Source organism: Psychrobacter sp. 28M-43, assembly GCF_014770435.1.
In the GTDB taxonomy this organism is placed as follows: domain Bacteria; phylum Pseudomonadota; class Gammaproteobacteria; order Pseudomonadales; family Moraxellaceae; genus Psychrobacter.
Window position 1 is genome coordinate 1,325,220 of sequence record NZ_CP061739.1, and the last position, 230,686, is coordinate 1,555,905.

A 230,686-nucleotide genomic window follows, 5' to 3' on the forward strand; every position below is an offset into this window, starting at 1 on the left:
TCTATGGGGCGCGCTTGCCAAACGTATCGGTGAGATAAAAACCTTAATGGGGCTGACGGTATTGCAAGCATTTGGGATGTGCTTGCCTATATGGTTTGATGGGGCGCTTGGATTGTATGGCAATGCTGCAATTTTAGGATTGACCTTTGTCGGTATGGTATCGATGACACTGACGCTGTTTAAAAATGTCAATCCTGCCTATTCTAATTTACTGATTGCCTTGGCAACGTTGGCCTATGCGTTAGGGCAGTTTTTAGGACCATTGGTGACAGTGGCACTGGCAGGGAAAGATGGTAATTTCAATGCAGGGTTGCTTGTCGCTGCTATCGGATTAATGATCGGATTTGTACTATTGGTATGGTTCCGTCGACAGTCACTAACGACCGCTTAGATCGTCTAAACCACGCTACGGCTAAATACTTCTCGTAGTTCAAAACTGGTATGAACTTGGGCCACGCCTTCGATACGATTGAGGCGATGTAATAAAAACTCTTCGTAATGTGTCATATCACGTACTCTGACCTTAATCAGATAGTCTTCGGTGCGACCTGTGACAATACTACAGCTAATGACTTCCTCAAAGCTCTGAACTTTGCGTTCAAATTGCTCAAAACGTTCTGCTGTATGACGATCCATGCTAATAGCGATAAACACGGCTAGCGGATAGCCAAGTTTTTGCGCATCGGTTTTGGTATGGTAGCCAGTGATTATGTTCGCATCTTCTAAGCGCTTTATGCGACGTGCGCAAGGGGTGGCAGACAGGTTGACACGTTCAGCGAGTTCAGTAATGCTCATACGCGCCTGCGTTTGCAATAAGCGTAGCAACTGTCTATCTATCTCGTCTATATCTGCAGTCCCTGTACTATCAATATGATTGTCTGGCATTTCTCAAGCCTTAATAGTGAATTTATTCGATTATAATGCCTAAATTGTGTTTTTCCACTAAAATAACAGAAAATAAAGTAAAAGAAAGCAGGTTTCTCTCTGTGAAACTTTGATATTATTATGGTATGAACACTAGTTATCTCGTATGATAAATACTGATCTAATCAACAGCTAATCGCCTAGCTAAATATATAAATAACCATATCATCTAAGGATTGATTATGTCTGACCAAGCCACGCACACTGCAGCCACAGGGACTGCAAAGATCACACCAAAAAGTGCCGCTTTTGACTTCCGTAAATACCGTCCATTTGCATTTGCGCCATCGCTGCCAGATCGTACTTGGCCAAGCAAGACGATTGAGAAGTCACCGATATGGGCAAGTGTGGATCTGCGTGATGGTAACCAAGCACTGATTGATCCGATGACCATTGAACAAAAAATGCGCTTCTTTAAGACTTTAGTAGATGTTGGTTTTAAAGAGATTGAGATTGGTTTTCCGTCAGCGGCGCAGGTAGAGTTTGACTTTGCGCGTAAGCTTATCGAAGAAAACCACGTACCTGAAGATGTAACGCTACAAGTATTGGTACAAGCGCGCGAGCATTTGATTGCCCGTACTTTTGAATCATTAAAAGGTGCTAAACGTGCGGTTGTCCATGTCTATAACTCAACCAGCCGTGTACAACGCGAAAAAGTCTATGGCAAAGATAAATCTGAAATCAAAGAGATTGCGATTACAGGCGCCAAGCTATTACAAGAATATGCAGCAAAGTATCCTGAGACAGATTGGGTATTTCAGTACTCGCCAGAGAGTTTTAGCCAGACAGAAACTGAATATGCCGTAGAGGTTTGCGATGCAGTGTGTGACGTTTGGCAGCCACAGCAGGGTCAGGAAGTTATTTTTAACTTGCCAGCGACGGTTGAGGCTTCTATGCCCAATGTCTTTGCTGATCAAGTAGAGTACTTCTGCCGCAATTTAGCGCAGCGTGAGCACGTGATTGTAAGCTTGCACACTCATAATGACCGTGGTTGTGCGGTAGCAGCAGCTGAGTTGGGTGTGCTTGCAGGCGCGGATCGTATCGAAGGCACATTGCTTGGTAACGGTGAGCGTACAGGGAATATGGATATCATGGTCATGGCAATGAACTTGTTTAGCCAAGGTATCGATCCTGAGCTTGATTTTAGCAATATGAGTGAAATCGTACAGGTTGTGAGCGAATGCAATAATTTACCATTGCACCCGCGTCATCCTTATGTGGGCGAGTTGGTCTTCACGGCATTTAGTGGCTCACATCAAGATGCTATCAAAAAATCTCTCGATTACAATGAAAGCAATCAGAGCGAAACAGACAACGTCTGGGACGTGGCTTATTTACCCATTGATCCTGCGCATATTGGCCGTAGCTACCAAGATGTGGTACGTATCAATAGCCAGTCAGGCAAAGGCGGCGTCGCATATATCTTGCAACGTAACTATGGCTTTAACTTACCACGTTGGATGCAGATTGACTTTAGCCGTGTGGTACAAAAGCAAGCTGAAGCAGCAGCACGAGAATTGCAGAATGATGAAATCTTGCAGACCTTTGAAGATACTTACTTGCAGCAAGGCAAGTTTGAGCTGCTAGACTATAGCGTCAACAATAAAGGCGGTGCGGTTTACTTTAGTGGTCAGGTGCAGATGAATAGCGACACCATCGATATTGATGGTACTGGTAACGGCCCATTGTCATCGTTTATTGACGGACTTGCACAGCATACGGGCAAATCACTACATATTATTAACTATGCAGAGCATGCGATTAACCCGCATCATAACAGTGGTAATGGTATCGATGATGATACCAATAGTGATAACAAAACCAATGCCAATGCTGCTGCTTATATACAGCTAAATGTCGACGGCGAAGTGTATTCAGGCATCGGTACTTGTAGCAGTACAGTATCAGCCATGCTAAAAGGGGCATTATCAGCCTTTGCTCAAGCACTAAATACAGAAGCTGCTTAGTGTTAAGTAGTCATTGATATCACGCAAAATTCTGTATGCTAATAACGCCATCGCTCCTTGTCTCTAGCAAGTAAAGCAATGGCGTTATTTTTTGCTATAAATACCTGCGCCATTCCAACTACAGGTTTATGAGCAATAGCATAATGTTACTTGTGTTTTTGGTGTCTAAGACTTACGCTAATGTATATATTAAAATATTATAATTAAAAGGTTAATTATGGAACCTATCTCATTTGCTTCATTCACGCTGGCATCTATTTTGGCTTCGTTGCCTGCGAACGGTGAGGCTATTACCAAGCCAACCATTACCACTCACATTAGTCCAGCCATTGCTGGACAGTGGGAAATAGACTTGGATAGTAGCGCTCATTCTACTCAGGCTATGATGACCAAGGAAGCGGAAGCTAACCAGTCGGCAAATAGTGCGCAACAGCCTAGCAGTGTAGAGCCCAAGGTGATAACAGGCATGGACGGCGGCGTACTGACTCAAAGTGAAGAGCGGGTTCTAAACATTCAACTAGTTACTAGTAAAAATTTACTTGCGTCAGTTGGTCAGTCTAACCAGTGCCGCGAGCTATATAACTTTAGTGCGGATAATGAGATGTGGTCTGTTAGTGGCAAAGAGTGGACATACGGCCGCTATCTGGTCACTCACCGTGAAGAAGGGCTGCCAGTTATTGCGATCAAGACCGTTTATGATAATAATGAAGTAGACTGCTCAGGCAATCAGATCGACCAGACTGATGAAGCGTTGATTGCATTTATCAATCATGATGGCAATCAGATGCAATGGTGCGCTGACCCTGATGGTAACGAATGCTTTATGAACTTCAATAGAGTGTTGCCATAATCAGAGATGCTCGTTGTACTTTACTTATGATTGACAGATTATTAATGACATAAAAAAACCGCTATATTAATAGCGGCTTTTTTATATGTTTTTTTAAATGATAATTGCAGAGAGCTTATTAAGCTTAGTAGACTCTACAAGTATTTCAGCCTACGAGTCTTTTTTGGCTTTATTCGCAGTCAGCAGCTCTCTTTCAAGGTAATGAATGTTTTGCGCTTCACGAGTGAAGTTATCATCCGCCAAAATTACATCACGATGCAAAGGTATATTGGTTTTGATACCTTCGATAATCAGCTCATCAAGGGCATGTACTGTCTTAGCAATGGCTTGCTGACGAGTTTGACCATGACAGATAAGCTTACCAATCAATGAATCATAATAGGTCGGTATCTCATAGCCAGGGTATAGATGAGAGTCAAAGCGGATACCAGAACCACTTGGCGTGAACAATTGACTGATAGTGCCTGGGCAAGGTACGAAAGTCGCTGCATCTTCGGCATTGATACGACATTCGATCGCATGACCTTGGATCTCAATCTCACTCTGACGATAAGACAGGCCGTAACCAGCTGCGATTTTGAGCTGCTCGACGACAACATCGATACCAGTAATCATCTCAGTCACTGGATGCTCAACCTGTACACGAGTGTTCATTTCAATAAAGAAAAACTCGTTATTTTCAAACAAGAATTCAAAAGTACCAGCACCGCGATACTTAACAAGCTCGCAAGCTTTTACACAGGCTTTTAAGATTGGCTCACGTACATCATCTGGAATGTCAGGCGCAGGTGCTTCTTCTAATACTTTTTGATGGCGACGCTGCAATGAGCAATCACGGTCGTATAGATGGATAGCATTACCATTACCGTCGCCTAGTACCTGTACTTCTACGTGGCGCGGGTTCTGTAGATAGCGCTCCATATAGACAGTGTCATCACCGAACCAAAGCTCAGCTTCTTGTTTGGCCGCTTGTACTTGACCAATCAATTCGTCAAAGCGTTCAACCACACGCATACCGCGTCCACCGCCGCCAGAGGCCGCTTTAATCAATAGTGGAAAACCGATATTGCGGGCTTGCTCTTCAGCATTATGCAGAGTCACAGCGCCAACTGAACCAGGTACGGTTGGTACGCCAGCTTTTTTCATAGCGTTGATGGCAGAAACTTTGTTGCCCATAAGGCGAATATGATCAGCATTAGGACCAACGAAGGTCAATCCTGCCTCTTCTACTTGTTCAGCAAATTCAGCATTCTCAGACAAAAAGCCATAACCGGGATGGATAGCATCTGCACCAGTGATTTCAGCAGCGGTCAAGATGGTATTAATATCAAGGTAGCTTTGGTTAGCATTAGGCTTGCCAATACAAATTGCCTCATCAACAAAGCGCAAGTGCATCAAGTTAGCATCCGCAGTAGAGTAGACACCTACCGTTTCGATACCTAGCGCTTTACAGGCGCGGACGATGCGCAGGGCAATTTCACCTCTGTTGGCAATGAGCAATTTTTTTATCATGGGTTCATCCTTGTCGAAGCGTCAGTCATTGACTGAGTTTCGATACATAGCATCATATTATTTAGCATTGACGCGGTACATATACCAAAAGTCAGCCATAATGAAATAAAGTATGGCAAATATCGTTACGCTTTATAGCGTATGACAGGTTGACCGAACTGTACGACTTCAGAGTTATCTACCAAGATTTCGTCAACAATACCACTTTGAGTCGCTTCAAGCGGGTTCATGATTTTCATGGCTTCGATAATACCTAAAGTATCACCTGCCTGAACCTTTTGACCGACTTTTACAAATGGTGGGTCATTAGGGCTTGGTGCTGAATAGAAAACACCAACCATTGGTGAAGACTCAACGCTACCCGCTTTTTCTGCAGGTTTGCCTTCGACAGCGGCAGCAGGAGCAGCGCTCGCAGCTGGGGCGGCCATCATAGTTGGCGCAGGCGCGTCATAGTGACGAGTTAAGCTAATATGCTCGTCGTCAGAACTGATTTCTAAATTAACCAGTTCACTTTCTTCCATAAGGGCGATGAGGGTGCGTATTTTTTCAATATCCATAGTTTTTATCTGACCTTGTACTAAATTCGAGAAATAGTGTAACTAAATATTGTCTAATTAATTGCTAATGATACCTAGATTCAGGGCAATGAGCAATCAATGTACAGTTGTTAACTGAGAATTTTTACATATTTTGACGTAAGCCATCTTTTTAGCAAGAAAATATCTACGATTTTTCATAGTCTGTATGATCAAATGACGCTAACAATGATTATAAAATGTAATCTATGAGCAATTGGCTCAACCCCATAGTACAGTTAAACGTTTTTGCTGATAGCGTAGACGCAAAGTAAGTAAAATAGATGATAAGAACAAACCTGTAATCAACGCCATCCAAAACCCTTGTGCACCAACGTCAGTGAAACGCACCAGATAGACGCCAAGTGGTAGGGCAACTAACCAGTAGCAGAAGAGTGTTACCCACATTGGTATGGTGGTATCTTGCATGCCGCGCAATATACCAGCGACGTTAACCTGCCAACCATCAAACAACTGATAGGCGAGTGCAAAGATAAGCAAATGCATAGACTGAGCTCTAACCTCTGGGTTATCAGTGAATGCTGCTGCCAGTTCTGGTCTGAATAGCCATATCCCAAGCATACAGGTCAAAGCGATTAATACGGTCCATACCAGTCCAGTAGCTTGCACTTGGCGCAGTGCCAATAGGTTTTTTTGACCAAATCGATTGGAGACCATGATAGTGAGCGCCATGGCGACAGATATCGGTATCATAAATAGCTGTGAGGTCACTGACAGTGCCACTTGATGCGATGCTGTTGCTAGCTCACCCAATGGACTGATAACGAGTGCGCCTAAGCTAAATAAACTGGCTTCAAAGAAGATAGAGATGCCAATAGGGATACCAAGTTTTAACAGCTTTTTAATCTGTGTTCGATTAGGGCTAGAGAAGCCATAAAAAAATCGCGTGCTCACAAATTCGCGACGTTTCGTGAAGCTAGTATAGGCTGCAAGCAATAGGACATTTATCCATAAGACCAATGCTGTCGCCACCCCGCAGCCTGCACCGCCCATTTCTGGCATCCCAAATAACCCATGAATAAAAATATAGTTCAAGGGAATATCTGCGAGTAGGCCAATGATACTAATGACAGTCACGGGCTCAGGACGACCCAATGCCTCACAATAACTGCGCAGGACGGCATATACAGCGAGCGCTGGGAAACCAAATGAGACACCATGTAAATATTGCGTCGCTATCGGCTGAATGTTTTCTGGGACACCCATAATGCCAAGAACATTGGGAGCCAAATTGACAATGATAAAACCGATAATGCCAATGACACCTGCGGTCCATAGAGACTGCTGCGTGATATGTGGTACTTGGTTGTGCTGGTCTTGACCAATCGCTTCACCAATCAGAGGTGTGGTTGCGATAAGCACACCTGTGGCCAATAAAAACAATGGTAGCCAAATACCAGACCCAACGGCTACCGCAGCCAAATCAAGCGCCGATACTTGACCTGCCATGATGGCATCGACCACGCCAAGTGCGGCTTGGCAAAACTGAGTAATTAAGATAGGGAGGGCAAGTATGCCCAAACGTAAGCTGTAGCTTTTAAAATCTTTGAAAGACAATGGAAAAACCATGGTAAGCAACTTTTTATTCTTTGCGGTAATTGTTATTAAGGTAGTTATTATTAATAAACAAACACTGCTATCAATCGACTAAGATTGATGCAGCAAGGAGAGTAGTGCCGACGATAATACTCCGATAAATAATATGAGCAAGCTTATAATGTTGCATAAGTAGATAGACAGAGTATGAAAATAAAAGTAAAGACACTAAAATAAAAATAACCCGTCGATCCAAGTAGTGGATTGACAGGTCATATACATAGCAAGATGGTAAAGAAGCCACACTATGATGTCAACGCTTTAGCGCCGCTATACAGGTATTAATTTTAGGTTTTTTGTACTCTGCTTCATAGCCAATAGCCAATAGCCAATAGCCAATAGCCAATTCAATAAGTTTGCTCTGGTAACAACTCAAGTGTCTCCGCCATATCCATAATCGCTCGCCAATGTTTGGGCTCTAATGGAATCACTGTTAATTGCTGACAGCCTTTCCTCAATAATAACGAGTCTTCCAAAGCTGGCAAAAACTTTAGCTCTGATAGTGGTAACACCTCTGTAAAAGCTTGCTCAAAAGTGAGATCGACCATATACCAACGAGGTTCCTCTTCAGTCGCAATAGGATCATAATGACGATGCTCAGGGTGAAACTGAGTAGGATCGGGATACCCTGCTGTAGTGACTGTCATGATACCAGCGACTCCAGACGGTTTGGCGCTAGAGTGATAAAAGAATACCTTGTCACCAACTTTCATATCATCACGCATAAAATTACGCGCACGGTAGTTGCGAACGCCGTCCCAACCGTCGGTGCCCAAGCGCTGCAAATCTTCAATACCAAAAAATTTGGGGTTGGATTTCATTAACCAATACGCCATATATTTGTCCTTCGATTTTTTATTTATTTTTCAATTTGTTCTTAAAATTATCAGAGTTAGTTTCTATTGACTCACTCTCAAACATGTTTTTGATAGTTTCTGTTTTTAGTAGAGGCTGTTTTTAACAGACCCTCTATATACTGCCCATAAGTTACCATGATGAATAGGGGGTTTGTACATGGCTTTATGCATAGCTTTGTTAATAGTTTTATGATAGATAGGCTTTTCTTTATCTCATCTAGTCGCTATCCTAGCCTTACTCTTGATATCGATCATTATTGCTCACTACAAAATAAGTTTATTTATGCCCAAAGTGAATACAGCCAGCATGCCAAACGAACTAAATACGTTAAGTCTTACTGAGCCAACGACAGATACTATCGCGGTAGACGTGACCGACATTCCATTGTCCCTTTACATTCACATCCCGTGGTGTGTGAAGAAGTGTCCTTATTGCGATTTTAATTCGCATGAGCTGCCGATTGACAGTGAGCTATCCATGTATGAGGAATACGTCGATGCATTACTGTTAGACGCCGCGATGCAGCAACCTTTAACTCAGGGCCGAGAGATTGGTTCGATATTTATCGGTGGTGGTACGCCGTCTTTGCTACCCATTTCTCAGTATCAGCGATTGTTTACTGGTTTACGTACATGTTTTGAATTTGCAGAAGACATCGAAGTCACGATGGAGGCCAATCCGGGCACGCTTGAGCATGCGCCATTTGCCCAGTATTTAGAGGTTGGTATTAATCGTCTGTCTATCGGCGTACAGAGCTTTGCCGCTGATAAGCTAAAGGTACTTGGACGTATCCATGATCCTGTGCAAGCATTATCAGCAATTCGAGCTGCCAAAGCGGCTGGATTTGCACGGCTCAACGTCGACCTGATGCACGGTCTACCGCAGCAAACCATGAATGAAGCGCTAGAAGATATCCAAATGGCGCATGATGCTGGTGCAACGCATATCTCTTGGTATCAACTGACTATTGAGCCAAATACCGTGTTTTACCGTAGCCAGCCTATTTTACCCGATGAAGACAATTTGGCAGATATCGAACAAGCAGGGCAAGCGCTATTGCAGCAATTAGGTTATAGCAATTATGAGGTGTCTGCGTGGGCAGGCGAGTCAGATAAACCATGTCGTCATAATATCAACTATTGGCAGTTTGGCGACTATTTAGCCATCGGCGCTGGAGCTCATGGTAAAGTGACGATTGGTCGTAACGATAGCAATGGTAGTAACTCGTCAGACGTAAAAGATAAAATGGAAGATGACTTGTTAATAGCGTCAGGTATCTATCGCTTTAGCAAATCGCGTTTGCCAAAAGATTATATAGTAATAAATCCAGATACCACGAAGATGTCTGATACACGCCAAATCACACCAAAAATGGTTGGCTGGCAAGCGATTGATCAAGAAGAGTTGGTGAGTGAATATATGCTAAACGCACTGCGCTTACATGGCGGTGTCGCTTGGACTATGTTCGAAAAGAGAACTGGATTAACCCTTGATAGTATTGCTGAACAAGTAAACAATCTGGTCAAGCAAGGATTGTTGGTAGATAGTGATACGCAGTTGCAACCGACCGTATTAGGACAGCGTTATCTCAATCAGATATTACGCGCGTTTTTATAAAATCGTGCTTGAGTGATTGTTTAATAACAGCGAAGTAAGAACACAAAAAAGGCTTATCAAATGAATGATAAGCCTTTTTGAAAATCTAAAAAAAGCAGACCTTAGATTTTGTTTTGTACTTCTTGTGCGCCGCCAGTTACAGCATCACCAGCGCTTGATACGTCTTGGCCAAAGCCTTTGAACGTGTTGCAACCAGTTAGAACGAACATAGCAGTTAAAGATGCGATGATTACTTTTTTCATAATAGTATCCTCAAAGATAAATGAATGGTTATAAATAACAACAGTGACGCTAAGCGTGTGCTTAAGCTTCACTGAAGGGGTATTGGATGAGACAGTCATACATAAATGCTATCGCGTTATCCATTACAGACATCATAGTGAAAGTTAAAAACGCTGCACAGTATCAAAATGTAATTATTGGCAGTAAACTGTAACTTTCGATTACCTACCGCTCATAAATTTAAATAATAGAGCGTTGAATATTTGTGGAGTAAGAATGACCATCCATATCGTGTTAGTAGCACCAAAAATGCCGAGTAACACTGGCAATATTATTCGACTGTGTGCCAATAGCGGGGCACAGCTGCATTTAGTCAGACCGTTAGGGTTTGAGCTTGATGACAAAAAGCTACGCCGTGCAGGTCTCGATTATCATGAATACGCGCATTTGCAAGTGCATGACAACTGGACGGCTGCAAGGCAAGCGCTAAAAGCCGCTGACTGCCATGTGGTTACGGCATTGACAACCAAGCTAAGCAAACCGTTTTATGATTATGACTTTGGTAAAAACTCGGACTCTGAAGCATCTGATAAGGCTGCTATGCCCAATATCGCGTTAGTCTTTGGTTCTGAAACAGCAGGTCTGGCAGATGATATACGTGACGATATCGGTGCTGATAACTGGCTAAGACTGCCCATGCTAGCTGACTCGCGTAGTTTAAACTTATCAAATAGCGTAGCCATTTGTCTGTACGAGATATGGCGACAGCAAGGGTTTACGGGCGATGAAGGTCGTAGCGTTGGTTATGAGACATTGACAGTCTATGACCCAAAATAGCTATTTGTTTAAACAATAGCTATAGACTTAAAAATATTTTCGTACTCAATGAGCAGTAAAATATTAGATACTGCTCATGTACATATGATGAGTTTCTAGTGCGCCATCGATTGTATCTTATCGTCTATAAAGTACTTATAAACAGTTTGGTGGTTTGGGTAATCCTGCCAAGCGATTGACATGACGCGCAACCAAACCTGTATTAAACAACTGCTGTAGCTTTTGATTGCTAATATCGAGTTCTGGCAAAGTCTTTTGTAGCCATTTGATTAGTGGACGGGTTGCTGGCGCGTGATTAAATTTGTCAAAAAACGCGCGCACTTGTTGCAAAACTTCTAAATGCTCGTCGCTCAGATTGACCTCTAATGTGTCTGCCAATTGCTGCGCGATAACAGGTGTCCAAATCGTATGGTCACATAGATGGCCGTCTTGATCCAATTCGATATCAGCCGCTGATAACGCAGCGTTGTGAGTAGTCATGTCATTACTCATAAGGCAATCGTCACTACTTTATCAAACTGAATGCTCTGAGTCAGATTCACCCATTCTGCGTCGTTTAAAATAGCAGTCAACTTAGTCTCTAAATTAAGCTTGCCAGTTGTATTTGCCGTGAGCTGTTCGATGTCATCTGCCAATGCGTAAATACCAGCAATACCATCTATATCGCTATCATTTAAATAAGCATTGAGCCAATCGATAAAAGCAGGAGTGCTGCCAAGCAGAATGATACTATCACCTGTGCGCCAAGTGCGAGACATCTCTTCGGTGCTGCGTCTAAGGGTAGCCATCGTGCTATGCAATTGATATAAAGTTGCCATAAAGGTGTCCGATTACGTGCTTTATTATTTTATAAATCTAAGTAATATAGTGATTTAAAAGGTAAGTATCTGCTCAAAGTCTTGCGAGTTGATGATCTCAGGCACGAGTGTGAGCTGTGATGCAAGATCTGTCGGCAACATACCAGTGACCCAGCCACTAAAGACATCATCAGGTAGCCAAGCTGCAGGCATATCGTAAAGCTCAAGTGATTGAATCATGCCATGCAGCCGCGAGTCAGATTGCATCAATAAGCCGAAGACAGGCGCATCTAAGAACAATTGCACCTCATGACCAAATGTCGCTAAAGTTAGCGCGAGCGCACAACCTTCGTAGCTTGCTGCTTCAGTGGGCGTGTGCAGCTGAATTAATAATCTCATTATGTATTCCTAAAAATAGTTACCGCTACCAGTGATCTCAATAGACAGACTATCAAACGACATGCTATCAAACGACACACTATCAAAATTGTATCACACGACAGTTATCCTGCATCATCATCGCAAGCTCACTGAGTCCCACTAAGGTAAACCCCGTCGCAAGATTGGTACCGTCAAGCTGATGACGTGAGCTGTTGTCTACATCACTCACACCGCGGCTAAGTGCTGTACTGACACAGACAGGCAGGGGTAATTGATGCTGCTCAGCCAAAGACTGCCATTCTTTGGTCAAGTCTAATTGATCGGCTGACTGCCAACGCAAGCGATTGGCTATGTGAGCCGAGTCGCCATAAAAGAAGACATTGAGCAGGGATTGTTCAGAGGTAGCATTATCGCTGCTGCCTGTACCTGTACTATTAGTGTCATTGTTATCAATATCATGACTATTCGCTGCGTTCTTCAGGTAGGCGCGTGCATAGCGTAACGCCAAGCGTGCCAATGGGTGACTAGGGTCAGCAGTAATCAGTAGTAACGGGGGAGTGGTCGTCATAGGGCGCGGTATCACATATTGTAAATAAGAGTTTAAAAATTATGGCCGAGTTGCTATAAATGCTTTGTATAAAGTAATTTGGTCGTTATTATTATAGTGCTTGTGTGCAAATTTGCGTGACAGAAAACAGAATTTATACTGATAATGCGACGTACAGCGGATCATACTGTCACATCAAATATCGTTATGTCATAAAAGAGCGGTGCGTCGTCTCTATCAAAGATGTTTATGCTAACATAAAGCGCCGCAAACCAAATAGAGTCACTGTTATTTAACGTGGTTTTATCTCAAGTGTAGGCACACTGAGTATTATTATTTGATGCTGTGACTGCCTCGTAAGAAAAAACAATAAACTTATGAGCTAGGTTCACGTAGTCTTACCATTCTATGTAAGGAGTTTTTGTCACTATGTTACCTGCTATGCCCTCACGTGTGAACAATGGTACAGATTATCAGCCTACCGTAGAACAACTGCAAGTCCTACAGACAGCGAGCGAGTTCGCTTATCAGATTTGGGAAAGTCGGACCGTTTCATGTCAGACGTTTTTGCGTAGCTATCCATTGAATAGTACGCTGACCCGCCAGCAAATCGATGATCTGATACAAGATTATACGCTAGATGAGAACTATCAACTCGCTGATGAAATCAAGGTCATGAGTGGTCTGCGTCACTTGCGCACGCTACTAATGATGCGCTGGATTTGGCAAGATGCCTTGCAGACGATCAGTCTGGAGCAGCTGACCGATGAGTTGTCTGAGTTTGCAGATGGCTGTATCTCTTTTGCTAAAGATTACACTTATCAGCACTTGGTTGCTAAGTATGGTGAGCCGACCTTTATCAATGAACAAGGCAATGTACAGATTGATGATATGGCGATTATGGCCATGGGTAAGCTTGGTGCGCAAGAGCTGAATTTATCAAGTGATATTGACCTAATCTTTGTACATCAAGCGCGCGGCGAGACCAATGGCAATAAGGCAAAAGGCACACGTAGCATAGACAACAAACGCTTTATGACTCGATTGGGTCAAGGCATTATTAAACTGCTTGATAACAAGACCGCTGACGGTTTTGTCTTTCGAGTAGATATGCGCTTACGTCCATGGGGTGATGGAAGTGATTTGGCCATTCATCTGTCTGCATTACAAAAATACTTTACGATGCATGGGCGGGCGTGGGAGCGTTTTGCTTGGTTAAAAGCGCGCGTAGTCGGACAAATAGACCAGCCATTTTATGAAGAGATACAAGCGCTGATTAAGCCATTTGTCTTTCGTTATTATGTGGACTACAGTGCGTTTTCAGCATTGAGAGAGATGAAGTCTCTTATCCAAAACCAAGTTGCCCAGCGTGAAGACCTGGATAATATCAAGCTTGGCGCGGGCGGCATTAGAGATATCGAGTTTATCGTACAGGCCTTTCAGCTTATCTACGGCGGCCGGCATCCACAGCTGCAAATAAAACCTTGCTTGCAGGCGATGCAAGTATTGTGTGAGCTTGGCTATCTGGAGCACTCAACTTACGAGCAGCTACAGGCCGCGTATCGGTTCTTACGCCGGCTGGAGCATGCTATTCAAGCGATTAATGATCAGCAGACCCAGCGCTTACCACACGATGAGCAATGGCAACATAATCTAGCAGTGACGCTGAATTTTGAAAACTGGTATGCCTTATTAGATCAGCTTAATCGTCATCGCGAGAGTGTCAATGTGCCGTTTGAGCGTATGGTCACTGAGCGCCAAGTACCTGATAACGAAGATACCGACCTAGAGCCAGAGCACTTAGATGAGCAAATTGCCCGTTTAAAAGAAGTGCTGACAGAAGAAAATCGCGAGTTACTACAGAACTTTTGGCAATCAAAAATGGTGGCTAACTTAAGTGATGAGGCCAGAGAGCGTTTAGACGACGCATATCCTGTCATTGTCCATGCGTTGTTAGCGCATCAAGAACAGCAGCAACTTGCCAATACTGCTTTACCAAGATTGATCTCACTGCTTGAAGCGATTTGCCGTCGTTCTATCTATTTGGTCATGATTGCTGAAAACCCCAATGCAACGATTGAGCTGATTCCAATGCTATCTGCCAGCCCGTGGATCGCAAAAGAGTTGGCTCAGTATCCTGTATTATTAGACACATTTTTGCAGCAGCGTTATCGTCATCTGCCAGATAAGCGTGAGCTGCGTGATATCTTGCGCCAACAGTTGCTACGCGTCGAGCCTAACGATGAAGAAGAGCTGTTAAGCGTCCTACGTCTGTTTAAAAAGAATCAAGTGTTGGCGGTCGCTGCTAGTGATGTATTGGCTGAGCGTCCGATTATGAAAGTGTCAGATTCATTGACTTACATCGCTGAGGTCGTATTAGAAGCCGCATTGGAGCGCGCTTTTGCAGAGATTGTTAACCGTTATGGGTATCCTATTGGCCAAGATGGCGACCCAGTCACTGAAGCGGACTGCGGCTTTGCAATTATCGGTTATGGCAAGCTTGGTGGCTTAGAGCTATCGTATTCTTCAGATTTGGACTTGGTATTCTTACACAAGATAAAAGAGCAAGGCATGACCACTGGTGAAAAATCAGTCAGTGGTATGAAGTTTGCCGCGCGTCTTGTACAAAAACTGATGAATTATCTCAATACTCAAACACGTGATGGCCGTGCCTATGAGATTGATATGCGTCTGCGACCCTCAGGAAATGCTGGCATGATGGTGGTATCTTGTCATGCGTTTGAAACCTATCAAATGGATAAAGCATGGTCGTGGGAGCATCAAGCGTTGGTACGTGCTCGTGCAATTTGCGGGGACAGACGAGTCACTGCACGCTTTTGTGATATTCGCCGCGACGTATTGTCGTTGCCACGGACACTGGATCAAGTACGTAGTGAAGTCACTAGCATGCGTATCAAAATGCAAAAACATCTAGGCACGAGCCAATGGCAGCAGGAAGCGGGCAAGTTTCATCTTAAGCAAGATGCAGGCGGGATTGTAGATATTGAGTTCTTAGCACAGTTTGCCGTATTGGCTTACTCGCATGAATATCCGAGTTTGACCAAATGGAGCGATAATGTGCGAATTTTTGCAGAAGTTGCTTTGCTTGGTATTTGGGATGACCAAGTCTGTCAGGATTTGACCGATGCCTATCTAAGGATTCGTGCTGCCACGCATCAGTTAGCACTATCAGAGCAGTCTTTGCTCGTTGATGAGTCATTGTGGCAGGAGACGCGAGCATTAGTACAGTCACAATGGCGGCATCTCATGGGTGTGGAGACAGACGACGAGTAATATCGAAACTTGTATGATTCAGGTCTTGCCGATAGTCCAAGAGACGCTTAAACTGTCATGCGTTACTATGAATAAAAGCTATCAATAAAAGCTATAAACGAAAACTATGGATAGAGTCGGTAGCTAGGAACGATATAATTAAAAACCATATAGTGCCAAACCAAAAGATTTCATTTGCCAAGACGGCCAGTGATATAATCGGTCACACATCATCATAACACTGTCAATCGTTTGTCATAATGAAGCTGTTGTTTAGGCAATAAAAATTGACGCTGCGGTGTTATCATACGATGTTGATCAATACTGTTAAATAAAACCTACCTAAAAAAAGTTAGACGTCAGTGCTAGCATAAGGACAATAAAATGAATATGGCAACACAAGATGGTAAGCTTTGGATGAATGGCACGATGATCGAACAGCCAGATGCTAAAGTTCATGTGCTTACACATAGCTTGCATTACGGTATGGCTGTGTTTGAAGGCGTGCGCGCTTACCAAACAGCGGATAATCGTACCGCTATTTTCCGCTTAAAAGAACATACCGAGCGTCTACTTGGCTCAGCCAAAATCTTCCAAATGGACGTACCTTTTGATGCTGCCACTTTAGAGCAAGCACATAAAGATGTGGTCAAGCAAAACAACTTGGCAGAAGCTTATATTCGTCCGCTCATCTGGGTAGGTGCAGAAAAACTTGGCTTGTCTTCACGTGACAACAGCATCAATGCTATGGTTGCTGCTTGGCATTGGGGTGCTTATCTTGGTGAAGAAGGCATTAAAAATGGTATCCGTGTAAAAACGTCATCATATACGCATCACATGCCAAACGTGACTATGTGTAAGGCTAAAGCCTCTAGTAACTATCCTGTATCTATCATGGCCAACCAAGAAGTGACGCGTAATGGCTATGACGAAGCTATCTTAATGGATCCACAAGGGTTTGTATGTCAGGGCGCAGGCGAAAACTTATTCTTGGTAAAAAATGGTGAGCTACATACGCCAGACCTATCAGGTGGTGCATTAGACGGTATCACCCGCCGTACTATCTTACAGTTCGCGGCTGATCTAGGTATCAATGTCATCGAACGCCGTATCACTCGTGATGAGTTTTACTTGGCTGACGAGATATTTATGACAGGTACCGCTGCTGAAGTCACGCCTATTCGTGAATATGACGATCGTATCATCGGTAATGGTGGCCGCGGTGAGTTGACTGAAAAACTACAGACCTTATACTTTGATGTAGTCCATGGTCGTAATGAGAAATATATGGACTGGTTAAGCTTTATTGATTAATAATGCCGTTACTTTAAAGACCAAAAAGGCTGAACATAATTGTTCAGTCTTTTTTTTATGCTAATATAGCCATTATATTTATTCATACGATTAAAGTGAGCAGTCAATGCCAATAGATTCTAGTACAGACGATAATAAAAATATCAAACAAATTATTTGTATTAAATGGGGTACAAAATACGGTGCTGATTACGCCAATAAACTATATGGTATGGTATCTCGTAATATCACCCCGCCGTTTCGTTTTGTGTGTTTTACGGATGATACGACTGATGTACGTCCAGAAATAGAATGTCAAGAACTACCACCATTAGATGTTACTATGCCAACGAATACGTTAGGAAAGTGGCCTAAATCTCGTTTGTGGGGTGAAAAGCTCGGTGATTTAACAGGGACAGTATTATTTGTAGATTTGGACGTGATTATCGTTGATAGTCTCGATCCTTTCTTTGAATATGGCGAGCCAGATGATGTTATCTTGTCTTATAACCCAAGCAATCCATTAGAGCGCTTGGGGCAGACCTCTTGCTTTAGATTTCAGATAGGGTCACTTGTTTCACTCCAAGAGAAGTTCAAAGCTGATCCACAGGGTATTGCTGATGAATATCGTTTTGAGCAACGTTTTGTTACCCGCAATGCACCAGGCGGTGTAAAACTATTTCCAAAAGCTTGGGTGGCACACTTTAGACGTAAATGTCGCCAACCATTTCCGCTTAACTACATCAAAGAACCGAAGATTCCTAAAGGCGCTCGCATCGTTATCTTCCCAGGTGATTTGTATCCTACGCATGCTATTGAAGGCAGATACAATAAAAACGCCGCCAATAATGCTAAAGACCATCTAAAAAGACTTACTGAGCCTAAAAACTTGAAACGCCCATTGCGCCATTTGCGTCATTTTATCTTGCCGGTAGGATGGGTTGAGAAATATTGGAGAGAATAAGTTTCAAGCTCTGAACAATACTAATGTTTCAATGAAAATAATATTAATAGGTAAACTATAGTTCATGTCTCAGATTATCAAAAAAGTAGTATTAGTTATTAATTGCTTGCAAGGTGGGGGTGCAGAGCGCTCAGTACTTACCTTAGGGCAGGGTTTTTATGAATTGGGTTATGAAGTCCATATATTAAGATTCAAACCGCTTGTAGAGTATGATCTCAATCCCAACTTGAACTGTCATGTGATTAGATTCAAGCCTTATAAGCTAATACCGAGTAGTCAACTTCGTTATCAGTTATTTGCCGCTAAGGTTGATAGATATATATTAAGTAAAATAGGAAAACCAAATATTATCATATCCAATCTTTATCCATCAGATAGAATTATGGTTCATAGTAAATTACCTAATCTGATTTACGTTATTAGAAATACAATTTCCAACAAGTTTGGACTGACAAATAGTAGTAATACTGATAAAAAAGTAGAGGAGCTTCGCCGAATTTATGAGAGTAGACCTTGTATTTGCGTGTCGAAAGGAGTGGAGGATGATTTACAGGCAAGCTTAGGTTCTTGTATCACTAGCAATACAATTTATAATGCATTTGACAAAGAGCTCATTCAACAACTAGCCAATGAATCAACTAGCAGCCAATACGATAGAATTAAGCCAAAACAATATATTCTTCATGTAGGTAGTTTTAAGCCAGAAAAAGCGCATGATGTTTTGCTGAAGGCTTATGCGAAATCCTCTATGGCATACCCTTTAGTATTACTAGGTAAGGGGAAAATGCTTGAGCAAACCCAAAAGCTGGCTCAAGACTTAGGTATTTCGGAGAAAGTTCTATTTTTAGGTTTTAATAAAAACCCTTACCCCTATATGAAACATGCCAGAGGCTTTGTTTTATCTTCAAGATCTGAAGGTTTTGTGAGGGTTATACCCGAGGCATTAGCATTGAACGTACCCGTAGTCAGCACTAACTGTAAGTCAGGACCAAGTGAAATGTTGCCGGCTAACAGCCTTGTGCCTGTAGATGATATTGACGCTTTAGCGAGTAAAATTACCCTATTAATGGCAGAGCCGAAGAGTTTTTTATTTGATTTTGACGAACAGTTTTTACCGAAAAATATTGCTCAAAAATATATTGATTATGTAGCTTCTTCGTGAGGTTCTTTTGTACCAATTATTGAAGTTTTTAACAAATATAGATGGAATTACTGTTAGGTAAAGAACAGTCAAATTTTGAAAAAATACGGATTTCTTAATGATTAACAATGTTTTGACAGTTTCAAAAAGTAGATTAGAGGGTGAAGTTGCGCTAGCAGGTGCTAAAAACTCAGCATTACGCTTGCTGGCGGCCAGCATATTATCTGAAAATAGTATTATTTTAGAAAACTATCCTTCGCAACTGCTAGATGCACAAATACATGTAGATATGCTGCATGCTTTAGGCAAACAAACTGAGCTTGTAAATGATGATGTCATTATTATTAGAGAAAATACCAATATAAGAACAGACTTAATATGGGATGGCCGCTCTATTAGAAATACATTGTTGATATTAGGAGCGTTAGTGTCTCGTTTTGGAGAAGCTAAAGTTCCATTGCCAGGTGGTTGTAAGCTGGGTGAACGTAAATATGATTTGCATGTTATGTTGCTAGAGAAACTAGGAGCAACGGTTTGGGAGGAAGGCGACTATCTATGTGCAGAAGCGAGAAGTGGTTTAATAGGAAGTGATATACATTTACCACTTCGTTCAACAGGAGCTACTGAGAACGCTATCATAGCTGGATCGTTAGCTCGTGGTACTACGCGCATTTGGAATCCACATATACGTCCAGAAATAATTGATTTAATAACAATGCTTAATGGTATGGGCGCTCGTATTAAAGTTTTTGGACAAGAACATATCGAAATATCTGGCGTTGAGCAGTTAAACGGTATTAGGCATAGAGTTATAGCTGATAATATGGAGGCCATTACATGGCTGGCAGCAGCAGTTATTACTAAAGGCGACATAGAAATCCATGACTTTCCTTACTTGGATTTAGAAGTTGTTCTTAGTCATCTGAAAGCCGGGGGAGCAAAGCTTTACCAAGGTGAAAACTCACTTATTGTACGCGGTGGTTGCTGCTACCCGCTTGAACTAAGTACTGGACCACACCCAGGTATAAATTCAGACGTACAGCCCATTCTAGCGGCTTGGGCTGCACAAGCTCGAGGCGAGTCGCGTATAGTAGACCTGCGTTTTCCTGGTCGTTATGGATACGCAAAAGAAATGGCTCGTATGGGAGTTGATTATGAAATATCTGGTGACATGCTAAAAATCATAGGTAAGGGTGGTGGTTTGATAGGGGCCGAAGTGAAAGCTTTAGATCTGCGCGCTGGTATTGCCTTGACGCTATGTGGTTTGGCTGCTGAAGGAGAGACCGTTATTACTGATGCGTGGCAAATTGGACGTGGATATGTTGATCTTATACCTAAGTTAAAATCTCTTGGCGCAAACTGTGGTGGCAGTATCGGATAAGTACAAATGAATAGTTTATACAAGAAGAAAATTAATGAGATCTTCCATGAAATTGTAGAGTTTGAAGTACCTTTGTCTAAACTTAGTCAATGGAAGGTAGGTGGAAGGGCAGACGTTATTATTCGGCCAAGAAATAAAAACGAATTAATCAAAGTTCGACAATGGTTGTACTTGAATGGTATAAACCCCCTCATAATAGGTAATACTACAAATTTACTATTCTCTGATGACGATATACACGTTGTTATTGTACAAATAGGAACTAGTTTTTCAAAAGTAGCAGTGAATGGCTTAGAGATCGTTGCTGAGCCTGGTATATGGGTACCCAGTCTGGCTAGACTGGCTATGCAAACAAGCCTATCAGGAATTGAACATATTTGTGGTATACCTGGCACACTTGGCGGCCTTGTTGTCATGAATGGTGGTAGTCAAAGAAAAGGTATTGGTAGTGTAGTAGCCTATGTAGAAACTATTGATAACCAAGGTAATATAAAACGTTATACCAACCCACAATGCAAGTTTTCCTATCGCCAATCTATTTTTCAGAATGGAGATGAGATCGTCGTTGAAGTTGGATTGAAGCTTAGTAATAAGCGTGATAAAGGTGATATACGTCGAGAGATGCTAGAGATACTTCGTTCACGTCGAAACAAGTTTCCGAGAAAGCAGCCAAATTGTGGCTCAGTATTTGTTAGTAACCCTGATATGTATGAAGATTATGGACCACCAGGTAAAATTATTGAAGCATTGGGATTCAAAGGCCTGAGCCAAGGTAACGCACAAATATCAGAACAGCATGCTAATTTCATTATAAATAAAGGTAGTGCGAAATCTAAAGATATTTTGTATCTCATCAATATTGTCAAAGAGACTGTATACAATAGAACAGGATATAATATGGTTGTCGAAGCAAAATTGGTCACTTCTAACGGAGAAATTATCAGTATTTAGTTCTACCAAAGCTAATCTAAATGATATTTAATGAACTTCATTAATAGTTTATATCCCTTGAGCCGACAGCAACTATCAACCTACCACTGCCTTTAGCTTATGTCTAAAAGACTTTGATCGTTGCTTAAAATGTAGCTTCATATTATGAAGCAGTAACATAAGAAAGTTCCATCTCGAAATAGCTATTATGTTTGGACTATTATCATAGATTTCAAGTACTTTTCTAGCTCCTACCTCGACATTAAAATCTGAGTTGAAGGTCTCATATCCAAAGGCGTTTAGCTTATGTCTATAGGCACTGTCTGTTATTAAGCTCAAAATATTGCTTGGATCGCAGTATCCGCTTAATTGTTCGGGCAGTATGGTTCTTTCTGAGAAATTATCCTGCATGGCATAAGTAGCAGTTTTTTCATTGAACAAGCATGGATAATCGAAATTAGAAACGGGAAATAGTAGTATCTTGCCGGCGGATAAGGCTTCCATAGCGCCGCGACCAGTACCAACTGCCGCATCACAAGACCATAATAATTCAGATGCTTGTGATGTGTAGTCGCTATCAGAATAGATAGATAATGATACATTTAGCTGTTCTGCATAAACTCTCAACTTTTCCGTAACTTCTCCTGACTCTTCATAACCAATAAAGCTCAGGCGTATAGGAAAATCTTTACTTTGAATGTGTGAGCAAAACTTAATGGTATCTGTCAATGTTTTGAAATAATAACTGCCAATTCTACCTATTTTTAGAACGTTAAAAGCGTGCTCATTGCGAATTTTGTGGATTTGATATTGTCTATTTTCTTCATATAATGCAGGTTTTACTCTATTAGGAATAAGGTGGACATTTTGGTAGTTGTTTTTTTGTTTGGAAAAGTAGTCATAGTCTTTTTTATGAAAAACTATTAAAGAATTTACTTTAGGGTAAAACTTTTTTGGCACTCTTCCCCCACATTTTGTAAGTATGAATGAGGTATTCGTCATTTTCGCAATATGTGCACCAATGTATGTAGACTTTGCATCATAAGCGTGAACAGCAGTGAGCTCAGATAAATATTTCAATTCTTTGAGCTTAATAATAACGTTTTTTACGCCCTTTTGTTGTTTATGTAATTCGGTAGAAACAGAATGAACATTTTGCATGCCCAATAATGCCGCTGGTAATGAAGTACTATCGCCCATTACAACGGTTACGATTTTTCTATTTTGAGCTATAGTTTCAGCCATTTGTCTCAAGGAGTAATAGTGCCCGCCACGTCCAGTGTTGAAACCTGAATAGTTTGAAATCAAAAATAAAATCATATACTACTCCTCAGTAGTGGACATTCAAAGTAACTGTGCAGTTTATCTAAAAAAATATACATATGAATATTAGATATAATACTTTTTATACCAATCGACAAACTTTGTGATTCCATCTTCGATACTGGTATCAGGTTTGAAATCAATATCATCTACTAGCTCGTCTATATCTGCATAAGTAATAGGCACATCACCTGCTTGCATCGGCAATAAATTCTCTTGCGCTTTTTTGCCACAAGCGCTTTCGATGGCAGTGATAAAACGGCGTAAAGTTACTGGTTGATTATTGCCAATGTTATATATTTTATAAGGGGCGGTCGCTGTAGTGATAGTAGAGTATTGAGGAGAGGGGGCTTTATCCATTATCCGAATGATACCTTTTACAATATCATCAATGTAGGTAAAGTCACGCTGCATATCACCATTATTGAAGACATTGATTGGCTCACCAGCTAGAATTTTTTTGGTAAAAGAAAAATAGGCCATATCAGGTCGACCATAAGGACCGTAAACGGTAAAAAACCTTAATCCTGTCGTAGGGATATTATATAAATGGCTGTAGCTATGTGCCATGAGCTCGTTTGATTTTTTGGTAGCCGCATATAAGCTAATAGGAAAATCAACACAATCAGCAGTGGTAAATGGCTGTTTTATATTCATACCGTAGACCGAGCTAGAGCTGGCATAGATTAAATGCTTGATATCATGATGGCGGCAACCCTCAAGTATATTAACAAAGCCAACCACATTTGAATCAATATATGCATTCGGATTTTCGATAGAGTAGCGGACACCTGCTTGGGCACCTAAATTAATGACAATATCGAATTGATAGGTAGAAAAAAGATCAGACATAGCTTCGCGATCAGCAAGGTCTAGCTTAATGAACGTAAAGTATTCTGGTTCTGATATTTCGTTTAGTAGTGTTAAGCGATCTTCTTTTAAGCTCACGTCATAGTAGTCGTTGATGTTATCAATACCAACGATATAATTATTGCTATCAGGTAGCTCTATTTCTAATAGAGCTTTGATGAGATGAAAACCAATAAAACCTGCCGCACCAGTAATTAAAATATTCATTAATCGCTCCCAAATAAATCACGCGTAAAGACCTTATGAGATACATCTTGTATCTCTGCAGACAATCGATTGGCAACGATGATGTCACTTATTGCCTTGAATTCTGCTAAGTCCTTGATTACTCGTGAATTAAAAAACTCTTCTTCTTCTAATACTGGTTCGTAAACAACGACTTCGATACCTTTAGCCTTAATACGCTTCATGATGCCTTGTATGGCAGAAGCTCTAAAGTTGTCTGATCCGCTTTTCATAACCAATCGGTGTATACCTACAATTTTCGGTTTTCGTTCAATAATTTTATCAGCGATAAAGTCTTTACGAGTTCTGTTGGAGTCGACAATGGCTTTTATCAAGTTACTTGGCACCTCATCATAATTTGCCAATAGCTGTTTGGTATCTTTAGGCAAGCAGTAGCCACCATAGCCAAATGATGGGTTGTTATAATGATCACCAATGCGCGGGTCTAAACCAATACCTTCTATGATTTGTTTGGTTTCAAGTCCAAAGGTTTGAGCGTAAGTATCAAGCTCATTAAAATAGGCCACGCGCATTGCTAAATAAGTATTAGAAAACAGCTTGATTGCCTCAGCTTCAGTAGGCTTTACAAACAGTAGCGGCACGTCCTTTTTGATTGCGCCTTCAAGGAGTAAGTTAGCGAATAATTGAGCTCGTTCTGACTGTTCACCTACAATGATTCGAGAAGGGTAAAGGTTGTCATGCAGCGCTTTACCTTCTCGCAAAAACTCGGGTGAAAAGATAATACGGTCAGTTGCATAACGCTCTCTAATACCCGCCGTATATCCCACTGGTACGGTGGACTTTATAATAATGGTTGCTTGTTGATTGACCAAAAGTACTTGCTCAATCACTGCTTCTACCGTTGATGTATTAAAATAATTGGTCTTGGCGTCATAATCAGTTGGTGTCGCCACAATAATAAAATCAGAGCCTTCATAGGCTGCCGCTGCATCAAGTGTCGCAGAAAAGTTGAGATTTTTATTTGATAAAAAATCCTCAATATCTTCATCTTCAATAGGGGACTGCTGGGCATTCAATAAGTTGATTTTTTCAGGAACAATGTCAACAGCGACGACTTCGTTGTGCTGTGCTAATAGCATTGCATTTGATAAGCCTACGTAGCCTGTACCTACTACTGCTATTTTCATAATATATCCAATTAATGTTTATGCTTTGAGGGTTCTAATCCAAAATTGGCTTGGGCTAAATATGATTCAAAATCACGATACTGTGTCAGATCACCTTAGCTCAGAGAGCTGGTGTTCCCGTCACAGAAGTGGGAAGATACGCTAAAAATTTATGCTTCATAGCTCGGCTGATTTTTTTGTGTAAATCTGGTTCAAGAAGATCTAGGCTTTGGATACAACCGTACTTGATAGATTTACCTTCTAAAGCAGTAATAAAATCATCGACACTACTTTCATTTTTTAGATAGTTGACAGAGGTATCGGGTTTTAGATTTGCTTCATCTTTTTGAATTTTAAGATGATTCATCAAAGTTATTGGATTTACCTGCGCCACATCTCTGAATTTATATCTAATCTGCTCTGTTAGTAGCTGAGGCTGGTTTAGCAAATAATCTTTCAATATGTTCCTATCGACGATATGCGGATAGTGATGAATTTCAAAAAATTGATCCATACCAAGTATTTTGGCGCTTAGCATTTGGGCGATAGTATGCCTTGGTTGAATCGGTGTTCCAAACAATTTAAAGCGAGATTTTCGGAAATTAAGCTTAGCATTTAATGCCCCACTTTTACGCCAGTGGCCGTGAATGTTCAGCTTCTCGCCATCCAAAAAGTCATCTATTTTTACTGGTTGGTTAAAAAAGAAATCATCATTCATATAGATGAAGTAATCAGATAGCCCCTCAATATTCCATATCATCGACTCAATCGATCTGGTATTAAACGTAGGCAAAAATTGCTCATAACCTAAAAATATGTCTTTATGATCAACAATGCGTATTTTATCTTCTGAGCAAATACCTTGCTTAGCAAACTCATCGATGAACGCTGGCTTTTGTTGATCTGTGACAATATATATATGACGACAAAAAGGCACATATTTGATGATCGAAGCAATATTATAATATATCTCATCGTCGCTGGCGAAACGCGTGTCAGTTATTGCGTCAGATGCCACTTCTTTAGTTGGCTTATACTGTTCTCGCTTTTGTTTGAGTATAGGGTCTGCACCATCTACCCAAGCAATGACGATGTCTAATGTATTTTCATTAGGCTGCTTCATAACTGATCCTGCTCTCTTCGGATATGCATCTATGTTAGTAGCGATATTAGACCAGCTATGATATTTGCTGATGCGATTATTAACAAGGTTTAATCGATTTAGATAGTTAGACTAATTATAATTTTTATAGAGATACCGTTAAATACTGCTCGTAATTTACTGAATAGATGCCGAGCACCAGCGGTAGGTGAGACTAGCATATAAAGTCAGAATGCTGCAATAATTATGACCATAGTTGCATTCATTTGGCTAACCTATCATGCCTATACCGTTAAAAAATCAAGCTGAGACACTAATGCCACCTATTATTCTATTTATTTTAAAAGCGCTTGAAGGTCGCGGTGCTGAGCGTATGGTTACGACGTTGGCAAGCACTTATGCAGATATGGGCTATCGTCCTCATATTCTATGTTTGGAAGCGACGCAAGATATGCTACTAGACGCTCGTGTGCAATATCACATCGTGCCATATGATGAGGTGTTTTCTGAGCAGAATCTCGACCCAAAATCTACGCAAGCACAAGCCTACGAATCAGTTGCTAAGCGTATTGATACTTACGTGCTTAGCCAAATAGGGAAGCCAAATTTGATACTGGCCAATATCTATAAAATAAACTGGATTATGGCATATAGCCAGTTGCCAAATATCGTAAATGTACTGCATACAGCGCTATCAAAGCAGTTCCAAAATAAATTATTAGAGTCGTCAGTACAGACTATAAATCATTTGAAACTGGTCTATGGCGCTCATCCTTGTAGCTGTGTGAGTAAGGGTGCACACCAAGATTTGATTGATATTATAGGAAATATCACCAAAACCACAACAATCTATAATCCTTGTGATGCTATTGCTATAAATACCAAAGCAGCAGCATCTAGCCATCTTGAACATTTCGGCTTAGTAGATAAAGAGTACATTACACATGTTGCCTCTTTTGATAGCATGAAAGGTCATCGAGACTTGCTACAGGCGTATGCCAAAACAGAACGAAAGCTACCATTAGTACTAGTAGGTAAAGGTAGGCTTGAAGCAGAGATTGAACAGTTGGCTGTCCAACTAAATATTAGCGATAGTATTAAGTTTTTAGGCTTCCAGACTAACCCTTATCCATTAATTGGATCAGCTGCACTGATGGTGCTCACCTCTAAGTTTGAAGGCTTTGGCTATGTCATCGTAGAGGCGCAAGCACTGAGCGTACCAGTAATTAGTACGGATTGTCCTTTTGGGCCGAGAGAGTTATTACCTGAGCAAAACTTAATAGCGGTAGGTGATATTGATGGCTTGGCCATGCTCATCGACCAAGCCATAGACAATCTTACAGATTATATCGTGCCGCTAAACCAGCAGTTACTACCTGAACATATTGCAAGACAGTACTTAGCGTTTGGTTCTGTTTTAGATTCAGATCAAAAATGAGGGTTTATAACTTGTAGTGGTTCTTAATTAAACGCAATTAAGTCGAGGTTATTAATTGTGAGTCATTAACTAGAAAGTGTCGAATAGCGATTTAGAGATAGGAGAGTGATTGACGACAGGAACACCATGCGACTGATAGATTCTGCCGAGTAAGTTAAACGAGGGTACAATCCGCTCGTTCATGACTTTACTAAGCATACTTGGCGCACTATTGTTTTTATTTTCATAAAACCGTGGTTGCTTACTGTTAAGCAGGTCAATACCGTACAGATGAATACTCGCTGCTTGACGCGAAAACGCTAACTGCGCCGCGACATAAGCAACGGTTCCTGCTTCCACAAATCCATGAGTAATGTTAAGAGAGACGCCGATGTCAGCCGCTTTATGATCGCTATCAATGATAAAGTTTGGATTATTGATAAAGTACGATAGCGGCATTTTTTTATTAAGTAATTTTTTCTTAAAGATAAGCTTATTAAAAGATAGCTTGTTTGACTTGACTCCCCATGGCCTATCTACTGGGTACAACACCCGCATGGCATGGTGGTACGTTTGCATAATATCAGGGTGCGTGGTGGCCATCGCTTCAAAGACAGCTAATGTTGCATATAGAGGTTGACCCGTATAGTACTGCTGTAAAATCTTAGGTTGATGATTGATAAAGCGCGCATCACTGATGACGTAACCAGCAATATCGGTAAACTGATACTGCCCAATCAGGCTGATACTGCCATTGACAAAGATAGTAGGTGTATCTAGTAGCTCTGTTAACGGCAGCTGCTGTATAGATGGTCCTGAGGCGATAATATTGACGTCTTTTCCATGCAAGCTTTGTTCGGGTTCATTGGCATTAAACGCATTGATAATGATGAGCTCATTATCAATATTGAACCCAGCAGTAGCAGGTAATCTTAAATATAGCGCCATACTATTTTCCAGTCGTTTATTTCACCTATCTTATATCTTAATACACTGCCTTTACGCTAATTATAAATTGTCTACATATGGTTAATTGCTAAGCATCTATTGCCAATGGTTTTTTAACCATGGGCTTGGCTTCACATGTCGATACCATTTACCGCCACTGCCAGCAATTGCATCTGGCGGGTTAATCTCACCGTGGAAAATAACGATTTTTGCATCATCCGGCAGAGTAGGTGTGCGTACAAAGTTAAAAGGAATCGGCGCAATACATTGGTACTTAAAGCTGACACACCATGTCTTATCCCAATACTCTAGGTGATGATGCTCACGCAAATAGTTAGAAAGGTAGGCCTGCTCGTGACGTACTTGGGTGCGAATGGTTTCAAAGTTTCGCTCAAAATTGGACAGCAAATCAGGATAGGTATTCATACCAATATTAAAGCGGTAGACGGAGCTGTTGCCAATCATGCGCCAAGGTTTTTTCCAGTCGCGGATGATGACGACACTGTCCTCATGCTCAGCTTGGTAAGTAAAAAACGCATCGATATTATCGACAATGACGATATCAATGTCTAAAAATAGGGCCACACCTTTTAAATCATACAGCTCAGGCTTAAAGGTAGTAAGTTTCTTCCAACCACGTTCAGGACCTGCTGGTAGATCCATGTCAGGTATCGGATAACACGCAATTGCAGGGTCAATACCTGTGCTGTCATCGGTCAAGCAAACCATTTGGAAATCTAAGGTTAGATGTCGACTAACCATGTTGTAGAGACGATTGACATATTCAGGACCATATTTGTCGCCCCATTTCATACAGATGATATAATGCTGTTCAGCAGCATTTGTATTGGTCTGATTAGGGTCTATAGATGAGGTCTTAGTTACGTCAGATGTCATAATGCACTCGTATTGAGATAATAGTCAGATAAATGAAGGGTTAATAAAAGTAAAAGAATATAGAGTTCAGCCAATATTAGCATAGCTGTGACTGATGGTATGTCTAAATAGGCAACGCTAGGTTGGTGATGACTAATGATTGTCGAGCTTAGCGTTATCATTTTTAACAGCACTATCGTTTTTAGCATTGTCGATTTCAACGTTGTTATTTCGAACGCTATCGTTGATATCGCTAGCAGAAAGATTAGAAACGCTAGAATGGTGAGATTGGATAAAGGCTGCTAAAGTCTCTTTATCTTTGCGGTAAGGGTTGCCTAAGTTTGGTATACGCTTAAAACGTCGATAGCCCCACATATAATGACTGTAGTTGTCTGTAATCATACGCTCCATGGCCTGATTGAGAGCATGAGTCGCCACTTCAGCATTACGGTCATACAAGGCTGGATCATCGAGTTTGTAGCAGTAAATGTCAAAACCGCGTCCATCGGTACGGCGAATACAAGATAAGCCAACTAGCGCACATTTGGTTTTGCTCGCCAGTTTGGAGGCAAGTGTACTGGTCAATGTTTTGATACCAAAGAACGGAACGACAACGCCGCCTGACGGCTCTGGAACGTGGTCGGGCAATACAATACTAAAACCACCTTGCTTGAGCGTTTTAAACACGGCTTTGACGCCGCTACCATCAGTAGGTACCAAAGTGGCATTAAGTCGCGCACGTCCTTGAAGGATAAACTCGTTAGCGAATTTGCCGTCAACTGGCTTATACATAATGGTTGGCGCACCAAACTGGTTGAGCCAAGCATTCATCATCTCCCAAGTGCCGAGATGCGGTACGATAGCAAGCATGCCATTTGGATTGGCAAGACCCTCTAAAAAAATGTCTTTATTATGGACATCGCAAATCTGAGCGATACTCCACTCAGGTGGCATCGCCCAGCTTTTTATAGATTCAATACTGGTCAGACATTGATGGTAAATAATGTCTTTGGTCAATGCGCGCTTTTGCTGCTCAGATAATGTATGAGTAATCAGCGCCATATTGATCTGAATGGTACGCATGATACTTAGACTGGGTATCTTAATGATAACCCAAGCGGCAAAACGTGCCAGCATCTGCAATACAGACAATGGCACGACTTTGAAAATATGATACGGATTCATGACCACTCACATGGTAATGAATCACGTAACAAGCACTGTAGACAGCAACCGCGCATCATCGAGCGATTTATTCAGCAGGCTTGTTGGTATCAGCTTGTGCTTTTTCGCGCACACGGATACCAAGCTCACGTAGTTGTTTGCTATCAACGCCAGCAGGTGCTTGAGTCAATGGGCAATCAGCCGTTTTGGTTTTTGGGAAGGCGATAACGTCACGGATAGAGCTTGCGCCTACCATCAACATAATCAAACGATCCAAACCAAATGCTAGGCCGCCATGCGGTGGCGCACCGAATTTTAGAGCATCAAGTAAGAAACCAAACTTGTCTTCAGCTTCTTGCTCACCGATACCCAAGGCTTCAAGTACAGCTTGCTGCATATCATAAGTGTTGATACGTAAGCTACCACCACCAATCTCAGTACCGTTCAATACCATGTCATAAGCGATAGAAAGGGCAGACTCTGGGTTATTTTTCAACTCTTCAACTGAACCTTTAGGCTTAGTGAACGGATGATGCATCGACGTCCAACGACCATCGTCAGTCTCTTCAAACATCGGGAAGTCGGTCACCCAAAGAGGTGCCCATTCACAAGTCGTCATTTCAAGATCTAGACCGATTTTTTGACGTAATGCACCAATCGCATCATTCACTACACTGGCTTTATCCGCACCAAAGAAAATAATATCGCCATCTTCTGCAGCAGTACGCTCGATCAAGCTCACAAGTACGTCATCAGTCATATTTTTGATGATTGGAGACTGTAGGCCAGACTCTTTGTCCACACCGTTGTTGATGCTGCTAGCGTCATTGACTTTGATATAAGCCAAACCGCGTGCGCCATAAATACCAACAAACTTGGTATAAGCATCGATTTGCTTACGGCTTAATGATGCGCCACCAGGGATGCGTAGAGCAGCCACACGACCTTTAGGATCGTTAGCAGGGCCGGCAAATACCTTGAAGTCAACGTCTTTCATCAAATCTGCAACGTCAACCAACTTTAGAGGAATACGTAAGTCAGGCTTGTCTGATGCATAGTCACGCATTGCTTCAGCGTAAGTCATGCGTGGGAACTGCTCGAACTCAACATCCATCATGGTCTTGAACAAATGCTTGATAAGACCTTCATTGATGTTCATGATTTCTTCTTCGTTCAAGAAAGACGTCTCAATATCCACCTGAGTAAATTCAGGCTGACGATCGGCACGTAAATCTTCATCACGGAAGCATTTAGCAATTTGATAATAACGGTCAAAACCTGACACCATCAATAATTGCTTAAATAGCTGTGGTGACTGCGGCAGGGCAAAGAAGTTACCTGGACGGGTACGTGATGGTACAAGATAATCACGCGCACCTTCAGGCGTTGCACGAGTCAAGATAGGCGTTTCAACATCCAAGAAACCATGATCGTCTAAATAACGACGAATCGCTGAAGTTGCCTTGGCACGGAACACCATACGCTCTTGCATTTGCGGACGACGCATATCAAGATAACGATACTTTAGACGCAAGTCTTCAGATACAGTCGTTTTTTCGTCATTCAATGGGAATGGCGGCGTCTCAGATTTAGCCAATACTTCAATTTCTTTGCCCAATAGCTCAATCTGGCCACTGGTCATATTATTATTTTCAGTACCTTCATAACGGCGACGTACACGGCCAGTTATCTTTAGCACGTATTCAGGACGTACAGCATCAGCTGCTGCGAAAGCTTCTGGGGTATCAGGGTCGACCACGACCTGTAAGATACCAGCGCGGTCACGCATGTCTAAGAAAATCACGCCACCGTGATCGCGACGACGATGTACCCAGCCTACGATACTAATGGTTTGCTCAAGCAAGCTCTCGGTTACGGCTCCGCAATACTCGTCTCGGTATTCGCTATGCGTCATAGTGCTTTGCGTCATAATATGGTTATCCAGTTATCAGCCCAATTCGAAGTACAATAATGCAGCCATTGTTGTGCGTTTCAAGCTATTTGCAAAAAAAACACACAAACAACGCGATTAAGACATATGGTCATCACGTTGGCTGCAGAAAATTTGATATAAATGCATATTATGCCTAATCTGCCTTTGTTATACAACCGGCTGAGTTCAATCAAAGCACGGGAGTCTGCAAGTATCTGACGTATTTATTCTGCGTTATTTATATTGGGTTAAATATTGTCATTATGCTTGAAAACGCCGCTTAGTGTGCACATATCAACCGCACCTGAATAAAAACAGCCATATTGATATATCTACTGACTTGAGGATTCGTAACCATGCTATTTCATCCACCAAAAAACCCTGTTGAGCTAAAAGTAAGACATTTAAATGAAGCCCAAAAACAGCGCCGCGAAGACTTAATGGAAGCCACCCAAGGCAAAGCTGCCCTCAAACAGTTCAAAAAAGTCATGGCCAAAAAAGCCAAGCAAGCATTGAAAGCAAAAACCAAAAATAAGAAAAAACATTCTGATGATAAGGCACAAGTTTTTGTGCTCGATTTTGACGGTGATATCAAAGCAACTGCGGTCAAACATTTGCGTGAAGAAATCAGTACTCTAATTAGTACCGCAAATAAAGGTGACGAAGTTATCGTCCGTCTCGAATCAGGCGGTGGTTTGGTACACGGCTATGGTTTGGCCGCAGCGCAATTGGCTCGCCTAAAAGATGCGGGTCTGAAACTGACGGTTTGTGTTGATAAGGTGGCGGCAAGCGGCGGCTATATGATGGCCTGCGTTGCAGACAAGGTAATAGCAGCACCATTCGCTATCATTGGTTCAATCGGTGTGGTGTCACAATTGCCAAACTTCCATAAATGGCTAAAAAACCATGACGTCGATTATGAGATGTTTACCGCTGGTGACTATAAGCGTACGGTGACTGTATTTGGTGAAAATGATGCCGAAGACCGTGCCAAATACCAAGAAGAGCTAGAGCAGACGCATGAGTTATTTAAGCATTTCGTTAATACCTATCGTCCAGAACTCGATGTTGCCAAAGTAGCTACGGGCGAGCATTGGTACGGCGAAGATGCGTTAAAGCTTAACTTAATTGATAGTCTACAGACTTCAGACAGCTATATTTTGGAACGTATGGAAGACAACGAAGTGTATGCACTATATTCACGTCAGAAGCCGACGTTAGCAGAAAAGTTAGGATTGGCTCAGGCAGCAGAAGCAACACTGAGTATGGCTGTAGATAAATTACCTGATGCACTTGCACGTTTTGATTTGAATAGTCGCTTGAATATTCTGAAATAATGTTAGTTATCATTATGATAGTTAAATAATGGTATTTTAGTACTTAGAAGTTTTTAGATACATTGTTTATATTTTGTAAAAGGCGTGGCCTAGCTGGTCGCGCCTTTTTGCTGTTTATTGACAATTGCTGTGTTATAAATGTAGCACACGGAAGACAGTATACGTGCGTGCACTAAAGCTATAGTAGAGCTTTTTATCAACATTTGATTTAGACAATCAATAAAGAAAAGGAAGTCATTTATGTCTAACGACAATTTAATGTTTACCGCAACAGAACATGGTCAAGCCATGCATGCCAAAGTCAAAGCGTTCATCGAAACGAATATTGAGCCTATCGAAGCCCAATTCTGGGAAGATTGTCATAAGAAAAACCCTGATGGTAATTGGGAAAACTGGGAGTGGCCAGAAGCCTACGAAAACCTGCGCAAACAAGCACGTGAAGAAGGTTTATGGAATTTATTCCTGCCAGATGACACACTAGGTGCAGGACTGTCAGTCACTGATTATGCGCCTATCGCAGAATTGACTGGTCGTAGTTTGCTAGCACCTCATGTGTTCAACTGTAATGCCCCTGATAGCGGTAACATGGAGCTGTTATGGCGCTACGGTACTCAAGAACAGCAAGACAAGTGGCTTACCCCAATCCTAGACGGTAAGACACGCTCTGTGTTTTGTATGACTGAGCCTGATGTGGCATCAAGTGATGCGACCAATATGCAAGCAACAGCGGTAGTAGATGGTGATGAGATTGTCATCAATGGTAGCAAGTGGTGGTCATCTGGTCTTGGCGATCCAGCGGTTGATGTCTTGATTGTGATGGCATATACCGCGGATGAAAGTGCAGACCGTCATCATCAGCATTCGATGGTGCTTGTACCAGTCAATACTCCGGGTGTGAACATTAAACGTATGCTTAAAGTGTTTGGTGACTATGATGCACCGCACGGCCATGGTGAGATTAGCTTCGAAAATGTGCGTGTGCCAGTCAGCCACTTCATTGGTGGACCTGGTAAAGGTTTTGAGATTGCACAGGGTCGTCTAGGGCCAGGCCGTATTCATCATTGCATGCGCTGTATCGGTGCTGCCGAAAAATCTCTTGAATTAGCGGTCAAGCGTGGTATGTCACGTACTGCCTTTGGTAAGCCATTACTACAATTGGGTGGTAACTTTGAGCGTATCAGCGAGGCCCGTATCAAAATCGACCAAGCACGCTTGCTAACATTGTACGCCGCCCAAAAAATGGATGCTCAGGGCACCAAAGCTGCATTGACTGAAATCTCTGCTATCAAGGTAGTGGCGCCAACTGTGCTACAAGAAGTGGTCGATATGGCGATTCAGATTCATGGTGGTATGGGCGTGTGTCAAGACACATTGCTACCAAACTTTTACGCGCAGGCACGTGTACTACGTTTAGCAGATGGTCCAGATGAAGTACATAAAACCATGATTGCTAAGCTAGAACTAAAACGTCAGGGCTTTAGTCGTTCTCCTAAGTCTGACAAAGCTTAAGCTTAATCTTAACAAACGGTTGTGTGAGTTAGTGTTGATTTGCTCACGCAACTATCAAGAATAAGCCAATCAAAATGCTAATTGAAAATTCACTATTAACAACTTAGTAGTGAATTTTTCATCACTAGAGCGAGTCCTCATTTCAAAAATAGCGAGAAGAATGAGATAAATTGAATTGAGAACTAGCTCGCATATCTGTTATAAAAATAAATGACCACATGATAAGGAATGTCTCATGGCAACTGATAATAAAGTACTAGACAAAGGCGGTGCCGTACGCGAGGGTGAAGAGCTTGATGCCAAAGCAGTCAGTGAATGGCTTCGCGGTCAAGGTGTCGATGTGGTAGGCGAGCCTACAGTCACTCAGTTCTCAGGCGGCGCATCAAACTGGACATATCGACTACAGTATGAGGGTGAAGATAAAAACCAAGACCTCATATTACGTCGTCCACCAAAAGGTACCAAGGCAAAATCTGCCCATGACATGGTGCGTGAGTACACCGTTCAAAAAGCGTTAAAAGATGCTTATCCTTATGTACCTGAGATGATTGCGCTATGTACGGATGAAGCTGTTATCGGCGCTGATTTTTATGTGATGGAGCGTATGGAGGGTATTATCCCTCGTGCAGAATTGCCAGAAGGTATTGATCTAAATCCTGAGCAAACGCGTCTGCTTTGCACCAATGTATTAGACGCTTTGGTAGAGTTACATCAGATAGACTATACTGAGCATCCTGATTTAGTCAATTTGGGCCGCGGCGAAGGTTACTGCGAACGCCAGATCAGTGGTTGGGATAAACGTTATGTCAAAGCAAAGACACCAAACGTACCGAGCTTTGCATTGGTGAGACAATGGCTTGCTAAGCACACGCCTGCTGATAGCAAAACTTGTATCATTCATAATGATTGGCGCTTTGACAATGTCATACTTGATGCAGATGAGCCGACCAAAGTGATTGGCGTGCTCGACTGGGAGATGGCAACCCTTGGCGATCCACTGATGGACTTGGGTAGTGCGTTGGCCTACTGGATTGAAGAAGATGACAATATTATCATGCAGCAGTTCCGTCGTCAGCCAACACATTTAGAAGGCATGATGACGCGTGATGAAGTGGTTGAATATTATCTAAAACAGTCGGGTTTAGAGATAGATAACTGGACCTTTTACGAAGTGTTCGGATTGTTCCGCCTTTCAGGCATTATTCAACAGATCTACTATCGTTATTATCATAAGCAAACCACTAATCCAGCGTTCAAAAACGCTTGGCTCGTTATACATGTCATGCATGCTAAATGTTTGAAACTGATTGCGCAATACGAAGGCGAAGCCTTATTCAATGCGCATGTGCAGCCGCATTTAGAAGACATAGGCGTAGATGCTGCTGCTATTGAGCAGTTACCAAGCCCTGTTCAAAAAGTGGTCAAAAGTATTTTACCAAAAGGTTATTTTGCAAAAGCACCTGACTCTCCTGAAGCGTAAGCATTCAGCAAACTGTACTTTAGCAAATATGATAAAAGGTAATAATTTATGACAACCATACTTTTAGCACGTCATGGCCAAGCGTCTTTTGGACAAGAAAACTATGATCAACTCTCAGAACTAGGCACTGTTCAGGCACAAATGCTGGGTCAGCACTATGCAGCTACGCAGCGCCGTATTGATGCCATATTTACTGGTAGGTTGGTTCGGCAGCAAGACTCAGCACGTCATTTTTGGGAGCGTTATCAATCATCTGCACATGTTAATAATAGCGATGGCACTGCTGTTACGCCTGTAATCAACTTTGATCAGCCTGATAGTTATATTCTGCCGCAGTTTGATGAGTTTAATCATAAAGACGTGTTTGTTAAGTCAGCAGAGGCATCTGGTAATCGATCTGACATCTCAGCTGAAATCGCTAAAGCAGAATCGCCAGCCACCCGACTGGCTGAGCTATTTGATCAAGCGATGCAACGTTGGCATGCTGGTGACAATGATCAAGATTATCTTGAAAGTTGGCCACAGTTTAATAATCGTGCACAGCAAGCCCTTGAACAAGTACGTACAAAAGTAGCAAGCATGAGCTTAGGTCAGGACAGTACCGTGCTCGTATTCACTTCAGGCGGTGTCATCGCTGCAATCACTGCACAGTTATTGCGACAAGGTAGTCAGACTGCTTATCAGCTGAATAAAAGCTTGGTTAATACGGGTGTGACCTCTATTACTTTAAAGAATCAAAGTTCTCGCTTGTTGTCTTTAAATGAATATAGTCATTTATTCTCTGATGGCAAACCATTCGTGACATGGCGTTAAATTTGCGCATGATTATACAGGTAAGGTAGTGTCATATCTGCTTAAAACATAAAATTTATCGACGCTTATACTAAGAAATACCGATTTGATTCTGTGCAATATCGATATACAAAGGACTGTACATGCAAAATAAATTAATAAAATTGGTTGCTAAAAGTGCGCGCCATAGCAAAAACCAGATAGTAGGCGCGGTTCGACCTGCAAGCTACCTAAAAGACTTGAGTCAGCAGCAAGTAGGCAACGGTAAAACGGTGCTTATCACAGGTGCCAGTTCAGGTCTGGGCGAGGGTATGGCCAGACTGTTTGCTAGCCTTGGCTACAACTTGGCCATATGTGCGCGTCGCACTGATCGTTTAGAGCATTTAAAGTCGGAGATAATAGACAAGTATCCTGATATTCGAGTCGAATACCAAGCACTAGATGTGAGTGATTATGATACGGTCTTTCAAGTATTTGATGCTTTTGCAGATGATTTCGGTAGCATTGAGCGAGTAGTGGTCAATGCGGGTATTGGTGATAGCCGCCGCATTGGTAAAGGGCATTTTGAGACTAATCGTCGCACTGCTGATGTCAATTTTGTAGCAGCACTGGCACAGTGTGAAGCCGCCATGAATATCTTCCGTGCTCAAAACAGCGGGCATTTGGTCGTGATATCTAGCATGTCAGCCATGCGTGGATTGCCTAGGCATCTGACAACCTATGGTGCAAGTAAAGCTGGTTTGGCTCACTTAGCAGAAGGCATTCGTGCTGATATGCTTTTGACCAATTTACCTATTAAAGTTTCTACAATTTACCCAGGTTATATTCGCACTGAAATCAATGAAGGTTCTAAGCCATTACCATTTGAAGTCGATACAGATACTGGTACTAAAGCTATTGTCGCAGCTATCGAAGCGGGTGTGGATGAAGCCTGTGTGCCGAGCCTACCTTGGTCCATGGTCAGTCATGCCATGAAGCACTTGCCATTACAGGTAATGAATAAACTAAGCTAAGCAAATTGGTTTTCTCAAGGTAGAAAAGAAGAAGCCCACTATTATTGTAGTGGGCTTCTTCTTTTATTTACTCTAAATAGCAGGACAAGTATTACAACGTTTGAGGATTATTTGACACATGCTGTTCACGCAGTTTTTGACGTAGTACTTTACCAACGTTACTCTTTGGTAGTTCACTAACAAACTCAATATGACGTGGACACTTATAACCAGTCAAATTGTCCAGCGCAAATTCTTTGATAACTTCTTTAGTGACGTTATTATCGGCGGGTACGATATAAATTTTAACTGCTTCACCTTGGTGATCATCAGGAATACCAATTACTGCGCAGTCGACGATACCATCACAATCGAGCATAACGGATTCGATTTCATTAGGGAATACATTGAATCCTGAAACCAAGATCATGTCTTTCTTACGATCTAGTAGGGTGATATAGCCTTTTTCATCCATACTGATGATATCACCTGTACGGAAGTAGCCGTCGCTTGTGAAATCATTGGTATTGTCTTTATTAAAGTAACCAGACGTAATATTAGGGCCTTTAATACACATTTCGCCTGCTTGATTTAGGCCCACACGTTTGCCACTGTCATCTACTACAATGATATCGACACTAGGAACAGGTATACCAATAGTACCGTTGAATTTACGATCAGTAATCACGTTAGCAGTACCTGCCGCAACACCTTCCGTCATACCCCAACCTTCAACCATAGGGCAGCCAGTTACTTCCAACCAACGTGCTGCGGTTTGCTCAGTTGCCGCCATACCACCAGCCTGAGTGATACGTAATGAACTAAAATCTAAGTTTTTAAAGTTTGGCTGGTCAAGTAACCCTTTAAATAGAGTGTTCACAGCAGGGAAGATATGGAATGGTTGTTTTGATAACGTTTTAATAAACCCTGGCATATCGCGCGGATTAGGTACTAGGATAAAGGTATAACCTGAACGCATACCGAGTAGACTTAGCATGAAGGCAAAAATATGATACAGCGGTAAGGCCATCACCATATTGATATATACCTCATTGATACCTGAGGTCACAGGACGATACCATGCCTCTGACTGCATAGCAGCAGCGACGACATTACGTTGTGTTAGGACAGCACCTTTAGATAGTCCAGTCGTACCACCTGTATACTGCAAAATCGCTTTTTGTTGTAGGGTAGTTTTTGGTGCTTGAATAGGTAGGTTTTTTCCCTTTTTTAATACTTCAGGGAACTTAGTAACGTCATACTTAGGATCGTTTAGGTTGTACTTTGGAACCAAGCGTTTGACCTGACGGATGACCGTATTGACCAAAATACCTTTTAGTCCCATCATATCGCCCATTTTTGACAGCACGATACGTTTGATATTGGTTTCTTCAATGACTTGTTCTAAAGCTTGAGCAAAGTTGTCAACAACAAAGATAACCTGAGCACCTGAGTCATTCAATTGGTGACGCAACTCGCGACCCGTATATAGTGGGTTTACTGGAGTGCAAACATAACCTGCACGTAGAATACCAATCATAGTTGGTAGATATTGGGGAACGTTTGGCATCATAAGAGCCACTACGCTGCCTTTAGGTAAACCTTGAGCCTGTAACCATGCTGCTACTGCCAGTGAAGCGTTATCAACATCACCATAAGTATGCGTCACACCCATACAGATAGTCATCGGATGCATACGAAAGCGGTTAAAACACTCTTCATATAACTCTATGAGGCTTTCATACTGATCCGGATTAATCGTCTTAGGTACGTTTTCCGGGTATTGAGAAAGCCAAGGTTTATCTACAGTCATGATTAGCGTCCTTAAATATTAAAATAAATTAAGGCTCTATAAAAAAGTAGTCACATCCATGTCAACAATTTATATTGCTGTTCCGTTAGCAAGAAATTGTCGAGTGTTATCCTATATATTCACATACTGCTAAAATACGAGGCCCTTATAAAGTTTGATTCAACCACAGAGCATAAATATCTCATCAGGTTAAAAAACTAATTAATGTTTTGATAATGAAAATAGCTACTAGTAATACTGCTAATCAATCGATATGAGTCATAATTATATAAGATTAAAATAACAGAAAGTATAGTGACACATTTTGGCAATACATTAACATAACTACAACCGTGCCTGTTATGCTTATACAAGAACTTGATAGTTTACAGTTAAATTTGATAAATGAAAAAATATATGTTGAATAATTATAAAATGCCTAGACAAGTAATTTACTTTCTTATCAAGTAATTAACATGAAATTTATTCAAAAAATGTCATATAACTCAATATAAAGGTAGATTTGTAGTAATGGTAATAGAGAAATTTTATAATTGAATGACATAAAATGAATATACAAAAAGAGCATCTTACATTAAATGTAAAATGCTCTTTAGTGAAAATAAAATCAAATTTTTTAAAAATTAAAACTTTGATGTTCGTTTATCTTTGTGGATGGTCTGCATTGTGTTTTTCACGCAATTTTTGACGAAGCACTTTACCGACATTACTCTTTGGTAAGTCGCTCACAAACTCGATGTGACGTGGACACTTATAACCCGTTAGATTATCTAAGGCAAAATCTGTAATGACTTCTTTGGTAACATTATTGTCTTCAGGTACTACGTATATTTTGACCGCTTCACCTTGATGACTATCAGGAATACCAATTACCGCGCAGTCAAGAATGCCGTCACAGTCAAGCATCACGGACTCGATTTCGTTAGGGAATACGTTAAATCCTGAAACCAAAATCATATCTTTTTTACGATCGAGCAGTTTAATATAACCCTTATCATCCATGCTGACGATATCACCAGTGCGGAAATAACCATCGCTAGTAAAATCAGCGCTACTGTCTCTATTCAGATATCCAGAGGTTACGTTAGGGCCTTTAATGCATAGTTCGCCCCCTTCGTTTAAACCTACATGCTTGCCGTCTTCATCGATAATAATGACATCAACACCAGGGGCTGGTACACCGATAGTACCGTTAAACTCACGATTGGTAATAACGTTGGCGGTACCAACTGCAACGCCTTCTGTCATACCCCAACCCTCGATCATCGCGCAGCCAGTCACTTCTAACCAGCGATTCGCAGTTTGCTCAGTAGCCGCCATACCACCAGCTTGTGAGATACGTAAAGAGCTAAAGTCCAAATCTTTAAAGTTAGGATTATCGAGCAATCCTTTAAAGAGGGTATTGACCGCAGGGAAAATATGGAACGGTTGTTTTGATAAAGTTTTAACAAATCCAGGAATATCACGTGGATTAGGTACTAGTATAAAAGTATAGCCTGAGCGCATACCAAGTAAACTCAACATGAATGCAAAAATATGATACAGCGGCAGCGCCATCACCATATTGATATATACTTCGTTAATTTCTGATGTGATAGGGCGAGTCCATGCTTCTGATTGCATCGCTGCTGCTACAATATTACGCTGTGACAAGATAGCGCCTTTCGAAAGACCTGTGGTACCGCCTGTATATTGTAAAAATGCTTTTTGATCCAAAGACATTTTTGGTTGCTGAAAAGGTAGGTTTTTACCTTTTTTCAATACTTCAGGGAATTTAGTAACGTGGTATTTAGGGTCATTAAGGTTGTACTTGGGTACTAAGCGTTTGACCTGACGAATAATCGTATTGACCAAAATACCTTTCAAACCCATCATATCGCCCATCTTAGATAGGATGACACGTTTGATAGCCGTTTCTTCAATAACTTGCTCAAGCGCTTGGGCAAAGTTATCAACCACAAAAATTGCTTGGGCACCAGAATCGTTAAGCTGATGGCGTAGTTCTCGGCCAGTATATAGTGGGTTGACAGGGGTACAAACGTAGCCTGCACGCAGTATCCCAATCATGGTTGGTAGATACTGTGGAACGTTTGGCATCATGAGAGCGACGACACTACCTTTCGGCAAGCCTTGGTTCTGTAGCCAAGCGGCGACTGCCATCGAAGCATTATCGATATCACCATAGGTATGAGTCACTCCCATACAAATGCTCATCGGATGTCCACGGAAGCGATCGAAGCATTCTTCGTACAGTTCCATGATGCTGCTATATCTATCAGGATTAATGGTTTTTGGCACACCGGCTGGATATTGAGAAAGCCAAGGTTTGTTCGATATCATAGTTAGCATCCTTGCGATTTGATATAGGCTAAAGTATTTTGAAAAGGTAGTTGTCAATCTAACAATGGTACAAACCACTACTTATTTAAGTGGTATCTACCGTATTCAATAGCATCCCTGTCTATTGATTAATAGCTAGTTTTTTTTGCTGCTATCACAGCATTCTATTTAATGAATATTTAGATAAAGCATTAAATAGGACAAATAAATAAAAAGTTCAATAATAAAAATAATGCTCGTTCTAAAACTATTTATCTGCTGCTTACAAATAAAGTATCAAAAAAACGATACATTTGAGCAATACATTAGCATGAATTTAATCTAAAACAATAACAGTAAGCGATACTGATCAGTACATATATTAACTTATAAGAATATATTGACTTTGTTATCTCATAAATGAAGGATTAGATAATTAATGTTGGTAAGCTGACAAAACACAAAGGAATGTAGATGCCAAAATTATTGCGGTAAAATAAATTGATCTTTTTTATTAAAGAATCTTCGATAAATCAGTAATGCACTGATGGTACAGCCAAGCGTGCTGCTGACACATATCAGGAACATAGTGACTATTTGATAGCGTACGGCTTGAGTGGGATCGGCGCCCGCTAGGATTTGACCCGTCATCATGCCTGGCAAGCTAACAATACCGACGACTAGCATAGAGTTTAAAGTTGGAGTCATGCCATTAGTGATAGCTGCTTTTATCTGCTCATGGACGGCTTCAAATGGTTTAGCAGATAGACTGAGCATCATTTCGATACGTCCAGATTGCTCATGAAAGGATTCAATCAATTGATTGCTCGTCAACGAAATGGCAGTCAGAGAGTTACCTAATATCAGACCCAATATAGGAATAATGAATTGCGGTGTATACCAAGGCTGCACATTCAAAATCGCTATAATCGCAATCGCCGTTACTAGTATTGCTGAGATACTGACTGCCAATAACGTATCTGTTAATAACCCCTTATAACTGCGTTTAACGCGATTTTTGGCGGCACTTCCTGCAATTAAAGTCATGACTGTTAATATGATTAGCACTTCATACCATTGTTCACGTGCGAAAATCCACGCCAGTATTAGCCCAATAAAGCTAAGCTGTATAATCGTACGAAATGCCGCTATCAAAAGAGTCTTGCTTAGCTTTAAACGTAAGCGCCAAGAGATGAGCAATACGATGATAATTAGGCTGCTAGCAAGAGCGATATCACCATAAGTGAGGAAAATTTGCATATCATTCGTACCACTCGTATGAGCTTATTTAGGAAGTAATTGTGGTAATAATACAAGGTGAGGATTAAGGTTATTAACGTGCTAAATTGTCTGAGCAACTAAGCGACGACTTAATTATTTAATTAAATATTCTTGAATAAAAGTTCCTCAAGAGTCCGCAGTGAGCACACCAGCTTGCATGTGCCAATGTCTATTTGCCAAAGGCATAATATCTTTTGTGTCGTGAGTCACCCATAGGAGTGTGCGCTGTGCATCTGCGTGCAACCAGTTGATAAGTAAGTTGACTAGCTGTGCTGAAGTGTCCATGTCCAAAGCAGCAGTTGGTTCGTCTAGCAATAAAACTTTTGGACTAAGCTGCAATAGGCGCAATGTATTGACCAGTTGGCGCTCGCCACCAGATAAATGCTTGGCGTCTTGTTGCAAAAAATCTGCACTTCTATCCAAATGTTCAAGCTGAGCAACATGCCAGTCTCTATCAAAAGTCTGCGATTGGTGAGCGTGTAATTGATAAGGCATTTGTAAGTTTTCAAGGACACTGCCATCTAACAACTGTGGATGCTGAGCGAGTAGGGCGACCTGCTTGCGCCACCGTATAGATGCAGTCTCATGCATATCGTGATAAACATTACTCGACGTGTCATCGTGCAAACGAACAGTACCGCTGCTCATTGGCAATAATCCTGCCAATATTCGCAATAGTACTGATTTACCGCTACCAGACGCTCCTGTCAAAACAGTAACTTGCCCTGACAATAGCGTACCGCTTGCACCGCTTATTAGCGTTCGATCATGAATTGATAGCTCTTTATCCAGTGAAGCGTTTGCGGTTAGCTTGCTTGTCCATTTTTGATAAATGCTATACGGCATAGAGACTTTATTCGAGGCTTCTTTGCTATTTTTAATGCTTTGAGCATTTATCGTCCGTTGGCTATGTACCCATAGGTTATCAAATTCAAGCAACACTCTACCCGTATCTACGCTCATAGCAGTTCTACTGCTGACCATTTACTTGCTCAGAGATAGCTTGTTCGATCGTAACGCGCAGTTTTTTTGGTACACGAATAGGACGCATTGGTGGAGTTGTCGCTGAAGTATCTGGTTTATCGCTGCCTATTTCATCATTACTCATTGGCTCTGGTTTGACAAGGTTTTGTACGCAAGCAATAACGATTTTGGTGCTGCTTAGTAGCTGGCTATCATCAGTTTCGGTAGAGCCATGATTTGGTAGATTGCGATATATACTTTGGTAAAATATGATGCTGGCAGGTTTTAGCTCCACTTTATCGATACGTACGCTAATTACCTCATCTAATAGAATGGCTCTTTTGTATTGCAAGTCCGCCTGACTCACGACAAAATGCTGCACTTCACCACTGTCAGTCTGCAAAAAATACCCATTTAAGCCCAGCTCAGTAAACCAGTCGCGTCGGCAGTTTTCAAAAAACACCAAATGATTGGCGTGATAGACTATACCGCCAGCATCAGTATGGTTAATATAGACGTTATAATCTTTAGCAAATAATGGTTTGGTGTCATCATTCATGGCTGATGTCATATTTTTTTGCTTAATTGTTGTCATAGTGATGCTCGATATTTTTAATAAGTATTGTTAAATAAAAGTGTTTCAGATAGACCAATAATAGATAGTGCTTACAATATAGTTACTCTAGCTCAAGATATCAGGCCATGCAACCGCTAGAACCGCTTACATTTGTTATCATAGTCGTTTATATTTCACCCATTTATAGAGCGCTATATTCTAACCAATCAGTATAGGACAGTTTATGACCCGTTTTGTCAGTTTTAACATCAATGGTATCCGTGCACGTCAGCATCAGCTCGAGGCGGTGCGCGAGGTAATCGATCCTGATGTCATGGGCCTACAAGAAACCAAGGTTCATGATGATCAATTTCCGCTTAACGATATCGAAGGTCTGGGCTACCACGTCGAGTATTTTGGACAAAAAGGACATTATGGTGTTGCACTACTATCTAAAGCTGCACCTGTATTTATACAAAAAGGCTTTCCTGGCGAAGATGAAGAAGCCCAAAAGCGCTTTATCCATGCACGTTACGAGTTTGAAGGTCGTGAAGTGGATGTGCTCAATGGTTACTTTCCGCAAGGAGAGAGCCAAGATCACCCGACTAAATTTCCTATGAAGCGCGCTTATTATGCCAATTTGATGGCTTATATTGATACGCTAAAATCTGAAGGTCGTTCGATTATCGTCATGGGTGATATGAATATCGCACCAGAAGATATCGATATTGGTATTGGTGAAGTTAATGCCAAACGCTGGTTGAAAAACAGAAAAACCTCATTTCTGCCAGAAGAGCGCGAATGGTATTCAGCATTGATGTCACGTGAGCTGATAGATACTTACCGCCTGCATTATCCAGAGAGCACTGAGTTATACAGCTGGTTTGATTATCGCAGTCGCGGCTTCAATGATGAACCTAAGCGCGGGTTACGTATTGATCATATCCTATGTACCTCGGATCTAATCGATAAATGTATCGATGCTGGTATTAGTTATGAGCTACGTGCTATGGAAAAACCCTCTGACCATGCACCGATTTGGTCAGCATTTGACCTGAAGAAACCGTAATACTTATATACCGTAATACCTATATATAGTCAATCTCATGTAAATTAGATACGATGAGTAGCTTGTTCAGTCTGTTGGCCGTAGCACTGTAGTTAGCTCTCCGTATATCTAAACTGTCTTGAACTGACTATATATTTATCACTTCGTATTCCATAAATAACGATAAAAATTGAAAAGTAAGGATTTTATTATGGCTGTTGGAAATGTATCAGTACCTGACGTTATCTATCCTATCGATGGTATCAAGCTCAGTGCCACAGCGGCAGGCGTTCGCTACAAAGACCGCGATGATTTAGTAGTCATCGAAATATCTGACAAAGCTACTACTGCGGTTGTAACCACTAAAAACACCTTTTGTGCAGCGCCAGTGCGAGTATTGCGTGAGCATTTTGCTAAGGTTAGACCGCGCTATTTAGTCACTAATACTGGTAACGCAAATGCAGGTACAGGCGCTGATGGCAAGCGCCGCGCTATTGATATCTGTACAGCATTGGCTGAAAAGGCCGGTGTAGACACCAATACGATATTGCCATTCTCTACTGGCGTGATTGGTGAGCCGTTAAATAGTGATGCAGTCATCGCAGGTCTGGATAAGGCATTGGCTAATCTAGCGCCTGATAGCTGGCTAGCTGCTGCTAATGGCATTCGCACGACAGATACCATTCCTAAATTGGCCAGCCAAAAAATTGATGTAGCAGGTACTAGCTATCATGTCACTGGTATGTCTAAAGGCTCAGGAATGATACGTCCGAATATGGCGACTATGCTGGGCTATGTGGCGACAGATGCTAATATCGCTGCTGACTTATTGCAAGAGATGCTAAGCGCTATCAATGAGCAGTCTTTCAACCGAATTACTGTCGATGGCGATACCTCAACCAATGACTGTTGTGTGTTGATTGCAACAGGTGCTGCTAGCTCAGAGGTGATTGATAGTCCAGAGCATCCACATTATCAGCCTGTATTCGATGCATTAGCTGATGTGTTTGTTCGTCTGGCACAATTGATTGTGCGTGATGGTGAAGGCGCTACTAAATTCATGACGGTCAAAGTGACTGGCGGTCAAACCACGCAAGAATGCTGCGATGTGGCTTATGCAGTCGCACATTCACCGTTGGTAAAAACGGCATTCTTTGCCAGTGATGCTAACTGGGGACGCATATTAGCAGCAGTGGGCTATGCTGGTATCGAAGACCTAGACACAGAGCAAGTCGATGTGTATCTAGACGAGGTAATGATTTGCCAAAATGGCGGTGTTGCACCTGACTATACAGAAGAGGCGGGCAAAACAGTCATGAGCCGACCTGAGATTACCATTCATATTGACCTTGCACGTGGTGATGCTATCGATACCGTATATACCTGCGACTTGTCATACGATTACGTCAAAATAAACGCTGATTATCGTAGCTAGTCGTTCTTAACAAAACAGAATTTGCATAGTTGTATCAAAGCCAGAACAAATATTGTTCTGGCTTTTTAATGTCAAACTTCTGCTCAGTAGCAAATAACTCTGCTATTCAATACGCTTCATTAACATCAGTTGCAAAAGCTGACGTTACTTTACAAAGCAGTTATAGAGGGTAAGACGAATAGCGACCTATACTGGTTTCAGTAAAAAGAAAATGACCTTGTTAGCTTGTAGCAAAGCAAGATAAGGTGTTCAAAACAATAAGTTCATCTAAGTAGCAATGGGTAACAATGAGTAACAATGAATTATTAGCTAAGCCAATAAATGAGCCAGTAACTAAGCTATCAATAAAGAATTAATAACAATTATCTGAGGATTGAATAATGAAGAAATTAGCACTTGCAGCATTGATGACGACTTTTGCCCTTTCTGGTTGCTCTACGATGAGCATGGACAATGAGCGCACGATGGTTGTTGAAGGACAACCTATGAATGTAAAAGTAGTAAATATCCCAAGTTTTGAAGTAGAGATCGCACCGCGTAAAGCAGTATGTGACTTGACTGCTACTGATGGCAGCATGGTTGAATCACAGTGCTTGCAGTATCGTCAGACCTATCAGAAAAACTACACCACGCTAAATGGTAATATTCAAGGCTTTACCTATGAGCCGAACTATCGTTATGTCCTAGATGTACGCCAAGAAGCAGTAACAGCAGAAGGCTCAAATGTCGTGCAGCCAGTTTGGATTCTAAACGAAATGGTATCAAAAACTGCTGAATAATATTGATAGCAATATATAGACGATAAACCAGTTACAAAAGCAGTTATCCATGACAAAAAGGCCTCTAACGAATTAGAGGCCTTTTTACGTGTTTATTGTTAGTAAATTATTTTTCGAGAAGTCAAATTAGCATTGACTGTAATTGACACTAACGCCGCGCGTTGCTGTAGGGATTCTATTATCAGCATAAACCGCCAGGCCGCCTCGTGCCGTCTCTTTATATTTATCAGACATATCGGCACCTGTTTGCTTCATCGTCTCTATCGCTTTATCTAAAGAGACGAAGTGCTGACCATTACCTCTGCAGGCTAGACGTGCTGCATTGATTGCCTTGACTGCGCCCATCGCATTACGCTCGATACAAGGCACTTGTACCAAGCCGCCAATAGGATCACAAGTAAGGCCTAGATTGTGCTCAATACCAATCTCTGCCGCATTTAAACATTTGGCTGGCGTGCCATTCATGATTTCTGCCAGTGCAGAGCCTGCCATTGCACACGCAGAACCAACCTCACCTTGGCAACCGACTTCAGCACCAGAGATTGAAGCATTTTGCTTGATAAGGCTACCGATAGCAGTGGCGTTTAGCAAAAACTTACGAACACCATCTTGGCTATAGTTGGGCAAAAAGTCACGATAGTAATGCAGGACGGCAGGAATGATACCTGCTGCGCCATTGGTTGGCGCTGTGACTACTTTGCCGCCATTGGCGTTTTCTTCGTTAACGGCGAGCGCGTACAAATCGACCCAGTCCATAGCGGCTAACTTATCGGTCTTGGTGATAGGTTGGTCTTTTTCAGCGCACAGCTGTGTATGCAAGTCTTGAGCACGGCGTTTTACATCTAATCCGCCCGGCAAGATGCCGCCATTTTCACAGCCTTGTTTGACGCAGTCTTGCATCACTTCCCAAATACTATCTAGATAAGCAAAGATTTCTTCTCTAACATGGAAGTGACATTCGTTTGCTAGTACCAATTCGCTGATGCTCAAGTCATGCTCACGACATTGCTCTAGTAGCTCTGCTGCGTTATTGAACGGGTAGGGAACTCTATCGATGGTCGGGCTGGCATGATCTTCGTCTGGGTTAGTTGCATCTTCTTCATTAATCACAAAACCGCCACCGACTGAATAGTACGTCTGCTGATAGCGAACGCCTTCAGTTGAGATAGCGCGTAGCGTCAATGCATTAGGGTGATAAGGCAGCACAGTATCATCATACCAGTAGATATCTTGCTCTGTATCAAAAGCAATCGTATGCGTGCCTGATACATTGAGAATTTTGTTAGAGAAGATAGGAGATAGGTAGCTACTGGTCATGCGTGTGTCTATCGTGCTAGGCGTGTGCCCAAGTAGGCCTAGTAAAATAGCGGTATCTGTTGCATGACCTTTTCCGGTCGCCGCCAAAGAGCCATACAGTTCAATCTCAATGGTCTTAACTGCAGTCAGTTCCATCTGCTCAGTTAGCGAGGTCAAAAATAAGTTTGCAGCGACCATCGGTCCGACTGTATGCGAACTGGATGGGCCGATGCCGATTTTAAATAAATCAAAAACACTGATCATAATAAGTCACCAAAAATTTTAAGCGCTTTAGCCTATTTTATCTATGGCATTGAGCGCTTTTGTGAAAAATATAATAGACAGCCATCGCTCCTAGTCACCATTGATAGGTGGGCGCGAGACACTATTTATGAAGGTTATAAGGTAAATGAGCACTGAGGGCAGTTGAATAATAACTTTTATTTATTTTGAAACTCCGTTATCATGCTCGCAGTCAACAACTATGTAACATCCTGTAAGTTGGTTATCATCGTAAAATAAGACAGATTAAAAAAGACTAAATTTTTTAGTCAGACACATCCGTATTCATACATCTAGCAAGATATGGCTATCATACCAAATAATACTTTTGGTTTGTCATATTACAACATAAATGAATGAATTGGGATGACATATTATAGATAGAAAGACTTAACGTTCTGCTATTTATACAAGCCCTTAGAAATATGTCCATTTATTAATATTCTTATTTTATCAGTTATTCAAGGGCGTATTGAACATTCACAAATAGTCTCTGTCAGTGCCATGGTCGAATATTCAACACGCCCCAGCCTATTACTTTAGCTTAGCTCACATAGGACAAGCGCGCATGCCATCTCAAAAAGACCCTTCATCAGCGTCAGACAATAGCGCTCAAGATCTATCGACTCAAAATGCCTTGGATTCTGCAGGCATTGATTCAGCCGCTATCAATTACCCGCACAATCCAGATTTTGAAAATGGCCGTTGGTTTCCGACATGGCGTCCTTATAAGGGCGACTTAGATCGTGATCCAGTCGGTATCAACGACTATTTACCTCCGTCAAAAAGCGTATTGCTCGGTATACAGCATACATTTGCGATGTTTGGTGCAACCGTGCTTGCGCCTTTATTGATGGGGTTTGATCCTAACTTAGCCATCTTGATGTCTGGTATCTGTACGGTAATGTTCTTTATGATTACCGGTGGGCGCATGCCGAGCTACTTGGGATCAAGCTTTGCTTTTATCGGTCCAGTCATCGCGGTGACCGCTTATGCAGGCGCAGGGTTCAATGACAATCTAAATGTTGCGCTAGGCGGTATTATGGCTTGCGGTATTATTTACGCATTGATTGGTCTGCTAGTGATGAAGACGGGTACAGGTTGGATTGAGCGCTTGATGCCACCTATCGTGACGGGTGCGATTGTCATGATTATCGGTCTTAACTTGGCGCCAGTGACCATTCAAGGCGTGTCTGCCAATCAGTTTGATGCTTGGATGGCTACCTTGACCGTATTGCTCATTAGTGGTGTGGCAGTATTTACTCGCGGTATGTTGCGACGTCTGTTGTTACTCGTCGGTCTGGTTCTGTCGTACGTTGCTTATTTTGTCATGACCAATATTCTAGGTTTTGGTACTGCGATTGATTTTAGTACAGTAGCTGCCGCTTCATGGTTCGGACTACCAAGCATTCATACGCCGCGCTTTGAGATGAGCGCTATTATTCTAATTGCACCTGTGGCCTTTATTTTGGTGGCTGAAAATCTAGGTCATTTTAAGGCCGTAGAGGGCATGACCAAGGCTCGTGTGACCCCTTATATGGGCCGAGCATTTTTGGCCGACGGTTTAGCCACGACTTTTTCGGCAGGATTTGGTGGTACAGGTGTTACTACTTACGCTGAAAACATTGGAGTCATGGCGGTTACCAAAGTGTATAGCACGACGATATTTGTCGTAGCAGGCTTGGTTGCTATCATATTGGGACTGTCACCAAAGTTTGGTGCGATCATTCAGACCATTCCAGCGGCTCTATTGGGCGGTGCTTCTATTGTTGTCTTTGGTCTTATTACGGTTGCTGGGATAAAGATCTGGATCGATAGCCATATTGATTTTAGTAAAAACAGCAACCTAATCATCGCGGCAGTGACGGTCATTATGGGTACTGGTAACTTTAGCTTGCACTTAGGTGGCTTTGATTTAGGCGGTATCGGTACTGCTACTTTAGCCGCTATCGTGTTAAATGCTTTGTTTAACCAAAGTTCTGAAGCGAAATAAGTAATACTGATGAGATTGAAGTCGGCGCCTGTCGGATAAAGATAGTCAAAGTATATCTCATCTAACAAAAAGCGCCCATACTATCGATAGTATGGGCGCTTTTTTGTATGGCAGTGTTGAGCAACAGTATTGAAAAAAATTAATATTACTTATAGTCACGTTTATAAAATCTTGAAAAAAACCGATAGCGTCGAAGGGCGCGTGGCTTTGGCTTCAATGAGCCTAAGTAAATAGCAAACATTGTTAATAGTGCGCCACTCCACTGTAAAGTGTTAATCGGCTTGTCCAGCCAGCTATAGTCAATGACAAGGGCTGCAATAGGTTCAGTCAACAATAACAGTCCAGTCAGTGCTAGAGATAGCTTAGGAATAGAGTAGGCAATCAATCCCCATGCCAAGCACTGCATCACCGTACCATAAATAAGCACCCAGCCAATCTCAGACCATGTATTGGGCAGGATATTGCCTGTGTCAAATACAAACATCGGTATAATCATGGCTAAGACGCCGCCAATACTAATCAGTTGCATTAGCATAAATATAGGTGTCGGTTCAGTGTCGTGCGTTTTTCGGATAAAGGTCATTGACGCTGCTAACATGGCACCCGATACAATACCAGTGACAAAACCCCAAGTCGCAGCGGTGTTGTGTGCGAATTCAGGGCTACCTATCATCGCCACGCCTATCATGGCTAAGAACAAACTAATAAGCTGCACGATAGACTGACGCTCATTGAAATACAAAAACCCAATCGCGGCCAAGAAAAATATTTGCAGACTATTAAGCAGCGTCGAAATACCAGGCCCAACCGCATAAATACTCTCATGCCACAGCGCCAAATCCAATCCTAAAAACGCCCCTGATAGTAGCGCATAAAACATGGCCCGTCTTGATTTGGGCATACGTTGGCCCATTAGCTTAGCCAATACCGCAAATACAATACCAGAAACAGCCAATCGCCAAAACGACATGGCCCAACCACCAATATCGACATGAGCGACAATTAAGCTGCCCAATCCAAAAATGATACAACCAATGACTAAGCCAATAGGTGCAGATCGCGTTGAAGCAATAGCCATAATTTGTCCTTATAACAGTATTTGAATAACAGCATTTTGAATAACAGTACTCTTATTATCATTGCATCACGTCAGAACTTATGTTGACATAAAGCCATATTGTCGTGGTTTTAAACGCAAAATGAAATGGCAAAACCATAATTTATTACGGTGAATAAAAATACTCTCGCTGTGCGGAAAATTATTGGGCACGTTAGACACAAATAAATAATCAAAGTATTTGATATAGCTGCGTTTTTCGCAATAGACTTATGACAGTTGGGTAATAGTACTTATATCAAAATATTTGTATCAGGGCGACGATTCGTGGGAGTATGAAAGAGCATAATGTATACAAGTGATATCTTTGTAGGGATGGTATGTGTGTAGCACTTTAAGCGACATTAACGCGGCAACACATGTATAGTAGATTGACGATATAATGTACTTAACGTCTGATTGGTTATACCAAACAATCTATATTATTTGTCTAGGTTTATTTATGCTTCAACGATTGCTATCAAAAAAACAGCCACATATATTGTCTGGCTTGCTACCAAAAATATCGCAATACAGTGTCGTCGTGACGATGCTATCTAGCGCATTGTTTTTGATGCCTAGCGCACATGCCGCCAGCTGTAAAATCCCAAAAAGCTATTACAAAAACGTCTCCTGCACGGCCAGTAGCAGTTACTTTTTGGCGATAAAAGACTTTGGTGCGCCAGTGGCTTTAATCGATAAAAAAGGCAAACGAGTCGTTGATTTATCACGTTATCAAAAAGTCGATGCCGATAAACTATCAGACGGTCTGTTGCCTGTACTGCGCAACAGTCGCGTCGGTTATCTCAATATGCAGGGCCGCGAAGTCGTGCCTGCCATGTACGATATATTGACAGAGAGTCAAGGTTGGGCGAGGCCTGTATCGGATGGGCGTATCGTGGTAAAAAAAGAGGGTAACTATGGTGTGATTAACACAGCCAATAGTACCGTTGTCTCGTTTTCTGCAGCGATTGATGATATTGATAATTATCGTAATGGAGTGGCGCGTGTACGCAAAGGCCGTGCAACCACTTGGGTGGATAAAAACGGTAATGCAGCGAATGATCCAAATGCCCAGAATGACACTCAGGCAGTAAATAAATCTACTTCTTCTAACGAAAAAACTAGCACAGCATCACAGTCTGTACCAGCGCGTTTTACGACGCTCCAATCGCGTCAGCAAGATGGCAAATGGGGTTTCGTCGATGACAATAATGTCACCATGATTACGTACTCATTTGACGAAGTGCGTCCGTTCTCTGAGGAATATGCTGGGGTGCGTATCGGTGAAGAGTGGGGTTTTGTCAATTTAGGCGGTGAGCTGGTGATCCCTTTTCGCTTTGCTAATAATGGTGTGAACGCTAACGATAGCTATCAGGGCAAACCATCCTTTGTATTTACAGGTGGTAAGGCGTGGATTGGCAACCTAAAGAATGGAAATAAAATGTGTATAGATAAGGAGGGTACTGGCGTTGCTTGTGATTGATGCAGTTACTAGGGCGTGTCCTCATTTTAAAAATGATGATAAAAATGAGATAAATCGCAGTCAAACAAGGAAAATAGCGCAGATAATATCGAGATATTAGTCAGCTATTTGACGCCATTTGGCAAGATTTAGCCATTTTTAACCCATTTAGATAACTATCGATTGAATTGAGGACACGCCCTAGGATTAAATAGACAATAAAAAAGAGTGTAAAACCTGTGAGTTAGCGATAGGTTTTACACTCTTTTTTTGACGCTGATGTGTTTAAAGCTAGTTGCTCGATAAATGATTGCTGATTAGATCGACCATATAAGGCTGATAATACTCTGGAATATCGTGTGCCATGCCTTCGATTAGATGGAACGTGGCATTGGGAATGGTCTTGGCAACGACTCGGCCTTGTGATGCAGGAATTAAGCCATCAGCGCTGCCATGCAGTACGATAGTGGGTGCTTTGACTTGCTTGCTAAATCGACTGATAGAGCCTGATGCCAAGATAGCATTGAGCTGCTGCACCGTACCAAGCGGATGAAAATTGCGTTGATAGCGAATTTTGGCAATTTCACGCACCATACGCACATTGACATGACCAGGTGTGCCAACGGTCTTCATAAACCACACGCTGTGACGCACGATATCACGCTCAGAATGACTCTCTGGACGATTGATAAGGGTGTATAGCTGTTTGGGCTTTGGCGGCTTCAAAAATGCACGATTGGTCGTGGTAAACATAAGCGCCATTCGCTGCACCAAACTTGGATAACGTGCGGCCACGATTTGTGCAATCATACCGCCCATTGATGCCCCAAGCAGATGGGTTTTACCCAGCTTGAGTGCTTTAATCAAGCGTACGGTGTCTTCGGCCATGTCCGTCAAGTTATAAGCAACCTGCGTGCTCTTATTAGACAGACCAGTCTGTAGACGTACCATCATCTTGAGCTGGCTGATACGCGGTAAGCCCTCTATCTGTACTTTAGAGGACAAACCAATATCACGATTATCAAAACGAATCACAAAAAAACCAGCATCGATAAAGCGCTTAATAAAATTGTCTGGCCAAAATATCATTTGTGAGCCTAGCCCCATGATCATCAGCAGCGGCGGATTGTTGGGATTACCGCCAGCTTCGACACACAACTCAATACCATCACCGATGTCAATCATTGCTTGACGAAGGTGCTTACTCAAGTCAGAGTCGCGCCATTGATGCTCCCCAAACTTGCGCCACTCAGGAGTAGGGTAGTTATTCAGATGATCTTCTAGATGGTTATCTAGCGTTTCAGGCAATTTGGCACTATTGATGTCATTTGATTTTGTCATGAAGTGTCCTAATTAGAGGGTCGTCTACTACAGCTCAAGCATCTCAAAATCAAGCTTGCCGACACCGCACTCAGGGCAAGTCCAGTCATCAGGGATGTCTTCCCACTTAGTACCAGGTGCGATACCTTCTTCTGGGCAGCCAAGCGCCTCATCATATATCCAGCCGCAGACAATACATTCATAACGTTTCATAAATAGTCCTATCGATCATTACCAGTATTACAGTTACAGCGTGCTATAAACGCTCATTTTTAATATTACAGCTATTATATTAGACTGCAAAAACGCACGTAGTTTAGCATATAACCGCAATTTTCATAGTTAAGTTTACACTTGTATATTGAGATGACTTTTCTTTTATCAAGTCAATCACATACGTTACCTTATTAGCGCTTAATAACAAGACTGGACGCCAGCCCGCCATACGAAAACCAATTATGCTATAATAATCGCCGCTAAATTCACAGTAATGCTTAGCATTTATCGCTGATATATCATCCAGTTGTTGTCTTATCTAAACTAACTAAACTAACTAAACTAACTAAACTAACTAAACCATCTAAATACATAAGCTAAGGGTCATCATGAGTACCAATGCCGCCGCCACATCCGCCACCAACAATGAGACGTCACATATGCTCAATACTGACCATCCGTTTTGGCAGATTATTCGCACAGTACCAGACTTTCCAAAAGCTGGCATTGATTTTTATGACATTACCCCGTTACTGCGCAGTCATATTGACGCTGTCATTGACGCGCTACTTGCTGCATTGCCAGAAGGGCTTATGGACGAGGTAGATTGTCTGGGTGCGGTAGAAGCGCGCGGTTTTGTATTTGCCAGTATGTTAGCAGGTCGTCTGGGCAAAGGCATGATCTTGCTACGTAAACCAGGTAAGCTGCCGCCGCCAGTTGCCAACAAAGCCTATGCACTGGAGTATGGTAAAGACACGCTTGAGATGCAAAATAATCTACCGCCTGAGCGTGTACTATTGGTCGATGATATCTTAGCGACTGGTGGTACGTTGACCACCGCTTACGAGCTGTGTCAATCAGCTGACCATACTGTGGTCGGTGCGTTAGTGTTATTGGACTTGGTCGACTTGCATGGCGAGTTCCCAGTACCTGTTTATACGGTACTAAAAGCTTAAAATGAATAGCTATGTTTTTGACTATTAGACATGTCGTATTGTCGATATAGTTAAACGATTCTCCAAATAATAAAGCGCCCTGATACTATGTCAGGGCGCTTTTTTTAATACTGTATTGATGTTTTTTAGTACTGTGTTGAGTAGGCTATATTCATTGCTCTTCGTTTTGTTCGTAGTCCTTACAAGACTGCTCTATCACCGTACGACCGACTGTCTTTGGAGTGGTGACTTTAAAGTCTTTTGTGGTCAATATTGGTTTTTCTGACTGCCATGACTTGGTTACTTTGCCTTCAGCATCATAGTTAACAAAGGCTCGTCTATAGTAACTGGCGTCTTTGCATGAAATGAGTAGTTGCTGCTCACTATGGTCAATATTGCTTTTTTCTTCCTGCGAGTCATCTGTATCGGCATCTTTGTCTTTAGGATAGGTTCTAAGGATAGATACCGTGATATTTTCGACATCTTTTTCATCTATGATACTGATGTCAGAGCTTTCAATAGAATCCAAATCTATACTAAAAATTGATCCAGAGCTGCTCTCGGACACCTCTACCCAGTTGACTGCCTGGGCGCTGATCGCTAAAGCACTGCCTGCCAATAATATTGATAGCCGTTTCATATAAGCCTTGCTTCTTGTCATTTGAAGTAGGTAATGATAGCCAACTTACTATTAGTAGGCAAATATCTTTTGTGCCAGCCCAGTATCCGTCGTGCTCTGTCGTGTGGCTATTATTGTCCGCGAATGGCTGCTAATGTCTTAGCCAGCTCGTCACGCGCTCCGATAAAACCATCAATACCCTTAGGTAACAAGTCCTGCGTAACCTTGTCTTGCTGATATGCAGCACTAAACTCTTCATGCGTTAAGCTTACTTGAGTCATCGCTTTCATATCCATCGACATACTCGGAGACAGTTGGCGAGTTACCTCGGTATCCATGGCTGCCAATTCATCAATGAGATTGGGAGCTATAGTCAACAAGTCACAACCTGCCAATGCCAAAATTTGCTCGGTAGAGCGGAAACTGGCGCCCATTACTTGCGTCTCGTAACCGTGCTGTTTGTAATACTGGTAAATGAGCTTGACTGACTGTACGCCCATGTCATCAGAAGCCGGTACGTTTTGACGGCTTTGTTGGCGTTTTTGCCAATCTAGAATACGGCCAACGAAAGGTGATATCAGGGTCACGCCAGCATCTGCACAGGCAATCGCTTGGTGTTGTCCAAATAGTAAGGTCAGGTTGCAGTGAATATTTTGAGTCTCAAGATAGCGCGCCGCCTCAATACCTTGCCAAGTTGCTGCCATTTTGATCAATACTCGCTCTGAATCGACGCCCGCTTTTTGGTAAGCATCCATAAAGGCCAGTGCCTTATCTATCGTCGCTTGAGTATCGTAAGATAAGCGAGCATCCACTTCGGTAGAGACTCGGCCTTCGATCAGCTCTAAAATATCGCAGCCAACCTGAATGGTCAGCGCATCGATCACGGCATCCACGTCACCATTGTGACGACTCATGGTCTCTGACAACATACCTTGGTTGTCAGGATGAATCAGAGCCTTGGTAATAAGGCTTGGGTTGGTGGTTGCATCGATAGGTTTTAAACGGGCAATAGCGGCAAGGTCACCAGTATCAGCAACAATTGTGGTCATAGTGCGTAGCTGTTGTAATGCGCTCATCAGGTATCCTTTTTCTTATTAATCACATGATGCTCCTCTTATATATAGCGGGGTAGGGAGCTGAACTGGAACTGTAACACAGTTTTGGGCAGGTGTTGCTTCATAGTTATGCTATGCATCGCTGTTATCTGGCTCAGCTGTGCTAATATTAATAACAGTTGGTATATTTATACGCATTTACGCATGGGCACTGACCTTAGTTTTTGCTATAGTAGAGCCGGCTATGTATCAAGCTGCTGTATTTGGCAGTAAATATAGTATTAACGCCAAATGGCACTAGCAATATAAGGTGTTTTTGATAGACTGTTTTGAGGTTGATTTTGAATATAGTTTCTATCATCAGTCTTAGTCTTTAACTAAAAACAGAAAACAGTCAGATTTGGCAATAGAGCTACCCTACGTAATAAAATGTAATAGCAATATTTAAATAATAGTAATATCTAACAGCGATAAAATCTAAAAAGGATGGGCGGTAATGAGCGAGCAGTCACCAGAGCAAACAATGGATAATCTAAATCAAACCACTACAGGCGCTAGCGATACCGCAACTGAAAAAGAGTTTTTAGACAATATTCGCCAAAATATTGACGCAGTAGACTGTGAGATCCAAACGTTAATCAATAACCGTGCAAAGCTGGCTCAGCAAGTAGCCATGGTAAAGAAAAATCATACCGCTGCTGATGACAATAGCAATCCTATCTTTTACCGCCCTGAGCGTGAAGCACAGGTATTAAAAGCTGTCATGGAGCGTAATGCAGGTCCAATCGCTGATGAAAAAATGGCGCGCTTGTTCCGTGAAATCATGTCAGTATGCTTGGATTTAGAAGCGCCGCAGCGTATTGCCTTCTTGGGCCCTGTCGGTACCTTCACGCATGCCGCTGCGCTCAAGCACTTTGGTAAAGCAGCTGATACCGTACCGATGACAACCATTACCGATGTGTTCCGCGAAGTCGAAGCAGGTACAGCGATGTATGGCGTGGTCCCTGTCGAAAACTCTTCAGAAGGCGTGGTCAACCATACTCTAGATGGTTTCTTGTCTTCTACTTTGAAGATCATTGGCGAAGTTGAATTGCCAATTCATCAAAACTTCTTGGTTGCTGAGCATACCAAGATTGATGGTTTGAGCCGTATTTATTCGCACCAGCAGTCGCTTGCTCAGTGCCGTCATTGGCTAGATGTAAACTTCCCTAATGTCGAACGCGTTGCTGTATCAAGCAATGGTGAAGCCGCTCGCCGCCTTAAAAACGAATGGCATTCAGCTGCGATTGCAGGTGACGTCGCTGTTGCAGAGTACGGTTTGCATAAGCTCTACTCAAATATCGAAGACAATCCAAGTAACACCACACGCTTCCTTATTATCGGTCATGAAGCGATTGCACCATCTGGTCAAGACAAAACCTCTATCGTCGTCTCAGCCCATGATAAAGCAGGCGCACTGATCGAAATCTTGAAACCTTTGTCATATCATGGCGTATCGATGACGAGTATTGAGACGCGTCCTGAGCGTCCTAACAAATGGGCATACGTATTCTTTATCGATATGAATGGTCATGTTAATGATCCAAACGTTAGCGCTGCCATCAATGATATTCGTCCATTGGTCAAAGATTTGCGCATATTAGGCTCATATCCAAAAGCTGTCCTATAGACAACTATAGGCTTACTCACTGGTGTTCATACATAATAGATGGGTCTTAGCTTTTAGAGATAGCATTAAAAAAGCATTTACAGACACCATCTAAGGATAAATCATGCAGACTACTCAATTGACCGCGTCAGATCTATCGCCGTTAACGCCAGCTTACGACAGTATTTTGGCATTGGCACCTTATCAAACCGGTAAGCCAATTGAGGAGCTGACACGTGAGTATGGTGTTTCAGACGTGGTCAAGCTGGCTAGCAATGAGAATCCAATGGGATGCTCACCACGAGTGACGCTAGCAGTGACTGAGCAGCTAGGGCAGTTGTCACGTTATCCTGATGGCAATGGTTACTATCTAAAGCAAGCGCTGGCTGACTTTAACGATGTCAATGCCAATCAAATTACCTTAGGTAATGGCTCTGATGATTTGCTCGACATTTTAGCACGCAGCTTTGTGGGTGCTGATGATGCCATCGTCTATAGCCAGTATGCTTTTGTGGTATATCCTATGCTAGCGAAGATGCAAGGTGCCACGGGCATTGAAGTGCCTGCTCAACGCTTCGGCCATAATCTAAAAGCCATGAGCCAAGCGGTTCAAGACAATCCGAATACCAAAATTGTCTTTATTGCCAATCCGAACAATCCAACGGGTACGCAGCTAGAGCAAAAAGAGCTACACCAGTTCGTTGCCAGTGTACCAAGCTCAGTCTTGGTGGTACTAGATGAAGCTTATATCGAGTATAGTCCTGAGAGTAACAACCGCGCATTATTGGATGAGTTCGATAATGTCATTATTGTGCGTACTTTTTCTAAAGCTTATGGGCTAGCAGGTTTACGCGTCGGTTATGCTCTAAGCTCGGTGGCAGTGGCGAATTTACTAAACCGAATTCGTCAGCCATTTAACGTCAGCCGTGTTGGTTTAGCTGCCGCTGCTGCTGCACTTGCCGATCAAGACTTTATCGAAAAAACTCGTCTGATAAATGATGAGCAAATGCGTTGGTTAGAAAAGCAGTTTGACGCGCTAGGGCTGGGTTTTGTGAAGTCGCATGCCAATTTTATTATGGTCGAAGTGCAGGTTGAGATGGAAGATATAACTGCTGCTTCTATCCATCAGGCACTACTTGAACAAGGCGTTATTGTCCGTCCGTTGGATGCTTATGGATTGCCTAACTGGTTGCGTATCACAGTAGGTGTGGCTGAAGATAATCTGCGTTTGATTGATACTTTGCGTTCTATTTTGACTGAAGACTAAGCGCATCTATTAATATTTTTTAACTTAAAAACTGTGCTTAATTAGCCATTAAAATTTATAACACTAAGATTTTCCTTATCTATGTCTTAGTGTGTTCAACGAGAAAAGCCGTGAGTAGTCAGAAAAATAATAAACTTCAATCGTCTCTAAATACTACGCCACCTATATTTAAACAAGTTTGTGTGATTGGACTTGGGCTGATTGGTGCCAGTTTTGCGCAAGCTATTAAAGATAATGGCTTAAGCGCGCGTTTGGTAGCAGTCGATAGACATGCGCCAAGTATTGCAGAAGCCATCGAGCATGGTCTGCTAGATGCAGGTAGTGCAAACTTACAGGACGTCATCGCTGGCAGTGATTTAATCATCATTGCAGTGCCAGTACAGGCAGTTCAAGCAGTGTTTGTTGATATCAAGCAAGCGATGGATAACGGACAGCTTACCAGTGACTGTATCATGACGGATGTCTGTAGTACTAAGGTCAATATCATTGATGCCGCTAAAGCAGTGTTCGGCTCGCTGCCGATAGGTCTAGTGCCAGCGCATCCAATTGCTGGGGCTGAAAATTCAGGGTATCATGCGCGCCGCGCCAGTTTATTTGTCAATCATAGCGTTATTATTTGCGAGCTACCGACAACCAGTGCAACTGCTATTGCAAAGTTGCGACTATTATGGGAATCAGTAGGCGCAAATGTCATGTCAATGGATGCTGAGCACCATGACCGCATATTAGCGCACACCAGCCATTTGCCACATTTGCTTGCCTTCAACTTGGTTGAGCAATTGGCAAGCCATGATGATAATTTAGATATGTTTCGTTATGCCGCTGGTGGGTTCCGCGATTTTACGCGTATCGCTGCCAGTGACCCTAAAATGTGGCATGATATATTTTTTGCCAACCAAAGCGCGATTGTCAGCGCACTTGATGAGTATGGTGTCTATTTACAGACAATGCGCCAGCTTATCATTGATCAAGATTCAACCGCCCTGATGGGACTTTTGGGCCGCGCGCAAGCCGCACGGCGACATTTCGGCCATATGTTAGCCAGCACCCCTTATACGGATACTTCTGCTATGTCAGCTTCTTATAATATTACCCCTAGCAATACTGTTTCTGGCACCATCGCGATTCCTGGTGACAAATCTATCTCGCATCGCAGCATTATGCTCGGCAGTCTTGCCACAGGCGTGACAAATGTGACTGGGTTTTTGGAAGGGGAAGATGCGCTAGCAACGCTGCAAGCATTCCGTGATATGGGTGTGACTATCGAAGGCCCTGACAATGGCAATTTGACCATTCATGGCGTCGGTATGAATGGTTTGAAACCTAGCAAAACCCCACTTTACATGGGTAACTCTGGCACCAGTATGCGTCTGCTATCTGGTATCTTGGCAGCGCAATCGTTTGATAGCGTGTTGACAGGTGATACTAGCTTGAATAAACGCCCAATGGAGCGCGTGGCGGCACCGCTACGGTCTATGGGAGCTGTGATTCAGAGTACTGGTCATAGTGGTACGGCGCCGCTGAGTATCACTGGTCGTGATACAGCTGGTAAGCCATTACAGGGCACTGAATATGATATGCCAGTCGCTTCAGCTCAGGTAAAGTCTTGCTTGCTACTAGCAGGTCTATGGGCCGAGGGTACGACAACGGTCACACAGCCTGAGATCAGCCGTGACCATACTGAGCGTATGCTATCGGCCTTTGGTTATCCGGTAACCGTAGAAGGCAATCGCATCAGTGTCACTGGCGGCGGCACACTAACAGGCGGCGATATCGCTGTTCCTGCTGATATCTCATCTGCAGCATTTTTTATGGTGGCAGCAGCCATCAGTCAAGACAGCGAGCTGACCTTGACCCAAGTAGGTATCAACCCTACACGTACTGGCGTCATTGATATTCTAAAATTAATGAATGCAGATATTAGCCTAAGCAATGAGACACATGTGGGCGGCGAGCCAGTTGCTGATATTACGATTCGCAGCTCAAATTTGGTCGGTATTGAGATACCAGAGCATCTCGTACCACTGGCGATTGATGAATTTCCTGTATTATTTATTGCGGCCAGCTGTGCCCAAGGTCGTACGGTATTGACTGGTGCCAAAGAGCTGCGTGTCAAAGAATCAGATCGTATCGCTGTGATGGCAGAAGGGCTACATACGCTTGGTATTGATTGTACTGTAACTGATGATGGTCTGATTATCGAAGGCAAAGGCGTTGCTACTGAAAGCGGTGAAGTCAACAATAGCCAGCCTGTCTTTGGTGGCGGTCATATTGTCTCGCATAATGATCATCGTATTGCAATGAGCTTCTCTGTTGCCAGTCTGCGTGCATCCAAGCAAATTACCATTGAAGGGGTTGAAACGGTTAATACCAGCTTCCCAGGATTTGCTGAACTTGCCAACCAAATTGGTATGTCTATCCAAGTGGATACTGGTGCTGAGTAAGTCGCTAAGCTACTATTAACTCTTAAAAATTTAATCTAACATCGTTAGCAATGTACTCATGTCACTATTGGCATGAGTACATTGCTTTTTACCTTATAATCTCACTGTAGTAACCCTGCGCTTTCACGATTCAATTGACAATAATAATTAGAATTAGGTGGGAGCGCGCTTTGCTCTAAAAAGTTGTCCTATATTATGACTACCCAAAATGTCATCAAAAAACCCGTTGCCCCGATAACCACAACCAGACGCGGCATTATTACTGCGCTGATCGCGTTCTTTATTTGGGGTGGATTTCCGTTATACTTCAAGCAGTTATCTGAATACGATGCCACTGAAATTATTGGCCATCGCATTATTTGGACATTTTTATGTTTGCTGGTGCTGCTGGTATTGACCAAGCGCTGGCAGTGGATTGACACCTTAAAGCAAAATCCAAGATGGATTGTATTCACCTTTTTGTCTGGTTTAATTATTGCGACCAACTGGCTGACCTATGTATGGGCGGTCAATCAAGACCGTATTCTTGAGGCCAGTTTGGGTTACTTTATCGGGCCATTGGTTGGCGTTGCGCTATCGATGATTTTATTCAAAGAGCGTTTGCGTCCTTTGCAATGGGTAGCCATTGGCTTTGCATTATTGTCTGTCGTCATTCAAGTGGTGATGCTTGGCAGTCTGCCGTGGATATCGTTGATTTTGGCATTTAGTTTCAGTACTTACGGGACTATTCAACGACAAACGCCATTGACTGCTGTTGATGCCATGTTTGTCGAGACCGCCATGCTAGTACCGTTATGTCTGTGGTGGTTTTGGCAGTCTGATGTGGCAAGTCATCAACTGAGCTTTTGGTTTAGCTCAAATATTTGGCTGCTTATGATCGCAGGTCCGATTACGCTAATACCGCTTTTATTATTCAATAAATCTACAAAGCTCGTTGCATACAGTATTCTGAGCTTTATGAACTATCTGACGCCGACCTTTATTTTCTTTTTGGCGGTGTTCTATTATAAAGAACCGTTCGATTTACAACGTTTGGCAGTATTTGGTTTGATTTGGTTAGGTCTGCTATTATTCAGCATTGACCTGTGGCGCCATCGTCCAAGTAAAGTGTTAAAAGCGGCGCGCCTACGTGAAGAAGCGCTAAAATCAGTTAAGTAAATATTAAAAACACGAAAAAAATTAGCAAACAAGGATGAAAGCATGTTTCATACTCAGTCTGACGTGGTATTTATAAAAGGTCTAAAAGTTGAGGCAGTAATTGGTGTTTATGACTGGGAGCGAGCCATTACTCAGCCATTACTCATTGATATTGCGCTTGAAACGGACATTAGCCGTGCTGCTGTATCAGATGATGTCAGCGATGCCTTGAGTTATAAAGAAGTCTGCGATGATGTGAGCGAGTGGTGCAAAGAGATTCAAGCAAAGCTACTTGAGCATTTGGCTGGTCAGATCTCTGATAAGATATTTGCAAAATATGACTGTCAAAAAATAACGTTGAGCATTGCTAAGCCTACCGCTATTGCCCAAGCTGATGCGGTAGGGGTGCAAATAACGCGCTATGCGCCAGCATCAACCAACGAGCCAGCTACTAAAGACGCTGCCAAAGAAGTTAACGTCAGCCAAGCTGATGATGCATAAAACGTCAGTGGATTTGAATTTGGCAACGTTCACACAATGCGCACCTGAGAGTGTGCAAGCACAGCCTGTGGTAGAGCTAGTGTTAGCGCTAGGTAGTAACTATCAAGCCGACAAGTATCTCCCGCTTGCTCGGCAGCGCTTGGCAGCGCTAGGTGAGGTGCGATTGTCTACGACTTTTCAAAATCCTGATTTTACCGCGACTATCCAATTACCAAAGCCTGACTATACCAATCAATGTGTCCATCTAACATTGACTACACCGATAAGCCTGCAGCAACTACAGCAAATTTTTAAAAACCTTGAAGGCGATTGTCATAGATGTCGACAGACTAAGCCAAATCAAGTACGGCGAGTGACGATGGATATTGATATTTTGATGATTAAATTGGCTACTATAGAAAATAGCCTAAGTAAAAAATTGACATCTAAACTAATGCATGATTGGATAGTAATGGCCGATCGTTATCCATTTAAAGCCCATGAGGAAGCGGGAGTCAGGGAATTAATTTTAACCAAGCTCTAATTTGGCTAGTAAGTGGCCGTATCTTAATCACAATTATATCTTTTCATCTAAAACTATCGCTATTCAGCATTCACTCTGCCTCATCCCATCATTTTCCTAGACAAAAATCTAATAAAAAACTATACAACTATGTAAGCAATTGTTAATATAAGTTACCGTTTTATTAACAAAAAACTACCACTAATGCAGATATTAATGAATTTTTCAAAGAAAAAACCAATCATGAGTTTAGCAATAATACATCATGATGTCTACTTTACCTGCCTGCGATAAATCCCCTTCCGAGCATCTTCAATCTCTTACCAAAGATAACTACCCTGTGGCAAATATGCCAGACGAGCCACTAAAAACTCCACTTGAGATTAATATTGAGCCCAAGCGCTTAGCCATGACCAGCTCATGGAGCGCAGGGGTAAAAGACGATGGTACGCTTTGGACATGGGGTACAGATGGTCTACTGCGCGAGACTAAGACAGGACAAGACCCAACGCCTAGGCAAGTCGAGGGCGTGAATGATGCGGTAGCCGTATCAGGTGCGGGTCATATGCTACTACTGAAAGATGATGGCACAGTATGGGGTTGGGGTAGTAACTATCATGGAGAGATAGACCCTAGTGATGGTGACATCTTTATTGAAGAATTGAGACAGATTAAAGGGATTGAGAATGTTGTAGATATCGCTGCTGGTGAAATGGACTCCATATTCTTAACTAATAACGGTGAAGTCTATGTATTAGGCAGTAATGAAGGTGGTTGGGTTAATGAAATCCCAAAGCAACTTATTATCCCAACTAAAGTTCCTAATCTTTCAGATATAATCCGTATTGAATTTAGAAATGGAGTTCTATTAGCGTTAGATAAAAAAGGCGAGTTGTACTCTACAGGAAAATCAGAACGTGCGTTAGGACGTCTTCTCTATCAATCACAAGAACCTGAAATAGAATATCATCCTGCTGCTAAAGTCGCATTACCTAAAAAAACTATCGATTTCTCAGTAACCTCTACAAGCGCAATGGCAGTTCTTGAAGATGGAAGCGTATGGAACTGGGGAAGCAATAGCTCTGCTAACCTAGCCTTATCAGATTCTGAAGATATTAAAATGCCAGAAAAAAATCCATATTTACATAAGGTTGTAAATATTGGAATACATGCTGCTGTAACTTCTCAAGGTGACTTATATACTTGGAATAAATACGGGTTTGGGAAGAATAAAAACTCTATTTCAGCGTATACATATAATAAACCTTTTTTAATAATGCAAAATATTGATCCAGACCAAATAGTTTATGGGTACTTATCATATGCTGTGGTCACAAATGATGGCAATGTCTGGTTTTGGAATTGGAATGAAAATGGGCAACGCGGCACGGGTGAAGTTGTAGAAAGCATGGAAAAAGATTATGTATTAACACCTGAAAAATCACTATTTACTTTGAAATAAAAACCACTTTAAAACTAAGGAAAGTCATTATGTCACAGTCCATCAAAGATATCTTTTATCATGCGCTACTAACTCGTGCTGCTTACTCTGAGATGAAAAGCAACGATTTGCAAGGTTGGAATTTACTAGAGAATTAAGCAGGTTAATCCGCCATGTATGCAGACATGGTAGATTTTATCCAATCCCGCTTTGATTTCATTGGTTCTTTACTAAAACCTATATAAGCATTTGCTATCAGTCTATACGGCAATAGTACTGCCTATTTCTAACGACCGTCTTAGCGATTTTTCTCATCATTGATATCATCTACATCAGCACGACCAATCACATCTAAATCTTCTAGACATAACTTATCGTATTCCTTTTTGCAAAAATTAGGATCAATATCACACATCGCTGACTGCAGTTGATCGAGGCGATTTTCTGATTGTTGGATGTGCTCAAGCATTTTGGCAAACGCTTCTGCGACAGGGTCTTGTGAATAAGGATCGATACCATAAGCACGGAAGGTATTGGTGCGTTTGGCAGTAGGGGTAGTGTCTTTAGTTTGATCGTTGCTCTCACCAGCCTGTGCCACTTTTTCTTGTTGCTTGGCGTCTTGTACTTTTGTCGCGATTGGATTGCCTTTTTCATCGTGATGATCTGAGATCATACGCGCGGCACTGCCGACCATCGTAGCGCCTGCTGGTACAGGTTTGACTACCACTGCATTTGAGCCAATTTTAGCGTTTTTACCGACCGTGAATGGCCCTAAGACTTTGGCACCAGCACCAACGGTTACACCGTCTTCTAGCGTTGGGTGACGCTTGCCATTATTCCAAGACACACCGCCCAAAGTAACACCATGGTATAGCGTCACGTCGTTACCAATCTCAGCCGTCTCACCGATGACAACGCCGACACCGTGATCGATAAAAAAGCGTCTACCAATCTTAGCAGCAGGGTGAATCTCGATACCTGTCATGATGCGCGAGCCGTAAGAGATAATGCGAGCGGCTAGTTTCTGTTCATTGTTCCAAAGACAGTGTGCACCGCGATGCAAAACAAGCGCATGTATGCCCGGATAAGTTAGGATCACTTCCAGACTATTACGCGCCGCAGGATCTCGGGTGAATACTGCATCAATATCTTCTTTCAAATCGTTTTTGATAGTAATAAGCGATTTGAACAATTTGGATGGCAATGACATAAAGCGTCCTATCTATTCGTCGGTAGAGTGTCGTCGCGAAAACAGCGATGCCTCTAATCTGTGGTCATAAAGTTCGGATAATCAGGAATATATATTTTCGCTAAGCTTCTGCAAGTTATAACAGCTTTATACCGCAAAATATAGTAAAAAGCTGTCAAATAAAGGCAAGCTCATAAACTATGGCTTGTTTTAGTCTTTCGATAGTTTGGCAATCAAAGCGCTTAATAGCTGATATTCTTTTTGATCAAGTTGTAGGCGTGACCCAAGTCTAGACAAGCGTGATGGCAATGACTTTAGATGTTCGCTATTGGCTAGTCCACGCTGCACCATAAGGTCAGTAGTACGCTGAGTGAGCTGTTGCAACTGCTGCTGATTAATAGCAGGCTCATCCCATTGCTGACGCAAATTCACATTGATTGTCGATTGGGCGTCTGTGCTTGTATCCGAATCTAAACTATCAGCTGTCTGAGTATGCGTTTGAGCATAAGCAAAAATAAAGCTGGCGATGACTTGCACCGCTGATGCAACATTTAGGACAGGGTAGGCAGGATTGGCGTCGATTTGAATGTGATAATCGGCATAAGCCAATTCTTCATTGGTCAATCCACGGTCTTCACGTCCAAATAATATAGCAATATTTGGTTTGCTAGAAGTAGCAGTAGATGAGGTATCAACATTACTATCATCTGCACTTAAAGCTGCCTGTGCATCGATAAAGTCGAACATAATCTTAGCGGCTTGCGTAGGTGTCACAACAGGGCGCGGCATATGACGACTACGACTGCTAGCGGCAAATACCAACTGACAGCCAGAGATAGCAGATTCTAAAGTGGGTGCAATTAAAGCTGACGATAATAATTCACTGCCACCTGCTGCATGAGACACACTGGTTTCGTCAATCGGTAATTTGGGATCGACCACCGTTAAGCGAGACAAGCCCATGGTATGCATCGCGCGGGCAGCCGAACCAATATTGGCAGGTAAAGTTGTATTAACCATGACTACTTGTAGGCAATCAAGGTAGTCGCTTACTGTATGTGATGATATTGCTAATGAAGCGTCGTTACTCATTATTGTCCCAGTCTCTGATTGATTTCTTGTTCAGCACGGTGTAACGCAATGGCAATCTCTTCGATCAGGACGGCTTGCTCATTAATCCGGCGCTCACGGCAGTATTCTTGTAACTGGCTACTAAGACGAACTAATTGAGTCGTACCCAAATTGGCGCTAGCACCTTTTAGAGCATGAGCAGTTTCAAAACCATTGGCGTTATCGTCTTTTTGATGGGCAATTCGCAGCGCTGCAACTCTTTGCTTACTATCAGCAAAATATACTTGTATCAAATCAACAAAGTCTTCTTCGAGCAGGTCACGCATGTCCTCGAACTGTTCATGATTGATAATTTCTTCATCAGTTTGTCCGAGCATATTATTATTTGTAGTGTCATCCATGGTGGTTGTCCAATTTATAAAAGTTAAAGCAATAAGATTACTATAATGAATTTTTAAAACGTAATGTACGTCTTAGCTGTAATGGAAATGTAAGTTCTCTTCACTGACCAAAGTCTTTAATGTCTGCAAGTTGTCGTCATTTGGGTAAACGCGCCAGTGCTCAGACAGTCCAACATTTGCGATGCCATAGACTTCATAAATGCTTAGTCCAAGTGGCAGACAATTATCATTGATAGAAGCGTCAGTATTACTCAGGGCGTTATTGGCATAACTGGCTGGCATACCGTTTTGATTGGCCGCGTCATGGTTCATGTCGCTTTCTAATGCCAATAAATCATTACCGTTCTCATCATACAAGCTGCCACCCATTGCAGGATCGTAGACATTACTACCGCTGCCACCTTGCTCGTCTTGCTCTTGGTTATAAGCCAGACGCGGCTCAGGAATAATGTCAGCCTGAGCTGATTTGAGTAACGGCTGTAGACGTGTGAGCAAATTAATATCACTACCGTGAACTTTGATACTGATTTTTTTGAGCCAACGTAGTCTGGCATCTACCATGCTCATGGCACTATCAAGACGTGCAAACAAACGTCCATCACGCTCACGGATGCTGCCTTTGATAATAACGACTTCATCGATTTTCAACTGTTCTTTGACACGATTAAAACGCTCAGCGTAGCAGCTGACCTCGAGTCTCGATGTACCATCATCCAAAGTAATCACGTTGCGATTACCAAAGTTGGCAATATCTATAATAAGCCCCGAGAAATAGCAACTGCCGTTATAGCCAGTATCGGTTAACTTATCAAGACGCGCACCAGAGGTATAGCGCTTCAATTCATCCAAATACTCATTGATCGGATGTCCCGTTAAATACAAGCCTAACGTATTCTTTTCCGCTTTTAGGCGATGTTTGTCGCCCCAAATGAGTTCTGGCGTCATGACTAACGGCGGCGCTGCGACCACACCGTCCATTTCACCAAACAAATCCATCATACCTATTTCGCGGTTTTGACGGTCTTGCTCAGCGGCTTGTACGGCGCTTGGCAATTGACTCATCAAGGCGCCGCGAATCTCGTAAGCTTCGTCGGCTGGCAAGTCAGGTCGTAGCGTGGCGGCAAAGTCATCAAAACAGCCAGCACTGACCAACGCTTCAAGTGTGCGCTTATTGACTTTTTTGATGTCCACACGGCGGCAGAAGTCATACAAGTCTTTAAAAGGACCTTCGCGGCGACGTGCATCTACGATAGACTCTACCGCGCCTTCACCCACGCCTTTAATTGCGCCAAGACCATAGATGATATTGGTCGGAGTATCGGCAACGAAATGCCACTCACTGCGATTGACTGAAGGATTGACTACGGTTAACCCAAAGTTTTCACGGCAGTCATTGATAAAGAACACGACGTTGTCGGTGTTGTTCATATCTGAAGTTAAGACCGCTGCCATAAATTCGGCAGGGTAGTATTGCTTTAGATAAGCCGTTTGATAAGCCAATACGCCATAAGCCGCAGAATGCGAGCGGTTAAAACCGTAACCGGCAAACTTTTCCATCAAGTCAAATACACCGCCTGACGTGACCTCATCGATACCTTGTGAGGTGGCACCCGTGACAAAAATATCGCGCTGCTTGGCCATCTCTTCAGGTTTCTTTTTACCCATCGCACGGCGTAGCATATCAGCACCGCCCAAACTATAGCCTGCCATCACCTGTGAAATTTGCATTACCTGTTCTTGATAGACAATAACGCCATTGGTGTTTTCTAAAATTGGCTCAAGATTGGGATGGTCATAAATGACTTCCTCGCGACCATGCTTACGGTCGATATACATCTCTACCATGCCTGCATCGAGTGGGCCGGGACGATACAGCGCACACATTGCGATGACATCCTCGATATTGGTCGGTTGCAGTTTAGCCAGATACTTTTTCATACCCATACTTTCTAGCTGAAAGACCGCCGTGGTTTTGGCATCTTGCAGCAGTTTATAGGCTTTGCTGTCATCTAACGGCAAATCTTCTAAAACTAAGGCAGGTACGTTTTCTTTTGCACGGCGCAAATTAATATTTTCAACCGCAGCGTTGATGACGGTTAAGTTGCGTAGACCCAAAAAGTCAAACTTCACCAAACCGACAGCTTCTACATCGTCTTTATCAAACTGGCTGACGCGGTGACCTTCATCATCACAGTAAATGGCACTAAAGTCAGTGATTTTGTGCGGAGCAATCAATACGCCACCAGCATGTTTACCGACATTTCGACAGACGCCTTCAAGCTTAATCGCCATCTCCCAAATCTCAATGGCATCTTCATAATCCATATTATCGGGATTAGAGATCAAGTCTTTGAGCTGTGGTTCTTGCTCAAGCGCTTGGCTCAGTGTGATGCCAGGCGTTTTTGGAATCAGCTTAGATATTTTGTTGGCCAAAAAGTACGATTTGCTTTGTACGCGTGCCACATCTCGCACAACTGCTTTTGCGGCCATCGTACCAAAGGTAATAATCTGTGAGACGGCATCACGGCCATAGGTCTGCGCAACATAATCAATAACGCGGTCACGACCTTCGATACAAAAGTCGATATCGAAATCGGGCATCGATACACGCTCAGGGTTCAAGAAGCGCTCGAACAGTAGGTCGTAATGAATCGGATCAAGATCGGTAATGTTTAGTGCATAGGCGACCAATGAACCTGCACCAGAGCCACGTCCAGGGCCTACTGGCACGCCATTGGCTTTTGCCCAGCGGATAAAGTCCATGACGATGAGAAAGTAACCGGGGAAGCCCATAGATAGAATAATATCTAACTCATATGCGAGGCGTTCATCGTATCTCTGACGGAAGTCGCTCCAATTGTCCGTACGTGCCTCGACAGGAAACAGCTTGTCTAAGCGCTGCTCAAGACCGCGTTGTGACTCGGCACGGAAAAACGATTCAATCGTCTCGCCTTCAGGAACAGGAAAATCAGGTAGGACGTTAATCCCAAGTGTCAAGGTGACATTGCAGCGTGTAGCGAGACGCAAGGTATTATCAATGACCTGCGGAATATCAGCGAATAATTGCTCCATCTGAGCTTGTGTTTTTAGATACTGCTCATCCGAGTAAGTCTGCGGACGGTTTGGATCAGCAAGGACATAAGAGCCTGCAATACAGACGCGGGCTTCATGAGCATCAAAATCATCTTGCTCTAAGAAACGCACGTCATTATGCGCAATGATAGGAATGCTGTGTTTGGCACCTGAATGGATGGCTGCTTTAATAAAAGCATCTTCGCCTGAACGATTGGTACGCTTGATCGCAAAGTATAAACGATCATCAAATTTTGACTGCCATTCAGTAAGTAGTTCATCGGCCTTTTCTGGCATCGAGCCGACCAATGCTTGACCCACGTCTGACTTTTCGGTGAGCAGTACAATCACACCTGCTGCATGTTCTAATATATGACTGCGCTTAATAACTGGCGTGCCATGATTGATAGGATCAGCACGACCTTCGGTAAACCCAAGCGATACGATACGGGTAATGTTTTGATACCCTTCGTTATTCATCGCGAGCAAGGTAAGGCGTGTGTCTTCATTATCCATGATGACTTCACTGCCAATGATAGGCTTGATACCCGCACCTAAGCAGGCACGATAAAACTTCACCGTGGCATATAAATTGGATAAATCGGTCAATGCCAACGCACGCTGATTGTCAGCCGCAGCAGCTTTTACCAGCGGTTTGATACGCACGATAGAATCGGTGATGGAATATTCGCTGTGAATGCCAAGGTGTACAAATGCCATAGAAGACTCTTACTGGTACGATCAAAGAAATAAGCTGCCGATAAAATAATTGATTATTATCAATCAATTATACTGATATCTAGGGGTCGATAAGACCTCGATAGCCATATTGATACGTTTTAAATTGGGTCGTCAATAATAGCATTATTTGCCGCAGACAGCCACAGGTTCAAAGGGTTTAATCTGCGTGAGAGGATTTGTTTTTCTTATTTATTAACATGAAATTTTGCTGCGTTTTCTCTCAATAGTTGTTAGCATAAACATTTGTTTTTAAATAATTGTAATGCTATGCCGATTTCACTATATTATTCACGCAATCAAAAAAGACGATAATACTATGAGTAATATTACTAAGCTGCCTGCATTTGGCGACATGTTAAATGCTGGAATACAAACTATAAAGAATTTAAGTACGCGAAATACTATTGGGCGCACTGTATTTTACAGAGAGTTTGAGAAATTAGCGCAAATCGTAAATGATCATAAAGACATCAACTATATGAGTAACTACGATATACGCCATGAATGTCATGATGGTTCGCCTTGCTACGACGAAATTATTGATTTGATCTTAGTATGCTTATCTGCAATGGGCTTGGTTAAGGAAGATAAATTTAGTTTGATTCCTAATCTAAATCAGAACTTTGCCAATTTTATTACTTTCGATGAGAAAGTAACGCCTAAAAATATCATACGTTTAGACCCTTTCGGTAAAGTTTATTTTTGGCTAGCGGGTAATAATTTTAATCAATATATTGGTGAAGGAATACCAAATGGTGATTATATTGCTAACTTTAAACGCTTCGATAGCAAATCTTTTGCTGATTTGCAAAAAGTTAATATTGCTGCTTATGGTAAAAACGGTGACGCGCTTATCAATCATTTGATTGATGAAACTAAACGTCGAACCTCTATATTTATGAATAATTATGCAGATGCTGCTGTTGGTAATGATTTTGTCAAAGTGACGCCTGATATGATCATGGCTCAACTTGAAAGCTTATCACCTTTACAGTTTGAATGGTTTTGTTTGAAATTAATTGAGAGATCCTTGGAGATAGAAAGTCCTGAAAGTAATCTAACATCTCGTCATACAGGGCGGTCTAACGATAATGGTATTGATGGACTAATTATTCAGGACTTTCCAGATGGTGAGGTGCACAATTATTATATACAGGCCAAGCTCTATAGTAATGGCAATAATATATCTAATGGCGACTTGAGAAATTTCATAGGTGCATATCCTCCACAAAAAACCAATCATCATGGCATCTTTATTACTACCACAAGCTTTACTAAGCCTGCTCAAGACTATGCTAATTCGACTGATTCGCACAGTCTTATTCTCATTGATCAAATGAACTTGATCGAGTTAATGATGCAACATAAAGTCGGTTTAAAAGAGGTGAATGCCAGACCAAAATTATTATTGGACAATGACTTTTTTGAAAGAATTAAATTATATTAAAGCAGGTCAGTATTTACTTATTTATGCAAGAAAAGCTCTATGAGTTATAGCAACACATAGAGCTTTTTTATAATGACTAGAGACATATATTCATAACTTAATAACCAACCACCGCCGCATCGACAATACGTGGGTCAGACGATCCGTAAACACCGTTTGGTGTGAGCATGATCGATTGCGTAGATCCCATCGCGGATTTTGGACTGACGGTATGACCCATCGATTCGAGCTTTTTCACTGTATCAATATTCAGTGCTTTTTCGACTCGAATCTCATCAGGTAACCATTGATCGTGGATACGCGGCGCATGTGTTGCCTCAGCGATATTCATATCATGGTCAATGACGTTAGATATAATTTGAGTGACAGTCGTGATGATACGACTACCACCTGGGCTACCAGTAACGATGTAAGGTTTGCTGTCTTTGAATACGAGCGTTGGACTCATAGAAGACAGTGGACGCTTATTGGCTTCCACCGCATTGGCATCGCCACCAAGTAAGCCGTAGCCGTTTGGTACGCCCGGTTTGGCAGAGAAATCATCCATTTCATTATTAAGCAGAATGCCCGTGCCATCCGCAACGAGACCAGTACCATAAGAGAAGTTTAATGTATAAGTATTGGCTATCGCATTGCCATCTTTATCAACGATAGAGAAATGCGTGGTCTGATCACTCTCGTACGGCAGAGGGTTGTTAGCTTTGATAGTAGCTGCTGGCGTGGCTTTATTGGGATCAATCAACGTACGCAGTTTATCTGCATAGGCTTGTGACGTTAAGCCGCTGGCAGGGACATCAATAAAGTCAGCATCTCCCAGATACTCAGCTCGATCTGCATACGCTAACTGCATCGCTTCCGCCATTAAGTGAATAGTCTGTGCGCTGTTTTGTCCGTAGTCTTTGAGCGGATAGCCTTCTAAGATATTTAAAATCTGCACGATGTGAATACCACCAGAGGAAGGCGGCGGCATAGAAACAATCTCATAGCCACGGTAGTCGCCTTTGACAGGTTCGCGAGCAATGGCTTGATAATTGGCCAAATCTTTCAGGCTCATGCTGCCGCCTGCTTCGTTGACTGCTTTGACCAGTTTTTGAGCGGTCTCACCCTTATAAAACCCATCGGTACCCTTTACCGAAATCCGCTTTAGTGAACGCGCAAGCTCAGGCTGCTTTAAACGTTCGCCCGGCTGATAAGCGCTGCCATCAGGCTTAAAAAATACTTTTTTGGTACTTGGCCATTTTTGCAGGCGATCGCTCAAAGCAGTAAGCGACTCGGACAAGCCAGCGGTGACTTCTATACCGTCTTCAGCCAGTGCTATCGCTGGTGCCATAACTTGCTCGCGGCTCATCGTACCATGCTCTTCTAGCGCTTTTAGTAGTCCTGCTACTGTCCCTGGTACGCCAACTGCCAAGCCATGATAACGAGATAAGTCGCTGACAGCATTGCCTGCTTCATCGAGGTACATATCGCGTGAAGCGCTACTCGGGGCTTTTTCACGGTAATCAAGCGCCACCGTTTTGCCTTGTTTGGCATCATAAATCATCATAAAACCGCCACCACCGATATTACCCGCACGCGGCAAGGTTACTGCTAGGGCAAAACCCACTGCAACGCCAGCATCTACTGCATTACCGCCATCTTTTAGAATCTGTAGACCAATGTCAGAGGCAAGCGCTTCTTGGGTAGCGACCATGCCGTTTTTCGCCCAAACTGGATGATGAATGGCGTCTTCAGAGTAAATAGCTTGGTCGCTATTGGCATTATTAGCATTGTTCGATGTGGTATTAAGTGTATTTGTCTTCGCTCTCGTGATGCGCTTGGTTTCAGAGAGTACCGTTGGACTATCAGCCATGATGGCCAAGTTTATGGCACTGGTATTGATTGATGTATTGTCGACCGTGGCGTTACTTATTGAGGTCGTTGACTCTACAGCCTGTGCGGATATAGATAGCAGTAGCGTACTGGTAATGAGCACGACGCTAGATTTGAGTAAGGTATTAATTTTTGGTTTACGCTGCTGAGCGGTTCGATGGTGGCGAGATAATAACTGTGACATCGCAAAGTCCTTTTTACGCGAGTGTAAGGAATAGAGCTAGGAAATAGATAAGCCTAAATAGTAACGAAAATATGAAATAGTAGAAAGTTGTTTATTATCTTTTGTGGTGTACGCTTTTATAGCGTTCAGCTGTATCAGCTGTATTTCAAATAAATGAAGCTAATTTTCAAGTAAGTGAAGCTATTGATAAGACAATCGTTATATAGAAAAAATTATTTATGAATGAAGAAATCCTTTAAAAATATTCGCTAATATTACTAAATTGTAACGTCTTGTGATATAAATAACGGTACCACTGTACACTCATTATCGACTGTCTATTCATACAAAGAGATTACTATGTCATCACACCATATTAATAACCGAAATCGACAGCGCTACTCTGAGACTGCGCCTACTTATTTATCTGACACTGATCATAAAAACTATAATGGTAAAAATAATAACGGTCATCTATATCCAACCAGTAAATTGACTTCTATCGCATTGCTAGTTGGTAGTGCCTCGCTCATCCTCGCAGGTTGCCAATCAACTCCAGCCAGCTCATTTTCCAATCTGTCGTTGAATAGTAGCGCCTCTAGTACCATGATGGACTTTAGTGTCGCCGATGCCGCGCAGAGCCAACGTCAAGGTCAAGCCTTTACTGCCAGTCAAAATGCTCAGGCCGCGCGTTATGAGCATCTATTTGATCAAGAGAAGTATCCAAATACCGAAAACCAAGCCAAAACACACTTGCTAGCAGCCATTCGTCAACACTTGGCGACCGAGCATGTCGCAGTCGCCACAGCCAATTATCGCTCAGCACCGTTCATTGACCCAGATAGTATCGATGCAGGATCGAGTAGTTTGCTCAGAACGATTATAGAAACCTATGTGTATCAGCCTGAAGGTGCATATAGCGAAAGTGATGATGAGCCATACAATGATGACTATAACGATTATGATGACGCAAAAAATTCGATAGAGTCCGACTATTCTAGTGATTATGATCAATCTAGAGCAGAAGCTGAAGCAGAGAGGAGAGCCATTGCTGCTATATTGGCTGAAGCGGGGGAGAATGAGCCGACGGGCAGTGACAGCAACAGCGATAACGAGTATGCCTACGATACAGCAGATTATGATAGTGATGACTATAGTAGCGATAATTACAGTAGTGACGACTATGATAATTATGATGAATACAGTAGCGGTGGTGAAGGTATGCTCTCAGGGATGTCAGGGTTAAGTCCCAAGTCAATGGCTGCAAAGTATGAAGCCATGCAAATGGCAAAACAGCAAGCTAAGACAGAGACGGTAAATCGTGGCAGCCTACCAATGTCATCTACAGGTATGATTGGCAATATACTTGATATGTTCCACCGTACTCCTGAGCAAATAGCTGCATCCAATGCTTATCAGTATGAGCATTTAACATTCAATAGTGTCAGTCAATACCGTCCCAAGCAGCGCCAGCTACAAAGCGTCTATAGCTACGACTACGCCACACCAACGATTAGCTCATCGATACAGATACCGTTAGCATTTGATTTTAATAACAGCAGTGTCGTAGTTGATCCATCGGCCATCATGCCGATTGTTGCACTTGTCAACCCGGAGAATACGCCATTACCATCACAGATGACCTCGCACACGGTGAGCTTTGGTTTGCCTGAAAGCATCACGGCACAGTTGCCACCAGCGGTGCTCTACGATGCGGTGCTCAATGCGATACAGAGCAGTATGGCTGAGCTGGCGCCTGAGCATTTTAGCGCAGTCGATATCAGTGGGGATGCGTTTGCCAAAGAAGTCGGTGCGACTCGCACAGTCAAAGTCTATTTTGGTAGCCAGCAAAGCGGTGAAATAATTGGCAAGACGCTCAAATATGTAACGAAATCCCTGCAAGAATACGTAGATGCCAATCCAGATAAATATCCTGATGGTGCCGCACTAAAGACAGCACTGGCTAAAGCGCAATTATACAATAAAGGCTATCAAAGCGCAGATGTCGGTTCGCTATTGCAGCTTATCGAAGCTATCGGTCCTATCTCATTTAATCAAATCAACTACTATTACTTAGACAGCTCAGATCGACTGCTGGCCAAGCAGCAACGTGTCAATATCGGTGGTGATTTGATGGGGTCGACCACAACCATGCTAAACCAAGTACGTTACGATAAAGCCAGCTTTAACCGTCATGCCTTGACACCATTGCTTACAGAGTCTTTTGGTTCAGACGCTACGCCTCCTATCGATGGCAATGCATGGATAGCTAAGCAGCACGATAAAAAAGACAGATTACAAACGGCCCGCTATGCACGCTACGACTATCAAGATAGCGGTGTCGAAGGTGCTTATAGCAGTGATGAATATAGCAATGATGAGTATGGTAACGATAATGACAATGGCGCAGGCTCTATCGATGAGAGCCGAGTTGACGATGCTCAAGATGATATGAATGAAAAATAGAAGTCGAATGACATCATCGCATTGCATTTACGCTCATATCTATTAAGGATAAAAAATGAAAACAGTACCTCACACCATTGCACAACGTCTGCCATTTAAGACTACAAACAATCTGTTAGTCACCAGCGCATTTTTGACAGGGGCGCTGTTATTAACAGGTTGCCAGTCTACCAGTTTGGGCCAGTCCAACACAGCGGCTGTAAAACAAGCACCTAGCATTGCCAAAAAAACACTAGAAACAGCCCTGCAAAAACAGCGACGTCAGTCATTTAGCTACCATAGCAATCTTGAAATTGGCAATAACCAACAATTTACAGATGCCGATACTAATACTAGTACGGAGAAAATGGCGGCATCAGACTATGTAGATGAACATTGCGAAGAGGCGCATGACCAAGCGTACGCGGCTCTAATCCTGCAAGCAGAACAGCAAAACAAAGATATTCTAGCGATGGATTACGATACTAAGCGTGACAGCATAAGGCAATCGTATTTTGAGTGCGTAGATGCCTATCATGCATGGGATGATCATCAATACGATAGCGATGTAAAAGTAGCACCAGATTATCAAGCGCTATTTGATAATTATGAGGATAAACAAAGACCGTTAGATAGGAAGAAAGCACAGTTATTAGATGAGTATCTATTAAAGCCGCTTTCTATCGACTCTCAAGGGATCTATCAACCGATGGCGGGCAAGGCTACGATGCTCGCCAGTGCGCAATATCAAGCACGTAATCATCATAGCAGTATCAACCAGCCTATTTACATGGATTTTAAAAACGGTGATATTTACCTATGGGCAGATAATTTTGCAATTCTAAACTCAGAATTATTAGACGATAAACTCGGTACAAAATGGCAAAACAAGTGGTTAAAAATAGCCATTGATGATGGTACATTGCCTAAAGGGATTGGTGGTGAAGTCATCAAAAGCCACTTTGCGGCGTTAGATGCGACTTATGATGCGGCTCCTGTCAGCCAGTTTAATTATGTTGCCCCTGACTCACTTGCATCACTGTCTCCAAAGCTGCCTGCGCACCAGTTATCGGCTATGCTACCGAGCGATCAAATCATTCGCCGAGTACAACGCTTCGAGGATTATCAAACGTCGCAACAAAAATATATGCAGATTTTCTATGATCGGATCAGTGAAAAATACCCAGAGCTGGTACAAGAACCCGAACCGATGACAGCGTTTGAGTCGATTCAAAATCCAAAGGCATTCACCAGTAAGTCTATTGTACAAAAAATACTGGCTATGATAAAAGGTCAAATGAATGAGGAAACCACGACAGGTGAGGCCGTTGCCAATACAGAAGTACAGGAACTGTACGGGTTTGATAAACGTGGTCAACTCAAATGGGAGCACTTACGTCGTCAGTTAGATAATACTAGCGAAGCGAATAATGACAAAGGCATGAGGATAGATGTGTTGCAACAGTATTCCGCTATTAGCAATAAGGACTTAATGTTTCCTAACCTACCAAGTAATGTGCAGTCGCCGAACGCTAGCAATAGTATTGATTTACGAAAGTATGCTCCAGAGCTGCTGCAATATTACCAAGATGGTAATGGCACGGCAGTAGGTAAGATGGTCTTTAACATGTTGCCGATGGTCAGAGAGCGTATTGGTTCGGTTGAGTAACTGATTAGAGTATTAATTAGTAGATAGAAAGCATTATTAGTTTTTGAACAGAATAATTTTACATTAAAAAAAGCGCACCTATTAACGGCGCGCTTTTTCATTTTATACGTATACAGCTAGGTAAAATAACACTTTTCCGAAGTGGTTTATTACATACCTTGATGCTGTTTGTCATGGCCTTTACGGTCTTTTGAGTGCTTACGACCTTTTTCTTGTCTCTCTGACTTCATCTGTTCCATCTTTGCACGTTGCTCAGCAGTCAACACTTGAGCGATGGCGTGTTGTGTTTGTACACGTTCGATAAAGCGTTGCTTTTCTTTTGCCGCACGTTGATCAGCCAGACGGTTTAAAGCAGTAGTATTCAAAGTGCTGGCATTGGTCAACGCTTGTATTTGCTGATCCATTTGCGCGCGTTCTGCTTGATGTTCTGCACGGTCAGCAGTGCGATCGCCACGTTTGTTTTGCATGATGGCTTTGATTTGCGCTTGCTGTGTCGCTGTTAGATCCAGTTTTGACATTGGGCCTCTCATCTCACTTTTTTTCATGCCATCTTTGTGGTTCTTTTGCATTTGCGCAGTTGGCGTTGTATCAGTGGTTGCATTCACACTAGTGCAAGCGGTCACGGTAAATATGCTAGAAGCTGCTAATACTGAGCCTAATAGTAATTTTTTCATCATAATATCCTTGATTACATTGAGTTCGATTTAATAAACACTAAATTTTTATCTCGCAAGTACCATCTGTTGAACGTTATCGCTCGTTATGGTCAGCCATCTTAGAAATGCAATACTTGCTGTTGATAGGAGTATATTACGACAGTTAAAGGTTACGAACATTTATGAAGTATTAAGAAAGGTAACGTTTCTGGTGAATTGGCAAGTGTTTGCCTGATAATATGTTTAACTACAGTCTACCGACAATAAAAATACCACGGCGGCAATCTCGCTAGCCATATTACAGTGACACTTGTACGTGGACTTATTGCGTCATGATTACTATAGAGTGCTTGGATTGAATAGAGATAAATAGAAATTAAAGGAGAGAAGCATGCCAAACATCCTGATAGGCGATGACGATGAAGAGTTAACTCAGTTATTGCAAGAGTACTTGGACAATCACGGCATTCGCTGTGACTGCGTACATGATGGTGCAGCAGTCATACAACGACTCAAAGCAGTGGCACACGAAGATACGGTTTATGATTTACTCGTACTCGATATTATGATGCCGAAACTAGATGGTCTGAGCGTCCTGCGCCAATTACCAAATATTATCGATATTCCAGTCATTATGCTGACGGCAAAAGGGGAGGAGATTGATCGTATTATTGGTCTAGAGCTTGGGGCTGATGATTATATCACCAAACCTTGTAACCCTAGAGAGCTGCTAGCGCGTATCAATGCAGTGATTAAACGTACCAATACGACCGCATCAGAGCATACTCCGTTGCCAGAGAGTCGTTTGCATCTCGATCAAAACCAACGTGCCTGTCAGATAGATGGGGTGACGCTACAAGTCACTGGTACAGAGTTTGATTTGCTCGTGGCCTTGCTCAAACAAAAAGGGGAAGTGGTAAGTAAAGCATGGTTGTCAGAAAATGTCTTGCAGCGTGAGTTGCAGCCATTTGACCGTAGCCTCGATGTACACGTATCTCGCTTACGCAAAAAACTTCAACCTTTCCACGATGAGCCAATAAAAGCGGTGCGTGGAAAAGGTTATCAACTGGTGCTGTAATGACGGACATATCGATGAAAGCTTCTGAGCAGACCTTCAAAAAAGCACCTAAGTTTAAGGTGCGCGTCACCTTGTTTTGGCGTCTGTTTCTGAGCCTGTTATTGACGATTTTAATCACTTCTGTATTGTCTATCGTGGTAGAGCGCTGGTTGGCTGAAAAAGAGCTGACCTCTCGTATGGACGTGCAAATCGATAGCCTATTGATAAAGCGTGAAGAGATGGTCGCGTCACTACGGACTGGTAATGTAGAGTCTGTCAGGCAGATGTATCGTCAAGATCGCCAGTTGATGAATCAAATCAGAGTCTATGATGAGCAGGGCGCTATTATCTTCCCGCGTTACCGTGATAAAGACGGTCGGCAAGGGCAGCTGCAAAATGGTCGGCAAACAATGGATCGTGCGATACAACCGTTGCAGCAAATACCGTCTAGACCGCCTAGAGTAGATAATAATGCGTATGGTGTAGAAGGTCGCAATGCTGACAATAGACTGCGTGAGCACGACAATGAGATACCAAAAGAGGAGCCGTCTTTTTGGCAAGAATTCTTAAAGCCAAGAACGGCAAGTAGTGCAGCAGTAGCTGATATCGATACTCGTCCTGAATTGGCCGATATGTCTGTTGAATTACCTGATGGTCAGTCAATCATCATACAGTTACGTCCGCATTTGCGTTTTTCAGACGTGGTAGAGATACAGCACGGTAATTTCCCAATACGTTTGCTATTGATCGTTATCTTTAGTGTATTGGTCTGCATATGGCTCAGTCGTACGTTAACCCAGCGAATTGGCCGTGTACAAAATACCGTACACCGTATGATTGATGGTAATTATCAAGCCAACCCAGAACTGTCCAAGATGGGCGATGATGAGTTGGGGCTATTAGCCAAGGACGTTGCTCATCTGTCAACGAGGCTCATCGATAGTGAGCTGGCACGCAAGCAAATGCTCAGTGATATCTCACATGAGCTGCGTTCGCCACTTGCTCGTCTGGATGTCGCGACTGAGCTGACTCGAGATTTTGCGCCCAATGCCAATCGTTATCTAGACCGTATCGATAAAGAATCTACACGAATGAATGAGCTAATTGAGCAAATCATTCATATTCAATCCCTGCAAATGCAGCAATATACCGTTGATAACTTAGAGAGTGAGGCAGTCGATATATCTGACATTATTAGTAATATCGGAGAGGATGTCTGCTTTGAGTTTCAACATAAAGACGTACATTGGCAATGGCAACCGCCTGAAGCCTCAGCGTTGGATGATTTGGAAGGATTTTGGACAGTACAAGGTAATGCAGAGCAGTTGTATAGCGCGCTTGAAAATGTCATTCGCAATGCTTTTATGCACACGGCAGCGGGTTCGACAGTGATTGCGGAAATAAAGGCAATACAAATGGACAATAAGGCACCAGCTGTTCAAATTAATATAACAGACGAAGGCGGCGGTGTCGCAGAAAAAGACTTAGAACGTATTTTTCATCCCTTTGTGCGGCTCGATACTGCTCGGCATCGTGATACTGGCGGCTATGGTCTTGGATTGGCTATTGTTCATGCTGTAGTTATGGCGCATAAAGGATATATCAATGCTCATAACCGTCAAGATGGTATCCAAGGGTTGGTGGTTCAAATAGTGCTACCTAGCAGATAAAAAGATAAATAATGCAGAAATAATTTATGTAACCAATATGCGCTTATCATGTATTTGTAATGTGTATAAGCGCATATTTAGTAATAGATAAAAGCTGACTCTTTTTAAAACCGACGTAATTTATTATAAATAGACAAAAATTAAAAGTATTTATATTCGTTTATATGAATATAATAGACAAACGGTATCAAAACACGGATGAAAGGCATTGTCTCTCTGTATATATTCGGTAATACTAATATATACAGAGAGTGATAAAGATTATACAAAACAGAACGTCTTATTCCTTAAAGACTACTACAACTATTATTTGAACAAGGTCTCGTTATTATAAGCTTATAACCCGTTTTATTTTGTCACATCGTCTCTCTGACATAGATCTTATCTCTGATTTTTTAAATCTGACAAGTCTGTAAGGGAGTACGCATCATGAACCGCATTTATAAAGTCATCTGGAATGAAGCCTTAAGTTGTTTTACCGCCGTTGGTGAATACGCGAAGGGACGTGGCAAATCTTCCAAAACTAGCGTTAGCTCTAACGCTACCATCAATACAACGTCTAACCTGTCCGTTATCCATACGTTACGTCTGAGCACTATAGCGCTTGGGCTACTAGCGGCTGGCTTTAGCATGCAGGCGAATGCATTGGGTACTTACTTTGCTGGAGACGATCCAACAACTAGAATACATACCAACTCATTCTTTCATCAAACACTAACGGTGCAGGGTGGAGAGACGGTCATTGGCGATCCCAATACCAAAAATATCAGCGTGACTGCTAGTAGGCGTGATAAAGCGCTAACGATAAAGCTCGATGAAAATGTCGACTTAGGCGCTGATGGCAGTCTCAAAACGGGTGATACCTTAGTCGATAATTCTGGCATTAAGATTACAGCCATAAATCCAGCCAATAGTGTCATTTTGAGCAGTAGTGGCCTAAACAATGGTAATAACAAAATCACCAATGTATCCAATGGTGCTGTGATAGCAGGGAGTAAAGATGCAGTTAATGGCTCGCAGCTATACAGATTGGTCAACATAGTTAAAGACAATAAAACCAAATATTATAGTGTTGACTCTGAAGCTATTGGTAATGCCAACAACGATGGCGCAACAGGTTATAACGCTATGGCCATGGGTGGCAACGCAAAGGCAACTGGCAGCCAAACCATCGCTATTGGTAGCTCTGAATTTGGACAACAGACGCTGGCAAGTGGTGAACAATCTATTGCTATTGGTGCCAATGTCGTTTCAAGAGGCGGCTCTTCTATTGCCATCGGTGGCGATGACCTAAACTTAGCATCGATATACAATATCGACGGTAGTATCACTAGCACTGATCTAAACAGTGGTACAGTCAATACGGTTTTTAATGAATATGCGGGTCGAGATCTACTGGATGCAAGCGACCCATATACAGGAAATACTGAATCGGGCGGGGCAGCTTCCATAGCAATTGGTGTCAAAGCTCGTACGGCGGGTCATCTTGCAACTGCAATAGGTACGCATGCGAATGCTGCTGCAACCGCGTCATCAGCGTTCGGTGTGGCTGCCTCTGCTACTGAAAAAGGGGCCGTGGCACTGGGTGCTGGCGCTCAGTCTAATGCTCAAGATGGTGTGGCACTAGGATCGCAATCTGTGGCTAACGTTGCAGGTGGTGCGGTTGGGTTTGCTCCAACAAGTGCTAGTGTCGTAGACAAAGCAGCTATTACCGCAACTAATAGTACAGGCCTTGGTGCAGTTTCTGTTGGTAGCTCTACTAATGGTACTCGCCAAATTGTTAATGTCGCAGCAGGTACTCAAAACAGTGATGCAGTAAACGTATCTCAATTAAAAGCATTAGATACTATCGTTGCTGGCATTGATTTCCCTATTCGTTCTAGCAGTGCACAGCCATACACCACGTCAGTAACAGGTACTGATGCTCTTGCCGTTGGCTCGAATGCCAATGCAAAAGGTAATAATGCAACCGCTGTTGGAGAGAGCGCATTTGCAAACGCAAATGCAACCGTTATCGGTGAAGGCGCAAGATCTTCGTTCAACGGCTTTGCTGGTGGTCAGGAGGCCAAAGCGGGTGTTAATTCAGTGGCGATAGGTCAAAGAGCCACAAACGGAACCGCAAGTCGTGCGGTTGCGATAGGCTATGAAGCAAAAGCAACTGCCCAAGACACTATTGCACTTGGTCTTGATGCACGAGCTGAAGCGTTAGGTAGTATTGCACTAGGTAAAGGTTCTAGAGCAAATGCTCTAAACAGCGTGGCTTTAGGTCAAAACTCTATTGGGGCGGTACAAAGCGGTGCATCTTTCTTAACCAATGTTGCGGCTGATGCCAATAACGGCACCGTCTCAGTAGGCGCTGTTGCAAGCGAACGTCGTATCGTTAACGTTGCAGGTGGTTCAGCAGATACGGATGCAGTGAACGTATCTCAGCTAAAAGTGGTTACAGAAACAGCCAATAGAGGCTGGGATATCAGCGCACAAGGTGATAGTGCTACCGCAAGTACGGTAGAACCTGGCGACTCAGTTGACTTCAATAGTAAAAACAGCAATATCACTGTTTCTAAAGACACTATTAATAATGATGTCTCGTTCGAACTCAACAATAACTTAGACCTAGGTAATAACGGTAGTGTAGAAATGGGCTCAAGCTCTCCATTCGGTTTTGGTGATACAACGACACTTGATCGTTCTGGTCTTAAAACAGGTAACTCATACCTTAGTACTACCGTTGATGGCTTAGGTGTTAAAACGGGGAATAGGTTTGTTAACACAAATGTTAGTAGTTTAGGCGTCGCTGTATCAACGCCATTTTCTAAAACTCTTCTATCTAGTAATGGTCTCAATATTATTGGTGGTCCAAGCGTAACAAAATCTGGTGGTATCAACGCTGGTAACAAAAAGATTATCAATGTTGATAACGGTGAAGACCCAAATGATGCTGTCAATGTCAGTCAGCTAAGTAGCTCGTCTGCCGCTGCCAGAACCAAAGTCTTAAAGGGAACCAATGTTTCTAGTGTTGATTTCTCAATCGACAGTGACACAGGACAAGATGTTTATACTGTTAATGCTAATGGTGCTAAAACCTCAGCAGGATCTGCAGCTGTCACAGTTACTGCAGGTGAAAAAGACTTAGCGACTAACACGACCGATTATGCCGTTGACTTAAGTGCCGATAGTAAAGCCAGTCTAGTTAAAGCAGACAGTGCCATGCAGACTATTATTGCCCAAATAGATGGCGTTAATGTCAAAACGCTCAATAAAACGGATAATAAGGCTAACTTCCTAACGGGAGATAACATTGTTCTTAGTGCTGAGGATGGCGGTATTAAAATCGCTACAAAAGAGGATGTCACTTTCACTAGTGCCAGCTTTGCTAATAGTACAGTTCGTTTGAGTAGTGAAGGTCTTGATAATGGCGGCAACAGAATCATCAATGTAGATGATGGTGATGCGCCTATGGACGCTGTCAACGTCAGGCAGCTAAACGTCGTGACAGAAACTGCTAATAGAGGTTGGGATATTAGTGCACAAGGTAATAGTGCTACCGCAAGTACGGTAGAACCTGGCGACTCAGTTGACTTCAATAGTAAAAACAGCAATATCACTGTCTCCAAAACAGCTAACAACAATGATGTCTCGTTCGAACTCAACAACAACTTAGACCTAGGTAATAATGGTAGTGTAGAAATGGGTTCAAGCTCTCCATTCGGTCTTGGTAATACAACGACACTTGATCGCTCTGGCCTCAAAACAGGTAACGTATTATCTAGTACTACCGTTGATGGCTTAGGTGTTAGAACGGGTAATGCACTGGCTAGTACATCAGTTAATGGCTTAGGAGTATTTGTGAATGGTCCACTAGGTATTCCTAGAACTGTTCTAACCATGGATGGTTTAACAATTATCGGTGGTCCAAGCGTAACAAGATCTGGTGGTATCAACGCTGGTAATAGAAGGGTTGTCAATGTTGATAACGGTGAAGACCCAAATGATGCTGTCAATGTCAGTCAGCTCAATAGTGCCTCCGCTGCCGCTAAAACAGAGGTCGCCGCAGGTACTAATATTGCGGGTGTTGTGAAGTCTACAGGTGGTAACGGTCAAGATGTCTATACTGTTAATGCGGATGGTGTGACTGCTTCAGCAGGATCTGCAGCTGTCACAGTTACTGCAGGTGAAAAAGATGATACAACTAACACGACCGATTATGCTATTGACTTAAGTGCTGATAGCAAAGCCAGTCTGGTAAAAGCGGACAGTGCCATGCAGACCATTGTTGCTCAAATAGATGGCGTTGACGTTAAAACGCTTAACCAAACGGACAATACGGCTAATTTCCTAACAGGAGATAACATTGTTCTCACTGCTGAGGATGGTGGTATTAAAGTCGCTACAGCAGAGGATGTCACTTTCACTAGTGCCAGTTTTGCTGATAGTACAGTTCGTGTGAGTGGTGAAGGTCTTGATAATGGTGGCAATAGAATCGTCAATGTAGATGATGGTCAGGGAGATACAGATGCCGTCAATGTTAGACAATTAAATGCAACCAACAATACAGTGGACCTAGGACTGAACTTCACAGGAGATGATACAACCGTTGTCGTCAATCGCAAGTTGGGTCAAACGTTGACACTCCAAGGAGGCGCGACAGAGTTAACTGAGAACAATATCGGTGTGATCGCTGATGAAGAGGGCAATCTAAATGTTAGATTGGCTGAAGATGTCATGCTTGGTAAAAACGGTAGCGTGAGAATGGAAAGCACGGTGCTTAACAATGCAGGCGTCACCATCACTGATGGTCCTAATCAGACCATTACGTTAAGCAACGAAGGTCTTGATAATGGTAATAATAGAATTATCAAAGTTGATAAGGGAATTGCCCCAACCGATGCCGTAAACTTTGCACAGCTCACTATGACTAATGATGAAATCGCTAAAGGCATCAAAATTGGTGACGGCAATAGTGCCAATGATCAGCAATTTTCGCTAGGCGATACCATCAATGTCACAGGAGATAACAATCTGACTACTGTCGCTTCTGCGACTGGCGTCCAAGTGAAACTGAATAATCAGTTAGACCTCGGAGATGATGGCAGTATACAGATAGGCAATAGTATCATGAGTGATGCAGGCTTTACCTTCGTTGGAAATGGCGTGAATAGAATGGTTTCGCAGGTCTCATTGAGTAGCCGTGGTCTAGACAATGGAGGCAACACCATTCGCAACGTTGGGGAAGGTGTGCTAAATACGGATGCTGTCAATGTTGGGCAGTTAAAAGATGTCGCCATTGCCTTAGATCAAGGTTGGGGCATCACCGCTCAAGGTGATATCGCTACGATGGTAAAACAAGGAGATGCTGTCGACCTCAGTAGTAAAGACGGTAATATCAAGGTATCTAGGAAATCAGTGAGTGATGTGGCTGCTTTCGATAGTAGTCCATCACTACAAGCTGTAGCCATACCTACCAATGCTAATGACATTAGCTTTGATTTGAACCCAGATATTACTTTGAATAGCGTAACCACTGGTGGTACGGTTATGAATGATAATGGACTGACCATTGCAGGTGGCCCAAGCATCACGAAAAGTGGTATTGATGCCGCTAATACCAAAATTACCAACGTTCAAAATGGGGAAGTTTCGGCGACAAGTCAGGACGCTATAAATGGTGGTCAGCTTTATGCCCAAGGAACTGGTATCAGCAGTATTATCGGTGGTGACACTGTTTACAATGCCGAAGATGGTACTTTCATCAACAGTGACATTGGTGGAACGGGTGAAAGCAATATCGATGGTGCGATTGCTTCTATCAGACAAGGCACGATTGAAATTAGTGAAAATGTGCAAATTAACACAGAGAGCATTACCACTAATACAACCAATATCGCGACCAATACGACAAATATTGCTACGAATACCAGCAATATCACGACCAATACTACGAATATCGAAACCAATACGGATAAGCTAGATGCTGGACTCAATTTTGGCGCAGACAGTGGTGCCAATATCAACAAACCAATTGGCGATGAGAGTGTCCTCAGTTTCACTGGTGGCAATAACATTACTACCACTGCAGATGGCAGTAGTATTAAGTTTGATCTAAACGGTAATATCAGCGTTGATAGTGTCACAGTTGGGACAACGGTTATTAATAGTGAGGGCATCAGTATGCAAGATGGGCCAAGTATGACGTCTCAAGGTCTATATGCTGGTAACCAACGTATGACTGGTGTCGCCGATGGGGTCGAAGCAACAGACGCCGTCAATTATAGTCAGCTTAGCGCGCTTGATAGTCGACTCAATAACAATATGAGCGATCTTGGCTACAAAATTGACGAAGTAGAAGACGATGCAAATGCAGGTATCTCAGCTGCGATGGCAATGTCGGCAATGCCTCAGGCTTATATCGCAGGTAAGTCATTGATTGGTGGCGGTGTCGGTACCTATAATGGAGAGAGCGCTGTAGCAATTGGTTTCTCTAAATTATCTAATGACGGTCGTTGGGTCATCAAGGTAAATGGTACGGCAGATACTCAGGGCAACGTAGGCGGTGCAGTGGGTGCAGGCTTCCATTTTGACTAACAAAACCTCTCAATTGTAGTTATCGATAGACTATAAAAAAGCAAGACATCCAATGTCTTGCTTTTTTACGGCTTAAAGATAGACAATTAAAGTAATAAAGCTATCGATAAATCAAAATAAGCGCTTGTAAATTGTGTCTTACAAGCGCTTATAATTTCTAATTAAGGGCTTCTATATTCTGAACATTGCGCCATTCGGTGTCAGTCCGACATAGACCATACCTGCTTGATTCATCCAGTGAGGTTGAATGATGCCATGCTGCAAAATCGCATGAATATCTCTATGTGCTCGTTCTATCTTGTGCTTTTTATATAGGGAGGCTGTGCCTGCGACTGCGTAAATTTCAGATACCATGTCACGAGCTTCTCTTGCGGCCTCACAAGACGCTGCCCATACATCTGCAAGCTGTATATAAGTAAAGGTGTTCTTCTGTTGAGATTCTTCCCATAATATATCTACACTGTGATGCAGTTGGGCGCGTTTCGATGCCAGTATTGTTTTGCTCTTAGCAATGGTAGCCTGTACCGTTGCACGGTCGCGTAGATCTGGACTCTTACCAGGTGTTACTCTTTCAAGGCACATATCAACCAAGTCATCCATAGCGGCTTTTAATACGCCTAGCGCCATCGCCGCACAGCCAGCAGCATTGATACAACCGATAGGCAGACGACTGTAGGCAGTGTCGATAGCCACAGGACTATCAAAGTCAACTGCATAAGCCTCTTTGACAAAAGCGTCTTTGACGACTATATCGTGGCTACCTGTGCCATTTAAACCGCCCACATCCCAGGTATCAATGATTTTTACATCTTTCTTGGGAATAAAAAACAGCTTTAACTTTGCACCTGGGCCAAGGGTCGTAGGAGAGCCTTCGGAGATAACGAGGCAACGGAGCACAAACCAGTCAGCCAATTGGCATCCAGAGACGAGTGTCCATTGTCCTGATACCATATAGCCATTATCTACTGTTTGGGCCACGCCTTCAGGACGTGCGGAATTGGCATAAATATGAGAGGGGTCGCTATATACTTCTTTCATGCTGGACTCGTCCAAAAATCGACCGAATGTACAGGCCAAATGATTGTTCCAAACGATCCAAGCAACGGAGGCCTCAGCACTGGCCAACGTCTCATAAGTTTTTAGCGTTTCTACTGGGTTGCCTGCCCATCCTCCTAATGATTTAGGCAGCCCCATTCTAAATAATGCAAATTCTGAAAGTTTATTGACTACCACGGGTGCAATTTTTCTAGCGCTTTCTGTTTCATCTCTGAACATGATTGCTGATGCATAAATCTTGTTTGCTGCATCCGATGGTAGAGTGGTTATCTCTGCTGAGGATATATCATTCATATTGTTCAACCTTATTGTGATGAATAAGACAGTACTTTTTTCTACAGCTGATAAAGTACAAATTTGAGCGATGACAAATGCTTATATAAAGAATAACCAACAGCTGCCCACCATACAACCGTTAATATGAATATATTAAAAATTATATTGTAAAAACTGAATAAATAATAATCAATGAGGCTAAATTCAGCAATTAAGCTGTAAAAATAGGTAGGGGTAAAGAATAGCGAAGAATAAAGCTCGACCAAATATTAAGTGTTAATTCTAAGCCACTTAATATTTGGCCGAGAAGATAAATATTCTATAAAGATAGGTATCCTATAAAAACTGTCTTAAATTAGGCATCACGTTTCGGCGCATCAGGTTGCATCATAGGATCCGCATCTGCAAATGCCTTTAGTGTACGGCAATGAGTATCAATGGCTACGATACTGGGATAAGCGCTTAAATCTACTTTGAAGCGGCGAGCAGAAGAGACTTGCGGAATTAAATAACAATCTGCGAGAGTGGGACTGTCCCCATAGCAGAACTGTCCGCGATTGTTATCCGCCGTCAAGCGTGTTTCTAAAGCGGCAAAACCTTCACTGATCCAGCGATTGCACCATGCAACCACATCTTTCTCGTCTACTGACAGCTCATTGCGTAGGTACTGTAGGATGCGGCGATTATTAATTGGGTGAATGTCGCAACCAATTATAGCGCTCAGCGCGCGTACCTGCATACGCCCAGCAGCATCGTTAGGTAATAATGGATGCTCAGGGTAGACATCTTCTAACCACTCCAAGATAGCTGGACTTTGATATAATAATAAATCGTCAGTCTGTAGGACAGGTACTAATCCTTGCGGGTTAATGGCTTTAAAGGCAGATTCTAACTGTTCATCCTGTGCTAGATTGATCGTGATATCATCGTAATCTAAGCCTTTTAGGTTCATAGCGATACGAGTACGGTAAGACGTGCTACTACGAAAGTAGCCATAAAGTGTCATCATGATTCATGTCCTTATATTGATGTGTTTTTATAAAGATAAATACTATGAAGTAAGATCTGTATCTCAGTGATATTTGATCGGGCAAACCCTTATTGAACAAACCACTAACAAGCAAAATTAAAAAATAACCAAGCACACCAGAATCGAGCAAATCATGCCAGCAGACAAAACCCTTGTAGACAGTTCTATCAGCAATAAAAACCAAAGTGGGGTTCAGTCGCTTGAGATTGGGCTGTCGTTACTCGATGTGCTGATCGACCGTAATGAGCCTATGATGCTAAAGGATATCGCTGAAGCCATGCAAATGCATCCAGCAAAATCCCATCGTTACTTAGTCAGCCTTATCCGCAAAAACTACGCGCGTAAGCTTGATGATGGTCGCTATGGGCTTGGCGATAGAGTCAATGCATTGGCATCACTAGGACATACGGAACTCAACCAAAACAATCTTTTGGCACGTCTCACGCAAGTGGCTAATGAAATCAAAGACACCTTAAATTGCGGTGTGCAAGTCGCCAAATGGTTTAGCGAAGGTCCTATTATTATTCAGTCCGTTGAGCCAGACAGTCCGATTAGTATCATTACTCGCATTGGCTCACGTATGCCTCTGACGACATCGGCCACAGGGCAGTTATTTGCCAGTTATCAACCTGATGCCGTCATTCAACCATTGGTCACAGCTGAGTGGCATACGAGTAATACCGTCGCAGATATGGCTGATAAGTGGCAGCACTTTACCCAGCTACAGGCCAAAATTCGTACTCAAGGCTATGCGACAGTGACGGGCGATATGCTTATGGGGATTAACGCCATTACGATTCCTGTTATATTGCCACAGCTTGCCAATAGTGCTACTAAACCATCCACGAGTAGTGACAAAACTGATAGTGAAGATTTACCGCTAGAATATGCCATCACTATCATTGGAACGACAGAGCAGTTACCGATGAGCGAGCAACATAACGTGGTTAAGCAAATACTGGCGATAGCACAGCGTTATCAAATTGCCTAGCCAGTATATGATGCTATAAGCTAGGACGTGTCTTCAATTCATCCTCTAAACCATACAGCCGCTACTGGCCGCTTTTGCTTTTTCGTATACGTTGTCAGCGTCTAGGCCAGTTGCATTTACTTCATCTAGGTAATGCTGAGAGCCTTCCATCAATGGGCCTCTCCAATCTGGGTCGTTGAGTGGATCAGGGATATCAATCATAATATCGCCTTTTTCTTTGGCAGCGGCCATTGCTTTGGCATTACTGACGTCAAATACTTTAGAGATATGCGCTGCTAGCTCTGCGCCAGAATTATCATCGATTACTTTTTTGAGGTCATCAGGCAAACGGTTGTATTTCTCTTTGTTCATGCTAATCACAAAGGTAGAGTTATAAAAAGGAATATTGGTGTGCGTATTGATCAGCTCATCAAGGCGAAACGCTTGAATGGGTTGCCAAGTAAAGCTGAGCCCGTCAATGACACCGCGCTGCAGAGAGGTATAGGTATCACTGGCAGGCATGCCGACAGGTGCAGCACCAGTGGCTTCGATAATATGGCTCGCAACCGCAGAAGGTTGGCGAATACGCAGACCTTTCATATCAGCTGGCGTGCGAATCGGTTTATCAACCGTATGAAGCGCGCCTTGTCCAGTCCCTATCAACGCGAGCAAGTGAGTGTCTTCATACTCATCTTTAATGATACCGTCATCATATAGCTTATGAAGTATACAGCTCTGCTGCTGTGCGGTATTTGTGATACCTGGCAACTCTACAATTTGAGTCAAAGGAAAACGTCCTGCTGTATATCCTTGCGCTTGCATACCAATATCTACACTACCTTTCGCCGTAGCGTCATAGGTAGCACCTGGTTTGCTGAGCGTTGCAGAAGGGTAGATCTCAATCTTTAAGCGACCTTTTGAATCTGCTTCAATTTTCTTTGCCCATGGCTCTAACGCTTCGGTATTTATATTGTCAGTGGCAGTCATGAAATGCGAGAACCGCAACGTTGTCACTTTACCTGCATCTGTAGACGCGCCTGCTGCTTGGTCGTTATTGGAGCAGCCAGTTATCGAAATTGAGGCGGCTAAGAGTATTCCTAGAGGGGTTCTTATTTTCATCATAGAATCCTTTCATGATGGTTAGATAGGGTTCGCTATTTATTGATACCTAGGGTATGTCGTCAATTAGCACTTCTATGATTAAAGTGATGATTAACTGATCATGTAAAAAGGTAGTAAACAGAATGACAGGAGAGTTACTCACCGACAGGAGCAACTTCGCGTGCTTCAGCCAACTCATCACTATGCAAAAATTGTGTATGTGCGGGAGCACGCTTGGTACGAGACCACTCATCTAGCATGTCTTGCTTGATGGCATCTGTAATCATCGATACTTTGTCTTCTGAGGTTGGATCATCATAGGTCAGCTCGAGACGATGACCGTTGGGATCAAAGAAGTAAATCGAGTGAAAGATGCCGTGATTGGTCACGCCAATGACATCGATGCCGGCATTTTCTAAATGCTCTTTGGCAACAATTAGCGCCTCACGGTCCTTAACTTTTAGCGCTAAGTGCTGCACCCAGCTTGGGGTATTCGGGTCAAAGCCCATCTCAGGTTGGTTGGGTACTTCGAAAAATGCTAAGACATTGCCATTACCAGCGTCCAAAAAGACGTGCATATAGGGGTCAAAGGCTTTGGTCGAAGGCACATGGTCTTCTGCGAATGCTAAAATAAAATCCATGTTTAGATTTTTTTTATACCATTCGACGGTTTCTTTGGCATCTTTGCAGCGGTAAGCCACATGATGAATTTTCTCAATTTGAAAGCTCATATCAAACTCCTTTTGATAAGGCGTGTCACTCATTTGGCTTTATTCACATAACGATGAGTAGGTGAATGCGTTTGTCTTCCTATCTGCCTGCATGAGAATTTTCACGCCTATTTTGCTATTTCTCTATTTATGTTATTTTTAAATACTATTTATTAGTCACTATTTTCCAAATGCTACTTGTCAAAATCAAAGCTCAGCGCTGGTAGTACTTTGCCGCGTACTTCACCAAAGCCAACACGTATACCATCTTTCTCGCTATAGCCTTTCATGATGACCGTGTCACCATCTTCGATGAAGCTACGCGTCTCGCCACCTTTTAGTGTGACTGGTTTGGTAGCGTTCCAAGCAATCTCTAGCATTGAACCATAAGAGTCAGGCGTGGGCCCTGAGATTGTACCTGAACCTATCATGTCACCAACTTCTACTTTGCAGCCAGTAATTGTGTGGTGGGTGAGCTGCTGTGCCATTGACCAGTACATGTATTTGAAGTTGGTCTCACAAATGACGGTCGCTGTTTCCGCATTTTCAGGCAGTAACTCAACCGACAGATTGATGTCAAAGCTGTTATCGCTAGCTTTTTCGTTTAGATATGCAAGCGGCTTGGGTTCTTGTGTTGGACAAGCTGTTTTGAACGGAGCCAACGCATCCATGGTGACAATCCAAGGAGACACCTCAGAGGCAAAGGTCTTAGCATTAAATGGACCTAAAGGCACGTATTCCCATTTTTGGATATCTCGTGCTGACCAGTCATTAAGCAACACCATGCCAAAAATATGATCAGCGGCCTCATCTACGGCGATTGGCTGACCGATATGATTGCCTTTGCCAACGACAAATGCAGTTTCTAGCTCAAAATCCAAGCGCTTACAGGCAGAAAAAATAGGACGCTCATCAGGGCTAGGCTTTAGCTGACCTGATGGACGTACGATATCAGTTCCACTGATGATAACGGTGCTGGCGCGTCCGTTATAGCCAACTGGCATTTCGGTCCAGTTAGGCAGTAGGGCGTTGTTTGGATCGCGGAACATGGTGCCGACGTTGGTCGCGTGCTCTTTCGATGAATAAAAATCGGTAAAGCCCGGTACTTGTACTGGCAAATGCATGGTGACGTCTGCTTGCTTAAATAGCGCCTTTTTTTGCAAGTCGGCATTGTCACGTAAGGTGTCATTGTCATTAGACAGCAGTGTCTGAATGATTGTGCGTGCCTGTGTCCAATTGTCTCGACCAGAATCAATAAAAGCATTTAGCGTGGATTGGTCAAAATACGGACCACCGTCTAAACTTAATAATCCTTCGGCTTCGAGTACAGATAGATCCAGTACATGCTCACCAATGGCAACGCCTGCACGGCGCTTGTTATCACTAGCAGCGTCTTTGGTTTCGCTAAAGATGCCATAAGGGAGATTGTGAATAGAAAAGTCAGAGTCAGTAGCGATATCGATAAAAGAGGTGAGGGTGCTGTCAGTCGTTGACATGATTTGCTCCTTGCTAATATAAATTATGAATTACGTTATAATTAATCACTTACGTATAATGTAATTTACTGATATATGGATTGCAAGTTTTTTATGAAACGTCCAACGTCTTTTGTGAAAAGCTACTTTGAAAAGTGGTTGTCGTTGTTTTGACTAAACGGTTCTGACTAGATGATTTTAATAAAATAATTGTGACGAAATAATTTTGATTAAATGCTAGGCATAAAAAAAGGCCGAGCAATCGCTCAGCCTTTCTTATCTATGTTTATTTTTTATAAAGTTACATACTGTGTAATATGTTAAGTAACTTGGACTAATTAATCTTTTAAGACGTCTGCCATGGCATTGGCCACATAGTCGATGTTGCTGGTGTTTAGGCCAGCCACACACATACGTGAGTTAGAGACCATATAGATACCGAACTCGGTCTGTAGGCGTTCGACTTGCTCAGGCGTGAGACCAGTAAAGCTAAACATACCGTTTTGACGGGTGATGTAATCAAAGTTACGGTTAGGGATTTTGGCTTCTAACACTGATTTTAGCTTTAGGCGCATGGCTTTGATACGGTCGCGCATGGCATAAACTTCGCCAACCCACTGCTCATGTAGGGCTTCATCGTTCATGACGATATCGACCACGCGTCCACCATGTGATGGCGGGCTTGAGTAGATACGGCGTACGGTTGCGTTTAGCTGACCGAATACGCGTTCGGTTTCGTCTACGGTTGGGCAGACGACTGATAGGCCGCCGACGCGCTCGCCATATAGCGATAAGTTTTTAGAGAATGAGTTGCTAACAAACAATGGCAAGCCCATCTCAACCGCTTTACGGATAGCGTAAGCGTCGCTGTCCATGTCTTCGCCAAACCCTTGATAAGCGATGTCCATGAATGGAATTAGCTCACGCGCCTTCACGACATTGAGTACAGTATCCCATTGCGCTTGGGTCAAATCCATACCGGTTGGGTTATGACAGCATGGGTGTAGTAAGATGACGTCGTTTTTGTTTAATGTTTCAAAAAACGCAATCATTTCATCAAATTTGATGCTGCTGTTAGCTTTGTCGTAGTACGGGTATTTACCGACTTCTACATCAGAGCCTTCAAAGATAGCGATATGGTTGCCCCATGTTGGATCGCTCACATAGCACTTAGCTTGTGGGAACCAGTCATGAATAAATTCAGCACCAACTTTCAACGCGCCAGAACCACCGATTGTAGCGATAGTAGCGACCAAGCCGTCTTTTAAAATTTGGGCGTCTTTACCAAACAGTAATTCCTGACAGCCTTTACGGTGGCCTGGCAGGCCTGCCATTGGTAGGTATGGACGCGGTGCGATAGGATCAGCAATACGCTCTTCGGCTGTTTTTACACAGTCGAGTACAGGCAATACGCCATTCTCATCATAATAAATACCAATACCTAAATTGACCTTGTTAGGATTGCTATCTGCTGAGTATTTTTCCATAAGACCTAAGATTGGATCACCAGCGTAATAATCGATACGTTCAAACATGCCATTTCCTTATAAAAATATAAATCGAGCAGCCGAAAATCATAGAGCAAATCGCGGCTGAACTCAACACGAGAGTGGGTTATATGAGGCAATTAATAAAATAAATAGCTAAATAGATTGTTTCTCTGCTTATCAAGCGCATTTGACATGCTATACGTCATTCGCTAGACGATGAGTCAGAGTGATGTAGGTCGTTATAATGGGTCGCAAAATACGTTTGCAAAAACTGCTTAAAAGCAATGGTCGCCGGAGAGAGCGCCCGTGAGGCACGCTGATAGATAAAAAATTGCCGCATTTTGACTGGTTGAGTGAGTGGTCGCATCAGCAGACCATTGGCGCTGACCCAATCAATAACTTCAGGCATGTAGGGTAGGCATAAGGTAATGCCGAAACCTTGCCGAGTCATCTCAAGCGCGGTAGACATAAAATTCACCTTGTAGCGGGCTTGTTGAACATGAGCGGAGATAGAGTCGTCGAGTTCTGCGGTTACTTGATCGAGGAACGGACCTTGTAAGGTAATTAGTGGCGTTTCTAATAAATCTTGCCAAGTAATTTCATCTCTTTTTGCCAGTGTATGGCTGTCTGGCATAACCACGCAAAATGGTAGCTGATACAACAGATCAGCCCCGATATCATCTTCAGTTTCTATAAAACCAAGTTCGGTGCCAACGCCTAAATCGACTTCAATATCTTGGATATGCTTAAGCAAATTCTCGGCTGAGCAGTCCAATAGTGAGACGCTGATATTTGGATATTCTTTGGCAAATTGAGCGATGACGGCAGGTAGGGAAGACGCCGCGAACTGTGATACAGCCAAGCGCACCTGACCTTGGGCTAAGCTGGTCAAGCTACTCGCTTCATTTTCAAACAGCTGCATCTCATTCAAGATACGCCGCGCTTGTGGTAATAGATGCCGCCCTACTGCGGACAGAGACAACTGGCGAGTGGTGCGATCAAACAACACGATACCGAGGCCAGTCTCTAATTCCTTAATCAATCCACTGACGGCAGATTGGGTCAAATACATCTGTTCGCTGGCACGAGTAAAGCTGCCGTTGTCAGCGACTTTGATAAATGCGGTCAATTGGCGAATGCTGATATTCATAAGTAAACCTGATAAATAAATCATAAAAAACAATTAGTCTTATAAATAAAGCTAATCTAATATAAATACAACGTCAACAATAAAGATTGATTATTAATCGTTTTATAGACTTTTACTATTGATCGACTTTTACCACCAATTGAAATTAAGGATAATTACAATGGCAGATTTATTTGACAACCCAATGGGACTAAATGGATTTGATTTTGTCGAGTTTGCCTCTCCGCAGCCTGATGCGGTCGACGCATTGTTTAAGCAGCTTGGTTTTGCCCATGTCGCCAATCACCGTTCAAAAGACGTTGCGCTATATCGCCAAGGTGATATCAACCTCATCCTAAACCGCGAACCAAAAAGCCAAGCCAGTTACTTCGTTGAAGAGCATGGCGCTGGTGCTTGTAGCATGGGCTTTCGCGTAAAAGATGCCAAAAAAGCGTATGAGCGTGCGGTTGAAATGGGTGCGCAGCCAGTAGATGTGCCAACTGGGGTGATGGAGCTTAGGTTGCCTGCTATCAAAGGCATTGGTGGCTCATTAATCTATTTGATTGACCGTTATAAAGATGGCGAATCTATCTATGATGTCGACTTTGAATTCTTTGCAGATATAGACAGAAACCCTGTCGGCTATGGCTTCAAAGTTATCGACCATCTAACGCACAACGTCTATCGCGGACGCATGGCGTACTGGGCAAAATTTTATGAGCGTATCTTTAATTTCCGCGAGATTCGCTACTTTGATATCAAAGGTGAGTACACGGGACTAACCAGTAAAGCCATGACCGCGCCTGATGGCAAAATCCGTATTCCATTGAATGAAGAAGCCAAGCAGGGCGGTGGCCAAATCGAAGAGTACCTAATGCATTTCAATGGCGAAGGTATTCAGCATATTGCGCTAGCCAGTGATGATTTGTTTGCCAGTATCGATAAGCTAAAAGCGGCTGGTATTCCGCTTATGACTGCACCAAATGCAGCCTACTATGAAATGCTGAGCGAGCGCTTACCGAACCATGGTGAAAATGTTGCTGACTTGCAAACGCGGGGTATCTTGTTGGACGGCACCACAGAAGGCGGTGCACCGCGTCTGCTACTACAGATTTTCTCTGAAACTATTTTGGGTAGCCCAGTTTTCTTTGAGTTCATTCAGCGTAAAGGCGATTATGCAGATGGCTTTGGTGAAGGTAACTTTAAAGCGTTGTTTGAATCGATAGAGCGCGACCAAGTACGTCGCGGCACAGTCGGTCAGCCAGAGACTGAAACCCTATAATATTATCTAACGCTTAGACCACATTTAATCAACGGACAAGACAAAAGGAGTTTGTGTTGTCCTTAATAGGAGTATTACCTACAAGCACGACTGCAAAGGTAATGCTCTCATTGCGATAAAAGGAATACAGGCATGGAACGCCTATCACAGATAGATTCTCTTAATACTGCCATCGGTATCAATAGCGTTGCTACTAGTAAGCAAAGCAACGATGCGTCCAGTCATTCTAACGCGACAAATAAAAAACAGCCGTATATCTCGCATCAGCCAGATAGTAATGGTCATATTCACTATAGTGATGATGAACATACGATGTGGCAAGCGCTGCTGGCACGTCAAGCGGAACAAACGCCCAATCGTGCGTGTACTGCATATCTAGAGGGTTTGACTAAGTTAAATTTACCGACGACGCATATCCCGCAGTTACATGATATCGATGAGGTATTGCAAGCGACCACAGGTTGGCAGACCGCCGCTGTGCCTGCATTAATCAGCTTTGGTAAATTTTTTAAACTGCTCGCCAATAAGTCCTTTCCTGTGGCGACTTTTATTCGTCGATTTGATGACATGGACTATATCGAAGAACCTGATATTTTTCACGAAATCGTTGGGCATTGCCCGCTGTTGACCCATCCTGCGTTTGCGACGTTTAATGAGACGTATGGCAAGCTTGGTCTTAGCGCAACGAAAGAAGAGCGCTGGTTTTTAGCACGACTGTATTGGTTTACCATTGAGTTTGGATTGGTCGGCAGTCGCGTAGAAAATCGTAGAATCTATGGCGGCGGTATATTAAGCTCACCTTCTGAAACGATCTACGCACTTGATCGGACGCCGCAAGAGCTTTCAATCGCTCAAAATAAGCCGCAATCTCAACCAGAGCACCGAGCATTTGATTTGCTTGATGTACTGCGTACGCCTTATCGTATCGATCAGATACAGCCAATCTACTATGTCATCGATGAATTAGATACCTTATTTGATATCGTCAATAGTGACATTATGGGTGCGGTCAAAAAAGCTATGTCGCTTGGACTATTTGAGCCGACCTATCCAGAAAAAGCTCGTTAAAGATATCAATTCAAAATTAAACGTGAAAACCATCACTTCAGTACGGAATATTGAGATAGCAATACAGCTATATCAGCATGGATGTATGAACATTAAAAAATAGCTATCAAAACAGACATCGAAAACAGCCACTATAAAAGGATTTTATTATGACAGCACTATCACAAAACAGCTGCGAAGCTTGCCGCATTGGCGCACCGAAAGTTGATGAAGCCGAAGCAAAAGAATTATTACCGCAAATTCCTAACTGGTCACTAATCGAGGTGGATGGTATTCAGCAATTGCAGCGTCAGTATAAATTTAAAAACTTTGTCTCAGCAATGGCATTTGCCAATCAACTGGCAGAAATCGCCGAAGCAGAAGGTCATCATCCGGGTATATTGGTAGAGTGGGGTAAGGCTACGGTCACTTGGTGGTCACATAGTATCAAGGGTTTGCATCGCAATGATTTCGTCATGGCAGCTAAGACCGATGACTTACTGGGTAAGTAATAAGTTGCTTCACTAGCAAATCACTTCAATCATACTTCTACCATTAAAATTAAAATCAAACCCAATTTAGTGCCAGTATTTACTGGCATTTTAAGGATGTGTCATGCCACCAAAACCGCTTACATTAATCAGTGCCAAGCTCGCCTTTATCATATCCGCCATCGTCATCGGTATCATGGGCATCACCATGATCGGCTTTGGCTGGGTGCCTCATCTGTCTCTTATCCTCGCTATCTGTGTGCTACTGGCTATTGGTATGTATAAAGGACTCAGCTTTGATGACATGCAAGCGCAAATGGCCTCAGGGGTCATGCGCGGTATTGGAGCTATCTATTTGTTCTTCTTTATTGGACTGATGGTTGCGGCTTTGATGATGTCAGGAGCGATTCCAACGCTCATGTATGTAGGCTTTCAGCTGATCTCACCTGAGTATTACTATATCTCTGCCTTTATCTTAACCTCTATTATCGGTATTGCTTTAGGTAGTAGTTTGACGACTGCAGCAACGCTTGGCGTAGCCTTTATCGGTATGAGTAATGCCTTTGATGCCAATGTGGCGATAGCGGCAGGGGCAGTGGTATCAGGGGCGTTCTTTGGCGATAAGATGTCACCATTATCTGATACTTGTACGATTGCGTCCTCAGTAGTGGGTATCGATCTGTTTGAGCACATTCGCAATATGATGTATACGACAGTCCCTGCGTGGATACTCACGGTGATATTGTTTTGGATGTTCTCAGGGCAGACGACCAGTGCTGATCTGAGTCAAGTGACTATATTACAAGGTCAGCTGATAGACAGTGGTTTGGTACATGGGTATTCGGTATTGCCGTTTGTCGTATTGGTTGGGTTAGCACTGTTTCGGGTTAATGCGATTTATACGATTATCTGTACTATTGCTGCGGCATTGATCATTACTTATGTGCATAGCTCACCAAGCTTTGGTCAGTTGGGTGGTTATCTGTTTGCAGGCTATGCCCCTGCTGAGTCATTGGAGCTGGGTGAGGTAGGTGGTATGCTGTCGCGTGGCGGTGTACAGAGTATGTTCTTTACGCAGGCGATTGTGATACTGGCATTAAGCTTAGGTGGTCTATTAACGGCACTAGGGATTCTGCCAGCACTGCTATCTGGTATTAAAGACACATTGACAACATCAGGACGAGCAATATTCGCTGCCGCTATGTCGGCATTGAGCATTAACGTGCTGATTGGTGAGCAGTATTTGAGTATTCTATTATCAGGTACGGCATTTCGTTCAACGTTTGAGCGCTTACACCTACATCCTAAGAATTTATCTCGGACGATTGAGGATGCAGGAACGGTGATTAATCCATTGGTGCCTTGGAGTGTGTGCGGGGTGTTTATTAGTCAGGCACTAGGGGTGCCGGTATTAGATTATCTGCCTTATGCGTTCTTCTGTTATTTGTCATTGCTGCTGACGCTGCTATTCGGGTTTACGGGGCTGACGATTAGTCGGGTTAAAGAGGGCAATATGAAGACCGCTGAATTGTGATAAACAGCAGGCTATAAAAAAGGTGGGGCTAATATTAGCCCCACCTTTTTTGTTTCGAAATACGTAACTACTGATCTTCCGTTTGCGCATCCTGACTTTTGACGATTTTATGCTGATCTTCTGTACTATCGACTTTCCAGTAGCTAGAAACATATAAATGCGTCTTTGGTATCGCGCGCTCAACTTTGAAGTACTGGCGCAGTGCACGCATACTATGGAACTCACACGCTGCCCATACAGCAGGTTGACCATCAAGCCAGTTCAATGATTTAACACAGTTCAGTAAGGGGCTATCGTCTGCATTTGGATGCGCATTAATCACCCAATGTATCTCGACGTTCTCTGGTTTTTGGAGCGTCTGACGATCTGCCTCAGTCGTCACCTCAAGTACTGCGTAACCATGAGCATCAGTAGGCAACTGGGCTAAGTTGACCGTAATTGCTGGTAGCGCAGTCATATCACCGACCAAAAAAAACCAATCTGCTTCATTGTTGATGAGCTTTTTTGGCCCTGGACCACCTATCAGAATTTGATCGCCGACTTGCGCATTTCGTGCCCATGCCGATGCAGGTCCTTCCGTCTCATGTAAAGCAAAATCAACATCTATTGCGTCATCACGTTGCACGCTCACCGTATAAGTACGCATCAGTGGCTTGTTGTCGCCACCTTGAGGAAATATCAGTTTGATATAAGCACTTTCTTGATCGATAGGAAAATCAACCATGCCAGCACCGCCAAGCGTGACACGGCACATATTTGGCGTAATGTATCTAGTGCCAATAACTTCTAGTACTCTTAGAGTAGGTTTTGCCATATTGTGCTTTCCTTCTAACAACGAGTTGGCTTACTAATAGCACCAAACCGCTGCTTGTAAATTTGATTAAAAATTAGCTTTTAGGCTGACTGACATTTGACGTTCAGGTCCCATCCAGCAGTTATTGATATCGTAACAAGCACCAACATAGGTCTTATCGAACAGATTGTTGATACTCGCACCCACAGCCAGCATAGGGTTTATCTGATAGCTGCCGCCGACATCTACCAGCGTCACACTGGGTAAGTCATCGGAGTTTTGCTTGTCAATCTGCATACCGTCTTCGTAGCGAATGCCAGCATTTAGAGTGAGTTTGTCCGTAGCATAGTAGTCTGCCCATAGCGTGGCTTTGTGTTTGGCAGTTTGAGCAGGGGTATTACCGACTACATCAGGGTTGAACTCATCTTCTGTGATCTCAGCATCGGTATAGCTGTAGCTTGCCGCGAGATCTACCCAGTCATTGAGCATGCGACTGCCTGATATCTCAAAGCCTTTTGATTCAATTTCACCGGTTTGAACTTTTTGTTGAGAATTAGCGGGGTTGGTTACTATGACATTTTTCTGTGTGATATCAAATATGGCAAGTGTTCCTTGAGTTGCACGGTCTGGAGACAGATATTTGAGGCCTGCTTCTAGCTGATCAGCAGTGCTTGGTTCAAAAGGTTCATTAGTAATAAAGTTGCTACCAACAACGGGCTGAAAAGATTCTGAGTAGCTAGCAAACGGTGATAGACCATTGTCAAAATTATAGATAGCAGCAAAACGACCACTAGTTTCCTTGGCATCGTTAATAATAGTTTTTTCGCCAGGTGTACCTAGATAGCTTGATCTTTGATCATTGGTACTTTTAAAATCGTCATGGCGTAGGCCTGCCACCACTGTCCAGTCTTGCCACCTCATTTCATCCTGAACATAAACCCCAAGTTGGCTTTGTTCAATATCATCTTTCTGATAATAGGTATCCAGTGGTAGCATGTCAGCACTAATTTGAGAAAAGCTAGGTTTAGATAGATCAATAGGTAAATCTTTGCTGTCTAGTGTATCTCGATAACTCACCGTGCTATCAGTTTCCTGGTATTCAATACCGAATAGTAAGTTATGTGAAGTATTAGCAGTATCGAACTGGTAAGCCAACTGGTTATCTGTGGTCCAGTTGTTCATACTTTCATCAGTAGTGTAGGCGCTACGCTTCAAAACCTTATCACTACCATCAATGAACCCTCTGTTATACATATTGCGTTGCTGCGCCTCGGCATCAGTATAGCGCGTGATATGTTTAAAAGTTAACTGGTCATTGATATCCCAGTTCACGGTAACGCTTGGCATAAATACTTCTTTACTAAATTTATTCCAGTCGTCGCCTGCATAGGCATCACTGTCGAGCTTGCCATAGCTTGCATTATAGACGGTGCCGACAGCAGGCAATGGGGTAGATGGTACCATCTCTGGATCATCTTGATAAAACAAATTAGCAAGTACTGAGACATCATCAGTTGCCTGCCATTCAAGCGATGGATTGATCAGCAATCGCTCTTCTTCTGTGGTTTGCATTTGTCCATCTTTTTGGCGTTTTAGCGCGACTAAGCGATAGTTCAAGGTGTCTGTGATAGGCCCCGTGCTATCGACGGCCACTTCTTTTAGGTTTTGATTGCCAAGTCGTAGCTGTACTTTGTTTTCTTGAGTGCTTTTAGGGGCTTTGGCTATTTGGTTCACCATGCCACCGGGTGCTGCATAGCCATAAAGGGAAGAGGCGGGTCCTTTCACGACTTCGACCGCTTCAGTCGCATAGACATCGACTTGTGGCATTAGGTTCCAAGCGCCATCGTAGGGCAGTCTTAGTCCGTCATAAAAGTTTGAATAGGTTTTAAATCCGCGGATATTGTACTCATCAAAGACAGATACCGTACCGCGGCTTTCAGAGCTTACGCCTGGCTCATAACGTAATGCAGCATTGACACTATCTGCCTGACGCTTTTGCAACAGGTCTTGATCGATTCTGGTATAGCTCATTGGCGCATCGTTTGGATCCAATGCAGTTTTGGTGCCAGTACTACGATAGCCATCTGAGTAGACGGTGATAGCATCTAAGGTGGCTGATGGTGTAGCAGCCTCATCGTTTTCAGTATTGTTTGTCGCCTCTACAGCGTAAGCGGCGTGACTCATACCCATGATCAAGCCAATTTGTACTGCTGTGGTGAGATATTTTTTGCGAATGACGTTAGTGGTTAGATGAGACCGCATCAGATTTCCTCTTGGACTGAAATGATTAAATATTATTTGCGACAGTTAAAGCAAATTTATGACGACGCTAATAATAACACTAATGATAATTATTATCATTAAAAAATTACAACGAGACAGTTTTGAGAAGTATTTGCAGTATTTGCACTGTTAATAAGGGGCTAAAGACAGAGTATTGCGAATAGAGTCATGCAGACTTACTGTTTTGAACGATGTATTTTAAACGATGGTTTTTGTCAGATTTTTCTCGTATTATGCAGCAGCATTCTGAATACAATTATTTACAGTAGAGTTTTTACATCGCTGTATCGGCGTTATTCTAGCTTTCTGCGAGACCTTTTAAGATTGGTCTTGCAAGCAGATATACCATTATTATCGATAGGTTTACGTTGTTTATTGAGCAACCAAAGATTGTTTAAGGTCACATTTATGGACACACCCTCCAACCAACCCACCAACAACCAACCCTATTTTACGGTGTGGCGTTGGCATTTTTATGCAGGCATTTTTGTTGCTCCCTTTCTAGTTGTTTTGGCGATAACGGCGCTCGGTATGCTGTTCATGTCTAACACAGTAGGACGTGACAACGACCGCTTCACGTTTGTCGTGCCAGAGTCTACGGTTCAAGCACCTGTCTCTACTCAAGCAAAAAACGCGCTGAGCACCTTGCCTGATAGCACACTGATTAAATATATCGCCCCTCGTGATACCGATACGGTGGCTTTATTTCAGATAAAATCAGACGACCAAAGCAATATGGTGGCAGTCAACCCTTATACGGCTGATATCGTCCAAAGTGTGCCTACCAGTAGCGGTCTTTATAGTACGTTTAACAGTATTCACAGTGATTTGCTGATTGGTAAAGTTGGTGATTATTTGTTAGAAACGGCGGCATCATTGACTATTTTGATGATTTTGTCTGGTTGGTATCTGTGGTGGCAAAAACGTAAATCAGTCAAAGCTATGTTGATACCTAACGAGAGGGTAACCAATAAGAAAAAGCGCTCTTTTATCCGTACGATCCATGCGACATTGGGTAGTTGGATATCTGTGCTGCTACTGTTTTTCTGTATATCAGGCATGGCATGGGCAGGTGTATGGGGCGAAAGAGTGGTGCAAGCATGGAGCCAGTTTCCTGCGGGTAAGTGGGGCGTTGCGCCTGTTCCGGTATCGATTGACCACAGTCAACACGCTACGATGCAAGAGTCTACACCAGCGCCGCATGTACATGGTGCGGCAGCGTCTGAAGCGCATACTGAAGCACCCACGCATGGCAGTGCTCTAAACTCAGGCGACACCAAAGAAGTTCCTTGGGTACTTGAGTTGACACCAATGCCTTTATCAGGCACGACCAAGGGCAAAGATGGTATCGCCGCCAATATACCGATTATGATTGATACAGTGGATCGCTACGCTCGTGAAATCGGTTTTGAAGGGCGTTATCAATTGAACCTACCACAAGGGAGTACAGGCGTCTGGACCATTAGTCAAGATTCAATGAGCTATGATATGAAAAGTCCGACAGCAGATCGTACGGTACATATCGACCGTTATTCGGGTAACGTTTTGGCTGATATTCATTTTGATGACTATAATGCGTTTGGTAAATTCATGGCGGCTGGTATCGCGCTGCATATGGGTACGCTCGGATGGTGGAGCGTACTGGCTAATGTACTATTTTGCCTAGCAGTAATCGCTATTTGTGTCAGTGGCTATATCATGTGGTGGCAGCGTCGCCCTCGTCATGCAAACGATAGCGTGGGATTAAACCCACCAGCTCGCGGCTTAAATGTTTCCGTCTGGTGGCCGCTTGCTATTCCTTTATTAGTGGTGGCTATCATATTCCCGACTGCTATTATCGCGATTGTGGCTATCGCGCTATTAGACTTCTTGGTGATTTCTCGAGTTGGGTTTTTGCAGAAGTTGTTAAAATAAGCGCATAGCAGAATACAGCTGTTCCTTATATAGCAAAGGAGCGCCTTATAATAAGGCGCTCCTTTTTTGCTTGAAAATTACTTATGTTAAAAGCGTACTATTTCAAAAACTGCTTAGATTAACTGCTACTTAGCTTAAAGTTTATCAAACGTTTTATGGGATTGAAATGGCTCGGTCCATGCTATTAGTTAACGCATTGCTTACTTGAGCATAGCAATGGCATCTTTACTGGCACGCCGTCGCTCTTCGGCATTTAGCTCAATGAGACGGCCTTCTTTCATTAGTAATAATCGATCAGCGTGCTCAAAATAACCGTCATCATGACTGATGATAAACAGTGTCTTACCCATGGCTTTTAGCTCAGGGATGAGCGTCTGATAAAACACGCGACGAAAAGCAGGGTCTTGGTCGGCTGCCCACTCATCGAGTAGTAATATATCCTTCTGTTCGGCGACGGCGATTAGCATTGCCAAGCGTTTTCTCTGACCTTGCGACAGCTTATCTGTAGAGAGTTTATGGTCGGACACACTTACTTTTTCTTGTAGATTGAGCTTATGCAGCCAGTCAGACACTAGGGCCGCATCAGGCTCATTGCCTTGAACTCCAATCAGTTGCTTAAATAGATGTTGGTCGCTAAAAATCGCAGAAAACAGCTGTCTAAAATCGGCATTGTTCTCTGAATTAACGCTTTGTCCATCGACTTGTACCGTTCCTGTAGTAGGAGTAAAGATACCAGTAATGATTTTGGCAAGAGTCGATTTACCGCTACCATTCGCACCGATTAAGAAAACCACGTCACCTCGTTGCAAGGTTAAATTGACGGACTTTAAGATGTTATTGGTAGGGTTCTGATTGTTATCACTGTTGTCGCTATTTTGACCATTATCATTAATCGCTGTGTCTGGTGCATGACTACTATTACTACTGCCTACATAGCGATAACTGATATTATTCAGAGTTATGGACTGCCAGTCCTGTGCAACAGTATCTGTCGCAAAGCTTGGCTGATGCTCGGCCAATTCTAAAGACTGTATCTTTTCTAGCGCAACTTGAGCGGTCTGCAATGTTGGGTAAGCACCAACCGCATGCAGGAGCGGCGACTGCATAAACAAAATCGTCAAAGAAAAGGTAGTGGCAACCCCCATCGGAATATCAAGATAATTGGCCACTGCAAACACGATACCAATCGATGCGAACATCATAATATTGGACCAGTTCACCGCTGATAAATGAAAAGTATCAGACTTGGTTACGGTCTTCTCGTACGATTTGGCATGAGCCAAGAAATCATCTGTATATAGTTTTTCTGCTCGATGTTGGTTAAGAGCTAGCTCTTTTCGACCTTCTATTATCGATTGATAATCCTGATACAACGCGTCATTAATCTCTCTCAATTCGGTCAAATGTGTGTAGACATGCTTGACCAATATGGTACTTATCCAAATCGTCATCACAATCCAAAACATGACAATGAACAATAAAGGCAACGACAACCAGCCCAGATATAGCCCGACGCCAACAGATAAAATAATGCCTTGTACCAGCTCTGGCATACGGACAAAAGCAACGGTAATTGATTGAATGTCTGAGGATAAGCTGGCAAGTAAGCGTGCACTACCCAAATGATCTACCTGAGGCACGGCGGTATCGATGATTTGTTTGACTAGTTTGGTTCTAAGCTCATAGACAAATCGATGCCCCAATCGCGTCAATGCATATTGCGACAAAAACGTCGTCACTAGCAGTAATAGTACCAGCAGGGAGAACTGCCCCAAGCTGAGCCAAGATAAAGTGTCAAATACTGGCTGACTAATAAAGGTGTGATTGATATAGGCAATTATACCCACGCTGACAGCGGCATTGACCAAATTTAGCAAAATGACTTTGAGAAAAGGCAGACGATAATTCGCCCAAATCATATGATATAAAGAAGCGGTCGTACGAGAAGACGCTGTGGTATGAGTAGACGTTGTGGTACGAGAAGACATAGTAACTCAATAATAAAATAAATTTTTGATAGCAGAAAAGGGAGTAGGTCGCGCCTAATCCCTTTTATGGAAGCTAATAAAGCATACTAGTAAATCTTAAAAATCGAACGTTGCCGATACCTTTAAGGCCGTTGGTTCACTTGCATTTAGATAGCCTGAATCTGCATAACCGCCCACTGACTGCCAATAATCTTCACCTGTGACGTTGGTCACCATACCTTTTAGAGTAACGTCTTGTCCTGCCAGCATAGTGCGATAGCGTGCACCCAAATCTAAGGTAGTATAACCATCAACTTTTAAGGTATTGGCATTATCCGAATAACGAGAGCCTGTGTGGATAATATCACCCGTTAATGTCAGTCCTTCAACGGCGGCTAAATCATACTCTAGGTTGACATTGCTCTGTAAGGTAGGCACACCAATCACTCGATTGCCATCTAATGCACTATCACCAGTGTCTTTTTGCTTAGCACTTAAATAAGTAACACCAGCATTGAGGCGCATATTTTCACTTGGGCTACCAAAGACAGTCAACTCCACACCTTGATGGCGATTTTCTCCAGCAGCAGTAAACGTATTTGAGTTGTTGATATAAGCACGCGGTTCATCAGTTCGGAAGACAGCGAGACTACTGCCAATCATACCATTGTCGTATTTCACACCCAGTTCAGTTTGCTCACTCACGTATGGATCTAGATTTTGACCACCATTAGTGACAGCGTCATTATCGTTAGTTAGAGGCGCTCTTTTTCCTGGTGCTAGACTTTCGATATAATTACCATACACAGACCAGTCCATCGTTGGCTGATAAACGATACCAACACTTGGCGTCCATGCACTTTCATCATAACTACCAGTTTCTGCTTGTGTATTAGCATCATAGCTGGTGGTTTTTAAGTTCTGATGACGCACGCCTACCGTAGTTTTTAGCTTATCGTCGAACAGTGATATCGTGTCTGCTAACGCAAAGCTTTGAAACTGCTTTTTGTTGGTTAGTTTTGGATCGTCTAAGTTACCACCGAAGATTGCTGTGCTTGTAAAAGGGACCTCAGCGTAGTCGGTAGGGTGGTACAAATTAGTCGCGGGTTGATTACCAAAGTCAAAAGCGTAAGCGCCTTTTTCCTCTTGATCATAAAGATCAGCGGCTAGTACCCAATTGTGATCAATCTTACCTGTTTGCCATTGACCACGCAGACCGAGCTCGGCGCTTTGTACTTTATCTTCTCGAGTATTGTCAAAGCGATAAACTGTACCCGCACCATCAACGTTGTTGACAGTTAAAGTGGCTAGTGAGTTTTCTTCCTCGCCATTTCGCACACCATAAGCACCATAAGCGGTAATATTGTCATTAAAGTCATATTCTCCTCGAATCGTACCAAAGACATCCTCTTCGTTTGAATAACTCCAAGGTTGCGCCCAGTTTTTTGAGCCGTCTGGAGCATTTGGTACACTAGACACCCCACCAAGATTGACACTAGGACGAGTCTCTGACAGCTTATTGTCTTGCCAGCCTAAATCTGCTGATAGGCGATACTGATCACCTCTATAGTCCAAACCAAGAGCAGCCAAACCCAAGGTCGATGATTCATCGTCGATAGCACTGTCACCATCTTGATAAGCAGCATTAAAACGAACGCCAATAGCATCATCGCTACCAAAGCGATCACTGACATCTACCGCGACCTTACCTTGGTCGCCTTGACCATAGCCAATCGTTAGCTGACGTAGTGGCTCGTTACCAGCACGTTTCGGTAATAAGTTAATCGTACCACCTGCGTTACCGCCACTGGGTGCTGCGCCATTTAACATCGCTGAGGCACCGCGCTGGACTTCCACCCGTTCAAACAATTCAGTTGCGATATATTGTCTAGGTAAGATGCCGTATAGACCATTGTACATGGTGTCATCTGATGTGGTGATAAAGCCACGCATGAAGTAGGCTTCTTGAAAGTTACCAAAACCTCTTGCCACACGAACAGTAGGATCTTTTTTGAGTAGATCGCCCACACTTTGCGCTTGCTGATTGGCGATATATTCATTGGTATATGAGGTGGTAGAGAACGGCGTGTCCATGATGTCTTGGTTGCCCAAGAGTCCAACGCGGCTGCCTGTTGCCACCTGGCCACCTTCATATGCGCTAGGTAACCCATCTGCTGACGCATCAGCACTACTGGTTACGACGATAGTATCAAGTACCACATTAGGGGTGGTTTGAGCATCTGCATCATTTACTATTGCCCATGCCGAGTGACTTGTGGTTAGTATGATGACTGAACATAGTGATTTTAGAGGTAGCGATTTCGTTGATACTAGGCGTGAAGGTATGGACGCTAATCGTAGAGAAGCGCCAAACACATTCAGAGAATTAAGACGAAACAAAGCAGCAGATAAGCGAGACAGTTGCATGAATATTTCCAGCATGTAATTTAAATGGTTATTATAATGATAATCATTTCTATTACAATGAATTACTGAATCAATTTTAAATATACTATGTTTGAGCAAGGTACGGCTATCGCTTGATAAGGTGCTAATAGCATCGTCTATAAATAGGACTATAGTCTTATATTTGGGAGAAGACTAGGCTGTATAGAGCGAGCAAAAAAGAAGTATAAAGCAGAGGATGGGTTTACCTATTATAAGTAGTCTATATGGACAATTTATTCATTTGAGCCAGTTCATGTATCAATGTATGCTATTGTTTTATCAGGGGCATGGAGTACGCTGGTATCGCCCACCAGAGGTGCAGTCAAACGGAATTGACTGATTTATATAATTTAAATGGATTTTTAAGGTGGCGCTTATGTACGCAGTAATTGGGGCAGGTCCAATGGGGCTCGCTGCAGCCCGAAATTTGCAAAAACTCAATATTCCTTTTGTCGGCTTTGAGCTACATACAGATGTAGGGGGGCTATGGGATATCGACAATCCGCACAGTACCATGTATGAAAGTGCCCACTTGATTTCGTCTAAGCGTATGACGGAGTTCAAAGAGTTTCCTATGAGTGACTCAGTCGCGGCTTATCCTCATCATACCCAGCTCCGTCAATACTTCCGCGACTTTTCAGATACGTTCAATCTAAAATCACATTATGAATTCTCCACGCGCGTGGTCAGCATGGTACCTGAAGGGGACGGCTGGCGTCTGGTCAGCGAGTGCAATGGCCAGAAGCAATCGCGACTGTTTGATGGTGTGCTCATGGCAAATGGTACTTTGCACACCCCCAATTTACCAAGTTTGCCGGGTACGTTTGCAGGCACGTTGATGCATTCTTCCGAATATCGTAGCCCGTCAGTATTTAATGACAAACGTGTGTTAATCGTTGGCTGTGGTAACTCGGGCGCTGATATCGCTGTTGATGCGGTACATCATGCCAAGTCGGTAGATATCAGTCTGCGCCGCGGCTATTACTTTCTGCCCAAATTTATCAAGGGTCAGCCGATTGACACACTAGGCGGAAAACTAAAGTTACCGCGCCCAGTCAAGCAGCGTATGGATGCGGCGATGATTCGTATGGTCATCGGAAAACCTTCTGATTATGGACTGCCAAACCCAAACTATCGCATGTACGAATCACACCCTGTGGTCAATTCATTGGTACTACATCATTTGGGTCATGGCGATATTAAGGCGCGCCGTGATATTCGCCGCATCGATGGTCATACGGTGACTTTTAGTGATGGTGAAAGTCAGGATTATGATTTGATTTTAATGGCCACCGGATACTTGCTTGATTATCCATTTATTGACCGAAAGCAGCTCAATTGGCCTGCCAATCATGACGCGCCGCAGCTTTATATGAATGTCTTTCATCCTGAGCATGATAATCTATTTATGATGGGTATGGTTGAGGCCGCAGGGTTGGGCTGGGAAGGTCGAAATCAACAAGCGCGTCTCGTTGCACTATATATTCAGCAGCGTCAGCAAAATACAGCAGCTGTTAAACAGTTCAATAAAGTGAAACGTCAGCGAGCAGGCAAAACACTCGATGGGGGCTATGATTATATTAAGCTTGCGCGTATGGCATATTATGTGAATAAAGATGAATACTTAGAAACGCTGTCCAAGCATATTGCCGAGCTTGAAACAGAACAGCCTGTATTGGCATCAGAGGTATGATAGCGGCAGTGGCGTTTGAGCCACGGAGCTTAATTCTGCTCAATCTCATTTTGGCGCTAATGATGTTTGGCGTGTCATTGAGCTTACGTCTCGAAGATTTTAAGCGTATCGTTTTGTCTCCTATTGCGCCGATAGCAGGTCTGTTCGCTCAGTTCTTTCTACTGCCCCTAGCCACGTGTCTATTTACGTGGGCGTTGACTATTGATCCTGAGTTGGCCCTAGGAATGATTTTGGTCGCGTCTTGCCCAGGTGGTAGTTTTTCTAACATTATGACTTGGCTGGCACGCGGTAATGTCGCGGTGTCAGTCAGTATGACAGCGGTATCAAGTCTCGCTGCGGCTATATTAACGCCAGTCAATTTTGCCTTTTACGGTTGGCTTAACCCACACACACGTGAGTATCTGACAAAGATAACGATTGAGCCTAGTAGTATTCTGATACTGGTTCTATTAGTGTTAGCGTTACCTTTAGTGCTAGGGATGGTAACAGGGCGACGCTTACCTGATCTGGTCGTACGTATCCAAAAGCCATTACGTATTTTCTCGCTGCTTGTGCTGATGGCTTTTGTGGCAATCGCTTTTTCTAGCAATTTCGCGCTATTTTTAGAGCGTTTCCATAGCTTTTTTTGGTTGGTCGTTGGCCATAATTTCTTGGCGCTTTCGTTAGGTTATGGCATGGGGCTGATGCTTAAGTTGCCAGTCGCGGATCGGCGCGCGGTGACTTTAGAAGTAGGCATACAAAACTCAGGGCTAGGACTGGTTATTTTATTTACTTTTTTCCCAGAGGCAGGTGGCATGATGCTGATCACGGCGTTCTGGGGCGTATGGCATTTGGTGTCAGGACTGACACTTTCACAAGTTTGGGCACGGATACCCTATGAATAAAAGCGTAATGAATAAAAGCATAGTGAATAAACGTATATTAATCACTGGTGCCGCAGGTTACATCGGCCATCAATTGGGCAATCGTCTGGCTACTCATTATCATGTCGTCGGCACAGATATTCGCAAGCGCGATGATCTAGACTTTCCAATTCACATATTAGATGTGCGCGATGAGGGTTTGGCAACGTTACTAAAAGAAGAGGGCATCACCCATGTCGTGCATCTCGCTTCTATCTTACAAGCGTCAAAAGATCGTGCTCGTGACTATGATATCGATGTCAATGGCACGCGCAACGTAATTGATTGCTGCATCAAAGCAGGTGTCGCACATATAACGCTCACCAGCTCGGGTGCTGCCTACGGTTATCACGCTGACAACCCTGAATGGATTGATGAGCAAGATGCCCTACGTGGTAATCCTGAGTTTGCTTACTCGGATCACAAAAGACAAGTCGAGGAAATGCTTGCAGATTTTCGCGAGCAGTATCCGCAACTACAGCAGCTGATCTTTCGACCTGGCACCGTACTAGGCGCTGATACGCGCAATCAAATTACCAGTCTGTTTGTGGCACCGCGTGTGCTTGCGCTCAAAGACAGTGAGTCGCCTTTTGTGTTTATTTGGGATCAAGACGTGATCAGCGCGATGGAAATGGGGATTCGAGAGGATAAATCTGGCATCTACAACATGGCAGGCGATGGCGCATTGACGATGAGGGATATCGCAAACCGACTTAATAAACCGCTACTGACCCTGCCAGTGGGTTTGGTTAAAGCTGTCTTACAGGTGGCAAAGTGGAGTGGTAAGCCAACAGGGCCAGAGCAGGTTAATTTTTTGCGTTATCGCCCAGTACTGAGTAACAGGCGACTCAAAGAAGAGTTTGGTTATTGTTTAGAAAAAACGTCTGCCGAAACCTTCGAGTACTTCATCGAATGTAATGGATTGCGTAAACCTTGATAGGGAGATAATCATCGATGCCATCAATATCATCAATAAATGTTACTTTAATCACTGGTGCTGCATCAGGACTTGGTTGGGCGATGGCACGGTACTGGTATGCCGCTGGGCATCACTTAGTACTCGCTGATATAGATGAGCAAGCGCTGATCGCCCGCGCTCGTGAGTTAGAGGACTCTGCTAGAGTCATGACAGTCGTCACTAATATTACTCAGATTGATGATATTGCTGCGCTTATTGAGCAAGTTAGCGAGCGCCTTGGCCGTCTTGATCTATTGGTGAATAATGCTGGGATTACCCATCGATCACCAGCACATCAGACTGATCCTGCGGTGTTTCGCAAAGTCATGGCGGTAGACTGGCAGGGGGCAGTGGAGCTGACCATGGCTGCGTTACCGATGCTACGAGAATCTAAAGGTCAAATTATCTGTATTGGCTCAATGGCTGGTTGGATGCCAGTTCCTGGACGGGCAGCGTATTGTGCGGCAAAAGGGGCGCTGACCCAGTTCTTTGAAGTACTGCGCTTGGAGCTAGAGTCTGAGGGGATACATATTCTTATGGTCTATCCTAGCTTTCTCGATACACCTATCGAGAACCATGCGCTCGGCCGTGATGGCAGTATCGCAAAGCATCCACGCTCAATGGTCGGTAATATGCGTAGTGCTGAGTGGATGGCCGAACAGATCGATCAAGGTTTGCAGCGGCGCAAACGTTGGATATTGCCGGACCCTATCTCGCGCTTTGGTAGTTTACTATGGCGTATTGCACCAGCTTTGTACTTGCGTCAGGTGCGTAAACGTTTTGGAAATGAGTTACGGTAGACTACGTTAAGTGAGAACCTAGAAGAGAGGCTAGTAGTTCATGCAAATTATCGATAGTGCTATGCTAAAAATACTATGCTGAAGAGCGCTATATTAAAAAACACTATGTTAAAAGTCTCTATGTTAAGAGGTACATTATTAGAGAACACTATGCTAGAAACAATAATCTAGCATAGCGCTTTAACTCGTAGCGTTTTAACTTTATGAACTAGTTCAATATTACCTAGCTCAGTATTACCTTTATTGGTACTAATGATTTCTGATTGGTTTGCCAAGCTCTATGGTCTCTTTAGTCTCGATGACAGTAGGATTTTTCGCTTCTTGACGCTTATCCCACCAAGCAAAGATATTGGCCAATATAGAGCCAGAAACAGAATGCCAAATACAAGCAACGGCGGCAGCGATGGCGGACTCTGCATTTCCAGGGAAAAACTTAGTGCTTAAGCCCGTGGCCAACCCTGCATTTTGTACGCCAACCTCAATAGATATGGTGCGTTTTTTGGGTTTACTCATACCAAATAAGGCCCCTGAGTAGTAGCCCAATATATAGCCGACGATATTGTGTACCGCAATGGCCAAGATAACGACTAGCCCTGACTGCAAGAACTGATCGCCAAATACAGCGGCAACGCCACCGACGATAGCGGCGAAAGCTAATACAGCCACACCTGGCATCACCGCACGTACATCATTAAACCAGTGTTTGTTTTGAAATAGTATGTTTAACATAGAGCCGATAGCGACTGGCAACAATGTCACTAATAGCATAAAGCGGAACATACCCCAGCCATCCATCTCTACAGATTGACCAACCAAATAATTGAGCCAAAGTGGTGTCACTAACGGTGCAATGATGGTCGATACGGTGGTCATACCTACCGAAAACGCCACATCACCTTTGGCAAGGTAGCTCATAATGTTTGAAGACACACCGCCAGGACAAGTCCCAACCAATACTAGACCCAGTGTCAACCCAGGCGATAAGTCAAACAATCTAGCCACGCTAATCGCTAAAATCGGCATAATGGTATATTGGATAATTGAACCGATAAAAATATCAAGCGGGCGCTGGGCCAACACTTTATAGTCTTCTTTACCTAGTGTCATACCCATTGCGAGCATAATGATACCTAGAACGATGACTTGGGTATCACCTGTCACCCAAGAAAAAGTCGCAGGCTCTATAAATGTCACTGCAGCTGCTAAAATAATAACCAATGCCGTAAATCGACTTAACTGCTGACTTATCATCCTCAAAAACTGCATTTCTCAAATCCTTCTAAGTCCGGAAAATAGTCAAGTATAAGTTCAAAATCACTGTATTTCCAATGGGTTTGGGCAGTTTTTAGCCAACAATAAGTTGCTATTATGACAACTTTAACTATGATTATATTTTTGAAATTTTTATCTAACAGTCAAATGAGGTACTAGGTGTTGCAAACTCCATCAAATTTAAATCGATTCAAACACCTAGGTCTTGCGTTATCGATATTTTATTTGCTTTATAATTTGACGACTGTTTATAGCGTATCTTTGTACACACTCTACCCATCGCAAATTCATAATCTAGCCACGCCATTTGATAGCATGATTCCTTTCATTCCCGCTATGATTGTTCCTTATAGCTGGTCGTTGGTTTTATTTGTTATTAGCTTCTTTTTAGTACGTACGTCTATACAGTTATCTTTACTGTCCTATCGTCTAATTTTGGCGACCGTTTTTGCCTGTTTAATTTTCTATTTTTATCCCGCTCGTTTCTCATTCAGTCGGCCAATACCTAATGATTGGACGCAATTTGGCTATCAGTTTTTACAGTTGGTGGACAAACCATTCAATCAGCTGCCATCATTGCATATCAGCTATGCCATCTTGCTTGGCGTATCCTTATGGGGTGTCTTCGAGTCTAAAAAGAGATGGATTTCAGCGGCTTATCGATTGTTGCTGACTAGCATATGTACATTGGTTGCCCTGTCGACAGTGTTGACGTATCAACATCATTTGTTAGATATGTTCGGCGGAGCAGTATTGGCAGTGTTGGTGTTTATACTCTCAAATCGAATCCGAAATGCACTGGTAATCAAGCATCTGACACTGGGAGTAATAGGATTCTTATTGATAGCGATAGCAGGGTTTTACTTTGCTAATATGAGCATGATAGCGTCTGAAATTGTAGAAGATTTAGCCATTATTATTGCTTCATATTGGTTGATCAGTTTTACGATGTTGGCTTGTGCCTATCAACAGGACAAGCCAATACGGGATACACGCTGGTTTCAAAAATCCAGTAACGGTCGACTCACGGTATATACTTGGATTAAGTTTGCGCCAATCATTATTATTTATAATGGCATGTCGTTTTTTGGACAGTGGTATTTTAAAGTTTTCTCGAAAGGCCAAAAATATCTATCCACGCCATATGCTATTAATGACAAGGTCAATGTTGTCGCTTCAGCTAGATTAATGCAGACGGATCTAAGTAGTCATTTAACGTATTGGTTGTTTGGCTACGATTTACTAGAACGGTCGATTATGCCAGAAAAACTACCGTACTCAGTTCACTATCAGATTATTGTTGTTGATTTAGCTGCTGAGATATCTAGCCACACCCATAATCTTGAAATAGCCGCTAACGGCATTATGAATACGCCTGTCCATTATTTATATTTACCTTTGTTGGATTTGCAGCCATTAAATGACGTATTGCTTGAAGACTATATTGATCTATTTCAACAAATTGAAGCGTTGATACAATCGGCAGAGACACAAGCGATAACCGCTAATAATGAGAGTTGGGTAGAGGGTAGTCAGGTAAAGGGTAGCCTCATCACACTTATCAATTTCCATTGCGTGATGGGTCTGTCGCGTAGCATCGGTGTACAGGTTCTATATTTATTATATTGTGGTACGCTAACTGTCTATAACTATCAATCGTGGATTGAGCAGCATTATCCGCACGCGCACCTGAAAGATGCTTATTTGCCAAAGTCATTAGTAGAAACTATGGCCAATTATAAGTCTGTCACCTATTAAACAGCGCCTTAATAACTATCGATGTCAGTAGGTTTGCGTCTGCTAATTTTTCTTTTTACCTATTGCTTAATTCCTATTCAACTATGGAGGAATCTATGAACACCTCGTTGCCTCGCTTGTACTCTTTTCGTCGCTGTCCCTATGCAATGCGCGCTCGTCTCGGTCTAATATTCGCCGATTTACCAGTAGAGCTACGAGAAATCACGCTAAAGAATAAGCCAGAGCAGATGCTAGCGATTAGTCCAAAAGGCACGGTTCCTGTACTACAGCTTTCAGATGGATCCGTCATTGAAGAGAGTGCAGAGATCATGATGTGGGCGCTTGAGCAAAACGATCCTCAGGAACTGCTCAATGAAGAGGTCTCATCTGAGGCTAATGCACTGATAGCACAAAACGACAATGAGTTTAAGCAGTGGCTCGATCGCTACAAATATGCCGATCGTCACCCTGAGATGACTCAAATAGAATATCGACAAAAAGGTGAAATTTTTCTGCAGGATTTAGAAGCGTTATTGACTAAGAATACGTATCTACTAGGCAATAGCGTGACGGTTGCTGATATCGGTATCATGCCGTTTGTTCGCCAGTTTGCCCATGTAGATCGTGATGTCTTTTATGAATTGCATTATCCCAAGCTACAGCTGTGGCTACAACATTGGTTGGAACACCCGTTATTTGTACAAGCCATGACTAAGTTTCAGCCATGGCAGGAAGGCGATGAGGTAGTGGTGTTCCCTGCTTAATATAGCGGGTTCTATATAAGCTGTATAGAGTATCGGTCTTGCTTGGTCTATCTTGATTTTACAACGACCACTTTTTGTGCTGGATGTTTATCTTTAACGACGATTACTTTTTTGGCTTTAGGTTTTGCTTTCGCTACGATAACTTGCTTGGCCTTAGGTTTTGCTTTAACCACGACAACTTGTTTCGCTTTGGGCTTTGCTTTAACGACGACAGCTTGTTTTGTCTGATGTTTGTCTTTGACCACGACAACTTGTTGGGCAGCATTTGCTGGACCGATCATAGCAAAACAAGTAGATACAGCCAATAGTGAGCTGATAGCGATTTTTTTCATGTTGAAGTTTTTCATAGTAAGGTCCTTTTAGGCTAATTATAAGTAAGCGTGCTTATTGAATGGTTAAAGGTATCTGAATTGAACGTCGTTCTATTGAATAAGTAGATAATAGCGAGTTATAGCGTTACGTACTTTTATGAAAGTTAAAGAAAGGTGACTTTTTCTAGCAGATACTGAACCATTAATACAATCTTAAGAGCTTTTTGCTAAGGGTCGGCAGACTAGCAACACTCTAGCTATGATACTTACTCAACTTCATCTGAAGTCGTAGCTATGTAGCTATAAAATGAGAGGAATAGTAGTTTTTGCGTGGACTTAAAAGGGTCTAAACGACTAAAAGTGATGAGACATAAAAAGGGGCGACTTAAGATAAGTCGCCCCTTTTTTAGTAGGTATATTAGATGCACTAGTGATTAAGAAAGTTTAGTCGTTTCTCAATGAACCAGACTGTTATCAATTCAATATTCATCAAGATCATTGGCTAAGGTAAACAGCACTCCCCATTTTATAGCGGCTTTCACGATTTACTCTACCAAATGATTAGTAAATGAGTAGTGTCGTTTAAACCTTACAAGCCGCACTCGCTTCTTTGGCTTTTTCATAGACAGCTTGAGGGTCTAGACCTAATGCTGCGACATCGTTTAGGTATTTTTTAGTACCCGCTTCTAATGGGCCTTTCCACTGTGGGTCATTTAATGGATCAGGAATGTCTATCATAGTGTCGCCTTTTGCCTTGGCTTCAGCCATGAATTTTGCGTCCTCTGCATCAAAGACTTTACCTGCCATCGCAGCCATGGCTTTGCCAGAATTATCATCAATGACCTTTTTGAGATCGTCAGGCAGGCTCTCGTACTTATCTTTATTCATGGTGACCATGATGGCAGAGCTATAAAAAGGAATGTTGGTATGAGTATTGGTCAGCTCAATCAGTCTAAAAGAACCTGTCGCATCCCACGGTAGACTTAATCCATCCAAAACACCACGTTGAAGAGACGTATAGATATCAGTGGCAGGTAGACCTACTGGTGTACCGCCTGCAGATTCAATAATATCTCCAGCAATCGCTGATGGGCGACGCATACGCAGCCCTTTTAGGTCATCTGGTGTACGGATGGCTTTATCAATAGTATGCATCCCACCAGGGCCCGTACCCATCATAAATAGCAGGTGAGTGTCTTCGTATTCACTCGATATCACCCCATCATCATATAGAGTCTGTAGCATACAGTTCATCTGAGTCGCTGAGTTAGAAAGGCCTGGCAGTTCTGCCACTTGGGTCAAGGGAAAGCGGCCATTGGTATAGCCTTGTAGCTGAGAGCCTATATCGACGGTGCCTTTGGCAGTTGCATCGTAAGTAGCATCAGGTTTGCTAAGAGTTGCTGAAGGATATATTTCAACTTTAATACGGCCTTCAGATTCCTCTTCGACTTTTTTGGCCCAAGGCTCAAAGATTTCCGAATGAGTGGCTGCCGTTGCTGGCCAAAAATGTGAAAAACGTAACGTGGTGACTTCTTCAGTACTCGCCGTTGCGGCTTCGTTCGACTGCGAGCAGCCAGTCAATCCAATCATAGCGGCTAGCGTCAAACTGAGGGGCAGTATCTTTCGCATCATAAAATCCTTTTTCGATGTTTTGTTCTAAATAAGAACTCTTGTTCGTATAGTGAATTAAAAATACCTTGTTTTTACTTTTCTGTCAATCTGCTTTATTGCTTGTAGAACCCAATTCCTGAAGTGATATCCTCAATAGCTTGTAATATGGTTTGACATTGTCTTTGCGCTGCACCGCAGTAGGTCAAAGGCGATAAAACTGTTTTAAGCTCATCATGATTGCTCAAACCTATAGATTGCTCTGATAGCAAAGCCAAAAAGGTAGTTGTAAACCCTTGATGCTGATTGTGGGCTTGTTGGCTCGCTTGATTAATCAACGGATAGATTTTGTCTTTGTCTGCCTCAAAATGTTTTTCTAGGCCTTTGATTAAATAGGCATCGCTATTTAAATCAAGGTTGGCCGCCATACGCTCAGGATAGACTTGCAGTCCTTGCAATAGTGTCTTCAAATACGATACAGCACCTGCCATCAAAGCTGTGCCCTCAGTCAAAGGAACCCAGCTAGCATGCCACTGTCCTAATGCGCGCTCAAAAGGCTGGGCTGTGCTATTGCTAATCACACTCATATGTCCATGCATTCGCAATGTGGCGGTTTTAATCAAAGCGCATAGTACAGGGTTGCGCTTGTGCGGCATCGATGAGGAGCCGCCCATTCCCTCGATGGACGGTTCAGCAACTTCACCCAGCTCAGATTGAGACATCAGAGCAATGTCCTCGACGATATTTTCTATTGCCCCAGCACAGGCATCTAATGTAGAAGCAATGGCATAAATAGGTTGCCTGTTGGTGTGCCAAGGAAGTAGAGGAGTTGATAAACCCAGCGACTCCGCTACCTGCTGCGGCAGATTATGATGTTCGTTTTCTTCATTACTTACACCAACAGGACCGCCCCATTGTAAGTAAAATCCTGACTGCTCTAATTGTGCTAATTTAGGTATGATGGTTATCAATGAAGATGCCCATTGGGATACTTTGGTGCCAAAGGTGATAGGTAGCGCCTGTTGCATTAGCGTTCTACCTGCCATAGGCGTTGTACGATATTTTTGAATTAGTACCTCGCAAGCTCTTAGCACCTCAATCAAATCTTGATAAATGCGTTTAAATGACGGTTTGAGCATCATCATCATCGAGGTATCAATCACATCCTGACTGGTCAGTGTTTGATGAAAGAACGGTTTTATATCGGCTGGGAGTAAAGACTTTGCTTGTGCCACAAAAGGAATAGCCGCGTTACCGCCCAGATATGTTTGTTTTCCAATAGCGTCAATATCAAACAATTCTAAGGCTAACGCTTGCCGGGATTGTTGAAAGATGTTTTTTGGGATAAGCTGATTTTTTTCTCGAACTTCTAGCACGGTTAACTCAAAATCTAACATGGCTTGAACGAAAGCCCGATCAGAAAACGAATTGGCAACGTCAGAATGTACAAAAGGCTGATTGATTAATCGATTGATTTTCATTTAGAATCCCTAACTTTGGTAAGTATAAATAATATATCTATGAAACAAGACAAGAAAATACCCTTCGACAGTCCAGATTTTGTGGCTTCGCTTGCAGGCGGTCTGAGCGTGCTGCGTGCTTTTGATGACAATCATTCTACTATGACGTTGAGCGAAGTGGCTGAATGTACTGATATGGACAGAGCAAAGGCACGGCGTTATCTGTTGACGCTGCACGCTTTAGGGTATGTTCACAAAGACAAGCGTCAATTTAAGCTATCTCCCAAAACATTGAGTATTGGATCTAGTTATTTAAGTAGTGCGCATCATCACGATATTGTGCAGTTCTACCTGGAGCGAGTGACCGAGCAAACGGGCGAGTCTTGTTCATTTGCCGTACTGGATGACGATGAAGTAGTGTATATCGCCAGATCTGCTGCCAAGCATCGTCTACTATCGATTACATTATCCATCGGTACCAGATTGCCTGTCGCTTATACCTCTATGGGCCGTGCTATTTTGGCAAATCTACCCAAAGATGAGCGCGAAGAGTACGTTAATAAAATTGAGCTGGCTGCACATACCCCTTTTAGTATCACGGATCGTAAACAGTTTAAAAAAATGCTAAGCGATGCTCATGACGACCAATATGTGGTTGTCGATCAAGAGCTAGACACAGGTCTGCGATCATTAGCGTTACCTGTTTATAAGTCGAATAATGAATTAATCGGTGCAATTAACATCAGCACAAATGCAATGCGTGTATCGAAAGAAGTGCTCATCGAAGAGTTTTTGCCCATATTGCGTGATTGCGCTGAAAAAATCCAAACTTATTATATTTAACACTATACGGCTCTATCGTATTTTATAAACCTAAAAAACTATTGTAGTCATAATAAGGTTGCCGACACTTTTACATAGAGTGTTGGCAACCTTTTTTATTTTATGGCTTTTATTTTCCTATCTTAATATTCATGCCAGTGGCTCTATGTTTTGCACAGCAGGCTCAGATATTGAAGCTTAAATATCGCAACAAGACAAACCATTGACATCGGGATAAAAAAGGTATAATTTAATTCACTATACGAACAATAATTCTAATTAAGAACAAATACAGTATATCATTAAATAATCTAGGAGCAAGATATGACAGCAGTCTATATTTGTCATCCAAAAAGATCAGCAGTAGGTCGGTATGGCGGCGCATTGGCTGATATTCGTCCTGATGATCTATTAGCACAAGTAATAAAGGCAGTGCTTGATGATGCACCTGACTTTGATCATAGTGCGATAGAAGACAGTTTTATGGGATGTGCCAACCAAAGCGGTGAAGACAATCGTAACGTTGCGCGTATGAGCGGCTTGTTATCAGGGTTATCAGAAAAGGTACCGGCAACAACCATCAATCGACTATGTGGCTCAGGCCTTGATGCAGTAGGAACGGCGTTTCGGGCGATAGTTAGTGGTGAGATGGAACTGGCACTCGCTGGCGGTGTTGAATCAATGACCCGTGCCCCATTTGTGATGGGTAAGCCTGAAGGTGCTTATGATCGTCGTCAAACGCTGCAAGACACGACCATGGGTTGGCGTTTTATTAATAAAAAACTGGACGCTATGTATGGTACAGAGGCGATGCCGCGTACCGCAGAAAACCTAGCAGAAAAATATAATATCTCTCGTGAAGACCAAGACTCTTTTGCAGTGTGGTCACAGCAAAAGGCGGCTCAAGCACAAAATGATGGACGTCTAGCGACTGAAATTACTCCTATCACAATTGAGAGACGTAAGAAAGAAGCGCTAATCGTTGATACAGACGAGCATCCACGTCCGAATACTGATATGACTGCTCTAGAAAAGCTGCGTCCTATATATGAAGGAGGGACGATTACTGCTGGTAATGCTTCTGGTATCAATGACGGCGCTGCTGCGATGTTAATCGCTAGTGAAGCGGCCGTAAAAAAATATGGTCTAACACCCATGGCAAAGATCGAAGGGATGGCAACCGCTGGCGTGCCACCAACTATTATGGGTATTGGTCCGGTACCAGCTACTCAAAAACTATTAAAGCGTCTTAATCTTAGTTTAGCTGATATTGATATCATCGAGCTCAACGAAGCTTTTTCTGCCCAAGCATTGGCATGTTCTAGAGAACTAGGATTAGAAGATCGAGATCCAAGACTCAACCCTAAAGGTGGCTCCATTGCTTTAGGTCATCCACTTGGCGCTTCTGGTGCACGGATTTTGATTTCAGCCATTCATGAGTTACAACGTACCAAAAAAGACCGTGCACTTTGTACGATGTGTATTGGTGTTGGACAAGGTATTGCTTTAGTAGTTTCAAGAGCAGGAGAACAATAATGGCATTTTTGACAACAGACACGCACCTCATTGCTTACCAAGATAGTGGTGAAACCTACTTGCCAGCATTGTTTATGGCGCATCCGTTAGGCATGAGCCGTAACGTATGGGACAAAGTATGTGATGAGCTACATGGTCATTATCGCTGCATACGTTGGGACTTGCCGGGCCATGGCAGCAGTGGCGCTGCCTGTACAGATTTGACGATAGAGCAGCTGGCTTATGATGTACTCAGCTTAGCAAATGCTTTAGATATTGAAAGCTTTAGTTTCATTGGTACTTCTATTGGCGGCATGATCGGACAAAGCCTGTGCCAAATTTCGCCAGAATCTTTAGAGCAGGTTTGGCTCACCAATACAGGTGCTGTGATTGGGTCAGCTGAAGCGTGGGCTGAACGCGCTGCCAACGTTCGCAGTTTGGGCTTGGTTCAAATGGCTGAAGGGATTGTCCCGCGTTGGTTTGCGCCTGCGTATATTAAACAAAACCCTGATGCACTGCTTGGCTGGCAAGTACAGTTATCACGCAACGATGACGAGAGCTATGCCAAGCTTTGTGAAGCCATTGCACACGTTGATAACCGTGAGCGCTTAGCAAGTTATACGGGCAAGGTTGCCTTGCTGGCAGGTGCAGAAGATGTCTCTACGCCGCCTGCGACGCTCGCGGCACTGCAAGAAGCTTTTACCGATGCTGAATTAACCGTATTTGACGGGTTGGCGCATGTGCCAGCAGTTGAAATGCCCAAACAGCTAGCCAAATACATACAAAACAACCCTATGCGTGACTCTATAGGGCAGAGGGGCATTGGTTATGAGCAAGGTCTTACACAACGTAAGCGAATCCTTGGTGAAGACCATGTTACCAAAGCCTCCAAAAATGCCACAACATTAGATGGACCTTTTCAGCAATTCATCACACGTAATGCTTGGGGAGAGCTATGGGGAGATCCTAGCTTGACCGTACAACAACGAAGCATGATTACCACTGCCATATTGGCTGCCCTTGGACGTGATGGTGAGTTGGGCTTGCATTTACGTACCGCACATCGTCTAGGTATCAATGAAGATCAGCTACGTCAGGTGCTGATGCATGTATCGATTTATGCTGGCGTACCAGCGGCCAATCATGCGTTTTCTTTAGCCAAAGATAATGGATGGGGTAATCCCATTAGTTAAGGCAGCAATGAGTCAGCACAGCAGTTAATTAGCACAGCAGCTAGTTAGCACCCGATATTGATAAAGTTTGCTTTATAAAAATGGAGAGCAATGTAATGAGCCATAAGTATCCCTCTTTTCTATCACGTGATCGCACTTGGCAGCCAGAACCCTACACGCCGGGTTACAAAACCTCGGTGGCACGTTCACCGCGTCAAGCGTTGATTAGTCTCCAAAGAGCGAGCGATTCAGAGCGTAGTGGTCCTGTATTTGATGGTTTAGAAATCGGTCAGTATGACAATGACTTATTGATGAATTTTCGAGCAGAAGGTGAGCAAGCAGGTCTACCTATTGGCGAACGTATCCTCATGCATGGTCAGGTAATCGATCAGTTCGGTAAGCCTGTGCCTAATACGTTGGTTGAGATGTGGCAAGCAAACGCTGGTGGTAAATACCGTCATAAAAAAGATGGCTATCTGGCGCCACTAGATCCTAACTTTGGTGGTGTTGGGCGATGTATCACTGATGCTGAAGGTCGCTATCGTTTCCGTACAGTGCGTCCAGGGCCTTATCCATGGCCGAATGGGGTCAACACTTGGCGACCTGCGCACATTCATGTATCTGTCATGGGTCCTTCAATCTCTACACGTCTGATTACCCAAATGTATTTTGAAGGAGACCCGCTTATTCCACTGTGCCCAATTGTACAAGTGCTAAAAGATCCAGAGGCTGTTGAAACGATGATTGCACGCTTAGATATGACTAGAAGCAAGCCAATGGACTGTTTGGCCTATCGTTTTGACATCGTGGTACGCGGTGCATTACAAACCTATTTTGAGGAGTAAATCATGTACAGCCAATACAAATTACAAGACGACAGTGGTCTGTTGCGTGAAACGGCCTCCCAAACGTCAGGTCCTTTTGTACATATCGGTTTGGCATTAGAAATCGCTGGTTTTGAGTCACGATCTGATGAGATTTGGCAAGATTTGGCCAAAGAGGGTGCTGAAGGTGAGCACATAGAATTGGTCGGTCATGTATACGACGGTAATGGCGAAGCGGTACATGATGCATTGATCGAGATATGGCAAGCAGACAGCCACGGTAACTATATTAGTAATTTTGATAACAAAGAACCGTTTAGCGGATTTGGACGTAGTGCTTGTGCTTTAGATGGGGATTTTCATTTCCATACCGTCAAACCTGGACAAGTAGATTTTTATGGTAAGCCCATGGCGCCACACGTCAATATCGCCATTTTTGCACGTGGTATTAATTTACATCTGCAAACCCGTGCCTATTTCGATGATGAGCAAGAAGCCAATGAGCAGTGTCCAATATTGAACAGTGTGCCTTCAGCAGAACGTCGAAAAACATTGATAGCCAAAAAAGAACAAGGCGATGGCAAACCTCGCTACCGATTTGACATTTACTTACAAGGTGATGAAGAGACTGTCTTTTTTGATTTTTAAATGAATACTTTTACGGATAGCTAATGGCTTTCGTAAAGAAGCGGTTGATAGAAATGTAGTGCAAATAGGAATTTATCAAGTAATGAGAGGGATTTCATGAATTATAAAACTCAGGTGGCCATCATTGGTGCTGGCCCATCAGGCTTATTGCTCGGTCAACTACTGACCAAAGCGGGTATCGACAACATTATTTTAGAGCGTCAAACAGGAGAGTATGTCCTAGGACGTATCCGTGCAGGCGTTTTGGAGCAGGGCACTGTGAATCTGATTCGCGAGTCGGGCGCTGGTGAGCGAATGGACAAAGAAGGACTGGTTCACACTGGTACTGACTTTAGTTTTCAAGGTGAGCACTATCATATAGACCTAGAAAAATATAGTGGCGGCAAACATGTCGTGGTATATGGTCAAACAGAAGTCACTCGAGATTTGATGGAAGCGCGTGAAAAAGTAGGCGGTGTCACTGTCTATCAGGCAGAGAACGTTGAGCTACACGATATTGAGTCAGACAAGCCGTACGTCACTTATCAGCATAACGGTGAGTCGTTCCATCTAGACTGTGACTACATAGCTGGATGTGATGGTTTCCATGGTGTCTCGCGTAAGTCTATTCCATCTAATAAGTTAGAAGAATATGAGAAAGTCTATCCGTTTGGTTGGTTAGGGTTGATGAGTGACACGCCACCAGTCAATGAAGAGCTGGTCTACTGTGCTCATGAGCGTGGCTTTGCATTGTGCTCGATGCGTTCTCCAACCAGAAGCCGCTATTACATCCAAGTGCCTGATACAGACAAGATCGAAAACTGGAATGAAGAAAAGTTTTGGGCGGAGTTAAAACGCCGTATTCCACCAGAAATGGCCGAACGATTAGTGACTGGGCCTGCTATAGAAATGAGCATTGCACCGCTACGCTCTTATGTCTGTGAAACGATGCAATATGGCAAAGTATTCTTATTGGGAGATGCAGCACATATTGTTCCGCCAACTGGCGCTAAGGGATTGAACCTAGCCGCTAGCGATGTAGAAACAGCGTTTCGTTTGTTTGTGAAAATATATGAGGAAGAACGTACAGATTTGATCCCTCGCTATCAAGAAATCTGCTTGGCACGCGCTTGGAAAGCCGTACGCTTTTCATGGTGGATGACCATGCTATTACACCGTTTTCAGAGTGCGGGTCGTTTCGATTTTCGGGTACAGCAAGCTGAGTTTGATTACTTTATTCATTCAGATGCTGGAAAAGCAACGATTGCTGAAAACTATGTGGGCTTACCATTTGAAGCATTAGAGTAAATAGTTGAGTTTCAATTATTTAGACCTAGCTACTCAACTTTTTATATAGGATGATTCCATGTTAAATAAAGTGACAGAATCTGCCATCGACGCCATGAATCATATCAATGATGGGGCAACCATCTTGATAGGTGGGTTTGGCTTGGCAGGTCAGCCAGCAGAGCTGATTGATGCATTGATTGAGCGTAATGCTAAAGATTTAACAATCGTAAGTAATAATGCAGGCAATGGCGAGACAGGATTGGCACTTTTGCTAAAGTCAGGCTGTGTACGCAAAATCATTTGTTCGTTTCCACGTCAGCATGACTCGTATATCTTTGATGATCTTTATCGTTCAGGCAAGATTGAACTTGAAGTGGTGCCACAAGGCACGTTGGCTGCTCGTATGCAAGCTGGCGGTAGTGGTCTTGGCGCGATTTATACACCGACCGCTTATGGTACGTTGCTGGCTGAAGGCAAGGAGACACGGACTATCGATGGCGTAAACTACGTATTGGAATATCCAATCAAAGCAGATTTTGCCCTTATCAAAGCTTTTAAAGGCGATCGTTGGGGCAACCTAACTTATCGTAAAGCTGCTCGTAACTTTGGTCCAATTATGGCGGCAGCATCGAAACATACTATCGCTCAAGTGAGTGAAGTCGTTGAATTGGGCGCGTTGGATCCTGAACACATCATTACACCAGGTATCTTTGTGCATGAAGTTGTCTGTATTGAAGGAGACAAATAATGAGTAATTATACTCCGCGTTCAGTTGATGAGATTGCCAAGCGCGTTGCTCAAGACATTGAAGAAGGCATGTATGTCAATTTGGGTATTGGACAGCCTACCAAAGTCGCTGATTTCCTACCAAAAGATAAAGACATTTTTTTACATAGTGAAAATGGTGTTTTGGGTATGGGGCCAGCCCCTGAAGAAGCCGATAGAGATGGTGACCTGATCAATGCTGGCAAACAATATATCACTCTACTCAAAGGCGGTAGTTACTTTCACCATGGTGATTCCTTTGCCATGATTCGTGGTGGACATATCGATCTATGTGTTCTTGGTGCATTTGAAGTGGCTAAAAATGGCGATATTGCCAACTGGTTTTTGGGTCGTCCAAAAGACATTCCAGCCGTTGGCGGAGCGATGGATTTGGCCGTTGGTGCCAAAAAAGTTTACGTCATTATGGATCACGTTAGCAAAAATGGTGAGCCCAAAATCGTTGAAAGTCTAAACCTGCCTATTACTGGCGAAAAATGCGTCAATCGAATTTATACAGATCTAGCGGTGATTGATATCACTGAGCGAGGGTTAGTGGTGCGTGACATGGTTGATGGATTGACCTTTGATGAATTGCAATCAAAAACAGGCGCCACATTGCAACAGCCATAACCTAAAGAACAACCCGTAACACGCTATTATCAGTACAGCGCTTAACCATCAAGAAGGGATTTCATGATGAAAAAAATATTATCTCTAGCAATCATCAAGGGTATTTTGCCCATTATAAATGATGATACTAATGATATTGCATCAGCCTTGAATAACAAGGTAGGTGCTATATGACATTTTTAGTCAAGCTCAGTGTCCTAATCTCTAGATTATGCCAGTTTATCGGTGGGGTGAGTCTCATCATCATCGTCCTAACCACCATGCTCGACGTCGTCGCACGCTACGTATTCAAACTCACCGGCGGTGAGTTTGGCTTTACCGTCAAAGGCAGTGTAGAGATCGTCTCCTACTTTATGCTATTTGCATTACTCGCTGCCTTTGCCGCGTTTGTCGAACGCTCACAAATCATCGTCGACGTCTTCACCCAGAAAATGCCCCAGTCTATCAAAGGCTACCTTATGGGTATCTTTATGATGGGCTTCTTTGTCATCGGCATCGTCTTCTCATGGGGACTCTACGAGAGCGCCATTGATGCCTTAGAGTATGGCAAAGTCACCCAAGACCTTCGAATATCTATGATGCCTATCTATATGGTTAGTGCATTTTTAAGCATCCTACTGGCCATTCGCTCATTGATCGAATCTATCAACATCTTTAAGACAGGCGAATTCTTTGACGCCGAGGAGACAGGCGCATGAGTCCAGAAATTATCGGTGCGATTGGCCTAGTTGTCATGATCCTGCTTGTCGTCTTACGAGTACCCGTTGCACTTGCCATGTTAGGGGTAGGCTTAGTCGGTTTTGGTGCGGTTACCGCGCCTAGTGGTGCTCTGCAAATGCTCAAAGACATCCCAGTCGATGTCTTAGCAAAGTATGACTTTAGTGCCATTCCCTTATTTATTCTCATGGGCGTGTTTGCGACTCACTCCGGCATGGCAGGTAAACTGTTTGAAGCTACCCGAACCATATTTGGCGGTGTAAGGGGGAGTCTTGGTATTGCCGGTATTGGTTCATCCGGTATCTTTGCCTCTATCTCAGGCTCATCACTTGCCACTGCGTCTACCATGACTAAGGTGGCGCTACCGCAAATGGAGAAGTACGGCTATCAGCCAGGCTTTGCCTGCGGCATCTTAGCTGCTGGTGGTACGCTTGGTATCATGATTCCGCCCAGTATTGCCTTACTGGTCTATGCCATCTTAACCCAGCAGTCAGTAGGTGACATGTTCATCGCTGGGTTCCTACCGGGTATGCTCGGTATGGTGATGTACTCACTCACGGTCATGGTGATGGTACGCTGGAAACCGCACTTGGCAAAACGTGGTGAGAAAACGTCTTGGAAAGCCAAGCTACTGTCACTGACTGGTCTGATACCATTCAGCTTTATCTTTATCGTGATTATTGCCGGTATCTTCTTTGGTCTATTTACCCCAACAGAAGGCGCTGCAGTAGGGGCGTTTGTCTCTTGGGCTTATGCCTTTGCTAAAGGCATGCGTTTAGATGGTCTCAAGCAATCATTGATTGAGACGCTAGCACTCTCTGCAGTGGTGTTCTTTATGCTATTGGGTGCAGAGGCATTGGGATATTTTATCTCAGTCTCACGTTTGTCTTATACTTTGGCATCTTGGATCGGTGGATTGGCCGTCAGTCCAATGATTGTCCTAATCTGTATTCTATTCATGTACTTCCTATTAGGACTGTTCATGGATGCGTTAGCGATGCTGGTAATCACCATACCTGTGGTATATCCAATCATTCTAGCGTTAGGGTTTGATCCAGTATGGTTTGGTATCATTGCGGTATTGACGGTGGAGCTTGGTTTGATTACGCCGCCGATGGGGATGAATATCTTTGTGATTAAGGCGATGGCACCGCACATTAAGCTGAGTGATATGTTCCGCGGGGTGGCACCATTCATTGTCTCTGATGTGATTCGTTTGGTTATTTTGGTGATGTTCCCTGCCATCTCACTTGTGCTGCTCGGGTAGGCTAAATTTAAACCATAGCTTTCACGTATAGAGTTATTGTATGAAGCCATATTGCTTACGCAGCAGTGTGGCTTTTTTATAGAGAGAAGCATTTAAAAAAAAGCACTTTTCGTAGAAAAGCGACAGCATCATATGCGCTGAATGTATACCAGTATGTTCGTACTCGATTGAGTATGTTCTGATCAGAGAAGTTGTGTAATTCATACAATATATTGTCAACTAAATTTATAATATATATCTTTTTTATATTGTGAGGTATGAAGTCTATAGTTTTATTTCGAATCCATACTTAATATTAATTGTACGTAAAGCCAGTTAAATCGGTATTTATGGCTAATTTATAAATATATACGCAAAGGTTTTCCTTATATATTTATGACAAATTATCCAGAAACGTCTTTACATATTATAAAGTTTGTTGATAATATAATCTAAGAATTGATATCAAGGTATTGATAAATAATTTTATAAATTATCAAGTGGCTTATTTTTTAATTTACCTATCTTCCAATAGATATCATTACTTTAGATCACGCTTACTTATACCGCCTAAGGAAAGTACAACAACAAACAATGGAGCACGTTATGTCAGATTACGAAAACCGCTGGACAACTGTCAAAGTAGAAGTAACAGACAGTATCGCTTGGGTGACTTTCAATCGTCCAGAACAACGCAATTGCATGAGCCCAACACTCAATCGAGAAATGATAGAGGTGTTAGAGACATTAGAACAAGATGCAAATGCAGGAGTCGTTGTCCTTACTGGTGAGGGAAGTGCATGGACAGCAGGAATGGATCTAAAAGAGTATTTTCGTGAAACGGACGGTCAACCTGAAATTGTCCAAGAAAAAACCCGCCGCGATGCTTGTAGATGGCAATGGCAGCTCCTGCGTATGTACAATAAACCAACTATCGCGATGGTCAACGGCTGGTGTTTCGGTGGTGGGTTTTCACCACTAGTGGCTTGTGATCTTGCCTATTGTGCTGATGAAGCGACTTTTGGATTATCAGAGATTAATTGGGGTATACCGCCTGGCAATCTGGTAAGTAAAGCCATGGCTGATACCGTCGGGCATCGTGAGTCTTTGTATTACATTATGACTGGTGAACCATTCAAAGGTAAAAAAGCGGAACAGATGGGCTTGGTCAATAAGAGCGTGCCACTTGATGAGCTGAAAGCTGAGGTAGAAAAGGTCGCAAAAGTACTCTTGGAGAAAAACCCAGTGGTACTACGCTATGCAAAAAATGGTTTCAAACGTTGCCGAGAGTTGACTTGGGATCAAAATGAAGATTACCTCTATGCCAAACTTGATCAATGTCTCATGAGAGATCCAGAAAATGGACGTGCCGAAGGTATGCGTCAATTTCTTGATGAGAAAAGCATCAAACCAGGCTTGCAAACCTATAAGCGGTAAATGATCTACAGTGATAGCTTTATAAAACAAACTATAAAAACGATGATAATGCTCTGTTGTAAAGCCCTTCTAGGAAAGGGCTTTCAATATTTTACTAAATCAAAAACGCATGAAGATTTTAAACAGCCTCTACTTTTATCTGGAAAAGGAACTCCAATATGCATCAAGTCCAAATGATTATTAACGGCAAATCGTGCCCCGCAACCAATAACAGTACCTTTGACCATATTGGTCCAACCACTGGTGAAGTGGTCACCAAAGCCGCTGCTGGAACGGCAGATGATGCAAATAAAGCGATTGAAGCTGCTGCCGCCGCTTTTCCAATTTGGTCAGCACTACCGCCGAGTGAAAAAAGAATACGTCTACTAAAAGCTGCCGACTTACTTGCCTCAAGAGCAGACAAGTTTATCGAGATTGGTATGACTGAAATGGGCTCAAGTGGTGCATGGTATGGCTTTAATGTACAGGTAGCGGCCAATATGCTACGCGACGCGGCAGGGATGGTCACTCAGATTCAAGGTGATATTATTCCAAGCGATGCAGAAGGCCGTATGGCGATGGCTTGGCGCGTGCCTTGCGGAGTAGTGGTAGGCATGGCACCGTGGAATGCTCCTATCATATTGGCGACGCGAGCGCTTGCCATGCCGTTGGCTTGTGGCAACACAGTGGTACTCAAAGCCTCTGAAAATTGTCCTGCCACTCATGAGCTATTGATCCAAACCCTGAACGATGCAGGATTGGGCGAAGGTGTCGTCAATCTGGTGACGCATAGCAGCGAAGATGCACCCAGTGTAGTAACGGCGCTAATCGCACACCCAGCTGTCAAACGTATCAACTTTACAGGCTCTACGCATGTCGGAAAAATCATTGCCAAACAATGTGCCGAATACTTGAAGCCTGTCATTCTAGAGTTGGGAGGAAAGGCACCTGTTATTGTCTGTGAAGACGCGGATCTCGAAGAAGCGGCCAATGCAATCGCTTTTGGTGCTTTTTTCAATCAAGGTCAAATCTGTATGAGTACAGAGCGAGTTCTGGTCAATGAGAAAGTTGCGGACAAACTGATTGAGTATCTTAAATCAAAGATTGATGGTTTTGTCACTGGTTTGCCAACGGATCAAGTACATATTGCTCACGTGATAAGTCAGCAAGCCGCTGATCGTATAAAAGCTTTGGTGAAAGACGCAGAAAACAAAGGGGCTAAGGCCATTACTGATTATGCTTTTAATGGTACAGCTGTTAGCCCGATTCTGTTAGAGCATATCTCTCCTGAGATGCAGATTTATACAGAAGAGTCCTTTGGTCCTGTCTGTACTTTAGAACGAGTCGCAGATGATGATGAAGCGATTCTAAAAGCCAATGCCTCAGAGTTTGGACTGTCTGCTGCTATCTTTAGCCAAGATATTGGACGAGCGATGAATCTTGCCAAACGTATCGAAAGCGGCATATGCCACATCAATTCTGCCACTGTAGACGATGAGGCACCTATGCCATTTGGCGGTGTCAAATCTAGTGGTTATGGTCGTTTTGGTAGCAAAGCCTCTATCAGTGAGTTTACTGAACTTCGCTGGGTCACTATGCGTAGTACTCCAAAACACTATCCAATCTGATGTAAGGAACATCGAGGAAGGAAAAAGGAAGGAAGCAATTAGAAATAAAGGAATATTTTATGACCCAATTTACCTACCATAATTACCCAGAACGAGCGGTTGCTATTGGTGGACACGATGTCTTAGTCCGTCACAGCAATGACCAAAAAAATGATGCCATTTATATCACTGCAGTTGAAAAAATACAGGATTATCCAGAGCGCTTGTTCGATAAGTTATATGAGTATGCAGAAAAATATCCAAACAGGATGCTCATTGCGCAACGCGAGTTAGATGAAATAACGGGTAAGCGTAGTGATTGGATAAAATTGACCTATAGCGAGGTGTTGCACAAGGTTCGCAATATTGCCCAAGCATTATTGAAATACGATCTGTCGGCCGATCGCCCCTTGATGATATTGTCTGAAAACTCACTGGAAGTGTTTCTACTGATGTTCGGTGCCATGCTTGCAAATGCACCGTTTACATTAGTAGCACCTGCTTACTCATTGGTTGCAAACACACCTGATAAGCTAAAATATGTTATTGAAAAGCTCACACCAGCGCTCTTTTACGCAGGCGATGGCAACGGGTTTTTGCGTCAGCTTGAGGCGTGCGGTCAGTTGGACAAACCTATCATCACCTCGACAGGAAATATCGATGGTCAGTCATGTCTGCACTTTGATGATTTTCTTATGACGGCGGCCACTGACGAGGTCGAGCAAGGACATTATAAAATCACTGCCGATAGTATTGTGAAGTTTCTGTTTACTTCAGGATCCACAGGCGATCCTAAAGTGGTGCCTACGACTCATCGTATGCTCTGTAGTAATCAGCAAATGCTCAAACAAACGCTATGCTTGGATGAAAATAATCCGCCTGTATTAGTCGACTGGCTCAGTTGGCATCATACTTTTGGCGGCAGTCATAATCTAGGCGTAGCTCTATATAACGGCGGTACTTTTTATATTGATGATGGGCGTCCCGTGGCAGGTAAGTTTGACGAAACCATCCGAAACCTGAAAGAGATTTCTCCCAGTCAATATTTTAACGTGCCGATAGGGTGGGCGATGCTGGCCACAGCTCTGAAAAAAGACGATGTATTACGTGATAATTTCTTTAAACATACCAACTTGTTTTTTTTCGGTGGAGCAAGTCTATCGCAAGAGCTATGGCAAGAGCTTGGTGATATCAGCTACCAACACTGCGGTGAAAAAATTCGCATTATGGCAGGATTGGGCATGACTGAAACGTCACCGTCTTGCACCTTTACCACAGGGCCATCGAATGCAACGGCCAACTTTGTCGGTTTTCCTGCGCCTGGCGTAGAGGTCAAACTGGTTCGTATACAGGGCAAATTGGAGTTACGTATTAGAGGGCCACATGTTATGTCGGGTTACTGGCGACATAATGCTATCGACTCACAAGTTTCTGACAGTTTTGATGAAGAAGGTTTTTACTGTACAGGAGATGGCGTTAAACCATACGAGCCTGATAGTTACGATAAGGGTTTAGTATATGATGGACGCATTTCCGAAGATTTTAAACTGATGACAGGTACTTTTGTCAATGTCGGCGAGCTGCGTAACCGTATCGTATTACAAGGTGAGCTGATTGATGACGCGGTTTTGATCGGTGAAGGCAAGAGTGAAATAGGGGCTTTGATTTTCGTCAAAGAAAAAATAGCACGTGAGATGACAGGTCTGAGTGATACTCAACTGACCAGGGTGTTAGAACATGATGCTATACAAACCTATTTTAACGACTTTATCAACAAAATTAACGAGGGCTATGACGCGAGCTCAAAGCGTATCGCTCGTATCTATTTGATGGAAAATCCTGCGAGCATTATTGAAGGTGAAAAAACGGATAAAGGAACGCTCAATCAACGCAAACTGCGTAATAATCGAGTACAAGAAGCTACAGCACTATACGGTCATGAAGCAGACAAATTGAGGTTTGTAGCGAAATAGATTAAGATAATATCTTATAGCCCTACAATTATTAGTGCTGTCGAGTAAGGAAAACGCATTGAAAGACCTCCAATTAAATAAGCTCATCGACAATGCCACAACGGTCAGTTATAGCATAGGAAAGATAGATAAGCTTATCAGTCAACAGCTGAGCGAAGCACTGCTGGAGGTAGGCGTCAGCTTGCCTCAGTTCACCATGCTATCAAACCTACATTTACACGGAGAAATGGCGAACGCCAAGCTGGCTTCAAGATCTTTTATTAGTCCTCAGGCATCCAATCAAATTGTCAAAACCATGGAAGAGCGAGGGTGGATAAGTAAATCTGACGATCCCAATCATGGGCGTATCCTTCTGATTGCATTGACACCAGAAGGGCAAGAGGTTTACGAAAAATGCAAGATAAAATCCATGGGTTTTGAAAGCAAAATGTTAGCAGGGCTACCTGCCGAAAATGTTCTTATGCTAAAGGCTACTGTTCAACGGTTGATATCGAATTTGAAGTAACATCCGAGAGAGGTGGGGCATTATCCGTTTGAACAAGGGACTGCTAATTTTATAAAGCCGTTACTGCCATGCCAAGTAATGAAGCAAAAACACTAAGTAGTAAGGACAGTGTACTAAGGAAAGTAGCAAAGAAAAAATACGTCGTTATCTATATATTGACTGTATGTCTTGTTGAGTTTGATGATTGTCATAGCGAATGAGTGATTTTATATGCGAGTATAAAGGTCGCTTATTGGCGTTACTCATTCGCTATTATTTAGTCGTTGTCTCGTGTAGTCATTAACTTAGAATCTATATTGGGCCATGACCTCGACTTCTTGTCCTTGTACTCTCCATGGAAGGGTTGTCTCACTTCTATCGCGCCATTCGATACCGACATCGAGATCTGGTAGATATTTATAAATGAGGTTAGCGCTTTTTATATCGATAGAAGTATCTGCATCGTTATTGACCGTGACTTCACCATAGCGCATGTTACCGCGTAGCTTCGGCGTAAAGTTATGTCGATACCCCACACTAAAGCCAGTCTGCGAAACAAGCTCACCGTCTTCGGCATCACAATTGACACTGAACCCTGTTAGCGCGCCTGTCGTACATACGCCTGAATAGACACCCATGCCTTCACCAGTATAAACGCTTCCATGCAAGGATCCATTGCCTAGGGTCAACTTGCCAGCCAACGAAGCACCTATGCCTATGTCTGAATCCGAACTGTTTTCTATGCCAGTGCCAGCTTCACGGCCAGTCACCGCAAATGTGTAACCCAAATTAGCAATATCATCACTATAGCTTATAACCATATCGGGTACATTGGCGTCATCATATACTGGATCCTGAGCAGTCACCCGTAGCCCTTTATTGGCATAATGTACGGTTAAATCTGGACGAACATATAGTCCACTACCAGCAATTGTGCCAAAACCTGTACCCCAAAAATCAAGCTGCTCAGTCAAGCGCGGAGCCACGGCAAAAAACTGGCCGTTCCAAGTCTTACCAACCGTAAATTTGTCATACTGCAAAAAAGCATGGCGCAATCTTAGGTTGGATCCACCAGTGGCATAGTCTCCATAGAAATCTCCTTCAATAAACCCAGTTAATTTCTTGTCATCTATGGTTTTGGTGGTTTTAACGTTGATGCGAGTTTCACGCATGTTTCCTTCAAATTCAGAATCTCCATTGTCTGGAGAAATGAATCTACCTTCTGCTTTGACATAACCACCAATACTTAAAGTAGTGTCTCCCTCTGTGATCAGATCTATTGCTTGTACATTCGTACATACGACTAAAGTGGCTACAGCAAAAGACACTTTTTGTAGATTATGCATACCTTGTATACTCCGTGTTTTTTGAGACTAAAAACAACAGTGCTACCTCTAGGGCGCTGCTATGAATTTAGCCTATATAAAATAGTGCAGATAACCCTATCTAGCACTAACCAACTCCCTTTGGTGTTTAAAAGCACAACCTTCCTAGATAAAAAACTCAACATAGAGTGATAATGAGTCACTCTAATGATAGTTATTTGGAAGAAAATACAAGATAGCAATGTAAACGAATTATTGTCAAGCTTATTGATTAAATTATTTGACATAACGGTAGTTAAGATTCTATTATATGCCTAGTTAATAGGTTTTCTATGATATTTTTATATATACCGTAATAATTTAAAATGGGTTTTTATATAAAGTAACTTTATACTTTATATTCATGGTTGGGAAGATGCCTTCTCATTGAAAATAAGTATATGAGTCGGTAAATGTACGTTTTGATTAACGTTGTCACCTTCAACTCTCAATATTCAATCAAAAGGATTTGATTATGTTTAGCAACTATTCTAGGGTCAAAGCTAGTCTCACTTTACGCAAACTCCTGCCTACCATTGCCTTATCATTTGCGCTTCCAATGACGCTAACGGCCTGTGATAGTGGTGCAAAAACGGAAAGTGCTAGCTCAGATGAAGTGGTTGTATTACGTATGTCGCATTTTTTGCCTGCGCCATCAGCGATGAACACCCAAGCACTGGAACCTTGGATCAAAAAAATAGAAGAAGAGTCGGATGGCCGTATTAAGATTGAAAACTTTCCTGGATCAACGCTAAGCGAAGCATCTGAGACTTACGATGCGGCAGTGAATGGAAAAATTGATATTGGTTTGCAGTTGCAGGGGTATAGCAGTGGTCGTTTCCCGCTGTCTCAAATTGCAGAGTTACCTGGAATGTCAAACTCAGCCTCGCAGATGAGCTGTATTATGCAGAGCTTATATGATGATGGTACTATCTCAAGCGAGTATGAGGACTCCCATGTTTTGGCCTTATACGGCTTAGGCCCTGGTGTCTTACATAGCTCTACAGTTATTGAAAAACCTGAAGATCTGAGAGGAATGCGTATTCGTCGACCATCTGCAGTGGCTGGTGATATCTTAGAGAGCATGGGAGCGGCACCGATAGGAATACCTGCCAATGACATATATACCTCTTTACAACGCGGTGTTATCGATGGTTTAAGTTTGCAATGGGACGCGGTTCCAGTGTTTCGTGTGAATGAACTGGTCAACAATCATACCAATATTCCGTTGTACTCATCAGGCTTCGTGATGAATATGAACAAAGCCAAATATGACTCACTTCCTGATGACCTAAAAAAAGTATTGGATGATAATTCTGGTATGGTGTTTGCCAAAATGGTTGGTGAAGTTATTAGTAAAATGGATGTAGAAGCACTGCAAGATGCCAAAGATGCGGGTAGCAATATTATTGATATTCCTGATCCATTGAATGACCCTGCATGGTCAGGCCCAATGGAAAAAGGCACACAAAAATATCTTGCTTCTGTAAGTCAGAGTGGTGTGGATGCCGAATCAATATATCAAAAGGTACGAGAGACCAGTGAAACTTGTAAGGTCTAATATTCAATTCATTATATGTTATATGCCTTGCAACTGAGCTGTTTGAGCACTGATTGTTTTTAGATAGTCGATTACCAAATAAGTCCAAAAAACGATGGTTTTTTGGACTTATTTTTATTCAGTACAGCTTTTTTGAAAATTCACCGAGAACGATTTCAACTATGCTATTAGACATAACAGTAATTAGCTCATCTTCTTTTACCGTTGCAGCTGCTCTAGATGATTATGAAATGAGATATCTTCATCGCCATCCTATTGCATTCATCAGTCTCAAAGCGGTCAAATCTTTTTTGAGCAACAGACCATGCTAGCTAATATATAAATTACTCTCAATCATATTTTTCATATGTAGTAGGCGAGGGGCAATATCTTCTTCTAGTTTGGTGCGACTAAGGATAAAACTTGGTGCGCCGCAGTTAAAAGTGAGCAAGCCTTCCGTCGGGTGCATCAGCGCAATGGCTACCGCGTTGACATCCTTTTGCCATTCACTAATTGAAAAACAATAACCATAGTCTTCATAGTCTTGAAAGGCTTTATCTAATCCTCGTCTAATCTTTAGCCAATCATCTTTATACTTACTACGAATTGCATTAAGAATAAACTCTTGCTCAGCAGGTGGCATACTCGCCAAGCAAGCTCTCCCCATCGAACTTAAATGAATAGGCAAATAAGAGCCGACATTGCGTTGCATAGTCGTCGTCCCTTGACCTTGCACAACATTTAGATACACCATCATCAGTCGATCACGAGTAGCCATGGCAACGGCACTATTGGCATAGTCTGCCAACTCTTCCATATAAGGAGTCGCAAGGTTATTGATAGAGATATTAGTCATCATCGTATAACCAAAGCTTAGTACCCCTGTCGAGAGCTGGTATTTACTGCTATTGGTCGATTGTTTTAAATATCCCAATTTGACCAACGTATAGGTCAGACGAGTGATGGTGCCTTTAGGAAGTCCTGTCAGTTGACTTAGGTCTTGGTTGCCTAGATAAGGCCGTTGCGGGGTAAAACAACGCAGTAGCTCTAACCCTCGAGCCAACGCTGTGACAAACTGTCTGTCGTTTTTATCTCTCATCTCTGTAATGGGTTCTAACAATTCAATATGCATCTCATTGTTAGCGTCTTCATCGGTAAGGGTATCATTAGTCATATGTCGTCTATTATCCCCAATCAAATTCATACAAGCGTTATAAAATCACAAAACTTTATTATTCATAGCATTCTGTGAGCTAATATCAGCCCACAGTTACCCACTGTCTCTTTAACTATATTATATCAATTTACTTTTATATTCTCAGCATAGCATAACGAGAAACTATTGTTTCGCTATGCGGTATGAACGGTAGCAATAGTCGTTATAAGAGGTATGGTTAGGCTTCTTGTGGATCGTACTGCTTTTCTTTAATAAATAAAGTAGGGATAAGACCACATAAGAAGTATGCACCTGCCATAAGTAATAAACCTGCGCCAATAGAGTTATGCATGGCCATATAACCGATCGTAAGAGGGGCAAGAGCTGATCCTATACGTCCAATATTATATGATCCACCCATTGCGGTACCTCGAATAGCTGTAGGGAAACTTTCGGTTAGATAGGTGGCGTTAATGGCATAGGGGATACCATATAAGAAACCGAAAGCAATCATTAACCAACCAATATTTTCTGGAGTGTGCATATAGATTAATACTGGAATAAATAGGGCTGTGCCCATCGTACCAAAGGCAAATACTATTTTACGTCCAATCTTATCAGCCAGTAGACCTGCTATTACTTTTGCAAACATCATAGTCAAATAGGTACCTGCCATGTAGATAGCCATTTCTTTAAAATTGATACCTAATTCGGTTTCTAAGTAAGTAGGTAGCCAGTTACTGACACCAAAATAACCAAAGAGTAAAAGAGTTGAGCTCATAGTCCACAAAATAAACATTATGCGATGTCTAGGACTTTCAAATATAGCTCTATAAGAGTTTTTACGCTTTTCAATATTACTATTCAAACCTTTGAGTTTTAGGGCACGAGACTCTTTCCAAGACTGTGGTTCAGATAATGTAAAATGCATTAAGACTGATAAAATAATTGGTATAAATGATATGAAATAAATCATACGCCAACCGTAATCAGGAATGATCCAAGCTGAAAGACTGCTGATAACTAGAGACCCTAAAGTGTAACCTGTCATTATTGTTGCGAGCACAGTGGTTCGATGCTGGGTAGGTACCATTTCTGACATTAAAGTATTAGCAGCAACATATAAGCTGCCAAGACCTATGCAAGCGCCTACTCGTAGAATTATGAACTGCTCGTAAGTTTGAGCAAATCCAACACAGCCAGACAATAATGCAAACAGGGCTGTAGCAGTCACCATAACACGCACCCGTCCAAAGCGATCACAGGCCCAACCACCGAAAAAACCACCAATTCCCATGCCAATTAACGACCAGCTACCCAAAGCGCCAGCTTGTACATTAGTCAATCCAAACTCTAGTTTTAAACTAGAAAGAGTAAATGCAAGGATACCGACATCGGCTCCATCACATAATAAAACCAAAAAACAAAAAACAAAAGCCAGTTTCCAAGGTTGTTTTTGGGTGGAGCTTATACTTGGATCTGCAGTTATAGCGACACTTTTCACAATTTATATCCTTATCGTTGTGAGAATAGAAAACTAATTTGATACGTAGTGGTGGAAATGGAAGGCATCAGCATCCTAGCAAATACCGTCTTGCATTTTGAAGGATAAAAAAGTGGGAGGAATTACTCGCTGGCTTCTTTAATCATATTGCGGGCAATGATGACTTGTTGAATTTGCGTGGTACCTTCGTACAAACGATATAGACGTACATCACGATAAAAACGTTCAATACCGTAGTCTGCGATATAGCCAGCACCGCCATGAATTTGTACCGCTCTATCAGCAACACGGCCACACATCTCAGTGGCAAACATTTTGGCGCATGAGGATTCAGTAACGACGTCTTTGCCTTCGTCACGCAAACGTGCAGCGTCTAATACCATGGATTTGGCAGCATAGATTTCTGCTTTTGAGTCAGCGAGCATGCCTTGGATAAGCTGAAAACTGGCAATCGGTTGACCGAATTGCTTACGCTCGACAGCATAATTGAGTGCATCATTCAGCATGCGAGTAGCAGCTCCAGTACTGGCTGCTGCAATATGCAAGCGCCCTTTATCAAGAACTTTCATGGCCGTTTTAAAGCCAACACCTTCAACACCGCCAATAAGCGCTTCCGCTGGTACGACGCAATTATCAAAGATCACATCACAGGTGTGCGCGCCTTTTTGACCCATTTTTTTGTCAATTTTGCCCAAAGTAATACCTGGTGTGTCGCTTTCAACGATAAATGCCGAAATACCGCCAGAGCGTTTGTTTTGTGGATCGGTGCGTGCCATGACAGTGAATACACCAGCCTGCGGGGCGTTTGTGATATAGCGCTTGGTGCCATTGATGATATAAGTATCACCATCTTTAATGGCCGTCGTTTTCAATGAGGCGGCATCTGATCCTGATTCCGGCTCAGTCAAACAGAATGAACCGATGATTTCACCACTGGCCAACCGAGGTAGATATTTCTGCTTTTGTGCTTCAGTGCCATCAATCACTAGGCCAGATGAGCCAATACCATTATTTGTCCCTATTAATGAGCGAAACGCAGGGGAGGTACGTCCTAACTCAAATGCCAGCGTGACTTCTTCTTCCATAGTGACACCAAGTCCGCCGTATTCTTCGGGTATGGTCAGTCCAAAAAGCCCTAATTCTCGCATTTGCTCAATGATCTCTTCTGGAAGACGGTCATTTTCGGCAACCCAATGTTCCATAGGGATAAGTTGATCGTTAACGAAGTTACGAATGGTTTGAGTGATGTGGTCGAGGGTCTCTTTATCTCTAATCATATGAATCTTCCTTGTTTGATTGATACCTGATATCAATATCGGCGCTGTGACTGTAATAAATAATGTGACGTCCTTTGATAAACAGCATAATTGATGAATTATTAAATTACAATAGTTTTGGTTTAAAAAACCGCATTGCGGTATTTATATAATCGAATATAGCTTTTTATTTTAAATTTATTCTAATTTATCAAATTTTTATGCTTCACAAACCAAAATAAACAGTATATATTGATATTAAATACCGCATAGCGATATTTAATATTCAAAATAAATGCTTTGTTAGGGTGTTTGTACTTTATACAAGAATGAAGTTTAAGGAGTCGATCATGGAAGAGCCGCTCATTATTTGTGAGAAAAAAGGAGAGGGTGTGAGTGTTGTTAGGCTCAATCGCCCCAAAGTGCGCAATGCACTAAACAGCGAGCTACGTCAGCAAATGGCAGATTTGTTCATTCAATTAAATGATGACCCACAAACCAAAGCGATCGTTCTTACTGGTGGTGACAAGGTGTTTGCCGCTGGTGCGGATATCAATGATTTCTTGACTACAAGTACAGTGGATATGTACCTGCGTCATAGTGAGCGCTATTGGGATGCCATTACTAACTGCCAAAAACCTATTATTGCTGCCGTCAATGGTTACGCTCTGGGCGGTGGCTGTGAGTTGGCCATGCATGCTGACATCATCATCGCAGGCAAGTCTGCCAAATTTGGTCAACCCGAAATCAAGATAGGACTCATGCCAGGTGCTGGCGGAACGCAGCGTTTGTTTCGCGCGATTGGCAAACATAAGGCCATGAAAATGGTACTAACGGGCGATATGATCAGCGCTGATGAGGCGGACACAATGGGGCTGGTATCTGAAGTCGTTAAAGATGAGGCTACTATCACACGCGCCATTGAGATTGCTGAGCAGCTATCACAGTACTCTCCCATTGCCTTAGCGCAAATCAAAGAAGTGGCAAATCTAGGTGTTGATATGCCTTTAGAAGGTGCGTTGGCTCTAGAGCGTAAGGCTTTCCAGATTTTGTTCAATACTCACGACCAAAAAGAAGGCGCTAAAGCCTTCCTAGAAAAGCGTCCTGCAGAATATAAAGGGCATTAATCCATAGCTGCGTTAATTCATCAGCACGTTAATTCATAAGCACGTTAATTCAGAGCCACATTGTGATCGCTTTTGAAGCAAGTTATCACCTTTGAACCGAAATTTCATAGCAAATCATGTAGAGAGTTATTATGACTGTGAACACAATTGCCATTATAGGCACTGGTATTATGGGCATGGGTATTGCTCAAACTGCTGCTCAAGCTGGTATCCAAGTACTTTTATATGACGCCAAATCAGGCGCTGCTGAACAAGGACGACAATCCTTGCAAGGTACCCTCGAAAAACTAACTGCTAAAGGCAAGTTTACCGATGAGCAGCTACAGGATACTTTAAGTAATTTGACGGTACTACAAGAGCTTAGCCAAATTGCGACTGCTGAGATCGTGGTTGAAGCCATTATCGAAAATCTAGACATCAAAAAACAGCTTTTTGCCCAGTTAGAAGGTGTGGTCACTGCCGATACTATTTTGGCGACCAATACCTCTTCCTTATCAGTGACCGCAATTGCTGCTGACTGCGATCATCCGGAGCGCGTGGCAGGGTTTCACTTCTTTAATCCAGTCCCTTTGATGAAAATTGTAGAGGTCATTCCAGGTCTTTCTACTCAGCAATCAGTGGTTGACGTTCTCTCCGATTTGGCCAAACGTATGGGTCATCTAGGTGTGGTAGCAAAAGACACACCGGGTTTTATCGTCAATCATGGCGGTAGAGCGTACGGAACAGAAGCGTTAAAAATATTGGGTGAAGGGGTAACAACGTTTGAGAATATTGACCGAATTTTGCGTGAAGGCGCAGGATTTCGCATGGGGCCGTTTGAGCTGTTGGATCTCACTGGTATCGATGTGTCGCACCCCGTGATGGAGTCGATTTACAATCAGTTCTATCACGAAGCGCGCTATCGTCCGCATCCATTGACCCGTCAAATGCTAGTAGGTAAAAAGCTTGGTCGTAAGGTTGGTGAAGGGTTTTATCACTATGAAAACGGTCAGAAGTTGTCAACGGTCACTACTCAAGATCAGTCGTCCGAAGCACTCATATCTGATGCCGTTATTACCTCAGTTTGGGTTGGCGCTGATCTGGCAGAAGACAAAAATCAGCTGGTTGATTACCTAAAGTCTCAGGGTGTCGCGATCGATGACAACGAAAAACCAAACTCTGATAGTTTGGTGCTGCTCGCACCCTATGGCGAAGATACGACTAATGCTGCGATTCGTTATCAGGTCGACCCCAAGCAAGCCGTTGCCATTGATATGCTCACTGGACTAGCAAAGCATCGTACTTTGATGCCAAGTCTCATCACGCAGGAAAGATTTGTCGCACAAGCTTATGCGTTATTCAGTAAAGGCTTGGATAACAGTGAGGCAACCAAACAGCCTATAGTCGGTGCCACGCTGATTGCCGAAAGTACAGGCTTTGTGGCACAGCGTGTGGTCGCTATGGTGATTAACCTTGGTTGTGACATTGCTATGCAAGGGATTGCTTCACCTGAGGACATCGATAATGCCGTCAAGCTTGGGCTAGGTTATCCATATGGTCCTATCTCTTGGGGCGACCATCTTGGGGCCTCGCGTGTGCTGCTTATTTTAGAGCGCATCTACGGGCTGACAGGTGACCCACGTTATCGTCCAAGCCCTTGGCTGCAACGCCGCGCCAAGCTTGATATGTCATTGTTTACTCAGCAGACCAAATACTAATATTGACGACACAGCAATATTGCCAAACCATAAAACTATTATTCAGAGTTAAAAATACGACAAGGAAACGTTATGTTAGATGCCTATATTTATGATGGATTAAGAAGTCCTTTTGGTCGCTATGTTGGCGCATTAGCAACCGTACGTGCTGATGATTTGGTTGCTACCGTGATGAAAGCGTTGGTCGAAAAGCACCAACTATCTGCTGATATCTTTGATGAAGTGTTGCTAGGCAGTGCCAACCAAGCAGGTGAAGACTCTCGTAACATCGCGCGTAACGCGGCTTTGTTAGCAGGGTTGGATGTCAATACCCCAGGTCAGACAGTAAACCGTTTATGTGCGTCAGGTCTGTCCACTGTTGTCGATGCTGCTCGCAGTATTACGTGCAATGAAGGGGATATTATTTTAGCAGGTGGGGTCGAGTCGATGACACGTGCGCCGTTTGTATTTGCCAAGACAGAACAGCCTTTTAGCCGTGACTTTAAAGTATTTGATACAACCATTGGTAGCCGTTTTCCCAACCCAAAAATTATTGAGCAGTTCGGCAGTGATACCATGCCGCAGACGGGTGATAATGTTGCGCAGAAGTACGGTATTACGCGCGAGGAAGCCGATAAGTTTGCAGCAGCATCGCAAGCCAAGTACCAAGCTGCCAAGCAAGCAGGGTTTTTTGACGATGAGATAACACCTATCACCGTACCTCAAGGTAAGAAATTGCCTGCAAAAGTAGTCATAGATGATGAGCATCCGCGTGCCAGCTCTAATATTGAAGCACTACAAAAGCTCAAACCGTTAAACAAAGATGGAATCGTCACCGCAGGTAATGCTTCTGGCATCAATGATGGTGCTGCCGCGCTCATCATTGGCTCAAAGCAAGCAGAGAAAAAGCTAGGCTTTAAACCGATTGCCAAGATCTTATCATCAGGTGCAACGGGTGTTGAACCCAATATCATGGGCGTGGGTCCTGTCGAAGCGATTAAGCTAGCACTAAAGCGTGCGGATATGACCCTCGAGGACATGTCTGTCATTGAGATCAATGAAGCGTTTGCCTCACAGGTACTGGGTTGTCTAAAAGGGTTGGATATTGATTTTGATGATAAGCGTGTCAATCCCAATGGTGGCGCTATCGCTGTCGGCCATCCGCTTGGCGCATCAGGTGCCAGAATTGCCTTGAGTACTGCTCGAGAGCTACAGCGCACAGGTGGCAAATATGCCGTGGTTAGCTTGTGTATTGGTATTGGGCAAGGGCTTGCCATGGTGATAGAACGCGTTTGAGACTCAAAAGCACGCTAGCCCCATTACTGATTATAGTTGATTCAGTTTAAAAGAGACGCAAGGCAACCGAGCGCAGATGTAACTGTGATACTTCAAGTGAGGTTAACTCTGTCACTCTTTTATAGAGGGTTGACTATATCAAGGACAATTTATTATCAAGGAAGATACCATGACAACCATACTCAACGAACACGATAACTACCATCAAGCCGAAGAAGCGTATGGATTTCCGTTAATTATAAAACAGCTACTAAACCGCGCCAAGATTGCTTCCACCAACCAAACTATCAGTTATGCCGACAAAGTCACTTATACCTATGCTGAGTTTTTTAAGCGTATTAATCGCTTGGCCAATGTATTAAAAAATATGGGCTTGCAGGCAGGTGACGTGGTCGCGGTCATGGACTGGGATAGTCATCGTTACCTTGAGGCATACTTTGCAGTACCAATGTCGGGCATGATTTTGCAAACCGTTAATGTACGTTTATCTGAAGAAAAAGTGCTATATACCGTCAACCATGCTGCGCCAAAAGCCTTATTGTTGAATGCTGAATTTGCGCCGATGATTAAAGACTATCGTGCCGATGCGCCTTCTATCGAGCATGTAATGTGGGCTGATGATGTAGAGAATGATAAAGCAGGTGGTAATGAAGCTGAGCTGCCTGACTATGTCGATGGCGAATATGAGGCGCTATTAGCAGCTGCTAGTGACGAGTTTGACTTCCCAGACTTTGACGAAAACACTATTGCTACGACATTCTATACCAGTGGTACGACAGGCGATCCAAAAGGCGTTTTCTTTACCCATCGACAGATTGTACTACAGACGATGGCAAGTACGTTATCAACAGCGCTTAATGCTGAAGGACAAGGTGTTCGCTATAACGATGTCTATATGCCAATGACGCCTTTATTCCATGTTCATGCATGGTGCTGGCCATATGGTGCCACCATGATAGGACTCAAGCAAATTTATCCAGGGCGATACAATCCAGGGGCACTGGTTGACCTGATTGAAAATCATAAGGTTACATTATCACATGGCGTTCCAACAATTTTACAAATGTTACTCAAGGAGATGGCAGCCCGAGGACGCAAATTTAATGGTCTTAAGCTGATGGTAGGTGGTTCTAAAATAAATAAAGGCTTGGCTAAGAATGCTATTGATATGGGTGTAGAGTTTATGCCTGGTTTTGGCATGTCAGAATCTTGTCCAGTATTAGCTAGAGCAGTATTCAATGATAAAACAACTGCAATGTCCATAGAAGAACAGCTCAATTATCGTTGCCTATCAGGTTCACCCATTATGCTAGTTTCGATGGAAATCTGGGATGAAAACGGTAAGCCACAACCCATGGATGGCAAATCGACAGGCGAGCTTGTGATACGCGCGCCGTGGTTGACACAAAGTTATTTCAAAAATCCTGATGCAGGTAATGAGTTATGGAAAGGCGGCTGGATGCATACTCAAGACATCGCCTGTATGACCGCTGATGGCACACTAAGCATCACAGACAGGCTCAAAGATGTCATTAAATCCGGTGGCGAATGGGTATCCTCGCTTGAAGTCGAAACGATTTTGTCCTTTCATCCTAGCGTCGCTGATATCGCAGTGATTGGTGTGCCAGATGAGCGCTGGGGCGAGCGTCCCTTGGCATTGATCGTGCTAAAACCAGACCATGTTGACACAAAAATGGAAGATATTTTGGCACTGGGTCATCAAGCAGTAGAAAGAGGCCATCTGCCAAAATATGGCGTCCCAAGCGAAGTGAGGTTTTTGCCAGACATGCCAAAAACCAGCGTTGGTAAACTTGATAAAAAACGCATGCGTTCGATGTACTCAGAAAATCTTATCTAGTCAAACAATCTGGTCACCATTAAATCAACTTTGACAAAAGCGAAAGCTTGCATAAACCCTAGCGTTTGACTAAATGCTAGGGGTGGAGGAGGTGTGTGAGTCACGAGCACCCTGAGTCACACTCATCATCTCTATAACAAAACCTGTCTAATAAAAAGAGAAAAACTATGGAAGCTGCGCCTACGTTCCCAGAAATACAAGAGATTGTCACAAGCGACGACAATCACCCATTGAACGACTTTACGGTTATTTATCCTCAGCAAGTGGAGTGGGGTGATATGGACTCCTTTGGTCATGTCAATAATGTGGTTTATTACGAATATGCTCAAAATGCTCGTATCTACTACAACAGGCGGCTTGGTTTATTTAACGAACAGACGTCTTCGGTGATGGCAGCCTCGTCATGTCGATACCTCAAATCGGTTGCCTATCCTGATGAATTATGGATTGGCGTCAAGGTCAAAAAAATCGGTAATTCAAGTCTGATTCATGAATATACCTACTATAGTACGGTGCAGAAAACTGTCGTTGCAATCGGTGAGTCGGTGTTGGTATATCTCGATAAATTGAGTGGGCAAAAAAAGCCTATCAATGAGTCACAAAAAGACGCGATTGCTGTGTTAGAGAATATCAAACATCAGCCTAAAACATAATATATCGGTCAAATTCTGATTGGGGTTTTTAATTAGGAAGTACTTATTAAGTAGAAGTTGGTTTTCATCTAAAAGGATTATTTATTTTTATGGATTAAAGAAAATGTAATAGCAATTGGATTGATAAGGATATCAACATAAAACAGGGAAGAAATGAATGATGCTTTATATAAAAAGGTTATCTGTAGGTTTTGCTACGGTTATAACATGCGTATCTGCACAAGCAATCGATCTTGTGACAACAGGTGACACGACTTTGAGTATCGGTGGTTAAATCAAAGCAGAAGGTGCTTTTAACTCTCCTGATGAAGGCGAGTCGGAATTTAAGGGTAATTTACGGCAGTCTCGTATCAATGTGAAAACGACTAAGTCGGTAGATGATAAAAAACTCACGGGGTTTATCGAAGGTGATTTTTATGGCGATTACGCCAAGGGCGGCTCAAATCTGCGCTTGCGTCATGCTTATGTTCAGGTTGATGATTTAACAGTGGGTAAGACTTGGAATGGTCAGTTTTTGGCAGTGGCACCTCTGTCTACGGAGTAGCTTGACTTCTGGGGTACTGGTTTGGGCACAGCCTCTGGTGGTGGTTCTTATATTCGTCCAGATTTGACGTTGCACTATACTTATAAGGGGCTACGTTTTACGGCGCAAGACCCTGTTTATGATAATGCAAGCTTACCTGATATGGTGGTAAGCTATAAAGATAAGATATCTAACTTTGACTATAACGTGGCTGTCACGGCTCGTGATGCTGAGAACAGAGATGGTTCAGATGTGGGTATCGGTGTTTCTTTAGCGGGCAAGCTAACATTGGGTAAAGATTCGCTCCATGCCAGTATATACAATGGTAAAGGCATGGGTGCCTATTCTGCCATCTGTGTTGGCGGGCCACTAATTATGAATGGCGGCGTAGACTGTGATGCCGAGGATGGGAAGCTCATCTCGCAAACGGGCTATAGCGTAGGATATAAGCATCAATTTACCCAAAAGCTGCGTGGCAACTTGCGTTATGGCGAGGTAAATGTAGACGATGCGGCAGACACTTCTGCCAATGTAAAAAGCGCGAACCTTATCTATGAGTATCTACCAGATCTAGATTTGGGTATTGAGTGGAGAAATCAGGACGTAACGACATTCCCATGGATGCCAGCAGGTCAGCAAATTGAAATAATGGCAAAATATGATTTTTAAATTAAATAAGTAGAAAGTAGTAGATTATTATTAAGATAAGGCTTTATCCATGCATAATAGGGGTAAAGCTTTGTCTATAAAAATCGCTAATAATGCTAAAGTAGCAATCAAAAATTTACATTAACTAAGGTTGCTATGTCTAATACAGAATCCAATACAAAAAAGCCAAAACTTAAACAGAGTATCTCTCTATTAGAGAAGAGCGAATACATATTTGATGACAAAAAGACAGCGAAGTCTGCTTTCTTGACGCTACCAGTCGTTATACAGACTGCACTAGAGCAAGCTAAACGAGTCGTTCTAATTGCAAATAATCCTGCTGTGACCACGACGCAGCTTGAGATGCTATTACAGCCCGATGATGTCTTAGTGTTATTTAATCACTTTATTCACGCTGATTTTTTTGCCAGCCATCAGTTAGCTAGTTTACTGCCTAAGCTGTTGTTTTTTCGGCAGATTGGTGACAGTAAGCTGCATTTTGGCCTACCACCTAGAAGCAATCATATATCAGTGGTGGAGCAAATGGCCGAGACCGCCCCGCTAGGGATATTGACGAGCAACCAGCCTTATCAGTTTCCAACATTAGCTGATGACCCAAGCCCTAATGATGATCCTATCACTGCTCAGCGCATCTTAGACATCCCTTCGAGCATGCAAAAAATGTTATCAAGCCCTACCTACCACAGTGTGCTATCAGAGCATCATAAAGTCGTTGCTGACTATCCATGCTTTACCGATATTCATTCGTCAGCGCCCTCGTCAGGTTTTCTATTGTATCGGCTGATGCTGGCAGCTCGAGCATACTTACAGCATATTCAAAACACGAAACTACCGTTAGAGATAGTAATGATCGGCTTCAATGACAATGATAAAACTGCTCACTTTTGGCATGGTCATAACTGGGATTTTGAGCGTCAGGAAATGAGTCGACCACCTAAAGGGGTGACTATTCATCGGTACTAGAATATTGATTAACTAAGTTTTTGTTAGCTAGAAATAGTTAAACATAAGGAGCGTCTGGACAATGAGAAAGCTCCACCTCTTTGTCATTAGGCTCTCGTTGTATGGCTATCGGTAACGACTGTTCCTCTGTCCAATCAATTAGCCTCATGTCGGAAAACTGTGACAACCATCCTGCCATGGGCCAACAGTGCCATTTTTGATAGAAGCGATTGGCATTGACAATGATACTGTCCAAATGATTAAGAGGTGGCCGGTAGACACTATGCTGCTGATGATAAGCGATATCAGCAGTAAGGTAAAAATCGATACCTAACCGACGTGCTGTAAAAGCAAAATCGGTATCCTCTGCGCCATAACCTGTATATTGGGTGTCAAAACCGCCAATTTTATCAAAAGTCTGGCGCTTGATAGCGAAGCATAGGCTCCAAAATGCACCGTAATCATCAGTTTGTTTGATAGTTGTTTGCTCTGTTTTAGTAGGATATGAGTCAGCTCCATCAAAATTATAACGATAAGGGTTATAGACAGACAGCTTGTCTAAAACAGAGAAAGGCAGATGATTAATTTTTAATTGTGCATTTTCTTCTAATGATAATGGTCGCGTTAGATAGCGCGGTTGACCCATCAAAAGCGCACTAGGATATTGCAGAAGCTTCTTATACATTTGCTCAATAAACGTAGGCGCTACGATACAATCAACGTCCAAAAAAATCAGCATATCGTGAGTTGCCTGCAGTGCCCCAAGATTGCGATTATGTCCGATATCAAACTCTGAAGTTGTAGTATCGCTACCATCATTCACAGCTGATTTGACCGTAGTCGGTAACTTCACGATATTCAATGAAAATTCAGCTAACCGATTGGGGTCAGCGTCATCGTTGACAATAATGACTTCGGCTGGCTTTACACTACTATTTTCTAGACTGCTGAGTAGGTTATAGAGATGACGATTACGACCATAGCAGGTCGTAATGACGGTCATCGGTACAGTCTCAGAAGTCGTGCTAGCGTTACTCGTTGACTGAATGGTCATCGTTTATCTTTGCCTCGCTATCAAGTTGCCTGTTATTTTTAATAAGTCAGTCTTTAATTGTTGATTCGGGTGTTAAGTTGAGTCGAGGGAGTAACCAGTTTTCAAACCAACGCTTAGTAGTAGGATAATCAGTGGTGCTATGCATAAACGCTTGAGCAACTGTTAGCGTAGCTGCGTTGGTTTCCTCACTGCTACCTTCCTCGCCGCTATCTTCCTCACTGTTATTCTTTTCAATGCTATCAACCGATGTAGTAGGGTGTGGTTTATTTCGACAATGAATTGTTTGCGTAATAGATTCAGATTGACCATCATCGACGCTCATCAAGGTTTTAAACTGCTGCCAATTTAGCGCTTTATTTTGAGTGACTAACGCTTCAGCCATGACGGCCTGTTCATTATGTGGCCTGTCATCAGGCACTACTATGAGCGGCGTATCGTAATGATAAGCTTGCGCGACAGCATTTAGGCCACAGGCCATCATTAGATAATCGCTATGATAAATAAATGGTGTGACGTCATCTACCTCAGCTGAGATATCGACATAACATCGTTTGTCATCGTCTATAGGCCCGAGAGAGACAATTAATGCATTGGGTAGCAGTGAGCGCAACTCCGGTAGTTTTTCGTCAATCGCCTTGTGTCCACCGTAGCCTTTGATAACGGTAACAATAGGTATTGTAGCTTCGGACTTGTCTATTAATTGAGCTTCGATAGATGGTAGGTTTGTAGATTTAGGCGCAGAAATTTCGCCATCTACGCTTAATTTTTCCAAAATATCTATAAAGCTCTCATAAGTGTATGACTCGGTTTTTTGAGAGTAGATAAAGTCAAGATAGAGCGTTTTATCACAGACCCATTCGGATGTCTGGGCAGATTCTAACGCTTTAGGATAAGGTGCTAGTAAGGCAAGCGCGCCAGCAAAAGCACCTATATGTGGCGCATCGTCGCGAATACCAGGAAGCCTAACGTAAAGGTAAGGAATGCTTGCCGCACGGCAGAGCATGGCCACCTCGACGCTGACATCAATAATCATCAGATCAATCTTACATTGAAAGATAGTGTCTAATATTTGGTGACTGCGTTTTTGAATGTCACTATTGCCTACGGGCGAGTAGTGTAGGCTGGCTGGTTGCCAGTACTGTCCTGCACGACCTGCTAATATGTCGTCGGGTCGTTCATCTTCTGCATTCAAACGTACAATTTGTTGTTCATCAATAGCGGTAAAACGATAGCTATTTATATCTAAGCTCGTAAATACCGTTAATTGCGCTCTTGCATCATTAGGTAGCAATGCAGCCAGTTTGTCTGCCTGTCGGCAATGTCCTGAGCCGTGATGATGCGCATAATATCCGATAAGCATCATTACGACCCCTCAGAAAAGCTAACAAGATCATTATCAGTTTCAACTGGCGCTTGAATGGCTTGATTAAAAAATTGCAGGGAGTCTTTTGTAAAATCAGACAGCTCATAGCTGTTGATACTGTTGATATAACTTTCTGAATTATCTTTTATCAACGCAGTTCTATTTTTTAACGCTGCTTGATATAGTGCCAGATAGCCGTCTACCATGGCTGACACTGAACAAAACTGTAAAGCACGGTCACGGCAAGCTTGACGTGATATGTTTTTAATCGTAGCAAAGCCATTGATAAAGGCGGCTTTGTCTTTCTTAGGTACGATGACTCCTGTCTCTGGTGTAATAATTTCGGCACTGGCTCCAGCATCGAAACCAATGACTGGTGTGCCACATGCCAGACTCTCAGCTAAGGTCAGTCCGTATGGCTCGTCCCAAGTGCTGGTAAATAGCATGGCAGTTGCTTGGCACAAGTAATTATTAATCTCGTCCTTGGTGACATGACCTACATAACTGAATAGTTTCTCATCGCCACTCTTACTGTCTTTAAACAACAAAGGGGCTACTTTTTGATTGAAGTAGTCTTCGTTGCTTTTAGGTCCTGCAATGATAAGTTTTTTTCCAGCTTCCATGCAGTACCGCATGGCTAAGTGAGTGCCTTTTTCAGGGCAGATGCGACCATACCAAAAATATACCTCGTCATCGCTAGTAACATCATTGCCAAGGGATTCAGTATTGGCAACAAAGGATTCGACGTCGATACCGTTGTATACCACTTGTGAGGGGACAAATTCAGCAAACAACTGCTGTTGATGCTTACTGATCGCTGTAAACTGAGTGGTTGTACCAGCGCGCAGCGTCAAAAGTGCCAAACGTAACTGTGGAAAAATAGGCGTGTGAAAAGTGGTAAAAAACCTTTCGCCAAATGCTTGGCCTGTCATCATCGGAATGTGATGCAGACTGTGATTATGTACGATATCAATCTCACCGCGCTCATCACGTTCGATAATATCTCGTAAGGCTGTCTGATAAGTGAGATATTGGTACATCTCTTCACGGCCCATGGCGACCGTTTCATGCTCATTATCATAGACCATCTTATTAAACTCATGACGAGTCAATAATGGCACCAACGTTGCTTTCGTCTCGCTATCTTTATGAGCGTAAAGCAATACCTCATGACCTTGTGCCACCAATTCATCACAAATCAATTGGGTAATCATTTCTAGACCACCTGCATAAGGCTGGGCAATGGGATACAGTGAATGCGCAATAATGGCAATACGTAGCGGTGAATTCGAAGACCTAATCATGTTTTTAAGACCTTTATAGTTATAAGCATTATGGCTATAAGCGTTTTGGTTAGTAGAGTGGTGTATAGGGAACCTAGTATAGAAACGATAAAAGACAATAGAATGACCTTGGTTCAAAATTGGCTTATATAAACCGCAAGTTTTTACGAATCACTATCTTTATAAGTACTAGTTTTAGAAGTATTGATTCTTACGAGTCGATGGTTTTTTTATCTTTAAATAAAGACGTTGCATAAGATGTCGTGATAGTCGTCTTTTTTTCATGGGCTACCTTTAAAGTTTGTTTTAGAACCTTACTCATACTCGATATATCTGCTCGAGCATCAGCGAAATTATCTATTGCTACCTTGGCTGCGCTTAGTTTAAGAATACAAACTGCCGCTGCACACATAAACAGTACTGGCGAATAGAGCGGTGAAAATGGCGCTACAACTATGGCTGTAATGGTATTTAGTATCAGTAAAATTTTTGGTAACGCCGCTATATTCTTAAGGAATAATGACTGACGATTTTGGATATAGTTTTGTTTTGGCGTACAGACAAAAGGTTTCTCTCGTCCCCACAGCACCGGAAGCCATGATAAGGCACCAATCTCCCAAAAGTTTAAATGCATCAACCATGCACGTATTTTTCTACCAAAACGTGTCTGATGGTTGTCATCTACTTGTTGATTGAGAGGCGATTGATCACGGCAATATGCCCACAACCGTCTAAGGATGAAAAAGGCATAACCTGCATAAACCACATATAGAGGGGTAAGCATCGACATGTTAGCGTTATTTATTAAAAGCATATCAACCATCACCAGTAATGAGCAGATATGCAAAAGGATAAAGAACCCCGTGAAGTTTACCCAAGCACTTAATTGAGACAGATGAGCGCGTATATATGCTAAATGTTCACTCATACTTTTAGATTCCGAGACATACCGAACTGGAGAGTTGGTCGGAACTGAGAGGTAATCCGTGAGCACTTGCATATTGCCGTAGATCCAACGTCGGCGTTGACATATTAGGTCATCTAGTGTGTTAGGTAGTAAGCCTGTGGCAATAACTTCTGGCACAAACTGACTGCGAAAACCTTGTCGATGCATAAGCACGCCCATTTGAGCATCTTCAGTGATAGAAGCGCCTGACCAGCCTCCTATACTCAAAAGATCCGAGCGTCGAATGACGGCGTAAGTACCCGTTGATAAGGCGCGATTACGATTAAAAGGGCGGTACAGATGATGATTAAAATAGTGATTCAACTCGCTATGCGCATCCAGCTGTCCTTCATTACGATAAAACTGCGGAAACTGAAGTAGGGTATGCTCAGGATATTGGGCGATAGCCTGCATGATAGAGGCTCTAGCATGTGGTAATGCTTGGTAATCACTATCAACCACCACAATGTGACTACAGTCTGGACTCATCAACCCAAGTGCCAAGTTCAAAGCACCCGCTTTGAATCCTTCGACACGATCAATGTGATAAAAGTGGACATTTAACTTAGCGTCTAAGCTTTGGCAAAATGCTGCCAACGGCTCATATAACGACGTCTCTTTATTATTGTTATCGATAATCAATATCTCATCGCGTGCTTCTTTTACTGCTAATAACGACTTTATCGTGGCAATAACCAACTCTGGAGGCTCAGCTCGCGTCATCAATTGAAAACTGAGTGCTGCGCTAGTCAAAGCTTCTGGTGTGTTAGCAGTCATGTCTGGTCCTTAAGCATGTACAACAAGTGAAATTTATATAAAAAGAATGGGCCTATAGACAATGTAAGTACTTGTATCTTCAATCTTTTAATGAATACCAATGCATACTAATATAAAATTGAGTAAGGATTTAGTCGATAATTGTTGTGATAAATTAACTGTGTAAGTTGTATGTAATGTGACATAAAAACTTAGTAGTTTAATAACGTAAAAATAGGGCGTTTTTTGATTCAGAATGGGGTAGGTAGCTGTATTTTGCTTTTGAGTTATGGTAGTTAGTAAAAGGGTAAAACGAGGAAAGAAGACGAGGATAAAAAAGCAGGAAGGTTTGCATCATTACGTTGAAGCACGACTAAAATCGTAGTTAGTTTCAGAAGCTAACTACGTTAATAAGTTTGAGATTAGATTATTTATATTGACGTTTAGCTAGCTAGCTAGGTCTGACTAAATCAAATCAGTGCTAAGCCAGTGCTAAATGAGTGACACACCAGTTCCAGACAGCGTCGACAGTTGGTGTTGATGACGAACTCTTTTTGCGAACGAGATAATAATCTGGATCGACTGTTAACGTTGACTCGCTCACCTGAACCAACCTTCCTGCATTCAAATCCGCTTGTACAAAAGCCTGACAAGCAATCGCAACGCCTTGGCCTGCTAGCGCTGCATCTAAAGCCAAAGCGGTCTGGTTAAATACAGCGCCAGCTAGCTTACCTTTAGTACCAAAAAATCGTGGCCAATGTTGATGTGAGTCATGGAGCAATGGCATCTCTTGCAGCGCTTCTATTGACATGGGCAGTTCTCTATTGGCCATTAAGTGAGGGCTAGCTACGGCTACGAGCGTTTGTTTGAACAGCAGCTGAGTATCAAATGCCGCAGGGAATGGTGGGCGCGTCAGGCGTACCGCGATATCTACCTGATCACGATCAAAATCTGCAACGGACTCGGTCGCTACAGTACGCAACTCGACATCAGGGACCGCAGCAGTCAAAGCAGATAAGCGCGGCAATAATAGCTTAGTGGCAAAAGTCGGTGTCACGCTGATAGTGACAGTCTTAGGTTCTCTGAGTAGCTGAGCTGTTGCTTTATCCAAAATCTTAAAAGCGCGCGTAACTTCTGCAAAGTAAACAGAACCTTGGCTGGTGAGCGCCACGCCTCTTGGTAGTCTTTGAAACAAAGGAAAGCCGATATGCTCCTCTAACATTCTTACCTGCTGAGCGACCGCGCCTTGTGTCACAAACAGCTCATCCGCCGCCACCCGAAAATTAAGATGACGCCCTGCAGCCTCAAATGCGCGTAAGGCATTGAGCGGTGGCAACGTACGATGACTATTTGGCACTTTGTTTTCCTAGACTGTAGATTTTCTACAGTCTAGCATCTTTTATTATGATGTTAGGAATCTGATTTTATTGGTTATGATAAATGAAACGATAACTAATGGAGAAAGACAGATGAATAATATTACAACGACAAAAAAAGTGGCGCTTATCACAGCAGGCGGGTCAGGCATGGGTGCTGCCGCTGCTCGTAAACTTGCAGCTGATGGTTATTATGTCGCTATTTTATCTTCCTCTGGTAAAGGTGAGGCCTCGGCAAAGGAGCTGGGCGGCATTGGTGTTACTGGCTCCAACCTTATTAATGAAAATGTACAGCGCTTGGTTGATTCGGCGATGCAACAGTGGGGACGTATTGATGCGCTTGTAAACTCTGCTGGTCACGGCCCGCGTGCACCTATCTTGGACATCACTGATGAGGATTGGCATAAAGGGCTAGAGGTTTACTTTCTTAGTGCGGTACGTGCAATTCGTTTGGTCACGCCAATCATGGTGGCACAAGGTAGCGGTGCTATCGTCAATATATCTACCTCTTGGGTAACGCAGCCGACTGCGCTTTTTCCTACGTCAACGGCTTTTCGTGCCAGCCTTGGCGCTTTTACCAAGATTTTCTCAGATGATTATGCAGTAAAAGGTGTGCGTATTAATAATGTCTTGCCTGGCTGGATTGATAGCTTGCCTGAAGTCGATGAGCGACGTGAGAGCGTGCCGATGAGACGTTACGGTACCTCTGAAGAGGTCGCCTCAACGATTGCCTTTTTATTATCCGAAGCTGCCGGATATATCACTGGTCAGAATATACGGGTTGATGGTGGCGTCATTCGCTCTGTGTAACGAGTTAGTCAGTACAAGCCTATTGATACAAGATAGTTAATACCAGACTGTTAATACAAGCAATCAATAACACACTGTCGTTGCTAGCTGTTTGACAAAAGCAGCCCATCTATTTGTTAAGGCTAATGTTATGTTTCGAGCATATGCTGCACTGGTGCTCCTCGGTATCATCTGGGGGTCGAATTTTATTTTTATGAAATGGGCGACGGCTCTAATCAGCCCCTCACAAACCGTATTTTTACGCCTGCTATTTGGGTTTTTGCCATTGGTTGCCGTTGCTTGGCACAGCAAAGTAATTACTCGGGCGCAGTTACAGCATTTGCCACACTTTATAGTGATGTCAGTGCTCGCAACGTCTTTTTACTATTATGGATTTGTCGCAGGTACGGCGCTATTGCCCAGTAGCATTGCAGGTCTATTAAGTGGCTCAATCCCTATATTTACCTTTTTGGGCGCGGCGCTGTTCTTACCTGATGAGCGTCCGACCAAGCAAATGGCGATTGGACTTGCGCTAGGATTTGCTGGTATCGCATTAAGTGCGCGACCATGGCAAGGCGCTACTGGTGTCTCTCTCGTTGGCGTTTTGTGGATGTTGGCAGGATCTTTGAGTGTGGGTGCGTCTTTTGTATATGCGCGGCGCTATCTGTCTCCTTTGAGGTTGCCGCCACTGGCGTTAGCCACTTGGCAAGTGGGGTTAGCCGTCATAACGCTTTCGATACTCATCGATTTCGATGGTATAACCCAGCTGTCGACAGATACTAGGGCAATGTGGGGAACGATACTTGGTCTGGGTGCTTTGGGTACTGGCGCTGCTTTTTTGATTTATTATTTTATTATTGAGACGTTAGGTTCAGTGCGGGCTGCTGGTGCTACTTATATTGCTCCAGTCGTTGCTGTAATCATTGGCGCGTTAATTGGCGAGGACATCACCAGCTTAGAAATTATAGCGTTGGTACTGATTTTAAGTGGGGTCCTACTGATACAAACGGGTAGACAGACTTCAGGGTAGCGGGAAAGAGGGTAGACTGTTAAGAATACAATACGCGTACTTATAACAAGCTAGTCGATAATTTCATTCAAGCCTGTAGCTGCTACTAGAATTTTCGATACGCTTACAGCCCTAGCTCCATGACCAGAAACATGCCAACCATCAAATAACAGTCGATGGTCGTCGGCATGATTAACTCAATATTCTAATTATCTTACATTTTTCTATATTCAGATCAGCCTATATTTAAGCAGTAGCAGTGAAATGTTGGCTTAATTCCTGAATATGCTCAGGACCAATACCGCAGCAGCCGCCGATTAATGAAGCACCTTGTGCTTGCCACTTTTGTGCCCAGAGCAAATAGGCAGGCGGGGTCAAATCATCACGCACTTCATTAAGCGTATCATTTGCTGCGGCATTTTTTGGTTGCGGCGGGAAGGCATTGGCATAAGCGCCAAGTTTGATATGCTGCGCTTGTTTTGCCTGCAGTACAGTTTGCGCGACATCTAGTGCTTGTTCGATGACATCAGGTTGGCAGCAGTTAAAAAGTATCGCCTTGACATTGAGATTAGCCATCGTTGCCACAGCTTCCTCGACGGTTTCTCCTGAGCGCAGACGTGGTACATCGATATCCATACTGTCTTCTAAAGTAAAAGCTACCCATAGCGGTTTATTGTCTGTATCTAGCGTATTAAGTAGCTCACGAACAGCGATAGACTCGGCGATTAGACTCTGAGTCTCAGCGAGCCAAAAATCGACATATGGATTTAGACCTTTGATCAGTGGGGTAGCGATATCCTCTACGTGGTCAGCATCAAACAAGTCTGCACGGTAGGAGCCAAACAGTGGCGGGACAGAGCCAGCTACTTTGGTTGCTGCGCCTTCCAGCGTCACTGCTGCACGTGCCATTTCACCTGACGCTGCTGCCAAATCTTGTGCTTGCGCCGCAAAACGTTCCTCGCCGATATGAAAGGGTACTAGGGCGTAACTGTTGGTCGTAATGACTGCCGCGCCGCTCTTAATATAAGCACGGTGTACATCACGAACGAGCTCTGGCGCTTCTATCATTGCCAGTGCTGACCATTCAGGTTGACGAAATGGTGCACCGCGTTTCGCCAATTCTCGTCCCATGCCACCATCAATAATTGTGGTTGTATTTATTGGCATAACGAATCCTTCTTTATTGTGAGTAGACAAACCTGTAGAGGTGTTATTGTTAAAAATAGAATTATTTAAAGGAGCGAAATATTAGGCGTAATAAACGTCAGATGCAACCACAGGTTTGTTAGTAATGTTAATTCATGGTTCTAAACATTTGATTACATCATTTGAGTGTAAATATTTAATGAGGTATATAACGCTTTCTGGTAAGCACTAAAAGACAGGTAGCTAGATTTTTATATATTAATAATTTATACGGGGCTAGTACTAGATTTACAGGTATTAATAATCAATTGTTTACAATGGGTTGGTTTAGTGGAATATTATGGCATGTAATGTGTACCGTTTTATGGTGTCATCAATAACTAGAATAGTGCTACATAAAATATTATTTGTTTACAGGGGATAAAAAATGATGATTGAAGACATTATTGCTGGTATAGATGAAGGAGGGCCAAAAAGCTATTATGCTTTTGAAACCTTTGTTCAGCATCTTTTAAAGCACCACATTGAGAGTCAAGAAAAAAGATTCTTGATTTCTACTGATTCAATTAAATATGGCGATGCATATGCACCTGATGGATTTGATCAGTTTGATGGCCCAACAATAATAGAAGTGAAATTTAATCTAAGTAGAATGCCAGTAAAAATTTTCATAGAAAGGATGGTATATCGGCTTTTAAATGAATATACAGAAAATAATTTCAAAACTGTTCTCTTTATTTCTGCTAAACCCATATCGGAAAGATTTATCTTGCGCGTAGAAGATGAATTAAAGCGAGATAGCTTCCCCTTTAAAGTAATTTTTTGGGGCCCTGCTGAACTTAATAGAATTGCTTCTAAGAACAAAAAAGTGGTTAGTAAAATAGCAAATAACCTATTCGCTCTCAGGTTATCTTCAGCTATATCTAAGCCAATTAGAGATTGGAAGCAGGAGAGAGGAAGTATCGTTGAAAATCTTAAAAGTTGCTATAAAAAAGGACAATTTTCATTATTCTTAGGCGCAGGTGTTTCAAGTAGTGCTGGAATGCCTGATTGGAATACATTGTTAAACTCATTGTTTGTTACTTATTTTACTCAGGAGTTTGATAAAGATATCACAATGGGAGATGAAGATATTAGCGATCTTGTTAGTAGATTAAATAGTGTTGATGAGCCTTCAGCATTAATGGCTGCTAGATATCTCCGAAAAGGATTATCAAAGGGAGATGGTGATGCAAAAAAATTCATTGAAGCTGTAACAAAAAATCTTTACAAACTTAGAAATAGCGAGCTCTCAATAGATTCAGACTTAATAAAATCAATCGCTTCTATGTGTTTACCAAGACGTACAGGAGCAAAGGTGCAGTCAGTAATTACTTATAATTTTGATGATCTTCTTGAACGGCAACTAAGTAATAATTCAATCTTACATCGATGTATTTATACAGATAACGAAAGTTATGATCCTGATGAGCTTCCTATCTACCATGTTCACGGTTTTCTGCCAGAAGAGCGGAAATCATATGATGGATTAGATAACTCTACATTGGTATTTTCGGAAGAAGGCTACCATCAAATTTATTCAGATTCATACCATTGGTCAAATCTAGTGCAGCTTAATTCATTTAGAGAAAGTACTTGTCTCATGGTCGGATTATCAATGACCGATCCAAATTTGAGAAGACTACTCGAAATATCTTCTAAAAATATTGAAAGAAGTAAACACTTTGCATTTATGAAAAGGCTTTCTTCTAATGAGTTTTGCTATGAAATTGGAAAAGAAAAAAAGTCAAAAGTTATAAAAAATGTAGATGGAGCTGATAAGTTTTTAGAGCTTCATCATACTCTTAATGAAGAGCTTATGAAGGAGTTAGGGGTTACAGTTATATGGTACGAAACATATGATGATATTCCTAAAATACTTCGAGAGGTAACTAAACATGAAATTTATTAAGGTAATGTTATGAACAAGCTGCTAAACATAGCTTCTATATGAGATGCATTTAACCCATAAACGTAAAAGCAGACATCCTAGAATATCTGCTTTTTTTATTTCTATATTATGCTTCAAACAATTATTAAGCTTGAGGCTTGATTAAGTATTTCTCACCAGTCGCCTGTTTGCCATAAGCGGCGATTGATTTTAACTGTAGCGCTTCTTCTAGGGTCACTTCATGCGTATAGCTGCTCGCAAAGGTGGTGGTGATTTCTTCTGCCACGCGTTTGCGCATGGACTGAACCGTTTCACTACCAAGTTTGCCAAGTGCATTGAACAATAGGAATCCATTCACACCCCACGCAAAACCAAAGTTACGGTTTAAGGTGATCGGACCACGGTCTAAGGCGCCATAAATATAAGCTTGTTTAAAGGTATTTGAGCCATAGACGCTGTATTCTTCTACGTCACGAGTAATAGCTGCTTCCATACAGTTTAGAATATCGCTGGTGAGCTTACCGCCACCGATAGGGTCAAACGAAATCGTAGCGCCTGTTTCAGTAATCGCGGCGGTCAAATCAGCAAGGAACGTCTCGCTGCTTGAGTTCACCACATACTTTGCGCCCATATCGCGCAATAGCTTTTCTTGCGAGTCTTTACGGACGATATTCACCAAATCAACACCGTCTGCCATACAGATACGGTTTAGCATTTGACCAAGGCTAGAAGCGGCTGCTGCATGTACGATGGCTTTGTGGCCTTCAGCGCGCATGGTTTCGACCATTGCCAGTGAAGTGAGCGGGTTTACAAAAGACGATGCAGCCTCGGTAGCTGTCGTGCCGTCTTGCATTTCTATGCAGCTTCTTACATTGACACAGTGGTATTGACGATATGTACCGCCACCAATTACCGCAACCATTTTGCCCATGAGTGCTTGTGCGGCTTCTGATGAGCCTGCTGCGACGACTGTACCAGCGCCTTCGTTACCGACAGGCGTGTCTTTATTTACCCGCGTTTTGAGTGCTGGCATGAATTTCGCAGGCACATCAGCGGTAATGATCGGGCTGTCATCAGTGCCTGATTGTACAGCGGTTGACATATCAGCGGCGCTGAACATCACACCAAAATCAGAGGGGTTCAATGGCATGGCTTCCATGCGAACGACAACTTCGTCAGCACCGGGTTGCGGCATCTCGATGTCTTTTAAAGACAGGGTTAATTTGTTGTCATCACTGATGGTTGAAACCAGTTGTTTATTTTTATCGGTCATAAGATTTGCTCCTGCAAATAGTTGGATTTTTAGACCAATCCCTTTACGGCATTGGTCGTTCTTTAGGTTATTGAGCTTTAGTAATTTTCTTAATGTGGCTCATTTCTAGTAGCCACGTTGCCACAGGTTATTTAGCGTTTGCGGCTTGAATTAGAGCTTTAACGTGTTGCATAAATTCAGGCATGTTTGCTTGACTGTCTGCCTGAACACTTTTTGCAATGTCGGTTTCACTCATGGCTTTGTTCCATTCTTTCATGCCGTCCACTTCTGCCAGTACATCCCACTCAAGCTGAGTCGCGCCAAAAGCATTGACAATAGTGTTGACGTGATGCACATAGATGTCAGCCATGGTGAATTGCTCGCCTGCAATCCAAGGCGAAAATTGACATAAGCGATTCATGGCAATAATACCGCGGCCCAATACTTGACGGACTTCCTCTTTGACTGCGTTAGGTGCTTGTACGTCAGAAAATACATATGGAATTAGACGGCGGCTTGGTAGCTCAAAGTAAAGCTCTGCTATTTTCATAATCTGACGTACAGTCGCGCGTTCTGCTGCATCGGTAGGATATAGCGGCTTTTCAGGATACGTTTCTTCAAGGAAGTCACAAATCACGTTAGATTCCGACAGATTAAAACCGTCAGGCATGGTGATCGCAGGTACTTTACCCACTGGACTGACGGTTAGTAGATCATCACTACCAGCGTACAAAAGGTCCTCTTGGAACGGAATGCCCTTATATAAAAGAGCGTGTTTTACTATGTTGTAATAGTTGCTTGCAGCAAAGCCGTGCAAAGTAATCATAAGTCATTCTTCCATTGTTGACGTAAAAGTTATTTTTAATCGTGTTTTCATTGCAACGTTTAAGTTAAACACATTATTACTGGTTTTAATGTGGTTATATATAAGGAATAACGTGAATCACTATTGCTTTTAAGACAATAATAAAGCGAAAATACTTAAATATTCATCTAAATGGAGAGGTCAGTTGGATCAATTACGTGCCATCAAGTATTTTAGCAAAGTCGTAGAAACGGGCAGTTTTACTAAGGCGGCAAGTGCGTTCAATGTACCGCCATCCTCACTATCTAGACGGGTGTCTGATTTAGAAAAGAGTTTGGGCGCAACACTGTTAAAGCGCTCGACCCGAATTGTTAAATTGACCGAAGTAGGGCAGGTCTATTATAACGATATGCAGCAAGTACTAGATCAGCTCGAGCAAAGCAAAGAAACAGTACGCAGTTATCAAACGACACCAATGGGGCGGTTGCGCATCAGCTCTATGGTGGGTTTTGGTGAAAAAATACTGCTACCACTGTTGGATGAGTTTGGTGAGTTGTATCCAGAGATTGTGCTAGATGTTAGTCTCAGTGATGAGCTATCGGCATTAGGACGTGACGATGTCGATATTGCGATTCGCGGGGGTTATGCACCAAATGAGCGAGTGCTTGCCATTAGGCTCATGGACAATGGGTTTATTCCGGTTGCGTCGCCCAGTTATTTAGAGATGCATGGCGCACCCAATCATGTGATGGAATTAAAGGAACATAAAGGCCTATATTTCAAAGCGCCAAACGGGCCAACGCCCTGGCTTTGCTATGTCGACGATCAGTGGCATGATGTCTCAGGACCTGCAGTGGCAATTTCAAACAATGGACCATGGCTTGCCAAAAAGGCTTGTGATGGTGAAGGGATTTTGATGTCCACTCGATGGGCACTATCCTCATATCTTGAGTCAGGGGCATTGCAAGAAATTAAATTTGAGCATCCATTAGCAATCACGCAGCACGCTGATATGGCCGTATATCTGCTGTATCAAAAGCAGCGCTATCTAGTACCAAAAGTAAAAGCCGCCGTCGATTTCTTGGTTGAGAGGATAAGAGTAGGAAATATAAAATAATAGTCTAAGCAGAAATTTTATAATCAATTCATACTAGTTGGATTTTCTGCTAGTCTAATCCGCATAGGCGCGGGCTAAAATTCTCGAAATACTATACGTACGTGATAGTAAAGAATCGAATAATGGGCTAGCAAGAAAGTTGAGATCTCATGATAATAAGCGTAGTGGATTATCTGAAGACTTACGACCAGTTTTGCCATTAATCATTAATTGGTAGGCATCAAAATATAACAAGTAGCTGCTATGGGCTGCCACACGACTTACGCTCTGCAGCCCAAGAAACAAGCCCTAGGTGAATTAAAATGGAGTTGATATATGCTAGAAATTAGACCTAATTGTGAATGTTGTGATAAAGACTTAGTACCAGATTCTACCGAAGCAATGATTTGCACATACGAATGCACTTTTTGCGTCACATGTGTAAATGAAATACTAGAAAATGTATGCCCAAATTGTGGCGGTGGTTTTGTTCCTCGACCTATTCGACCTAAAATGGCTAGACGTATAGGTTTAAGTATTAACCATCAGCCTCCTTCAATTGAAAGAGTACATACCAAATATAGCATTGAAGAACTCAAAGAGTTCTCAGCAAAAGTTAAACACACAAAACCTGAAGATCGATGATTAATACATTTATATAACAAGCAGTTTAAACGGAAATAAAAAAGTTGGTTCGGCTGCGCTCAAAATGCTAACACATGTTTTTTGCAGTTTAACCCGGCGTTATGTTTCTAGGAGTTTTCTTTTATGGATTTGCGACCTACATCATAAGAAGAAGTTTTTTAAGACTTGCTTACAATAGGTTTTATGATCTTGCCGATGAAATAATTGAAGACTCATTTTGGGAACAAGAAGACTGGTATCGTTTTAGCAAGGTGATTAACCTATTTTCAGGTTATGCTTCACTACACATTTATGCCAGATAATACTAAGAACTTATGACTGCGTTACCACCAACTACTATTCATACTGAACTGACCGCCCACACTTGAACAGTATGAATATTTACTTCTATTTTAGTTGTGCAAAACAGAATGACCTGACGTTTTAACGCCTTCTACATTAGGAGATGCTCGTTAAAAGCTCTATTTAGCTTGCCCAAGATCCTCTAAGATAGCGCACTCTGCATTATCGTCGCCCGCGCAATGATCAAAAGAATTCTGTAGCGAATTGACCATCTCCTGCAATTGGGCAATTTTTTGGTTTAGCGTTTCGATATGCTCTTGTGTCAGTTGCTTAACATCTGCACTCTGACGGTTGGCATTTTTGCGCAGATATAGTAACTCTTTCATTTGCTTGGATGAGAATCCTAAGTCACGAGAATGTCTTAAAAAGCATAAGTCGTCAATATCGTCTTTAGAATACAAGCGATAACCTGAGTTCGAGCGATTTACTGTTTCTAGCAAGCCAATCTGCTCATAGTAACGAATCATTTTGGTAGAGATGCCGGATTGCTTTGATGCTTGACCAATATTCATATTTATCATCCTAACCTAAAAAGGGACTTAAATAACAAAAGGGTTTAAATAACCTGTGTATTTAAACCCTATATGGATATCCTTTACGATTCTATATTTACTCTGTAATGACGGGTACTTTGAAATACTTCAAGCGTAACGCATTACCTAAGACAAAAACAGAAGATAGTGCCATTGCGCCTGCCGCAAAAATGGGTGAGAGCAGGATACCAAATGCTGGATACAAGACACCTGCAGCAATCGGAATCAAGGCGACATTATAAATAAATGCCCAAGCCAAATTTTGTCTGATATTACTGATGGTGGCTTTACTCAAGGCAATTGCAGTAGGCACACCTTGCAGACTACCTGACATTAGCACCACTTCGGCCGCCTCAATCGCAACGTCTGTGCCTGTACCAATGGCCAGTCCAACATCAGATTGAGCCAATGCAGGGGCATCATTGATACCGTCACCAACAAATGCCACTCGGCCATATTGTTCTTGCAACTGGCGTATCGCATCCACTTTGCCTTCGGGTAATACTTCTGCCACTACCTGATCGATATTTAATTTTTCGGCAATCGCTTGGGCGGTATGGCGATTATCACCTGTAATCATGGCCACTTTTAAGCCTAACTGATGTAGTGCGGCAATGGCGGCATGAGTCGTCTCTTTAATAGGATCTGCAACGGCGATGATAGCGGCTAACTGCTGGTCAATAGAGACATAGAGTGGGGTTTTACCTTCTTGCCCCAAACGTAGCGCATCTTGCTCAAAAGGAGCAACATCAAGCCCCAATTGCTGCATGTAACGATCCGCGCCAATATGAATCACTTGGCCTGCCACGTTTGCTTGAATACCCAAACCTGTCATCGCTTCAAAGTCAGTGATAGGCAGCAGTTGAATATTCTGTTGTTCTGCGGCTTGTACAATGGCTAAGGCAATGGGATGCTCAGATTTTGCTTCAACCGATGCCACCACACGTAGGATTTGTTCTTTTTCAAATCCTTGTTGAACTTGAAAATCTGTCAACGTAGGTTTGCCTTCAGTCAATGTGCCTGTTTTATCAACGGCCACCACGCTCACGTCCTGAAGCATTTGTAGCGCTTCGCCTTTACGGAATAGCACACCTAACTCTGCACCGCGACCCGTGCCGACCATAATAGAGGTGGGGGTAGCTAATCCCATTGCACAAGGGCAGGCCACAATGAGCACGGCAACCGCATTGATTAAACCAAAGGTTAAGGCAGGGTCAGGGCCAAAAATCAACCAAACTATAAAGGTCAATGCTGATAAAAACATCACCGCTGGTACAAACCACATGGTGACTTTATCCACCAATGCTTGAATCGGTAATTTAGAGCCTTGGGCTTGTTCTACCATACGAATGATTTGCGCTAATACAGAATCTTCACCAATGGCCGTTGCCCGAATATTCACGGTACCGTTTTGATTGATAGTACCTCCAACCACTTGATCGCCTGCTTGTTTTTTCACAGGAACAGGTTCACCCGTAATCATCGATTCATCAATATAACTGTGACCGTCAACCACCTCACCATCGATAGGTACACGCTCACCTGGACGGATTTCAACTATCATTTTTGCGGTGACATCTTCTACAGAGACTTCAATGACTTTACCATCTTGCTGAACACGGGCGGTCTTTGCCTGCATGCCTACTAAATGCTGAATGGCCCCCGAAGTACGCCCCTTGGCTTTTGCTTCAAAATAACGACCTAATAATATCAAGCTCACAATCATGGCAGCGGCTTCGTAATAGACGTGCACCGTGCCTTCAGGTAACGCTTGCGGGATAAAGGTCGCTATGAGGGAAAAGCCATACGCTGCGATCGTACCAATCGCCACTAGCGAATTCATATCTGGCGCAAAACGCAATAAGGCTGGCACGCCTTTCTGATAAAAGCGTCGGCCTGGAAAGAGTAATACCAATGTGGTCAAGACAAACTGTATCAGCCAACTTTGCTGAGTGCCGAGGTTATTCACCACCCACATATGAAAAGCGGGAATCATATGCGAGCCCATTGCTAGAATGAATACAGGCAGTGACAACAGCGCAGAAAGGCCCAAATCTCGTTTAAGCTGATTTTGCTCCGATGCTTTCTTATCTTGTCGATCACTTTGGTCTTGTTCTACCAGTTTGGCCTCGTAGCCCGCTTTTTTAACGGCCTCAATTAAGTCGCTCGTTTGTATTTGAGCATCGCCTTTAATCCAAGCGCGTTCAGTCGCAAGGTTTACTGTGACTTGTTGCACGCCAGCGACTTTTGCCAAGGATTTTTCTACTCGTCCAACGCAAGAGGCACAGCTCATGCCTTCTATAGATAGCTCGATAGGCTTGGTTTCAGTCACCTTATAGCCTGCGCGCTCTACCGCTTTGTTTAACTGAGCTACATCTAAAGGCTGAGATGAGTAAACAGTCGCCTGTTCAGTGGCAAGATTTACCTCGGCGTTTTCAACGTGCTCAATGTTTTTTAATTGTTTTTCGATACGCCCGACGCAAGATGCGCAACTCATGCCTTCAATGCTCAGCACTTCATGATAAGTAGGGGCTTTAGTATTTTTTGTTTTCATAACAACCTCTGTCGTTTTTAACTATATTTTTAATCTTATTTTCAAATCTATAGTGACAGCATATAGGTTGACATCATGGTAAGGTCAAGCGTATTTCTATAATACTTTTAAACCCGTTTATAGTAGCGTCTTATATTTATCGTTGAATACAAAATAGCTCAATTATGGTTTATTGTTGAAGGTGTGGCGGCATTAATTCTAAAATAGGGCAGGATAAATGGCTGATAATAAGATAAACTGCCCAGCGAGCGCTGATAGGGTTCGATAGCTCTCGATAGCTCTCGATCAATTCACTGTATTTGGCTACTAGCGAATAAAACATCAATAATAATAAACGCTGCTAACAATGACAGAGTACGCCGTCAACAGCAGGTGATATCAGCACCGTTAACACAAAACATTTATACAAGACCATTGATATTAAGGCACATCACTATGGAAGAAGTACCAAATACGATAGAACAAAGACCCGTATTCATGCCCAAAGTCAACAGTGACAATTTGGTAAAAACGGATATGGTTATGTTTGAGCGACATGTGGGATTTGCGACCAGACAAAAGAAAAAATCCATCAATGACTTACAGCAAGTCATTCGCAAAAAGTATGGATTTAAGCACGTGTTAGAGCTGTCTAGTAAATCTGGTAATAAGCTAAGCTTTCCTCTAAGCCCGTTTAGTTTAAAGATTACCGATGAGCATGATGGCAATCCATATAGTGTCGAAAATGCTTTTCAAGCCAGTATGGTTTTTGAAGATGGTGGTCCTTACACGGATTTGCTAACAGTAGCGCCAAGACAAGCCCGAAAGGATGAGCGATTGATGACCTCGGGCGAGCTCATTGGCTACAATTACTTTGGTATGGAGTGGGGAGTAGAGCCGTTAACGACGTTTTATGACTGGCTGTACGTGAATGCTCTAAAGCAAAACCCTCAACTACATGAGGAAGTGATTCAATATCAAGGGTTTACTGATATTACTTTCAATCCTAAAAAATCTATCCATAGTGCAGCGTATGCGTTGGCGCTGTTTGTGGCACTGCATAAAAGAGAATTGCTCGATAATGTTGAAGAACCAATGGCATTCTATGACTTATGCAATAATTTTAAAATCAGCAATACTGAACACCTGTTAGAAGAAGGTTGGGTCTAATAGTTAAGTCAGCGCTCGCTTAAGTTTGCTTAAACCAAAAGCTACGATGCATTATGTATCGTGGCTTTTTTATTTCTCTATGTTTAAAGCTATATATTCTCATCCCAATACGGCGGCGTGCCATAGTAGTTGGTCATAAAATCGATGAAGCATCTGACTTTGTGAGGTAGTAGTTTTCTATGGGCATAGACGGCATACAATCCCAAAGGGTCAGGTTCATATTCGGGCAGTACTATGTCCAACTTGCCAGTACTTAATGCTTCGCTAGCAATAAAAGTCGGCTGTAGTATCAATCCTCCGCCTGCAATAGCTGCTTCAACGAGTACGTCGCCATTATTACTATGGAAAACGCTACGTTCTTTGAATTGTTTGGTCTTTAGGTATTTGTAGATTTGACCCTTAGTTTCAACATTCATATAGCTATAATGCAAATAGCGATGCGATTCTAAATCCTCAAGTTGCTTAGGGGTGCCATGAGTTTTGAGGTACTTGGGCGAAGCGCATAATACCACGCGAATCGGAGCAATCTGCTTAGCGATAAGTGACGAGCTTTGGAGCTGTCCGATACGCAGGGCAATATCAAACCCTTCTTCAACGATATCTACTTTTCGATCACTCAACTGCAGATCAACGGTAACTGATGGATAGCGCTCCTGAAAATCAGTGATGAGTTTTGCCATATGCTTTAGGGCAAAGGAGACGGGCGCACTGATCCGCAGGACGCCTTTAGGGTGCTGCTGTAAGCCGCCTAATTGCGATGCCATCTCATCAATACTCAATAAAATCTGCTGTGCATGCGTAAAGTATTGACTGCCAGCTTCAGTCAGGCTGACTTTGCGTGTAGTACGGTTGAGCAGGCGAGTATGTAGTTCCTCCTCTAACTTTGCCACATACTTGCTTACTAGCTGCGGCGAGAGCTGCATCGTAATAGCCGCTTTACTAAAACTGCCTTCTGTTACTACCGCGACAAAAGCGCGCATGGCATCGATTCTATCCATATCTGTCCCTATCATTCTCTCGATATCAAATCCATTATAAACAGTATGTTGATAATTATTCAATATAACTGAGCTTACTCTTTTATAGCGTTGATAGTAAAGTGTGCCTATATCATTTTCGACACTATCTATTCTAATCATACCTTATGGAGTAAGCATCAATGAAGTCATCACTATTAAATACTATTTTGTCATCAAAAGCTGGAGTGGCGGCCCTAGTGCTTCGGGTACCCATTGGCCTGATTTTAGCAGCCCATGGCGCCCAAAAGTTATTTGGTTGGTTCGGTGGTAACGGACTGGCAGGTACGGCTCAGTGGTTAAGCAGTATGGGTATAGAGCCTGGCTACTTAATGGCGATACTCGCAGGCGGTGCTGAGTTCTTCGGTGGTCTGGCTCTGGTATTAGGTCTGCTAACCAGACCAGCAGCTTTAGCCGCAGCCTTTACCATGTTGGTGGCTATTTTTTCTGTCCATATTAGCAATGGGCTATTTGCTGATAATGGTGGTTATGAATATGCATTAACATTGATGGTAGCTACACTTGCTTTAGCCATCCAAGGTGGCGGCTCCCTCAGTATGGATAAAGTATTATCAGAAAAATTAGGATAGGTTTTATAGTTGTAAATGGTTTTATTCAATTTTCGTGAATAAAGCTGTTTAATTAGAGTCATTTAATAAAAGCAACAAGGGGAAAGCCATGACCACACTTTTATCTAATGAGCCAGTCAGCCAGCCTGTACTGTTTATACCGCATGGTGCAGGGCCTTGTTTTTTTATGGATTGGCAACCAGCGGATACGTGGCATGAGATGGCAACTTTTTTAAAGGGCATTTCTGCTCGTTTGCCTGAGCGACCAAAGGCTATCTTAATCATTAGTGCCCATTGGCAGAAGACTGAGTTTAGTATCACCGCTGGCAAGCAACCTGATCTCATTTATGATTATTATGGCTTTCCTGAGCATACTTATAATTTGACTTATCCAGCCTCAGGCGTACCAGCATTGGCGGAGCAAGTCAGTAGTCTACTGATAGAGGCAGGGGTAGGTAATAAACAAGATGCGGAGCGCGGTTTTGATCATGGGGTATTTATACCGCTTAAGCTAATGTTCCCTGAGGCAGATATTCCAGTGGTGCAACTATCCTTGCGTCATGATTTAGACCCACAAGCGCATTTGGCTGCTGGTCAGGCATTGGCGTCATTACGTACAGAGGGTGTGCTAATCGTCGGTAGCGGCATGAGCTTTCATAATATGCGCGGTTATGGCGATACCAGTTTTACTGAACCATCAGAGCGTTTTGATGAATGGCTAACGAATACTGTAGAATCAGCAGATTCGGATAAACGACTCACGGCCTTGACCAATTGGAAAAATGCTCCTCACGCGCTTGACTCACATCCATTAGGGGCAGAGGAGCATTTGTTACCGCTTATGATAGCGGTGGGTGCAGCAGGGAGTGATGCAGGTCGCAAAATCTATTCTGAGCAAGTGCTAAAAACGCAAATATCAGCCTTTCAGTTTGGTTGAATATGTTGAAACGTTTAATGCGTGGTATTTCAGCATGATTATCAAAAATAAAATATCCTTTGAATCTCAGACTCAAAGGACGTTTTAGATTAATACAGCAATTATTAATGGCATATCAAATTAGAGATAACGTCGCTTATTATTCGTAGTTTGCCACCACATTATTTCCATCAAGTTTGAATTTATAAGTATTGAGCACAATACTCTCATCATCTAAACACTGACCAGTAGCTAGGTTAAAGCGTTGCTTATAGATGGGTGAGGCCACATAAAGGACTTCTTTTGCTGTTCCTGTATCATCTGTAATCGTGGTTCCACCAATCAACCCCCGAGACAATACATTGGCTTGACTGAATGGATCGTAGTTATCAAGAGCAAATAAATCGTTCTGTTTGGTACGAAAGATAGCAATTTGTTTGCCATCTATCAGGGCGCAAACACCGGTTTCAGGAATGATATCGTCAAGTGTACAAATAGTCTGTTGGTTCATGAGGCGGTATCCTTAGTGATGATAATATTGCTCTGTATGAATGATAAATCCTGAGTGATAAGCTGCAATTTGCAAAACATGATTTGAGAAAATGAGTCGTAAAGCTTGAGTCTAAAAACATGAGTGGAAAAAACAGCGCCTTGCTTTTTGTGATAATTAACAAGGCACTCATCATTGGCTAGGCCAACTCAACCAGATTGATGGTTGCTTTTTCCGCATCAGTCGCTGGGCGAATCTGTTCACGATCAGTCACGAAAACGACATTATCATCGCCTTTCTCACTGTTTACAAAATGACGGAAACGCTTGAGTTTTTCGGTGTCGTTAATCGTTGCTGCCCACTCACACACGTAATTGTCGACCAACAATTGCATTTGTGCTTCGAGCTCATCTGCTATGCCCAAACTATCTTCAATAATGACAGCCTTCAAATAATCCAGCCCGCCATCTAAGCTTTCACGCCACTTTGAGGTACGCTGTAGCTTGTCCGCTGTTTTAATATAAAACATAATGATGCGGTCGATGTATTTGACCATGGTTTCGGTATCGAGATCGGTGGCGAACAGCTCGCCATGACGCGGGGTGATACCACCATTACCGCAGACAAATAAATTCCAGCCGTTTTCAGTCGCAATCATGCCAAAGTCTTTACTTTGCGCTTCCGCACATTCGCGCATACAGCCCGACACACCCATCTTGATTTTGTGCGGTGAGCGCACGCCTTTATAACGATTCTCTAATCTTAAGGCGAGGCCAATGCTGTCATCGACTCCGTAACGGCACCAGTTATTACCGATACAAGATTTCACGGTACGTAAAGATTTACCATAGGCATGACCAGTCTCAAAGCCTGCTTGTACCAGTTGCGTCCAAATATCAGGCAATTGCTCCATGCGTGCGCCAAACAGATCGACCCGCATCCCACCAGTGATTTTGGTGTACAAATTAAACTGCTTCGCTACTTGACCCAGTACGATGAGCTTGTCTGCAGTAATTTCACCGCCCGGCACACGCGGCACAACGGAATAAGTGCCGTCTTTTTGGATGTTACCTAAGTAGTAATCGTTACTGTCCTGTAGTGGTGTCAGTTCGGTTTTGAGTACGTAATCATTCCAGCACGATGCCAAAATAGAGGCGACCGTTGGTTTACATATCTCACAGCCATGACCGCTACCATGTTCAGTCAGTAATTCATCAAAGGTTTTGATGCCGTGCACACGAATCAGACTATATAAATCCTGACGAGAGTACGCAAAGTGCTCACACAAGTCATTGTTTACTTCAAAGCCCATGGCGGTGAGTTGATAGCTGACCGTATCTTTGACCATAGGGGCACAGCCGCCACAGCCACTACCAGCACTGGTCACGGTTTTTACATCGCTGACGGAGTATGCGCCGTTTTCGACGGCCGAGCAGATAGCGCCTTTGGTCACGTTGTAACAAGAACAAATCGTGGCAGTATCTGGCAGATTGTCGATGCCCATCACGGGTTTTTCGACATTGGGTAATATCAGGCTTTCTGGGTGTGCAGGTAGGTCAATGTCATTCAAATGCAATTGCAATAGGTTGTTATAGTCTTCGGTGTCGCCTACCAGTACAGCACCAAGCAAGCGTTTGTTATCAGGTGTGGTGACCAGTTTTTTGTAGATGCCCTCAGCAGGATTTTGATACAGGTAGCTTAAGCTGCCTTCACTCGTACCATGTGCGTCGCCAATACTGCCTACATCCACACCCATCAGTTTTAACTTGGTGCTCATGTCAGCACCCGTAAATATCTGCTTGCTATCACCAGCGATTTGCGCGGCACAGATACTGGCCATGTTGTAACCGGGAGCCACCAGACCAAATACTTTATTGTCCCATACTGCGCATTCGCCCACGGCATAAACATGATCTACATTGGTGCGACATTGCTCATTAATCAAGATGCCACCACGCCCGCCCATTTCGATACCGCATTCGGGGTTGTTTTTAATGAGACCGTCTTGCGGTCTAATACCGGCGCTAAACACAATCATATCGGTTGTTAGAGAGGTGCCATCTGTAAACTGCATGGTTAAATGTTGACCATCACCGATGGTGTCATCAGGGTTAAGTGCGGTATTAGACAGAATCTCTTTGGTGTTTTTCCCCGTCAGTACTTTGACACCAAGTGCTTCTATTTTACGCTTTAAGATCTCACCACCAGCGGCATCGAGCTGAACGCCCATCAATTGCGGTGCAAACTCGACCACATAGGTATCCAGCCCTAGCGTCACGAGCGCTTTTGCGGCTTCAAGCCCCAGTAGACCGCCACCAACCACCACGCCTTTTTTGACAGTGGGCAGATCGGCAATGGCTAAAATCTCATCTAAATCTGCAATGGTACGGTATACGTGGCAGTGCGGATGCTCGCGGCCTGGGATGGGCGGTACAAAAGGATATGAGCCAGTCGCTAGCACCAACTCAGAGTACTCAATAATATCGCCTGCCTCAGTAGTAATACGCTGACTGGCCGAATCGATATCTACAATACACTGATTCAAATGCAAATTAACTTTTGATAATTCGTAAGCCGTTAAATCTACTAGGTTCAGCTTACTGGCATCTTTATGTTCAAAGTAGCTCGACAAATAAACACGGTCATAAGCAGGGCGGTCTTCTTCAGCAAATACATGAATATCAAATTGCTGGTGCAGTCCTTGCTCAATTGCTCGTTCAATAAAGTGATGACCGACCATACCGTTGCCAATCACCACCAAATTGCCTTTGTTTTCTGTGTTTAATGCAGTGCTAATCATGCGTCTGTCCTTAGTAATGGGGCTGGTTGAACGCGGTCATCGTTTATTTTTTTATCACGCTATAAACGGCTCCGTCTCTCAACAACAGCTGATAAACAGCATTTAATACCTACTATTACAGAGTATTCAATAATCATGCCAGAGCACTTCGATTAGCTAGGTTTTTGCGCGTTGCTATTAGGCATAAAGGTATGCCGTATCGAGACCAGTCGCTTATGTACTAAGGTTTTTATGTCAGCATGATTAGCGTTGCTATTTGCCAAAAATCAGGGTGAGCACGATTGTTAACGACAGCGATATCAAAAATTAATGCACCAAAATAGACATTGCGATGCCCCAAGTTGGATGTTATTGCTGTTTATAAGGGAGGCTGATGGAGTGTTTTAAATCTGCTGTGTTAATGCTTTATTAGCATAAGCGTCAGGTGTGGTGATGGTTATAGACCCGCCAGTAAAGGCGCTTGGATAATTAACGAGTGCTGATCTTTATACAGATTTGGCAGTGTACACGGATAACTGGCATAACCATTGCACTGCTTGAAACATTGCTACTTATCATATTTGAATACTGCATTTTTTGAACACTTAGTACCTTTAGTACGTTGTCAGAACCCTGAAGTTAATCATTTGAGGAAGTTGCCTATGTCATCATCAGCCCCCGTTGCGCCTAGTAAAGACAAGCTTAATGTTTTGTCATTTACGGGTAAAAATAAAATCCTTCATTTAGGTTGGATGGCATTTTTCCTTACCTTTTTTGTATGGTTCAACCATGCACCATTTCTATCAGCGATTGGAGAAACACTCAATCTGAGTAAAGACCAAGTCAAAACACTACTCATTTTAAACGTGGCATTGACTATTCCTGCCCGCGTGATTATCGGGATGCTGACAGACCGTTTTGGCCCTCGTATTGTTTATACCGCCATTTTAGCCATTGGTGCTATTCCTTGTTTTACCTTTGCGTTCGCGCAGGATTACAACACCTTGGCACTGTCTCGATTTTTACTGGGTTTTGTGGGTGCAGGTTTTGTGGTGGGTATCCGTTTGATGAGTGATTGGTTTCCAACCAATGAATTGGGGACGGCTGAGGGCATTTATGGGGGGTGGGGTAATTTCGGCTCAGCAGCAGCGGCACTGTTATTGCCGACTATCGCGATTGGGGCTGCAGCAGTTTTCGGTGGTGATGAAGGTTGGCGTTATGCAACAGCCACATCAGGGGTAGTGATGGCGCTTTATAGCATCATTTTTTATAAGATGGCGCGTAATACACCCAAAGGGGCTACTTATTTTAAACCCAAAAAGTCAGGTGCCATGATGGTGACGTCATCGGGTGATTTTTGGTTAATGATGGTTTTTAAACTGCCTATGTATTTGGCATTGGCGCTATTGGCATGGAAACTATCACCTGATGGTGTGAGCTTGCTGAGCCAGTCTAGTGTCACCATGGTCTATATTGGCCTTGCGATACTGTATGTTTACGAGTTCATTAGTAGCTACCGTTTTAATAAAGAGGTTTTCACCACGCCTGTACCAGTGGCGCATCGTTATGATTTTAAGCAAGTAGGTATCTTAAATATTTTGTATTTTGCCACGTTCGGCTCAGAGCTTGCCGTCGTGTCGATGCTTCCTTTGTTTTACCAAGAAACTTTTAGTTTATCGATTGTAATGGCAGGGGTATTGGCATCGAGCTATGCCTTTATGAATCTCATGTCACGCCCAGGTGGCGGTTGGCTCAGTGATAAGTTTGGTCGCAAAATTACTTTGTTGATTTTGACAGCTGGTTTGGCCATCGGGTATCTATTAATGGGCTTCCTTGACTCAACATGGCCACTGGCACTGGCATTGTTAATTACGATGTTTTGCTCGTTCTTCGTACAGGCAGGTGAGGGCGCTGTTTTTGCGGTGATTCCTCTGATCAAACGCAGTATGACAGGGCAGTTTGCAGGGATGACAGGTGCGTATGGTAATGTTGGGTCAGTGGTGTATTTAACGGTGCTGAGCCTGGTGTCTTATCAAGTGTTTTTCTTTGTAATTGCCGCGACAGCAGTGGTTGGATTCTTTGCATTGTTTCTCTTAAAAGAGCCAGAAGGCATTATTATTGAAGAGATGCCAGATGGCACATTTGCCGAAATACAAGTGAGTCATAGATAGTATGGGGTGACGACAGATGACGATAACAGATGCAGCAAACGCCAATAGAAACAATAGTCAAAATGCGGATGAGATGGCTGCTCATTTCAATAAAGGTAATCCGTCATCTTTGATAGAGTCAAGTCAGTTTGTTGCTATTGATGAGACTAATGAAAGTAAGAGTATTGATGATGGCAGCACTGTATTATGGTGGCTTGATTTTTTTACTATGGCAGGTCGCAAGACTGAAAACCAAGACAGCTTACTTATCACCACCTGCTTGCCCTATCAATGTTCAGGTGCAGAATCATCTAATGCTAATCGCTCAATATCTCAAGCAAGATCTCACCCGTCCTCATCAGCCCCATTATTGGTGCTGATGGCAGATGGGGTCAGCGCTTGTCAGTTTCCAAAACAGGCAAGTAGGCTAGTGGTGAATACCATTGCTCACAAAATAACATTAGGGTTGACTGCACTGACACAATCGCAAGATGAGACGTCATCCATCAGTTTTGATGATGATCAAGTCGCCACTATTATCAAAACAGCAGTCAACAAAGCCAACGATATTCTATATTTTCCTCAATCGTATCAACGGGTGCCGCCGTTGTTGTCTACGTTATCAGGCTTGCTCTGTATCGGTGACCGTATTCACCTGTTTCATACAGGCGACTCTCGAATATACCGCGTTGGGGTAGATTGTCTGACAGTATTGAGCAAAGATCACCGCGTGCACCGCGGTCAAGATAAAGGAGCGCTTGCTGCAGCTATCGGCGCAGATAGCCAGATGGAGCTACAACAATCGGTATTTACCCTTCATCAAAACGAATGTTTGGCCATTATGACGGATGGGGTTTATGAGCATATAGAGCCCACAGAGTTGCAATTTGAGCTGTGCAGCAGTGCGACTGATATACTTCAGTTGATGACCACCACACACGAATTACCGCTAGGACTTAACACCAGTCAAGCCGTATGCGAGCAAGCCTTTAGTGCAGGTAGTCATGACAATCTAAGCATGGTTATGCTGAGTATGAACACACGCTCAGCCCGTTTTACTTCTATCAATGGCTCCAAGGGTATTAGTCATTTAAATGGCATTGACTTTGATAATCTGGATACGGTCATACATGATGTGAATCGCTACCAGCTGCCAACCGATTTACAGATAGGCGATCATATTGACGGCTTTACTGTGATTGGTATCATTGCTCGTACTGCTCGCAGTCACGTGTACTGGGTAAAAGATGAATACAACCATGACTTTGTTTTAAAATCACCCAGTTTAGACTCTGTTGCCGATGGTCACTATCTGCGTGATTTTCTAAAAGAACGTAAAATTGGTTTGAGCCTATCAAAACATCGCCGCGCAGGAGAGTCGGCTTACAATCAAGCTGATCCCAATCGATTGCCTGTCAATCCTGCATCCAACAATAGTGGTCATAACGTGGGCTCTGGGCTCAGTGAGTCGGGGCTGCTGCGTTACTATCCAGTACCAGCAAGTACCACATACTTATATCATTTGACTGAATATATCGCCGGTGAGAGTTTACGGAACTTTATGGATCGTCATGCGCCTTGTGATGTGTGGCAAACCTTTGATTTACTCACCAAAATTGGCATGGCAGTTCGAGTCATGCATCGCAACTATCTGCTGCATCAAGACATCAAACCTGAAAATATTCTTTTGACCAAATCTGGTGCGGTCAAACTGATTGATTTTGGTTCCGCCAGTTCCTCTATCTTAAAAGACAGTACGCGACCACCAAATGGTGATTTGCACTATGCTGCACCAGAATATTACACCGATGCACCAAAAGGCGTGCATTCTGACTTGTTCTCGATTGCAGTGATTGGTTATGAACTGCTGACGGGACAATTGCCGTTTAATACCCAGACACTAATGATGCCAAACCAAACACTAATGATGCCCGCGCAGCCGCTACGGCAGCAGAATGTGCCTGACGCCAGCCAACAGGCACTCATGCGTGCGCTGCATGTCAATACTAACGCGCGCTATCAAGCCATTGGTGAGTTTTTACAAGATTTTAACCCTGATAATAAAGCGCACAGCCGCGACCCAGAACCTCTCATTAAGCGTAACCCTCTACTGGTATGGCATGGCATTTGCTTCATAGAGTTTGTCATCATTTTATTGTTGTTGGCATACTTTTCATGACACGCTGTTTTGCATTCAATGCTGCTCCGGGCGGCTAAGGATTTTTCTGTTTATGTCACTATCTATGTCGCAAGCCGCAACTACGGTAGATACTCATACCAACACTCACGCCTTAGCATCAGACCATCAAAAAAACGCTGGCATCGTTATTATCGGGGCGGGCATGGCAGGCAGTCGCTTTGCTATTGAGCTTGCTCGCACGCAATCAAATGATGATAAATCCCGTTTGCCAATTACGTTAATCAGTAAAGAGCCGCACGTGGGCTACAACCGAATTATGCTGTCACCCGTATTGGCTGGCGACACAGCGTTTGAAGATACTTATTTATATGACAACTCAGAGTATGAGCAGCTAGGTATCACCGTGCTGGCTGGGGTTGCAGTAGAGACAATAGATACCAAGTGCCAGTGTATTGAGCTAGATGATGGGCAAACACTCAACTATGCCAAGTTAATAATGGCCACAGGATCAACTGCCCGAGTCATTCCGTTCCCCAATCACACGGCTAATGGCGTGCATGTGTTTCGAGACCTTGCCGATGTGACCGCTCTGATGGACTATGCCCGCCAAGGAAAAGCGGGTTTGGTGATTGGTGGTGGCGTACTGGGATTAGAGGCTGCGTGCGCGTTGGCGGCACAGGGCGCGAGCATGACGGTCATTCATATGGATAGTTATGTACTCAATCGTCAGCTAGACCTGCCAGCTGCCGAGCTTTTGCAAGCTGAGCTCATGCGCCGAGGGGTTGGTCTCGCGGTTTCTGCCCATACTGAGGCCATCGAGATGAATGATGCAGGAGAAGTATGCGGATTGTCTTTAAAAGACGGGCGCAAGCTAGCAGCTGATTTTATCGTGATGGCAGTGGGTGTGATACCCAATACATCGCTTGCTAAGCAAAGCGGGCTTGAGGTTAATCGCGGTATTGTGGTCGATGATTTTATGCACACCAGTTGTCCTAATGTTTATGCCATTGGAGAGTGTATAGAGCGAGAGGGCGAGCTATTTGGAATGGTGGCGCCGGTCAATCAGCAGGTAGATACATTGGTCACGGTTTTAAAAGATGCTTTGATAGAAAACGATATAAATGTGATAGACAATAAAGCTGCCGTGCCAGATCACTGGGTTCCTTTTATCAGCAAGCCGTTGTCATTAAAATTGAAAGTATCTGGCATGTCGGCATTTTCTGCAGGGCAAATTGCTTTCGATGATGACGCTGCCGACTCTATTGAGACTCTCGTATATCGTCAGCCTGAATTAAACCATTATCACTGTCTGTACCTCAAAGAAAACAAACTCATTGGTGCTGTGCTTTATGGGGACACCAGCGATGGCAGCTTTTACAGTCAGTTAATTATAGATAACGTTGATATTACGTCCATTAAAGACACACTCATATTTGGCGAAGCATATTGTCATTTGGATGAAATAATGCCAAGCAATTCGCCGACTACGGAAGTAGATATAGAATTTAATGAGACAGACAGGAACGTCGATCATCATAAAGCGGCTGAACTGTTAGAGGATGCATTATGAATGACGCTATTGCCAATCAATCTACTGCTAGTAAAGTAGTGTCAGCTAATAGCCTACCTAATAGCATGCAAAAAGCAACAGACCGCGTCATTGAAACACATGATATAAGTGCTGCCAAAAATACAAAAAAAGCACTGTCGTCTTCTGATAGCGATTTGATTGATAGCTCGATAACTACTATCCGCACAACGTGCCCTTATTGCGGAGTGGGATGCGGTGTTTTAGCGAGCGTGAATGAGACAGAGGTGCTGAGCGTTAAAGGAGATCCTGAGCATCCGGCTAATTCTGGTAAATTGTGCTCCAAAGGGAGTGCGCTAGCACAAACACTAGGCACTGCGCGCCGCTTGACCGAGCCATATTATCAAAACAAGCAAGCAGTCATGCAACAGCATCAGCCTATGCAATTGGGTAATGATTTTAATGCTAAAGACGTATCTGACAAGTCACTTATAAAGCAGACAGACTGGGATACCGTACTAGGGGACGTTGCCAGTCGTCTAAATGACACTATCGCCAAACACGGGCGAGACAGCATTATGTTTTATGTCTCAGGTCAATTGCTGACTGAAGACTATTACGTGGCTAACAAATTTATAAAAGGGTTTATTGGTAATAATAACATCGACTCCAACTCTCGGCTGTGCATGTCGTCCGCAGTAGCTGGGCACAAACGTGCGTTTGGCGCAGATCTTGTGCCGGGTAATTACGAGGATTTAGAGGTTTGTGATTTATTGGTACTGGTAGGATCCAATATGGCGTGGTGCCATCCTATTTTATTTGGTCGATTTTTAGCAGCCAAAAAAGCCAATCCTAATAAAAAACTGATTGTGATAGATCCGCGCCGTACGGACTCTTGCGAGTTTGCCGATTTGCATTTACCAATTGCTGCGGGCACGGATACACATTTATATAATGGGTTGCTGCATTACTTAGATCAGCAGGGTTGCCAAGATGATGAATATGTTAGCCAAAGCTTGGGCGTTGATGATGCGGTGAATGCGGCCAAAGCATGGAGCATTGATAAAGTCGCCAGTGCTTGTCAAGTGTCTGCGGATAGTATCCGCCAGTTCTATGAAAGCGTTGCCGCCACTGATAAAACAGTCACTGCCTTTAGTATGGGCGTCAATCAATCACAAAGTGGAACCGATAAGGTCAATGCTATTATCAATACCCATTTGTTCACAGGGCGTGTAGGCAAAGTAGGGGCCAGTCCGTTTTCACTTACTGGACAGCCTAATGCAATGGGTGGACGAGAAGTCGGCGCCCTTGCCAATTTGTTAGCGGCGCATTTAGAACTAGACAATGCCGATCATCGTCAGCTCGTGGCAGACTTTTGGCAGTCGCCTCAAACTATCGCCCCAAACGTGGGTGTCAAAGCCTGTGATGCGGCTGCTGCCATATTAGATGGTCGTATCAAGGCCATTTGGATTATGGCTACCAACCCAGTGGTTAGCTTGCCAGATGCCGATAATTTTCGCCAAGCGCTTACCAAATGCGATCTAGTGATTGTCTCTGATTGCTCGGTAGACAGTGATACGGTGAAGTGTGCTGACATTGTATTGCCTGCCCAGGGGTGGGGCGAAAAATCTGGAACGGTCACCAATTCTGAACGGCGTATATCTCGGCAGCGGGCATTAATGCCTGCGTTGGGGCTTGCCAAACCAGATTGGTGGATACTGTCTCAAGTTGCCACACGAATGGGGTTAACGGGGTTTGATTATCAACATCCTAGCGAGATATTTAATGAACACGTGGCATTGACCGCTTATGGTAATACGCATAGCCACAGAACATCTCACTCTAATAAGAATTACCCTCGCTACCTGAATCTTAGCAAAGACTTGTCTGCTTTAATGACAGATGAGGTACCAGCCGATAAACCTGCTCAACAATATATTAGCCAGCATATTAACCAGAACGGCAATCAAACATATCAGCCAATCGCACTCAGTCAGCAAGCATACGAAGAGATGTTACCATTTCAATGGGGTGGCACGCGTATCTCTATGATTGATAAGATAAAACCTTTAGAAAACGAGATCATTAATTCCGAGGCTGCTGTTACCAAGTCACAGTTGATTGCTATTACGCCCTCTGATGAAGCGAGCGTAGCCAATGTGCATCGACATCAAAGCAGGAAAAACTCCCAACTGATTGTTGATAATCGAACACCCTTTAAACACGAGTTTGAGCATGATACTCAACCTGAAAACGAAGTGGTTTATTTACGCCTGATTACTGGCAGGCTGCGTGATCAATGGCATACCATGACTCGCACTGGCCTTGCACCGCAGTTAAATCAACATCAGCCAGTACCGACACTGACCATACATCCTAATGATGCACGGCAGCTAGGTGTTCAAGATAATGACTTTGTACAACTGCATCGTAGGTTTGAAAACCACGGAAAGTATGAAAGTTATGAGAACGGCGTGACCAGTAACGGCATAGTCAATGATACCGCGATGAGTACGGCTAAGGATGGCAACGAGTCCACAAGTATCGTACTAGCTCAAGTTGCCATTAGCGATACGTTGCGCGTTGGTGATGCATTTATGCCCATGCATTGGAGCAATGCTTTTGCTAGCTTTGCTCGGGTAGGCCCCCTTATTCCAACAGTCGTCGATCCACTTTCAGGGCAGCCAGAGCTCAAAAATTCGGCGATTAGTGTCACGCCTGTTCCTATGCAATCATTTGGCAAGATTTTGGTGCATCCTGAGTGGCAAGACGCCGTTATAGTGCAATTACGTACTATTTTGGTCAATTTTTCTGCCAAAGCGTCAGAGAAAGGATTGTCTGAAACAAAATGCGAAGCACGTTCAAATAATATTGTGCCAGAGGCATTACCTGCACTTACTTGGAGTTTGAGTCATCAAAATAACAGCGTCTTGATCAATCTCGCTAGCCCGATGGTGGAGGCTAGTAGTACCTTAGCGTGCCCCGAGTTTTGGCAGAATTTTATAGCGTCTATGCAATCATTATCACAGCCAAACCCTCAAGAGGGTGTCATGCATACGGCGTTTACGGTCGATAATGTACAGAATCAATTGCGTTTTATTGTGACTCAATCTGCGCCTGAGATAGACTCAAATAACGCTGCTATAAATAGTGGGTCATCTGATGATGAAAGGCCTAGCACACAACTGATTATGGCTATTTATGTTGCTCCAACGCAAAAGCAATTACCGAGTGTACGTTGGCTCGATAGCTGCTTTACGGATACTAGTCAAATACCTGTTAATCAACGATACAAATGGTTGCTAGCGGGGCGGCCTGCCAGTGGTTATGTCGATCCAGGACCCTTGGTATGCTCTTGTATGTCAGTTGGAAAAAACACCATTCTCAACGCTATCACGCAGCATGGTTGTACTAGTGCGACGGCAGTGGGTAAGCAGTGCCGAGCAGGTACCAATTGTGGCTCTTGTGTGGGGCAAATCAATGCATTAATCGCAGAATGTACCCCATTAGCGCAAGCTTAAATCATGTTATGGCACGTCGCTTGCAACCTTTTATATGCAATTACTGGTTGAGTATTGTGTTATGAACAATCAGCCATTTTAGAATAGGGGTTTATTGACAACTTTGCTTATGGTTGCCCATTTTGCTGTATTCACGCTGTTATCAGGAGTCACCACCATGACCAATATATCTGCCGCTACCTCAATTACTTCAATGCATGAGACCTATCAGCTAATGGACCAACACTGCGCAGAAAACGTGCAAACTTGCACCAAAAGAGGCACTGTGCATCTGATTGGCGCAGGATCTGGTGACCCTGAGCTGTTAACCTTAAAAGCGTGGCGAGTAATGCAGCGCGCAGAGGTAGTATTATACGACAGTCTGGTGTCTGAAGATATTTTGGATATGTGCGCGAGCACGGCGGAAAAAATATTCGTTGGTAAGCGCCGCGCCAATCATGCATTACCACAAGAGAGTATTAACGAGCTACTGGTCAAACACGCGCTGGCAGGTAAAATGGTGGTTCGCTTAAAAGGTGGCGACCCTTTTATTTTTGGGCGCGGCGGCGAAGAGCTGCAGGAAGTGGTGCGTCATGGCATTCATTTTGAGTCTATTCCAGGCATTACAGCTGCCAGTGCCGCTGCTAGCCGTGCAGGAATTCCACTAACGCACCGTGACCATGCCCAATCGGTCAAGTTTGTCACTGCTTGCAAAAAAAATGGGGCGCCTAATAATGATTATAGTGAGCTAATGGACAGCAGCCAGACAGTTGTGTTTTACATGGGTTTGCACCGTTTGCATGAGATGACACAAGGGTTGATAGCAGCGGGGCGCGACAGCGAAACGCCTTTTGCTATCATTAGTCATGCCACTATGCCAACGCAGCAAGTACTTATCGGCACATTAAGTGATATCGCTGATCAGCAAGCTGAAGCAAAACTACCAACCCCTGCACTATTGATTATGGGTGATGTGGTCACTTTATATCATGAGTTTGCAGACTATAATCTTGGCGCCATGGGTAAAGGTGAGTTTGTTGATGTTGATAAAGTGATAAGCAGTAATGATTTGATACCCAATTTGGAAAGTATTGCGTAGGATAACTACTTTTAAGAAACTGTTATTTTAAGAAACTGTTACTAAGGTGATTATGTGCACCCGTCTAGAATCTTGTGTAGGACCATGTTTAGTCTAGATAATACTTACATCAAGTTTAAAAACTTCCGATGTCGTTTCAAAGTTGGCTATAGCTAAGTTAATTATTATAGATTTCGTAATTGCTCGATTAACCAACGATGTATGCCACTGTCAGCAGTACGTGGATGCCATGCTGCGATGACCTTAAAAGTAGGCGGCAATGCTTCAACCTTAAGCTCTTTGACCTTACTGCTCGGCAATAATCGCGAAGGATAAAACGCAATCATGTCAGTCGTGTGCAAAATATCTGGTACGGCTGAAAAGCTAGGAACCGACATCACAATGTTTCGTTTTAGACCTTTTTCTGCAAACCATTGATCATGAGAGCCACGTAAATTAGCACGTGAAGGTGACACGACTAGCTGCGCGTGTGCAGCCACTTGCGCCAGCGTTAATGGCTCTGTGGCAAAGGTATTCTCACAACCTGTAACGCATAAATGTTGCTCTTCAAATAAAGTCACATACGATAAGTTATCAGGGATAAACTCTGGAAAAGTAATCAACAAATCAAGCTCGCCTGCTGCAATCAGCTGATTGATATTGTCCGAGGCAAAGTCGCGCACGATCAACTTCAAATCCGGTGCGTCGCGTCGCGTAATATTAAACAATTGCGGTAATAATGCCTGCGTCGCATAGTCAGTCGCACTAATCGTAAATATGCCTTTGTATGTGTGCGGCATAAAAACCTCTGGCTCTAACAAATCTTCCAACTGCTTTAATATCTGGTCAATAGGTCGCTGCATCGATAGCGCTTTTGGCGTTGCCACCATGCTATTGCCTTGACGAATAAACAAGCGATCATCAAACACCTCACGTAACTTGCGTAACTGCTCACTGATGGCTTGTTGGGTCAGCCCCATTTTACGTGCAACTTGTGAGAGGTTTTTCAGATCAAGTAACGCTTGTAATACTCTAAGTTGCTTAATATCGAGCCGATTCATTCCATTCATAATGAGTACCATTAATAGTTGTATCTTAAACAATAATTGGTTGTTTCTAATTGTACCCTCAAAACGCTATGCTGACTAACATTGCTTAAGTAGCCACTAAATGAGCTATTAAGCATCAAAACAGGCCAAATACCTTTAATAATAAGCCATCAGCTGCTTTAAAAGAGACACTTATGACACAAACTATTCCAGATACAAAGACATTATTTTCCTCTGTAGCACTTGGGCCTTATACGCTCAAAAACCGCATCGTAATGCCGCCTTTGACACGCTCTCGTAGCACGCAACCTGACAATATCCCTAATGACTTAATGGCCAGCTATTATGCACAGCGTGCGTCAGCAGGCTTTATGGTGACGGAAGGTACGCAGATTGAGCCAAGAGGTCAAGGTTATGCTTGGACGCCAGGTATCCATTCATCAGCCCAAGTTGAAGGTTGGAAAAAAGTCACGCAAGCAGTACATGACAAAGGCGGTATTATTTTTGCTCAGCTTTGGCATGTAGGCCGTGTGTCGCACACCAGCTTGCAGCCTAATGGTGCTCAGCCGGTAGGGCCTTCTGATATTACTGCTGACAACGTAAAAGTCTTTATTGAAACAGGCCCAGGTGCAGGTGCATTGGCTGATCCAAGTGAGCCACGAGCTCTTAGTACTGATGAGGTTGGTGAACTGGTAAGTATGTATGCGGCCGCCGCACGCAATGCATTGGAGGCAGGTTTTGATGGGGTAGAGCTGCATTGTGCCAATGGTTATTTGGTCAATCAGTTTATCTCTGAGCATAACAACACACGTAATGATCAATATGGTGGGTCGTTGACCAATCGTTTGCGCTTCTTAAAAGAGATAATAGCCGCTGTCAGTGATGTGGTCGGTGCTGATCGTTTAGGCGTGCGTTTTGCGCCTTTGTTTGCGAGTACGGATGAGACGCGTGTGTATTTAGGCTTGGTAGAGTCAGACCCTCATCATACGTATATTGAGGCGATTAAAGTCCTTGAGCAAGCTGGCATTGCTTATTTGTCCATTGCAGAAGCCGATTGGGACAATGCGCCTGATTTACCAGACACTTTCTATCAAGCAGTCAGAGAAGAATTTTCAGGCCGTATTATTTATGCTGGCAAATACACGGTACAAAAAGCCGTAAACATTTTAGAAAAAGGCTACGGTGATTTATTCGCGTTTGGTCGTCCTTTTATCGCTAATCCAGATCTACCTGAGCGTATCGCCAATAACTGGCCATTGAATGAAGTAGATCCTACCACGATGTATGGTGGTACCGATGTTGGCTATAGTGATTATCCTCGCTATCAAGAGTAGCGAAGCACTTAAACAATGAATAAGATAAGGCCATTAATGGCCTTATTTCTATTTACAAATTTAACGCTTTTATATAAGCAGAGGCTTAATTATCAGTCGGTATCATGTCATGAATCAGAACTCCAAAGACAGACTTATACGCATATTAATAGGATATATAGGGCTGTATCCAACGCTCCTAATTGTATTAACGTTATTGAAGCCTATAACTCAGGGTTTAAGCCTGCCAGTGGTGGTATTAATTGAAACCATCATACTTGTTCCACTGACACAGTTGGTGTCTTTCCCACTAGCAGGCTGGGTCATTGAGCGTCTGAGCAGAAAAGAGTGATCACTTTTCGCAGCGTTCACTGGTACACCATTCTCTTATTCAAGCTCATCAATCAACTGCTTCATTTCATCAATTTCACGCTTTTGGGCTTTTATAATATCATCAGCAAGCTGTTGCACACGCGGATCTTCAATATCAGCGCGGCTACTGGTGAGAATGGCAATCGAGTGATGCGGTATCATCGCTTGCATCCAATCGACTTGGTCGACCGTTGCTTGTGATCTGACGCCCCAAATACCAACAGCAAACATCAATACGCTCAGACCATAGATCATCAAATTGACCTTGGTCTTCTTATACATATTGGTCATAAATGCCAACATGACCACTGCCATACCGGCACCCATGTAAAGCGCCATATACGCTCGGGTTTCACTAAAGTAAATGTGATCCCACTGGTAGGTATTGAAGTACATCATGATATACATGATGACAGTCGATGTCAGAATCATTAAGGTGAATTTTACATAAGGGTTCATATTTTTTTGCTTAGCAGCTTCCATGATATGACCTCCATTGTTTTGTTAAATTAAAATGGGTAGACAGTTAAAACCAGAATTTAACTCCCGCAGTCAAACTACTGCTATCAACCGATTCATTTTCTTGACGTCGTTGACCACGAGCCTTGCCAAGCGCTGTCTCATAACTAACCCCCACATAAGGTGCTAGCTGGCGACTGAACGTCTCGTAAGTCAGCCTAACCTCAGCTTCCATCTCATTAAAGCCTTTGGTAATACCATTATCATGGTCATCTTTACTAAAGGCAGTCAATCCTACCTCTGGTATGATTACCCAACGCTGATCCAAACGCCATTCGTACTCTGCGCCCAAATCAAGACGAAGTTGACCATCGGTATATAAGTAGGCTCTCGCATCCGTTTCGATAAAATAAGGCGCGGTGCCGACAATACCTGCCATTATTGCAGCGTTATCGTTTTCAGTATCGTAAGCGACACCAGCTTCACCATTCCAAAAAATACTCAGTGGTTTCCAATAAGCAAGGGAGCTCAAGCTATCTATTTCTTTATCATCTTTAGTCTGAGCACTACCTTCCGTGCGTAGTCTTATACGATTGCTATCAGTACCATACCAACCTTCAGCTTCAAAGTTGATTTGGTCTTCATCAAACTGATAGCCCAAGTCGTCTACTGACACTCCCCATAATGGCATGCTGCCCATCATCATTGGCTTACCATACTGTCCGTAGGGAACCCCATTTGAATAGTCTGGACTGCGAGCATCGGCTGGTGGCTGCCCACCTTGCATACCAGACATATCCATGCCACTGTGATCCATACCAGACATATCGCCTGACATATCCATGCCACTGTGATCCATACCAGACATATCGCCTGACATATCCATGCCACTGTGATCCATATCAGATATATCGCCCGACATATCCATACCACTATGATCCATACCAGACATATCGCCTGACATATCCATGCCGCTGTGATCCATATCAGATATATCGCCCGACATATCCATACCACTATGATCCATATCAGACATATCGCCTGACATGTCCATGCCGCTGTGATCCATACCAGACATATCGCCTGACATATCCATGCCGCTGTGATCCATACCAGACATATCGCCTGACATATCCATACCGCTATGATCCATACCAGACATATCCATGCCACTATGATCCATACTCGACATCTCAGCAGCTGTTGCAAAAGAGCATGTGAGCAAGACTAGCGATGACAAACCAATGAATGACAGATTTTTCTTAGATATTTTCATAATAAGCCTCATATTCGAAGGTTTGTTAAACGACGGCAACTTCTCTGAACATGCCAGCTTCCATGTGATACAGCAGATGACAGTGCCATGCCCATCGTCCAACTTCTCCCGTCACATCGAAGCTAATCTTTTGCGCTGGCTGAACCACAATCGTGTGTTTACGTACCTGAAAATCTCCAGATGGCGTGCGCAAGTCGCTCCACATTCCATGCAGATGCATAGGATGATTCATCATAGTGTCATTGACTAAGGTAATACGCACACGTTCGTTAGGCTTAATATTGACAGGGGTTGCATTCTTAAACATGACACCATCTAACGCCCAAATATAGCGCTCCATGTTACCCGTTAAATGTAGCTCGATCTCTCGGGTAGGCTTACGCTGCTCTGCAAATATGGCCTCATCGACAGAGCGCAGCTGACTATAATTCAGCACGTCACGATTAATATTACGCAGGTTGATACCGGGGTCATCTAGGTTCATACGTGGACTGTCGACACGCATATCAGATTTAAAGTCATACTCGGTCTTGGCGTGCTTTGCTTTGTAGCCCTTATCACCCATCGCACCCATCATATCGGCCATGGTCAGCCATTCGATCTTGTCCATAGCAGGTATTGCAGCTCGCGCACCTTTTTTGGCCGCAAGTGTGGTCGCGACATAGCCTGAACGATCGATATTTTGGGCAAATATCGTATGTGCATCTTGAGTAGGCGTGATAATGACATCATAGGTCTCAGCCACGCCAATGCGGAAATCATCAATCGCAACGGGTGCGACATCAATACCATCTGTTGCTACCACAGTCATCTTAAGACCCGGTATACGCACATCAAAGATGGTTTGCGCTGAAGCATTGATAAAGCGTAGTTTGACAGGCTGTCCCGCTTTTACTAGTTGTGTCCAATTGGCCGCTGTGGTCTTACCATTCATTAGGTAGGTAAAGGTCTTTTCGCCAGACAGATCGGTAAAATCCGTCGGCATCATGCGCATCTGATTCCACATTTTGCGCTTGTCATAAGCGGCTTCTAAATCTGTTGCGGCGATATCAGACAATAGTTTTTTGAAGTCTGGCAGATGATAATTATCAAAGTCAGCGCGCTGTTTGAGCAACTTCAAGAGATTGTGCGGATCGCGGTGCGTCCAATCACTCAGCACGATTACATGGTCTTCTGCGACTGGATGACGCTCACGGCCTTTTGGCTCAATCACAATGGCACCAAGCATACCAGTTTGCTCTTGAAAGCCACTGTGTGAGTGATACCAATAGGTGCCTGATTGTTTAAGTTTGAATTTATAGGTAAAGGTGCTATTTGCAGGAATACCATCGAAACTGATACCTGGCACCCCATCCATCTCAAAAGGTACGAGCAAGCCATGCCAATGGATAGAGGTTGACTCATTCATCTGATTATGAACACGGATAGTTACTGTATCGCCTTCTTGCATCTTTAGCGTTGGTGCTGGTAGCGAGTCATTAATCAGTGTTGCCATACTCGACTTGCCATTAACAGTAACGAGCTTCTTGCTGACATACAGGTCAAACTCATTTCCAGTTAAGATAGGTACGATATGGTCGGCTTTATCACTGTTGACGGCCACATTCTGCTGGCCTTTACCGAGCGCACTATTAGCAATAGACGGTAGGGTGGATAGCATGGATGCCCCTAACAAGGTAGAAGATCCTGTCAAAAAACGCCTGCGATTAAGCATGGTTTTGTTCATAATGATTCACCTGATTTATATCCATAAAGTGAGAGTTGAGTCTGTATTTATCAGCTAAGCCTATGTCTTTGGCCGCTTATTAACAGATCTGAATAAGCTATTTAAACGACAACCAAGCTAGATTTGCTGCTGCGGTGTGTCAATAGTTGCATAAATAGCTGTTGAGCCATCTTTGTTAAGCTGCATCACTTTATATGGCATAAATTTATCTTGGTATTCCATACCTGGGCTACCGACTGGCATGCTCGGTACGGCAAGACCGATCGCATCACTTGGCGGGTTTTTTAGGAACTGCGCCATATACTTAGCAGGGACATGACCTTCGAAAACGTAGCCATCAGTAGTGACGGTGGTATGGCAAGAGCGCATTTGCTGCGGTACGCTGTATCGCTCTTTAAACAAGGACACGTCTTCGACATTCTGTGCAGTTGCGTTTAAACCATGACCTTCGGCATAACCGACCCATTCTTTGCAACAGCCACAATTGGCATCTTTATAGACGGTGGCTGAGATATTTTTTAGGATAGTTGATTGGGTGTCTGAAGGAGCGCTGACGGGTGTCATTTCAGCTGTTGGTTGCTCCGTGTGCGTAGTTTGCACGTTTTGCGTAGTAATAGTTGGCTCAGTCGCTGGTGTTGAGTCAGCAGCAGCGGAGTTAGGTTGACTACAAGCGGCAATCGTTAACGATAATGGCAATACCACGATCGCCGAGAGCACACGGCCAGATATCAGATTATGTTCATTAATAAATCTATTAGTATAGCGTCTCATAAAACCACTCCCGAGCGTCTGTCTGACGATTAAATATTATAAAAATTAGAGCCATATCACTGGATAAAATAGCACTGGACAAAATAGTGCTAGCAAAGCTTAAAACTCAAATCGCAAAAAGCAGCACTATTGAGCACTGCATTTTGTACAAAAAATCAATGTTGCATTTCGGATCCATTACCTGACATATCCATCTCACCATCAAATGACATATCCAACATACTATCGTCTAACCGAGTCGTTAGCATGGTGTACTGGTTTTCATTCAAGTCAGGTAACGATCTAATAAAAGCGACCATCGCCCACATCCTATCATCATCGTGAGTAGCGCCCCAAGCGGGCATGCCAGACGCCATAATGCCATGTTTAATCGCCCAAAAGCTTTGTCTGGCACCAGCCTCGTTTTGATAGCGCTTAACAATATCCGCCTCAGTAAAATTAGGAGGCTTTGGGTACATACCGCTATTTAAATCTGTGCTGTTGACGCCGGGAGACAAATGGCAGCCTGCACACATATCTTTGTAATCTGCACCGCCCGAGCTGATCATTTCCGCCTTCTTTAAATTGGGAACCAAAATATTCTTACTGGCATGTTCAATTGAGCGTGTGCGGGCAGTTTCTAAAAAATCGTAAACCAGCGGACTATGAGCTCGATCAGCACCGATATTTATCATGCCACTAGTCACCGTAATAAAAATACCCGCAATAGCGACAAAGACAGTAAAAAGTATTCCTAACAAGAACTTCATAGGTTTGTCCTAAAAATCCATTTTCTTTAATATCCCATTACTGCTTGATCAGCTTCTCTAACAATATAGTCAAGTCTATATAAATCCGCTACAGCGTCATCCTCGCTAAGCATACTAATGTATAACTTGCACTCGGTTCCCTTGTATCGAAATTATATTGAACTGACTATAGTATTGAACTTATAAATTGATATTTAAGAGTCGCTATCGCTGCTCACACAGTGCTTTTGGTACATCGCTTTCATTTTGCTCATGTTAGCCATCATGGCTTTCATAGCAGGATCATTCATATCCATTTTGCTATGATCCATTTTTTGCATCATCTGCATATGCTTTTCCATTTTCTCACAGTTCATTTGGTCTTTTTCAGCGTGCATTTTTGGGTCGTGCGCCAAAGCAGAGGTTGAAACAACTAAGGCTATAGCAGTTGCTACGATTGATTTAAACAGTGGCATTGATTTGAGCAGTGGCATTAATTTGAATAGTGACATGGTAAATCCTTATTTGATTTAGTATGTAGTCGAAAAGACTTTAAGATATTAAGTTACTTTAAAGCATACTTTAGTGATTCTGACAGAGAGATGACGGTAAGATTACAATTCTGTCATCTTACTATCAAAAAAACGAAAGAGGACTCCACCTGACATTAGGGTGGAGGTGAATTTCGCATCACTGGTTAGCCTCGCTGGTTCTGAATATATTGCTTAATAATATCTAATGGCGCACCACCACAAGAGCTTGCAAAGTAGGAGCGTGACCAAAGCACAGGCTTGGAATAAGCTGCTCTTAAATCGATAAAATCACCCCTCATTCGTCTACTGGTGACTGACTTCAAGTTATTAACCAATTTGCTTAATTGCACCGTTGGCGGGTACTGGATAAGCATGTGGATATGATCTGCCTCACCGTTACATTCTTTTAATTCAGCATCAAAGCTCTTGCATACCTCAGTGACACACTCACTGAAATAATTATGATGCAGCTCACTTAAAACTTTTTTTCGGTACTTAGTGATAAAAACCAAATGAACGTGGAGGTTAAAGGCAGCATGGCGGTTTTTGTATACCTCACTCATTGCAATAAATATCCTTAAATGCTAGTATTATAAGCATAATATCAAATACACACTCATTGATAAAGAATGCATTTATGAAAATCAACAAAGCGTATAAATTTAGGCTTGAGCCTAATGCGGAGCAGGAGATTGTTCTAAATAATCTTGTCGGCTCTGCACGTTTTGTTTGGAATCAAATGCTAGCGATCTCATTTGAGATGTTTGCTAAAGATGAGTTTATCAATGCCACGAACCTCGTTAATAAAATCATGGATCTAAAGAGCAACCCTGATTTCGAGTTCTTAAAAACCAGATCAAACGCTGTCTCTTTACAACAAAAAGTACGTGATCTGGCATCGGCTTGGTCGCGTTTCTTTGATCCTAAAGTACATGCCAGATTGAAAGAAAATAAAAAGAAACCTCGCAAACCCAAGTTCTTTAAACTGGCTGATGGCACAGAAATCCAGCTACGCCCGTTGATGCCAAAATTTAAGCGCAAATCAGATGGGCGTGACTCAATTCGCTTGGTTCAGTTTGACAAATACTGCCGTGTTGAGGGCAATCGAGTAAAACTACCGAATGGCGTGGGCTTGGTGAAGTTTAGAAAATCGCAAGACATCATCGGCACGGTTAAAAATGTCACCATTAGCAAGAAATCGGGGCACTGGTATGTGTCGTTTGGCACAGAGCGCGAACTGGATGAGAACCCACGCCATCCTGCCACAAGCGCCATTGGCTTGGACGTGGGCATCAGCAAACTACTCACCACCTCAAACGGTGAATATATTAAACCTAAGAATAGCTTTAAAGCCAATCAACTCAAACTTGCCAAGCTGCAACGAGGGCTAGCAAAGAAAGTAAAATTCAGTGAGAACTGGAAAAAGCAAAACCGCAAGATTCAAAAACTCCACAGCCACATTGCCAATATCAGACATGACTACTTGCATAAAATCACCACCAGCATCAGCAAAAGCCACGCCATGATTGCTTGTGAAGATTTAAAAGTCGCCAATATGTCAAAATCAGCCAGTGGTACGGTGGAGAACAAAGGTCATCATGTCAAAGCCAAATCAGGATTAAATAAATCCATCCTAGATCAAGGCTGGGGCATGATGGTCAATATGCTTGAGTACAAGCAACAATGGCGCGGTGGGTTACTGATTAAGGTAAACCCACGATACACTAGCCAAACCTGCTCTGAATGCCAGCATATCGCTGTCGATAACAGACAAACTCAGTCAAAATTTGAGTGCGTCAAATGTAGGTATGTTGCGAACGCTGATTTTAATGCGGCTCGTAACATATTAGCGGCAGGACATGCCGTTTTGTCTGCGGAGGGAGGATGCAGTAAAGGTCGCCCGTTGAAACGGAAAATAAGCGACCTTCGTGAGAAAGTCGCCTAAGAGCATCTGCTTTTAGAATCCCCCACTTGAGCTTCGCGAAAGTGGTGGGAGTGTGTCAATTATGGTTTTTAATGTTGTCAGTAATCCTTTAGTATGACATCAGAGCTGATGTTACTTATCGCTACCATATTTATTGATAAAGTATTTTTCAGACTGTAGATGTTGATCTTTGTGTTCAATCTCACAAGCCACTCTCGCATCGATATAACTTTTCATTTGTGAATTTGAGAGCTGAGCATCGTTATGATCCAAGTTTTTTGCAAACTTAGTCACAGCGTCGCAGTTGTTGATGATTGAAGTGCTTAGATCAGTCGTATGCGCATTGGCAGTGGTAGTACCGATAAGTACCGATACCGACAGCAATACTACTTTTTTGAATGAACCGTGAATTTTCATATAAAACCTCTTTTGTAAGTTGTTTACATTGATTACCGATAAAAATAATTCATCGTAGCTAAGTATTGAAACGAGCAGCTATTTATCGTTTATGTAGGTTAGCAAAATAAAACTGACAGTCTGATTACGAGCACATGACATCTTTGTCAGCTACCAGTCAATGTTGTCACCTGTGCTGGTTAGAACGTTAAACAATCATGACCGTATTGAGGAATCACAATGAAAGTACTGCTGGTAGAAGATGAATTGAAGCTTGGCGAGTATATAAAAAAAGGCTTAACCGAAGCTGGGTTTATCGTGGATCATCAGCTAACAGGATTAGATGGATATCATGCATTGATGACGGAAGAATTTAGCGTGATACTGATGGATGTGATGCTACCTGACGTTAGTGGTTTTGAGCTGGTGCGTAATTACCGAGCGGCTGGCAAGCATACGCCCGTGCTATTTCTAACCGCAAAAGATGACTTAAGTGACAAGATAAAGGGGATTGAGATTGGTGGTGATGATTATTTGACCAAACCTTTCGCCTTCGCAGAATTGATCGTTAGGATGAAAAGCTTATTACGACGTGCCAATCAAGCCGACTATCAAAGTACGATTATGCAAATAGCGGATCTCAAGATGGACATTGGCAAGCGTACGGTGCATAGAGGAGATAAGCCTATTAAGCTCACGGCAAAAGAGTTTTCCTTACTACAGTTTTTATTGGAGCGCCGCGGTGAAGTGCTTCCACGCTCAATCATCGCCTCCCAAGTATGGGATATGAACTTTGAAAATGATACCAATGTGATTGATGTGGCGATAAGGCGTCTTCGTATAAAAATAGACGATGATCATGACGCAAAGCTGATTCATACGGTGCGCGGGATGGGCTATCGGTTAGAAGCTGTCGATACAGCGCTTGATAGCAAACCATCTCACGAAGCTGGCAATGTCTAATATGAAATATAGGTTTGATAATCGGCGCTTGCCACTATTATGGCGTACTGTGTTGTTGCTCACGATATTTGTGGTTATATCGCAGGTTATCATTTATATATGGATACAGCGTTCTGTTAAAGGCCATTTTGAGCAAATGGACGCTGAGATTATGACCCATGCGGCTTTTAATCTACGTAAACGAGTGATAGATAGTAGCTCTATAACTTCCCAAACCCTACCAAGCTCTCAAAATTCATTAAATAGTCAACAGCCGCTAAGAGCAGCACCTGACGTAATGCCTGATGGAGATACTTCTACCGCAGCGATATCAGATGAAACTGATCATCAGCATTCTTCTTGGCTAGATTACGATCTAAAAACCATTATCGCTAATAAAGAAGGGCAGATACTGTCTAGTACCCCCAATAACTTTGCTCAAGAGCTAGGGGAAGGGTTTAATCTGTCATCACTGAAACAAGATAATGATAAGCAACAGTTTGTGATGAATATTAACAGCCGATATTATCGAGCAATGGTCATTGAAGACGACAAAATGCTCGCGCTTATCGCATTGCCTATAGATGTGCATCATCAGTATTTATTACAGTTCAATCGTCAGCTTAGTATGATTTTGTTCGCGATTACCTTGTTGCTCGTCTCAGTAGCGGCGCTGGGTGTGTACTGGGGTTTTGCCCCTTTGGCGACCATCGTCCAAAAAATGAAAACAATGAATCCTGACAGATTGGATGATAGAGTCACGGTCAGTGATATGCCGTTAGAGCTACGACCATTAGCAGAATCTTACAACTCAATGATGGCCAAGCTTGAAAGTAACTTTGAGTCTTTGTCACGGTTTTCAGACAATATCGCCCATGAGCTGCGCACTCCAATAGCGACACTCAGCACGCAAACGCAAGTCATGTTAAACAAACCAAGAGCGGGCGATGAATACATTGAGCAGCTACATCATCAGCATGACACGTTAGAGCAGCTGTCGGCCATGATAAATAATATGTTGCTGCTGGCAAAAACCCAAAAAGGATTGAGTGACTCGCAAATCAGTCATGTGGATACGGACAGTTTAATCACCAAGCTCATTGATTACTACGAAATGATTGCAGAAGACCGAGGTATCGCTATTGAAACCAAAGGTGAGTTCAGCGCTGTCTTAGGGGATAAAGGTTTATTACAAAGGCTCTTTGCTAATCTGATATCGAATGCGATTTATTATGCTGCTCAAGATAGCGTTATAACCATTAGTGCAGATAGAGTAAACTCAGATAAGATAGTGGGCACAACGATAACCAGTTTTCAGCAATCAAAACAAGCCGTTTTACGAATCACCATCACCAACCAATTAGATGAGCCGTTGACACAAAGTGAGGCAGATAAGTTGTTTGAGCGCTTCTATCGACATCACAAAACAATAGATCGCCATACAGGAACAGGTTTGGGTCTATCTATCGTACAGTCTATCGTTGGGGCGCATAACGGTAACGTCAGTATTACTATAAAAGACGATGATTACTTTCAAGTAAGTGTCGAGTTATTGGCGGAAGTTTAATCTTTTAGTAGGGCGTGTCCTCATTTTAAAAATGGTGATAAAAATGAGATAAATCGCAGTCAAACAAGGAGAATAGCGCAGATAATATCGAGATATTAGTCAGCTATTTGACACCGTTTGGCAAGATTTAGCCATTTTTAACTCATTTAGATGACTATCGATTGAATTGAGGACACGCCCTAGTCAACAATAGATATTCAATCTGAATAGATAGATTTGGCAAGTAATTGCCTTGAAAACGAGCTAGTAATGACCAAGTAAATGTATGTCTAGTACCCAATATAAAACTAGAAATTGTTAAAAAGCAGTAGGTAGAGCAGTAAGTTGATAACGAGCATAATACTTAAAACACAATCATAAAAACCAATTAGGGAATAACTATGCATATCACGGCTAATTTTGATGCAGGCAACATTGATATTATTAATGCAGATGACAAAAAAGACATTCAATTAGCGATTCGTCCAGATGTTGGCGGCGAGTTTTTTCAATGGTTTAACTTTCGTCTGTCAGGTCAAATAGGAGAGCAGTATGTTCTCAACATTCTGAATGCAGGAGAGGCGTCTTATCTAGAAGGTTGGGAGAACTACCAAGCAGTGGCTTCTTATGATCGTCAGCATTGGTTCCGTCTGCCAACGTCTTATAAAGATGGCAAGTTGACCATCGTGGCAGAGTTAGAGTGTGAGACCATGCAAATTGCGTATTTTGCGCCTTATAGCTATGAGCGTCATCAAGATTTATTGGCCGCTGTGCAAGTGCATCCGCTAGTGACGTTAGAGCATCTGGGTGAAACGCTTGATAAACGTGACTTGACTCTAGTCAAAATCGGGGATGGAGATGCTAGTAAGCGTAATATATGGATTACTGCTCGTCAGCACCCAGGTGAAACGATGGCTGAATGGCTCATTGAAGGTTTGTTGTATAGCTTGTTAGATAGCGATAATGCGACTGGCAAACAGTTGTTAGACAAGGCCAATTTTTATATTGTCCCTAATATGAACCCTGATGGCAGTGTACGTGGTCACTTGCGTACTAACGCTGTCGGAACCAACCTAAACCGTGAATGGCAAAGTCCAAGCTTAGACAAAAGCCCTGAAGTATTTCATGTGATTAATAAAATGGAAGCGACGGGCGTGGATCTATTTTATGATGTGCATGGTGATGAAGCATTGCCATACGTATTCCTCGCTGGTTCACAAGGGACGCCAAGCTATAGTGACCGTCTCGCTGGTCTGCGCGATAGATTTTCAGAGGTATTAAAGCTGGCCAGTGCTGATTTTCAGTCTGAATTTGGCTATGAGATTGATGCACCAGGTGCTGCCAATATGACCGTTGCCACCAATTGGGTAGCAGAGCGTTTTGATTGCCTTGCTAATACGTTAGAGATGCCATTCAAAGACAATGATAATCTGCCCGATGAAGAGATGGGTTGGTCACCCGAGCGTTCTATCAAATTAGGCGAAGCATCACTGATAGCAATGCTAGCTGTCGTGGATGATTTACGATAACTATAGAAAAAAAGCTGCAGAAAATAAAAAGCTGCTAATGATGGCCGAGTGTTTTAGTGGTCATCGTTAGCAGCGTATTTCAAATAATTTCAAATGCATTTAAATTTATACTTTTAATGTCACTTTCTAATATTGATTTTTGATATCGAACTTCAATCAAACATTCTTATAGCTGATTGGTTTTCAAGTGTTTAGTGTGCGGCAACCAGCTTGGCATAAATTTTGCCCAATACTACACCAAATACGAGATGTAGCATAAGAGTGGCGATGGGAATCATAATGCCGCTTGGCATAGATAAACCAAATAAGCCATTGCCCATCATGGGCATAATAGCAATCATCATCATAAACCAACCAATTGCACCTACCATTGCGCCAGTCAGCGTAAAGTTCTTACTTCTATCCGTACCTGCTATCAATGCCATGACGATACCATAGCCGATCGACCCGACCATAAAGTGAGCAATCCAAGCCATTACGTGGCTGCCACCCATCATCGATGCGAGCATCGCAATAATATCTAAATCAGGCATGAGGCCTATTGCACTTTTTAGCATGAGAAGTAGCGACATAACGATGGTCGCGATAAAAGCAGCTATTATTCCAGCCATATATTTGTTCATAGTAGTCATTCCTTTTTTAGGTTTGAATCGTTATTATTTTTTTGACGTTTTTAATTTTGGTGATTATCCAGTCGTAATACATTGGAGGTAGATAGCTGTTTATATGTGCAGTAGAGATACTAAAGGTTATAGGTACTCTTTAAGATTATTGTGTACTACCTGCCAATATTAAAAACCCCAATATGTATCGTTTCTACGATAAAAGGTCTTGAACAGTCATTCAAGTAATTTTGAGTAATCGTTCAATATTACTTGTAACCACAAGCACGCTATGAATGTTCAGTTCGAGAAGAAATGAGGCGGATATAGTAGGCAGAGAGAGAAAAGCGATAAATATAGGCTGGCACGCTATCAGTCATGATGCTGCTAAGAAATTTTGACAGTCACGCATACTTGGTTATTGGCAAGCAAGATGACGGTCATTGGAGGGTATCGCGGAAATTTTGAAACTCTTTAGATTGTTCAAGTAAATCACTGCCCAAATAGCGTAGGTCATCTACTTGTTCAGGTTGTAAATGAAAGGTGGTCGGCATGGCATCGAACTTTGCACGCTCTGTTTTATCTTTGACTTGATCAAAGGTCAATACGGAGAAATGCACTTCTACCTGAGGCGAATTTGTAGGTCGCTGAGCATTTACATGTTCTCCCCATTGTAAAAATTCTTTTTTGGCCAATGAGACAGTTTCGTTATTTAGTGTGCCTAGTGCGACTTCGCTCGCCGCTGAAATGGTATCAAGAAAACTCGGGTCTTTATTTTCTACTGACCACTCATGCTCTGAATAGGTCTGAGCATTGGCTACAACGACCAGTACTTGTTTGACTTGGCGTAATTTCGCAGGACTGAAGGCGCCTGCCATGTTGGGCACATCGCCATATTGGGTCACAGGACTCATCATTGAGCCGCGCACACCTAGATTATCAGTTACCCCACCGTCTACCAAGCGCACTACTGGCATTCGATCTGGCTGCGAATACCTATCTAGTGCGCGAGCTATCGCATAACTACGCGGCAAATGACTGTCTTGATTTAGTGCGTCATTAACCCAAGGCTGCGAGCGCTGCGAACAATCAGAAAAGTTGTGTAGGGCAATAGGGGCAAAGATGCCAGGGACTGAGGAAGACGCCATCACCGCATTGGCAACTGGGTAGCTTGATAAATCCGAACACAAAAAGTCGAACTGCTGCTGAGTAAATGAAAAGGTCATTGCGTTGTTTAGATCACTTGCATTTAGGATAACGTAAGGCAATTTTCCACGGCTCATATCAGCAAAGGTCTTTTGTTGAAATAGACTGTTGTCTAAATTGTCAGCCACCAAATCCCCACGATTGTATTCAGAACTGCTCATCGCTATTAGGCTTTGCGGACGTATCGCAAGTCTAATCAGTCGTGATTGCCAGTCTTCATACAAGAATTCTGGAGCAAACTTCTCAAAAATGTCATCGCCAAATAGTCCGTAATATGCTGCTGTGTAGCTCCCGCCAGATACCGAAGAGATGACATCGACTTCATCTAATAGTCGGCGCTCTACGCCATTGATAGTTACTGGTGTATCACGTAGCTTTTCTAGCACCCCGTAGCTGAGTGCTGCTGCCCGTGTACCACCGCCAGAAAAGGCAAGTACAACAAAAACTTCGTCTGAGTTTTTTGGGAGGTTGTTATGGAAATCATAACGAGCAGTGCTCTTATCTATAATAGGCTTGTTCCAGACTCGTTTTGCGCAACCAGTGAATAACAGCGAGATAACAATGATGATGAATAGAAAAAACGCAAAGCATAATCGAGGTGAAACCATCAGTTTTGAGAGTTTCTGCAGCAGACGATCATAGTAAGTCGGTATGTCTATACGCATGCAAATCACCTCAAAGTTTGTAGAATACGGTGCGCTCTGTACTTTTTACTTGATAACAGAGCAAATCACGTCAGTTTTCGACTTCCATGTCGGTTGTGACTTAACACTTAAGGGCATTAAACTTAAGAGCAGTAAACTTAAGAGCAGGGGCCACCTTCTAAATATGACGTATATAAAACACAGATGATATAGATTGATTTCTTACTAGTATCAGTCACGGTGAGCAATTTAATTACTATGAATAAACCTTAACTGGACGGTAATAGCGAGTCAAGATAAAACTGAGTAACCATTCAAATAGCCCTTCTTTTCATTTTTACATTCGCCAATAGCAGTCCTGATAAGATCAACATCATGGCCAGCATCTTCCACCAAGTCACCACTTCTCCTGTGAGTAGTACTGAGGTCACCATACCGAATACGGGCACCAATAGTGCAAACGGCATAACCTTGGAGGCTGTATTTTGACTGAGTAAGTGTGCCCATAGACCAAAGCCAATTAAGGTTGAGATATAGACGATAAACCCAAGTGAGAGCCAAGACTTGAGTGATGCTTCAGTAAACGTCGCCATCTGCCATGCATCAGTCTCAAATGTAAGAGAAGATATCGTCAACATCACGCAAGCAATGAGACCGCCCCAGACTACCAGCGCTAACGCAGATAGAGCAGAGGCTTTATTTTTTCCAGTGCTAGATGTAGCAACAGATACCCTTGTTCCTTGCTGCATCGCTTTTAGAGCCGTCTGCTCTGACGCTTTTTCTGAGGCCTGTTTTGATGCTTGCTTGGAGGCAATATTACCAAAGCTCCAACCGATGGCAGCTATCAGGATACAGATGAACCCTGCCAAAGGCATATCACCGCCAAGGTTTAGCGCAATCACGCCGAGTCCTAGTACACCGACCAACATACCGACGATTTGCATACGGCTGACTGCTTCGCCCAATATAAAGTATGCTAGCAATACCGTGATAAAAATCTGAATTTGTAGCAGTAGTGCCGTCAGCCCCGGGGATGAACCTAGATGCATCGCTGTAAAGACAAAGGCATACTGCATGACAAATGTACCGATGGCATAAATAAACAAGGTACGGTTGAATTTAGGTGGCTTTAGAAACAAGACCAGTGGCACAGCAGTAAAGAAAAAACGCAGAGCAGTAAGCATCAATGGTGGAAAGCTCTCAAGACCCCACGCAATAAAGGTAAAGTTTACGCCCCAGATAAAGGTAACCAGTACAGCCAATGCAGTATATATAGGGGACATATGAGCTATCCTAGAGAGTTGTTATCCGTTGTCGGAAGTGATTAGATTTGATTGTGTTTGGCTTATACTTGGCTGATATTTAGGCTTAGAATTATAGTCGAAAGGTCACTATATAATAAGGCGGTACTAGCACTATAGTTGATGCAATTTAAAAGTAGTACAAGGCAACCGAATGTAGATGTACATGTGATACTTCAAGCGAGGTTAACGCTGTCATACTTTTATAATGGAATGACTATATAAATTTCTGATTGGTCAGTCTAACGATTGAGCCAATACCTCGAAAACTTTTGAATGACTCATCTGTGCCACATTGAACCGCATAAAGTTTTCAGCATTGTCTGATTGGCTAAAAACGTTGCCCGGCGCCAATACCACACCTTTGGATAAACAGCGATTGGCCAATTCGGTCGCATTATTATTCTTAGGTAATCGGCACCATAGGAACATACCTGCTTGTGGGAGCAGCCACGGTACGATGCCTAATTTAGCCAATCGTGGTAGCGTATGAGTACGCGCGCTTGCCAGCCGAGTATGGATATCATTCATATGCTTACGGTAGCCGCTATCAGTCAACGCTGAGAACACAACTGCCGCTGCTAGCTGACTGCCACCAAAGCCAGTCGCTATCTTTAAATCTACCAAACTCTCAACCCACTCTGTAGGCGCTGCAATATAACCACAGCGTAGGGATGCGGATAACGTTTTAGAAAAACTGCCGATATAGAATACTCGTGATAACCCATCCAAAGCCGCCAATCTCGCCGCAGGCTTGACTTCAAAATCTGCAAAAATATCGTCTTCGATAATGTACAAACCAGCAGTCTGGGCCAACTGTAATACACGGTATGCCGTAGCAGGTGATAACGTTGCGCCCGTAGGATTATGAATGGCAGCATTGGTGATGTACAGGCGCGGCTTATGCTCATCTAAAATCGCTGCAAAGGCCTCTACATCTGGCCCATTTGGCGTATAAGGGACGCCAACTACTTTGACCCGATGGGCAAGCAGCTGTGCTCGAAAGTTAAAGTAGCACGGATCATCGACGACGACCGTATCACCTGGCGTCAGCAAAAATCGAAAAATCAAATCTATCGCTTGAGTGCCCGAATCCGTCAATATGACCTGTGACGGTTCTGCATTGATACTCAATCCTGCCATACGCCGCGTGAGTAATTGGCGTAATGCTAACAGTCCTAGCGGCGTTGCATACTCACTAATAATAGACGCGTCAGCCTTGGCAACATTGCGTAGACCACGGCGTATACCTGCCTCAAACAGCCAATCCGCTGGTAACCAACCGCAGCCTGGCTTTAGTGCACCATCAGGTGGCTCAAGCGACTGCCGCGATACCCACAATGGATCTACCACTCGATCAATTTTTGGTGCTATATCTGTCAATGATAGCGGCGCTGTCGTCTCTGCTACATAAAACCCTGCACCAGGACGGGAGTAGATAATGCCCTCAGTTTGCAGGCGCTCGTAGGCTTCAACCACGGTAGATGGCGAGAACCCATAATCTTTGGCAGCGGCACGGACGGAGGGTAGTCGCGACTCTGGCATGTAGATGACAGTCGCTATTTTCTCTTTTACGTCAGCCATGACAACTTCGATGCGTGTTAGCTTCTTATTCATATTTTTTACAGTTTTTGGTAGGGCGGCTTTTATGAAGGTCTTATCTCAAGGTTACAGCTATGACGATATATGGGTAGGATATCCCAACTGTATGGGTTTTATAGACCAAACAGTTCTGTCTAATTGTACTGTATTGTATATAGATAACCTACTGTGCTTTTGTTTTAATCATTGAACGTAAACGATGTGGAGGTAGGTGTGATTCTATTGTGAACCGCATTAACCTCAGTCAATTCAACGATTGTTCTTCAAAAAGCAGCGATATATGACCACTAAAAAATATAATAAATATCTGGCCTTTGCCTTATGTGTGATAACGACAAGCGTCAATATCCAAGGGCCGCTTTATGCCGTTTACGCACACAATGATGGCTATGGCGTACTAGCAACTACGATAGCGTTTTCCTTTTATGTATTAGGCGTCATACCTGTATTGTTAGCTTTTGGCGGATTGTCTGATCGCATCGGACGGCGCAAGGTGATTTTAATCTCTCTAGCCCTATCGATAGCAGCGACGGCTCTTATGTTGTTTTATCCATATACGCGAGCATTAGCAGTAGCACGATTCGTACTGGGTGTGGGAACGGCTCTGATGGCTGCTACGGCGACGGCCTATATGATTGAGCTGCTTGGTTCATCAGATACGATGCGTGCGACAGCGTGGGTAACGGCCAGTACAACGATAGGTTTTGGTCTTGGCCCTGTATTGACGACAGTTTCTTTGATGCTTTATGAAACCGATCAGCCAGCCAGTTTTTTCTTACTGCTAGCGAGCGGGCTGTTCGCTATGTTTTTGTTATATCAATTACCAGAGACAGCACCTAAACGCACTAATTTGCCCACCTCTATGCTACGGCTACCTTATTTTAACCGTGAAGTCATTTGGTATGGCAGCGGTATTTTGATTTGTTGGGCGACGACAGGATTGGTATTGTCAGTTATTCCCTCAGTACTGGCCACGCATGGCCTCGCTAAGTATGCAGGGGTATCTTCTATGTTAGCCATCAGTTGTGGATTGATCGTTCAGCCAATCGCTCGAAAACTTGACCCTCAAGTTTCAAGCAAGCTTGGTCTTCTGATCTTACTACCAGCTTATGCTTTATTAGCTTGGGGGACGTTGAATGCCAATCTACCAGTCATTCTTTTGGCGGCATTTTTGGCCAGTACTAGTTGCTATGGTTTCGTCTATTTGGGCGGTATGTTAGGAGTCGCACGCTCTGCCGGCAATGAGCAGGCACGTGCAAGTGCAGGCTATTTTCTGATGGCATATATAGGGCTTAGTGTACCCGTCATCTTTACTGGTTTGATTGTGGATCGGTATGGTGCTGCTACTGCGTTCTACGCCTTTGGTGTATTTTCATTAGTTGGTGTGATTTTCTTATTTGCTAGCCAGCCTATATTGAGAACTGGACGTCGTTCGAACGCCAATTTGCATAGCGTGTCTTAAAATAAGATTGATAATGCAGTTTTCTATTCATTGTCTTTTCAATTTTTCATGGTTAGGTTACTTGTCCATTTTGTTATGTGAATTGTTTTAGTTCATTTATTATATCTGACAGGCATGAGTGGTTCTTTGATGTCATTCATAAAGCTCATGTATCTGAATATCTACTACTGCCCAATCCATTCCTTCAAAATCTGGATTATCTTTATGTTTAGTACTATCGGTAGGTAGAGGAATGGCTTCGCCATCTTCTATTAATCCTTTTAGATGGAGCATAATCGCTTCTTTAACATTATTAAAGATATCTGCACGTTCATCGCTGGCTGAATAGCAACCCACTATGTCTGGGATAAATATGCCATAAGCTGTTGTTTCATTGCTTGGTGTAATTGCTATGGGATACTGCATTTAACATTCCTCATGAAGTTTGAACCTAAGTATAACTGGAAATTGCTTAGATAAGGCTCTAAATAACCCCTTAAATATAACTCACTTTCAAAATTATATTGAAAGTGTTTTAGGTGATGGCTACTGTTTGAAGCACAACACTTTCATTACAATGAGCGCTATCACGATGGATAAAATAGAGCAGGTATCCAAAACTGAAAAAATAATTCAAACAAATAATAAGGACGGTTTATGACTCTGAATACCACTAAAACAATTTTAATCACTGGCAGCACAGATGGCATTGGCAAATTGGCAGCGTTAAAACTGGCAGAAGCTGGACACCAAGTGTACTTGCATGGCCGCGATGCTGACAAGCTTGCTAGCGTCATTGCAGAAGTTCGAGCAGTCGCGACAGGCGCAGCAGTAGATAATATTGATGGGTTTGTGGCTGATTTTTCTGATCTAACGGATGTGCTAAAGATGGCAGCAGACGTCAATGAAAAACTGACCAAGCTTGATGTGCTCATAAATAATGCAGGGATTTATACCACGGCATCAGCAATGACGAAAGACGGTTTGGATGTACGTTTCGTAGTCAATTACCTAGCGCCTTATGAGCTGACCAATGCTTTGTTGCCTTTGCTCAAGCAGTCTGATAAAGCGCGTATTGTGAACTTAAGCTCAGCTGCGCAAGCGTCAATATCTTATCAAGCACTTGCAGGTCAAACCCGCCTCGATGATAAAGATGCTTATGCCCAAAGTAAGCTGGCATTAACCATGTGGAGTATGGCATTAGCCGACACAGTCGTTAGCAACGATATCAATGTCATCGCTGTCAACCCAGGCTCGCTGCTGAACACAAAAATGGCCAACGAAGCGTATGGTCAGCATTGGTCATCAGCAGACAAGGGCGCAAATATCCTAACGGAGTTGGCCATCTCGAATGAGTTCGCTAACGATACTGGTAAATACTTTGATAACGATATAACAGATGGCGCACATGGCGATGCAAGAGGGGCGTTTGGACGACCACATGCTGATGCTCTAAACAAAGCAGCCATTGCAGAGCTTGAGCAGCAGACTCAGGCAGTATTACAGTCAGTTTTTGCATAAGGTGCATAAGACTTATATTTAGCAGCATTAATAAATTTCGAACAATTAAACCATTACTAACTATATTTTCAAATTTTATTATTAAAAAATTTTTCATTAAAAACAGGATGCAATATTATGCAAACTATCAAAGCCATTGGTTATCAAAACAATCTACCTATCGATAATGAACAATCGCTACAAGACATCACCCTTGATAAGCCAATTGCTTCAGGCCGAGATATTCTCGTAGAAGTAAAAGCCATATCAGTCAATCCAGTAGATTACAAAATCCGTGAAGGGCGTCCTGCCGCAGAGGGTGAGTATGCTGTCATTGGTTGGGATGCTGCTGGTACTGTGACGGCTGTCGGTGAAGACGTCAGTTTATTCTCAGTAGGCGACAACGTCTATTATGCTGGAGATTTGACCCGTTCAGGCAGCAATGCTGAATATCAGTTGGTCGATGAGCGTATCGTTGGACACATGCCAGCCTCTTTGTCTTTCGCTGAGGCAGCGGCATTACCACTCACGACGATTACAGCTTGGGAGATGTTATTTGATCGTTTACAAGTGCCTGTGTCTGATAGCGCAGCGAATGACAGCGATAGTAGCGAGAATGCTAATAACGTCTCAGTATTGGTCATTGGCGCAGCGGGCGGCGTTGGATCTATCTTAACTCAGTTATTAAAAACAAGAACATCTGCCACGATTATTGGTACAGCTTCGAGAGATGAGAGCGTGCAGTGGCTCAAAGATTTGGGTGCTGATCATGTCATCAATCACCGCAACCCATTGTCTGATGAACTACAAAAAACAGGTATTGCTGAAGTAGATTATGTTGTGAGTCTCAATAATACTGAAGATCATTATGAAGAAATCATTAAATGCTTAAAGCCGCAGGGTAAGCTTGGACTGATTGATGATCCAAAATCATTAGATGCCAACCCTCTTAAAACCAAAAGCTTAAGTCTGCACTGGGAGTTTATGTTTGCACGCTCAATGTTCAATACGCCAGACATGATTGAACAGCATCATTTATTAAATGCGGTGGCAAAATTGATTGATGCAGGCGAGATCAAAACCACGGTCGCTCACAATCTTGGGGCTATCACCGCTGAACATCTACGTAGTGCGCACCAAATGCTAGAAAAACAGCAAGCGCATGGCAAGATTGTATTAGAAGGCTGGTCTGCATAACGCATAACGCCATTTAGATTAATAGGTCCAATGTGACGCTTTTAGCAGACACGTTGGACCTATTTAAATCAATGATAATAACAAATATAGGATAAATAGATGAGCACGCAAGCAAACAAACCACTTACCATCGTCGCCACTATCAAAGCCAAACCTGAGCACGTTGAACAAGTTAAAACTGAGCTGCTTAAACTGACAGCAGCATCACAAGATGATCAAGGTTGTATTCAATATGACTTACATCAAGAAAATGCAAATAGTAACGGTTTCGTGGTTTATGAGATTTGGGAAAACAACGAGTGTCTTCAGCAACATGTACAAAGCCCGCATTTCCAGAGCTATGTACAAGTAACAGATGGGATGGTCGATGAATTTGTCGTCACTGAAATGACAGTTATCTCATAGATTTGATTTATATTCTGCTACTAACAATAAAATGAATGGTTGAAAGTCATGACTGATAAGGTTGACTTTCATGTTTCAAAACAGCGTTTATTGATTTAGATATGAATGGCTTTGAATAAAATATTCAAAGCCATTTACACGCTATTTGTTTGCTATTGATCGATGATTATTCTTGAGCAACGTTCAAAACGATTTTACCGACATGTTTCTTTTCTAAGAAAACCGCTTGAGCAGTATGTATCTCTTTTAATGGAAAGGTACACGCCACGATTGGATTTATTTTACGTTGTTCGATACAGTTAACAAGGTTTTGGAATACTTCAGGCTGTAGTACAGTACAACCGTAAAAGGTTAAGTCTTTTAAATAAAGTGTTCTGATGTCTAGCTCCAGTTATTCATCAACCGCTACTATATTAAATACTCACTTCATCATTACCGATCCATTTGGGACCTATTTCAACCTCAATATCACGTGCGGTAACGGCTTCAGCGCACTCGGAGCATACTGTCACCGGATGCATAATGTGACCACATGCCTTGTGTCTATGTAACAGCGGTGCCCCGCGTTCATCAGCCATGTGTTTATCACCCCAACTGACCAATGCCAGTACGACAGAGTGCAAATCTAATCCACACTCTGTCAGTCTATATTCCTCACGTAGCGGCCGCTGCTGATAGGCGACTTTTTTTAAAATATCGTATTCAACCAATTTACGAAGACGGTTAGATAGGACATGGCGTGTAATGCCCAAGCGTTGCTCAAATACGTCGAATCGTCTGACTCCCAAAAAACAATCACGTAAAATCATGAGCGTCCAACGATCACCAATGACTGCTAAAGTGCGAGCCACCGAGCAAGACTGTTGGTCCAGTTCATCCCAGCGCATAGGTTATCTCCTTTATCTTTAAGCTATAGGTTAGCTTGACAGGGTCCAAAAATAAAGCTATGTTTTTGTTAGTTCTAAAAAGGAACCTATAAGGAAATAGACATGAACAGAGCACCCGTAGCAGTTGTAATCGGCGCAGGCGATGCCACTGGCAGTGCTGTTGCCAGACGTTTTGCGCGAGAAGGTTTTACTTTGTGCGTGACTAGAAGGACTGTTGAGAAGCTAGAGACATTAGTCAGTGATATCGAAGCGGCTGGAGGAGTAGCCAAGCCATTTGGTTGTGATGCGCGTGTAGAACAAGAGATGGTTGAGCTGTTTGCTCATATTGAAAAAGACATTGGGCCGATTGAAGTAGTGGTGTTTAACATCGGGGCAAACGTTCATTTCTCCATCTTAGATACGACAGAAAGGGTCTATCGAAAAGTGTGGGAGATGGGTGCCTTGGCTGGATTTTTGACAGGTAGAGAAGCGGCAAAAGTTATGATTCCACGTGAGAGGGGGACAATTATTTTTACGGGTGCAACAGCGTCTTTACGCGGTAGTAAAGGTTTTTCAGCTTTTGCTAGTGCTAAGTTTGCTCTGCGGGCATTGGCACAGAGTATGGCGCGTGAGTTAGGTCCAAAGGGCATCCATGTCGCACACCCTATCATTGACGGTGCCATTGATACTGATTTTATTCGTGACAACTTTCCTGAGCGCTATGAGCTAAAAGACCAAGACGGTATTTTAAATCCAGAACATATCGCTGAGCAGTATTGGCAGCTGCACTGTCAGCCAAGAGATAGCTGGACGCATGAGCTAGATTTACGCCCATGGATGGAAACTTTTTAATCCTATCTGGTTAATAACCGTCAAAATTTTAATGGATTTTTAATATATTGCAAGGAATGCCAAGATGAGTAAACAAGTAGAGTTTTTCTTTGATGTGGGTAGCCCAGCCAGCTACTTGGCATGGACACAGTTAGCGAGTATCGCGCAGCGTCACAATGCCGAGATCGTTTGGCGACCTATGTTACTTGGCGCAGTGTTCCAAGCCGTTGGTAACACCTCACCAGCTGCCGTACCTGCTAAAGGCGCTTATATGCTCAAAGACCTGAAGCGTTTTTCAGCTATCTATGACGTGCCTTTTCGCTTCAATCCATTTTTCCCAGTCAATACCATGCAGCTTATGCGCGGTGTTACCGCTTATTTGGGGACACCCAAATTTGAGAGTTATTTATCCGCTATCTTTAAGGCGCTATGGGCTGAAAAGTTAAATATGGAATCACCAGAAGTCGTGGCTGAAGTTCTGTCGAAAGTAGGCATTGATGCGACTGATTTTATGGCGCGTATTAGTGAGCCTGAGGTTAAGGCGCGTTTAAAATCTAGTACCGAAGAAGCAGTAGCACGAGGCGTATTTGGGGCACCAAGTTTCTTCGTAAATGATGAAATGTACTTTGGTCAAGACCGTTTGAGCTTTGTTGAAGATGCTTTGAGAGATTAAGATAATTAAAAGTGCTAGCGTATGCTGATTGATCAAGCATTCATACGCCAGCACTTTGACACTTGTATTTTGCTAACGGACTTAGCAAAATATAATACTTTTTATTTAATAGTACGTATTTACCACTTCATTTCACCTGTATTTACTTTACTGCCTATTTGTAAATTAGTATCTCCAGATAACGCAGGATAAGCTGCTTCCATGGTAGAAATCACTTTTTCTGATTGCTTAGAGTCTTGCTTTTTTGCCTCATCCAGTGCTTGCTCAAAGGTTTTCAAGTAACTGAGGGTGAAATCAACAGCATAGTCTTTTTTGAGTAGGTTGCCCGAATAGTGACCTGGTATCACAAGGTTTGGCTTTAATTGCTTCATTTGTTCCAATGATTGCATCCACTCGCTACGAGCTTCTTTAGTTTGGGTATCAGCAGTCCATACATGCATACCTGATGTTACCGACACACCGCCGAAAACGGTTTTTGACTCTGGTACCCACATATATGCTTGATGGGCTCCCATCTCCTTGATTTCAATTTTGTGACCTTCTAGGGTCAGTGTAGACTGATCAAGGGTTTGCGGTACTGTGATCTTGGTAGGCGCATGCTTGCCAAGGATTGGACCCCAATGCTTTAATTTTGCATCTTTAGTCGCCTCAATGTGCTCAATAATCGAAGGGCTAGACATAATCTTCACATTAGGGAAGGCTTTGACTAAAGGCTGAAGACCGAAATAATAATCTGGATCGCCTGCCGTGATATAAATCATTTTTAGGTCTTTATTACTTTTTTTGATCATATCAACCAAAGCTTCACCGTCTTTGACACTAAACTGTGCATCGAACAAAATAGCATCTTTCTCGCCACTTGCCAGCACAGAAACCACTGGGAAAATAGCATTTTGATCAGGTTTATATGCTTGTAATTGTAGATCGGCTGCGTTTGTTTGGGTTGCAAGCAGTAGCACACTGGCCGCCATAGAAGCTGTCATTAATTTTTTCATAATTCACCTTTATTTTCATTTGAGTAAATAGACCGCGTTAATGGCGGCATTCGTTGTTAGTAGCTATTCTATTCGATTGTATTTCGTTTAAATACTCTATAATTCGGTATTTACTGTTTCAGTTTTCGCGCAAATAAGGATGAAGAGATGGATAGGCTGACCGCGTTGCAGGTGTTTGTCACGATCGTTGAACAAGGTAGCTTGAGCCGTGCCGCGGACAATTTAGACATGTCTAGAGCTAAGGTAACGCGCTATCTGACAGAGCTTGAGAGCTGGATGGATATGCGCTTATTACATCGCACGACCCGAAGTCTGAGCCTCACTGCACCTGGTGAACAGACTCTTGAGGTGGCGTACCAGTTGCTTGGATTGACCGACTCGTTGGATCAGATACGCAATCAAAACACTTTGGAGCTAAAAGGTCAGCTGCGAATCACTGCCAGCTTTTCGCTGATTGATAGCCTTTTGATGGATGTGGTTGGTCGCTTTGTATCTCACTGGCCGCAAACAGCAATTGATATTCTTACCACTGATGACTCGGTCAATTTAGTTGATGCTCGTATTGACTTAGCGATTCGTATCACCAATGACTTGGAGCCAAATGTCGTTGCCAGACGTATCGGTGAGTGCCACTCTATCGTATGCGCTGCACCTGAATATTTACAAAGGCGTGGCAGACCTACAGATGTACAGTCGCTTGTACATCACAACTGTCTATCATTTGCGTATTTTGGACGGTCGGCATGGGTGTTTGATGGGCCAAATGGTCCAGAGTCTGTTCCTATCTCTGGCAATATCAGCGCCAATATCTCTGAAGTCTTGCTCTCTGCCACGTTGCGTGGACATGGGATTAGTTTACAGCCATCTGGCGCAGTCAAATCTTTGATTGCATCTGGACAACTTATTGAGTTATTGCCTGAATGGAAACCCAAAACCTTGGGTGTTTATGTGGTTTATGCTAATCGAAAGCAGGTGACACCACTACAAAGAAAGTTTATTGATTTTCTTGCCGAAGAAATAAAGCGTTCGCCTTATTGGTAGCAAGTAATGGATAGATCGGAATGTTTGTTTATACTATTTTAAAAATAATAAAGTAGATTAATAAGAAATATTATTAAAAAACGTCATAAAATCTATAGCAAAAACTCAAACGGTCAATAGCAACGTTACAATGATGCTTATTGACCATTTGATAATGTCTAGACTTTGCTATATACCCAATATGGGACGGCCAAGCCTGCTAAAAGGATTGTTGGTCTTTTATATAGTCGCTATATCGTTGGGAGCTATCGCTATAAATATTTGAGGATAGTAATGTGCTTATTACTATGTTTGAATTTAGCAAAAGCACGCATTAAAGGATACAGTAAAATGCTCAGTGCAATCGCAATGAACCAAAGTGTACTAACGGCATTTACACCAAAATATTCCCCATGCGTCATACCGAACTGTTGAACGGCAAATACATACAGCAGTTTCAATACATAGAGATGTACGATATAAAAAAACATTGGCACAGAACCAATGACTACCAGTGGTTTTATCCATAATTTGGTTTCAATTTTTTGGAGCATCACTAATAAGATCAGTCCTATACCCACATTCCACAATATAAAGAGTAACGATGGTGGATATTTGGTGAGATTCATAAAGCTCATGAAGGTTTCACTCAGAGTCGGCATCATCAGCCATGCTTGATCACCGTATACATTGGCCAGCCGCAGTACCACAAATAACGCGATACTCACCATGCCAAATGTAAATAACGTACGATTTCTCTTTTGCACAGACGTAGAGTCACCGAACACAGATGTACCGATACAATAGCCTAGTATGATAACGCCAATCCAAGGCAGTACAGGATAAGAGGTTCTAAAACGAATCACCTCACCAAACTCAATCCAGCCGCGTTCATGAAGTATCAGCCACAGTTGATGCATAATAGGAATGTCGGCAAAGGAGACGGTATCTAATAAATTGTGCCCAAATATAATTATTAAGCTCAGTAGCCACAGCCATTTCTTAGGCAGACCAATAACTGCTGAGAGCGCAATCATACTGAAGCCAATCGCCCATATCACTTGGAGGTAAACTACATCAGGTGGAAATTGTGCTGTCCAAGCAAAGTTAATTACAATCAGCTCCAAAAACACCAAAAAAAGCCCGCGTTTGATTAAAAATTCGCGGGTTATTTGAATACTATTGTGTTTGTGTTGGTACAAATAAGCAGACAGTCCCGTCAGTAACACAAAAACAGGCGCACATAAATGGGCAATCATTCGGCTGAAAAACAGGGGTTCATCCGTTCCTGGTATCAGCATTGGATCAGGAACTTGATGGTGTAAGTAAAAGGTCTCTCGAACATGATCCACCATCATGATGAGCATCACAAGCCCTCGAAGTGCGTCAATCGCTTGTAACCGTTGAAAAGGTGTCGCCATACAATAGCCTTTGTATAGTTAAAATGAAACATTATAACATATCAATTATAAGCTATTACTGATTTAAGTACGCATTTTCGTAGAGGTACTCAGTCATTTAGATACTCATGCTTGTCTTAACCTTTTATGCTGTGTTTGATCTAACGATAGCGTACCGCTGTTAAAACGGCGCGAAATTATCAGGCTGGCTGTGCGTAGCAGTCCAACGTTGATTGGCATCAATATGACTATTAAGCCCAACTCCTCGTGGTACTTGCATATTATCGCCATACAGCCAAAGCACCATATTGGTACGTTTGCCACTGGTGATTGGATGTGCGGCGTGCGGCACAGAGCCTCTATGAATAATCGCCATACCAGGTTTAAAGATGGCACGTTTGGTTTGCCTTAAATGGCGATCGACAAAGTCAACTTCTGATCCAGTAAAGTCTTCGCCTGGCAGATTTAGGTTAATATTCATAGTCACCGCTGAAGCATCAGTATGAAGTTGTAGCGACGTGTCGCCTGTCGGCTGGTATTGAATAGAGAACCCAAAGGTCTGAGTGTCATAGCCATAAACATTGGCAAATAATAACCGAGCGATAGGGCGCATATATTGATTCATGACTTTATGATAAAACGCCTGAAAATTAGGGGTGGCCAGATAGCCTAGTGAGCGCGCATCTAGCATGGCGCCATTACTGTTCAAGGCAATACCGTAAGGAGGACGTATTGGGATATTAGCGTCTGCGATTGCTTGCAGATAACGGCGCAGCGTTGATAGTTGTGCTGGGTCAAAGAGTTGCCCCTGATATACGTCAGGTAGTATCTCTTGCCATAAATTTTTAACAGCCATCTCCGTAGAAGGAGTGCGCCATGCTTGCGTCACTGCATCACGTAGAGTTGGATCAAATAATGAGTCATCAAGTACAGGCAAGTCATGCTCAGTGGTTTCCCACTCTGCCCATGCTTGCTCTAATAACTGGCTGTTTTGATGCCAGAAATGCTCTACCGATGGTGCACGTCTAAGCATGTTTGATTTTGAAGGTAGTGGTAAGTTGCGTGCTTGCTGTAGTGCGCTTTGTTGATTATCTCCATCATGGTAGCTAGGGTATTGAGTATCCTGTGTGCTTGTAGGCCGTATTATAGTATCCATCGTGTATCTCCAAATGTGTGAGTAAACCTTATAGGTGCATGCTACTATAATTAATGATTTTGATAATCAGCAGGTTTAGAGAAACAGTTTCAATAATTTTTATATAATGATGAGGCTAGCAGCAGCAAGCGATGGTGGTTGCTAAGTTAGACGCTAATTGAACGAAGGCATGACGATGAAAAATTTGCAGGATTTACGTATTTTTATTGAGACCGCTCGCTTAGGTAGCCTATCTGCCTGTGCTCGGCACTTAGATCTGTCGCCTGCAGTTGTGAGTGCAGCGGTCAAGCGATTAGAAGCGGAAATTGAGACGGTATTATTTGTTCGCTCTACTCGTAGGCTGCGTTTGACCAGTAAAGGTGAGCAATATTTAAAGCATTGCCGAGATGCGGTGGCTATCTTAGACAATGCTTATGCAGGACTACATGACAATGATGCTGAGCTGACGGGTACCATTCGGCTGTCGGCATCATCAGATTTGGGACGAAACCTAATTTTGCCTTGGTTGGACGATTTTATAGATATTCACCCAAAAGTGACGGTGCAGCTACATATGTCAGACAGCTATGTGGACTTGTACGGTCAACAGATTGATTTGGCACTACGTTATGGCGCACCCAAAGATTCATCACTGGTCGCATTACCCATAGTGTTGAATAATCGCCCTATACTGTGTGCGTCAAAGGAGTATTTGAGCAAAATTGATAAGGGTATCGGTATCCCAAAAATGCCGGAAGATTTATCGCAGCATAACTGTTTACGTTTGGGGCATGATGAAAAGTATTTGAGCGAGTGGACTTTTGAGAAAGCCGGAAAGACTAAACGTGTGGCCGTGGATGGCAATCGCAGAAGTAAAGACGGTGACGTTGTACGCCGCTGGGCAGTGGCGGGTAAAGGCATCGCCTTAAAGTCTCAGTTAGATATAGCCGGCGATTTAAAGGCAGGGAGACTTGTTGAGGTAGAGTTGGACGGCTGGCAAGTGGCCAACTATCCATTATATTTGATTTGTCCAGAACGGCGCTTAATCGATCCATTGTTTAATGCGGTCAAAGAATACTTGATTGAACGGGTAGAGCAGGTATTAAGGTAAAATGAAAACTGATGGTTACCCTGTTTGATCAGACGAGCAAGACAGTAGTCCCTAGACAGTAATTGCTTGATTATTATGACTATTGCCATACCTTATCAAGCACCGTAAACCAGTTTTTTGACGTTACCTTTTCAATAAGTTGATTTGAGAAGTGACGTTGTTGCATTCGCTCAATCAGCATAGATATTTGACTGATATCAGATAACTCATCAGGTAGTAGGCAACCATCGAAATCAGAGCCAAACCCAACGTGATCTTCACCTAGATGGTCGATCAGATAATCGAGATGGTCGACAATCACATCAAGCGAAGTTTGCGTATTACGTTGCCCATCTGCACGAAGGAACGCCACATCGAAATTCACCCCAACCAAACCATCGCTTTGTTTAATAGCAGCCAGCTGCTGATCGGTCAAGTTCCGTGCTTGCTGACAGAGAGCGTGTGAATTGGAATGTGTGGCAACAATAGGCTGGCAGGCAATCTCTAGCGTATCCCAGAAAGCGCGTTCATTCATATGCGACACATCTATCAGCATATGCTTTTCACTGCATTTAAGAATGAGGTCTTTGCCTTGAGTCGTGAGCCCAGCTCCCGTATCTGGAGAGTGTGGAAAAGACGCATTTAAACCATCACCGAAGAGGCTCTTTCTATTCCATAGTGGGCCAATGCTTCTGAGTCCTGCCTCATAAAACACATCCAGCAGGTCAGGCTCAATAGCCAAAAACTCAGCACCTTCCAAATGCAATACAATGCCCAGTTGCTTATTCTGCTGACAGGCCTGAATTTGTTCTAACGAGGTGCAAATCTGAATCTGACCGTCAGATCTTGCCTCTAGTTGCTGGGCTAGTTTCAATTGCGCACAGCAAATATCGACGATTTCTTGCGGAGTAAAATCTGAATGTGATGGGTTGGCTAATTTGTCAGGATGGTTGTTTTTTACATAAGCATAGGGCGGCAGGAAAATAGAAAACAAGCCTCCCATCCAGTTCGCTTGTTGACAACGTTGTAAATCCAAATGTCCCGGTAACGTGCCATAAATAAAGTCATGTACCGGATCGGCAGCTGAACTCAGCCAAAGGCGAGTCAATAGATCATTATGTCCATCAAATATGAGAGGCTTAGTATTAGCATTCATATTTCACCTGTTACCATACGAGTAGGAATCAATTTGTCTTTATTCAGCTGCTTGTTACTCAGTGATTTAGAATTCTTTGGATTGCGAAAGCGCAGTTCTTCAAAAGGTACAGGCGTCTCGCTGTTGATACGTGCCTCCTCAATCAGGTAGTGATAAGGCGATTTGCCACAGACAGGATCGGCGTTTTTGGCATCCCCAGTCAGCATAAACGCTTGGCAACGGCAGCCGCCATAATCGCGCTCTTTATCTGGGCAGCTTTGACAGATATCAGGCATCCAATCGTCACCGCGAAACTGATTGAAGCTCGCAGATTCATACCAAATATCTGACAGTGGTGTATGTCGTACATTAGGAAACTGTATTGGCAGTTGTCTGGCAGCATGGCAAGGCAGGGCTGTACCGTCTGGTGCCACTGTTAAGAAAATTTTGCCCCAGCCATCCATACAGGGCTTTGGACGTTCTTCATAATAATCAGGCACCACAAAAATAAGTTTGCATTTGATACCACGTTCTTCAATTTGCTTGCGGTATTCATTGGTAATGCGTTCGGCTCGAACCACTTGCGCTTTGGTTGGTAGTAAGCCCTCTATGTTCTCAAACGCCCAACCATAAAACTGACAAATAGCCAGCTCGACCGTGTCGGCTTCTAGCTCTAAGCAAAGATCAATAATCTGATCAATCTGATCAATGTTCTGCCGATGAATCACAAAGTTGAGCACCATCGGATAGTCGTATTGCTTGACCAGACGTGACATCTCATATTTTTGCTCAAAGGCATGCTTTGAACCTGCCAAGGCATTGTTGACCGATGGATCACTGGCTTGAAAGCTAATTTGAATATGCTGAAGACCTGCTTCTTTTAAGCGCGCAATCCGAGCTTCGGTCAACCCCATACCCGACGTGATCAAGTTAGTATAAAAACCTTGATTGTGCGCATAAGCGACCAATTCTTCTAGGTCTTGACGAACCAGTGGTTCACCGCCAGAAAAACCAAGCTGCACCGCGCCCATTTGCCGCGCCTGATCAAACACATCAAACCATTCTTGTGTCGTTAGCTCTTCTTTATACTGAGCATAATCAATAGGGTTTGAGCAATAAGGGCATTGTAAGGGGCAGCGATAGGTCAGCTCAGCAAGCAGCCATAGCGGTAGCCCGACTGGCGCAGTCATACTAAATCAATCCAATGTTCACGCTGGGCGACCAGCATATATTCGATGATGTCTTGCTCGATTTCGGGCACATCGCCAAACATCGCTTGCACCTTTTGGATAATGTCAGCGATGGTTGCCTGACCATCAATATGTTGTCCGATGATGCTGGCACTATCATTGAGCTTAATCATACCCTCAGGGTAGAGCAAGACATACGCATTTTGCGCTGGCTCAAACTGAAAGCGATAGCCATGACGCCATACCGGTACGATGGATTGATCCAGCTCAGGTAAACTAGCAGGTATACTCATTTGAACAATCCTTTATGCCAAACATTGTCAGTGGTCACGCTTTGATAAGGGGCTTGATTATGCACATAAGCCAAGCTCAAGGCATCCAAGATCGTCCATAAGATATCGAGCTTAAACTGTAGAATTTCTAACATGCGCTCTTGCTCTTCGACCGTTTTGAAAGAGTCGAGTGTGATGGTCAGACCATGCTCAACATCGCGGCGCGCTTGACTCAAGCGTGAGCGGAAATAGGTATAGCCTTGCTCTTTTATCCAAGGGTAATGCTTGGGCCATGACTCTAAACGTGACTGGTGAATTTGCGGGGCAAACAGCTCAGTCAGGGAGCTACTGGCGGCTTCTCGCCATGACGTCCGCCGCGCAAAGTTCACATAGGCATCCACGGCAAAACGTACACCTGGTAGGACTAGCTCTTCAGAAATCACCTGCTCACGGGTCAAACCAACTGCTTCTGCCAGACCCAACCACGCTTCACGACCACCGCCGTCAGGATAGACGCCATCTTGATCAATCATGCGCTGGATCCATTCTTGACGCACGCGCTGATCAGGACAGTTTGCCATAATGGCCGCGTCCTTCAATGGAATGTTGATCTGATAATAAAAACGGTTGGCGACCCACGCTTGGATCTGCTGCTGGGTCGCTTTGCCTTCATGCATCATGATATGAAAAGGATGGTAAATATGATAATACTGACCCTTAGCCATAATCGCTTGTTCAAACGCTTCTGGGCTTAGCGCTGTGTTTTCTTCTTGCATTGTTCTCACCTTACGATTGCTATCTTTGCCTTACCGTTTGTCTTAAAGCTCAATCTGCATACCATCAAATGCTACTTCAACACCATGTTGTTTTAATGTCGCGGCTTGTTCAGACTGTTCATTTAATATTGGGTTGGTATTATTGATATGGATCAGCACCTTACGAGCGTTATCTAACTGATCTAGATACTGCAATGAGCCATCTTCACCACTAATATGTAAATGCCCCATGTCTTGGCCGGTCTTCGTACCGACACCGCACTCTTGCATCTCGTTATCTGTCCAGAGCGTACCGTCAATCATCACGCAATCAGAGCTTTTCATGATCTGCATCACTTGATCGTCAATTTTACCGAGACCTGGCGCATAAAAGAGTTGTTTTTGTGTTTTCAAGTCTTTTACAATCAGGGCAATATTGTCGCCATCATGAGGGTTATTGCGATGCGGAGAGTAGGGCGGTGCAGAGCTTCTAATCACTAAAGGCGTCAATTCTAAATTGTCAAATCCTTCAATCTTAAACGTCTTTTCTGGATCAATTTGATTATATTGCAAGCCACCATTCCAGTGCTTTAACATATTAAAGAGAGGAAATCCTGTTGTTAGATCTTGATAGACCATGTCAGTACACCAAACAGGAATTGGACAACCTTCACGCAGGGTCAATAGCCCCGTCGTATGGTCAAGTTGACTGTCCATTAAGACTACATTGGTGATACCTGTATCTCTCAATTGACGTGCTGGCTGTGCCACCTTGAACTCAAATAATTGTTGGCGGATATCAGGGGATGCGTTGAATAAGATCCAATCCACACCATTTTCTGATATGGCTATCGAAGATTGGGTGCGGGTTTTTGCCTGAATCGTGCCTTGACGCACACCGTGGCAATTATCGCAGTTACAGTTCCACTGCGGGAAACCGCCACCAGCAGCTGAGCCTAAAACGTGAATATACATAAATCAATATTTCCAAAAAAATAAAAGCCCTAATCATCTAGGGCTTTTAATGGATTGAGTGCTAATAAGTTTTAGCGTGCTTCGAAATACATAGTCACTTCGAAACCGATACGAATGTCTTGAAAAGCTGGTTTGGTCCACTGCATGGGATTACTCCGGAACGATCTTACTATTTAAGAAGTAAGATTAATAAAGTGAATGAGTGATAAAGGGTAGTATAAGCTGCCCCCCGCTGTCAATTTCTTAGATGTTAGTAAAGCGTTAACGAGCATCGATTAAGCAGTCTTTTATAGCACAAATGAAAGCCTATTTA

General features: G+C 43.0%; 190 protein-coding genes (1 of these 190 running past the window's edge). 98 read left to right on the forward strand and 92 right to left on the reverse strand.

Annotation, left to right across the window (positions count from 1 at the left end):
• Nucleotides 1–391, forward strand: the final stretch of a protein-coding gene (locus tag IEE84_RS05640) for a YbfB/YjiJ family MFS transporter (protein ID WP_191115169.1). Its footprint begins 866 nt before the window's first position; 391 of the gene's 1,257 nt are visible here — the last part of the coding sequence; its start codon lies off the left edge, out of view; the stop codon is at nucleotides 389–391.
• A 5-nt stretch (nucleotides 392–396) separates the two neighbouring features.
• Here IEE84_RS05640 and IEE84_RS05645 read toward each other — a convergent pair whose 3' ends face one another.
• Nucleotides 397–885, reverse strand: a complete 489-nt coding sequence (locus IEE84_RS05645) for an Lrp/AsnC family transcriptional regulator (protein WP_057759684.1) — start codon at nucleotides 883–885, stop codon at nucleotides 397–399.
• Nucleotides 886–1,106: 221 nt separating this feature from the next.
• Here IEE84_RS05645 and leuA point away from each other — a divergent pair, with 221 nt between their 5' ends.
• Both leuA and IEE84_RS05655 read left to right on the forward strand, forming a co-directional pair.
• Nucleotides 1,107–2,891, forward strand: a complete 1,785-nt coding sequence (leuA, locus tag IEE84_RS05650) for a 2-isopropylmalate synthase (protein ID WP_191115170.1) — start codon at nucleotides 1,107–1,109, stop codon at nucleotides 2,889–2,891.
• A gap of 217 nt (nucleotides 2,892–3,108) precedes the next feature.
• The gene (locus tag IEE84_RS05655) at nucleotides 3,109–3,741 is read left to right on the forward strand and encodes a hypothetical protein (protein WP_191115171.1); all 633 of its coding nucleotides are present in this window, start codon (nucleotides 3,109–3,111) and stop codon (nucleotides 3,739–3,741) included.
• 150 nt (nucleotides 3,742–3,891) lie between these two features.
• Here the strand turns inward: IEE84_RS05655 and accC are convergent, their stop codons facing one another.
• From accC to IEE84_RS05675, 4 genes are all read right to left on the reverse strand, one after another.
• Nucleotides 3,892–5,253 (reverse strand): acetyl-CoA carboxylase biotin carboxylase subunit, encoded by a 1,362-nt coding sequence (gene accC / locus IEE84_RS05660; RefSeq protein WP_057759692.1) that lies wholly within the window; start codon nucleotides 5,251–5,253, stop codon nucleotides 3,892–3,894.
• Nucleotides 5,254–5,378: 125 nt separating this feature from the next.
• A complete protein-coding gene (gene accB, locus IEE84_RS05665) occupies nucleotides 5,379–5,810 on the reverse strand; it encodes an acetyl-CoA carboxylase biotin carboxyl carrier protein (protein ID WP_102092842.1) in 432 nt (143 codons plus the stop codon).
• Nucleotides 5,811–6,050: 240 nt separating this feature from the next.
• Nucleotides 6,051–7,418: an MATE family efflux transporter gene (locus IEE84_RS05670; protein ID WP_191115383.1), complete on the reverse strand. Its 1,368-nt coding sequence runs from the start codon at nucleotides 7,416–7,418 to the stop codon at nucleotides 6,051–6,053.
• 374 nt (nucleotides 7,419–7,792) lie between these two features.
• Nucleotides 7,793–8,281, reverse strand: coding sequence for an EVE domain-containing protein (locus tag IEE84_RS05675; protein ID WP_191115172.1), 489 nt, complete (start codon nucleotides 8,279–8,281; stop codon nucleotides 7,793–7,795).
• 328 nt (nucleotides 8,282–8,609) lie between these two features.
• Between IEE84_RS05675 and hemW the strand changes: the two genes are divergently transcribed.
• Entirely contained in the window at nucleotides 8,610–9,920 is a 1,311-nt protein-coding gene (gene hemW, locus IEE84_RS05680) for a radical SAM family heme chaperone HemW (protein WP_191115384.1), read from the forward strand.
• A gap of 101 nt (nucleotides 9,921–10,021) precedes the next feature.
• On the opposite strand, the gene IEE84_RS05685 is transcribed toward hemW, so the two are convergent.
• Entirely contained in the window at nucleotides 10,022–10,162 is a 141-nt protein-coding gene (locus IEE84_RS05685) for an entericidin A/B family lipoprotein (RefSeq protein WP_057759705.1), read from the reverse strand.
• 256 nt (nucleotides 10,163–10,418) lie between these two features.
• Here IEE84_RS05685 and IEE84_RS05690 point away from each other — a divergent pair, with 256 nt between their 5' ends.
• Nucleotides 10,419–10,979, forward strand: a complete 561-nt coding sequence (locus IEE84_RS05690) for a tRNA (cytidine(34)-2'-O)-methyltransferase (RefSeq protein ID WP_191115173.1) — start codon at nucleotides 10,419–10,421, stop codon at nucleotides 10,977–10,979.
• A 135-nt stretch (nucleotides 10,980–11,114) separates the two neighbouring features.
• Here IEE84_RS05690 and IEE84_RS05695 read toward each other — a convergent pair whose 3' ends face one another.
• From IEE84_RS05695 to tusD, 4 genes are all read right to left on the reverse strand, one after another.
• On the reverse strand, nucleotides 11,115–11,459 hold the full coding sequence (locus IEE84_RS05695; protein WP_224737920.1) for a TusE/DsrC/DsvC family sulfur relay protein: 345 nt from the start codon (nucleotides 11,457–11,459) through the stop codon (nucleotides 11,115–11,117).
• Between the two features lie 8 nt (nucleotides 11,460–11,467).
• The gene (locus IEE84_RS05700; RefSeq protein WP_191115174.1) at nucleotides 11,468–11,797 is read right to left on the reverse strand and encodes a hypothetical protein; all 330 of its coding nucleotides are present in this window, start codon (nucleotides 11,795–11,797) and stop codon (nucleotides 11,468–11,470) included.
• Between the two features lie 54 nt (nucleotides 11,798–11,851).
• Nucleotides 11,852–12,175 (reverse strand): hypothetical protein, encoded by a 324-nt coding sequence (locus tag IEE84_RS05705; protein WP_191115175.1) that lies wholly within the window; start codon nucleotides 12,173–12,175, stop codon nucleotides 11,852–11,854.
• 82 nt (nucleotides 12,176–12,257) lie between these two features.
• Nucleotides 12,258–12,725, reverse strand: a complete 468-nt coding sequence (gene tusD, locus IEE84_RS05710; RefSeq protein WP_191115176.1) for a sulfurtransferase complex subunit TusD — start codon at nucleotides 12,723–12,725, stop codon at nucleotides 12,258–12,260.
• A gap of 408 nt (nucleotides 12,726–13,133) precedes the next feature.
• Here tusD and glnE point away from each other — a divergent pair, with 408 nt between their 5' ends.
• From glnE to murB, 6 genes are all read left to right on the forward strand, one after another.
• Complete coding sequence (glnE, locus tag IEE84_RS05715; RefSeq protein WP_191115177.1) at nucleotides 13,134–15,998, forward strand: bifunctional [glutamate--ammonia ligase]-adenylyl-L-tyrosine phosphorylase/[glutamate--ammonia-ligase] adenylyltransferase; 2,865 nt, start codon at nucleotides 13,134–13,136, stop codon at nucleotides 15,996–15,998.
• Between the two features lie 363 nt (nucleotides 15,999–16,361).
• Nucleotides 16,362–17,291, forward strand: a complete 930-nt coding sequence (locus IEE84_RS05720) for a branched-chain amino acid transaminase (RefSeq protein ID WP_101204426.1) — start codon at nucleotides 16,362–16,364, stop codon at nucleotides 17,289–17,291.
• Nucleotides 17,292–17,397: 106 nt separating this feature from the next.
• Nucleotides 17,398–18,234 carry a glycosyl transferase gene (locus IEE84_RS05725; RefSeq protein WP_191115178.1) on the forward strand — a complete coding sequence of 279 codons (837 nt, stop codon included), beginning with the start codon at nucleotides 17,398–17,400 and terminating at the stop codon, nucleotides 18,232–18,234.
• A gap of 64 nt (nucleotides 18,235–18,298) precedes the next feature.
• The gene (locus tag IEE84_RS05730; RefSeq protein WP_191115179.1) at nucleotides 18,299–19,396 is read left to right on the forward strand and encodes a glycosyltransferase; all 1,098 of its coding nucleotides are present in this window, start codon (nucleotides 18,299–18,301) and stop codon (nucleotides 19,394–19,396) included.
• Nucleotides 19,397–19,493: 97 nt separating this feature from the next.
• Nucleotides 19,494–20,756, forward strand: a complete 1,263-nt coding sequence (locus IEE84_RS05735; protein ID WP_191115180.1) for a UDP-N-acetylglucosamine 1-carboxyvinyltransferase — start codon at nucleotides 19,494–19,496, stop codon at nucleotides 20,754–20,756.
• Nucleotides 20,757–20,762: 6 nt separating this feature from the next.
• Nucleotides 20,763–21,707 (forward strand): UDP-N-acetylmuramate dehydrogenase, encoded by a 945-nt coding sequence (gene murB, locus IEE84_RS05740; RefSeq protein WP_191115181.1) that lies wholly within the window; start codon nucleotides 20,763–20,765, stop codon nucleotides 21,705–21,707.
• Between the two features lie 75 nt (nucleotides 21,708–21,782).
• Here murB and IEE84_RS05745 read toward each other — a convergent pair whose 3' ends face one another.
• The 4 genes from IEE84_RS05745 to IEE84_RS05760 form a co-directional block, all read right to left on the reverse strand.
• Nucleotides 21,783–23,006 (reverse strand): glycosyltransferase family protein, encoded by a 1,224-nt coding sequence (locus IEE84_RS05745; RefSeq protein WP_191115182.1) that lies wholly within the window; start codon nucleotides 23,004–23,006, stop codon nucleotides 21,783–21,785.
• Nucleotides 23,007–23,075: 69 nt separating this feature from the next.
• Nucleotides 23,076–24,086, reverse strand: a complete 1,011-nt coding sequence (locus IEE84_RS05750; protein WP_191115183.1) for an NAD-dependent epimerase — start codon at nucleotides 24,084–24,086, stop codon at nucleotides 23,076–23,078.
• Nucleotides 24,086–25,252, reverse strand: coding sequence for a nucleotide sugar dehydrogenase (locus IEE84_RS05755; RefSeq protein ID WP_191115184.1), 1,167 nt, complete (start codon nucleotides 25,250–25,252; stop codon nucleotides 24,086–24,088). The genes IEE84_RS05750 and IEE84_RS05755 overlap by 1 nt, the downstream gene beginning before the upstream one ends.
• A 100-nt stretch (nucleotides 25,253–25,352) precedes the next feature.
• Entirely contained in the window at nucleotides 25,353–26,354 is a 1,002-nt protein-coding gene (locus IEE84_RS05760; protein WP_191115185.1) for a Stealth CR1 domain-containing protein, read from the reverse strand.
• 259 nt (nucleotides 26,355–26,613) lie between these two features.
• On the opposite strand from IEE84_RS05760, the gene IEE84_RS05765 reads away from it, so the two are divergent.
• Entirely contained in the window at nucleotides 26,614–27,771 is a 1,158-nt protein-coding gene (locus IEE84_RS05765) for a glycosyltransferase (protein WP_224737921.1), read from the forward strand.
• A gap of 69 nt (nucleotides 27,772–27,840) precedes the next feature.
• Here IEE84_RS05765 and IEE84_RS05770 read toward each other — a convergent pair whose 3' ends face one another.
• The 4 genes from IEE84_RS05770 to aspS all read right to left on the reverse strand — a co-directional run bounded on the left by IEE84_RS05770 (nucleotide 27,841) and on the right by aspS (nucleotide 32,653).
• Entirely contained in the window at nucleotides 27,841–28,698 is an 858-nt protein-coding gene (locus tag IEE84_RS05770; RefSeq protein ID WP_191115186.1) for a hypothetical protein, read from the reverse strand.
• 96 nt (nucleotides 28,699–28,794) lie between these two features.
• Nucleotides 28,795–29,511 (reverse strand): glycosyltransferase, encoded by a 717-nt coding sequence (locus IEE84_RS05775; RefSeq protein WP_416383485.1) that lies wholly within the window; start codon nucleotides 29,509–29,511, stop codon nucleotides 28,795–28,797.
• Nucleotides 29,512–29,727: 216 nt separating this feature from the next.
• Nucleotides 29,728–30,759 (reverse strand): lysophospholipid acyltransferase family protein, encoded by a 1,032-nt coding sequence (locus IEE84_RS05780; RefSeq protein ID WP_191115188.1) that lies wholly within the window; start codon nucleotides 30,757–30,759, stop codon nucleotides 29,728–29,730.
• 67 nt (nucleotides 30,760–30,826) lie between these two features.
• Nucleotides 30,827–32,653, reverse strand: a complete 1,827-nt coding sequence (aspS, locus tag IEE84_RS05785; protein WP_191115386.1) for an aspartate--tRNA ligase — start codon at nucleotides 32,651–32,653, stop codon at nucleotides 30,827–30,829.
• Between the two features lie 374 nt (nucleotides 32,654–33,027).
• Between aspS and sohB the strand changes: the two genes are divergently transcribed.
• The 5 genes from sohB to IEE84_RS05810 all read left to right on the forward strand — a co-directional run bounded on the left by sohB (nucleotide 33,028) and on the right by IEE84_RS05810 (nucleotide 38,802).
• Nucleotides 33,028–34,008 carry a protease SohB gene (gene sohB / locus IEE84_RS05790; protein ID WP_191115189.1) on the forward strand — a complete coding sequence of 327 codons (981 nt, stop codon included), beginning with the start codon at nucleotides 33,028–33,030 and terminating at the stop codon, nucleotides 34,006–34,008.
• A gap of 258 nt (nucleotides 34,009–34,266) precedes the next feature.
• On the forward strand, nucleotides 34,267–35,517 hold the full coding sequence (locus tag IEE84_RS05795; RefSeq protein WP_224737971.1) for an acyl-CoA dehydrogenase family protein: 1,251 nt from the start codon (nucleotides 34,267–34,269) through the stop codon (nucleotides 35,515–35,517).
• A 235-nt stretch (nucleotides 35,518–35,752) separates the two neighbouring features.
• Nucleotides 35,753–36,997, forward strand: a complete 1,245-nt coding sequence (locus IEE84_RS05800; RefSeq protein ID WP_165598620.1) for a phosphotransferase family protein — start codon at nucleotides 35,753–35,755, stop codon at nucleotides 36,995–36,997.
• Between the two features lie 48 nt (nucleotides 36,998–37,045).
• Nucleotides 37,046–37,810, forward strand: a complete 765-nt coding sequence (locus IEE84_RS05805; protein WP_191115191.1) for a histidine phosphatase family protein — start codon at nucleotides 37,046–37,048, stop codon at nucleotides 37,808–37,810.
• A 290-nt stretch (nucleotides 37,811–38,100) separates the two neighbouring features.
• Nucleotides 38,101–38,802 (forward strand): SDR family oxidoreductase, encoded by a 702-nt coding sequence (locus IEE84_RS05810; protein WP_267443125.1) that lies wholly within the window; start codon nucleotides 38,101–38,103, stop codon nucleotides 38,800–38,802.
• Between the two features lie 91 nt (nucleotides 38,803–38,893).
• Here IEE84_RS05810 and IEE84_RS05815 read toward each other — a convergent pair whose 3' ends face one another.
• The 5 genes from IEE84_RS05815 to IEE84_RS05835 form a co-directional block, all read right to left on the reverse strand.
• Nucleotides 38,894–40,594, reverse strand: coding sequence for an AMP-binding protein (locus IEE84_RS05815; protein WP_191115193.1), 1,701 nt, complete (start codon nucleotides 40,592–40,594; stop codon nucleotides 38,894–38,896).
• 642 nt (nucleotides 40,595–41,236) lie between these two features.
• Nucleotides 41,237–42,934, reverse strand: a complete 1,698-nt coding sequence (locus IEE84_RS05820; RefSeq protein ID WP_191115194.1) for an AMP-binding protein — start codon at nucleotides 42,932–42,934, stop codon at nucleotides 41,237–41,239.
• A 462-nt stretch (nucleotides 42,935–43,396) separates the two neighbouring features.
• Nucleotides 43,397–44,173 carry an ABC transporter permease gene (locus tag IEE84_RS05825; RefSeq protein WP_191115195.1) on the reverse strand — a complete coding sequence of 259 codons (777 nt, stop codon included), beginning with the start codon at nucleotides 44,171–44,173 and terminating at the stop codon, nucleotides 43,397–43,399.
• Between the two features lie 147 nt (nucleotides 44,174–44,320).
• On the reverse strand, nucleotides 44,321–45,157 hold the full coding sequence (locus IEE84_RS05830; RefSeq protein ID WP_191115196.1) for an ABC transporter ATP-binding protein: 837 nt from the start codon (nucleotides 45,155–45,157) through the stop codon (nucleotides 44,321–44,323).
• A gap of 7 nt (nucleotides 45,158–45,164) precedes the next feature.
• On the reverse strand, nucleotides 45,165–45,752 hold the full coding sequence (locus IEE84_RS05835) for a thioesterase family protein (protein WP_191115197.1): 588 nt from the start codon (nucleotides 45,750–45,752) through the stop codon (nucleotides 45,165–45,167).
• Between the two features lie 205 nt (nucleotides 45,753–45,957).
• Between IEE84_RS05835 and xthA the strand changes: the two genes are divergently transcribed.
• The 3 genes from xthA to IEE84_RS05850 all read left to right on the forward strand — a co-directional run bounded on the left by xthA (nucleotide 45,958) and on the right by IEE84_RS05850 (nucleotide 48,975).
• Entirely contained in the window at nucleotides 45,958–46,782 is an 825-nt protein-coding gene (gene xthA, locus IEE84_RS05840) for an exodeoxyribonuclease III (RefSeq protein WP_191115198.1), read from the forward strand.
• 190 nt (nucleotides 46,783–46,972) lie between these two features.
• The gene (gene argJ / locus IEE84_RS05845; protein ID WP_191115199.1) at nucleotides 46,973–48,196 is read left to right on the forward strand and encodes a bifunctional glutamate N-acetyltransferase/amino-acid acetyltransferase ArgJ; all 1,224 of its coding nucleotides are present in this window, start codon (nucleotides 46,973–46,975) and stop codon (nucleotides 48,194–48,196) included.
• Between the two features lie 380 nt (nucleotides 48,197–48,576).
• Complete coding sequence (locus IEE84_RS05850) at nucleotides 48,577–48,975, forward strand: DUF4377 domain-containing protein (RefSeq protein ID WP_191115200.1); 399 nt, start codon at nucleotides 48,577–48,579, stop codon at nucleotides 48,973–48,975.
• Nucleotides 48,976–49,101: 126 nt separating this feature from the next.
• Here the strand turns inward: IEE84_RS05850 and IEE84_RS05855 are convergent, their stop codons facing one another.
• Entirely contained in the window at nucleotides 49,102–50,538 is a 1,437-nt protein-coding gene (locus IEE84_RS05855; protein ID WP_191115387.1) for an L-serine ammonia-lyase, read from the reverse strand.
• A gap of 583 nt (nucleotides 50,539–51,121) precedes the next feature.
• Here IEE84_RS05855 and IEE84_RS05860 point away from each other — a divergent pair.
• Nucleotides 51,122–52,546 (forward strand): solute carrier family 23 protein, encoded by a 1,425-nt coding sequence (locus tag IEE84_RS05860; RefSeq protein WP_191115201.1) that lies wholly within the window; start codon nucleotides 51,122–51,124, stop codon nucleotides 52,544–52,546.
• 145 nt (nucleotides 52,547–52,691) lie between these two features.
• Here IEE84_RS05860 and IEE84_RS05865 read toward each other — a convergent pair whose 3' ends face one another.
• Nucleotides 52,692–53,624: a DMT family transporter gene (locus IEE84_RS05865; RefSeq protein WP_191115202.1), complete on the reverse strand. Its 933-nt coding sequence runs from the start codon at nucleotides 53,622–53,624 to the stop codon at nucleotides 52,692–52,694.
• 481 nt (nucleotides 53,625–54,105) lie between these two features.
• Here IEE84_RS05865 and IEE84_RS05870 point away from each other — a divergent pair, with 481 nt between their 5' ends.
• Complete coding sequence (locus tag IEE84_RS05870) at nucleotides 54,106–55,128, forward strand: WG repeat-containing protein (RefSeq protein WP_191115203.1); 1,023 nt, start codon at nucleotides 54,106–54,108, stop codon at nucleotides 55,126–55,128.
• Between the two features lie 270 nt (nucleotides 55,129–55,398).
• Here IEE84_RS05870 and IEE84_RS05875 read toward each other — a convergent pair whose 3' ends face one another.
• Both IEE84_RS05875 and IEE84_RS05880 read right to left on the reverse strand, forming a co-directional pair.
• Nucleotides 55,399–56,448 carry an alpha/beta fold hydrolase gene (locus IEE84_RS05875; protein ID WP_191115204.1) on the reverse strand — a complete coding sequence of 350 codons (1,050 nt, stop codon included), beginning with the start codon at nucleotides 56,446–56,448 and terminating at the stop codon, nucleotides 55,399–55,401.
• A gap of 27 nt (nucleotides 56,449–56,475) precedes the next feature.
• The gene (locus tag IEE84_RS05880) at nucleotides 56,476–56,640 is read right to left on the reverse strand and encodes a rubredoxin (RefSeq protein ID WP_057759803.1); all 165 of its coding nucleotides are present in this window, start codon (nucleotides 56,638–56,640) and stop codon (nucleotides 56,476–56,478) included.
• Between the two features lie 392 nt (nucleotides 56,641–57,032).
• Here IEE84_RS05880 and IEE84_RS05885 point away from each other — a divergent pair, with 392 nt between their 5' ends.
• Nucleotides 57,033–57,599, forward strand: coding sequence for an adenine phosphoribosyltransferase (locus tag IEE84_RS05885; protein ID WP_101204455.1), 567 nt, complete (start codon nucleotides 57,033–57,035; stop codon nucleotides 57,597–57,599).
• 151 nt (nucleotides 57,600–57,750) lie between these two features.
• Here IEE84_RS05885 and IEE84_RS05890 read toward each other — a convergent pair whose 3' ends face one another.
• A complete protein-coding gene (locus tag IEE84_RS05890) occupies nucleotides 57,751–58,218 on the reverse strand; it encodes a hypothetical protein (protein ID WP_191115205.1) in 468 nt (155 codons plus the stop codon).
• A 110-nt stretch (nucleotides 58,219–58,328) separates the two neighbouring features.
• Nucleotides 58,329–59,273 (reverse strand): transaldolase, encoded by a 945-nt coding sequence (locus tag IEE84_RS05895; RefSeq protein ID WP_102092478.1) that lies wholly within the window; start codon nucleotides 59,271–59,273, stop codon nucleotides 58,329–58,331.
• A 475-nt stretch (nucleotides 59,274–59,748) separates the two neighbouring features.
• On the opposite strand from IEE84_RS05895, the gene pheA reads away from it, so the two are divergent.
• The 7 genes from pheA to IEE84_RS05930 all read left to right on the forward strand — a co-directional run bounded on the left by pheA (nucleotide 59,749) and on the right by IEE84_RS05930 (nucleotide 68,213).
• Nucleotides 59,749–60,921 (forward strand): prephenate dehydratase, encoded by a 1,173-nt coding sequence (gene pheA, locus IEE84_RS05900; protein ID WP_102092477.1) that lies wholly within the window; start codon nucleotides 59,749–59,751, stop codon nucleotides 60,919–60,921.
• Nucleotides 60,922–61,024: 103 nt separating this feature from the next.
• The gene (gene hisC / locus IEE84_RS05905; protein ID WP_191115206.1) at nucleotides 61,025–62,167 is read left to right on the forward strand and encodes a histidinol-phosphate transaminase; all 1,143 of its coding nucleotides are present in this window, start codon (nucleotides 61,025–61,027) and stop codon (nucleotides 62,165–62,167) included.
• A gap of 110 nt (nucleotides 62,168–62,277) precedes the next feature.
• Nucleotides 62,278–64,611 carry a bifunctional prephenate dehydrogenase/3-phosphoshikimate 1-carboxyvinyltransferase gene (locus IEE84_RS05910; protein ID WP_191115207.1) on the forward strand — a complete coding sequence of 778 codons (2,334 nt, stop codon included), beginning with the start codon at nucleotides 62,278–62,280 and terminating at the stop codon, nucleotides 64,609–64,611.
• A gap of 195 nt (nucleotides 64,612–64,806) precedes the next feature.
• On the forward strand, nucleotides 64,807–65,769 hold the full coding sequence (gene rarD / locus IEE84_RS05915; protein WP_191115208.1) for an EamA family transporter RarD: 963 nt from the start codon (nucleotides 64,807–64,809) through the stop codon (nucleotides 65,767–65,769).
• A 42-nt stretch (nucleotides 65,770–65,811) separates the two neighbouring features.
• Nucleotides 65,812–66,249, forward strand: coding sequence for a dihydroneopterin aldolase (gene folB / locus IEE84_RS05920; RefSeq protein WP_191115209.1), 438 nt, complete (start codon nucleotides 65,812–65,814; stop codon nucleotides 66,247–66,249).
• On the forward strand, nucleotides 66,170–66,772 hold the full coding sequence (locus IEE84_RS05925) for a 2-amino-4-hydroxy-6-hydroxymethyldihydropteridine diphosphokinase (protein ID WP_224737922.1): 603 nt from the start codon (nucleotides 66,170–66,172) through the stop codon (nucleotides 66,770–66,772). Before folB ends, IEE84_RS05925 begins: the two co-directional genes overlap by 80 nt.
• Nucleotides 66,773–67,100: 328 nt before the next feature.
• On the forward strand, nucleotides 67,101–68,213 hold the full coding sequence (locus tag IEE84_RS05930) for an RCC1 domain-containing protein (RefSeq protein ID WP_224737973.1): 1,113 nt from the start codon (nucleotides 67,101–67,103) through the stop codon (nucleotides 68,211–68,213).
• Between the two features lie 277 nt (nucleotides 68,214–68,490).
• On the opposite strand, the gene cysE is transcribed toward IEE84_RS05930, so the two are convergent.
• The 4 genes from cysE to dnaE all read right to left on the reverse strand — a co-directional run bounded on the left by cysE (nucleotide 68,491) and on the right by dnaE (nucleotide 74,645).
• Nucleotides 68,491–69,402 (reverse strand): serine O-acetyltransferase, encoded by a 912-nt coding sequence (gene cysE / locus IEE84_RS05935; RefSeq protein ID WP_191115211.1) that lies wholly within the window; start codon nucleotides 69,400–69,402, stop codon nucleotides 68,491–68,493.
• Between the two features lie 189 nt (nucleotides 69,403–69,591).
• The gene (locus IEE84_RS05940) at nucleotides 69,592–70,473 is read right to left on the reverse strand and encodes an RNA methyltransferase (RefSeq protein ID WP_191115212.1); all 882 of its coding nucleotides are present in this window, start codon (nucleotides 70,471–70,473) and stop codon (nucleotides 69,592–69,594) included.
• Complete coding sequence (locus tag IEE84_RS05945; RefSeq protein ID WP_057759831.1) at nucleotides 70,473–70,853, reverse strand: Hpt domain-containing protein; 381 nt, start codon at nucleotides 70,851–70,853, stop codon at nucleotides 70,473–70,475. The genes IEE84_RS05940 and IEE84_RS05945 overlap by 1 nt, the downstream gene beginning before the upstream one ends.
• Nucleotides 70,854–70,925: 72 nt before the next feature.
• Nucleotides 70,926–74,645, reverse strand: a complete 3,720-nt coding sequence (gene dnaE, locus IEE84_RS05950) for a DNA polymerase III subunit alpha (RefSeq protein WP_191115213.1) — start codon at nucleotides 74,643–74,645, stop codon at nucleotides 70,926–70,928.
• A 337-nt stretch (nucleotides 74,646–74,982) separates the two neighbouring features.
• Here dnaE and IEE84_RS05955 point away from each other — a divergent pair, with 337 nt between their 5' ends.
• Nucleotides 74,983–76,113 carry a restriction endonuclease gene (locus tag IEE84_RS05955; protein ID WP_191115214.1) on the forward strand — a complete coding sequence of 377 codons (1,131 nt, stop codon included), beginning with the start codon at nucleotides 74,983–74,985 and terminating at the stop codon, nucleotides 76,111–76,113.
• A 97-nt stretch (nucleotides 76,114–76,210) separates the two neighbouring features.
• Here the strand turns inward: IEE84_RS05955 and ggt are convergent, their stop codons facing one another.
• Entirely contained in the window at nucleotides 76,211–78,169 is a 1,959-nt protein-coding gene (gene ggt / locus IEE84_RS05960; protein WP_191115215.1) for a gamma-glutamyltransferase, read from the reverse strand.
• Nucleotides 78,170–78,508: 339 nt separating this feature from the next.
• On the opposite strand from ggt, the gene IEE84_RS05965 reads away from it, so the two are divergent.
• On the forward strand, nucleotides 78,509–80,614 hold the full coding sequence (locus tag IEE84_RS05965; RefSeq protein WP_191115216.1) for a hypothetical protein: 2,106 nt from the start codon (nucleotides 78,509–78,511) through the stop codon (nucleotides 80,612–80,614).
• A 55-nt stretch (nucleotides 80,615–80,669) separates the two neighbouring features.
• Nucleotides 80,670–82,262, forward strand: a complete 1,593-nt coding sequence (locus tag IEE84_RS05970; RefSeq protein ID WP_191115217.1) for a hypothetical protein — start codon at nucleotides 80,670–80,672, stop codon at nucleotides 82,260–82,262.
• A 149-nt stretch (nucleotides 82,263–82,411) separates the two neighbouring features.
• Here the strand turns inward: IEE84_RS05970 and IEE84_RS05975 are convergent, their stop codons facing one another.
• Nucleotides 82,412–82,936, reverse strand: coding sequence for a Spy/CpxP family protein refolding chaperone (locus IEE84_RS05975; RefSeq protein WP_191115389.1), 525 nt, complete (start codon nucleotides 82,934–82,936; stop codon nucleotides 82,412–82,414).
• A 373-nt stretch (nucleotides 82,937–83,309) separates the two neighbouring features.
• On the opposite strand from IEE84_RS05975, the gene IEE84_RS05980 reads away from it, so the two are divergent.
• The 3 genes from IEE84_RS05980 to IEE84_RS05990 all read left to right on the forward strand — a co-directional run bounded on the left by IEE84_RS05980 (nucleotide 83,310) and on the right by IEE84_RS05990 (nucleotide 92,227).
• On the forward strand, nucleotides 83,310–83,996 hold the full coding sequence (locus IEE84_RS05980; protein ID WP_057759848.1) for a response regulator transcription factor: 687 nt from the start codon (nucleotides 83,310–83,312) through the stop codon (nucleotides 83,994–83,996).
• 14 nt (nucleotides 83,997–84,010) lie between these two features.
• The gene (locus IEE84_RS05985) at nucleotides 84,011–85,645 is read left to right on the forward strand and encodes a sensor histidine kinase (RefSeq protein WP_191115218.1); all 1,635 of its coding nucleotides are present in this window, start codon (nucleotides 84,011–84,013) and stop codon (nucleotides 85,643–85,645) included.
• 429 nt (nucleotides 85,646–86,074) lie between these two features.
• Nucleotides 86,075–92,227, forward strand: coding sequence for a YadA-like family protein (locus IEE84_RS05990; protein WP_191115219.1), 6,153 nt, complete (start codon nucleotides 86,075–86,077; stop codon nucleotides 92,225–92,227).
• 171 nt (nucleotides 92,228–92,398) lie between these two features.
• On the opposite strand, the gene IEE84_RS05995 is transcribed toward IEE84_RS05990, so the two are convergent.
• Nucleotides 92,399–93,577 (reverse strand): acyl-CoA dehydrogenase family protein, encoded by a 1,179-nt coding sequence (locus tag IEE84_RS05995; RefSeq protein WP_191115220.1) that lies wholly within the window; start codon nucleotides 93,575–93,577, stop codon nucleotides 92,399–92,401.
• Nucleotides 93,578–93,914: 337 nt separating this feature from the next.
• The gene (maiA, locus tag IEE84_RS06000; RefSeq protein WP_224737975.1) at nucleotides 93,915–94,565 is read right to left on the reverse strand and encodes a maleylacetoacetate isomerase; all 651 of its coding nucleotides are present in this window, start codon (nucleotides 94,563–94,565) and stop codon (nucleotides 93,915–93,917) included.
• A 157-nt stretch (nucleotides 94,566–94,722) separates the two neighbouring features.
• Between maiA and IEE84_RS06005 the strand changes: the two genes are divergently transcribed.
• Nucleotides 94,723–95,580 (forward strand): IclR family transcriptional regulator, encoded by an 858-nt coding sequence (locus tag IEE84_RS06005; protein ID WP_191115222.1) that lies wholly within the window; start codon nucleotides 94,723–94,725, stop codon nucleotides 95,578–95,580.
• Between the two features lie 45 nt (nucleotides 95,581–95,625).
• Here the strand turns inward: IEE84_RS06005 and IEE84_RS06010 are convergent, their stop codons facing one another.
• From IEE84_RS06010 to IEE84_RS06030, 5 genes are all read right to left on the reverse strand, one after another.
• Nucleotides 95,626–96,678: a TRAP transporter substrate-binding protein gene (locus IEE84_RS06010; RefSeq protein WP_191115390.1), complete on the reverse strand. Its 1,053-nt coding sequence runs from the start codon at nucleotides 96,676–96,678 to the stop codon at nucleotides 95,626–95,628.
• A 137-nt stretch (nucleotides 96,679–96,815) separates the two neighbouring features.
• The gene (locus IEE84_RS06015) at nucleotides 96,816–97,391 is read right to left on the reverse strand and encodes a VOC family protein (protein ID WP_191115223.1); all 576 of its coding nucleotides are present in this window, start codon (nucleotides 97,389–97,391) and stop codon (nucleotides 96,816–96,818) included.
• Nucleotides 97,392–97,564: 173 nt separating this feature from the next.
• Nucleotides 97,565–98,866 carry a fumarylacetoacetase gene (fahA, locus tag IEE84_RS06020; protein ID WP_191115224.1) on the reverse strand — a complete coding sequence of 434 codons (1,302 nt, stop codon included), beginning with the start codon at nucleotides 98,864–98,866 and terminating at the stop codon, nucleotides 97,565–97,567.
• A 317-nt stretch (nucleotides 98,867–99,183) separates the two neighbouring features.
• Complete coding sequence (locus tag IEE84_RS06025) at nucleotides 99,184–100,380, reverse strand: amino acid aminotransferase (RefSeq protein ID WP_191115225.1); 1,197 nt, start codon at nucleotides 100,378–100,380, stop codon at nucleotides 99,184–99,186.
• 157 nt (nucleotides 100,381–100,537) lie between these two features.
• Entirely contained in the window at nucleotides 100,538–101,485 is a 948-nt protein-coding gene (locus tag IEE84_RS06030) for a LysR family transcriptional regulator (RefSeq protein ID WP_191115226.1), read from the reverse strand.
• Nucleotides 101,486–101,645: 160 nt separating this feature from the next.
• On the opposite strand from IEE84_RS06030, the gene hppD reads away from it, so the two are divergent.
• The 4 genes from hppD (at nucleotide 101,646) to IEE84_RS06050 (ending at nucleotide 105,818) form a co-directional block, all read left to right on the forward strand.
• Nucleotides 101,646–102,746: a 4-hydroxyphenylpyruvate dioxygenase gene (gene hppD, locus IEE84_RS06035; protein ID WP_057759888.1), complete on the forward strand. Its 1,101-nt coding sequence runs from the start codon at nucleotides 101,646–101,648 to the stop codon at nucleotides 102,744–102,746.
• A gap of 132 nt (nucleotides 102,747–102,878) precedes the next feature.
• Nucleotides 102,879–103,814 carry a phenylalanine 4-monooxygenase gene (gene phhA / locus IEE84_RS06040; RefSeq protein ID WP_191115227.1) on the forward strand — a complete coding sequence of 312 codons (936 nt, stop codon included), beginning with the start codon at nucleotides 102,879–102,881 and terminating at the stop codon, nucleotides 103,812–103,814.
• Between the two features lie 149 nt (nucleotides 103,815–103,963).
• On the forward strand, nucleotides 103,964–104,305 hold the full coding sequence (locus IEE84_RS06045; protein WP_191115228.1) for a 4a-hydroxytetrahydrobiopterin dehydratase: 342 nt from the start codon (nucleotides 103,964–103,966) through the stop codon (nucleotides 104,303–104,305).
• Between the two features lie 103 nt (nucleotides 104,306–104,408).
• Nucleotides 104,409–105,818 carry a Na+/H+ antiporter NhaC family protein gene (locus IEE84_RS06050; RefSeq protein ID WP_191115229.1) on the forward strand — a complete coding sequence of 470 codons (1,410 nt, stop codon included), beginning with the start codon at nucleotides 104,409–104,411 and terminating at the stop codon, nucleotides 105,816–105,818.
• 67 nt (nucleotides 105,819–105,885) lie between these two features.
• Here the strand turns inward: IEE84_RS06050 and IEE84_RS06055 are convergent, their stop codons facing one another.
• Nucleotides 105,886–106,632, reverse strand: coding sequence for a siderophore-interacting protein (locus IEE84_RS06055; protein ID WP_191115230.1), 747 nt, complete (start codon nucleotides 106,630–106,632; stop codon nucleotides 105,886–105,888).
• A gap of 66 nt (nucleotides 106,633–106,698) precedes the next feature.
• Nucleotides 106,699–108,873, reverse strand: coding sequence for a TonB-dependent siderophore receptor (locus IEE84_RS06060; protein WP_191115231.1), 2,175 nt, complete (start codon nucleotides 108,871–108,873; stop codon nucleotides 106,699–106,701).
• A 429-nt stretch (nucleotides 108,874–109,302) separates the two neighbouring features.
• On the opposite strand from IEE84_RS06060, the gene IEE84_RS06065 reads away from it, so the two are divergent.
• Entirely contained in the window at nucleotides 109,303–110,808 is a 1,506-nt protein-coding gene (locus IEE84_RS06065) for a PepSY-associated TM helix domain-containing protein (RefSeq protein WP_191115232.1), read from the forward strand.
• A gap of 200 nt (nucleotides 110,809–111,008) precedes the next feature.
• Here IEE84_RS06065 and IEE84_RS06070 read toward each other — a convergent pair whose 3' ends face one another.
• Together IEE84_RS06070 and IEE84_RS06075 are read right to left on the reverse strand one after the other, a co-directional pair.
• A complete protein-coding gene (locus IEE84_RS06070; protein WP_323969942.1) occupies nucleotides 111,009–112,796 on the reverse strand; it encodes a multidrug ABC transporter permease/ATP-binding protein in 1,788 nt (595 codons plus the stop codon).
• 96 nt (nucleotides 112,797–112,892) lie between these two features.
• Nucleotides 112,893–115,202 (reverse strand): TonB-dependent receptor, encoded by a 2,310-nt coding sequence (locus IEE84_RS06075; protein WP_191115233.1) that lies wholly within the window; start codon nucleotides 115,200–115,202, stop codon nucleotides 112,893–112,895.
• Nucleotides 115,203–115,599: 397 nt separating this feature from the next.
• Between IEE84_RS06075 and IEE84_RS06080 the strand changes: the two genes are divergently transcribed.
• From IEE84_RS06080 to IEE84_RS06095, 4 genes are read left to right on the forward strand one after another with little or no spacing between them, the layout of a single operon-like run.
• A complete protein-coding gene (locus tag IEE84_RS06080; RefSeq protein WP_191115234.1) occupies nucleotides 115,600–116,916 on the forward strand; it encodes a flavin-containing monooxygenase in 1,317 nt (438 codons plus the stop codon).
• The gene (locus IEE84_RS06085) at nucleotides 116,913–117,800 is read left to right on the forward strand and encodes a bile acid:sodium symporter family protein (RefSeq protein ID WP_191115235.1); all 888 of its coding nucleotides are present in this window, start codon (nucleotides 116,913–116,915) and stop codon (nucleotides 117,798–117,800) included. Before IEE84_RS06080 ends, IEE84_RS06085 begins: the two co-directional genes overlap by 4 nt.
• Complete coding sequence (locus tag IEE84_RS06090) at nucleotides 117,793–118,755, forward strand: SDR family oxidoreductase (protein ID WP_224737923.1); 963 nt, start codon at nucleotides 117,793–117,795, stop codon at nucleotides 118,753–118,755. The genes IEE84_RS06085 and IEE84_RS06090 overlap by 8 nt, the downstream gene beginning before the upstream one ends.
• A 17-nt stretch (nucleotides 118,756–118,772) precedes the next feature.
• Nucleotides 118,773–119,576, forward strand: a complete 804-nt coding sequence (locus tag IEE84_RS06095; RefSeq protein ID WP_224737924.1) for an SDR family oxidoreductase — start codon at nucleotides 118,773–118,775, stop codon at nucleotides 119,574–119,576.
• Between the two features lie 249 nt (nucleotides 119,577–119,825).
• Here IEE84_RS06095 and IEE84_RS06100 read toward each other — a convergent pair whose 3' ends face one another.
• Nucleotides 119,826–120,842, reverse strand: coding sequence for a bile acid:sodium symporter family protein (locus tag IEE84_RS06100; RefSeq protein WP_191115236.1), 1,017 nt, complete (start codon nucleotides 120,840–120,842; stop codon nucleotides 119,826–119,828).
• A 267-nt stretch (nucleotides 120,843–121,109) separates the two neighbouring features.
• On the opposite strand from IEE84_RS06100, the gene IEE84_RS06105 reads away from it, so the two are divergent.
• Both IEE84_RS06105 and IEE84_RS06110 read left to right on the forward strand, forming a co-directional pair.
• Nucleotides 121,110–122,606 (forward strand): phosphatase PAP2/dual specificity phosphatase family protein, encoded by a 1,497-nt coding sequence (locus tag IEE84_RS06105; RefSeq protein ID WP_191115237.1) that lies wholly within the window; start codon nucleotides 121,110–121,112, stop codon nucleotides 122,604–122,606.
• 95 nt (nucleotides 122,607–122,701) lie between these two features.
• Complete coding sequence (locus IEE84_RS06110) at nucleotides 122,702–123,349, forward strand: glutathione S-transferase (RefSeq protein ID WP_191115238.1); 648 nt, start codon at nucleotides 122,702–122,704, stop codon at nucleotides 123,347–123,349.
• Between the two features lie 47 nt (nucleotides 123,350–123,396).
• Here IEE84_RS06110 and IEE84_RS06115 read toward each other — a convergent pair whose 3' ends face one another.
• From IEE84_RS06115 to IEE84_RS06125, 3 genes are all read right to left on the reverse strand, one after another.
• Entirely contained in the window at nucleotides 123,397–123,696 is a 300-nt protein-coding gene (locus IEE84_RS06115; RefSeq protein ID WP_191115239.1) for a hypothetical protein, read from the reverse strand.
• A 546-nt stretch (nucleotides 123,697–124,242) separates the two neighbouring features.
• On the reverse strand, nucleotides 124,243–125,289 hold the full coding sequence (locus IEE84_RS06120) for a TRAP transporter substrate-binding protein (protein WP_191115394.1): 1,047 nt from the start codon (nucleotides 125,287–125,289) through the stop codon (nucleotides 124,243–124,245).
• Nucleotides 125,290–125,384: 95 nt separating this feature from the next.
• A complete protein-coding gene (locus tag IEE84_RS06125) occupies nucleotides 125,385–126,749 on the reverse strand; it encodes a lyase family protein (protein WP_191115240.1) in 1,365 nt (454 codons plus the stop codon).
• Between the two features lie 39 nt (nucleotides 126,750–126,788).
• On the opposite strand from IEE84_RS06125, the gene IEE84_RS06130 reads away from it, so the two are divergent.
• From IEE84_RS06130 to IEE84_RS06195, 14 genes are all read left to right on the forward strand, one after another.
• The gene (locus IEE84_RS06130; RefSeq protein WP_191115241.1) at nucleotides 126,789–127,571 is read left to right on the forward strand and encodes an IclR family transcriptional regulator domain-containing protein; all 783 of its coding nucleotides are present in this window, start codon (nucleotides 126,789–126,791) and stop codon (nucleotides 127,569–127,571) included.
• A gap of 303 nt (nucleotides 127,572–127,874) precedes the next feature.
• Entirely contained in the window at nucleotides 127,875–129,086 is a 1,212-nt protein-coding gene (gene pcaF / locus IEE84_RS06135) for a 3-oxoadipyl-CoA thiolase (protein ID WP_191115242.1), read from the forward strand.
• A complete protein-coding gene (locus IEE84_RS06140) occupies nucleotides 129,086–130,258 on the forward strand; it encodes an alpha/beta fold hydrolase (RefSeq protein ID WP_191115243.1) in 1,173 nt (390 codons plus the stop codon). Before pcaF ends, IEE84_RS06140 begins: the two co-directional genes overlap by 1 nt.
• A gap of 95 nt (nucleotides 130,259–130,353) precedes the next feature.
• Nucleotides 130,354–131,082 carry a protocatechuate 3,4-dioxygenase subunit beta gene (pcaH, locus tag IEE84_RS06145; RefSeq protein WP_191115244.1) on the forward strand — a complete coding sequence of 243 codons (729 nt, stop codon included), beginning with the start codon at nucleotides 130,354–130,356 and terminating at the stop codon, nucleotides 131,080–131,082.
• A gap of 3 nt (nucleotides 131,083–131,085) precedes the next feature.
• Nucleotides 131,086–131,709, forward strand: a complete 624-nt coding sequence (gene pcaG / locus IEE84_RS06150; protein ID WP_191115245.1) for a protocatechuate 3,4-dioxygenase subunit alpha — start codon at nucleotides 131,086–131,088, stop codon at nucleotides 131,707–131,709.
• A 96-nt stretch (nucleotides 131,710–131,805) separates the two neighbouring features.
• The gene (pobA, locus tag IEE84_RS06155) at nucleotides 131,806–132,996 is read left to right on the forward strand and encodes a 4-hydroxybenzoate 3-monooxygenase (protein WP_191115246.1); all 1,191 of its coding nucleotides are present in this window, start codon (nucleotides 131,806–131,808) and stop codon (nucleotides 132,994–132,996) included.
• A 58-nt stretch (nucleotides 132,997–133,054) separates the two neighbouring features.
• Nucleotides 133,055–133,726: a 3-oxoacid CoA-transferase subunit A gene (locus IEE84_RS06160; RefSeq protein ID WP_191115247.1), complete on the forward strand. Its 672-nt coding sequence runs from the start codon at nucleotides 133,055–133,057 to the stop codon at nucleotides 133,724–133,726.
• A complete protein-coding gene (locus IEE84_RS06165; protein ID WP_191115248.1) occupies nucleotides 133,726–134,373 on the forward strand; it encodes a 3-oxoacid CoA-transferase subunit B in 648 nt (215 codons plus the stop codon). The genes IEE84_RS06160 and IEE84_RS06165 overlap by 1 nt, the downstream gene beginning before the upstream one ends.
• Before the next feature lie 170 nt (nucleotides 134,374–134,543).
• Entirely contained in the window at nucleotides 134,544–135,071 is a 528-nt protein-coding gene (locus IEE84_RS06170) for a TRAP transporter small permease (RefSeq protein WP_191115249.1), read from the forward strand.
• Complete coding sequence (locus IEE84_RS06175; protein WP_102093493.1) at nucleotides 135,068–136,357, forward strand: TRAP transporter large permease; 1,290 nt, start codon at nucleotides 135,068–135,070, stop codon at nucleotides 136,355–136,357. The genes IEE84_RS06170 and IEE84_RS06175 overlap by 4 nt, the downstream gene beginning before the upstream one ends.
• A 585-nt stretch (nucleotides 136,358–136,942) precedes the next feature.
• Entirely contained in the window at nucleotides 136,943–137,773 is an 831-nt protein-coding gene (locus IEE84_RS06180) for a p-hydroxycinnamoyl CoA hydratase/lyase (protein ID WP_416383476.1), read from the forward strand.
• 158 nt (nucleotides 137,774–137,931) lie between these two features.
• Nucleotides 137,932–139,380 carry an aldehyde dehydrogenase gene (locus IEE84_RS06185; protein ID WP_191115251.1) on the forward strand — a complete coding sequence of 483 codons (1,449 nt, stop codon included), beginning with the start codon at nucleotides 137,932–137,934 and terminating at the stop codon, nucleotides 139,378–139,380.
• Nucleotides 139,381–139,439: 59 nt separating this feature from the next.
• Nucleotides 139,440–141,332, forward strand: coding sequence for a feruloyl-CoA synthase (locus IEE84_RS06190; RefSeq protein WP_191115252.1), 1,893 nt, complete (start codon nucleotides 139,440–139,442; stop codon nucleotides 141,330–141,332).
• Nucleotides 141,333–141,390: 58 nt separating this feature from the next.
• On the forward strand, nucleotides 141,391–141,837 hold the full coding sequence (locus IEE84_RS06195; protein WP_191115253.1) for a MarR family winged helix-turn-helix transcriptional regulator: 447 nt from the start codon (nucleotides 141,391–141,393) through the stop codon (nucleotides 141,835–141,837).
• A 284-nt stretch (nucleotides 141,838–142,121) separates the two neighbouring features.
• Here the strand turns inward: IEE84_RS06195 and IEE84_RS06200 are convergent, their stop codons facing one another.
• Nucleotides 142,122–143,162: a hypothetical protein gene (locus IEE84_RS06200; protein ID WP_191115254.1), complete on the reverse strand. Its 1,041-nt coding sequence runs from the start codon at nucleotides 143,160–143,162 to the stop codon at nucleotides 142,122–142,124.
• Between the two features lie 493 nt (nucleotides 143,163–143,655).
• Between IEE84_RS06200 and IEE84_RS06205 the strand changes: the two genes are divergently transcribed.
• Nucleotides 143,656–144,741 carry a TRAP transporter substrate-binding protein gene (locus IEE84_RS06205; RefSeq protein WP_224737925.1) on the forward strand — a complete coding sequence of 362 codons (1,086 nt, stop codon included), beginning with the start codon at nucleotides 143,656–143,658 and terminating at the stop codon, nucleotides 144,739–144,741.
• A gap of 307 nt (nucleotides 144,742–145,048) precedes the next feature.
• On the opposite strand, the gene IEE84_RS06210 is transcribed toward IEE84_RS06205, so the two are convergent.
• From IEE84_RS06210 to IEE84_RS06220, 3 genes are all read right to left on the reverse strand, one after another.
• On the reverse strand, nucleotides 145,049–145,894 hold the full coding sequence (locus IEE84_RS06210; protein WP_191115255.1) for an IclR family transcriptional regulator: 846 nt from the start codon (nucleotides 145,892–145,894) through the stop codon (nucleotides 145,049–145,051).
• Nucleotides 145,895–146,114: 220 nt separating this feature from the next.
• Complete coding sequence (locus tag IEE84_RS06215; protein WP_191115256.1) at nucleotides 146,115–147,380, reverse strand: MFS transporter; 1,266 nt, start codon at nucleotides 147,378–147,380, stop codon at nucleotides 146,115–146,117.
• Nucleotides 147,381–147,502: 122 nt separating this feature from the next.
• On the reverse strand, nucleotides 147,503–148,657 hold the full coding sequence (locus tag IEE84_RS06220; RefSeq protein WP_191115257.1) for an acyl-CoA dehydrogenase family protein: 1,155 nt from the start codon (nucleotides 148,655–148,657) through the stop codon (nucleotides 147,503–147,505).
• A 329-nt stretch (nucleotides 148,658–148,986) separates the two neighbouring features.
• Between IEE84_RS06220 and IEE84_RS06225 the strand changes: the two genes are divergently transcribed.
• From IEE84_RS06225 to IEE84_RS06255, 8 genes are all read left to right on the forward strand, one after another.
• Nucleotides 148,987–149,763, forward strand: a complete 777-nt coding sequence (locus IEE84_RS06225; protein WP_191115258.1) for an enoyl-CoA hydratase — start codon at nucleotides 148,987–148,989, stop codon at nucleotides 149,761–149,763.
• 131 nt (nucleotides 149,764–149,894) lie between these two features.
• A complete protein-coding gene (locus IEE84_RS06230) occupies nucleotides 149,895–151,460 on the forward strand; it encodes a 3-hydroxyacyl-CoA dehydrogenase (RefSeq protein ID WP_191115259.1) in 1,566 nt (521 codons plus the stop codon).
• Between the two features lie 72 nt (nucleotides 151,461–151,532).
• Nucleotides 151,533–152,735, forward strand: a complete 1,203-nt coding sequence (locus tag IEE84_RS06235; protein WP_191115260.1) for a 3-oxoadipyl-CoA thiolase — start codon at nucleotides 151,533–151,535, stop codon at nucleotides 152,733–152,735.
• A 169-nt stretch (nucleotides 152,736–152,904) separates the two neighbouring features.
• A complete protein-coding gene (locus tag IEE84_RS06240; RefSeq protein WP_191115261.1) occupies nucleotides 152,905–154,593 on the forward strand; it encodes a fatty acid--CoA ligase in 1,689 nt (562 codons plus the stop codon).
• Between the two features lie 167 nt (nucleotides 154,594–154,760).
• Nucleotides 154,761–155,246: an acyl-CoA thioesterase gene (locus tag IEE84_RS06245; protein WP_191115262.1), complete on the forward strand. Its 486-nt coding sequence runs from the start codon at nucleotides 154,761–154,763 to the stop codon at nucleotides 155,244–155,246.
• A 355-nt stretch (nucleotides 155,247–155,601) separates the two neighbouring features.
• Complete coding sequence (locus tag IEE84_RS13095) at nucleotides 155,602–155,790, forward strand: hypothetical protein (RefSeq protein WP_224737926.1); 189 nt, start codon at nucleotides 155,602–155,604, stop codon at nucleotides 155,788–155,790.
• A gap of 21 nt (nucleotides 155,791–155,811) precedes the next feature.
• Nucleotides 155,812–156,438: a hypothetical protein gene (locus IEE84_RS13100; RefSeq protein WP_224737927.1), complete on the forward strand. Its 627-nt coding sequence runs from the start codon at nucleotides 155,812–155,814 to the stop codon at nucleotides 156,436–156,438.
• Between the two features lie 135 nt (nucleotides 156,439–156,573).
• Nucleotides 156,574–157,401, forward strand: a complete 828-nt coding sequence (locus tag IEE84_RS06255; protein WP_191115263.1) for a hypothetical protein — start codon at nucleotides 156,574–156,576, stop codon at nucleotides 157,399–157,401.
• Between the two features lie 37 nt (nucleotides 157,402–157,438).
• On the opposite strand, the gene IEE84_RS06260 is transcribed toward IEE84_RS06255, so the two are convergent.
• The 5 genes from IEE84_RS06260 to IEE84_RS06280 form a co-directional block, all read right to left on the reverse strand.
• Complete coding sequence (locus tag IEE84_RS06260; protein WP_191115264.1) at nucleotides 157,439–158,434, reverse strand: glycosyltransferase family 2 protein; 996 nt, start codon at nucleotides 158,432–158,434, stop codon at nucleotides 157,439–157,441.
• A gap of 46 nt (nucleotides 158,435–158,480) precedes the next feature.
• Complete coding sequence (locus tag IEE84_RS06265) at nucleotides 158,481–159,797, reverse strand: hypothetical protein (protein ID WP_191115265.1); 1,317 nt, start codon at nucleotides 159,795–159,797, stop codon at nucleotides 158,481–158,483.
• Entirely contained in the window at nucleotides 159,797–161,101 is a 1,305-nt protein-coding gene (locus IEE84_RS06270) for a glycosyltransferase (RefSeq protein ID WP_191115266.1), read from the reverse strand. The genes IEE84_RS06265 and IEE84_RS06270 overlap by 1 nt, the downstream gene beginning before the upstream one ends.
• 190 nt (nucleotides 161,102–161,291) lie before the next feature.
• The gene (locus tag IEE84_RS06275; protein ID WP_191115267.1) at nucleotides 161,292–162,803 is read right to left on the reverse strand and encodes a glycosyltransferase family 2 protein; all 1,512 of its coding nucleotides are present in this window, start codon (nucleotides 162,801–162,803) and stop codon (nucleotides 161,292–161,294) included.
• 460 nt (nucleotides 162,804–163,263) lie between these two features.
• A complete protein-coding gene (locus IEE84_RS06280; protein WP_191115268.1) occupies nucleotides 163,264–164,139 on the reverse strand; it encodes a LysR substrate-binding domain-containing protein in 876 nt (291 codons plus the stop codon).
• A 112-nt stretch (nucleotides 164,140–164,251) separates the two neighbouring features.
• Here IEE84_RS06280 and IEE84_RS06285 point away from each other — a divergent pair, with 112 nt between their 5' ends.
• Both IEE84_RS06285 and IEE84_RS06290 read left to right on the forward strand, forming a co-directional pair.
• Entirely contained in the window at nucleotides 164,252–164,968 is a 717-nt protein-coding gene (locus IEE84_RS06285) for an SDR family oxidoreductase (RefSeq protein ID WP_191115269.1), read from the forward strand.
• A 130-nt stretch (nucleotides 164,969–165,098) separates the two neighbouring features.
• Complete coding sequence (locus IEE84_RS06290; RefSeq protein WP_191115270.1) at nucleotides 165,099–165,977, forward strand: DMT family transporter; 879 nt, start codon at nucleotides 165,099–165,101, stop codon at nucleotides 165,975–165,977.
• A gap of 225 nt (nucleotides 165,978–166,202) precedes the next feature.
• Here IEE84_RS06290 and IEE84_RS06295 read toward each other — a convergent pair whose 3' ends face one another.
• Complete coding sequence (locus IEE84_RS06295) at nucleotides 166,203–167,123, reverse strand: homocysteine S-methyltransferase family protein (protein WP_191115271.1); 921 nt, start codon at nucleotides 167,121–167,123, stop codon at nucleotides 166,203–166,205.
• A 406-nt stretch (nucleotides 167,124–167,529) separates the two neighbouring features.
• Here IEE84_RS06295 and IEE84_RS06300 point away from each other — a divergent pair, with 406 nt between their 5' ends.
• Nucleotides 167,530–169,053, forward strand: coding sequence for an SIR2 family protein (locus IEE84_RS06300; protein ID WP_191115272.1), 1,524 nt, complete (start codon nucleotides 167,530–167,532; stop codon nucleotides 169,051–169,053).
• 124 nt (nucleotides 169,054–169,177) lie between these two features.
• Here IEE84_RS06300 and IEE84_RS06305 read toward each other — a convergent pair whose 3' ends face one another.
• Nucleotides 169,178–170,305, reverse strand: a complete 1,128-nt coding sequence (locus tag IEE84_RS06305) for a zinc-binding dehydrogenase (protein ID WP_191115273.1) — start codon at nucleotides 170,303–170,305, stop codon at nucleotides 169,178–169,180.
• 127 nt (nucleotides 170,306–170,432) lie between these two features.
• Nucleotides 170,433–171,110: a glutathione S-transferase family protein gene (locus IEE84_RS06310; RefSeq protein WP_191115274.1), complete on the reverse strand. Its 678-nt coding sequence runs from the start codon at nucleotides 171,108–171,110 to the stop codon at nucleotides 170,433–170,435.
• Nucleotides 171,111–171,294: 184 nt separating this feature from the next.
• On the opposite strand from IEE84_RS06310, the gene IEE84_RS06315 reads away from it, so the two are divergent.
• Nucleotides 171,295–172,206, forward strand: a complete 912-nt coding sequence (locus IEE84_RS06315) for a LysR family transcriptional regulator (RefSeq protein ID WP_191115275.1) — start codon at nucleotides 171,295–171,297, stop codon at nucleotides 172,204–172,206.
• A gap of 315 nt (nucleotides 172,207–172,521) precedes the next feature.
• Nucleotides 172,522–172,830: a DUF1272 domain-containing protein gene (locus IEE84_RS06320; RefSeq protein WP_101204529.1), complete on the forward strand. Its 309-nt coding sequence runs from the start codon at nucleotides 172,522–172,524 to the stop codon at nucleotides 172,828–172,830.
• 461 nt (nucleotides 172,831–173,291) lie between these two features.
• Here the strand turns inward: IEE84_RS06320 and cueR are convergent, their stop codons facing one another.
• Both cueR and IEE84_RS06330 read right to left on the reverse strand, forming a co-directional pair.
• Nucleotides 173,292–173,684: a Cu(I)-responsive transcriptional regulator gene (gene cueR, locus IEE84_RS06325; protein WP_191115276.1), complete on the reverse strand. Its 393-nt coding sequence runs from the start codon at nucleotides 173,682–173,684 to the stop codon at nucleotides 173,292–173,294.
• A gap of 97 nt (nucleotides 173,685–173,781) precedes the next feature.
• Entirely contained in the window at nucleotides 173,782–176,259 is a 2,478-nt protein-coding gene (locus tag IEE84_RS06330; RefSeq protein WP_191115277.1) for a heavy metal translocating P-type ATPase, read from the reverse strand.
• Between the two features lie 435 nt (nucleotides 176,260–176,694).
• On the opposite strand from IEE84_RS06330, the gene IEE84_RS06335 reads away from it, so the two are divergent.
• A complete protein-coding gene (locus IEE84_RS06335) occupies nucleotides 176,695–177,408 on the forward strand; it encodes a DarT1-associated NADAR antitoxin family protein (RefSeq protein ID WP_191115278.1) in 714 nt (237 codons plus the stop codon).
• An 89-nt stretch (nucleotides 177,409–177,497) separates the two neighbouring features.
• On the opposite strand, the gene IEE84_RS06340 is transcribed toward IEE84_RS06335, so the two are convergent.
• Complete coding sequence (locus IEE84_RS06340) at nucleotides 177,498–178,406, reverse strand: LysR family transcriptional regulator (RefSeq protein ID WP_191115279.1); 909 nt, start codon at nucleotides 178,404–178,406, stop codon at nucleotides 177,498–177,500.
• A gap of 161 nt (nucleotides 178,407–178,567) precedes the next feature.
• On the opposite strand from IEE84_RS06340, the gene IEE84_RS06345 reads away from it, so the two are divergent.
• Both IEE84_RS06345 and IEE84_RS06350 read left to right on the forward strand, forming a co-directional pair.
• Nucleotides 178,568–179,014 carry a DoxX family protein gene (locus tag IEE84_RS06345; protein ID WP_191115280.1) on the forward strand — a complete coding sequence of 149 codons (447 nt, stop codon included), beginning with the start codon at nucleotides 178,568–178,570 and terminating at the stop codon, nucleotides 179,012–179,014.
• An 88-nt stretch (nucleotides 179,015–179,102) separates the two neighbouring features.
• Complete coding sequence (locus IEE84_RS06350; RefSeq protein ID WP_191115281.1) at nucleotides 179,103–179,930, forward strand: DODA-type extradiol aromatic ring-opening family dioxygenase; 828 nt, start codon at nucleotides 179,103–179,105, stop codon at nucleotides 179,928–179,930.
• A gap of 139 nt (nucleotides 179,931–180,069) precedes the next feature.
• Here the strand turns inward: IEE84_RS06350 and nirD are convergent, their stop codons facing one another.
• On the reverse strand, nucleotides 180,070–180,420 hold the full coding sequence (gene nirD / locus IEE84_RS06355) for a nitrite reductase small subunit NirD (RefSeq protein WP_191115282.1): 351 nt from the start codon (nucleotides 180,418–180,420) through the stop codon (nucleotides 180,070–180,072).
• A gap of 178 nt (nucleotides 180,421–180,598) precedes the next feature.
• Complete coding sequence (gene nirB, locus IEE84_RS06360) at nucleotides 180,599–183,199, reverse strand: nitrite reductase large subunit NirB (protein WP_191115283.1); 2,601 nt, start codon at nucleotides 183,197–183,199, stop codon at nucleotides 180,599–180,601.
• 641 nt (nucleotides 183,200–183,840) lie between these two features.
• Here nirB and IEE84_RS06365 point away from each other — a divergent pair.
• The 5 genes from IEE84_RS06365 (at nucleotide 183,841) to cobA (ending at nucleotide 193,595) form a co-directional block, all read left to right on the forward strand.
• On the forward strand, nucleotides 183,841–185,349 hold the full coding sequence (locus IEE84_RS06365) for a NarK family nitrate/nitrite MFS transporter (protein WP_191115284.1): 1,509 nt from the start codon (nucleotides 183,841–183,843) through the stop codon (nucleotides 185,347–185,349).
• 16 nt (nucleotides 185,350–185,365) lie between these two features.
• Nucleotides 185,366–187,507 carry a bifunctional protein-serine/threonine kinase/phosphatase gene (locus IEE84_RS06370; RefSeq protein WP_323969946.1) on the forward strand — a complete coding sequence of 714 codons (2,142 nt, stop codon included), beginning with the start codon at nucleotides 185,366–185,368 and terminating at the stop codon, nucleotides 187,505–187,507.
• Between the two features lie 52 nt (nucleotides 187,508–187,559).
• Entirely contained in the window at nucleotides 187,560–189,038 is a 1,479-nt protein-coding gene (locus tag IEE84_RS06375; RefSeq protein ID WP_224737928.1) for an NAD(P)/FAD-dependent oxidoreductase, read from the forward strand.
• A complete protein-coding gene (locus IEE84_RS06380) occupies nucleotides 189,035–192,517 on the forward strand; it encodes a nitrate reductase (protein ID WP_224737933.1) in 3,483 nt (1,160 codons plus the stop codon). Before IEE84_RS06375 ends, IEE84_RS06380 begins: the two co-directional genes overlap by 4 nt.
• Before the next feature lie 214 nt (nucleotides 192,518–192,731).
• Nucleotides 192,732–193,595 carry a uroporphyrinogen-III C-methyltransferase gene (gene cobA, locus IEE84_RS06385; RefSeq protein ID WP_224737982.1) on the forward strand — a complete coding sequence of 288 codons (864 nt, stop codon included), beginning with the start codon at nucleotides 192,732–192,734 and terminating at the stop codon, nucleotides 193,593–193,595.
• Between the two features lie 164 nt (nucleotides 193,596–193,759).
• Here cobA and IEE84_RS06390 read toward each other — a convergent pair whose 3' ends face one another.
• Nucleotides 193,760–194,644: a LysR family transcriptional regulator gene (locus IEE84_RS06390; protein WP_191115286.1), complete on the reverse strand. Its 885-nt coding sequence runs from the start codon at nucleotides 194,642–194,644 to the stop codon at nucleotides 193,760–193,762.
• Nucleotides 194,645–194,829: 185 nt separating this feature from the next.
• On the opposite strand from IEE84_RS06390, the gene IEE84_RS06395 reads away from it, so the two are divergent.
• The gene (locus IEE84_RS06395; protein ID WP_228724814.1) at nucleotides 194,830–195,957 is read left to right on the forward strand and encodes an alkene reductase; all 1,128 of its coding nucleotides are present in this window, start codon (nucleotides 194,830–194,832) and stop codon (nucleotides 195,955–195,957) included.
• 109 nt (nucleotides 195,958–196,066) lie between these two features.
• Nucleotides 196,067–196,288 (forward strand): putative antibiotic biosynthesis monooxygenase, encoded by a 222-nt coding sequence (locus IEE84_RS06400; protein ID WP_191115288.1) that lies wholly within the window; start codon nucleotides 196,067–196,069, stop codon nucleotides 196,286–196,288.
• A 35-nt stretch (nucleotides 196,289–196,323) separates the two neighbouring features.
• Here IEE84_RS06400 and IEE84_RS06405 read toward each other — a convergent pair whose 3' ends face one another.
• The 7 genes from IEE84_RS06405 to tnpA all read right to left on the reverse strand — a co-directional run bounded on the left by IEE84_RS06405 (nucleotide 196,324) and on the right by tnpA (nucleotide 202,364).
• Complete coding sequence (locus IEE84_RS06405) at nucleotides 196,324–196,791, reverse strand: DUF305 domain-containing protein (RefSeq protein WP_224737935.1); 468 nt, start codon at nucleotides 196,789–196,791, stop codon at nucleotides 196,324–196,326.
• 43 nt (nucleotides 196,792–196,834) lie between these two features.
• On the reverse strand, nucleotides 196,835–198,043 hold the full coding sequence (locus IEE84_RS06410) for a copper resistance protein B (RefSeq protein ID WP_191115289.1): 1,209 nt from the start codon (nucleotides 198,041–198,043) through the stop codon (nucleotides 196,835–196,837).
• A 25-nt stretch (nucleotides 198,044–198,068) separates the two neighbouring features.
• Nucleotides 198,069–199,769: a copper resistance system multicopper oxidase gene (locus tag IEE84_RS06415; RefSeq protein WP_224737936.1), complete on the reverse strand. Its 1,701-nt coding sequence runs from the start codon at nucleotides 199,767–199,769 to the stop codon at nucleotides 198,069–198,071.
• Nucleotides 199,770–199,886: 117 nt separating this feature from the next.
• The gene (locus IEE84_RS06420) at nucleotides 199,887–200,540 is read right to left on the reverse strand and encodes a DUF411 domain-containing protein (RefSeq protein ID WP_191115290.1); all 654 of its coding nucleotides are present in this window, start codon (nucleotides 200,538–200,540) and stop codon (nucleotides 199,887–199,889) included.
• A gap of 155 nt (nucleotides 200,541–200,695) precedes the next feature.
• Nucleotides 200,696–201,289: a c-type cytochrome gene (locus IEE84_RS06425; protein WP_191115291.1), complete on the reverse strand. Its 594-nt coding sequence runs from the start codon at nucleotides 201,287–201,289 to the stop codon at nucleotides 200,696–200,698.
• 194 nt (nucleotides 201,290–201,483) lie between these two features.
• Nucleotides 201,484–201,780, reverse strand: coding sequence for a hypothetical protein (locus IEE84_RS06430; RefSeq protein WP_224737937.1), 297 nt, complete (start codon nucleotides 201,778–201,780; stop codon nucleotides 201,484–201,486).
• Between the two features lie 185 nt (nucleotides 201,781–201,965).
• On the reverse strand, nucleotides 201,966–202,364 hold the full coding sequence (tnpA, locus tag IEE84_RS06435) for an IS200/IS605 family transposase (protein ID WP_191115292.1): 399 nt from the start codon (nucleotides 202,362–202,364) through the stop codon (nucleotides 201,966–201,968).
• Between the two features lie 74 nt (nucleotides 202,365–202,438).
• Here tnpA and IEE84_RS06440 point away from each other — a divergent pair, with 74 nt between their 5' ends.
• A complete protein-coding gene (locus IEE84_RS06440) occupies nucleotides 202,439–203,746 on the forward strand; it encodes an RNA-guided endonuclease InsQ/TnpB family protein (protein ID WP_191115293.1) in 1,308 nt (435 codons plus the stop codon).
• A 111-nt stretch (nucleotides 203,747–203,857) separates the two neighbouring features.
• Here the strand turns inward: IEE84_RS06440 and IEE84_RS06445 are convergent, their stop codons facing one another.
• On the reverse strand, nucleotides 203,858–204,142 hold the full coding sequence (locus IEE84_RS06445; protein ID WP_191115294.1) for a hypothetical protein: 285 nt from the start codon (nucleotides 204,140–204,142) through the stop codon (nucleotides 203,858–203,860).
• A 219-nt stretch (nucleotides 204,143–204,361) separates the two neighbouring features.
• On the opposite strand from IEE84_RS06445, the gene IEE84_RS06450 reads away from it, so the two are divergent.
• The 3 genes from IEE84_RS06450 (at nucleotide 204,362) to IEE84_RS06460 (ending at nucleotide 208,138) form a co-directional block, all read left to right on the forward strand.
• Complete coding sequence (locus IEE84_RS06450) at nucleotides 204,362–205,084, forward strand: heavy metal response regulator transcription factor (protein ID WP_057760064.1); 723 nt, start codon at nucleotides 204,362–204,364, stop codon at nucleotides 205,082–205,084.
• Between the two features lies 1 nt (nucleotide 205,085).
• Nucleotides 205,086–206,630, forward strand: coding sequence for an ATP-binding protein (locus tag IEE84_RS06455; protein ID WP_191115402.1), 1,545 nt, complete (start codon nucleotides 205,086–205,088; stop codon nucleotides 206,628–206,630).
• Nucleotides 206,631–207,010: 380 nt separating this feature from the next.
• On the forward strand, nucleotides 207,011–208,138 hold the full coding sequence (locus IEE84_RS06460; RefSeq protein WP_191115295.1) for a M14 family metallopeptidase: 1,128 nt from the start codon (nucleotides 207,011–207,013) through the stop codon (nucleotides 208,136–208,138).
• Nucleotides 208,139–208,329: 191 nt separating this feature from the next.
• On the opposite strand, the gene IEE84_RS06465 is transcribed toward IEE84_RS06460, so the two are convergent.
• From IEE84_RS06465 to IEE84_RS06480, 4 genes are all read right to left on the reverse strand, one after another.
• Nucleotides 208,330–208,761, reverse strand: coding sequence for a DUF6789 family protein (locus IEE84_RS06465; protein WP_224737940.1), 432 nt, complete (start codon nucleotides 208,759–208,761; stop codon nucleotides 208,330–208,332).
• A gap of 419 nt (nucleotides 208,762–209,180) precedes the next feature.
• On the reverse strand, nucleotides 209,181–210,611 hold the full coding sequence (locus IEE84_RS06470) for a patatin-like phospholipase family protein (protein WP_224737943.1): 1,431 nt from the start codon (nucleotides 210,609–210,611) through the stop codon (nucleotides 209,181–209,183).
• 293 nt (nucleotides 210,612–210,904) lie between these two features.
• Entirely contained in the window at nucleotides 210,905–211,873 is a 969-nt protein-coding gene (locus IEE84_RS06475) for an EamA family transporter (protein WP_191115297.1), read from the reverse strand.
• Nucleotides 211,874–212,128: 255 nt separating this feature from the next.
• Nucleotides 212,129–213,508, reverse strand: a complete 1,380-nt coding sequence (locus tag IEE84_RS06480) for an aminotransferase-like domain-containing protein (protein ID WP_191115298.1) — start codon at nucleotides 213,506–213,508, stop codon at nucleotides 212,129–212,131.
• Between the two features lie 265 nt (nucleotides 213,509–213,773).
• Between IEE84_RS06480 and IEE84_RS06485 the strand changes: the two genes are divergently transcribed.
• Complete coding sequence (locus tag IEE84_RS06485; protein ID WP_191115299.1) at nucleotides 213,774–214,955, forward strand: MFS transporter; 1,182 nt, start codon at nucleotides 213,774–213,776, stop codon at nucleotides 214,953–214,955.
• 132 nt (nucleotides 214,956–215,087) lie between these two features.
• On the opposite strand, the gene IEE84_RS06490 is transcribed toward IEE84_RS06485, so the two are convergent.
• Nucleotides 215,088–215,360 (reverse strand): type II toxin-antitoxin system HicB family antitoxin, encoded by a 273-nt coding sequence (locus tag IEE84_RS06490; protein WP_191115300.1) that lies wholly within the window; start codon nucleotides 215,358–215,360, stop codon nucleotides 215,088–215,090.
• Between the two features lie 231 nt (nucleotides 215,361–215,591).
• On the opposite strand from IEE84_RS06490, the gene IEE84_RS06495 reads away from it, so the two are divergent.
• The 3 genes from IEE84_RS06495 (at nucleotide 215,592) to IEE84_RS06505 (ending at nucleotide 218,036) form a co-directional block, all read left to right on the forward strand.
• On the forward strand, nucleotides 215,592–216,455 hold the full coding sequence (locus IEE84_RS06495) for an SDR family NAD(P)-dependent oxidoreductase (protein WP_191115301.1): 864 nt from the start codon (nucleotides 215,592–215,594) through the stop codon (nucleotides 216,453–216,455).
• Nucleotides 216,456–216,581: 126 nt separating this feature from the next.
• Complete coding sequence (locus IEE84_RS06500) at nucleotides 216,582–217,631, forward strand: zinc-binding alcohol dehydrogenase family protein (RefSeq protein ID WP_191115404.1); 1,050 nt, start codon at nucleotides 216,582–216,584, stop codon at nucleotides 217,629–217,631.
• Between the two features lie 99 nt (nucleotides 217,632–217,730).
• Nucleotides 217,731–218,036: a putative quinol monooxygenase gene (locus IEE84_RS06505; RefSeq protein WP_191115302.1), complete on the forward strand. Its 306-nt coding sequence runs from the start codon at nucleotides 217,731–217,733 to the stop codon at nucleotides 218,034–218,036.
• A 166-nt stretch (nucleotides 218,037–218,202) separates the two neighbouring features.
• Here IEE84_RS06505 and IEE84_RS13255 read toward each other — a convergent pair whose 3' ends face one another.
• Entirely contained in the window at nucleotides 218,203–218,427 is a 225-nt protein-coding gene (locus IEE84_RS13255; RefSeq protein WP_191115405.1) for a zinc-binding dehydrogenase, read from the reverse strand.
• 22 nt (nucleotides 218,428–218,449) lie between these two features.
• Nucleotides 218,450–218,923 carry a winged helix-turn-helix transcriptional regulator gene (locus IEE84_RS06515; protein WP_191115303.1) on the reverse strand — a complete coding sequence of 158 codons (474 nt, stop codon included), beginning with the start codon at nucleotides 218,921–218,923 and terminating at the stop codon, nucleotides 218,450–218,452.
• A gap of 102 nt (nucleotides 218,924–219,025) precedes the next feature.
• Here IEE84_RS06515 and IEE84_RS06520 point away from each other — a divergent pair, with 102 nt between their 5' ends.
• The gene (locus IEE84_RS06520; RefSeq protein ID WP_191115304.1) at nucleotides 219,026–219,754 is read left to right on the forward strand and encodes an SDR family oxidoreductase; all 729 of its coding nucleotides are present in this window, start codon (nucleotides 219,026–219,028) and stop codon (nucleotides 219,752–219,754) included.
• A 64-nt stretch (nucleotides 219,755–219,818) separates the two neighbouring features.
• Nucleotides 219,819–220,406, forward strand: a complete 588-nt coding sequence (locus IEE84_RS06525) for a 2-hydroxychromene-2-carboxylate isomerase (protein ID WP_191115305.1) — start codon at nucleotides 219,819–219,821, stop codon at nucleotides 220,404–220,406.
• 119 nt (nucleotides 220,407–220,525) lie between these two features.
• Here the strand turns inward: IEE84_RS06525 and IEE84_RS06530 are convergent, their stop codons facing one another.
• Nucleotides 220,526–221,401 (reverse strand): MBL fold metallo-hydrolase, encoded by an 876-nt coding sequence (locus tag IEE84_RS06530; RefSeq protein WP_191115306.1) that lies wholly within the window; start codon nucleotides 221,399–221,401, stop codon nucleotides 220,526–220,528.
• 147 nt (nucleotides 221,402–221,548) lie between these two features.
• On the opposite strand from IEE84_RS06530, the gene IEE84_RS06535 reads away from it, so the two are divergent.
• A complete protein-coding gene (locus IEE84_RS06535) occupies nucleotides 221,549–222,442 on the forward strand; it encodes a LysR family transcriptional regulator (protein ID WP_191115307.1) in 894 nt (297 codons plus the stop codon).
• 251 nt (nucleotides 222,443–222,693) lie between these two features.
• On the opposite strand, the gene IEE84_RS06540 is transcribed toward IEE84_RS06535, so the two are convergent.
• Nucleotides 222,694–223,842, reverse strand: coding sequence for an acetyltransferase domain-containing protein (locus IEE84_RS06540; RefSeq protein ID WP_191115308.1), 1,149 nt, complete (start codon nucleotides 223,840–223,842; stop codon nucleotides 222,694–222,696).
• 160 nt (nucleotides 223,843–224,002) lie between these two features.
• Nucleotides 224,003–224,977, reverse strand: coding sequence for a 2OG-Fe(II) oxygenase family protein (locus tag IEE84_RS06545; RefSeq protein WP_224737946.1), 975 nt, complete (start codon nucleotides 224,975–224,977; stop codon nucleotides 224,003–224,005).
• A gap of 175 nt (nucleotides 224,978–225,152) precedes the next feature.
• Here IEE84_RS06545 and IEE84_RS06550 point away from each other — a divergent pair, with 175 nt between their 5' ends.
• Nucleotides 225,153–226,067, forward strand: a complete 915-nt coding sequence (locus tag IEE84_RS06550; protein WP_191115309.1) for a LysR family transcriptional regulator — start codon at nucleotides 225,153–225,155, stop codon at nucleotides 226,065–226,067.
• Nucleotides 226,068–226,146: 79 nt separating this feature from the next.
• On the opposite strand, the gene IEE84_RS06555 is transcribed toward IEE84_RS06550, so the two are convergent.
• The 6 genes from IEE84_RS06555 to pqqA form a co-directional block, all read right to left on the reverse strand.
• Nucleotides 226,147–227,202 (reverse strand): dipeptidase, encoded by a 1,056-nt coding sequence (locus IEE84_RS06555; protein WP_191115310.1) that lies wholly within the window; start codon nucleotides 227,200–227,202, stop codon nucleotides 226,147–226,149.
• Nucleotides 227,199–228,371, reverse strand: a complete 1,173-nt coding sequence (gene pqqE / locus IEE84_RS06560; RefSeq protein ID WP_191115311.1) for a pyrroloquinoline quinone biosynthesis protein PqqE — start codon at nucleotides 228,369–228,371, stop codon at nucleotides 227,199–227,201. The genes IEE84_RS06555 and pqqE overlap by 4 nt, the downstream gene beginning before the upstream one ends.
• Nucleotides 228,368–228,664 carry a pyrroloquinoline quinone biosynthesis peptide chaperone PqqD gene (gene pqqD, locus IEE84_RS06565; RefSeq protein ID WP_191115312.1) on the reverse strand — a complete coding sequence of 99 codons (297 nt, stop codon included), beginning with the start codon at nucleotides 228,662–228,664 and terminating at the stop codon, nucleotides 228,368–228,370. The genes pqqE and pqqD overlap by 4 nt, the downstream gene beginning before the upstream one ends.
• Entirely contained in the window at nucleotides 228,661–229,419 is a 759-nt protein-coding gene (gene pqqC, locus IEE84_RS06570) for a pyrroloquinoline-quinone synthase PqqC (protein ID WP_114699972.1), read from the reverse strand. Before pqqC ends, pqqD begins: the two co-directional genes overlap by 4 nt.
• A 42-nt stretch (nucleotides 229,420–229,461) precedes the next feature.
• Nucleotides 229,462–230,373 carry a pyrroloquinoline quinone biosynthesis protein PqqB gene (gene pqqB, locus IEE84_RS06575; protein WP_191115313.1) on the reverse strand — a complete coding sequence of 304 codons (912 nt, stop codon included), beginning with the start codon at nucleotides 230,371–230,373 and terminating at the stop codon, nucleotides 229,462–229,464.
• 71 nt (nucleotides 230,374–230,444) lie between these two features.
• Complete coding sequence (gene pqqA / locus IEE84_RS06580; protein ID WP_082894360.1) at nucleotides 230,445–230,519, reverse strand: pyrroloquinoline quinone precursor peptide PqqA; 75 nt, start codon at nucleotides 230,517–230,519, stop codon at nucleotides 230,445–230,447.
• Nucleotides 230,520–230,686: the final 167 nt, after the last annotated feature.

What these genes read in the sequence shown, in the direction of transcription:
- IEE84_RS05645 (WP_057759684.1), bottom strand. Translation starts at nt 885, where the DNA reads ATGCCAGACAATCATATTGATAGTACAGGGACTGCAGATATAGACGAG.
- leuA (WP_191115170.1), top strand. Translation starts at nt 1,107, where the DNA reads ATGTCTGACCAAGCCACGCACACTGCAGCCACAGGGACTGCAAAGATC.
- IEE84_RS05655 (WP_191115171.1), top strand. Translation starts at nt 3,109, where the DNA reads ATGGAACCTATCTCATTTGCTTCATTCACGCTGGCATCTATTTTGGCT.
- accC (WP_057759692.1), bottom strand. Translation starts at nt 5,253, where the DNA reads ATGATAAAAAAATTGCTCATTGCCAACAGAGGTGAAATTGCCCTGCGC.
- accB (WP_102092842.1), bottom strand. Translation starts at nt 5,810, where the DNA reads ATGGATATTGAAAAAATACGCACCCTCATCGCCCTTATGGAAGAAAGT.
- IEE84_RS05670 (WP_191115383.1), bottom strand. Translation starts at nt 7,418, where the DNA reads ATGGTTTTTCCATTGTCTTTCAAAGATTTTAAAAGCTACAGCTTACGT.
- IEE84_RS05675 (WP_191115172.1), bottom strand. Translation starts at nt 8,281, where the DNA reads ATGGCGTATTGGTTAATGAAATCCAACCCCAAATTTTTTGGTATTGAA.
- hemW (WP_191115384.1), top strand. Translation starts at nt 8,610, where the DNA reads ATGCCAAACGAACTAAATACGTTAAGTCTTACTGAGCCAACGACAGAT.
- IEE84_RS05685 (WP_057759705.1), bottom strand. Translation starts at nt 10,162, where the DNA reads ATGAAAAAAGTAATCATCGCATCTTTAACTGCTATGTTCGTTCTAACT.
- IEE84_RS05690 (WP_191115173.1), top strand. Translation starts at nt 10,419, where the DNA reads ATGACCATCCATATCGTGTTAGTAGCACCAAAAATGCCGAGTAACACT.
- IEE84_RS05695 (WP_224737920.1), bottom strand. Translation starts at nt 11,459, where the DNA reads ATGACTACTCACAACGCTGCGTTATCAGCGGCTGATATCGAATTGGAT.
- IEE84_RS05700 (WP_191115174.1), bottom strand. Translation starts at nt 11,797, where the DNA reads ATGGCAACTTTATATCAATTGCATAGCACGATGGCTACCCTTAGACGC.
- IEE84_RS05705 (WP_191115175.1), bottom strand. Translation starts at nt 12,175, where the DNA reads ATGAGATTATTAATTCAGCTGCACACGCCCACTGAAGCAGCAAGCTAC.
- tusD (WP_191115176.1), bottom strand. Translation starts at nt 12,725, where the DNA reads ATGACGACCACTCCCCCGTTACTACTGATTACTGCTGACCCTAGTCAC.
- glnE (WP_191115177.1), top strand. Translation starts at nt 13,134, where the DNA reads ATGTTACCTGCTATGCCCTCACGTGTGAACAATGGTACAGATTATCAG.
- IEE84_RS05720 (WP_101204426.1), top strand. Translation starts at nt 16,362, where the DNA reads ATGAATATGGCAACACAAGATGGTAAGCTTTGGATGAATGGCACGATG.
- IEE84_RS05725 (WP_191115178.1), top strand. Translation starts at nt 17,398, where the DNA reads ATGCCAATAGATTCTAGTACAGACGATAATAAAAATATCAAACAAATT.
- IEE84_RS05730 (WP_191115179.1), top strand. Translation starts at nt 18,299, where the DNA reads ATGTCTCAGATTATCAAAAAAGTAGTATTAGTTATTAATTGCTTGCAA.
- IEE84_RS05735 (WP_191115180.1), top strand. Translation starts at nt 19,494, where the DNA reads ATGATTAACAATGTTTTGACAGTTTCAAAAAGTAGATTAGAGGGTGAA.
- murB (WP_191115181.1), top strand. Translation starts at nt 20,763, where the DNA reads ATGAATAGTTTATACAAGAAGAAAATTAATGAGATCTTCCATGAAATT.
- IEE84_RS05745 (WP_191115182.1), bottom strand. Translation starts at nt 23,006, where the DNA reads ATGATTTTATTTTTGATTTCAAACTATTCAGGTTTCAACACTGGACGT.
- IEE84_RS05750 (WP_191115183.1), bottom strand. Translation starts at nt 24,086, where the DNA reads ATGAATATTTTAATTACTGGTGCGGCAGGTTTTATTGGTTTTCATCTC.
- IEE84_RS05755 (WP_191115184.1), bottom strand. Translation starts at nt 25,252, where the DNA reads ATGAAAATAGCAGTAGTAGGTACAGGCTACGTAGGCTTATCAAATGCA.
- IEE84_RS05760 (WP_191115185.1), bottom strand. Translation starts at nt 26,354, where the DNA reads ATGAAGCAGCCTAATGAAAATACATTAGACATCGTCATTGCTTGGGTA.
- IEE84_RS05765 (WP_224737921.1), top strand. Translation starts at nt 26,614, where the DNA reads ATGCCTATACCGTTAAAAAATCAAGCTGAGACACTAATGCCACCTATT.
- IEE84_RS05770 (WP_191115186.1), bottom strand. Translation starts at nt 28,698, where the DNA reads ATGGCGCTATATTTAAGATTACCTGCTACTGCTGGGTTCAATATTGAT.
- IEE84_RS05775 (WP_416383485.1), bottom strand. Translation starts at nt 29,511, where the DNA reads ATGAAATGGGGCGACAAATATGGTCCTGAATATGTCAATCGTCTCTAC.
- IEE84_RS05780 (WP_191115188.1), bottom strand. Translation starts at nt 30,759, where the DNA reads ATGAATCCGTATCATATTTTCAAAGTCGTGCCATTGTCTGTATTGCAG.
- aspS (WP_191115386.1), bottom strand. Translation starts at nt 32,653, where the DNA reads ATGACGCATAGCGAATACCGAGACGAGTATTGCGGAGCCGTAACCGAG.
- sohB (WP_191115189.1), top strand. Translation starts at nt 33,028, where the DNA reads ATGCTATTTCATCCACCAAAAAACCCTGTTGAGCTAAAAGTAAGACAT.
- IEE84_RS05795 (WP_224737971.1), top strand. Translation starts at nt 34,267, where the DNA reads ATGTTTACCGCAACAGAACATGGTCAAGCCATGCATGCCAAAGTCAAA.
- IEE84_RS05800 (WP_165598620.1), top strand. Translation starts at nt 35,753, where the DNA reads ATGGCAACTGATAATAAAGTACTAGACAAAGGCGGTGCCGTACGCGAG.
- IEE84_RS05805 (WP_191115191.1), top strand. Translation starts at nt 37,046, where the DNA reads ATGACAACCATACTTTTAGCACGTCATGGCCAAGCGTCTTTTGGACAA.
- IEE84_RS05810 (WP_267443125.1), top strand. Translation starts at nt 38,101, where the DNA reads ATGGCCAGACTGTTTGCTAGCCTTGGCTACAACTTGGCCATATGTGCG.
- IEE84_RS05815 (WP_191115193.1), bottom strand. Translation starts at nt 40,594, where the DNA reads ATGACTGTAGATAAACCTTGGCTTTCTCAATACCCGGAAAACGTACCT.
- IEE84_RS05820 (WP_191115194.1), bottom strand. Translation starts at nt 42,934, where the DNA reads ATGATATCGAACAAACCTTGGCTTTCTCAATATCCAGCCGGTGTGCCA.
- IEE84_RS05825 (WP_191115195.1), bottom strand. Translation starts at nt 44,173, where the DNA reads ATGCAAATTTTCCTCACTTATGGTGATATCGCTCTTGCTAGCAGCCTA.
- IEE84_RS05830 (WP_191115196.1), bottom strand. Translation starts at nt 45,157, where the DNA reads ATGAGCGTAGATACGGGTAGAGTGTTGCTTGAATTTGATAACCTATGG.
- IEE84_RS05835 (WP_191115197.1), bottom strand. Translation starts at nt 45,752, where the DNA reads ATGACAACAATTAAGCAAAAAAATATGACATCAGCCATGAATGATGAC.
- xthA (WP_191115198.1), top strand. Translation starts at nt 45,958, where the DNA reads ATGACCCGTTTTGTCAGTTTTAACATCAATGGTATCCGTGCACGTCAG.
- argJ (WP_191115199.1), top strand. Translation starts at nt 46,973, where the DNA reads ATGGCTGTTGGAAATGTATCAGTACCTGACGTTATCTATCCTATCGAT.
- IEE84_RS05850 (WP_191115200.1), top strand. Translation starts at nt 48,577, where the DNA reads ATGAAGAAATTAGCACTTGCAGCATTGATGACGACTTTTGCCCTTTCT.
- IEE84_RS05860 (WP_191115201.1), top strand. Translation starts at nt 51,122, where the DNA reads ATGCCATCTCAAAAAGACCCTTCATCAGCGTCAGACAATAGCGCTCAA.
- IEE84_RS05865 (WP_191115202.1), bottom strand. Translation starts at nt 53,624, where the DNA reads ATGGCTATTGCTTCAACGCGATCTGCACCTATTGGCTTAGTCATTGGT.
- IEE84_RS05870 (WP_191115203.1), top strand. Translation starts at nt 54,106, where the DNA reads ATGCTTCAACGATTGCTATCAAAAAAACAGCCACATATATTGTCTGGC.
- IEE84_RS05875 (WP_191115204.1), bottom strand. Translation starts at nt 56,448, where the DNA reads ATGACAAAATCAAATGACATCAATAGTGCCAAATTGCCTGAAACGCTA.
- IEE84_RS05880 (WP_057759803.1), bottom strand. Translation starts at nt 56,640, where the DNA reads ATGAAACGTTATGAATGTATTGTCTGCGGCTGGATATATGATGAGGCG.
- IEE84_RS05885 (WP_101204455.1), top strand. Translation starts at nt 57,033, where the DNA reads ATGAGTACCAATGCCGCCGCCACATCCGCCACCAACAATGAGACGTCA.
- IEE84_RS05890 (WP_191115205.1), bottom strand. Translation starts at nt 58,218, where the DNA reads ATGAAACGGCTATCAATATTATTGGCAGGCAGTGCTTTAGCGATCAGC.
- IEE84_RS05895 (WP_102092478.1), bottom strand. Translation starts at nt 59,273, where the DNA reads ATGAGCGCATTACAACAGCTACGCACTATGACCACAATTGTTGCTGAT.
- pheA (WP_102092477.1), top strand. Translation starts at nt 59,749, where the DNA reads ATGAGCGAGCAGTCACCAGAGCAAACAATGGATAATCTAAATCAAACC.
- hisC (WP_191115206.1), top strand. Translation starts at nt 61,025, where the DNA reads ATGCAGACTACTCAATTGACCGCGTCAGATCTATCGCCGTTAACGCCA.
- rarD (WP_191115208.1), top strand. Translation starts at nt 64,807, where the DNA reads ATGACTACCCAAAATGTCATCAAAAAACCCGTTGCCCCGATAACCACA.
- folB (WP_191115209.1), top strand. Translation starts at nt 65,812, where the DNA reads ATGTTTCATACTCAGTCTGACGTGGTATTTATAAAAGGTCTAAAAGTT.
- IEE84_RS05925 (WP_224737922.1), top strand. Translation starts at nt 66,170, where the DNA reads ATGCGCCAGCATCAACCAACGAGCCAGCTACTAAAGACGCTGCCAAAG.
- IEE84_RS05930 (WP_224737973.1), top strand. Translation starts at nt 67,101, where the DNA reads ATGCCAGACGAGCCACTAAAAACTCCACTTGAGATTAATATTGAGCCC.
- cysE (WP_191115211.1), bottom strand. Translation starts at nt 69,402, where the DNA reads ATGTCATTGCCATCCAAATTGTTCAAATCGCTTATTACTATCAAAAAC.
- IEE84_RS05940 (WP_191115212.1), bottom strand. Translation starts at nt 70,473, where the DNA reads ATGAGTAACGACGCTTCATTAGCAATATCATCACATACAGTAAGCGAC.
- IEE84_RS05945 (WP_057759831.1), bottom strand. Translation starts at nt 70,853, where the DNA reads ATGGATGACACTACAAATAATAATATGCTCGGACAAACTGATGAAGAA.
- dnaE (WP_191115213.1), bottom strand. Translation starts at nt 74,645, where the DNA reads ATGGCATTTGTACACCTTGGCATTCACAGCGAATATTCCATCACCGAT.
- IEE84_RS05955 (WP_191115214.1), top strand. Translation starts at nt 74,983, where the DNA reads ATGAGTAATATTACTAAGCTGCCTGCATTTGGCGACATGTTAAATGCT.
- ggt (WP_191115215.1), bottom strand. Translation starts at nt 78,169, where the DNA reads ATGTCACAGTTATTATCTCGCCACCATCGAACCGCTCAGCAGCGTAAA.
- IEE84_RS05965 (WP_191115216.1), top strand. Translation starts at nt 78,509, where the DNA reads ATGTCATCACACCATATTAATAACCGAAATCGACAGCGCTACTCTGAG.
- IEE84_RS05970 (WP_191115217.1), top strand. Translation starts at nt 80,670, where the DNA reads ATGAAAACAGTACCTCACACCATTGCACAACGTCTGCCATTTAAGACT.
- IEE84_RS05975 (WP_191115389.1), bottom strand. Translation starts at nt 82,936, where the DNA reads ATGAAAAAATTACTATTAGGCTCAGTATTAGCAGCTTCTAGCATATTT.
- IEE84_RS05980 (WP_057759848.1), top strand. Translation starts at nt 83,310, where the DNA reads ATGCCAAACATCCTGATAGGCGATGACGATGAAGAGTTAACTCAGTTA.
- IEE84_RS05985 (WP_191115218.1), top strand. Translation starts at nt 84,011, where the DNA reads ATGAAAGCTTCTGAGCAGACCTTCAAAAAAGCACCTAAGTTTAAGGTG.
- IEE84_RS05990 (WP_191115219.1), top strand. Translation starts at nt 86,075, where the DNA reads ATGAACCGCATTTATAAAGTCATCTGGAATGAAGCCTTAAGTTGTTTT.
- IEE84_RS05995 (WP_191115220.1), bottom strand. Translation starts at nt 93,577, where the DNA reads ATGAATGATATATCCTCAGCAGAGATAACCACTCTACCATCGGATGCA.
- maiA (WP_224737975.1), bottom strand. Translation starts at nt 94,565, where the DNA reads ATGACACTTTATGGCTACTTTCGTAGTAGCACGTCTTACCGTACTCGT.
- IEE84_RS06005 (WP_191115222.1), top strand. Translation starts at nt 94,723, where the DNA reads ATGCCAGCAGACAAAACCCTTGTAGACAGTTCTATCAGCAATAAAAAC.
- IEE84_RS06010 (WP_191115390.1), bottom strand. Translation starts at nt 96,678, where the DNA reads ATGAAAATAAGAACCCCTCTAGGAATACTCTTAGCCGCCTCAATTTCG.
- IEE84_RS06015 (WP_191115223.1), bottom strand. Translation starts at nt 97,391, where the DNA reads ATGAGCTTTCAAATTGAGAAAATTCATCATGTGGCTTACCGCTGCAAA.
- fahA (WP_191115224.1), bottom strand. Translation starts at nt 98,866, where the DNA reads ATGTCAACGACTGACAGCACCCTCACCTCTTTTATCGATATCGCTACT.
- IEE84_RS06025 (WP_191115225.1), bottom strand. Translation starts at nt 100,380, where the DNA reads ATGTTTGAACGTATCGATTATTACGCTGGTGATCCAATCTTAGGTCTT.
- IEE84_RS06030 (WP_191115226.1), bottom strand. Translation starts at nt 101,485, where the DNA reads ATGAATATCAGCATTCGCCAATTGACCGCATTTATCAAAGTCGCTGAC.
- hppD (WP_057759888.1), top strand. Translation starts at nt 101,646, where the DNA reads ATGGCAGATTTATTTGACAACCCAATGGGACTAAATGGATTTGATTTT.
- phhA (WP_191115227.1), top strand. Translation starts at nt 102,879, where the DNA reads ATGGAACGCCTATCACAGATAGATTCTCTTAATACTGCCATCGGTATC.
- IEE84_RS06045 (WP_191115228.1), top strand. Translation starts at nt 103,964, where the DNA reads ATGACAGCACTATCACAAAACAGCTGCGAAGCTTGCCGCATTGGCGCA.
- IEE84_RS06050 (WP_191115229.1), top strand. Translation starts at nt 104,409, where the DNA reads ATGCCACCAAAACCGCTTACATTAATCAGTGCCAAGCTCGCCTTTATC.
- IEE84_RS06055 (WP_191115230.1), bottom strand. Translation starts at nt 106,632, where the DNA reads ATGGCAAAACCTACTCTAAGAGTACTAGAAGTTATTGGCACTAGATAC.
- IEE84_RS06060 (WP_191115231.1), bottom strand. Translation starts at nt 108,873, where the DNA reads ATGCGGTCTCATCTAACCACTAACGTCATTCGCAAAAAATATCTCACC.
- IEE84_RS06065 (WP_191115232.1), top strand. Translation starts at nt 109,303, where the DNA reads ATGGACACACCCTCCAACCAACCCACCAACAACCAACCCTATTTTACG.
- IEE84_RS06070 (WP_323969942.1), bottom strand. Translation starts at nt 112,796, where the DNA reads ATGTCTTCTCGTACCACAACGTCTACTCATACCACAGCGTCTTCTCGT.
- IEE84_RS06075 (WP_191115233.1), bottom strand. Translation starts at nt 115,202, where the DNA reads ATGCAACTGTCTCGCTTATCTGCTGCTTTGTTTCGTCTTAATTCTCTG.
- IEE84_RS06080 (WP_191115234.1), top strand. Translation starts at nt 115,600, where the DNA reads ATGTACGCAGTAATTGGGGCAGGTCCAATGGGGCTCGCTGCAGCCCGA.
- IEE84_RS06085 (WP_191115235.1), top strand. Translation starts at nt 116,913, where the DNA reads ATGATAGCGGCAGTGGCGTTTGAGCCACGGAGCTTAATTCTGCTCAAT.
- IEE84_RS06090 (WP_224737923.1), top strand. Translation starts at nt 117,793, where the DNA reads ATGAATAAAAGCGTAATGAATAAAAGCATAGTGAATAAACGTATATTA.
- IEE84_RS06095 (WP_224737924.1), top strand. Translation starts at nt 118,773, where the DNA reads ATGCCATCAATATCATCAATAAATGTTACTTTAATCACTGGTGCTGCA.
- IEE84_RS06100 (WP_191115236.1), bottom strand. Translation starts at nt 120,842, where the DNA reads ATGCAGTTTTTGAGGATGATAAGTCAGCAGTTAAGTCGATTTACGGCA.
- IEE84_RS06110 (WP_191115238.1), top strand. Translation starts at nt 122,702, where the DNA reads ATGAACACCTCGTTGCCTCGCTTGTACTCTTTTCGTCGCTGTCCCTAT.
- IEE84_RS06115 (WP_191115239.1), bottom strand. Translation starts at nt 123,696, where the DNA reads ATGAAAAACTTCAACATGAAAAAAATCGCTATCAGCTCACTATTGGCT.
- IEE84_RS06120 (WP_191115394.1), bottom strand. Translation starts at nt 125,289, where the DNA reads ATGCGAAAGATACTGCCCCTCAGTTTGACGCTAGCCGCTATGATTGGA.
- IEE84_RS06125 (WP_191115240.1), bottom strand. Translation starts at nt 126,749, where the DNA reads ATGAAAATCAATCGATTAATCAATCAGCCTTTTGTACATTCTGACGTT.
- IEE84_RS06130 (WP_191115241.1), top strand. Translation starts at nt 126,789, where the DNA reads ATGAAACAAGACAAGAAAATACCCTTCGACAGTCCAGATTTTGTGGCT.
- pcaF (WP_191115242.1), top strand. Translation starts at nt 127,875, where the DNA reads ATGACAGCAGTCTATATTTGTCATCCAAAAAGATCAGCAGTAGGTCGG.
- IEE84_RS06140 (WP_191115243.1), top strand. Translation starts at nt 129,086, where the DNA reads ATGGCATTTTTGACAACAGACACGCACCTCATTGCTTACCAAGATAGT.
- pcaH (WP_191115244.1), top strand. Translation starts at nt 130,354, where the DNA reads ATGAGCCATAAGTATCCCTCTTTTCTATCACGTGATCGCACTTGGCAG.
- pcaG (WP_191115245.1), top strand. Translation starts at nt 131,086, where the DNA reads ATGTACAGCCAATACAAATTACAAGACGACAGTGGTCTGTTGCGTGAA.
- pobA (WP_191115246.1), top strand. Translation starts at nt 131,806, where the DNA reads ATGAATTATAAAACTCAGGTGGCCATCATTGGTGCTGGCCCATCAGGC.
- IEE84_RS06160 (WP_191115247.1), top strand. Translation starts at nt 133,055, where the DNA reads ATGTTAAATAAAGTGACAGAATCTGCCATCGACGCCATGAATCATATC.
- IEE84_RS06165 (WP_191115248.1), top strand. Translation starts at nt 133,726, where the DNA reads ATGAGTAATTATACTCCGCGTTCAGTTGATGAGATTGCCAAGCGCGTT.
- IEE84_RS06170 (WP_191115249.1), top strand. Translation starts at nt 134,544, where the DNA reads ATGACATTTTTAGTCAAGCTCAGTGTCCTAATCTCTAGATTATGCCAG.
- IEE84_RS06175 (WP_102093493.1), top strand. Translation starts at nt 135,068, where the DNA reads ATGAGTCCAGAAATTATCGGTGCGATTGGCCTAGTTGTCATGATCCTG.
- IEE84_RS06180 (WP_416383476.1), top strand. Translation starts at nt 136,943, where the DNA reads ATGTCAGATTACGAAAACCGCTGGACAACTGTCAAAGTAGAAGTAACA.
- IEE84_RS06185 (WP_191115251.1), top strand. Translation starts at nt 137,932, where the DNA reads ATGCATCAAGTCCAAATGATTATTAACGGCAAATCGTGCCCCGCAACC.
- IEE84_RS06190 (WP_191115252.1), top strand. Translation starts at nt 139,440, where the DNA reads ATGACCCAATTTACCTACCATAATTACCCAGAACGAGCGGTTGCTATT.
- IEE84_RS06200 (WP_191115254.1), bottom strand. Translation starts at nt 143,162, where the DNA reads ATGCATAATCTACAAAAAGTGTCTTTTGCTGTAGCCACTTTAGTCGTA.
- IEE84_RS06205 (WP_224737925.1), top strand. Translation starts at nt 143,656, where the DNA reads ATGTTTAGCAACTATTCTAGGGTCAAAGCTAGTCTCACTTTACGCAAA.
- IEE84_RS06210 (WP_191115255.1), bottom strand. Translation starts at nt 145,894, where the DNA reads ATGACTAATGATACCCTTACCGATGAAGACGCTAACAATGAGATGCAT.
- IEE84_RS06220 (WP_191115257.1), bottom strand. Translation starts at nt 148,657, where the DNA reads ATGATTAGAGATAAAGAGACCCTCGACCACATCACTCAAACCATTCGT.
- IEE84_RS06225 (WP_191115258.1), top strand. Translation starts at nt 148,987, where the DNA reads ATGGAAGAGCCGCTCATTATTTGTGAGAAAAAAGGAGAGGGTGTGAGT.
- IEE84_RS06230 (WP_191115259.1), top strand. Translation starts at nt 149,895, where the DNA reads ATGACTGTGAACACAATTGCCATTATAGGCACTGGTATTATGGGCATG.
- IEE84_RS06235 (WP_191115260.1), top strand. Translation starts at nt 151,533, where the DNA reads ATGTTAGATGCCTATATTTATGATGGATTAAGAAGTCCTTTTGGTCGC.
- IEE84_RS06240 (WP_191115261.1), top strand. Translation starts at nt 152,905, where the DNA reads ATGACAACCATACTCAACGAACACGATAACTACCATCAAGCCGAAGAA.
- IEE84_RS06245 (WP_191115262.1), top strand. Translation starts at nt 154,761, where the DNA reads ATGGAAGCTGCGCCTACGTTCCCAGAAATACAAGAGATTGTCACAAGC.
- IEE84_RS06255 (WP_191115263.1), top strand. Translation starts at nt 156,574, where the DNA reads ATGTCTAATACAGAATCCAATACAAAAAAGCCAAAACTTAAACAGAGT.
- IEE84_RS06260 (WP_191115264.1), bottom strand. Translation starts at nt 158,434, where the DNA reads ATGACCATTCAGTCAACGAGTAACGCTAGCACGACTTCTGAGACTGTA.
- IEE84_RS06265 (WP_191115265.1), bottom strand. Translation starts at nt 159,797, where the DNA reads ATGATGCTTATCGGATATTATGCGCATCATCACGGCTCAGGACATTGC.
- IEE84_RS06270 (WP_191115266.1), bottom strand. Translation starts at nt 161,101, where the DNA reads ATGATTAGGTCTTCGAATTCACCGCTACGTATTGCCATTATTGCGCAT.
- IEE84_RS06275 (WP_191115267.1), bottom strand. Translation starts at nt 162,803, where the DNA reads ATGACTGCTAACACACCAGAAGCTTTGACTAGCGCAGCACTCAGTTTT.
- IEE84_RS06285 (WP_191115269.1), top strand. Translation starts at nt 164,252, where the DNA reads ATGAATAATATTACAACGACAAAAAAAGTGGCGCTTATCACAGCAGGC.
- IEE84_RS06290 (WP_191115270.1), top strand. Translation starts at nt 165,099, where the DNA reads ATGTTTCGAGCATATGCTGCACTGGTGCTCCTCGGTATCATCTGGGGG.
- IEE84_RS06295 (WP_191115271.1), bottom strand. Translation starts at nt 167,123, where the DNA reads ATGCCAATAAATACAACCACAATTATTGATGGTGGCATGGGACGAGAA.
- IEE84_RS06300 (WP_191115272.1), top strand. Translation starts at nt 167,530, where the DNA reads ATGATGATTGAAGACATTATTGCTGGTATAGATGAAGGAGGGCCAAAA.
- IEE84_RS06305 (WP_191115273.1), bottom strand. Translation starts at nt 170,305, where the DNA reads ATGACCGATAAAAATAAACAACTGGTTTCAACCATCAGTGATGACAAC.
- IEE84_RS06310 (WP_191115274.1), bottom strand. Translation starts at nt 171,110, where the DNA reads ATGATTACTTTGCACGGCTTTGCTGCAAGCAACTATTACAACATAGTA.
- IEE84_RS06320 (WP_101204529.1), top strand. Translation starts at nt 172,522, where the DNA reads ATGCTAGAAATTAGACCTAATTGTGAATGTTGTGATAAAGACTTAGTA.
- cueR (WP_191115276.1), bottom strand. Translation starts at nt 173,684, where the DNA reads ATGAATATTGGTCAAGCATCAAAGCAATCCGGCATCTCTACCAAAATG.
- IEE84_RS06330 (WP_191115277.1), bottom strand. Translation starts at nt 176,259, where the DNA reads ATGAAAACAAAAAATACTAAAGCCCCTACTTATCATGAAGTGCTGAGC.
- IEE84_RS06335 (WP_191115278.1), top strand. Translation starts at nt 176,695, where the DNA reads ATGGAAGAAGTACCAAATACGATAGAACAAAGACCCGTATTCATGCCC.
- IEE84_RS06340 (WP_191115279.1), bottom strand. Translation starts at nt 178,406, where the DNA reads ATGGATAGAATCGATGCCATGCGCGCTTTTGTCGCGGTAGTAACAGAA.
- IEE84_RS06345 (WP_191115280.1), top strand. Translation starts at nt 178,568, where the DNA reads ATGAAGTCATCACTATTAAATACTATTTTGTCATCAAAAGCTGGAGTG.
- IEE84_RS06350 (WP_191115281.1), top strand. Translation starts at nt 179,103, where the DNA reads ATGACCACACTTTTATCTAATGAGCCAGTCAGCCAGCCTGTACTGTTT.
- nirD (WP_191115282.1), bottom strand. Translation starts at nt 180,420, where the DNA reads ATGAACCAACAGACTATTTGTACACTTGACGATATCATTCCTGAAACC.
- nirB (WP_191115283.1), bottom strand. Translation starts at nt 183,199, where the DNA reads ATGATTAGCACTGCATTAAACACAGAAAACAAAGGCAATTTGGTGGTG.
- IEE84_RS06365 (WP_191115284.1), top strand. Translation starts at nt 183,841, where the DNA reads ATGTCATCATCAGCCCCCGTTGCGCCTAGTAAAGACAAGCTTAATGTT.
- IEE84_RS06370 (WP_323969946.1), top strand. Translation starts at nt 185,366, where the DNA reads ATGACGATAACAGATGCAGCAAACGCCAATAGAAACAATAGTCAAAAT.
- IEE84_RS06375 (WP_224737928.1), top strand. Translation starts at nt 187,560, where the DNA reads ATGTCACTATCTATGTCGCAAGCCGCAACTACGGTAGATACTCATACC.
- IEE84_RS06380 (WP_224737933.1), top strand. Translation starts at nt 189,035, where the DNA reads ATGAATGACGCTATTGCCAATCAATCTACTGCTAGTAAAGTAGTGTCA.
- cobA (WP_224737982.1), top strand. Translation starts at nt 192,732, where the DNA reads ATGGACCAACACTGCGCAGAAAACGTGCAAACTTGCACCAAAAGAGGC.
- IEE84_RS06390 (WP_191115286.1), bottom strand. Translation starts at nt 194,644, where the DNA reads ATGAATGGAATGAATCGGCTCGATATTAAGCAACTTAGAGTATTACAA.
- IEE84_RS06400 (WP_191115288.1), top strand. Translation starts at nt 196,067, where the DNA reads ATGAATCAGAACTCCAAAGACAGACTTATACGCATATTAATAGGATAT.
- IEE84_RS06405 (WP_224737935.1), bottom strand. Translation starts at nt 196,791, where the DNA reads ATGGAAGCTGCTAAGCAAAAAAATATGAACCCTTATGTAAAATTCACC.
- IEE84_RS06410 (WP_191115289.1), bottom strand. Translation starts at nt 198,043, where the DNA reads ATGAAAATATCTAAGAAAAATCTGTCATTCATTGGTTTGTCATCGCTA.
- IEE84_RS06415 (WP_224737936.1), bottom strand. Translation starts at nt 199,769, where the DNA reads ATGAACAAAACCATGCTTAATCGCAGGCGTTTTTTGACAGGATCTTCT.
- IEE84_RS06420 (WP_191115290.1), bottom strand. Translation starts at nt 200,540, where the DNA reads ATGAGACGCTATACTAATAGATTTATTAATGAACATAATCTGATATCT.
- IEE84_RS06425 (WP_191115291.1), bottom strand. Translation starts at nt 201,289, where the DNA reads ATGAAGTTCTTGTTAGGAATACTTTTTACTGTCTTTGTCGCTATTGCG.
- IEE84_RS06430 (WP_224737937.1), bottom strand. Translation starts at nt 201,780, where the DNA reads ATGTCACTATTCAAATTAATGCCACTGCTCAAATCAATGCCACTGTTT.
- tnpA (WP_191115292.1), bottom strand. Translation starts at nt 202,364, where the DNA reads ATGAGTGAGGTATACAAAAACCGCCATGCTGCCTTTAACCTCCACGTT.
- IEE84_RS06440 (WP_191115293.1), top strand. Translation starts at nt 202,439, where the DNA reads ATGAAAATCAACAAAGCGTATAAATTTAGGCTTGAGCCTAATGCGGAG.
- IEE84_RS06445 (WP_191115294.1), bottom strand. Translation starts at nt 204,142, where the DNA reads ATGAAAATTCACGGTTCATTCAAAAAAGTAGTATTGCTGTCGGTATCG.
- IEE84_RS06450 (WP_057760064.1), top strand. Translation starts at nt 204,362, where the DNA reads ATGAAAGTACTGCTGGTAGAAGATGAATTGAAGCTTGGCGAGTATATA.
- IEE84_RS06455 (WP_191115402.1), top strand. Translation starts at nt 205,086, where the DNA reads ATGAAATATAGGTTTGATAATCGGCGCTTGCCACTATTATGGCGTACT.
- IEE84_RS06460 (WP_191115295.1), top strand. Translation starts at nt 207,011, where the DNA reads ATGCATATCACGGCTAATTTTGATGCAGGCAACATTGATATTATTAAT.
- IEE84_RS06465 (WP_224737940.1), bottom strand. Translation starts at nt 208,761, where the DNA reads ATGAACAAATATATGGCTGGAATAATAGCTGCTTTTATCGCGACCATC.
- IEE84_RS06470 (WP_224737943.1), bottom strand. Translation starts at nt 210,611, where the DNA reads ATGCGTATAGACATACCGACTTACTATGATCGTCTGCTGCAGAAACTC.
- IEE84_RS06475 (WP_191115297.1), bottom strand. Translation starts at nt 211,873, where the DNA reads ATGTCCCCTATATATACTGCATTGGCTGTACTGGTTACCTTTATCTGG.
- IEE84_RS06480 (WP_191115298.1), bottom strand. Translation starts at nt 213,508, where the DNA reads ATGAATAAGAAGCTAACACGCATCGAAGTTGTCATGGCTGACGTAAAA.
- IEE84_RS06485 (WP_191115299.1), top strand. Translation starts at nt 213,774, where the DNA reads ATGACCACTAAAAAATATAATAAATATCTGGCCTTTGCCTTATGTGTG.
- IEE84_RS06490 (WP_191115300.1), bottom strand. Translation starts at nt 215,360, where the DNA reads ATGCAGTATCCCATAGCAATTACACCAAGCAATGAAACAACAGCTTAT.
- IEE84_RS06495 (WP_191115301.1), top strand. Translation starts at nt 215,592, where the DNA reads ATGACTCTGAATACCACTAAAACAATTTTAATCACTGGCAGCACAGAT.
- IEE84_RS06505 (WP_191115302.1), top strand. Translation starts at nt 217,731, where the DNA reads ATGAGCACGCAAGCAAACAAACCACTTACCATCGTCGCCACTATCAAA.
- IEE84_RS06515 (WP_191115303.1), bottom strand. Translation starts at nt 218,923, where the DNA reads ATGCGCTGGGATGAACTGGACCAACAGTCTTGCTCGGTGGCTCGCACT.
- IEE84_RS06520 (WP_191115304.1), top strand. Translation starts at nt 219,026, where the DNA reads ATGAACAGAGCACCCGTAGCAGTTGTAATCGGCGCAGGCGATGCCACT.
- IEE84_RS06525 (WP_191115305.1), top strand. Translation starts at nt 219,819, where the DNA reads ATGAGTAAACAAGTAGAGTTTTTCTTTGATGTGGGTAGCCCAGCCAGC.
- IEE84_RS06530 (WP_191115306.1), bottom strand. Translation starts at nt 221,401, where the DNA reads ATGAAAAAATTAATGACAGCTTCTATGGCGGCCAGTGTGCTACTGCTT.
- IEE84_RS06535 (WP_191115307.1), top strand. Translation starts at nt 221,549, where the DNA reads ATGGATAGGCTGACCGCGTTGCAGGTGTTTGTCACGATCGTTGAACAA.
- IEE84_RS06540 (WP_191115308.1), bottom strand. Translation starts at nt 223,842, where the DNA reads ATGGCGACACCTTTTCAACGGTTACAAGCGATTGACGCACTTCGAGGG.
- IEE84_RS06545 (WP_224737946.1), bottom strand. Translation starts at nt 224,977, where the DNA reads ATGGATACTATAATACGGCCTACAAGCACACAGGATACTCAATACCCT.
- IEE84_RS06550 (WP_191115309.1), top strand. Translation starts at nt 225,153, where the DNA reads ATGAAAAATTTGCAGGATTTACGTATTTTTATTGAGACCGCTCGCTTA.
- IEE84_RS06555 (WP_191115310.1), bottom strand. Translation starts at nt 227,202, where the DNA reads ATGAATGCTAATACTAAGCCTCTCATATTTGATGGACATAATGATCTA.
- pqqE (WP_191115311.1), bottom strand. Translation starts at nt 228,371, where the DNA reads ATGACTGCGCCAGTCGGGCTACCGCTATGGCTGCTTGCTGAGCTGACC.
- pqqD (WP_191115312.1), bottom strand. Translation starts at nt 228,664, where the DNA reads ATGAGTATACCTGCTAGTTTACCTGAGCTGGATCAATCCATCGTACCG.
- pqqC (WP_114699972.1), bottom strand. Translation starts at nt 229,419, where the DNA reads ATGCAAGAAGAAAACACAGCGCTAAGCCCAGAAGCGTTTGAACAAGCG.
- pqqB (WP_191115313.1), bottom strand. Translation starts at nt 230,373, where the DNA reads ATGTATATTCACGTTTTAGGCTCAGCTGCTGGTGGCGGTTTCCCGCAG.